The 226,504-nt window shown below is 70.5% G+C and carries 207 protein-coding genes, 1 pseudogene and 1 riboswitch (2 of these 209 cut by a window edge); of the genes and pseudogenes, 86 read left to right on the forward strand and 122 right to left on the reverse strand.

All coding sequences use genetic code 11. The features are described 5' to 3' along the window. The 4 genes from ASG48_RS11685 to ASG48_RS11700 form a co-directional block, all read right to left on the reverse strand. A protein-coding gene (locus ASG48_RS11685; protein ID WP_244486889.1) for a TRAP transporter substrate-binding protein crosses the window boundary here: on the reverse strand, positions 1-606 show its 5' portion. Its footprint begins 411 nt before the window's first position; 606 of the gene's 1,017 nt are visible here — the first part of the coding sequence; the start codon lies at positions 604-606; its stop codon lies off the left edge, out of view. A 112-nt stretch (positions 607-718) separates the two neighbouring features. Then, positions 719-1,741 carry a transketolase family protein gene (locus ASG48_RS11690; RefSeq protein ID WP_055849866.1) on the reverse strand — a complete coding sequence of 341 codons (1,023 nt, stop codon included), beginning with the start codon at positions 1,739-1,741 and terminating at the stop codon, positions 719-721. Continuing rightward, positions 1,738-2,583: a transketolase gene (locus ASG48_RS11695; protein ID WP_055849868.1), complete on the reverse strand. Its 846-nt coding sequence runs from the start codon at positions 2,581-2,583 to the stop codon at positions 1,738-1,740. The genes ASG48_RS11690 and ASG48_RS11695 overlap by 4 nt, the downstream gene beginning before the upstream one ends. 11 nt (positions 2,584-2,594) lie before the next feature. Then, the gene (locus ASG48_RS11700) at positions 2,595-3,347 is read right to left on the reverse strand and encodes an SDR family NAD(P)-dependent oxidoreductase (RefSeq protein WP_055849870.1); all 753 of its coding nucleotides are present in this window, start codon (positions 3,345-3,347) and stop codon (positions 2,595-2,597) included. A 185-nt stretch (positions 3,348-3,532) separates the two neighbouring features. Here ASG48_RS11700 and ASG48_RS11705 point away from each other — a divergent pair, with 185 nt between their 5' ends. The 3 genes from ASG48_RS11705 (at position 3,533) to ASG48_RS11715 (ending at position 6,822) form a co-directional block, all read left to right on the forward strand. Next, complete coding sequence (locus ASG48_RS11705; protein WP_055849872.1) at positions 3,533-4,462, forward strand: LysR substrate-binding domain-containing protein; 930 nt, start codon at positions 3,533-3,535, stop codon at positions 4,460-4,462. 221 nt (positions 4,463-4,683) lie between these two features. Next, positions 4,684-5,529 carry a TIM barrel protein gene (locus ASG48_RS11710; RefSeq protein WP_156381577.1) on the forward strand — a complete coding sequence of 282 codons (846 nt, stop codon included), beginning with the start codon at positions 4,684-4,686 and terminating at the stop codon, positions 5,527-5,529. A 261-nt stretch (positions 5,530-5,790) separates the two neighbouring features. Continuing rightward, positions 5,791-6,822, forward strand: coding sequence for a styrene monooxygenase/indole monooxygenase family protein (locus tag ASG48_RS11715; protein WP_244486890.1), 1,032 nt, complete (start codon positions 5,791-5,793; stop codon positions 6,820-6,822). Here ASG48_RS11715 and ASG48_RS11720 read toward each other — a convergent pair. The 6 genes from ASG48_RS11720 to ASG48_RS11745 form a co-directional block, all read right to left on the reverse strand. Then, positions 6,798-7,502 carry an AraC family transcriptional regulator gene (locus tag ASG48_RS11720; protein ID WP_162243927.1) on the reverse strand — a complete coding sequence of 235 codons (705 nt, stop codon included), beginning with the start codon at positions 7,500-7,502 and terminating at the stop codon, positions 6,798-6,800. The two genes, ASG48_RS11715 and ASG48_RS11720, sit on opposite strands and share 25 nt — an antisense overlap. A gap of 86 nt (positions 7,503-7,588) precedes the next feature. Next, positions 7,589-9,160, reverse strand: a complete 1,572-nt coding sequence (locus ASG48_RS11725; protein ID WP_055849877.1) for an indolepyruvate oxidoreductase subunit beta family protein — start codon at positions 9,158-9,160, stop codon at positions 7,589-7,591. 12 nt (positions 9,161-9,172) lie between these two features. Next, complete coding sequence (locus tag ASG48_RS11730; protein WP_055849879.1) at positions 9,173-11,323, reverse strand: indolepyruvate ferredoxin oxidoreductase subunit alpha; 2,151 nt, start codon at positions 11,321-11,323, stop codon at positions 9,173-9,175. Positions 11,324-11,541: 218 nt separating this feature from the next. Next, the gene (locus ASG48_RS11735) at positions 11,542-12,048 is read right to left on the reverse strand and encodes a MarR family transcriptional regulator (protein WP_055849880.1); all 507 of its coding nucleotides are present in this window, start codon (positions 12,046-12,048) and stop codon (positions 11,542-11,544) included. A gap of 3 nt (positions 12,049-12,051) precedes the next feature. Then, positions 12,052-13,635, reverse strand: coding sequence for an NAD(P)/FAD-dependent oxidoreductase (locus ASG48_RS11740; protein WP_055849883.1), 1,584 nt, complete (start codon positions 13,633-13,635; stop codon positions 12,052-12,054). A gap of 16 nt (positions 13,636-13,651) precedes the next feature. After that, positions 13,652-14,431, reverse strand: coding sequence for a cyclase family protein (locus ASG48_RS11745; protein WP_055849885.1), 780 nt, complete (start codon positions 14,429-14,431; stop codon positions 13,652-13,654). Positions 14,432-14,746: 315 nt separating this feature from the next. Here ASG48_RS11745 and ASG48_RS11750 point away from each other — a divergent pair, with 315 nt between their 5' ends. Genes ASG48_RS11750 through ASG48_RS11765 form a run of 4 tightly spaced genes read left to right on the forward strand, consistent with a single transcriptional unit; the run spans position 14,747 to position 18,670 of the window. Continuing rightward, positions 14,747-17,056 carry a bifunctional salicylyl-CoA 5-hydroxylase/oxidoreductase gene (locus tag ASG48_RS11750; RefSeq protein ID WP_055849887.1) on the forward strand — a complete coding sequence of 770 codons (2,310 nt, stop codon included), beginning with the start codon at positions 14,747-14,749 and terminating at the stop codon, positions 17,054-17,056. Next, the gene (locus ASG48_RS11755; RefSeq protein WP_055849888.1) at positions 17,053-17,841 is read left to right on the forward strand and encodes an SDR family NAD(P)-dependent oxidoreductase; all 789 of its coding nucleotides are present in this window, start codon (positions 17,053-17,055) and stop codon (positions 17,839-17,841) included. The genes ASG48_RS11750 and ASG48_RS11755 overlap by 4 nt, the downstream gene beginning before the upstream one ends. 14 nt (positions 17,842-17,855) lie before the next feature. Beyond that, positions 17,856-18,269 carry a thioesterase family protein gene (locus ASG48_RS11760; protein ID WP_055849890.1) on the forward strand — a complete coding sequence of 138 codons (414 nt, stop codon included), beginning with the start codon at positions 17,856-17,858 and terminating at the stop codon, positions 18,267-18,269. Continuing rightward, positions 18,266-18,670, forward strand: a complete 405-nt coding sequence (locus tag ASG48_RS11765; RefSeq protein WP_055849892.1) for a RidA family protein — start codon at positions 18,266-18,268, stop codon at positions 18,668-18,670. The genes ASG48_RS11760 and ASG48_RS11765 overlap by 4 nt, the downstream gene beginning before the upstream one ends. On the opposite strand, the gene ASG48_RS11770 is transcribed toward ASG48_RS11765, so the two are convergent. Next, positions 18,651-19,175, reverse strand: coding sequence for a MarR family transcriptional regulator (locus ASG48_RS11770; RefSeq protein WP_055849894.1), 525 nt, complete (start codon positions 19,173-19,175; stop codon positions 18,651-18,653). The genes ASG48_RS11765 and ASG48_RS11770 overlap by 20 nt on opposite strands. Positions 19,176-19,327: 152 nt before the next feature. On the opposite strand from ASG48_RS11770, the gene ASG48_RS11775 reads away from it, so the two are divergent. The 4 genes from ASG48_RS11775 to ASG48_RS11790 all read left to right on the forward strand — a co-directional run bounded on the left by ASG48_RS11775 (position 19,328) and on the right by ASG48_RS11790 (position 22,817). Next, positions 19,328-19,759 carry a cupin domain-containing protein gene (locus ASG48_RS11775; RefSeq protein WP_055849896.1) on the forward strand — a complete coding sequence of 144 codons (432 nt, stop codon included), beginning with the start codon at positions 19,328-19,330 and terminating at the stop codon, positions 19,757-19,759. A 17-nt stretch (positions 19,760-19,776) separates the two neighbouring features. Further along, positions 19,777-20,637 carry a fumarylacetoacetate hydrolase family protein gene (locus ASG48_RS11780; RefSeq protein ID WP_055849899.1) on the forward strand — a complete coding sequence of 287 codons (861 nt, stop codon included), beginning with the start codon at positions 19,777-19,779 and terminating at the stop codon, positions 20,635-20,637. Continuing rightward, a complete protein-coding gene (locus ASG48_RS11785) occupies positions 20,634-21,410 on the forward strand; it encodes a glucose 1-dehydrogenase (RefSeq protein WP_055849900.1) in 777 nt (258 codons plus the stop codon). The genes ASG48_RS11780 and ASG48_RS11785 overlap by 4 nt, the downstream gene beginning before the upstream one ends. A gap of 69 nt (positions 21,411-21,479) precedes the next feature. Further along, entirely contained in the window at positions 21,480-22,817 is a 1,338-nt protein-coding gene (locus ASG48_RS11790; RefSeq protein WP_082529431.1) for an MFS transporter, read from the forward strand. Positions 22,818-23,035: 218 nt separating this feature from the next. Here ASG48_RS11790 and ASG48_RS11795 read toward each other — a convergent pair whose 3' ends face one another. Next, positions 23,036-23,761: an SDR family oxidoreductase gene (locus ASG48_RS11795; RefSeq protein ID WP_055849902.1), complete on the reverse strand. Its 726-nt coding sequence runs from the start codon at positions 23,759-23,761 to the stop codon at positions 23,036-23,038. A gap of 153 nt (positions 23,762-23,914) precedes the next feature. Here ASG48_RS11795 and soxR point away from each other — a divergent pair, with 153 nt between their 5' ends. Next, on the forward strand, positions 23,915-24,391 hold the full coding sequence (soxR, locus tag ASG48_RS11800; RefSeq protein WP_055849905.1) for a redox-sensitive transcriptional activator SoxR: 477 nt from the start codon (positions 23,915-23,917) through the stop codon (positions 24,389-24,391). A gap of 75 nt (positions 24,392-24,466) precedes the next feature. Here the strand turns inward: soxR and ASG48_RS11805 are convergent, their stop codons facing one another. Continuing rightward, positions 24,467-25,423: a LysR family transcriptional regulator gene (locus ASG48_RS11805; RefSeq protein ID WP_082529432.1), complete on the reverse strand. Its 957-nt coding sequence runs from the start codon at positions 25,421-25,423 to the stop codon at positions 24,467-24,469. A gap of 162 nt (positions 25,424-25,585) precedes the next feature. On the opposite strand from ASG48_RS11805, the gene kdgD reads away from it, so the two are divergent. From kdgD to ASG48_RS11850, 9 genes are all read left to right on the forward strand, one after another. Next, a complete protein-coding gene (gene kdgD, locus ASG48_RS11810; protein ID WP_055849907.1) occupies positions 25,586-26,530 on the forward strand; it encodes a 5-dehydro-4-deoxyglucarate dehydratase in 945 nt (314 codons plus the stop codon). Positions 26,531-26,597: 67 nt separating this feature from the next. Further along, a complete protein-coding gene (gene gudD / locus ASG48_RS11815) occupies positions 26,598-27,956 on the forward strand; it encodes a glucarate dehydratase (RefSeq protein WP_156381599.1) in 1,359 nt (452 codons plus the stop codon). Between the two features lie 125 nt (positions 27,957-28,081). Beyond that, the gene (locus ASG48_RS11820) at positions 28,082-29,059 is read left to right on the forward strand and encodes a tripartite tricarboxylate transporter substrate binding protein (RefSeq protein ID WP_055849911.1); all 978 of its coding nucleotides are present in this window, start codon (positions 28,082-28,084) and stop codon (positions 29,057-29,059) included. Between the two features lie 258 nt (positions 29,060-29,317). Further along, a complete protein-coding gene (locus ASG48_RS11825) occupies positions 29,318-30,247 on the forward strand; it encodes a dihydrodipicolinate synthase family protein (RefSeq protein ID WP_055849913.1) in 930 nt (309 codons plus the stop codon). A 249-nt stretch (positions 30,248-30,496) separates the two neighbouring features. After that, entirely contained in the window at positions 30,497-31,261 is a 765-nt protein-coding gene (locus ASG48_RS11830) for a FadR/GntR family transcriptional regulator (protein ID WP_055849915.1), read from the forward strand. Next, positions 31,258-32,238: a sialic acid TRAP transporter substrate-binding protein SiaP gene (locus ASG48_RS11835; protein WP_055849917.1), complete on the forward strand. Its 981-nt coding sequence runs from the start codon at positions 31,258-31,260 to the stop codon at positions 32,236-32,238. Before ASG48_RS11830 ends, ASG48_RS11835 begins: the two co-directional genes overlap by 4 nt. 109 nt (positions 32,239-32,347) lie before the next feature. Continuing rightward, entirely contained in the window at positions 32,348-32,920 is a 573-nt protein-coding gene (locus tag ASG48_RS11840) for a TRAP transporter small permease (RefSeq protein WP_055849918.1), read from the forward strand. Between the two features lie 5 nt (positions 32,921-32,925). Then, positions 32,926-34,329, forward strand: coding sequence for a TRAP transporter large permease (locus ASG48_RS11845; RefSeq protein WP_055849920.1), 1,404 nt, complete (start codon positions 32,926-32,928; stop codon positions 34,327-34,329). Positions 34,330-34,414: 85 nt separating this feature from the next. Further along, positions 34,415-35,443, forward strand: a complete 1,029-nt coding sequence (locus tag ASG48_RS11850) for a Zn-dependent oxidoreductase (protein WP_055849922.1) — start codon at positions 34,415-34,417, stop codon at positions 35,441-35,443. On the opposite strand, the gene ASG48_RS11855 is transcribed toward ASG48_RS11850, so the two are convergent. Further along, entirely contained in the window at positions 35,440-36,417 is a 978-nt protein-coding gene (locus ASG48_RS11855; protein ID WP_156381578.1) for a helix-turn-helix domain-containing protein, read from the reverse strand. The genes ASG48_RS11850 and ASG48_RS11855 overlap by 4 nt on opposite strands. Positions 36,418-36,600: 183 nt before the next feature. On the opposite strand from ASG48_RS11855, the gene ASG48_RS11860 reads away from it, so the two are divergent. From ASG48_RS11860 to ASG48_RS11885, 6 genes are all read left to right on the forward strand, one after another. Then, complete coding sequence (locus ASG48_RS11860; RefSeq protein WP_055849925.1) at positions 36,601-37,734, forward strand: diguanylate cyclase; 1,134 nt, start codon at positions 36,601-36,603, stop codon at positions 37,732-37,734. Positions 37,735-37,962: 228 nt separating this feature from the next. Further along, positions 37,963-38,331 (forward strand): metalloregulator ArsR/SmtB family transcription factor, encoded by a 369-nt coding sequence (locus tag ASG48_RS11865; protein ID WP_055849927.1) that lies wholly within the window; start codon positions 37,963-37,965, stop codon positions 38,329-38,331. Continuing rightward, positions 38,324-38,749, forward strand: a complete 426-nt coding sequence (locus ASG48_RS11870) for a YeeE/YedE family protein (RefSeq protein WP_055849930.1) — start codon at positions 38,324-38,326, stop codon at positions 38,747-38,749. Before ASG48_RS11865 ends, ASG48_RS11870 begins: the two co-directional genes overlap by 8 nt. Before the next feature lie 3 nt (positions 38,750-38,752). Further along, positions 38,753-39,211 (forward strand): DUF6691 family protein, encoded by a 459-nt coding sequence (locus tag ASG48_RS11875; RefSeq protein ID WP_055849931.1) that lies wholly within the window; start codon positions 38,753-38,755, stop codon positions 39,209-39,211. Beyond that, complete coding sequence (locus ASG48_RS11880; protein ID WP_055849933.1) at positions 39,208-40,008, forward strand: sulfite exporter TauE/SafE family protein; 801 nt, start codon at positions 39,208-39,210, stop codon at positions 40,006-40,008. The genes ASG48_RS11875 and ASG48_RS11880 overlap by 4 nt, the downstream gene beginning before the upstream one ends. A gap of 37 nt (positions 40,009-40,045) precedes the next feature. Further along, a complete protein-coding gene (locus tag ASG48_RS11885) occupies positions 40,046-40,951 on the forward strand; it encodes an MBL fold metallo-hydrolase (RefSeq protein WP_055849935.1) in 906 nt (301 codons plus the stop codon). A 47-nt stretch (positions 40,952-40,998) separates the two neighbouring features. Here the strand turns inward: ASG48_RS11885 and ASG48_RS11890 are convergent, their stop codons facing one another. The 7 genes from ASG48_RS11890 to ASG48_RS18350 form a co-directional block, all read right to left on the reverse strand. Then, on the reverse strand, positions 40,999-42,249 hold the full coding sequence (locus ASG48_RS11890; protein ID WP_055850598.1) for an acetate/propionate family kinase: 1,251 nt from the start codon (positions 42,247-42,249) through the stop codon (positions 40,999-41,001). After that, positions 42,242-44,656 (reverse strand): phosphoketolase family protein, encoded by a 2,415-nt coding sequence (locus ASG48_RS11895; RefSeq protein WP_055849937.1) that lies wholly within the window; start codon positions 44,654-44,656, stop codon positions 42,242-42,244. The genes ASG48_RS11890 and ASG48_RS11895 overlap by 8 nt, the downstream gene beginning before the upstream one ends. Positions 44,657-44,715: 59 nt before the next feature. After that, positions 44,716-47,454, reverse strand: coding sequence for an HAD-IC family P-type ATPase (locus tag ASG48_RS11900; RefSeq protein ID WP_055849939.1), 2,739 nt, complete (start codon positions 47,452-47,454; stop codon positions 44,716-44,718). 179 nt (positions 47,455-47,633) lie between these two features. After that, a complete protein-coding gene (locus tag ASG48_RS11905) occupies positions 47,634-48,644 on the reverse strand; it encodes a metal ABC transporter substrate-binding protein (RefSeq protein WP_055849941.1) in 1,011 nt (336 codons plus the stop codon). 22 nt (positions 48,645-48,666) lie between these two features. Further along, positions 48,667-49,551: a metal ABC transporter permease gene (locus ASG48_RS11910; protein ID WP_055850599.1), complete on the reverse strand. Its 885-nt coding sequence runs from the start codon at positions 49,549-49,551 to the stop codon at positions 48,667-48,669. Next, the gene (locus tag ASG48_RS11915; RefSeq protein WP_055849942.1) at positions 49,548-50,330 is read right to left on the reverse strand and encodes an ABC transporter ATP-binding protein; all 783 of its coding nucleotides are present in this window, start codon (positions 50,328-50,330) and stop codon (positions 49,548-49,550) included. The genes ASG48_RS11910 and ASG48_RS11915 overlap by 4 nt, the downstream gene beginning before the upstream one ends. Next, the gene (locus ASG48_RS18350) at positions 50,327-50,494 is read right to left on the reverse strand and encodes a hypothetical protein (protein WP_156381579.1); all 168 of its coding nucleotides are present in this window, start codon (positions 50,492-50,494) and stop codon (positions 50,327-50,329) included. The genes ASG48_RS11915 and ASG48_RS18350 overlap by 4 nt, the downstream gene beginning before the upstream one ends. Positions 50,495-50,950: 456 nt before the next feature. Between ASG48_RS18350 and ASG48_RS11920 the strand changes: the two genes are divergently transcribed. Further along, positions 50,951-52,756, forward strand: a complete 1,806-nt coding sequence (locus ASG48_RS11920) for a hypothetical protein (RefSeq protein WP_055849944.1) — start codon at positions 50,951-50,953, stop codon at positions 52,754-52,756. Between the two features lie 43 nt (positions 52,757-52,799). Here the strand turns inward: ASG48_RS11920 and ASG48_RS11925 are convergent, their stop codons facing one another. From ASG48_RS11925 to ASG48_RS11960, 8 genes are all read right to left on the reverse strand, one after another. After that, positions 52,800-54,836: a mechanosensitive ion channel family protein gene (locus ASG48_RS11925; RefSeq protein WP_244486891.1), complete on the reverse strand. Its 2,037-nt coding sequence runs from the start codon at positions 54,834-54,836 to the stop codon at positions 52,800-52,802. A 65-nt stretch (positions 54,837-54,901) separates the two neighbouring features. Further along, positions 54,902-55,963, reverse strand: a complete 1,062-nt coding sequence (locus ASG48_RS11930; RefSeq protein WP_055849949.1) for a DUF2955 domain-containing protein — start codon at positions 55,961-55,963, stop codon at positions 54,902-54,904. Then, positions 55,953-57,071, reverse strand: coding sequence for an HlyD family secretion protein (locus tag ASG48_RS11935; RefSeq protein ID WP_055849951.1), 1,119 nt, complete (start codon positions 57,069-57,071; stop codon positions 55,953-55,955). Before ASG48_RS11935 ends, ASG48_RS11930 begins: the two co-directional genes overlap by 11 nt. 26 nt (positions 57,072-57,097) lie before the next feature. Then, positions 57,098-57,625 (reverse strand): transporter suffix domain-containing protein, encoded by a 528-nt coding sequence (locus tag ASG48_RS11940; protein ID WP_055849953.1) that lies wholly within the window; start codon positions 57,623-57,625, stop codon positions 57,098-57,100. A gap of 146 nt (positions 57,626-57,771) precedes the next feature. Further along, positions 57,772-59,037: an alpha/beta hydrolase gene (locus ASG48_RS11945; protein WP_082529435.1), complete on the reverse strand. Its 1,266-nt coding sequence runs from the start codon at positions 59,035-59,037 to the stop codon at positions 57,772-57,774. Positions 59,038-59,227: 190 nt separating this feature from the next. Beyond that, entirely contained in the window at positions 59,228-59,581 is a 354-nt protein-coding gene (locus ASG48_RS11950) for a cyclophilin-like fold protein (RefSeq protein ID WP_244486892.1), read from the reverse strand. 128 nt (positions 59,582-59,709) lie between these two features. Then, the gene (locus ASG48_RS11955; protein ID WP_156381580.1) at positions 59,710-60,837 is read right to left on the reverse strand and encodes an alpha/beta hydrolase; all 1,128 of its coding nucleotides are present in this window, start codon (positions 60,835-60,837) and stop codon (positions 59,710-59,712) included. 87 nt (positions 60,838-60,924) lie between these two features. Next, complete coding sequence (locus ASG48_RS11960; protein ID WP_055849959.1) at positions 60,925-62,109, reverse strand: MFS transporter; 1,185 nt, start codon at positions 62,107-62,109, stop codon at positions 60,925-60,927. A 122-nt stretch (positions 62,110-62,231) separates the two neighbouring features. Here ASG48_RS11960 and ASG48_RS11965 point away from each other — a divergent pair, with 122 nt between their 5' ends. Continuing rightward, on the forward strand, positions 62,232-63,125 hold the full coding sequence (locus tag ASG48_RS11965; RefSeq protein WP_055849961.1) for a LysR family transcriptional regulator: 894 nt from the start codon (positions 62,232-62,234) through the stop codon (positions 63,123-63,125). 96 nt (positions 63,126-63,221) lie between these two features. On the opposite strand, the gene ASG48_RS11970 is transcribed toward ASG48_RS11965, so the two are convergent. The 5 genes from ASG48_RS11970 to kdpA form a co-directional block, all read right to left on the reverse strand. Further along, the gene (locus ASG48_RS11970; RefSeq protein WP_055849963.1) at positions 63,222-63,899 is read right to left on the reverse strand and encodes a response regulator; all 678 of its coding nucleotides are present in this window, start codon (positions 63,897-63,899) and stop codon (positions 63,222-63,224) included. Then, entirely contained in the window at positions 63,896-66,568 is a 2,673-nt protein-coding gene (locus ASG48_RS11975) for a sensor histidine kinase KdpD (protein ID WP_055849965.1), read from the reverse strand. Before ASG48_RS11975 ends, ASG48_RS11970 begins: the two co-directional genes overlap by 4 nt. Before the next feature lie 125 nt (positions 66,569-66,693). After that, on the reverse strand, positions 66,694-67,317 hold the full coding sequence (gene kdpC, locus ASG48_RS11980) for a potassium-transporting ATPase subunit KdpC (protein ID WP_055849967.1): 624 nt from the start codon (positions 67,315-67,317) through the stop codon (positions 66,694-66,696). Between the two features lie 22 nt (positions 67,318-67,339). After that, positions 67,340-69,394: a potassium-transporting ATPase subunit KdpB gene (gene kdpB, locus ASG48_RS11985; protein ID WP_055849968.1), complete on the reverse strand. Its 2,055-nt coding sequence runs from the start codon at positions 69,392-69,394 to the stop codon at positions 67,340-67,342. Between the two features lie 110 nt (positions 69,395-69,504). Beyond that, on the reverse strand, positions 69,505-71,214 hold the full coding sequence (kdpA, locus tag ASG48_RS11990; protein ID WP_055849970.1) for a potassium-transporting ATPase subunit KdpA: 1,710 nt from the start codon (positions 71,212-71,214) through the stop codon (positions 69,505-69,507). A gap of 387 nt (positions 71,215-71,601) precedes the next feature. On the opposite strand from kdpA, the gene ASG48_RS11995 reads away from it, so the two are divergent. Both ASG48_RS11995 and ASG48_RS12000 read left to right on the forward strand, forming a co-directional pair. Beyond that, the gene (locus tag ASG48_RS11995; RefSeq protein WP_055849971.1) at positions 71,602-72,930 is read left to right on the forward strand and encodes a potassium transporter TrkG; all 1,329 of its coding nucleotides are present in this window, start codon (positions 71,602-71,604) and stop codon (positions 72,928-72,930) included. A 28-nt stretch (positions 72,931-72,958) separates the two neighbouring features. After that, a complete protein-coding gene (locus tag ASG48_RS12000) occupies positions 72,959-73,591 on the forward strand; it encodes a TrkA family potassium uptake protein (protein WP_244486893.1) in 633 nt (210 codons plus the stop codon). Between the two features lie 116 nt (positions 73,592-73,707). On the opposite strand, the gene gyrB is transcribed toward ASG48_RS12000, so the two are convergent. Beyond that, a complete protein-coding gene (gyrB, locus tag ASG48_RS12005) occupies positions 73,708-76,173 on the reverse strand; it encodes a DNA topoisomerase (ATP-hydrolyzing) subunit B (protein ID WP_055849975.1) in 2,466 nt (821 codons plus the stop codon). Positions 76,174-76,462: 289 nt separating this feature from the next. Between gyrB and ASG48_RS12010 the strand changes: the two genes are divergently transcribed. The 4 genes from ASG48_RS12010 to rpsU all read left to right on the forward strand — a co-directional run bounded on the left by ASG48_RS12010 (position 76,463) and on the right by rpsU (position 79,178). Continuing rightward, on the forward strand, positions 76,463-77,830 hold the full coding sequence (locus ASG48_RS12010; protein ID WP_055849977.1) for a cytochrome P450: 1,368 nt from the start codon (positions 76,463-76,465) through the stop codon (positions 77,828-77,830). A gap of 348 nt (positions 77,831-78,178) precedes the next feature. Next, entirely contained in the window at positions 78,179-78,391 is a 213-nt protein-coding gene (locus ASG48_RS12015) for a cold-shock protein (RefSeq protein WP_055849979.1), read from the forward strand. 178 nt (positions 78,392-78,569) lie between these two features. Beyond that, the gene (locus ASG48_RS12020; protein WP_055849981.1) at positions 78,570-78,809 is read left to right on the forward strand and encodes a hypothetical protein; all 240 of its coding nucleotides are present in this window, start codon (positions 78,570-78,572) and stop codon (positions 78,807-78,809) included. Between the two features lie 81 nt (positions 78,810-78,890). Then, the gene (gene rpsU, locus ASG48_RS12025; protein WP_055849983.1) at positions 78,891-79,178 is read left to right on the forward strand and encodes a 30S ribosomal protein S21; all 288 of its coding nucleotides are present in this window, start codon (positions 78,891-78,893) and stop codon (positions 79,176-79,178) included. 245 nt (positions 79,179-79,423) lie between these two features. Here the strand turns inward: rpsU and ASG48_RS12030 are convergent, their stop codons facing one another. Beyond that, positions 79,424-80,305 (reverse strand): mechanosensitive ion channel, encoded by an 882-nt coding sequence (locus ASG48_RS12030; RefSeq protein ID WP_055849985.1) that lies wholly within the window; start codon positions 80,303-80,305, stop codon positions 79,424-79,426. A gap of 174 nt (positions 80,306-80,479) precedes the next feature. Next, entirely contained in the window at positions 80,480-81,508 is a 1,029-nt protein-coding gene (cysK, locus tag ASG48_RS12035; RefSeq protein ID WP_055849987.1) for a cysteine synthase A, read from the reverse strand. Positions 81,509-81,841: 333 nt separating this feature from the next. Between cysK and ASG48_RS12040 the strand changes: the two genes are divergently transcribed. Then, positions 81,842-82,642, forward strand: a complete 801-nt coding sequence (locus tag ASG48_RS12040) for a GGDEF domain-containing protein (RefSeq protein WP_055849989.1) — start codon at positions 81,842-81,844, stop codon at positions 82,640-82,642. A gap of 4 nt (positions 82,643-82,646) precedes the next feature. Here ASG48_RS12040 and dut read toward each other — a convergent pair whose 3' ends face one another. The 6 genes from dut to ubiE form a co-directional block, all read right to left on the reverse strand. Beyond that, on the reverse strand, positions 82,647-83,099 hold the full coding sequence (gene dut, locus ASG48_RS12045; RefSeq protein WP_055849992.1) for a dUTP diphosphatase: 453 nt from the start codon (positions 83,097-83,099) through the stop codon (positions 82,647-82,649). After that, positions 83,096-84,352: a bifunctional phosphopantothenoylcysteine decarboxylase/phosphopantothenate--cysteine ligase CoaBC gene (gene coaBC, locus ASG48_RS12050; RefSeq protein WP_055849994.1), complete on the reverse strand. Its 1,257-nt coding sequence runs from the start codon at positions 84,350-84,352 to the stop codon at positions 83,096-83,098. The genes dut and coaBC overlap by 4 nt, the downstream gene beginning before the upstream one ends. Beyond that, on the reverse strand, positions 84,349-84,750 hold the full coding sequence (locus ASG48_RS12055) for a type II toxin-antitoxin system VapC family toxin (RefSeq protein WP_055849996.1): 402 nt from the start codon (positions 84,748-84,750) through the stop codon (positions 84,349-84,351). Before ASG48_RS12055 ends, coaBC begins: the two co-directional genes overlap by 4 nt. Next, positions 84,747-85,052, reverse strand: coding sequence for a hypothetical protein (locus ASG48_RS12060; protein WP_156381581.1), 306 nt, complete (start codon positions 85,050-85,052; stop codon positions 84,747-84,749). Before ASG48_RS12060 ends, ASG48_RS12055 begins: the two co-directional genes overlap by 4 nt. A gap of 56 nt (positions 85,053-85,108) precedes the next feature. Further along, positions 85,109-86,695 (reverse strand): 2-polyprenylphenol 6-hydroxylase, encoded by a 1,587-nt coding sequence (ubiB, locus tag ASG48_RS12065; protein ID WP_055850005.1) that lies wholly within the window; start codon positions 86,693-86,695, stop codon positions 85,109-85,111. A gap of 63 nt (positions 86,696-86,758) precedes the next feature. Continuing rightward, complete coding sequence (gene ubiE, locus ASG48_RS12070; RefSeq protein ID WP_055850007.1) at positions 86,759-87,538, reverse strand: bifunctional demethylmenaquinone methyltransferase/2-methoxy-6-polyprenyl-1,4-benzoquinol methylase UbiE; 780 nt, start codon at positions 87,536-87,538, stop codon at positions 86,759-86,761. Positions 87,539-87,672: 134 nt separating this feature from the next. Here ubiE and mutM point away from each other — a divergent pair, with 134 nt between their 5' ends. The 7 genes from mutM to moeB all read left to right on the forward strand — a co-directional run bounded on the left by mutM (position 87,673) and on the right by moeB (position 95,263). After that, complete coding sequence (gene mutM, locus ASG48_RS12075; protein ID WP_055850010.1) at positions 87,673-88,566, forward strand: bifunctional DNA-formamidopyrimidine glycosylase/DNA-(apurinic or apyrimidinic site) lyase; 894 nt, start codon at positions 87,673-87,675, stop codon at positions 88,564-88,566. 173 nt (positions 88,567-88,739) lie between these two features. Continuing rightward, positions 88,740-89,012, forward strand: coding sequence for a 30S ribosomal protein S20 (gene rpsT / locus ASG48_RS12080; protein WP_055850011.1), 273 nt, complete (start codon positions 88,740-88,742; stop codon positions 89,010-89,012). Positions 89,013-89,889: 877 nt separating this feature from the next. Further along, the gene (locus tag ASG48_RS12085; RefSeq protein ID WP_055850013.1) at positions 89,890-90,327 is read left to right on the forward strand and encodes a rhodanese-like domain-containing protein; all 438 of its coding nucleotides are present in this window, start codon (positions 89,890-89,892) and stop codon (positions 90,325-90,327) included. Continuing rightward, positions 90,324-91,898: a chromosomal replication initiator protein DnaA gene (dnaA, locus tag ASG48_RS12090; protein WP_082529438.1), complete on the forward strand. Its 1,575-nt coding sequence runs from the start codon at positions 90,324-90,326 to the stop codon at positions 91,896-91,898. The genes ASG48_RS12085 and dnaA overlap by 4 nt, the downstream gene beginning before the upstream one ends. A 236-nt stretch (positions 91,899-92,134) precedes the next feature. Continuing rightward, positions 92,135-93,259 (forward strand): DNA polymerase III subunit beta, encoded by a 1,125-nt coding sequence (gene dnaN / locus ASG48_RS12095; protein WP_055850015.1) that lies wholly within the window; start codon positions 92,135-92,137, stop codon positions 93,257-93,259. Positions 93,260-93,290: 31 nt separating this feature from the next. Beyond that, positions 93,291-94,481, forward strand: a complete 1,191-nt coding sequence (recF, locus tag ASG48_RS12100; protein WP_156381582.1) for a DNA replication/repair protein RecF — start codon at positions 93,291-93,293, stop codon at positions 94,479-94,481. Next, a complete protein-coding gene (moeB, locus tag ASG48_RS12105) occupies positions 94,478-95,263 on the forward strand; it encodes a molybdopterin-synthase adenylyltransferase MoeB (RefSeq protein WP_055850018.1) in 786 nt (261 codons plus the stop codon). Before recF ends, moeB begins: the two co-directional genes overlap by 4 nt. Positions 95,264-95,285: 22 nt before the next feature. On the opposite strand, the gene ASG48_RS12110 is transcribed toward moeB, so the two are convergent. Continuing rightward, entirely contained in the window at positions 95,286-96,692 is a 1,407-nt protein-coding gene (locus ASG48_RS12110; protein ID WP_055850020.1) for a nucleobase:cation symporter-2 family protein, read from the reverse strand. 245 nt (positions 96,693-96,937) lie between these two features. Between ASG48_RS12110 and ASG48_RS12115 the strand changes: the two genes are divergently transcribed. Continuing rightward, on the forward strand, positions 96,938-97,549 hold the full coding sequence (locus ASG48_RS12115) for a LysE family translocator (protein WP_055850615.1): 612 nt from the start codon (positions 96,938-96,940) through the stop codon (positions 97,547-97,549). A gap of 69 nt (positions 97,550-97,618) precedes the next feature. Here the strand turns inward: ASG48_RS12115 and ASG48_RS17980 are convergent, their stop codons facing one another. The 5 genes from ASG48_RS17980 to ASG48_RS12135 all read right to left on the reverse strand — a co-directional run bounded on the left by ASG48_RS17980 (position 97,619) and on the right by ASG48_RS12135 (position 103,834). Beyond that, positions 97,619-97,783 carry a DUF1328 domain-containing protein gene (locus tag ASG48_RS17980; RefSeq protein ID WP_082529439.1) on the reverse strand — a complete coding sequence of 55 codons (165 nt, stop codon included), beginning with the start codon at positions 97,781-97,783 and terminating at the stop codon, positions 97,619-97,621. A 171-nt stretch (positions 97,784-97,954) separates the two neighbouring features. Then, a complete protein-coding gene (locus ASG48_RS12120; RefSeq protein ID WP_055850022.1) occupies positions 97,955-99,772 on the reverse strand; it encodes an NAD(P)/FAD-dependent oxidoreductase in 1,818 nt (605 codons plus the stop codon). A 124-nt stretch (positions 99,773-99,896) separates the two neighbouring features. Further along, positions 99,897-100,676, reverse strand: coding sequence for a glucose 1-dehydrogenase (locus ASG48_RS12125; RefSeq protein WP_055850024.1), 780 nt, complete (start codon positions 100,674-100,676; stop codon positions 99,897-99,899). Positions 100,677-100,823: 147 nt separating this feature from the next. Then, positions 100,824-102,713 (reverse strand): sigma-54-dependent Fis family transcriptional regulator, encoded by a 1,890-nt coding sequence (locus ASG48_RS12130; protein ID WP_055850026.1) that lies wholly within the window; start codon positions 102,711-102,713, stop codon positions 100,824-100,826. Between the two features lie 119 nt (positions 102,714-102,832). Beyond that, the gene (locus ASG48_RS12135) at positions 102,833-103,834 is read right to left on the reverse strand and encodes a D-glycerate dehydrogenase (RefSeq protein WP_055850028.1); all 1,002 of its coding nucleotides are present in this window, start codon (positions 103,832-103,834) and stop codon (positions 102,833-102,835) included. Between the two features lie 181 nt (positions 103,835-104,015). On the opposite strand from ASG48_RS12135, the gene ASG48_RS12140 reads away from it, so the two are divergent. After that, positions 104,016-104,666: an SH3 domain-containing protein gene (locus ASG48_RS12140; RefSeq protein ID WP_348271137.1), complete on the forward strand. Its 651-nt coding sequence runs from the start codon at positions 104,016-104,018 to the stop codon at positions 104,664-104,666. Positions 104,667-104,861: 195 nt separating this feature from the next. On the opposite strand, the gene irrA is transcribed toward ASG48_RS12140, so the two are convergent. Both irrA and ASG48_RS12150 read right to left on the reverse strand, forming a co-directional pair. Further along, positions 104,862-105,296 (reverse strand): iron response transcriptional regulator IrrA, encoded by a 435-nt coding sequence (gene irrA / locus ASG48_RS12145; protein ID WP_055850031.1) that lies wholly within the window; start codon positions 105,294-105,296, stop codon positions 104,862-104,864. A 145-nt stretch (positions 105,297-105,441) separates the two neighbouring features. Beyond that, on the reverse strand, positions 105,442-105,909 hold the full coding sequence (locus tag ASG48_RS12150) for a hypothetical protein (RefSeq protein ID WP_055850033.1): 468 nt from the start codon (positions 105,907-105,909) through the stop codon (positions 105,442-105,444). A 231-nt stretch (positions 105,910-106,140) separates the two neighbouring features. Between ASG48_RS12150 and fabA the strand changes: the two genes are divergently transcribed. The 3 genes from fabA to fabI are packed head-to-tail and all read left to right on the forward strand — an operon-like array spanning position 106,141 to position 108,787. Then, complete coding sequence (gene fabA / locus ASG48_RS12155; protein WP_055850034.1) at positions 106,141-106,665, forward strand: bifunctional 3-hydroxydecanoyl-ACP dehydratase/trans-2-decenoyl-ACP isomerase; 525 nt, start codon at positions 106,141-106,143, stop codon at positions 106,663-106,665. A 50-nt stretch (positions 106,666-106,715) separates the two neighbouring features. Further along, positions 106,716-107,933, forward strand: a complete 1,218-nt coding sequence (gene fabB, locus ASG48_RS12160) for a beta-ketoacyl-ACP synthase I (RefSeq protein WP_055850036.1) — start codon at positions 106,716-106,718, stop codon at positions 107,931-107,933. 5 nt (positions 107,934-107,938) lie between these two features. Next, on the forward strand, positions 107,939-108,787 hold the full coding sequence (gene fabI, locus ASG48_RS12165; RefSeq protein WP_055850038.1) for an enoyl-ACP reductase FabI: 849 nt from the start codon (positions 107,939-107,941) through the stop codon (positions 108,785-108,787). A gap of 79 nt (positions 108,788-108,866) precedes the next feature. Here fabI and ASG48_RS12170 read toward each other — a convergent pair whose 3' ends face one another. From ASG48_RS12170 to trpS, 28 genes are all read right to left on the reverse strand, one after another. Further along, complete coding sequence (locus ASG48_RS12170; protein ID WP_055850621.1) at positions 108,867-109,484, reverse strand: thiamine phosphate synthase; 618 nt, start codon at positions 109,482-109,484, stop codon at positions 108,867-108,869. Between the two features lie 26 nt (positions 109,485-109,510). Further along, a complete protein-coding gene (locus ASG48_RS12175) occupies positions 109,511-110,311 on the reverse strand; it encodes a thiazole synthase (RefSeq protein WP_055850040.1) in 801 nt (266 codons plus the stop codon). Between the two features lie 2 nt (positions 110,312-110,313). Then, positions 110,314-110,511 (reverse strand): sulfur carrier protein ThiS, encoded by a 198-nt coding sequence (gene thiS / locus ASG48_RS12180; RefSeq protein WP_055850041.1) that lies wholly within the window; start codon positions 110,509-110,511, stop codon positions 110,314-110,316. Further along, positions 110,508-111,566 (reverse strand): FAD-dependent oxidoreductase, encoded by a 1,059-nt coding sequence (locus tag ASG48_RS12185; RefSeq protein ID WP_244486894.1) that lies wholly within the window; start codon positions 111,564-111,566, stop codon positions 110,508-110,510. The genes thiS and ASG48_RS12185 overlap by 4 nt, the downstream gene beginning before the upstream one ends. A 90-nt stretch (positions 111,567-111,656) precedes the next feature. Next, positions 111,657-111,783, reverse strand: a riboswitch (TPP riboswitch). Positions 111,784-111,846: 63 nt separating this feature from the next. Further along, positions 111,847-112,536, reverse strand: a complete 690-nt coding sequence (locus ASG48_RS12190) for an alpha/beta fold hydrolase (RefSeq protein WP_055850043.1) — start codon at positions 112,534-112,536, stop codon at positions 111,847-111,849. Between the two features lie 162 nt (positions 112,537-112,698). Beyond that, a complete protein-coding gene (pnp, locus tag ASG48_RS12195) occupies positions 112,699-114,831 on the reverse strand; it encodes a polyribonucleotide nucleotidyltransferase (RefSeq protein WP_055850045.1) in 2,133 nt (710 codons plus the stop codon). A 417-nt stretch (positions 114,832-115,248) separates the two neighbouring features. After that, entirely contained in the window at positions 115,249-115,518 is a 270-nt protein-coding gene (gene rpsO, locus ASG48_RS12200) for a 30S ribosomal protein S15 (RefSeq protein ID WP_055850046.1), read from the reverse strand. 172 nt (positions 115,519-115,690) lie between these two features. Beyond that, on the reverse strand, positions 115,691-116,632 hold the full coding sequence (locus tag ASG48_RS12205; protein WP_055850048.1) for an alpha/beta hydrolase: 942 nt from the start codon (positions 116,630-116,632) through the stop codon (positions 115,691-115,693). 101 nt (positions 116,633-116,733) lie between these two features. Beyond that, the gene (gene truB, locus ASG48_RS12210; protein ID WP_055850050.1) at positions 116,734-117,720 is read right to left on the reverse strand and encodes a tRNA pseudouridine(55) synthase TruB; all 987 of its coding nucleotides are present in this window, start codon (positions 117,718-117,720) and stop codon (positions 116,734-116,736) included. Then, positions 117,720-118,139, reverse strand: coding sequence for a 30S ribosome-binding factor RbfA (gene rbfA, locus ASG48_RS12215; RefSeq protein WP_055850052.1), 420 nt, complete (start codon positions 118,137-118,139; stop codon positions 117,720-117,722). The genes truB and rbfA overlap by 1 nt, the downstream gene beginning before the upstream one ends. Positions 118,140-118,289: 150 nt before the next feature. Continuing rightward, positions 118,290-121,580, reverse strand: coding sequence for a translation initiation factor IF-2 (infB, locus tag ASG48_RS12220; protein WP_055850054.1), 3,291 nt, complete (start codon positions 121,578-121,580; stop codon positions 118,290-118,292). A gap of 107 nt (positions 121,581-121,687) precedes the next feature. Continuing rightward, positions 121,688-122,317, reverse strand: a complete 630-nt coding sequence (locus ASG48_RS12225) for an RNA-binding protein (protein ID WP_055850626.1) — start codon at positions 122,315-122,317, stop codon at positions 121,688-121,690. Positions 122,318-122,381: 64 nt separating this feature from the next. Then, the gene (nusA, locus tag ASG48_RS12230; protein WP_055850056.1) at positions 122,382-123,980 is read right to left on the reverse strand and encodes a transcription termination factor NusA; all 1,599 of its coding nucleotides are present in this window, start codon (positions 123,978-123,980) and stop codon (positions 122,382-122,384) included. Positions 123,981-124,097: 117 nt separating this feature from the next. Then, positions 124,098-124,727 carry a ribosome maturation factor RimP gene (gene rimP, locus ASG48_RS12235; RefSeq protein ID WP_055850058.1) on the reverse strand — a complete coding sequence of 210 codons (630 nt, stop codon included), beginning with the start codon at positions 124,725-124,727 and terminating at the stop codon, positions 124,098-124,100. Positions 124,728-124,989: 262 nt separating this feature from the next. Next, complete coding sequence (locus ASG48_RS12240; RefSeq protein WP_055850059.1) at positions 124,990-125,691, reverse strand: tRNA (guanine(46)-N(7))-methyltransferase TrmB; 702 nt, start codon at positions 125,689-125,691, stop codon at positions 124,990-124,992. A 5-nt stretch (positions 125,692-125,696) separates the two neighbouring features. Next, positions 125,697-126,938 (reverse strand): methionine adenosyltransferase, encoded by a 1,242-nt coding sequence (gene metK / locus ASG48_RS12245; protein WP_055850061.1) that lies wholly within the window; start codon positions 126,936-126,938, stop codon positions 125,697-125,699. A gap of 287 nt (positions 126,939-127,225) precedes the next feature. Next, positions 127,226-127,684 (reverse strand): helix-turn-helix transcriptional regulator, encoded by a 459-nt coding sequence (locus ASG48_RS12250; RefSeq protein WP_055850063.1) that lies wholly within the window; start codon positions 127,682-127,684, stop codon positions 127,226-127,228. 136 nt (positions 127,685-127,820) lie between these two features. Then, the gene (gene lnt / locus ASG48_RS12255) at positions 127,821-129,536 is read right to left on the reverse strand and encodes an apolipoprotein N-acyltransferase (RefSeq protein WP_244486895.1); all 1,716 of its coding nucleotides are present in this window, start codon (positions 129,534-129,536) and stop codon (positions 127,821-127,823) included. A gap of 206 nt (positions 129,537-129,742) precedes the next feature. Beyond that, positions 129,743-130,708 (reverse strand): hemolysin family protein, encoded by a 966-nt coding sequence (locus ASG48_RS12260; RefSeq protein ID WP_055850632.1) that lies wholly within the window; start codon positions 130,706-130,708, stop codon positions 129,743-129,745. A gap of 145 nt (positions 130,709-130,853) precedes the next feature. Further along, positions 130,854-131,408 (reverse strand): rRNA maturation RNase YbeY, encoded by a 555-nt coding sequence (gene ybeY / locus ASG48_RS12265; protein ID WP_055850065.1) that lies wholly within the window; start codon positions 131,406-131,408, stop codon positions 130,854-130,856. Continuing rightward, positions 131,408-132,451 (reverse strand): PhoH family protein, encoded by a 1,044-nt coding sequence (locus tag ASG48_RS12270; protein ID WP_055850067.1) that lies wholly within the window; start codon positions 132,449-132,451, stop codon positions 131,408-131,410. The genes ybeY and ASG48_RS12270 overlap by 1 nt, the downstream gene beginning before the upstream one ends. Then, positions 132,448-133,860: a tRNA (N6-isopentenyl adenosine(37)-C2)-methylthiotransferase MiaB gene (gene miaB / locus ASG48_RS12275; protein ID WP_055850069.1), complete on the reverse strand. Its 1,413-nt coding sequence runs from the start codon at positions 133,858-133,860 to the stop codon at positions 132,448-132,450. The genes ASG48_RS12270 and miaB overlap by 4 nt, the downstream gene beginning before the upstream one ends. 168 nt (positions 133,861-134,028) lie before the next feature. After that, positions 134,029-134,871 carry a 1-acyl-sn-glycerol-3-phosphate acyltransferase gene (locus tag ASG48_RS12280; RefSeq protein ID WP_055850071.1) on the reverse strand — a complete coding sequence of 281 codons (843 nt, stop codon included), beginning with the start codon at positions 134,869-134,871 and terminating at the stop codon, positions 134,029-134,031. A 28-nt stretch (positions 134,872-134,899) separates the two neighbouring features. Further along, on the reverse strand, positions 134,900-135,427 hold the full coding sequence (rimI, locus tag ASG48_RS12285; RefSeq protein WP_055850074.1) for a ribosomal protein S18-alanine N-acetyltransferase: 528 nt from the start codon (positions 135,425-135,427) through the stop codon (positions 134,900-134,902). Positions 135,428-135,571: 144 nt separating this feature from the next. After that, entirely contained in the window at positions 135,572-136,282 is a 711-nt protein-coding gene (tsaB, locus tag ASG48_RS12290) for a tRNA (adenosine(37)-N6)-threonylcarbamoyltransferase complex dimerization subunit type 1 TsaB (RefSeq protein WP_055850076.1), read from the reverse strand. Positions 136,283-136,397: 115 nt separating this feature from the next. After that, positions 136,398-136,976, reverse strand: a complete 579-nt coding sequence (locus ASG48_RS12295; RefSeq protein ID WP_055850077.1) for a NifU family protein — start codon at positions 136,974-136,976, stop codon at positions 136,398-136,400. A gap of 158 nt (positions 136,977-137,134) precedes the next feature. Beyond that, positions 137,135-137,626, reverse strand: coding sequence for a universal stress protein (locus ASG48_RS12300; protein ID WP_055850079.1), 492 nt, complete (start codon positions 137,624-137,626; stop codon positions 137,135-137,137). 50 nt (positions 137,627-137,676) lie between these two features. After that, positions 137,677-138,753, reverse strand: coding sequence for a tryptophan--tRNA ligase (gene trpS / locus ASG48_RS12305; RefSeq protein WP_055850081.1), 1,077 nt, complete (start codon positions 138,751-138,753; stop codon positions 137,677-137,679). A gap of 429 nt (positions 138,754-139,182) precedes the next feature. Between trpS and ASG48_RS12310 the strand changes: the two genes are divergently transcribed. Together ASG48_RS12310 and gstA are read left to right on the forward strand one after the other, a co-directional pair. Further along, on the forward strand, positions 139,183-140,079 hold the full coding sequence (locus tag ASG48_RS12310; RefSeq protein WP_055850083.1) for an alpha/beta fold hydrolase: 897 nt from the start codon (positions 139,183-139,185) through the stop codon (positions 140,077-140,079). Positions 140,080-140,164: 85 nt separating this feature from the next. Further along, positions 140,165-140,770, forward strand: coding sequence for a glutathione transferase GstA (gene gstA, locus ASG48_RS12315; RefSeq protein ID WP_055850085.1), 606 nt, complete (start codon positions 140,165-140,167; stop codon positions 140,768-140,770). Positions 140,771-140,822: 52 nt separating this feature from the next. On the opposite strand, the gene murJ is transcribed toward gstA, so the two are convergent. The 4 genes from murJ to mutS form a co-directional block, all read right to left on the reverse strand. After that, positions 140,823-142,451, reverse strand: coding sequence for a murein biosynthesis integral membrane protein MurJ (gene murJ / locus ASG48_RS12320; RefSeq protein WP_055850087.1), 1,629 nt, complete (start codon positions 142,449-142,451; stop codon positions 140,823-140,825). Positions 142,452-142,565: 114 nt separating this feature from the next. Then, positions 142,566-145,421 carry a [protein-PII] uridylyltransferase gene (locus tag ASG48_RS12325; protein WP_082529441.1) on the reverse strand — a complete coding sequence of 952 codons (2,856 nt, stop codon included), beginning with the start codon at positions 145,419-145,421 and terminating at the stop codon, positions 142,566-142,568. Positions 145,422-145,619: 198 nt separating this feature from the next. After that, on the reverse strand, positions 145,620-145,934 hold the full coding sequence (locus tag ASG48_RS12330; protein WP_055850089.1) for a hypothetical protein: 315 nt from the start codon (positions 145,932-145,934) through the stop codon (positions 145,620-145,622). A 227-nt stretch (positions 145,935-146,161) separates the two neighbouring features. Further along, positions 146,162-148,843 (reverse strand): DNA mismatch repair protein MutS, encoded by a 2,682-nt coding sequence (gene mutS, locus ASG48_RS12335; RefSeq protein WP_055850091.1) that lies wholly within the window; start codon positions 148,841-148,843, stop codon positions 146,162-146,164. Positions 148,844-149,100: 257 nt separating this feature from the next. Between mutS and ASG48_RS12340 the strand changes: the two genes are divergently transcribed. After that, positions 149,101-149,376: a hypothetical protein gene (locus ASG48_RS12340; RefSeq protein WP_055850093.1), complete on the forward strand. Its 276-nt coding sequence runs from the start codon at positions 149,101-149,103 to the stop codon at positions 149,374-149,376. Between the two features lie 155 nt (positions 149,377-149,531). Here the strand turns inward: ASG48_RS12340 and ASG48_RS12345 are convergent, their stop codons facing one another. The 5 genes from ASG48_RS12345 to ASG48_RS12365 all read right to left on the reverse strand — a co-directional run bounded on the left by ASG48_RS12345 (position 149,532) and on the right by ASG48_RS12365 (position 154,246). After that, positions 149,532-150,377 carry a GNAT family N-acyltransferase gene (locus ASG48_RS12345; protein WP_055850642.1) on the reverse strand — a complete coding sequence of 282 codons (846 nt, stop codon included), beginning with the start codon at positions 150,375-150,377 and terminating at the stop codon, positions 149,532-149,534. A 229-nt stretch (positions 150,378-150,606) separates the two neighbouring features. Next, positions 150,607-151,599, reverse strand: a complete 993-nt coding sequence (locus ASG48_RS12350) for an MDR family oxidoreductase (RefSeq protein WP_055850095.1) — start codon at positions 151,597-151,599, stop codon at positions 150,607-150,609. Between the two features lie 102 nt (positions 151,600-151,701). Next, positions 151,702-152,208, reverse strand: coding sequence for a signal peptidase II (lspA, locus tag ASG48_RS12355; protein WP_055850097.1), 507 nt, complete (start codon positions 152,206-152,208; stop codon positions 151,702-151,704). Continuing rightward, entirely contained in the window at positions 152,205-153,071 is an 867-nt protein-coding gene (locus ASG48_RS12360) for an RNA methyltransferase (RefSeq protein WP_055850099.1), read from the reverse strand. Before ASG48_RS12360 ends, lspA begins: the two co-directional genes overlap by 4 nt. Continuing rightward, positions 153,068-154,246: a class I SAM-dependent methyltransferase gene (locus ASG48_RS12365; protein ID WP_156381601.1), complete on the reverse strand. Its 1,179-nt coding sequence runs from the start codon at positions 154,244-154,246 to the stop codon at positions 153,068-153,070. The genes ASG48_RS12360 and ASG48_RS12365 overlap by 4 nt, the downstream gene beginning before the upstream one ends. Positions 154,247-154,332: 86 nt before the next feature. On the opposite strand from ASG48_RS12365, the gene ASG48_RS12370 reads away from it, so the two are divergent. Continuing rightward, on the forward strand, positions 154,333-154,812 hold the full coding sequence (locus ASG48_RS12370) for a carbon monoxide dehydrogenase subunit G (RefSeq protein ID WP_055850103.1): 480 nt from the start codon (positions 154,333-154,335) through the stop codon (positions 154,810-154,812). Positions 154,813-154,940: 128 nt separating this feature from the next. Here ASG48_RS12370 and ASG48_RS12375 read toward each other — a convergent pair whose 3' ends face one another. The 3 genes from ASG48_RS12375 to sppA all read right to left on the reverse strand — a co-directional run bounded on the left by ASG48_RS12375 (position 154,941) and on the right by sppA (position 157,132). After that, complete coding sequence (locus ASG48_RS12375) at positions 154,941-155,336, reverse strand: LapA family protein (protein WP_055850105.1); 396 nt, start codon at positions 155,334-155,336, stop codon at positions 154,941-154,943. A 272-nt stretch (positions 155,337-155,608) separates the two neighbouring features. Continuing rightward, on the reverse strand, positions 155,609-155,935 hold the full coding sequence (locus tag ASG48_RS12380; RefSeq protein ID WP_162243931.1) for an integration host factor subunit beta: 327 nt from the start codon (positions 155,933-155,935) through the stop codon (positions 155,609-155,611). 231 nt (positions 155,936-156,166) lie between these two features. Next, positions 156,167-157,132, reverse strand: coding sequence for a signal peptide peptidase SppA (sppA, locus tag ASG48_RS12385; protein WP_055850109.1), 966 nt, complete (start codon positions 157,130-157,132; stop codon positions 156,167-156,169). Positions 157,133-157,343: 211 nt separating this feature from the next. Here sppA and ASG48_RS12390 point away from each other — a divergent pair, with 211 nt between their 5' ends. The 6 genes from ASG48_RS12390 (at position 157,344) to ptsN (ending at position 162,719) form a co-directional block, all read left to right on the forward strand. Continuing rightward, positions 157,344-158,057 carry a hypothetical protein gene (locus ASG48_RS12390; protein WP_082529442.1) on the forward strand — a complete coding sequence of 238 codons (714 nt, stop codon included), beginning with the start codon at positions 157,344-157,346 and terminating at the stop codon, positions 158,055-158,057. Between the two features lie 3 nt (positions 158,058-158,060). Next, entirely contained in the window at positions 158,061-158,702 is a 642-nt protein-coding gene (locus ASG48_RS12395) for an LptA/OstA family protein (protein ID WP_055850110.1), read from the forward strand. A gap of 137 nt (positions 158,703-158,839) precedes the next feature. After that, on the forward strand, positions 158,840-159,565 hold the full coding sequence (gene lptB, locus ASG48_RS12400) for an LPS export ABC transporter ATP-binding protein (protein WP_156381602.1): 726 nt from the start codon (positions 158,840-158,842) through the stop codon (positions 159,563-159,565). Positions 159,566-159,749: 184 nt separating this feature from the next. Beyond that, the gene (gene rpoN, locus ASG48_RS12405) at positions 159,750-161,261 is read left to right on the forward strand and encodes an RNA polymerase factor sigma-54 (RefSeq protein WP_055850112.1); all 1,512 of its coding nucleotides are present in this window, start codon (positions 159,750-159,752) and stop codon (positions 161,259-161,261) included. 351 nt (positions 161,262-161,612) lie between these two features. Continuing rightward, positions 161,613-162,194, forward strand: a complete 582-nt coding sequence (raiA, locus tag ASG48_RS12410; RefSeq protein WP_055850114.1) for a ribosome-associated translation inhibitor RaiA — start codon at positions 161,613-161,615, stop codon at positions 162,192-162,194. Positions 162,195-162,254: 60 nt separating this feature from the next. Continuing rightward, entirely contained in the window at positions 162,255-162,719 is a 465-nt protein-coding gene (gene ptsN / locus ASG48_RS12415; RefSeq protein WP_055850115.1) for a PTS IIA-like nitrogen regulatory protein PtsN, read from the forward strand. Between the two features lie 142 nt (positions 162,720-162,861). Here ptsN and ASG48_RS12420 read toward each other — a convergent pair whose 3' ends face one another. The 6 genes from ASG48_RS12420 to ASG48_RS12445 form a co-directional block, all read right to left on the reverse strand. Next, on the reverse strand, positions 162,862-163,113 hold the full coding sequence (locus tag ASG48_RS12420; protein WP_055850117.1) for a DUF1150 domain-containing protein: 252 nt from the start codon (positions 163,111-163,113) through the stop codon (positions 162,862-162,864). 38 nt (positions 163,114-163,151) lie between these two features. Next, a complete protein-coding gene (locus ASG48_RS12425; protein WP_055850118.1) occupies positions 163,152-163,586 on the reverse strand; it encodes an Hsp20 family protein in 435 nt (144 codons plus the stop codon). Between the two features lie 216 nt (positions 163,587-163,802). Then, entirely contained in the window at positions 163,803-164,309 is a 507-nt protein-coding gene (msrB, locus tag ASG48_RS12430; RefSeq protein WP_055850120.1) for a peptide-methionine (R)-S-oxide reductase MsrB, read from the reverse strand. A gap of 214 nt (positions 164,310-164,523) precedes the next feature. Then, complete coding sequence (locus tag ASG48_RS12435) at positions 164,524-165,090, reverse strand: fasciclin domain-containing protein (protein WP_055850122.1); 567 nt, start codon at positions 165,088-165,090, stop codon at positions 164,524-164,526. Between the two features lie 173 nt (positions 165,091-165,263). Next, a complete protein-coding gene (gene arfB, locus ASG48_RS12440) occupies positions 165,264-165,698 on the reverse strand; it encodes an alternative ribosome rescue aminoacyl-tRNA hydrolase ArfB (RefSeq protein ID WP_055850124.1) in 435 nt (144 codons plus the stop codon). A 198-nt stretch (positions 165,699-165,896) separates the two neighbouring features. Further along, the gene (locus tag ASG48_RS12445) at positions 165,897-167,507 is read right to left on the reverse strand and encodes a phosphoenolpyruvate carboxykinase (protein ID WP_055850129.1); all 1,611 of its coding nucleotides are present in this window, start codon (positions 167,505-167,507) and stop codon (positions 165,897-165,899) included. Between the two features lie 420 nt (positions 167,508-167,927). Between ASG48_RS12445 and ASG48_RS12450 the strand changes: the two genes are divergently transcribed. The 13 genes from ASG48_RS12450 to trxA all read left to right on the forward strand — a co-directional run bounded on the left by ASG48_RS12450 (position 167,928) and on the right by trxA (position 186,686). Then, the gene (locus ASG48_RS12450; RefSeq protein ID WP_055850130.1) at positions 167,928-168,407 is read left to right on the forward strand and encodes a pyridoxamine 5'-phosphate oxidase family protein; all 480 of its coding nucleotides are present in this window, start codon (positions 167,928-167,930) and stop codon (positions 168,405-168,407) included. 369 nt (positions 168,408-168,776) lie between these two features. Further along, complete coding sequence (locus tag ASG48_RS12455) at positions 168,777-169,481, forward strand: response regulator transcription factor (protein ID WP_055850132.1); 705 nt, start codon at positions 168,777-168,779, stop codon at positions 169,479-169,481. 10 nt (positions 169,482-169,491) lie between these two features. Then, positions 169,492-171,300, forward strand: a complete 1,809-nt coding sequence (locus ASG48_RS12460; protein ID WP_156381586.1) for a sensor histidine kinase — start codon at positions 169,492-169,494, stop codon at positions 171,298-171,300. Next, positions 171,297-171,785, forward strand: a complete 489-nt coding sequence (locus tag ASG48_RS12465) for a hypothetical protein (RefSeq protein WP_055850134.1) — start codon at positions 171,297-171,299, stop codon at positions 171,783-171,785. The genes ASG48_RS12460 and ASG48_RS12465 overlap by 4 nt, the downstream gene beginning before the upstream one ends. Before the next feature lie 219 nt (positions 171,786-172,004). Further along, on the forward strand, positions 172,005-172,406 hold the full coding sequence (locus ASG48_RS12470; protein WP_055850136.1) for a PTS sugar transporter subunit IIA: 402 nt from the start codon (positions 172,005-172,007) through the stop codon (positions 172,404-172,406). Then, positions 172,403-172,705, forward strand: coding sequence for an HPr family phosphocarrier protein (locus ASG48_RS12475; protein ID WP_055850138.1), 303 nt, complete (start codon positions 172,403-172,405; stop codon positions 172,703-172,705). Before ASG48_RS12470 ends, ASG48_RS12475 begins: the two co-directional genes overlap by 4 nt. Before the next feature lie 154 nt (positions 172,706-172,859). Further along, positions 172,860-174,254 (forward strand): adenosylhomocysteinase, encoded by a 1,395-nt coding sequence (gene ahcY, locus ASG48_RS12480; RefSeq protein WP_055850140.1) that lies wholly within the window; start codon positions 172,860-172,862, stop codon positions 174,252-174,254. 221 nt (positions 174,255-174,475) lie between these two features. Next, complete coding sequence (locus ASG48_RS12485) at positions 174,476-177,088, forward strand: PAS domain-containing sensor histidine kinase (RefSeq protein ID WP_055850141.1); 2,613 nt, start codon at positions 174,476-174,478, stop codon at positions 177,086-177,088. A gap of 23 nt (positions 177,089-177,111) precedes the next feature. Then, positions 177,112-178,668, forward strand: a complete 1,557-nt coding sequence (gene tsaE / locus ASG48_RS12490) for a tRNA (adenosine(37)-N6)-threonylcarbamoyltransferase complex ATPase subunit type 1 TsaE (RefSeq protein ID WP_055850143.1) — start codon at positions 177,112-177,114, stop codon at positions 178,666-178,668. A gap of 17 nt (positions 178,669-178,685) precedes the next feature. Further along, positions 178,686-179,414, forward strand: a complete 729-nt coding sequence (locus ASG48_RS12495) for a nucleotidyltransferase family protein (RefSeq protein WP_055850145.1) — start codon at positions 178,686-178,688, stop codon at positions 179,412-179,414. Between the two features lie 118 nt (positions 179,415-179,532). Beyond that, positions 179,533-182,655, forward strand: coding sequence for a double-strand break repair protein AddB (gene addB / locus ASG48_RS12500; RefSeq protein WP_055850147.1), 3,123 nt, complete (start codon positions 179,533-179,535; stop codon positions 182,653-182,655). Then, a complete protein-coding gene (gene addA, locus ASG48_RS12505) occupies positions 182,652-186,311 on the forward strand; it encodes a double-strand break repair helicase AddA (protein WP_055850149.1) in 3,660 nt (1,219 codons plus the stop codon). Before addB ends, addA begins: the two co-directional genes overlap by 4 nt. Before the next feature lie 54 nt (positions 186,312-186,365). Continuing rightward, positions 186,366-186,686, forward strand: a complete 321-nt coding sequence (gene trxA, locus ASG48_RS12510; protein ID WP_055850151.1) for a thioredoxin — start codon at positions 186,366-186,368, stop codon at positions 186,684-186,686. Between the two features lie 88 nt (positions 186,687-186,774). Here trxA and ASG48_RS12515 read toward each other — a convergent pair whose 3' ends face one another. The 11 genes from ASG48_RS12515 to ASG48_RS12565 all read right to left on the reverse strand — a co-directional run bounded on the left by ASG48_RS12515 (position 186,775) and on the right by ASG48_RS12565 (position 198,105). Next, positions 186,775-188,664, reverse strand: coding sequence for an EAL domain-containing protein (locus ASG48_RS12515; RefSeq protein WP_244486896.1), 1,890 nt, complete (start codon positions 188,662-188,664; stop codon positions 186,775-186,777). A gap of 336 nt (positions 188,665-189,000) precedes the next feature. Further along, positions 189,001-190,335, reverse strand: a complete 1,335-nt coding sequence (locus tag ASG48_RS12520) for a folylpolyglutamate synthase/dihydrofolate synthase family protein (RefSeq protein WP_055850154.1) — start codon at positions 190,333-190,335, stop codon at positions 189,001-189,003. Positions 190,336-190,372: 37 nt separating this feature from the next. Continuing rightward, complete coding sequence (gene accD / locus ASG48_RS12525) at positions 190,373-191,296, reverse strand: acetyl-CoA carboxylase, carboxyltransferase subunit beta (RefSeq protein ID WP_055850157.1); 924 nt, start codon at positions 191,294-191,296, stop codon at positions 190,373-190,375. Between the two features lie 185 nt (positions 191,297-191,481). Then, positions 191,482-192,315, reverse strand: a complete 834-nt coding sequence (trpA, locus tag ASG48_RS12530) for a tryptophan synthase subunit alpha (RefSeq protein WP_055850158.1) — start codon at positions 192,313-192,315, stop codon at positions 191,482-191,484. 116 nt (positions 192,316-192,431) lie between these two features. Continuing rightward, positions 192,432-193,973: an acetolactate synthase large subunit gene (locus ASG48_RS12535; RefSeq protein WP_055850160.1), complete on the reverse strand. Its 1,542-nt coding sequence runs from the start codon at positions 193,971-193,973 to the stop codon at positions 192,432-192,434. A gap of 107 nt (positions 193,974-194,080) precedes the next feature. Further along, complete coding sequence (locus tag ASG48_RS12540; RefSeq protein ID WP_055850162.1) at positions 194,081-194,491, reverse strand: hypothetical protein; 411 nt, start codon at positions 194,489-194,491, stop codon at positions 194,081-194,083. A 79-nt stretch (positions 194,492-194,570) separates the two neighbouring features. After that, positions 194,571-194,783 (reverse strand): hypothetical protein, encoded by a 213-nt coding sequence (locus tag ASG48_RS12545; protein WP_055850163.1) that lies wholly within the window; start codon positions 194,781-194,783, stop codon positions 194,571-194,573. Further along, complete coding sequence (gene trpB / locus ASG48_RS12550; RefSeq protein WP_055850165.1) at positions 194,780-196,000, reverse strand: tryptophan synthase subunit beta; 1,221 nt, start codon at positions 195,998-196,000, stop codon at positions 194,780-194,782. The genes ASG48_RS12545 and trpB overlap by 4 nt, the downstream gene beginning before the upstream one ends. Next, the gene (locus ASG48_RS12555) at positions 195,997-196,671 is read right to left on the reverse strand and encodes a phosphoribosylanthranilate isomerase (RefSeq protein ID WP_055850167.1); all 675 of its coding nucleotides are present in this window, start codon (positions 196,669-196,671) and stop codon (positions 195,997-195,999) included. Before ASG48_RS12555 ends, trpB begins: the two co-directional genes overlap by 4 nt. 108 nt (positions 196,672-196,779) lie before the next feature. Further along, entirely contained in the window at positions 196,780-197,538 is a 759-nt protein-coding gene (locus ASG48_RS12560; RefSeq protein ID WP_055850169.1) for a SprT family zinc-dependent metalloprotease, read from the reverse strand. A 132-nt stretch (positions 197,539-197,670) separates the two neighbouring features. Continuing rightward, the gene (locus tag ASG48_RS12565; protein WP_055850171.1) at positions 197,671-198,105 is read right to left on the reverse strand and encodes a DUF2852 domain-containing protein; all 435 of its coding nucleotides are present in this window, start codon (positions 198,103-198,105) and stop codon (positions 197,671-197,673) included. 161 nt (positions 198,106-198,266) lie between these two features. Between ASG48_RS12565 and ASG48_RS12570 the strand changes: the two genes are divergently transcribed. The 3 genes from ASG48_RS12570 to ASG48_RS12580 all read left to right on the forward strand — a co-directional run bounded on the left by ASG48_RS12570 (position 198,267) and on the right by ASG48_RS12580 (position 199,987). Then, positions 198,267-198,704 (forward strand): YqaA family protein, encoded by a 438-nt coding sequence (locus ASG48_RS12570; protein ID WP_055850173.1) that lies wholly within the window; start codon positions 198,267-198,269, stop codon positions 198,702-198,704. A 166-nt stretch (positions 198,705-198,870) separates the two neighbouring features. Beyond that, positions 198,871-199,134 (forward strand): hypothetical protein, encoded by a 264-nt coding sequence (locus ASG48_RS12575; protein ID WP_055850175.1) that lies wholly within the window; start codon positions 198,871-198,873, stop codon positions 199,132-199,134. 193 nt (positions 199,135-199,327) lie between these two features. After that, entirely contained in the window at positions 199,328-199,987 is a 660-nt protein-coding gene (locus ASG48_RS12580) for a ceramidase domain-containing protein (RefSeq protein ID WP_055850178.1), read from the forward strand. A 162-nt stretch (positions 199,988-200,149) separates the two neighbouring features. Here ASG48_RS12580 and ASG48_RS12585 read toward each other — a convergent pair whose 3' ends face one another. Continuing rightward, the gene (locus ASG48_RS12585; RefSeq protein ID WP_156381587.1) at positions 200,150-200,869 is read right to left on the reverse strand and encodes a L,D-transpeptidase; all 720 of its coding nucleotides are present in this window, start codon (positions 200,867-200,869) and stop codon (positions 200,150-200,152) included. Positions 200,870-201,121: 252 nt separating this feature from the next. Between ASG48_RS12585 and cueR the strand changes: the two genes are divergently transcribed. The 3 genes from cueR (at position 201,122) to ASG48_RS12600 (ending at position 202,815) form a co-directional block, all read left to right on the forward strand. Then, positions 201,122-201,526: a Cu(I)-responsive transcriptional regulator gene (gene cueR, locus ASG48_RS12590; protein ID WP_055850183.1), complete on the forward strand. Its 405-nt coding sequence runs from the start codon at positions 201,122-201,124 to the stop codon at positions 201,524-201,526. Between the two features lie 175 nt (positions 201,527-201,701). Beyond that, complete coding sequence (locus tag ASG48_RS12595; protein ID WP_055850654.1) at positions 201,702-202,202, forward strand: MmcB family DNA repair protein; 501 nt, start codon at positions 201,702-201,704, stop codon at positions 202,200-202,202. Positions 202,203-202,314: 112 nt separating this feature from the next. Further along, a complete protein-coding gene (locus ASG48_RS12600; protein WP_055850185.1) occupies positions 202,315-202,815 on the forward strand; it encodes a hypothetical protein in 501 nt (166 codons plus the stop codon). A gap of 76 nt (positions 202,816-202,891) precedes the next feature. Here ASG48_RS12600 and ASG48_RS12605 read toward each other — a convergent pair whose 3' ends face one another. Next, positions 202,892-203,467, reverse strand: a complete 576-nt coding sequence (locus ASG48_RS12605) for an ActR/PrrA/RegA family redox response regulator transcription factor (RefSeq protein ID WP_055850658.1) — start codon at positions 203,465-203,467, stop codon at positions 202,892-202,894. A gap of 233 nt (positions 203,468-203,700) precedes the next feature. After that, positions 203,701-205,044 (reverse strand): ActS/PrrB/RegB family redox-sensitive histidine kinase, encoded by a 1,344-nt coding sequence (locus ASG48_RS12610; protein ID WP_055850187.1) that lies wholly within the window; start codon positions 205,042-205,044, stop codon positions 203,701-203,703. A gap of 151 nt (positions 205,045-205,195) precedes the next feature. Here ASG48_RS12610 and ASG48_RS12615 point away from each other — a divergent pair, with 151 nt between their 5' ends. Then, entirely contained in the window at positions 205,196-205,702 is a 507-nt protein-coding gene (locus ASG48_RS12615) for a DUF892 family protein (RefSeq protein WP_055850189.1), read from the forward strand. A gap of 743 nt (positions 205,703-206,445) precedes the next feature. On the opposite strand, the pseudogene phaZ reads toward ASG48_RS12615, so the two are convergent. The 6 genes and pseudogenes from phaZ to polA form a co-directional block, all read right to left on the reverse strand. Then, positions 206,446-207,654 (reverse strand): annotated as a pseudogene (gene phaZ / locus ASG48_RS12620) (polyhydroxyalkanoate depolymerase); the annotation flags it as partial. A 95-nt stretch (positions 207,655-207,749) separates the two neighbouring features. Next, positions 207,750-208,241: a GNAT family N-acetyltransferase gene (locus tag ASG48_RS12625; RefSeq protein ID WP_055850191.1), complete on the reverse strand. Its 492-nt coding sequence runs from the start codon at positions 208,239-208,241 to the stop codon at positions 207,750-207,752. 74 nt (positions 208,242-208,315) lie between these two features. After that, the gene (locus ASG48_RS12630) at positions 208,316-208,609 is read right to left on the reverse strand and encodes a DUF1330 domain-containing protein (RefSeq protein WP_055850194.1); all 294 of its coding nucleotides are present in this window, start codon (positions 208,607-208,609) and stop codon (positions 208,316-208,318) included. Positions 208,610-208,718: 109 nt separating this feature from the next. Then, the gene (gene pyrF, locus ASG48_RS12635; RefSeq protein WP_055850196.1) at positions 208,719-209,435 is read right to left on the reverse strand and encodes an orotidine-5'-phosphate decarboxylase; all 717 of its coding nucleotides are present in this window, start codon (positions 209,433-209,435) and stop codon (positions 208,719-208,721) included. Continuing rightward, positions 209,432-210,688 (reverse strand): PAS domain-containing protein, encoded by a 1,257-nt coding sequence (locus tag ASG48_RS12640; RefSeq protein ID WP_055850199.1) that lies wholly within the window; start codon positions 210,686-210,688, stop codon positions 209,432-209,434. The genes pyrF and ASG48_RS12640 overlap by 4 nt, the downstream gene beginning before the upstream one ends. A gap of 217 nt (positions 210,689-210,905) precedes the next feature. Next, entirely contained in the window at positions 210,906-213,830 is a 2,925-nt protein-coding gene (gene polA, locus ASG48_RS12645; RefSeq protein ID WP_055850201.1) for a DNA polymerase I, read from the reverse strand. A gap of 824 nt (positions 213,831-214,654) precedes the next feature. Here polA and ASG48_RS12650 point away from each other — a divergent pair. Further along, entirely contained in the window at positions 214,655-215,956 is a 1,302-nt protein-coding gene (locus ASG48_RS12650) for a sorbosone dehydrogenase family protein (protein ID WP_055850203.1), read from the forward strand. A gap of 88 nt (positions 215,957-216,044) precedes the next feature. On the opposite strand, the gene ASG48_RS12655 is transcribed toward ASG48_RS12650, so the two are convergent. Continuing rightward, positions 216,045-216,335, reverse strand: coding sequence for a type II toxin-antitoxin system RelE/ParE family toxin (locus ASG48_RS12655; protein ID WP_055850205.1), 291 nt, complete (start codon positions 216,333-216,335; stop codon positions 216,045-216,047). Beyond that, complete coding sequence (locus ASG48_RS12660) at positions 216,332-216,559, reverse strand: hypothetical protein (protein WP_055850208.1); 228 nt, start codon at positions 216,557-216,559, stop codon at positions 216,332-216,334. Before ASG48_RS12660 ends, ASG48_RS12655 begins: the two co-directional genes overlap by 4 nt. Between ASG48_RS12660 and ASG48_RS18940 the strand changes: the two genes are divergently transcribed. Both ASG48_RS18940 and ASG48_RS12665 read left to right on the forward strand, forming a co-directional pair. Continuing rightward, positions 216,558-216,680 carry a hypothetical protein gene (locus tag ASG48_RS18940; protein ID WP_280138013.1) on the forward strand — a complete coding sequence of 41 codons (123 nt, stop codon included), beginning with the start codon at positions 216,558-216,560 and terminating at the stop codon, positions 216,678-216,680. The two genes, ASG48_RS12660 and ASG48_RS18940, sit on opposite strands and share 2 nt — an antisense overlap. Positions 216,681-216,913: 233 nt before the next feature. Continuing rightward, on the forward strand, positions 216,914-217,543 hold the full coding sequence (locus tag ASG48_RS12665; RefSeq protein ID WP_055850210.1) for an FMN-binding negative transcriptional regulator: 630 nt from the start codon (positions 216,914-216,916) through the stop codon (positions 217,541-217,543). A 26-nt stretch (positions 217,544-217,569) separates the two neighbouring features. Here ASG48_RS12665 and ASG48_RS12670 read toward each other — a convergent pair whose 3' ends face one another. Further along, entirely contained in the window at positions 217,570-218,151 is a 582-nt protein-coding gene (locus ASG48_RS12670; protein WP_055850213.1) for a putative glycolipid-binding domain-containing protein, read from the reverse strand. A gap of 103 nt (positions 218,152-218,254) precedes the next feature. On the opposite strand from ASG48_RS12670, the gene ASG48_RS12675 reads away from it, so the two are divergent. After that, positions 218,255-219,643 (forward strand): M20/M25/M40 family metallo-hydrolase, encoded by a 1,389-nt coding sequence (locus tag ASG48_RS12675; RefSeq protein WP_055850215.1) that lies wholly within the window; start codon positions 218,255-218,257, stop codon positions 219,641-219,643. A 254-nt stretch (positions 219,644-219,897) separates the two neighbouring features. Here ASG48_RS12675 and ASG48_RS12680 read toward each other — a convergent pair whose 3' ends face one another. Then, on the reverse strand, positions 219,898-220,884 hold the full coding sequence (locus ASG48_RS12680; RefSeq protein WP_055850217.1) for a tripartite tricarboxylate transporter substrate binding protein: 987 nt from the start codon (positions 220,882-220,884) through the stop codon (positions 219,898-219,900). A 302-nt stretch (positions 220,885-221,186) separates the two neighbouring features. Here ASG48_RS12680 and ASG48_RS12685 point away from each other — a divergent pair, with 302 nt between their 5' ends. Then, positions 221,187-222,008, forward strand: a complete 822-nt coding sequence (locus ASG48_RS12685) for a MipA/OmpV family protein (protein WP_055850219.1) — start codon at positions 221,187-221,189, stop codon at positions 222,006-222,008. A 122-nt stretch (positions 222,009-222,130) separates the two neighbouring features. Beyond that, positions 222,131-222,952, forward strand: a complete 822-nt coding sequence (locus ASG48_RS12690; protein WP_055850221.1) for an alpha/beta hydrolase — start codon at positions 222,131-222,133, stop codon at positions 222,950-222,952. Positions 222,953-222,996: 44 nt separating this feature from the next. Here the strand turns inward: ASG48_RS12690 and ASG48_RS12695 are convergent, their stop codons facing one another. Further along, complete coding sequence (locus ASG48_RS12695; RefSeq protein ID WP_055850223.1) at positions 222,997-224,154, reverse strand: phosphatidylglycerol lysyltransferase domain-containing protein; 1,158 nt, start codon at positions 224,152-224,154, stop codon at positions 222,997-222,999. Positions 224,155-224,312: 158 nt separating this feature from the next. Between ASG48_RS12695 and ASG48_RS12700 the strand changes: the two genes are divergently transcribed. Both ASG48_RS12700 and ASG48_RS12705 read left to right on the forward strand, forming a co-directional pair. Beyond that, entirely contained in the window at positions 224,313-225,914 is a 1,602-nt protein-coding gene (locus ASG48_RS12700) for a bifunctional metallophosphatase/5'-nucleotidase (RefSeq protein WP_055850225.1), read from the forward strand. A 73-nt stretch (positions 225,915-225,987) separates the two neighbouring features. After that, on the forward strand, positions 225,988-226,504 hold the 5' portion of the coding sequence (locus ASG48_RS12705) for a DUF2585 domain-containing protein (RefSeq protein ID WP_055850227.1). Its footprint extends 77 nt past the window's final position; only the first 517 of its 594 coding nucleotides appear in the window; the start codon lies at positions 225,988-225,990; the stop codon falls past the right edge of the window.

Genomic DNA, 226,504 nt, shown 5'->3' on the forward strand with positions numbered 1-226,504 from the left:
ACTGATCTGCTCGGTCGAGGCGCCCAGCGTGTTGAAGATGTCGATCGTCATCGGATCCGGGGGCGTGCGGATCGTCAGGCCCTTCAGGTCGGCGGGCGTGGCGATGGGGCGCTTGGAATTGGTGATGTGCCGGATGCCGTTGTCCCACCATGCGAGCGGGACCATGTTGACGGTCGCGAAGCGCTCGCCGAGCGCCTTTCCGGTCTCCCCGTCCAGCACCTTGAAGGCGGCGGCGCTGTCGGCGAACAGGAACGGCAGGCCGAGCGCGGCGATCTCGGGCACGAGCGCCGAGCAGGAGCCCTGGCTGTTGACGGTCATGTCGATGGCGCCGGTGCGCAGGCTGGTCAGAAGCGACTGCTCGTTGCCGAGCTGCTCGGCGCCGGCCACGCGGACGGCATACTTTCCGCCGGTCTTCTCCCCGACGAGCCGGCCGAACTCGTCGGCGGCCGTGCCGCGCGGATTGCCGGGGGCCGCATTGTGGCCGAGCGTCAGCGTGGTGGCAGCCCTGGCGCCGCGCGGAAAGCCGAGGATGGCGGGCGCGGCGAGAAGCGCGCCTCCCGCAAGAAGCATGGTTCGGCGGGTGATGGTTCGGGTCGTGTCGGTCATGCGTGCGATCCTCCCAGTTCGCGGTCGTCTTCACCGGCGCGCCCTTTCGAGGGCGCACCGCCTGTCGAGATCCTGAGAACGGTCCGGGCGCCTCCCGCGCCCGGCCTCTCCCTCAGGCCAGCCAGTTCCGGATCTGCCGCACGATGGCGGGCGTCGAAAGGCCGTAGCGTTCGTGCAGCGTCGGCAGGGCGCCGGCGTCGAGAAATTCGTCGGGCAGGCCGATCTGCCGGAAGCGGGGTGCATGCCCGCCCCGCAGAAGGGTTCCGGCCACCGCCTCGCCGAGACCGCCGATCACGGTGTGGTTCTCCGCCACCACCACCAGCCGGTCGCCGCGCGATGCCTCCGCCCGGATCGTCGCCTCGTCCAGCGGCTTGATCGTCGGCGAATGGAGAACGGCGGCGCCGATGCCGAGCGCGTCCAGTTCCTTGGCGGCTTCGAGCACCCGCATCGTCATCAGACCCGCGGAGATGAAGAGCACGTCGGGCCCGTCGCGCAGGAGCTTGGCCTTGCCGAGTTCGAACGTGTAGTCGTACTCGTCGAGAACGAGCGGCACCTGCCCGCGCAGGAGACGCATGTAGACGGGACCGGGATGGGCGGCGATGGCCGGCACCGCCTGCTCGATGTCGAGCGCGTCGCAGGGATCGACGATCGTCAGGTTCGGCATGCCCCGGAAGATCGCCAGGTCCTCGGTCGCCTGATGGCTCGGGCCGTAGCCGGTCGTCAGGCCCGGCAGGGCGCAGACGATCTTCACCGGCAGGTTTTCTTCCGCGATCGCCATGCAGATGAAGTCGTAGGCCCGTCGCGAGGCGAAGACGGCATAGGTCGTGGCGAAAGGCAGGAAGCCTTCGCGCGCCAGTCCCGCCGAAGCGCTCATCAGGAGCTGCTCGGCCATGCCCATCTGGTAGAAGCGGTCGGGATGGGCCTTGGCGAAGATGTGCAGGTCGGTGTACTTGCCGAGATCGGCGGTCAGGCCGACGAGATCGGGGCGCGTCTTGGCCAGTTCGACCAGCGCATGACCGAAGGGCGCCGGTTTCGTGCGCTGCCCCTCGCCGGCGATCGAGGCGATCATGGCCGAGGTCGTGAGGCGCGGCTTGGCGGGATCGCGGGGCGCGGGTGCGGCTTTGCGAGGGCTCATCGGGCATGTCCCTCGTCCAGGGCCTGCAGGGCCAATTGCCATTCGTGCGGCTCGACGCGGATGAAATGCGTGACCTCGCGGGTCTCCAGGAAGGGCACGCCCTTGCCCATGCGCGTATCGAAGACCAGCGCCCGCGGCTTGCCGTCGGCCGGGCGCCGGGCTCGGTCGAAGGCCTCGCGCACGGCGTGGATGTCGTTGCCGTCGACGCGCTCGGCATGCCAGCCGAAGGCCGCGAACTTGTCCGTCACCGGCTCGGCGGACAGCGTCTTGGTGGAGGGGCCGTCCGCCTGCTGGTCGTTGAAGTCGACGAGGCAGACGAGATTGTCGAGGCCGTGATGGGCCGCCGACATCGCCGCCTCCCAGGTCGAGCCCTCGCCGAGCTCCCCGTCGGACATGAGATTGTAGACGAAGGCGGAGGAGGCCTTGCGCTTCAGCCCGAGGCCCATGCCGACGGCGATGCCGAGCCCGTGGCCGAGCGAGCCGCCCGTGATCTCCATGCCCGGCGTGTAGGCCGCCATGCCCGACATCGGCAGGCGGGACTCGTCGGACCCGTAGGTCTCCAGCTCGTCCTCCGGCAGGATGCCGGCCTCGATCAGGACCGCGTAGAGCGCGATGGCATAGTGCCCGATCGAGAGGAGGAAGCGGTCCCGCCCCTCCCAGGCCGGATCGTCCGCGCGGTAGCTCAGCGCGTGGAAGTAGGAGACGGCCAGGACATCGGAGATGCCGAGCGCCTGCCCGACATAGCCCTGGCCCTGCACCTCGCCCATGCGCACCGCGTTGCGGCGGATGCGATAGGCGCGCTCCTCGAGCGAGACGTTGGAAAGCGGCGCGGCCGTGGTCATCGCATCCGTCCTCAGTGGATCAACATGCCGCCATTGACGTCGATCGTGGCGCCCGTGACGTAGGAGGAGAGGTCGGAGGCGAGGAAGAGATAGATCCGCGCGACGTCGACCGCGTCGCCGAGACGGGCGAGCGGAATGCCCTTGAGAATGTCGGTGCGCATTTCCGGGGTCAGCTTGCCGCCGGTGATGTCGGTCTGGATGAGGCCGGGGGTCACCGAGTTGACGCGGATCCCGTCGGGACCGAACTCGCGCGCCATCGCCTTGGCGAGACCGAGGACGCCGGCCTTCGCGGCCGAATAATGCGGTCCGCCGAAGATACCGCCGCCGCGCTGCGCGGAGACCGACGACATGCAGGCGATGGATCCGCCGCCCTTCGCCTTCATCCCCGGAATGAAGACCTGGCTGAGGAAGAGGATGCCCGTCATGTTGACGTCGACGATCCGGTGCCAGTCCGCCTCGGAAATGTCGAGCGTCTTCACCGGCTGTGTGATGCCGGCATTGTTGATGAGGATGTCGGCGCCGCCGAAGGCTTGCGATACGGCCTTCGCCGCGGCCTCGCAGGAGGCCTTCGACGTCACGTCGCAGGCAAGGCCCATATGGCCCTCGCCCCGCAGCGAGGCGGCCGCCTCCTTGGCGCCGGCCTCGTCGAGATCGAGAATGGCGACGCGCGCGCCGTGCTCGGCGAAGAGCTCGGCGGTGGCGCGTCCGATGCCACGCTGGCTCGCCGCGCCCGAGATGACGGCTGTCTTGCCGGTCAGCAACATCTTGATCGTCCTCCCAGACGAACGGCCGCGCGTCGTCGCGCCCTGCGGCCGATCCGTCTTCTCGCTTCGGTGTGTTCGGTGCCGGCGCTCCCGAGCCGGTTCCTCCGCTGTTCATCTTCACCAAGCCGGATGAGACCGCAAACGCGAAGTTTACATGCCAAGTTGAATCTGCTTCATCTGTCATCATGCTCAACGGCATCTCGCTCACCTCCATCCGTGCCTTCGAGGCCGCCGGCCGCCTCGGCTCCTTCCGCGCCGCCGCCGCCGAGCTCGGCCTGTCGGCGAGCGCCGTCAGCCATGCCATCCTCAAGCTCGAACGGGCGCTGGGAACGAGCCTTTTCGACCGCTCCGGGCGCGTGGTGCACCTGACGGGCGACGGCGAGACGCTCATGCGCCGGGCCAGTTCCGCCTTCGACGAGTTGCGCCGGGGCATCGAACTCGTGTCCTCGCACCGCGCGCGACTGCTGCGCCTCCACAGCGCGCCGAGTTTCGCCGCGCAGATCCTGTCGCCGCGCCTGCCGGAATTCCTCGCCGCCAATCCCGGCATCGAGGTCCGGCTCGCGGCGAGCACCGAATATGTCCGGTTCACCGACGGCGAGTTCGACGCCGACATCGTCTACGGCACGCCGCGCGGCGACGACCTCGTGACCGTGCCGCTCGGATACGAGGTCGTCACGCCGCTGTGCACGCCGGCCATGGCCGCGACCATCCGCGAGCCGGCCGACCTCCAGGCGCATGTGCTCATCCGCAGCGACACCAAGCAGGTGCGCTGGCCGGACTGGTACGCCGCCAACGGCCTCTCCGCGACGCCGGTTCACAGCATGAGCTTCGACCGCTCCTTCCTCGCCATCGCGGCGGCGGCCGACGGTCTCGGCGTCGCCCTGGAATCGACGCGCCTGGCCCAGCGCGAGCTCGAAAGCGGCCGCCTCGTCGCTCCGCTGGCGGGGCGGGCGCAGGACATCCGCTACATCGGGCACGTCCTCGCCTATCCGCGCTCGGGCTCGCAGCGGCGGCTGGCGCGACGCTTCGCCGAATGGCTCGCCGGCGAACTCGGCCAGCCCCTGCCACCGGACGACGACGCCCCCACCCGCGTCGCGGCGCCGAAGCCACGCTGACGCCTCTGCACGGCCCGGCCAAGCGAGTTCGCCCGCTTCGCGCCTGCCCCACATGAATCCCTTTCATCCACCGCCGAATTCTTTGCGCTTGCGCGCGCGCGGCGCAGGACGGACCGTGCGGCGGGGTCGAGGAGGACATGGGACATGCGGACGAGGCGCCGGACGAGGTCTGACCCGGCTGAAGGCCGATGCACGGGAACCGTCCGCTCGGGGCCGTCGCGTTGAGCGGGCGCATCGTGTCCGTCTCGGCGGCGCCCTATGACGGGCATCCCCTGCCGGTGGCGCTGGAGAGCCTCGCCCGCATCGGCGCCAGCCATGTCGAGCCCGCCTTCATCGTCGGCTATACGGAGCCGTTCGACGAGACCGCCTTCCTGCCGAGCCGCGTCGCCGCCTATCGGAGGGCGCTTCGGGAGGCCGGGCTCGGCTGCCACGCGGTCTCCAGCCACATCGATCTCGGCCTGCCGGACGCCGTCGAGGTCTTCACGGGCCGGCTCGCCTTCGCCGCCGATATCGGCGCGCGCATCATCTGCACGAATGCCGCCGCGCGAGCGCGCGAGGGCGCGTTCCGGCGCAACATGGACATCCTCCTGCGACGGGCCGAGGGGTTCGACGTCGTCATCGCGCTCGAGAATCCGGGCGATGGCAGCGACAATCTCTTCAACGTGGCCGCCGACGGCCTCGACCTCGTCCGCCGCTTCGCCTCGCCCTATCTGAAGCTCAACTACGACGCCGCCAACACGGCCTCGCACCGGCCGATGCTGGCGGACTTCGCGGGCGACGCCATCGAGGCCCTGCCGGCGTCGGCGCATGCCCATATCAAGGATCTGATCCGCGAGGAGGCCGGCTGGTTCTTCACGGCCATCGGACGAGGCACGATCGGCTGCGACCGCATCCTAGCTGCGCTTCGGGACTATCCCGACCTGCCGGTCAGCATCGAACTGCCCTCCCGCATCCATCGCGGCCCCGACGCGCGCCCCCTGCGACAGGCGATGCCGGTTCCCCTGGCGGCGATCGAGCGCGACCTCGCCGCCTCGCTCGAGGCGGTGACCGCTCGCCTTTCGCCCTGACGCTGCGGGGCCTGGCGTTCCTGGTCGTGGCGCCCTGTTTCGCGATGACTGCGGCGGGCGTCGTCGAGCGACAGGCGGCAGGTCACGACCGCGGCGTGCGACCTGTTTCCGGCCGGGGCCTCGGTCCCTTCCTTGCGAACCCGGATTCCTCGGACCTCAACTCTTCGGCGCTCGGCGGATAAAGGCTGCGGTCCGCGCATAGCGCTGCGTGATGGATTTGCGACGATCCCCTCGTCTTCGGCAGGGAGAAGGAACCGTCGCATGAGGAAGATCGGCATCGTGGGCGCGGGGCAGGCGGGTCTGCAGCTCGGACTCGGCCTGCTGCAGGACGGTTACGAGGTGGTCCTCGTCTCCAACCAGACCGCCGACCAGATCGCCCGGGGTCGCGTGACGTCCAGCCAGTGCATGTTCGATCGGGCGCTCGCCAACGAGCGCGCGCTCGGCATCGACTTCTGGCAGGATGCGCCGCCGGTCGAGGGCATCCAGTTCGCGCTCGTTCAGGACGGCACGACGGCCCTGCGCTGGTCCTCGCGCCTCGACAAGCCGGCCCGCTCGGTGGACCAGCGGGTGAAGATGCCGCGCTGGATGGACGAGTTCGAGCGCGCCGGTGGGGAGTTGCGCATCCTCGACGCGGGCCTCGACGATCTGGAAGCGCTGCATCGCGAATGCGATCTCGTGATCGTCGCCTCGGGCAAGGGAGAGATCGGCAAGCTCTTCCAGCGCGATGGCGAGCGCTCGCCCTTCGACAAGCCGCAGCGCGCGCTGGCGCTGACCTACGTGCACGGCATGAAGCCGCGCGCCCCGCACTCGGCGGTCAACTTCAACCTCGTTCCCGGCATCGGCGAATATTTTGTCTTCCCCGCCCTGACCTTGAGCGGCCCCTGCGAGATCATGGTCTTCGAGGGCCTTCCCGGCGGGCCGATGGATCGCTGGGGGGATGTCCGCACGCCCCAGGAGCACCTGGCCGAGAGCCTGCGCATCCTCCGGCAATACGTTCCGGCCGAATACGAACGGGCGAAGGACGTGGTGCTGACCGACGATCTCGGCGTCCTGTCCGGCCGCTTCCCGCCGACCGTGCGCAAGCCCATCCTGACGCTGCCCTCCGGGGCGCTCGCCCTCGGCATGGGCGACAGCGTCTGCCTCAACGATCCCATCACCGGACAGGGCGCCAACAATGCCAGCCATTGCGCCGCCCTCTATCGCGACGCGATCGTCGAGCATGGCGACCGGCCGGTCGACGGCGCCTTCCTGCAGGCGACGTTCGAGCACTACTCGGCATTCGCCTCGATATAGTCTTCGACCAGACGAACATGGCGCGGCGCGGCGGGACTTGCGGTCCGCGCCAGCCGCGCGCTGTGGGCGTTCGGCTGGTGCTCGATCAGGCAGGTCATCAGCAAGGAGGCGTGCAGGCTCGCGGCGAGCGGGCTCCGGGGCTCGCCAAGACTTTCCAGTCCCTCCATCGCCAGCTTGACCATGCGCCACCAATGCGCGCCGCCCTGCGTCAGAGGCATGGCCAGCTGGAAGTCGATGCGGGTCGACGGGGCCCCGCCCAGCATGAGGGGCACTTGCCGTTCCAGCGCCTCCCGCTCGATGCGCACCGTCAGCTTCGCGCAGTCCGCCGACCAGCGCATCCGCGTGTCCGCATCGGGGGTGAGGATGGTCGCCTGCATGGGGCAGGCCACCGCCTGCTCCCGCCCGTGGCGCACGCTGGCACGCCCCGCATAGGGCAGCATGACGAGGTAGAAGTCGTTCAGCGTGCCGGGATCGATCTCGACATCGGCGCCGTAGCCCATCGCCGCGAGGGTCACGGGCCCCATGCGCACCGCGTTCTGCCAGGCGCGAAGGGGGCCGTCGCCGGCCCTCGATATCAGCCGATGGTCGCAGAAGACGCGCGAGACCTCGTTTCGCGCCTCGTCGATATCCGTCGTGAGGAACCGGCGGAAGCGATCCAGCGGCTGCGACGCATCCGGCATCCATCCGACTCCCGTCGCTTCACTCGACGCTTTCATCCTACACCCGCGCCAGACGGACCCGTCAGGCGACCCGGCATGCCGCGCCGTCAGCTCGGCTCGTAGGCCGAGGCGACGGTCAGAAGCGCGCCGTCGAGCGCCTTGCCCTCCTCGTCGAGAAGGGCGGCCTTGATCAGGCGATGGAGCCACGCGCCGCCATCGGCCTGCCCGCGCAGCAGCGGCACGGCGGACAGGACGCGGTCGAACTTGGAATGGCCGCGCGCATGCGTGTCGGAATAGCCCTTCACGAGGCGGCGGGCCGAGAGGATGGCGACGGCCAGGTCGTAGTTCTCCGGCAGGACCGCGCACGCTCCGTCCAGCCAGCGCTTCCAGTGCTCGGCCTCGCGCTCGTGGCGCAGCGAGCCTCGGCGGAAGCGCTTGAGACCGGCGACGAGATAGAGCGCCAGAAACCAGTGGATGCGGTCGGTGCGCACGCGGCGGCCGCGATTGACCAGCCTGTCGAGCGCGGAAAAGAGCTTCGGCCGGTCCTCGATCGCGTGCCCGATGCGGGCCGGCAGCGTCCCCGCCACCTCCTCCATGCGCGGATGCATGTATTCGGTGAGGCCGAGGATCTGATCGTCCTTCGCCCCCACCTCGCGGCGGATGCGGGGGGTGCGGGCGCTCCGGGTCTTGAGGTCGGCGACCCGCAGCACGTCGTCATAGGCCATGGCGACGGCGAGATACTTGGCGGCGCCCTGCGTGAAGCTCCACTCCTTCCCCGCCCCGCCATGGCGGCGATCCAGCGCGTGGAGCGCCTCGAGAACCGTCAGATACTCGCCCGCATAGGCCGTGTCCTGATAGTCCACGAGGCGCTTCACGCCGGCAAACGCCATGGCGCGCGCCGTTCGGGGAAGCGCGGCGATCCGGGCGAGCAGCGCGTCGAGCGCGGGCACGCCCACGCGGGCCGGGGGCTCGGGCAGATCCTTGCCCGGCGCCTTCGGCACGATCTCGCGCGCGCCGCCGACGACACGGTCGAAGCCGGCCGAAAAGGCCCTCAGGCTCGGCTCGACGCCCTTTCCGCCGGCGCGGATCGCCGCCTCGAAGGCCTCGCGCGGGAAGGGCAGCAGGCCGGAGCCGGCGAGCGCTCCGAACATGGTGGCGGAAATGACGCTGCCGTTCTTCTCGGCCAGCGTCTGCATGTCGAAGGCGACGATGCGCTTGGCCGCGACGCCGGCCGCCGTCACGACGCTCTCGGGATCGCCGACGCCATCGCCCGGCACCTCCTTCTCGCCGACCGCATAGGAGCGGTGCGACGAGGTGATCAGGGTGGTGCGGTCGGGCGTGACCAGCCCGCGCAGCATGGAGCGGCCCGCTTCCATGAACTCGGCGGCCAGCACCACGTCGACATCGCCGGGCGTCGGCATCAGGGACAGGATCGGGGCCTGCCCATCCCGCCCGGGCAGCATTTCGAGATAGTAGATCGTCGCGCCCGTGCGCTGGGCGACGCCGGGAACGGAGGTCGACTGCGCGACCCAGCCCGCGCCTTCCGCGGTCGCCACGATCCAGTCGGCCAGGACGCCGCCGCCCTGCCCGCCCATGGCGAGGATGGCGAGCGAGAGCGGCTTGTCGGTCGAGAGGCGCGCTGGGGTCGTGCCCTGTGCAAAGCTCTGATGGACGGTCATGGCGCTCGTTCCTCAGGCGAAGGCGACGCGGCGCACGTCGCGCCGGCGCTGCAGGAAGCCGATGACGCGGGCGCGCAGGCGCGCCAGGACGCGGTCGGTCTTCGTCGGGTTGAACACGATCTCGGCCTTGTAGAAGGAGGGGCAGAGGATCGCCGCCTCCGACACTTCGCCGCAATTGCCGCAGCCGACGCAGCCGTTGTCGATCGCGGCGACCGGGTCGTCCTTCAGCGGGTCGGCCGTGTGCTTGACCGACAGCGAGGGGCAGCCCGACAGGCGGATGCAGGCGTGGTCTCCGGTGCAGACGTCCTCGTCCACGCCGAACCGTTCCTTCACCACCCGCTCGCCGTTCCGCACGGCCTTGGCGAAGATCGGCTTCACCCGGCGCTGCTTGTTGAGCATGCATTCGGACGAGGCGACGATGACCTTCGGCCCCTTTTCCGGGCTCGTCAGCGCCTCCTTCAGCGTGTCGCGCATCCGGGCCACGTCGTAGGTCCGGTCGACATGGCGCACCCATCTGGCGCCCACGCCCTTCACCGCCGTCACGATGGAATTGTTGGTGGAGCGGTCGGGGTTCTCTGCGCGCGAGGACGGGATGTCCTGCCCGCCGGTCGCGGCGGCATAGTGGTTGTCCACCACCATGATCACGCCGTCCTGCTTGTTGAAGACGGCGTTGCCGACGCTGGTGCTGAGGCCGTTGTGCCAGAACCCGCCGTCGCCCATCACCGAGATGGGGCGCTTCTTCGCGTCCACGTTGAAGGCCGAGGCCGAGGCCGGCCCGAGCCCGTAGCCCATCGTCGTGCCGCCGATGTTGAAGGGCGGCAGGATGGAGAAGAGATGGCAGCCGATATCGGCCGAGACGTGATGGGGCCCGAGCTCCTTCTCCACGAGCTTCATCGCCGCGAAGATCGGCCGCTCGGGACAGCCGATGCAGAAGCCGGCGGGCCGCGCCGGCACCACCCCGTTCAGCGCCGTCACCTTCGGATCGGCCAGCACGGCGTCGGCGCTCGGCACCGGCGGACGGTTGCCGAGAAGCTCGGCCGCATGGGTCTCGAGGAAGGCGGCCAGGCCCTTTGCGAGAACCTGCGCGGTGTATTCGCCGCCGCGCGGCAGGACGTCCTTGCCGGCGAGCCTGGTCTGCAGGTCGTGGCGGCGCAGGACGAGGCTGACCGCCTGCTCGATATATTCGGGCTGGCCTTCCTCGATCATGAGGACGGCGTCCTTCTCTGCGCAGAACGCGACGAGTTCCGCGTCGATCAGCGGATAGGAGACGTTGAGGACATAGAGCGGCACCGCGCTGGCGCCGTAGACGTCCGCAAGGCCCAGATGCTGGAGCGCGCGCATCGTGCTGTTGTAGAGGCCGCCCTGCAGGATCAGGCCGACGCGGCCCGTCCGGGGGCCGAAATGCTCGTTCAGCTTGCGGCGGGCGACGAAGTCGACCGCGGCGGGCCAGCGCTTCTCTAGCTTCTCGGTCTCGTGGAGATAGGCGGCGGGCGGCAGCACGATCCGGCTCAGGTCGCGCTTCGGGTTCTCGACCGCCTCCCGCAGCGTGAAGGCGGGACGCTTGTTGTCCTTGGCGACGAACTCGCCATGGACATGGCAGGAGCGGATGCCGACCTGGAGCAGGACCGGCGTGTTCGAGGCCTCCGAGAGCTCGAAGCCCGTTTCCACCGCTTCCACGATCGACGCAAGGTTGGGGCGCGGTGTCAGAAGCCACATCTGCGACTTCATGGCGAAGGCGTGGGTGCGCTCCTGCATGATGGAGGAGCCCTCGCCGTAATCCTCGCCGACGATGACGAGCGCGCCGCCCGTCACCCCGCCCGAGGAGAGGTTGGAGAGCGCGTCGGAGGCGACATTGGTGCCCGCCGTCGACTTCCAGGTCACCGCGCCGCGCACGGGATACATGACCGAGGCCGAGAGCATGGCGGCCGCCGCCGCTTCCGAGGCCGAGGATTCGAAGTGGACGCCGAGTTCGTCCATCACGCCGCGCGCGTCGGCCAGAACGTCCATCAGATGCGAGATCGGCGATCCCTGATAGCCGCCGACATAGGAGACGCCGGACTGAAGCAGCGCCTTGGTGATGGCGAGGATGCCCTCGCCGCGAAACACGTCGCCCTCGCCGAGCTTCAGCTCTTCGACTTCGCGAACGAAAGACCGTTCCGCCATGGACCGCCCTTATGTTGAGGAGGAGAAGGGAAGCCGACCGAGCAGCTTCAATATCCATGCATAATCATGCTTTTTAGAAAGGTGTCAAACAGATTTCGCCGTTTTCTCGTCCAATATACGGGATCAGAGCGCATCAATAATAGGCATTTGCATGAAATCTGGCGGATGCGCCGGCGCGGTCGCGCCCGCCGCGGCGAGTGCCCGCCTCGCAGGCCGGCCTACAGGTCGTTGCGGCGGATATTGCCGAGGATGCGGTGCAGGAGGGCGACGAAGGTCTGGTATTCCTCTTCGGAAACGCCCTCGAACATCTGCGAGAAGCGCTCGTACATGGTCGGCCAGACGGCGGCGAAGGCGGCCGCGCCCTTTTCGGTGATCGAGGTCTCGCGCACGCGCGCGTCGTCGGCGCGGGGGGTGCGCAGGACGAGCCCCTGCTCCTCCATCGCGTCGAGGGTCCGGCTCATCGTGGACTGCTCGGTGACGGCGTAGACGCTGAGCTCGTTGATCGCCAGGCCGTTGGAGACGCTGAGGATGGCGAGGATCCGCATCTTGGCGGTGGTCATGTCGAAGGCTTTCAGCTCGTCCGACATATCGGCGTTCCAGCGCGCCGCCACGCGGTTGAGCAGGTAGGGAGCGAAGTGGTTGAGCCCCAGTTCGCCCATGGAGGGGATCGCGCCCTTCCGCTCGTTCGCGCTGCCCAGAACACCGCGACGATACCTGCCGACCATGACCTACCTTAGGGTTTGCGCGAGCGCGAAGCCCGATCCCGCGCCGAGCCCCGGCCCGGGATGGGTGGAAGCTCCGATATGGTAGAGCTTCGGGACATGGGTCCGATGATTAACGGAGCCCTTGAAGGGCCGCCAGAGGAAAAATTGGTCGACGCCGCAGGCGCCGCCATAGGGATCGCCGCCGACGAGATTGACGTTGAGGCGCTCCAGATCGGCCGGCGAGTAGGCGACGCGCCTGAGCAACGTCCCGCGGAACCCGTCGATATGGGCGGCGAGCACGGCCTCGATGCGGTCGGCATAGGCCTCGCGCAGCGCGGGCGTCCAGGCACCGCCGGCGGGGGCGGGAATGACGCCCGCGGCATCCCCCTTGATGTGGCGCGGCGCCTCGGGAAGCTGGAGCCAGAGGACGGAGGCGCCCGCCGGCGCGCGGGAAGGGTCGAGCATCGCCGGCTGGCCGACGCAGATCGTGGGCTCGGCCGGCAGAAGCCCGCGCTCGGCCTCGTTCACCGCGCGCGACACGCCGTCGAGCCCCGGCGTCAGATGCAGGAGCGCGACCTTGCCGAGTTCGGGCGCCGACCAGCGCGGCGGACGCGACAGGGCATAGTGGATCTGCATGTTGCCCTTGCCGTGGCGGTAGCGCCGCGCGCTCTCCCTCATCTCCGCCGGCAGGCCTTCGCCGGGCAGAAGCCGGCCGTAGAGCTGGCCCGGCGCGGCCGAAACGATGACGCCGGAGCCGGCGCGAAGGACGGCTCCGCCCACAAGACGCACGCCCTCGGCCTCGCCCCTGGCGTTGCGCAGGACCTCCTCGACGTCGGCCCCTGTGCGGATCTCCCCGCCATGGTCCTCGATCAGGCGGCGGAAGGCGGTGAGGAGTGTCTCCGCCCCGCCCTTCACCACCGGGGCGCCCGCCGCCTCCAGCGCGAAGCCGATGACGCGCACCATCTCGCCGGAAAAGGTCGATTCCGGCCCGAGCCCGCAATGCAGGACCCAGGGGGCGAAGAGGGCGCGGGCCGTCTCGGACCCATAGGTCGTCTCGAGATGGGCGCGCGCGTCCACCATGGCCTCGCCGAAGAAGGCGGCCAGGCCTCGCGGGCCGCGGCGCAGCAGCTCGCGCCCCACGGTCTTCAGCGTGGCGCGCGACCAGAGCGCGCTGCCCAGAAGCGAGAAGATGAAGCCGGCATCGCCCGCGAAACGCTCCATGTCGGCCTGGAAAGCCGCTCCGTCGCCGTCGGAAAGGGCGTCGAGCGCGGCGACATTGGCGGCGCGTTCGCGCGACAGGATCGCGTGGCGCCCGTCCGGCAGGAGGACGCCGGTCGGATGGGAGGCGTCGGCGAATTCCAGCCCGCGGGCCGCCAGATCCTCCTTCAGGACGGCATAGGCCGGGGAGGTCGTGAACAGGACGAAGGTCGTCGCCATCACGTCGTGGACGAAGCCCGCTTCCGTGATCGCCTCCGTGCGCAGACAGCCGCCGATACGCTCGTTGCGCTCCAGAAGCACGACCTTGCGCCCGCGCCGGGCCAGGAGGCTGGCGGCCACCAGCCCGTTGATGCCGCTGCCGACGATGACGTAGTCCACCTGCCGTTCCATCGCGCCCGCCCTTCCGTCAGGTCCTGGGCGCAAGGGCGATGACGCGCAGCGGGCTGCCCGTGCCGTTCACGATCTTCAGGGGCGCGGCGACGACAAGCGCGCCGGTCGGCGGCAGCCTGTCGAGATTGACGAGGCTGGCGAGCCCGTAGCGGCCCTGTTCCAGTAGAAGATGATGGGCCGGGAAGGGCGGGTCGAAGGAATGGGCCATGCCGGCATCGGTGCCGACGCATTCGTTGCCCCAGCCGATCACGTTCTTCTCCACGAGATAGCGGATGCAGTCGACGCTCGGGCCCGGCGTGTGGCCGCCGTTCAGGAAGGTCTCGGCGGACGCGTTGCGCGGGTACCAGTCGGACCGCATGAAGACCCAGGCCCCGGCGGGGATCTCGCCATGCTCCGCCTCCCACGCCCTCACGCCCTGCGCCGTCAGCACGAAGTCGGGGTCGGCCGCGACCTCGGCGGAGCAGTCGATCACGCAGACGGGGGCGACGAAGTCCCTGGCCGGCAGCCTGTCGGTCGTGTTGTCGGGCCGGTCGCGACCGGAGATCCAGTGGGCGGGCGCGTCGAAATGGGTGCCCGTATGCTCGCCGAGCTCCATCCAGCCCCAGGCCCACCAGGGACCGTTGGCGTCGTAGGCGGAGATCTCGTTCATTCTGAAGGCCGGCGTGTTCCGGCCGAACTCGGGCGGGAGATGGAGCACCGGCGTATCGGGACCGAGCGGCGCGGTCAGATCGATCACCTCGATCGCGCCGGACGCAAGGGCGGCGGCGACACTCGACAGGCTTTCGGCGGCGGACATGGGCGACCTCAGGGAAGGGACTGGGGGGATCGCGGCACCGCGGCAGCGTGTCGCGCGATCGGAGGATGACCAGCGATAAGTGAAAATGCAAGCATCGCCTTCGCGAGAAATCGTCGACCTTCCTCTTCGATAGGCGGCTCGTGCGGTAATTGGCCGGGGGACAGGACTCCGCCTGCTCTTCGCCTCGGCAAGCGCCTGCACAATTCCGATGCAGATGCAGATATTTCGAAAGACGCCTTGACCGCGCCCGCTCGGCAAATTATTTTAGGTCTAAATCTTCTTCCCGCATCGATCCCCCGTCCAGGAGGCCCAACCATGCGCATCGTCTGTATCGGCGGCGGTCCCGCCGGTCTGTATTTCGCGCTCCTGATGAAGAAGAACCATCCGGAGCACTCGGTCACCGTGGTCGAGCGCAACCGGCCCTACGATACGTTCGGCTGGGGGGTCGTCTTCTCCGACGCGACCATGGTCGCCATGCGCGAGTGGGATCCGGAAAGCGCCGCCCGGATCGAGGACGCGTTCAACCACTGGGACGATATCGAGCTGATCTTCAAGGGCGAGCGGCTGCGCACCACCGGCCACGGTTTCGTGGGCATCGGGCGCAAGAAGCTCCTCAACATCCTGCAGGAGCGCTGCGAGGCGCTGGGCGTGGACCTGCGTTTCGAGACCGAGGTGAACGGCGACGAGGACTTCCCCGACGCCGATCTCGTCATCGCCTCCGACGGCTTCAACTCGAAGGTGCGCAACAGATACGCCGACATCTTCGAGCCCGACCTCGTGAAGCGGCCGAACCGCTTCGTCTGGCTCGGCACCGACAAGCTCTTCGACGCCTTCACCTTCGACTTCCGCCGCACGGAACACGGCTGGTTCCAGGCCCATGTCTACAGGTTCGACGACAAGACCTCGACCTTCATCGTCGAGACGACGGAGGAGGCCTTCGCCGCGCACGGGCTCGAGGCGATGAGCCAGGACGAGTCGATCGCCTTCTGCGAGAACCTCTTCGCCGACACGCTCCAGGGCGCGCCCCTGATGACCAACGCGCGGCACATGCGCGGCTCGGCCTGGCTCAACTTCTCGCGCCTCATCTGCGGCAAGTGGAGCCATTTCAACGGCCGCAGCCACGTCGTCCTCATGGGCGACGCCGCCCATACCGCGCATTTCGCCATCGGGTCGGGCACCAAGCTGGCGCTCGAGGACGCGATCGAGCTGACGCGCCAGTTCAACGCCCACGGCCATGAGCGCGATGCCATCGCGGCCGTCCTTCGGGATTACGAGGCGATCCGGCGCGTCGATGTCGCGCGCATCCAGAACGCGGCGCGCAACGCCATGGAATGGTTCGAGGTCGTGGGCGAGCGCTATGCCGACCAGCTCGCGCCCGATCAGTTCATGTATTCCATGCTGACGCGCTCGCAGCGCATCAGCCACGAGAATCTGCGCCTGCGCGACCCCGAATGGCTTGAGGGCTTCGAGCGCTGGTTCGCGGCCCGGGCGGGCGTGCCGGCCAAGGACGGCGAGCGGCCGCTGCCGCCCATGCTGACCCCCTTCACGCTCCGGGGCGTGACGTTGAAGAACCGCATCGTGATGTCGCCCATGGCCATGTATTCGGCCAGGGACGGACTGATCGACGACTTCCATCTCGTGCATCTGGGCGCCCGCGCCATGGGCGGCGCGGCGCTCGTCTTCGCCGAGATGACCTGCGTGTCGCCGGACGCCCGCATCACGCCGGGCTGTCTCGGCCTGTGGAACGAGGACCAGGCGAAGGGCTGGAAGCGCCTGGCCGACTTCGTGCACGCCAATAGCGACGCAAGGCTCGGCATCCAGCTCGGCCATGCCGGCCGCAAGGGCGCGACGAAGCGTGCCTGGGAGGGAATCGACGAGCCTCTCGGCGAGGACGCGTGGCCGCTCGTCTCGGCCTCACCCCTTCCCTATCTCGCGCATTCGGCCGTGCCGAGACCCATGGACCGGGCCGACATGGACCGGGTGCTGGCCGACTTCGTCGCCGCAACGCGCCGCGCGGCCGAGGCCGGAGTGGACTGGCTGGAGCTGCACTGCGCTCACGGCTATCTCCTCTCCTCCTTCCTCTCGCCCCTCACCAACCGGCGCGAGGACGCCTATGGCGGCAGCCACGAGAACCGGGCGCGCTATCCGCTGGAGATCCTGCGCGCCGTGCGCGCGGCCTGGCCGCAGGACCGGCCGATCTCCGTGCGCCTCTCCACCCATGACTGGTTCGAGGGCGGCAACACGCCGGAGGACGCGGCGATCTTCGCGCGGATGTTCAAGGACGCCGGCGCCGACATGATCGACTGCTCCTCCGGTCAGGTCTGGAAGGAGGAGAAGCCGGTCTATGGCCGCCTCTTCCAGACGCCCTTCTCCGACAAGATCCGCAACGAGGTGGGCATCCCCACGATCGCCGTCGGCGCGATCTCGGAGGCCGACCACGCCAATTCCATCATCTCGGCAGGCCGCGCCGACCTTTGCGCCATCGCCCGCCCGCATCTCGCCGACCCCGCCTGGACGCTGCGCGAGGCCGCCAGGATCGGCATCCGCTCCGTGCCCTGGCCGAGGCAGTACCACTCGGCCAAGCGGCAGTTCGAGACCAATCTCGAACGGGCGGCGGCGCAGTGAGCGCCGAAGCTCCGCTCGCCGGACGGCACGCGCTCGTCACGGGCGCGGGCTCGGGGATCGGCACGGCGATCGCCGAGCGGCTGCGCCGGGCCGGCGCCCGCGTCACGCTGGCCGGGCGGCGCGAGGCGCCGTTGCGGGCGCTGGCCGAACGGCTGGGCGGCGACGCCTTCGTCGCCTCCGGCTTCGACGTGACGGACACGGCGGCCATCGCCGCCGGGCTTCAGACGGCGCGGGAGGCCTTCGGCCCCGTCTCGATCCTCGTCAACAATGCGGGCGAGGCGCCGAGCGCGCCCTTCGAGAAGACGGGCGCCGATCTCTGGGCCAGGGTCCTGTCGGTGGATCTCACCGGCGTCTTCAACGTGACGCAGGCGGTGCTGCCCGATCTTCGATCGCTGGGGGCCGGCGGGCGAATCGTCAACGTCGCCTCGACGGCGGGGCTGACGGGCTATGCCTATGTCTCCGCCTACTGCGCCGCCAAGCACGGCGTCGTCGGCCTGACGCGGGCGCTGGCGCTGGAACTGGCCAGGACCGGGATCACCGTCAACGCGGTGTGCCCCGGCTTCACCGACACGCCGATCGTCGCCCAATCCGTGCAGCGCATCGTCGAGAAGACCGGGCGCAGCCGCGAGGAGGCCCTGAAGACATTCACCGCGGCCAACCCGCAAGGACGGCTCGTCTCGCCCGCCGAGGTGGCGCACGCCGTGCTCTGGCTCGCCCTCCCCTGCGCCTCCGCCATCACGGGCCAGGCCGTCGCCGTCTCCGGCGGCGAGGTCATGGCCGGCTGAAAGGACCCCGTCCAATGCCCTTCACCCAATCCAAGCCGCTCCGCTTCGGCGACTGCGACCTCACGGGAATCGCCTACCACCCGGCCTATTTCGGCATGCTGGTGGATGTGAACGAGGCGATGTTCGCGAGCTTCGGCGTCCCTTGGAAGACGCTGATGTTCGAGCGCCGCATCGGCCTGCCGACGGTGACGCTGGAGGTGAGCTTCGTCGCGCCCTCGACCTATGGCGACGTTCTCGACTTCGCCGTCCACGTGCGCGCGATCGGACGCGCCTCGCTCGACCTCGAAACGGTGGTGAGCGTGCGCGGGCGGACGATCTGGACCGTCCGGCAGCGCATCGTCGCGACCTCGCTGGAGAACCACAGGTCCACACCCTGGCCGGACGACGTGCGCGCCGGCCTGACCCGCTATCTGGAGCCCGCCGCATGAGTCACGAGATCCTCCAGCCCGAAGGCTGGGCCAAGCCCATCGGCTACGCCAACGGCATCAAGGCCCGCGGCACGTTTCTGCAGGTCGGCGGCCAGATCGGCTGGGACGAGACCTGCAGCTTCCCCTCCGACGATTTCGTCGATCAGGTCGAGCTGGCGCTGAAGAACATCGTGCGCGTCCTCCAGGAGGGCGGCGCGAAGCCCGAACACATCGTCCAGATGACCTGGTACTTCACCGACCGCGAGGCCTACCGATCGGGCATGAAGCGGATCGGAGCGGCCTATCGCGCCATCATCGGCCGCCATTTCCCGCCGATGGCGGCGGTGCAGGTGGTGGCTCTCATGGAGGACCGGGCGAAGATCGAGATCGTGGCGAGCGCCGTCATTCCCGGTCCGAGCTGACCCCGTCGGTCAGCGCCTGCCGGGTCGCGCCCTTCATCTTGCGCAGGAGCCCGAGCATCTGGCGCGTCTCGGCGGGGTCGAGCCCCGCCGTCAGCGAGCGGATCCATCCCTCGTGCGACCGCGCCATCTTGGCGAAGGCGGCACGGCCGAACGGGGTCATGTGGATGAAGCTCTCGCGTCGATCCTCGGGGTTCTGCTCGCGCCGGATCAAACCGTCGTCGACGAGCCGCTTGATGACGGCGGTGATGTTGCCCGGAGAGACCATGAGACGCTGGGAGAGCTCTCCGAGGTTCAGCCCGTCGGGTGCGCGCTCGATCTGGGAGAGGATGTCGAAGCGGGGAAAGGTCGTGTCGAACTCGGAGAGGAGCCGGCGGCGCACCTCGTTCTCGATCAGGCGCGACACGCTGTAGAGCCGAAGCCAGAGGCGGAGCTGGTCGTGCTCGTCGCCCACGGCATCGGCGATCTTGGTCTCCGCATCGATCCAGACCTTTGGCGCGTCACTCATTTCGCCCAGCGCTCTCCCTGCCTTCGCCTTCGCTATGCCAGTCGCCACGGGCCCTGCCAAGCCGGCCCGCCGCCAATTACTTGACATCTAAACTAATATCGCAAAGCCTTTCCACTCGAAGCGGCCCGAGCGCCGCGCCCCGGAGGATCCCCATGACGGCATCGCTCAAGCCCATCGTCACCCGCAAGGACCAGGAACATGCCGGCACCGGCCAGTCCGGCGGCGCGAGGCGCATTTCCGGCGTCAGCCCGCAGCACACGCCCGCCACCAGGATCTGGTTCGGCAAGGTCTCGAACGAGCCGGGCTACCGCTCGCTGCCCCACCACCACGGCGAGGCCGAGACCGGCGGCTACGTGCTGAAGGGAAAGGGCCGCATCTACTGGGGGGAACGGTACGAGGAGTTCATCGACATGGCGGAGGGCGACTTCGTCTTCGTGCCCCCGTTCATGCCGCATGTCGAGGTGAATATGTCGACGACGGAAGAGCTGGTCTGGATGACCTGTCGCACGCCCGACAACGTCGTCGTGAACCTCGACGACGTGCCGGACGAGATCCTCGTCGGCTACGTCGCCCCGGCGCGCTGACGGGGAGGCCCTTTTCCATGAAACTCCTTCGCTTCGGCGAGCCGGGCGCCGAGCGCCCCGGCCTCATCGACCGGGACGGCGCGATCCGCGACCTCTTCCCGATCCTGCCCGAGATCGACGGGGCGGCCCTGTCGCCCGCCTCGCTCGCAGCGCTCGCCGCGCTCGATCCCGGCCGCCTGCCGCTCGCCCCCGCGGGCGCGCGGATCGGCCCCTGCGTGGCCCGTCCCGGCAAGTTCATCTGCATCGGCCTCAACTACGCGGACCACGCGCGCGAGACCGGCAAGGAGCCGCCGCCCGAGCCCATCGTCTTCATGAAGGCGACGAGCGCGCTCTCGGGCCCCTACGACGATGTCGAGATCCCGCGCGGCTCCACCAAGACCGACTGGGAGGTCGAGCTCGGCGTCGTGATCGGCGCGCCGGCCAAATACGTCGCGGAGGAGGGCGCGCTGGATCACGTCGCCGGCTACTGCCTCGTCAACGACGTGTCCGAGCGCGCCTTCCAGTCCGAGCGCGGCGGCCAGTGGACCAAGGGCAAGAGCCACGACACGTTCGGCCCCGTCGGCCCCTGGCTGGTGACGCGGGACGAGGTGCCCGACCCGCAGGACCTCGACCTCTGGCTGGAGGTCGACGGGCTGCGCCGCCAGACCGGCAACACGCGGACCATGATCTTCGGCGTCGCCCGTCTCGTCTCCTACCTGTCGCAGTTCATGACGCTGGAGCCCGGCGACATCATCGCCACCGGCACGCCGCCGGGCGTCGGGCTGGGCCTCAAGCCTCCGGTCTTCCTCTCCGAAGGCCAGGAGATGCGCCTCGCAATCCAGGGCCTCGGCGAGCAGCGCCAGCGCACGGTGGCCGCGCGCGATCGGAGGCCCGCGTGAGCGGGCGCGTTTGCGGGCGTGTCGCCATCGTCACCGGTGGCGGGCGCGGCCAGGGCGCGGCGGAAGCCGCGCTCCTCGCCCGCGAAGGCGCGAGCGTCCTCATCGGCGACGTGCTCGCCCAGGACGGCGAGGCCCATGCGGCGACGCTGCGGGCCGAAGGGCTCGACGTGCGCTTCCAGCCCCTCGACGTGACCGATCCCGAGCACTGGGCGCAAGCCGTGGAGACGTGCCGCGCCTGGAAGGGCCGGCTGGACATCCTCGTCAACAATGCCGGCATCATCAACCGCACCACCGTCTCCTCGACCGGGCTCGCGGCCTTCCGGCGGGTTCTCGACGTGAACCTGACGGGCGCCTTCCTCGGCATCCAGGCGGTCGTGCCGCTGATGGCGCAGGGCGGCGGCTCGATCGTCAACATAGCGTCGAACAGCGGCTTTTCCGGCCATTACGACCCCGCCTACACCGCCTCCAAATGGGGCTTGCGCGGATTGACGCGATCGGCGGCCCTCGAGTTCGCGCGAGCGGGCATCCGCGTCAACGCCGTCTGTCCCGGCCTCGTCGTCACCGAGCTGAACAAGGACAGCCCGCATCTCCAGCCGATGATCGAGATGACGCCGATGCGCCGCTCCGGCGCCCCGCAGGAGATCGCGGACCTCGTGCTCTTCCTCGCCTCCGACGCCTCCGGCTTCATCACCGGCGAGGACATCGTGATCGACGGCGGCTTCACCGCCGGCGCCGCCTACCGCCGCGTCGCGCAGGAGACCGGCATCTTCTGAACAGGAGCGCGGGACCGGGCGACGACGCCCCTCCCCGCTCGTCCTCTTTTTCCTCCCGGAGACACGCGCATGGCCATCCCGCTTCCCGCCGCCGCCGACCCCCTGACGGCCGCCTGGCCCGAGGGCGCGCGGCGCACGACGCGCCTCGTGCTGCTTCTGTGCTGGCTCGCCATCCTGACGGAAGGCTACGATGTCGGCGTCCTCGGCGCCGTCCTGCCCGCGCTGGCGACCGAGGCCGGCTGGAACCTCACCCCCATCGGGCTCGGCGCCCTCGGCAGCTACACCGTCGTCGGCATGCTGATCGGCGGCCTCCTCGTGGGGACGTTGAGCGACCTTTACGGACGCAAGCCGCTCTTCGTCGCCTGCCTCTCCCTCTTCACGCTGTGCATGGCGGCCACGGCCATGGCGCCCAGTCCCTTCGTGTTCGGCCTCTTCCGACTCGTGGCGGGGCTGGGTCTGGGCGGCATCATCCCGATCGCCGCCGCGCTGACGGTGGAATACTCGCCTGCGCATCGGCGCAGCCTCAACTACGGGCTGATGTATTCCGGCTATTCGCTGGGCATCCTCACCGCCGCCGTCGTCGGTCGCTGGCTGCTGCCCGAGCATGGCTGGCGTCCCGTCGTCCTCGTCGGGGCGCTGCCGATCCTGATCGTGCCCCTCATGCTCTGGCTGCTTCCCGAATCCCTCGAGTTCCTCGTCGAGAAGGGTCGGACGGCCAAGGCGTCCCGTCTTGCCGCACGGCTCGGCCTGCCGGTGCCCGCGCCGCGCGCGAAGGTCGGCGAGCCGATCGGCTGGCGCGCGATCCTCGGCGAAATCTTCGCCTCGCAGAACGCCCGGGCCACGATCGCCTTCTGGACGGCGCTCTTCATGGGTCTCCTCCTGGTCTACGGGCTCGGCCAGTGGCTGCCGCAGATCATGCGGCGCAGCGGCTACGACCTGGGGGACAGTCTCCTGTTCCTCGCCGTCTTCTCCTTCACCTCGGCCATCGGCGGCATCCTGCTCGGCCGCCTGGCCGATCGCTTCGGGGTGCGCCGGACGGTGGTCCTCACCTATCTCGTCGGCGCTGCCGGCATCGCCGCCCTCTCGCTCCAGGGCTCGATCTGGATGAACTACGCCTTCGTCGCGGTCGCCGGTTTCGGCAGCGTGTCGAGTTCGTTGATCCTGACGGGCTATCTCGCCCAGTATCTCAGCCCGCGGGTGCGGGCCGGCGGCACGGGCTGGGCCCTGTCCTTCGCCCGTATCGGCGCCTTCTGCGGACCGCTTCTGGGCGGCTACGTCGCCGCCCTCGGCGTCGACCCCGCCTGGAACTTCTACGCCTTCGCGCTGGTCGGCCTCATCGCGGCCCTCGCGACGGCGGCCATTCCCGGCAGGCGCGGCGCGGCGGCCCGCGATGGGCGCCGGACCTGAGCGGACGGCGTCGCACGGCCGGTTCGCTCCGGCGCCGTCTCGTGCCTCGCCCGGCGACGCCGGGGCATGGCGGGCGGCCCGGCCCGGCGCGCCGAACCGGCTTCCACCGGGCGCGTTCGGCACGGTGGCCGAGCAGGCGCATCAGGCGGGCGCCGGCACCGGCCGCGATCGGGACGGAGACGATCGGCGCGATCGCTCCGACCCGGTCGAGCGGCGCCCTACCACGGCAGTTCGCCCGCATCGTTCGCGAAGGAGCCGGTGGGCCCGTCCTCGCCGAGCGTCGCCATCGCGACGGCGATCACCGCGGCCTCGTCCGGCATGCGCGTGCTGGCGAAGTTCGTCGACTCGGTCGCGGTATAGCCGGGACAGACCGCATTGACCTTGATGCCGAACCGGGCGAGCGAGCGGGCATAGCTCACCGTCAGCGCGTTCACCGCCGCCTTGGACGCCGCATAGGTGGGCAGCTCGAATGTCGCGAACTGCCAGTTCGGGTCCGACCGGAGGGCGAAGGACGCCAGTTCCGAGGAGATGTTCACGATGCGGCCCCGGGCGGAGCGTTGAAGAAGAGGCCGCATGGCCTCGGTCAGGCGGACGGTTCCCGCGACGTTCACGTCGAGCGTGCGGACCAGCCGCTCGGTCACGGACAGGGTCTCCACGAAGTCGAGACCGATGCCGGCATTGTTGATCAGGACGTCGAGGCGGCCGTCGTCCTTTCCGATCGTCGCGGCGAGCGAGGCGACGCTCGCCTCGTCGGTCGTGTCGAGCTGGACCGGCCGCAGGTCGAGGCCCTTGTCGCGCAGGGCGCGGGCGGCGGCCTCGCCCTTCGCAAGGTCCCGGCATCCCAGGAGCACCGTCATGCCCCGCCGGGCAAGGCCCTCCGCGATCGCATATCCGATCCCGCGGTTGGCCCCACTGACAAGGGCGATCGTCTTCGTCGTTTCCATCTGCGTCGGGCGCCATGTCCGTTCGAAGACGCGCTCGTCGCGGCGAGACGTCGGCTTCGGGAAACCCCGGCTCGGCCGAGACCGGGGGGCTTGCATCGGCAGGCCGACACCGCTTAGACAACCTCAACCTTGGTTGAGGTCAAGAGGGGTTCGATGACGATCGCCGTGGCACAGGTCGCGCCCGTTCTGTCCGTCGGCGAGGTCGCGCGGCGCAGCGGGATTCCCGTCTCGACGCTGCATTTCTACGAGGCCAAGGGCCTCGTGCGCGCGATGCGGAGCACGGGCAACCAGCGTCGCTTCTCGCGGGACGTTTTGAGGCGCATCGCCATCATCCGCGTCGCCCAAAAGCTCGGGTTCCCGCTCGGCGAGATCGCCGCGCTTCTCAGCTCCGTTCCCCCCGGAACGACCCCGACGGCCGCCGAGGTCCGCGCGATGGCCGCGCAGTGGCGCGGGGCCATCCAGGCGCGCATCGACGGCCTCACCGCCCTGCGCGACCATCTCGATCGATGCATCGGCTGCGGATGCCTGTCGCAGACGGACTGTCCGCTGCGCAATCCGGGGGACGCGTTGGGCGACAGGGCCGCCGGCCCCGTTCTCCTGGCGCCCGCCCTGGAAGGGGTCGATCCGTAGGACGGCGGCCGCGGCCATCGCCCCCCCCCCCGCGCCTTGCAGGCCCCTCGCGGWCGACCTGTCGGGCCTCCCGATCTAGCCTCCTTCGCCGGGCCCGGGCGGAAGGAGCCCGGTCTGACGCGGCGTGCGGGCCGAGGCCTCCCCGCCTTCGGCCTCGGCCCTGTAGGTGTCGATGAAGGCGGCAAGGGCGGGGTTCTCGTTGCCCGGACGCCAGACCATCATCAGTTCGACGGGCTTGGCGGGCTCGGTCGCCAGCGGCCGAAACGCGATTGCCTCCATGCGCAGGCAGGTGGCGCTCTCCGGCACGAGCGCGGCGCCGAAACCGGCGGCCACGAGCGCCAGCATGGTGTGGATCTGGCCGACCTGCTGCACGATGGTCGGCCGCAGCCCCTCCCGATCCAGAAGCCCGCTCGTCACTTCGAAGAAATATTTCGACGCGTCGGGCGAATAGCCGATGAGGTTGCAGCCCTCGAGATCGGCCAGCCGCAGGTCGTCCCGCAAGGAGAGCGGATCGTCGCGGTGGAGCGCCACGACCAGCGCCTCGGGCGCGAGCGGCAGGCTGGCATGCCTGGAGCCGGGCGGCAGGGCCCGCAGGAGCCCGACATCGAGAATGCCGCTGTCGAGCCCTTCGAGCTGGGCATGGGTCACCATCTCCCGCAGCACGACGTCGATCCCGGCCATGCGCCGGCGCAGGAGATCGAGCAGGGCGGGCATGCGGCTGTAGCCGGAGGCCGCGGTGAAGCCGAGGCGCAGCGTCCCGGCCTCGCCGCGCCAGACCCGGCGCGTCCAGCTCGCCGCACTGTCCGCCAGGCGCAGGATGCGCCGCGCCTCCGGCAGGAAGGCGCGCCCGGCCGGCGTCAACCGCACGACGCGGCTGGAGCGCTCCAGGAGCCGCGCGTCCAGGGAATGTTCGAGAAGCTGGATCTGCCGGCTGAGCGGGGGTTGCGTCATGTTCAGGCGCGTGGCGGCGCGCCCGAAATGAAGTTCTTCCGCCACCGCCACGAAGCAGCGCAATTGGCTGAGCTCGAACATCGATCCAATCCGTGCATCAATCGATGCAGTTTTTGAGTTAGACCACATCGAAGGATCGGTCTACCCCTTTGCCACGAGCCGCCGAACGCGGCGCTTCCTGGACCGACGGGCCAATGGACTTGGCCGACCGACGTGACCGGACTGGAACCTGAAGGCCGAGCGATGACGAACCTTTCTCCTGCCTCGATGGCCACCGCCGTGGGATCGGGTCTCCTGACCTTCCCGATCACGCAGTTCGACGGCGCCAACCGTTTCGACGAAGCCGCCTTCCGCGCGCATTGCGCGTGGCTCCTCGGCTACGACGTGGCGGCGCTGTTCGCCGCCGGCGGCACGGGCGAGTTCTTCTCCCTCACGCCGGCCGAGGTCGAGGCCGTGGTGCGGGCCGCCGTCGTCGAGACGAACGGGCGCGTCCCGGTGATCGCCGGCTGCGGCTACGGCACGGCGATCGCGGTCGAGATCGCCAGGGCCGCCGAGCGCGCCGGGGCGGACGGGCTCCTGCTGCTGCCCCCCTATCTCACGGAAGCCGGACAGGAGGGCCTGACCGCCCATGTCGAGGCCGTGTGCCGCGCGGTCGGCATCGGCGTCATCGTCTACAACCGTGCCAACGCCGTTCTCGGCCCCGAGGCGCTGGCCCGGCTCTGCGAGCGCTGCCCCAACCTCGTCGGCTTCAAGGACGGCGTCGGCGATCTCGAGCTGATGGCCCGCGTCGCCAGCCGGATCGGCGACCGCCTGACCTATGTCGGCGGCCTGCCGACCGCCGAGACCTTCGCCCTTCCCTATCTGGAGATGGGCGTGACGACCTATTCTTCGGCGATCTACAACTTCATGCCGGAATGGGCGCTGCACTTCTACAAGGCCGTGCGGGCCCGCGACCGCGAGACGGTGGCGACGGAGCTTCGCGAGTTCGTGCTGCCCTATATCGCGCTGCGCGACCGTGGCCGGGGCTATGCGGTGTCGATCGTCAAGGCGGGCGTGGACGCGATCGGGCGTTCCGGCGGGCCGGTGCGCACGCCGCTGACGGACCTCACCCCGGCGGAACGGGCCGAACTGAAGGCGCTGATCGAGACGGCCGAAGCCCGGGTGCCCCGCACCTCCCTCGCCGCCTGACGGATCGCGACAGGGCGGCGGGCGCCGGCCGCGCCGCCCCACACGGGAGGATGAACCCATGAACGCCATGAACCAGGGCTCGGTCGCCCGACTCGCATCGCGCGCGCCGCGCATCGTCTCGGTGCGCGCCGTGCCCGTCGCCGGTCGCGACAGCATGCTCCTGAACCTGTCGGGGGCACATGCGCCCTTCTTCACCCGCAACCTCGCCATCGTCGAGGACGACAGCGGCCATGTGGGCGTCGGCGAGGTCCCCGGCGGCGAGGCGATCCGGCGGACGCTGGAGGAGGCGGCGCCTCTCCTGCTGGGCGCCTCCATCGGCGACCACAACGCGCTCCTCAACCGGGTGCGCAGCACGTTCGACGACCGCGACAGCGGCGGCCGCGGCCTTCAGACCTTCGACCTGCGCACGACCATCCATGTCGTCACGGCGCTGGAATCGGCGCTGCTCGACCTCCTGGGCCAGCATCTCGGGGTTCCCGTCGCCGCGCTTCTGGGCGAAGGCCAGCAGCGCGACCGCGTGGAGATGCTCGGCTACCTCTTCTATGTCGGCGACCGGCGCAAGACCGACCTGCCCTATCGCGCCGGCGAAGGCGCCGTGGACGACTGGACGCGCCTGCGCGACGAGGAGGCGCTGACGCCCGAGGCCGTCGCGGATCTCGCGCGGGCGGCGCAGGAGCGCTACGGCTTCCGCGACTTCAAGCTGAAGGGCGGCGTCCTCGCCGGCGAGGAGGAGATGGAGGCGGCCGCGGCGATCAAGCGCCGGTTCCCCGAGGCGCGCGTGACGCTCGATCCGAACGGGGCGTGGTCGCTGGAGGAGGCGATCCGCGTCTGCAAGGGTCGCGGCGACGTGCTGGCCTATGCCGAGGATCCCTGCGGCGCCGAGAACGGCTATTCGGGCCGCGAGGTCATGGCGGAATTCCGCCGCGCCACCGGCCTGCCGACGGCCACCAACATGATCGCGACGGACTGGCGCCAGCTCGCCCACGCCGTGCAGCTGCAGTCGGTCGACATCCCGCTGGCCGATCCGCATTTCTGGACCATGCAGGGCTCGGTGCGCGTGGCCCAGCTCTGCCAGGCCTTCGGCCTCACCTGGGGCTCCCATTCCAACAATCATTTCGACGTGTCGCTGGCCATGTTCACCCATGTCGGGGCGGCGGCGCCCGGCCGCGTCACGGCCCTCGACACCCACTGGATCTGGCAGGACGGGACGGAGCGACTGACCCTCGAGCCGCCCCCCATCGTGGACGGACACGTCGCCGTGCCGGAGCGGCCGGGCCTCGGCGTCGAGCTCGACATGGAGCGCGTCGAAGCCGCCCACCGCCTCTATCTCGATCACTGTCTGGGGGCGCGCGACGACGCCGCGGCCATGCAGTTCCTCGTGCCGGACTGGCGCTTCGACAACAAGAAGCCCTGTCTCGTCCGCTAGCCGAGGAGACAGGCCGCCGGCCGCAGCGCAAGGAGGCGCGGGCCGGGGGAAGGACGCCGCAACCCTCGCCACGGCCGGGCAGACCCGGTCCTTCGCGAGCATCCGTTTCTGGGAGGAAACAAGGCATGACATCGCTATTCGCCCGTCTGGCCGTCACCGGCTGCGCCCTTCTGGCCGCGGCCGGCGCCCCGGCTCTCGCCCAGACCTATCCCGACAAGCCCGTGACCATCGTCGTGCCCTTCCCGCCGGGCGGGGCCACCGACACGACCGCGCGCCTCATGGAGGCCGGCATGGCCAAGGCGCTCGGCCAGACCGTGCTCGTGGAGAACAAGCCCGGCGCCACCGGCTCCATCGGGGCCACGGAAGTGGCGCAGTCCGATCCGGACGGCTACCGGCTGATGATCGCCTCGCTCGGCACCTTCGCGACCAACCCCTATCTCCAGCGCAACCTCGCCTACGACCCGATCAAGGACTTCGATCTCCTGACCGTGGCGGTGCGCACGCCCAACGTCCTCGTCGCGGCCAAGCAGGACCCGGCCAAGACGGTGGCCGAACTCGTCGAGCGCATGAAGGCCGACCCCGCCGGCGTGACCTTCGCCTCGTCCGGCACCGGGTCCTCGGACCATCTGACGGCCGCGCTCTTCATGCAGGCCGTCGGGGCCGAAGGCGTCCACGTGCCCTACAAGGGCGGATCGGCGGCCCAGACCGACCTTCTCGGGGGCCATGTCGACGTCTCGTTCCAGAATCTCGGCGCCATCCTCGGCTACGTGAAGGCCGGAGAGCTCAAGGCCCTCGCCGTGACCAGCGAACAGCGCCACCCCCTTCTGCCGGACGTGCCGACGCTGAGCGAACTCGGCTATCCCACCGTGGTGGTGAACTCCTGGCAGGGCGTGGCCGCGCCGAAGGGCCTGCCGACCGAGGTGAAGGCCAAGCTGAACGAGGCGATCCAGGCCTCGCTCAAGGAGCCGGCCGCGGTCTCCAAGTTCGGGGAACTCGGCTTCGAGGTCGTCGGCAACTCCAACGACGCGTTCGCCGCCTATCTCGGCGAGGAAATGGCGCGCTGGAAGGACGTCATCGAGAAGGGCGGCATCCAGGCGGAATAACCGAAGGCTCCGGTCGGGCGCGGCAGAACCGCCCCGACCGTTCCGCAGGCCCTTCGCCCCATCCTGCGCCGCGGTCGGCATCGCCTCGAAGAGGGGCGCCGGCCGCGGCTTTCGCCGTCGCCGGCGGGCGTCCCGGGCCTCGAGACCGGCCGGGCGGAACGGGACGGCTCGCCGGCACGGGGCGCGCCCCTAGCTTAGACGGCGGACCCGCTGCCAGCTGCGGCCTCGACCCCTCCTCTTCCTGCCGGACGGCCTGCCATGACGAATCATCGGATCGACGAGACCACGAGCGGGGTGTTCGTCATCTCGCCGACGCCCTTCACCGACGAAGGCGCCCTCGATCTCGAAGGGACCGACCGGCTCGTCGACTTCTACGTCGACAAGGACGTCACCGGCTTCACCATCCTCGGCATCCTGGGCGAGGCCACGAAGCTGACGCCGCAGGAGGCGGGCGCCTTCATGGCGCGGTTCCTCGCGCGCCTGTCCGGCTCGCACCCGGTCATCGTGGGCGCCAGCAATCCGGGCACCGACAATCTCGTGCGCTTCGCCAACACGGCGATGGAGGCGGGCGCCGCCGGCATCATGGTCGCGCCCATCGCGGGCCTGAAGACGGACGACCAGGTCTTCTCCTATTTCGAGACCGTCCTCTCGCGCCTTGCCGACATTCCCGTCTGCTACCAGGACTATCCGCAGACGACGGGCGTCGCGACCTCGGTCGCCGTCCTCCATCGCCTCGTCGACGCCTTCCCCAACCTCGTCATGCTCAAGCACGAGGAATCGCCGGGCCTGACGAAGATCACCAGGCTGCGCGAGCGCTCCGATGCGGGACAGGGGCGGCGGATCTCGATCCTGTGCGGCAACGGCGGGCTGCACCTGCCGCAGGAACTGGCGCGCGGGGCGGACGGGGCGATGACGGGCTTCGCCTATCCGGAAATGCTGGTCGAGGTCTGCGCGCGCTTCTTCGCCGGGGATGTCGAGGGCGCCGAGGACACGTTCGACCTCTATCTCCCGATCCTGCGCCACGAACAGCAGCTCGGCTTCGGCTTCGCCCTGCGCAAGGAGATCCTGCGCCGGCGCGGCGCCCTGGCCAGCGCCCATGTGCGCCATCCCGGTCCGCGCCTTGCCGCGCGCGACCTTGAGGAACTCGACGCCCTCATGGCGCGCCTCGCCGTCAAGCTCGGCGACTGAGGGACGGCGGGCCGGGCCGGCGGAGCGACCCGCCGCCTCCGGCCAGGCGCCGGGTTCCGGTCGCCCGTCTCGATCCTCCCTCTCCCGATGAAGGGCGCCCGCCGGATCGCGGCCGCGCGGCGGCCCCCGTCCCGCTCGACTTTTGCGCGAGGCTCCGCTTGACGAGGCCCGGCCTTTCCGAGACAGTCCGAGAAATTGGTCAGATCAATTGACCGGTTGCGGACGCCTTGGGAGGGGCTTCCCGACGCCATGCCCCTCGAAGCCATCGAGCCGCGCCGTCTCTACCGTCAGGTCGCCGACCAGCTTCGCCGGCTGATCGAGGAGGGCGGGCTTTCGGTCGGAGACCGGCTGCCGACCGAGCGCGAACTGTCCGAGCGGCTCGGCATCTCCCGGCCCACCGTGCGCGAGGCGCTGATCGCGCTGGAGGTGGAGGGGCGCGTGCGCATCCGCGTCGGGTCCGGCATCTACGTCGCCCGGCCGCAGCGCAAGGCGCTGGAGGCCGGCGCGGGCGAGATCGAGGGCCCCTTCGAGGTGCTGCGCGCCCGCGAGGTCGTGGAAAGCGCCATCGCCCGGCAGGCCGCCGCCGGCGTCACGCCCGAGGCCCTCGCCGCGCTCGACGCCGCGCTCGCGCGCATGGAGGCCGGCCCGCACGTGACCGCGCAGGCCGTCGCGCACGACCGCCGGTTCCATGTCGCGGTCGCCGGCGTCCTCGGCAACGCGGTGCTGGAACGCTTCGTCGGCGACCTCTTCGACCAGCGCCTGACCCCCTATTTCGCGCGCCTGTCGCAATATTTCGAGACCGACGAAAGCTGGCGCCTCGCCCATGTCGAGCACCGCGCGGTGCGGGACGCGATCGCGGCGGGCGACCCGGCGGGCGCGGAAGCCGCGATGCGGCGCCACCTGCAGGAATCGCAGAAACGGTTCCAGACGAGTTTCGGCGAGGGAGACGCCGAAGGAGCGGGCGGGAGGCCCACACGCTCCACCGAACAGAAACAACGGGAGGACATCACATGATCGCACGACGCAGCGTACTTGGCGCCTTCGGCGCGCTGGCGGGCCTGGCGGCCCTGACGGGCGGGGCGAGCGCCCAGACCAAGCTGAACTGGGCCCATGTCTACGAGGTGACGGAGCCCTTCCACACCGAGACGCTCTGGGCGGCCGAGGAGATCAGGAAGCGCACGGACGGGCGCTACGAGATCCAGGTCTATCCCGCCTCGCAGCTCGGCAAGGAAGCCGACATCAACCAGGGCCTGACGCTCGGCACGGTCGACATCATCATTTCCGGCTCCTCCTTCGCCGCCCGCGAGTTCGCGCCCATCGGCGTCACCTACTACCCCTACATCTTCCGCGATCCCGACCATCTCCTGGCCTATACCAAGAGCGACGTCTTCAAGCGGCTCGCCGCCGGCTACGAGGAGGCCTCCGGCCACCATATCGCGGCCGTCACCTATTACGGCACGCGCCACACGACGGCGAAGAAGCCGGTCAGGACCTGCGACGACCTGCAGGGCGTGAAGATGCGCGTGCCGGACGTGCCGGCCTATCTCGCCATGCCCCAGGCCTGCGGCGCCAACACCGCTCCGATCGCCTTCGCGGAGGTCTATCTCGCCCTGCAGAACGGCACCGTCGAGGCGCAGGAGAACCCGCTGACGACGATCGAGGCCAAGAAGTTCTACGAGGTCCAGTCGCATATCGCCCTGACCGGCCACATCACCGACCATCTCAACACCGTCGTCTCGCAGTCGCGCTGGGCCTCGCTGACGGACGCGGACAAGGCGATCTTCTCGGAAGTAATGCTGGAGGCCGCCGCGCGCGCCACCAAGATCGTGCAGGAGCGCGAGGCCGCGCTGGTCGAGACCTTCCGCGGCCGGGGCATCGACGTCGCGGAGGTCGACAAGGCCGGGTTCGAGAAGGCGGTCGCCGAGCGCGCGCCGCTCGAGAAATACGGCTACCGCAAGGACGACTACGACGCGATCCGCGCGATCCGCTAAGCCGGCTCACCCCGTCGCTTCGCCGGCCGCGCCCGCCGCGACCGGCCCCTCCCCCTTTCCTTCCTGCGATCGTTGACGGACGGCCCGCGGCCGCCCGCGGGAGAAGCTCGTGGCCACGCAAAACCATACGCCCATCACCGGCGAGGAACTCGCCCACGCCTTCGAGGAGGATCAGGGCCCGCCCGACCTCTCGCCCTATTCCGTCGAGGACTGGGTGGGTCTCGCCGTGTTCTGGGGCATGGCGCTCTGCGTCTTCCTGCAGTTCTTCACCCGCTACGTCCTCAACGACAGTCTCGCCTGGACCGAGGAGATCGCGATCAACTGCCTCGTGGCGGTGGTGTTCCTGGGCGCCGTCATGTGCACGCGCCTGTCGCGCCACATCCAGGTGGACGTCCTCTACCACTACATGCCGAAGGCCCTGGCGCGCCTTCTCTCCACCTTCGTCGACCTCGTGCGCATCGGCTTCTTCGCCTATGCCTGCGTCCTGCTCTGGCGCTACGTCAACATCGTCTCGCGCGAGCGCATGGTGACGGTGGACCTGCCGCGCTCGATCGTCTTCTACACCGTTTTCGCCGCCTTCGTCCTCATGCTGCTGCGCTCGCTCCAGGTCGCCTGGAAGAACGCGCGGCGGGGCTATTCCGTCCTGGAGCGCCCGGGCGCCTTCGACGGCTCGGGAGCCTGACCGCCATGACACTCCTCATCGGCTCCTTCCTCGCCCTGATGCTGGTCGGCCTGCCGGTCGCGATCTCCATGTTCGTCGCCTCCGGACTCTATCTCCTCGTCTACGGCATCGCGCCCGACATCATCATCGCCCAGCGCATGATCGCCGGCGTGGAGAGCTTCCCGCTCCTCGCCGTTCCCTTCTTCATCCTCGCCGGCAACCTGATGAACATCGCCGGCGTGACCGGCCGCATCTACGCCTTCGCGGTCGCGCTCGTCGGCTGGATGAAGGGCGGCCTCGCCCAGGTGAACATCATCGGCTCGGTGATCTTCTCCGGCATGTCCGGCACCGCGCTCGCGGACGCGGCGGGCATCGGCACGATCGAGATCAAGGCGATGAAGGACCACGGCTATCCCGTGGAGGCCGCCGTCGGCGTCACCGCCGCCTCGGCGACGCTCGGGCCGATCTTCCCGCCGTCGCTGCCCTTCGTCATCTACGGCATGATGGCCAATGTCTCGATCGGCGCGCTCTTCATGGCCGGCATCGTGCCGGGCGTCGTCATGACGCTCCTGATGATGGTGACGGTGGCCGTCTTCGCGCGCCGGCGCGGCTGGGGCTCGGATGCGCCCTTCGAGATGGCCAAGCTCCTCAGCGCCTCGGTGGAGGTGCTCGTCGTCCTCGCCGTGCCGCTCCTCATCTGGGCGCTCACCTTCGTGCTCTCGCTCAACATGGCGGTGCTCGTCGGGCTCGCCATCCTCGTCGCGCTCGACTGGTATTTCGACTTCTCGGCCGTGATGGCGCTGATGACGCCGGTGATCCTCATCGGCGGCATGACGATGGGCTGGTTCACGCCCACGGAGGCCGCGGTCGCGGCGGTGATCTGGTCGCTCTTCCTCGGCCTCGTGCGCTACCGCTCGATGACCTTCCGCAGCCTGGCCAAGGCGAGCTTCGACACGATCGAGACGACGGCCTCGGTTCTGTTCATCGTCACCGCCGCCTCGGTCTTCGCCTGGCTCCTCACGGTCAGCCAGGCCGCGCAGCTGATGAGCGACGCGATCCTCGCGGTCACCGACAACTGGATCGTCTTCCTCATCCTCGTCAACGTCCTCGTCCTGGTCATCGGCTGCTTCCTCGACACGATCGCGGCCATCACCATCATCGTGCCGATCCTCCTGCCGATCGCGCTCCGGCTCGGCATCGATCCCGTGCATTTCGGCCTCATCATCACGCTGAACCTCATGATCGGGCTCCTCCACCCGCCGCTCGGCATGGTCCTCTTCGTGCTCTCGCGCGTCGCCAAGCTCTCGGTGGAGCGAACGACGATGGCGATCCTGCCCTGGCTGGTGCCGCTCTTCTTGGCGCTCATCGTCATCACCTTCGTGCCGGCCGTCACCCTCTGGCTGCCGACCCAGATGGGTCTCATCCGCTAGTCACGACGCATCGCCCGCCGGACCGTCGGCCGGGCGCCGGCGCCCGGCGGAGCCTTGCGCCGCGCCGATCGAAAGGAGCCCGCCGATGGTCGCCATCGCCGTCGAGACCCCGCATCGCCTCGCCCTGCGCGAGACCGACTGTCCCGCGCCCGGGCCCGGCGAGATCCGCCTTTCCGTCGCGCGCGGCGGCATCTGCGGCTCGGACCTCCACATCCTGCACGGGTCGAACCCGTTCGCGGTCTATCCGCGCATCATCGGCCACGAGTTCGCCGGCACGGTGACGGCGCTTGGGGCCGGCGTGACGCGGCTTTCGGTCGGCGAGCGCGTCGTCGCCGATCCCGTTCTCGCCTGCGGACGCTGCCATCCCTGCCGCATCGGCCGGCCCAATGTCTGCGCGCGGCTCGAGGTCTTCGGCGTCCATCGCGACGGCGGCTTCCGCTCCGAGCTCGTGCTGCCGGAGGCGAACGCGGTGAAGGTGCCGCCCGGCCTCTCCTTCGCCGTCGCGGCCATGGCCGAGCCCTTCTCGGTCGCCGCCAACGTCCTGCGCAACACCGGCTGCGGGCCCGACGACAGCGTCCTCGTCTACGGCGCGGGAACGGTCGGCCTCACCGTGCTGCAGGTGGCGCGCCTCCACGGCGCCCGCGTCCTCGTCGCCGATCTCGACGAGAGGCGGCTGGCGCGCGCGGCGGCGCTCGGCGCCGACCGGGTGATCCATTCGGCGCGCGAGAGCGTCGCCGCGGCGGTCGCCGGCGAGACGGACGGTCTCGGGCCCACCGTGGTGATCGACGGGGCGGGCGTGCCCGCGCTCCTCGCCGAGGCGCTGGACGTGGTGGCGCCGGCCGGCCGCATCGGCCTTCTCGGCTTCTCGCCCGAGCCCTCGCCCCTCGTCCAGCAGCGCCTCGTCGGCAAGGAGGCGACGATCGTCGGCTCGCGCCTCAACCGGCGCCTCCTGCCGCAGGTGGTGGAATGGCTGGCCGAGGGCCGGGTCGATGCCGCCGCGATGATCACCCACACCTTCGTCGCCGCGGACGCCGCCGAAGCCTTCGCGCTTCTGGAGCGTGCGCCGGGCGAGGCGGTGAAGGTGCAGCTCGCCTTCGACGGCGGCGCGGCCTAGCGCCCCCGGAAGGTGCGGGACGGGGTGACGCCGAACTTCAGGCGGTAGCGCCGGCTGAAATCGCTCATATGCGCGAAGCCCCAGCGCCGGGCGATCTGCGAGATCGTCGCTCCCGTCCCGGCCGCCGCGCGCAGGTCGGCATGGGCGCGCTCGAGGCGGCGGGCGACGACGAACTGCACCGGCGTCGTGTCGAGTTCGCTGCGGAAGCCGAGCTGCAGCGAGCGCACCGAGACCCCGGCGGCCCGGGCGATGTCGGAGAGGGTGAAGCTCGCGGCGAGGTTGGCGTCGATGAAGTCGACCGCGCGGCTCACATAGGCGGCCGAGGCCGGCGCGCGGCGGCGCGGCGCCGGCGAGATCTGCGGCCAGGCCGTCAGGAGCTGGTAGACGAGGATCTCCTCCAGAAGCGGGTGGAAGAGGTCGTCGTGCCGCGAAATGTCGGCGGTGCGCCGATGCATCAGGGCGAACACGTGCGCGAAGGCGCGCAGCGGCGGCGTGTGCATCTCCACCAGCGGCCGCAGGCGCGGCACGTCCTCCACCTCCTCCCCTTCGAGCGCCCGGCAGCAGTCCAGGAGACGCCGGTGGGTGATGGTGCCGCTGATCGCGCGGAAGTCGCGCGAGGCCTCCTCGTTGCGCATCAGCGGAAACGAGACGAACATGCCGATGCCGGACGTGCCGACATGGTCCTCGTCGAGATCACGGCGCACCATGCGGCCCGATTCCACGATCCGGATCGTGTAGAGATCGTTCGTGATCTTCGGACGCGTGACGAAGCCCGTGCGCGAACGCGTCGTCCAGAGACTGAAATTCTCCGACTGGCTGCCCGAGATGCTGAGATCGACCGCGTCGCGCTCCGCGCTTTCGAAGGAGACGGCGAGCCCGCCCGTCTCGTTCAGGCGGTGAAGCACTCCGTTGTCGTCGATCGTATGGGCGAAATAGGCCTGGGGATACCAGGTTCGCGCAGTGGAAGCCGACACGACGAGACCCCGACCCGAGAGAGGACACCGATACCGAACGCGTCGCCGGCCCGAAGCGCGCAGGAAGGCGAGATTCCGCGAGCCGTACACGAAGTTAAGTCATCATGAATGATTTGCGAGCGAAATCGTCTGGTGATTCGCGGGATCGCCGCGTTGTCGTGCTCAGGTGATCGGGAGGGGCCTGTGGAGGAGCTTCAACTGATCGTGCGCGTCGTCGAAGGGCTCGGCGTCCTCGCGCTCGTCACGATGCTGTACGGCGCCATCGTCCGTGGCCTGCCCGAACGCCTGCGGCGCGTCTGCGTCGGCCTCGTCTTCGGCATCGCCGCATCGCTCGTCATGTTCCATCCCTTCGTCGTCACGCCCGGGGTCGTGGTCGACGCGCGCGGGGTCCTGCTCGTCCTCGCCGCGCCCTTCGGCGGCGGCTGGGCCTGCCTCATCGCGGGCCTTCTCACGGCCGGGGCACGGCTGCAGATCGGCGGGATGGGCGCCCATGCCGGCGTCGTGTCGATCGCTCTCGCCTGCATGGCGGGCTACGCGTTCACGCGCCTGCCGGCGCGGCTCAGCGCGGGCGGGGGCCTCGGCCCGCTTCTGCTTCTCGCGCTCATGGGAACCTGCCAGAGCGCCTCCTTCTTTCTGCTGCCCCCCGAGATCATGCTGTCCGTGATCCGGCGGGCGATGCTTCCGGTCGCCCTCGTCAACGCCTTCGGCGTCGTGCTGTTCGGCCTGTTCCTGCGCTCGGAGAGCAACCGCATCGCCGATGCCGCGCGCAATGTGCGGGAGGCGACGACCGATCCCCTCACCGACCTCTCCAACCGCCGCCATTTCGAGCGGACGGCGCCGGACCGGCTCGCCATGGCCGAGCGCGAGGGCCGCAGCCTGTCCGTCCTCCTCATCGACATCGACCATTTCAAGGACGTCAACGACCGGTTCGGCCACGATGTCGGCGACGTCGTCCTGTGCGCGCTCGCCCGCACCCTGCGGCGCAACGTGCGCGCCTCGGACCTCGTGGCGCGGCTCGGCGGCGAGGAATTCGCGATCCTGCTCGACGCCTCGGTTCCCGCCGCCGGGACGATCGCGGAGAAGCTGCGCGCCGGCATCGAGGCGGGGCTGGACGGCGAGCGCGTGCCCCCCGTCACCATCAGCATCGGCATCGCCGCCGCAGCGCCCGGACAGAGCATCGCCGCGACCCTGAAGAAGGCCGACCTCGCCCTCTACGAAGCCAAGCGCCTCGGCCGCAACCGCGTCCACCGCCACGAGGACGCGGTTGTCGCCGACAGCCCATGGCCGGCGCATTCGAGCCCGGTGGCCGGCCTCTAGGCGTCTGACACGATCCGGGACGCGATCCCGATGCGCATGGCGGCGGGCCGGGTGACGGCGAGTTGCGCGCAAGCGCTTCGAGCCCGAACCGAACCGGGCGAAGAACACTCCGGCATCGGCAGACCCGACGATCGGGAGCGGCACGCTCGTGACGCCGAACCGAACCGGGCGGTTGAATATTAGAGTTTTCTGTATTAGATATCTCTCATATTCAAGGGAGAGATCCGCATGGACGATCTGCAGGAGTTCGAGGCGAAGGCCGCGGAGGTCGCTGCCGTGCTGAAGGCGGTCGCGAACGAGCGCCGTCTGATGCTCCTGTGCAAGCTCCTGGAGCTGGGCGAGGCCAATGTCGGCGCGCTGGCCGAAGCCGTCGGCCTGTCGCAATCGGCCCTGTCGCAGCACCTGACCGTCCTGAAGGACCAGGGCATCGTCGACTACCGTCGCGAGAGCCAGACCCTCTGGTACCGGATCTGCGACCCCCGCATCGTGGCGCTCTTCTCCACCCTGCGCGGCCTGTTCTGCCCGCCCAAGGACGCCGCCCCCTCCGCGGCGCCGCCCCTCTTCCAAACCGAACCCCGGGAGATGTCGGATGAGTGACGTCACGCCTGTCTCCGCGCTCGGCGGCGGCCTTCTGATCGGCCTGTCGGCGGCCTTGCTGCTGCTGGCCAACGGGCGCATCGCGGGCATCAGCGGCATCCTCGACGGTGCCCTTCGCCCGAAGGCGGGTGAGTTCGGGTGGCGGGCCGCCTTCCTCGCCGGGCTTCTGGCCGCCGCGCCGCTGCTGGCGCTCGCGGGGTACGACCTTCCCGCCATCGCCGTCGATGCCGCATGGCCGATAGTCGTGGTCGGCGGACTGCTCGTCGGCTTCGGCACGCGGCTCGGGTCGGGCTGCACCAGCGGCCACGGGGTCTGCGGCATCGGGCGCGGGTCGGCGCGTTCCATCGCGGCCACGCTGACCTTCATGGCCACGGCCGCCGCCACCGTCTTCGTCGTCCGCCACGTGCTGGGAGCCTGACCGATGGCCCGCATCCTCGTCGCCCTCCTCGCCGGCCTCGTCTTCGGCATCGGGCTCGTCGTCTCGCAGATGGTCGTGCCCGCCAAGGTCCTCGGCTTCCTCGACGTCTTCGGGGCGTGGGACCCGAGCCTCGCCTTCGTCATGGGCGGGGCGATCCTCGTCTCGGCCCCGGCCTTCGCGCTGGCCCGGCGGATGGCCCGTCCGGCCCTGGCTCGGTCCTTCGAGATCCCGACGAGGCGCGATCTCGATCCCCGCCTTCTCTCGGGCGCGGCGATCTTCGGCATCGGCTGGGGCCTGGTCGGCCTCTGCCCCGGCCCCGCCCTCGCCGCCCTCGGCTTCGGCCTCGGCCCGGCCTTTCTCTTCGCGGGATCCATGGTGGCGGGCATGGCGATCTTCCACCTGACGCTCGCGCCGCCCGCCGCCCGGGAAGGCGCCGCGACGAGCGCGGGGGCCGACGCATGACGGCGCTCGCCCAGACGCTGGCGACCGCCACCGGATCGGGCGGCGTCGTCGGCCTCGTGCTCGGCCTTTTCGGCGGCGGCGGCTCGATCCTGGCGGTGCCGCTCCTCGTCTATGTCGTCGGCATCGCCTCGCCGCATGTGGCGATCGGCACCAGCGCCGTCGCGGTCGCGGCCAGCGCGCTCGGCAACCTCGTGCCCCATGCGCGCGGCGGCCGGGTGAAATGGCGCTGCGCCGCGGTCTTCGCCGCCGCCGGCGTCCTCGGCTCTCTTCTCGGCGCGGCCGCCGCCAAGGCGATGGACGGCGAGCGGCTCCTGGCGCTCTTCGGTCTCGTCATGATCGGCGTCGGGCTGGCGATGATGCGCCGGCGCGGGACGGAGGGCGATCCGGCCGTGCGGCTCACCTGGGACACGGCGCGCCGCCTTCTTCCCCTGCTGATCGGCATCGGCTTTGCCGTCGGGCTCTTCTCGGGCTTCTTCGGGATCGGCGGCGGCTTCCTCATCGTGCCCGGCCTCGTCCTCGCCACGGGCATGCCGCTCGCCTACGCCATCGGCACCTCGCTCGTGGGCGTGGCCGCCTTCGGCGCGGCGACGGCCGGCAGCTACGCCTTGTCCGGCCTCGTCGACTGGCCGGTCGCCGCGCTCTTCGTGGCGGGCGGTCTTGCCGGGGGATGGGCGGGGTCCGCGCTGGGCACGCGTCTGGCCGCCCGCAAGCAGGCCCTCGGCCTTGCCTTCGCCGGCCTCGTCGTCGGCGTCGGCCTCTTCATCGTCGCCCGGGGGCTCGGCGCCCTCATCGCCTGATCCGGACCCGGTCCGACCCGCCGCAAGGAGACATCGCATGGCATCGCCGACACCGTCCCGCCTCGCCGGCACGCCCGTCGTCACCGGCTTCTTCGACAAGCGCACCTCGAGCGTCCAGTATGTCGTGGCCGATCCGCAGACCAAGGCCTGCGCCATCGTCGACCCCGTGCTCGACTTCGACCCGAAATCCGGCGCGACCGCCACGACCTCGGCCGACGAGATCCTCGCCTTCATCGAGCGCGAGGGGCTGCAGATCGAGTGGATCCTCGACACCCATCCCCATGCCGACCATTTCTCGGCGGCCGGATACCTGCACGACCGCACGGGCGCGCCGACGGCGATCGGCGAGAAGGTGCGAGAGGTGCAGGCGCTCTGGCAGAGCCTCTACCATATCGAGGGATGCTGCCCGTCCGACGGCTCGCAATGGAGCCGCCTCTTTTCCGACGGCGAGCGCTTCACGATCGGCAAGCTCGAGGCCGAGGTCCTGTTCACCCCCGGCCACACGCTCGCCTCCATCGCCTACCGGGTCGGAGACGCCGTCTTCGTCCACGACACGCTCTTCATGCCGGACGGGGGAACGGCGCGGGCGGACTTTCCCGGCGGCAGCGCCGGGGCGCTCTGGGACAGCATCCAGCGCATCCTCGCCCTTCCCGGCGAGACGCGCGTCTTCACGGGCCACGACTACCAGCCGGGCGGGCGCGAGCCGGCCTGGGAATCGAGCGTGGAGGAGCAGCGGCGCACGAACATCCACCTCGTGAAGGCGCCGACGCGCGAGGCCTTCGTCCGACTGCGCGAGGCGCGCGACCGCGATCTCGCCATGCCCAACCTCATCCTTCACGCGCTCCAGGTGAACATCCGCGGCGGCCGCCTGCCGGAACCCGAGGACGACGGCCGCCGCTATCTCAAGATCCCGCTCGACGCGCTCGAGGGCGCGGCCTGGTGACGACGAGGGGATGACCGCGACGCGGACCGTCCCGCCGGTTCGAAGCGTCAGGCCTGCGCGAGGGCCTTCCGGCCGCCGCCGAGTTCCATCGCGTATCGGGCGATCACCGACTCCTCGTCCGTCGGGACCACCAGGACCGCGACGCGGCTGCCGGCCGCGTCGATGCGGGTGTCGCCGCGCGCGTTCCGCGCCGGATCGCAGGCGAGGCCCAGCCATTCCAGCCGCCGGCAGATCTCGGCGCGGACCGACGCATCGTGTTCGCCGATGCCGCCGGTGAAGACGAGCGCGTCGAGGCCCGCCAGCGTGCTTGCCAGCGCCGCCGTCTCGCGGGCGACGCGGAAGGCGAACAGGTCGACGGCCTCCCGCGCCCGGGCATCCTCGCTCCCGGCGAGGACACGCATGTCGCCCGAGAGGCCCGACACGCCGAGCAGCCCCGACCGGCGGTAGAGGAGGTCCTCGACCTCGGAGACGGACAGACCGTGCGCCGTCTGCAGATGCAGGACGACGCCCGGGTCGAGCGCGCCGCAGCGCGTGCCCATCACGAGCCCGTCGAGGGCGGAGAAGCCCATCGTCGTGTCGACGCTCCGCCCGTTCCGCATCGCGCAGAGGCTGGCCCCGTTGCCCAGATGCGCCACGACGGTGCGTCCCGCGGACAGGTCGGGCGCGATCTCCGCCAGTCGGCCCGCGACGAACTCGTAGGACAGGCCGTGGAACCCGTATTTGCGGATGCCCGCGTCCTCGTAGGCCCGCGGGATCGCGTAGCGGCTGACCGGCGGGGCGAGGTGGTGGTGGAAGGCGGTGTCGAAGCACGCGACCTGGCGAAGGCCCGGGCGCAGGGCCGCCACGATCCGCATCGGCTCGACCGACCGCGGCTGGTGCAGCGGCGCCAGCGGCGTCAGGCGGTCGATCGCCGAGAGGATGTCGGCATCGACGACCGCCGGCCCGTCGAAGTCCCGCCCGCCATGCACGACCCGGTGCCCGACCGCCGTCAAGGGCGTCCCGCCGAGCCGGTCGTCGACGGTGGCGAGCAGGGCCTCGAGGACGGCGTCCGTCCCCGCTCCGGCCGGCAGGCGCCGCTCTTGCGCGGTCGCGCCCAACCCGCTTTGGATGGCGAGGCGAGGCTCCGGTCCGGCCTCCTCCACGATGCCCCGGGCGAGGCGGACGAGCGCCCCGCCCCCGCCTTGCGTGAAGAGGCCGAACTTGATGCTCGAGGATCCGGCGTTGAGGGCGAGGACCGCCCTCGCGCGGGAATGCGGGGACCGGCTGTCCGGCCGGTCCGGGTCGCGGCGGTCAGTCACCCGCATCCTCCCCTTCCCCGGGCGGCCAGTGCCAGCCGGCGATCTCCGGCATGTCCTCGCCGTGCTCGACGATATAGGCGCGGTGCTCCTCCAGCTTCGCCCGGAACCGGCGCGCGGCGAGCGCGCCCGGCGCGCCGAGGCCGGGAAGGCGCCGGATCGCCTCCAGCGCGAGATGGAAACGGTCGAGTTCGTTGAGGACCAGCATGTCGAAGGGCGTGGTCGTCGTCCCCTCCTCCGCATAGCCGCGCACGTGGAAGCCGCCGTGGTTGGCGCGCCGGTAGGTCAGGCGATGGATGAGCGCGGGATAGCCGTGATAGGCGAAGATCACGGGCCTGTCCGTCGTGAACAGGGCGTCGAACGCGGCGTCGGTCAACCCGTGGGGATGCTGGTCCGGCGACTGCAGGCCCATCAGGTCGACGACGTTGACGAGGCGGATCTTGAGGGCCGGAAGCGCCTCGCGCAGAAGCTCGCTCGCCGCCACCGCCTCGATGGTCGGCACGTCGCCGGCGCAGGCCAGGACGACGTCCGGCGTCTCCCCTTCCCCGGCGCTTCCCGCCCAGAGCCAGGTGCCGGCCCCGCGGGCGCAATGGGCCTTCGCCTCGTCCATGGTCAGCCATTGCGGCGCCGGCGCCTTGCCCGCCACGATCACGTTCACCCGGTCGTAGGTGCCGAGGCAATGGTCGGCCACGCAGAGGAGCGTGTTGGCGTCCGGCGGATAGTAGACGCGCACGATGTCGGCCTTCTTGTTCACGACATGATCGACGAAGCCGGGATCCTGGTGGCTGAAGCCGTTGTGGTCCTGCTGCCAGACATGGGACGTCAGAAGATAGTTCAGCGAGGCGATCGGCGCCCGCCAGGGCAGATCGCGCGAGACCTTCAGCCACTTGGCGTGCTGGTTGAACATCGAGTCGACGATGTGGATGAAGGCCTCGTAGCAGGAGAAGAGGCCGTGCCGCCCGGTCAGGAGATAGCCTTCCAGCCAGCCCTGGCAGAGATGCTCGCTGAGCACCTCCATGACGCGGCCCTCGCGCCCGAGCGAGACGTCGTAGGGCTCGATGCCGTCCATCCAGACCCGGTCGGTGGCCTCGAAGACGGCGTCGAGCCGGTTGGACGCCGTCTCGTCCGGCCCGAAGATCCGGAAGTTGCGCGCCTGCGCGTTCATCTCCAGGACGGCGCGCAGATATCGGCCGAGCGCCCGCGTCGCCTCGGCCGTGGCGGCCCCGGGATGGGGCACTTCGACGGCGAACCCGTCGACGGCGGGCCGTCCGAGCTCGCGCCGCAGCCTGCCGCCATTGGCATGGGGGTTGGCGCCCATGCGGCGCTCGCCCGTCGGCGCCAGGGCCTGGAGGTCCGGCCGCAGCCGTCCGTCCTCGTCGAAGAGGTCCTCGGGCCCGTAGCTGCGCAGCCAGTCTTCGAGCAGGCGCCGGTGGTCGTCGTCCTGGCGGGCGTTGGAGATCGGCACCTGGTGCGAGCGCCAGAAGCCCTCGACGCGCTTGCCGTCCACTTCGGCGGGGCCCGTCCAGCCCTTCGGGCTGCGCAGCACGATCATCGGCCAGCGCGGCCGGGCCGAGCCCGTTTCGCCGATCGGAGCCGCCTTGATCGCGGCGATGCGATCGAAGGCCTCGTCCATCGCCGCCGCCATCAGCCGATGCATCGCGACCGGCTCTCTGCCCTCCACGAAGATCGGCTCGTAGCCGTATCCGACGAAGAGGCTCCGCAGCTCGTCGCCGCTCATCCGGGCCAGGAGCGTGGGATTGGCGATCTTGTAGCCGTTGAGATGCAGGATCGGCAGGACGGCGCCGTCCGTCCGCGGGTTGAGGAACTTGGTGGAATGCCACGAGGCCGCGAGCGGCCCGGTCTCGGCCTCGCCGTCGCCCACGACGCAGGCCACCACGAGGTCCGGATTGTCGAGCGCCGCCCCGAAGGCGTGGACGAGCGCGTAGCCGAGTTCGCCGCCCTCGTGGATGGAGCCGGGCGTCTCGGGCGCGGCGTGGCTGGGAATCCCGCCCGGAAACGAGAACTGGCGGAACAGCCTGCCCATGCCCTCGGCGTCCTGCGGGATTTCCGGATAGATCTCGCTGTAGGAGCCTTCGAGATAGGTGTTGGCGACCATGCCGGGCCCACCATGGCCGGGTCCGCAGACATAGAGAACCGAGACGTCGCGCGCCCGGATCACGCGGTTCAGATGCGCGTAGACGAAGTTGAGGCCCGGCGTCGTCCCCCAATGGCCGAGAAGCCGCGGCTTGACGTGCTCGGCCCGCAGCGGCTCGCGCAGGAGCGGGTTGGCGAGGAGATAGATCTGGCCGACGGACAGGTAGTTCGCCGCCCGCCAGTATCGGTCGATGAGGCCGAGGTCCTCGCCCGGCGCAAAGGGCGTGCCGCGCGGCGTTCTCGTGGGGTCTGTCATGGCGGAGCCTTCCTTCTCGTGTCTTCGCCGGGGGGCCGGCCACCGGCTGGCGGATGGTCTCAGACCGTCATCCAGCCCGTCCTGCGCATCGCGATCTTCTCGATCTCCAGGACGAGCATAACGCCGAGGCCCACGGCCAGGATCAGCAGCCCGTCCCGAAGACCGATCGGGCGGGTGTCGAACAGGCTCTGCATGACCGGCAGATAGGTGAAGGCGAGCTGGGCGGCGACGACGGCGAGGACGGCGGCGATGACGGCGTCGGTGCCGACCGCTCCGCGCCATGTGAGCGAGGTCATGTGGAGGTAGCGGACGTTGAAGAGGTAGGAGATCTCCATCACCACGAGCGTGTTCACCACCATGGTCCGGGCAAGTTCCAGGTCGGCGCCGTCGTGGAGCGCGTTGAAGAAGACGCCGAGCGTCGCCCCGAGAAACAGGACCGAGACGAAGGCGATGCGCCAGATCATGTAGGGCGTGAGTAGCCCCTGGCCGAACGGCCGGGGCCTGCGCTCCATGAGGCCGGCTTCCGCGGGCTCGAAGGCGAGGGCGAGGCCGAGCGTGGCGGCGGTGACGAGGTTGATCCACAGGATCTGCACCGGCGACGCGGGCAGGGTGAAACCGAACAGGAGCGCCGCGACGATCGTCAGCGCCTCGCCGCCGTTCGTCGGCAGCGTCCAGGCGATGACCTTGCGGATATTGTCGTAGACGACCCGTCCCTCGCGGACCGCGGCGACGATCGAGGCGAAATTGTCGTCGAGGAGAACCATCTCCGACGCTTCCCTGGCGGCGTCGGTTCCCTTCACCCCCATGCCGATCCCGACATCGGCCTGCCGCAGCGCCGGAGCGTCGTTCACGCCGTCGCCGGTCATGGCCACGACCGCGTGCGTCGACTGCAGGGCGCGCACGATGCGCAGCTTGTGCGCGGGGTCGGTGCGGGCGAAGACGCTCGCATCGGCGACGACGCGCCGCAGCTCCTCGTCCGAGAGCGCGTCGAGGTCGCGGCCGGTCACGACGCTCCGCCCGTCGCCGAGGCCCAGCTGCGCGGCGATGGCGGCGGCGGTCGCGCCGTGATCGCCGGTGATCATCTTGACCTCGATCCCGGCCGACCTGCACTCGGCGATCGCCGCCTTCGCGTCCTCGCGCGGCGGGTCCATGAAGCCGACGAGGCCGAGAAACACCAGCCCGTTCCTCAGATCCTCGCGGTCGAGCGCGTCGTCACCGGGGGCCGCGCGCCTGGACGCGAAGCCGAGGACGCGCTCGCCGCTTCGCGCCGCGACGGCGATCCGCTCCGTCCAGTCGGCCGCATCGAGCGGTGCCGTGCCGTGCGGCGCGGACTGGAGGGCGCACATCCCCAGAAGCTCGTCCGGGGCGCCCTTGACGAAGATCGTCCGGCCGGCGTCCGGCGCGCGGTTGAGGGTCGCCATGAAGCGATGCCCCGCATCGAACGGGATCGTGTCGAGCCGGTCCCAGTCCCGCCGGATCACGTCCGGCCGCAGGCCCGCCTTGACGGCGAGCGCCACGAGCGCGCCCTCCATCGGGTCGCCGGCGACCGTCCAGCGTCCGTCCTCGGTGCGAAGATCGGCATCGTTGCAGAGCAGCCCCGCCAGGACGAGCGCCCGGCTCGCGTCCCGCGCGCCCTGCCCTTCGGAGCCGTCGGGCACGCCTTCCAGATGGCCGTCGGGCACGTAGCCGATGCCGGTCACCGTCAGGCTCGCGCCGGGCAGCTCGACGCGGCGCGCGGTCATCTCGTTGCGGGTCAGCGTGCCCGTCTTGTCGGTGCAGATGACGGACGTGGCGCCCAGCGTCTCGACCGCCGGCAAACGGCGGATCGCGGCGTTGCGGGCCGCCATGCGCTGCACGCCGATGGCCAGCGTGATCGTGATGACCGCCGGAAGGCCTTCCGGCACGGCGCCGACGGCCAGCGCCACGACGGCGAGAAGCGCATCGGTCCAGGCATATCCGCGCAGCGTCACCGCCAGGACGAACAGCGCCGCCGAGGCGAGGATGGCGATGGCGGTGAATCCCCGGCCGAACGTGTCGATCTCGCGCACCAGCGGCGTCGTCAGGGTCTCGACGCTTCGCAGGAGCGCGCTGATGCGCCCGATCTGCGCGTCGAGCCCGGTCGCCACGACGACGCCCGCCGCCTGTCCCCCGGCGACGATCGTGCCGGAATGGGCCATGGAATGCCGGTCGCCGAGATCGGCATCGGCGGGCACGGGCGCGGCCTGCTTCTGCGCGGCCGCGGACTCGCCGGTGAGGATCGCCTCGTCGATCAGGAGCGAATGGGCCCGGATCAGGCGCAGGTCCGCCGGGACGCGATCGCCGGCTTCCAGGAGGACGATGTCGCCGGGAACGAGAGCCTTCACCGAGACGCTTCCGCGCGCGTCGTCGCGCATGACCTCGGCCTTCGCCGAGACGAGGTCGCGGATCGCGTCGAGCGACTTCTCCGCCTTGCCCTCCTGGACGAAGCCGACGATCGCGTTGACGAGGACGACCGCCACGATGACGGTCGTGTCCACGACATGGCCGAGCAGCGTCGTCGCCAGGGCCGCCGCGAGGAGGAAATAGATCAGCGCGTTGTTGAAATGCGCCAGGAAGCGCAGCACCGGATGGACGCGGACGGCATCCGGCAGTTCGTTCGGTCCGTGAACCTCGAGCCTTGCGGCCGCCTCGCCCGAGGTCAGGCCCCCGAGGCGCCCCCCGACCGTTCGAAGGACCTCGTCGAAGCCTTGGGCATGGAAGCGCGGCTCCGGGCTTGCCCGAGGCGCTCGTCTGCCGCCGTCCTCGCCGAAATGGTCCATCCGGTCTCGCGGGTCCGATCTGCGCGGGCTGGAGCGCTCGGGCGATCGGCCATCCTACGCCCTGTCCGGGCGCCCGGCGGCTGCGAAACGGTGGTACCGGAGATGCGCCGGGCAAGGATCGCGCGAGACCGCCGCGGCCCCGGAGCCGCGTCGGAGCGGCTCCGGGGATCGCGCCTCGATCAGCTCGTCTTCAGCGCCTTCACGATCTGCTCGATGTTGTTGCGGAACATGTCGAGATAGGTCGCGGCCGGCCCGTCCGGACCGGACAGGGCGTCGGAATAGAGCGTCCCGCCGATCCGGGCATGCGTTTCCGCCGCGATCCGGTCGATGAGGCGGGGATCGCTGACATTCTCGACGAAGACGGCGGAGATGCCCTCGGCCCTGATCTGGTCGATGATCCTGGCGACGTCCGCCGCCGACGCCTCGCTCTCGGTCGAGACGCCCTCGGGCGCGATGAACGCGATGCCGTAGGCCCTCGCGAAGTAGCCGAAGGCGTCGTGCGAGGTGACGAGCTTGCGGCGTTCGGCGGGAATGGCGGCAAGCTCCGTCCTCACGCGCTCGTCCATCGCCTCGAGATCGGCGATGAAGGCGTCGCCCTTGGCCTTGTAGTCGGCCGCGTTCGCCGGATCGGCCTCGGAAAGACCCTTCACGATGTTCCGGGCGTAGACGATCCCGTTCGACAGATCCTGCCAGGCATGCGGATCGTTGGCGCCGTGGTCGTGACCCTCGTGCCCCGCTTCCGCCGCCTCGTGCGCATGGTCTTGCCCGGATGCCTCGTGCGCCGTCCCGTCACGGGTCTCCGCGGCGCCGTGGTCGTGCCCCTCTTCCTCCTCGGCATCGATCGCGATCGGCTCCAGCCCGGCGGTCGCCACGACCTGCCGGCCCTTGAAGCCGGCGGCGTCGACGAGGCGCGGAAGCCAGCCCTCGAACTGGAAGCCGTTCACGACGAGGACCTTCGCCTCGCCGACGGCGCGCGCGTCCGAGGGGGTGGGCTCGTAGACATGCGCGTCGCCGTCGGGCCCGACGAGCGTCGTCAGCGCCACGTGGTCGCCGCCGATCTCCTTCACCATGTCCGCGAGGATGGAGAAGGAGGCGACGACCTTGACGGGCTCCTGCGCCCGCGCCGGAAACGCGAGGGCGAACATCGTGCCTGACAACGCAAGCGCCAGCGATATCTTGGACAGACGCATGGAGGGACCTTTCTGCGATGGATCAATGATGGAGGTGCGGACGACGCACGGTACGGGCCGCGACGCTGTCGAAGCGGCCGAAGAGGACCGAGAGGGCGTAGGCGGCGCTGGCCGACAGGATGATGGCCGGAGACGCCGGCAGGTCCCGGTGGTAGGAGACCAGGAGCCCGACGATCGAGGCGCAGAGGCCGATGACGGCGGAGACCAGCATCTGGCCCGGCACGGTCTCGGCCCAGAAGCGCGAGGACGCGGCCGGCAGCATCATGATGCCGACGACCATCAAGGTCCCCAGCGCCTGGAACCCGCCGACGAGATTGAGGACGACCAGCGTCACGAAGAGCATGTGGACGGTTCCTCCGCCCCCGCCGACCGAGCGCAGGAAGCCGGGATCGAGGCATTCGGCGATCAGCGGCCGGTAGAGGAGCGCGAGGGCGATCATGGTGACCGTCGAGATCGACGCCATGAGCAGGACGGCCGGATCGTTCATCGCCAGCGCCGTGCCGAAGAGGACGTGGAGGAGGTCGATGTTGGAGCCGTTCACCGAGACGAGGAGGACGCCGAGCCCGAGCGAGGACAGGTAGAAGGCCGCGAAGCTCGCATCCTCGCGCAGCGGGGTGTAGCGCGAGACGAGGCCCGCCAGGACGGCGACCGCCAGGCCCGTCACCATGCCGCCGACGGTCATGGCGAAGAGCGAAAAGCCTGCCAGAAGAAAACCGACGGCGGCGCCCGGCAGGATCGCGTGGCTCATCGCGTCGCCGACGAGGCTCATCCGTCGCAGCACAAGCAGGACGCCGAGCGGGCAGGCGCCGAAGGCGAGCGCGAGGCAGCCGGCCAGCGCCCGGCGCATGAAGCCGTAATCCACGAAGGGCGACACGGCGATCTGGATCGCGGACTGGAGAACGGTCATGCCGCGCTCCGCCGGCCGTGCCCGGCGCCCGCGCTCGGCATCGAAAAGCGCGGATCCTCCGCCCATGTCTCGCTCAGGGCCCGCGCCTCACGCAGCCGCTCGGGCGACAGGACGTCGGCCGTCGCGCCCCATCCCACGAGTTCGCGCGCGATGAGGAGCGTGTCCGGGAAATGCTCCCGCACGAGCGCCAGGTCGTGCAGCACCGCGATCACCGTGCGCCCTTCGCCGTGCCAGCGGCGCACGACCGCCAGGAGATCCATCATCGTGCGCGTGTCGATGGCCGTGAAGGGCTCGTCGAGAAGGAGAAGGCGCGCGTCCTGCACGAGAACGCGCGCGAACAGGGCGCGCTGGAGCTGGCCTCCGGACAGCGTGCCGATGGTCCGGTTCTCGAAGCCCTCCAGCCCGACGCTCTCGATCGCCCCGAGGACGCGGTCGAGCGCGCGGCCGCGGATGGATCCGAACGCCCCCGCCTGCCGCCAGGCGCCCAACGCGACGAGGTCGGCGACCGTGATCGGGAAGGACCGGTCGAGCTCGCTCGCCTGGGGCAGATAGGCGACATCCTGCCGGCGCACGCCATCCAGATGGATCACGCCTTCGGCGGCCGGGAGGAAGCCCATGATCGCCTTGAGAAGGGTCGACTTGCCCGCTCCGTTCGGCCCGACGATCGCGGTCAGCGAGTTCGGACGGAAGGCCCCGGAGACATGATGGACCGCGGGATGGCGCCGGTAGGCGACCGTGAGGTCCTCAAGCCGTACGGCCGGCGTGGGGAGCCGGGTCATGGGAGGACATCCAAGGCCAGGGCGACGGCGATCCACAGCGCGGCGACCGGCACCGCGACGACGGCCAGACGCCGAAGCGCCGAGGCCCGCAGCGCGGAAGGCCGGACGACGCGGGAAGGGTCGCGCGCCGGACAAGTCGCGATGTGGCCGGTTCGGTCGAGCATGCATGGTCCCGTTGGCTGCAGGCGGGTCGACGGCGTCGCGCCTCGTTGCCGGCTTCCGGCTTCCGGCTTGTTGAAATGTTATAAAGTTACTTTTTCTGAAATGCAACCGGCCTCGCACGGGCGGCGAAGGGTCACAATCGTTATGAGACACCCTCTCTCGGACCCGCCCGATCCGTCGTGGAGGACAGGATGCGCAGACGACCCGTGACCGTCCCGTTCGGCTTTCTCGGCGCCCGGAACGGGGCGAACGGTCATGCGGGTCAGCACTGTCTGTCGAGGACCTGAAAGGGGAGATCGAGCGCGCCCCGGCGAGGGTCGACGTCGTGCGCCCGACGTCCGATGCCTCGCGGCGACGGCAGGGGGCGAAGGCCGACGAGCGGGCCTGCTTGACCTTGGGTCATTGCCGGGCGCTAAATGCGGCGCCGGAGCGCAGATGACCCGGCGAAAGGCGGTCCCATGCAGACGCCGATGCAAGCTGCCAAGGAGCGTGCCCCTCCGAGTGCAGAAGACGTTCGCGCGCAGGTCCAGCGTATCGTCGCCGATCCGACATTCCCCGGAGCCGGGCGCTGCGGGGCTTTCCTCCGGTACGTGACGGAAGAGACCCTTGCCGGACGCGGGAAGCGGATCAAGGGCTACACGATCGCCACCGAAGTGTTCGGGCGCGGCGAGGACTTCTCGCAGGACGACCCCGTCGTCCGGATCGAGGCGGGCCGGCTGAGGCGGGCGCTCGAACTCTACTACCTGGCCGCCGGGAACGCCGACCCGATCCGGATCGACATCGCCAAGGGCGGCTATGTTCCAACCTTCTCCTGGCTGTCGGCCGCCGTTCCGCCCGAGGCTCCCGCGTCCGGCCCGCAGGCGCCCGAAATCGCGGTCGAACGGACGCGGCGGAGGGGCCGCATCGCCGTGTCGGCCTCCTCGGCGGCACTCGGTGCCGCCGGCATCGCAGTCGCCCTGGCGTGGTGGATCGCGCCGCCGCCGATGACGAACGACCCTGTCGGCAGCTTCGCCCCGGGGGGCCCCACCCTCGTCGTGGCCCCGTTCTCGGATCTCGGGGGAGGACCGGAGGCCGCGCTCTACGCGGCCGGCCTGACGGACGAACTCCTGACCGCCCTTCCGCGCTTCAAGGAACTGAAGGTGTTCGGCCGGGACTCCTTCGCCCCCCCGCCGGACGCTTCGGGCGACCGTGTTCCCGTCGTCGAAACGGGCGCACGGTTCATCCTGGCGGGCGGCGTCCGGGTAGCAGGCCGGCAGGTCCGCGTCACGGCAAGACTCATGGAGACGGCATCGAGGGCGATCCTCTGGTCCACGACCTATGACGGGGACCTCGATGCCCGAAGCCTCTTCTCCATCCAGAAGGAGGTGGCGGACAAGGTTGCGACCGCCATCGCCCAGCCCTACGGGATCATCGCCCGGACCGACACGGCGCAACCGCCTCCCGACGGCCTCGGTGCCTATGCCTGCACGCTGCGCTTCTACGCCTACCGCTCCGATCTCGGCGCCGCGCAGCATGCCGACGTCAGATCCTGTCTCGAGGACGCGGTGGCGCGTTCCCCAGGCTACGCGACCGCATGGGCCATGCTGTCCATGGTCTATCTCGACGAGGACCGCTTCCGATACAACCGGCGTTCCGACGCTCTGACGGCCGTCGATCGAGCGCTTCAGGCGGCGAAACGAGCCGTCGAACTCGACCCGGAAAACGCCAGGGGATTGCAGGCGCTGATGACGGCCCTGTTCTTCTATCGACAGCCGCAGGAATCGCTGCGGGTGGGAGAGCGGGCGCTGGCGGTCAATCCCAACGACACCGAGTTGCTCAGCGAGTTCGGAAGCCGCCTTGCCCTCAGCGGACAATGGGAACGCGGCGCGGCCATCATGGAAGAGGCGCTGTCGCGAAATCCCAATGCCTCCGGCTACTCCTGGGGTGCCCTGGCCTTGGCGAACTACATGCTGGGCAATTACGAGAAGGCGGCGTCCGAGATCCAACGGGCCGACATCCAGAAGTTCCCGCTGTTCCACGTGGTGGCGGCGATCATCCATGCCGAGCGCGGGATGACGGAGGAGGCCCGCCGGGAAAGCCGGGCGTTCGCCCTCATGGGGTCGGACTATCTCGTCAACCTCACCACGGAACTGGAGACGCGGTTGGGACGCCCGCAGGACAGGGCCCGCATCCTCGCCGGCCTGCGCAAGGCCGGTCTCGAGCCGCGAGACGGTCCCGACGAGCAGCCATCGTCCACGGTCGCCGACAGTCTGCCGCCCGGCTGATCCTCTCCGCGCAAGGCGAAGTTCGGACGGGCCGGTTTCCCGGTCAAACCCCGTCGGCCGCCACGGCCTGCGCCTCGTGGGTCTTGCGCAGGCGCATCGCCTCGCTGGCCGCCGGCCCTGCCCCCTTGTCATCCCCTGACACCTGGACCGTCGGCGTCGCGATCTTGATGCCGTTCTCGTCGAACGCCTTCTTGATCATCACGAAGGCCTTGCGCCTGATCCGGAACTGCTCGCCGGGTTTCGTCATCAGCTTCATCCTGAGGACGATCGCGAAGTCGCCGAAACTATCGACGCCCTGCATCTTCAAGGGCTCGATCGTGTTCGCGGCGAACTCCGGATCGGCGGCCAGCGCCTGGCCGACCTTCTTGATGAGACGACGCGCGAGATCGACATCCGTGTCGTAGGTGACGTTGATCGTCATCTTGTCGATCACCCAGTCCCGGCTCATGTTCTCGACGGCGCCGAGATCGCCGAACGGCACGGTGAAGATCGGCCCCCGGTGGTGGCGCAGGCGCACGGAGCGCAGGCTGAACGATTCGACCGTGCCCTTGTAGCTGCCGCTCTGGATGTACTCGCCGACACGGAACGCGTCGTCGAGCATGAAGAAGACGCCGCTGAGAATGTCCTTCACGAGCGTCTGCGAGCCAAACCCGATGGCGACGCCGAAGATGCCCGCGCCCGCGATCAGGGGGCCGATCGCGATGCCGAGTCCCGACAGCACCGTCAGCACCGTCACGACGGCGATGAACACGGCGAGCGTGTTGCGGAAGAGCGGCAGCAAGGTCCGCAATCGGCTCTTGCGGGCCGCCCCCGCGGCGGAGGCCGTCGCGTCGGATGTCTGGACCTGCCGCTCGATGATCGCCTTGCAGACCTGCCAGAGCATGTCGGCGACCAGGAGGATGACGAGGCCCTGCAGGATGCCCCCGATGAGGGTCTCGAAACGGTCCCCGCCGGCCCGCGCCGCCACGCTGAACCGCCAGGCATAGGCCAGCCAGCCGATGGCGAGCGCGATGACCAGGGCCCGGACGCCGCGGACGATCAGGACGTTGATCACGGCACCCGACAGTCCGACCGACCCGCGCCTTTCCGCCAGCGATGCCGCCGCGCGACCCGTGGCCGACAGGATCGGCGGAAGGACGAGGAGATAGATGCCGAGCCAGAGCAGCCCGTGGAAGCCCGCGACCCAAACCAGCCAGAGAAGCCCGAGATAGAGGGTCAGAAGGACGTTCGTGGCAGGGACATGGCGGCCCGTTGCCACGGGCCGACGCCAGACGGCTTCGGTCGCGATCGCGAGCAGGGCGAGGCCGAATGCGTAGGCGACGAGTTGGATCACCTCGCTCGAGAAGCCGAGGTCCGGCAACAGGTTCACGGTCGCCCAGGCGAACAGGAAGGACCCGAGAAAGACACGGATCCTGCGGGACCAGTAGAGGCTCCGACCCTCGTCGTCGGAGATCGGCACGGCGCCGCTGGGTGGAACGGCGACAGCCGGCCGGCCCAATGTCGCCACCAGCCTCACGGCGGCCAGGACGATGCGCAAGGCGATGAAGGCGAAGAGGTAGGTGAGGACCACGCGGCGCAGCAAAGGCGGCCAGCCGAAGCTCAGGAAAGTGCCGACGGTCACGACCACGAAGACCAGGAGAGGCAGGATCTCACCGAGAAGGGCACTGCTCGACGCGGGAGCGCCGACCTCGTCGGCCGCGCGCGTCGATCTCAAGGCACGTCGAACCAGTGTCTCTCCGCACAGGCCTATCGCGCCGAGGATCGCGAGGATGAAGATCACCTTGCCGGGCCGGCCCGCGTTGATGTCCCGGGACACGATCCGCGCGGCGCCAGCGATCTCGGCGGGAATGCGGGGGATGGCTCGTTTCAGCGTGGCGAAACGCCCGCGCACCATCGCCTCGAAGGCCGTGACGCTCGACAGGACCGATGCCGTCGGAGGCGGGGCGTCAAGTCTTTCGGCGGCGGGCACGACATCCGCCGCCTGGGGTGCCTTCGTCGCCAGGATCGACCGGATCTCGGGATCGTTCAGGAGTTCGATGAGCGCCTCGATCTTCGCCTGCTGCGGTGCAGGTTGAGCCATGCCTCTCGGGGTTGACGCGCCGAGGCATACGACCGCGAGGATCAGCCACACGGACCTCCAGCGCATCATGCGACCTCCAAGGTCTGGAGCGACCGGGAGGCCGGACGTGACCTCGGCCACAGGAGCGCGCCCATGAGCATCGCATAGGCGATGGCGACGACGATGTAGCCGATCCGCATGGAGAAGGACTCGGCCGCCGTCCCAGGAAGGGGCGAGACACCCGCCCCGAAGATCAGGAGAAACGTCGTGAGCGCTCCCGCATGGACCTTCGCGCTCGCTGAGGGCAGCGCCGCCCTCCCGCCGAAGACGAGGCCCGCAAGCAAGACGAGCACGACCATCGACAGGAGCGACGGACGGATCTCGAGGAGGACGAAGGCCAGCGAAGCCGCGATCCCTCCCAGCAGATTGACGAGGACGAGGCCGACGGAGGCGCGCGCGCCGGCGGAGATGTCGACCTGGGTCTGGATCGAGGCGACGGTGATGGGAATGACCATCGCCGTCGCCCACTCGTCCTTGATCAGGCAGATGGTGACGATCAGGAGGAGGATGACCGTATCGGCGGCAGCGCGGGCCGTCGGGCGCGGATGAACGAGCCGCGCCGCCGGAGCCGCGTCGACCCCGCCTCGGTCGGGAAGCACGGCATGGGCCAGCCAGGCGAGGACGATCCCGGTCCCGATGCCATGGGCGAGGATCGCAAGGGCGGACGATCCGAGATCCCGATGCAGGATCGTCAGCAGCGGGATCATGATCCCGACCACCAGCATGAGGAAGACGGCCGCGCCGCCCTTGCCGCTCGCCTGGGCGTGGAAACAGGCGAAGAAGAACAGGCCGAGCAGGGGAAGGAGGACCAGGGGGCGCTCCGCCGTGGCCACGGTGACGAACTCGAGGATCGATCCCGCGACCAGCACGACGAGGAGCATCCCGGCCGCCTTGCCGATCGGGAGCGGTCGTGACCTTGCGATCAGGAACTGTGCCGCGAACAACGGTCCGAGAAACGGGATGACGTCGCCCGACGCCACCGCCCAGGTGAAGCCGACGGATACCGCAAGCGCGATCCGCAGCCCCTTGCGCGTCGCCGGCGCGACGGTTGGAGAAGGGGCGCCGGATGAACGAGCGCTAGCTGGCATAGGTGAGATACGACACGAGCCGCATCCAGTAGCGCCCGACGGCGTTCGTGACGGGATGGTCGCCCGTGTAGACGACGACATTGGCCTGCGACCCGTAGCGGACGCCCTTCGGAAGGCCGTCGTCGAGTGTCAGGCGCACGGGAAAGCTCTGGGGTGTCCGGATCCAGCCGCTTTCCGTCGAGACCTTGGGAAGACCGGTGCGCGGATCGACGCTGCCCTGAGCCACTCCGAGCCCGACGCTTTCGACCGTCGCGTCGAACAGCTTGCCGGGAAGGACATCGAACAGCACCTCGGCCCGGCTGCCGGAGGCGATCCTTTCGAGACTGTTTTCCTTGAAGGCGGCCGTCACCCAGATCGTGTTCACGTCGATGAAGGTCATCGCGCTCTGCCCGGCGCCGACGACGCTGCCCACGGAGAGCTGGAGGTTCGTGACGACCCCGTCCGCCGGCGCGATGACGGTCGTGCGCAGGAGATCGAGTTGGGCGCGCTCGAGCGTGGCGAGCGCTTCCTGAAGCTGCGGGTTGTTGTCGCCCGCGGGGCCCAGAGCCTCGCGGGCCTGTGCCAGGGACGCCTCCGCCGCGACCACGGCTGCATTCCGCTGCTCCAGTTCCGCCACGGCCGTATCGCGTTTGGCCTTCGGAGAGACCTTGCGCTTGACGAGCTCTTCGGCGCGGTTCGCCTCCTCCTCGGCGTTGTTCCGCGCCGCCCGCGCTTCCACCACCTTGGCCTGTGCGACATCGACCGAGGCCGTCGACGCACCGATCGTCTGGCCGACCTGAGCAAGACGCGCCTCGGCCTGAGCCACCGCCAGCTCGTAGGGTCGCGGGTCGATCCGGAAGAGCATCTGGCCGGGCGCGACCCTCGAGTTGTCGGCCGCTCCGACCTCGACAACCCGGCCGGCGACCTCCGGGGCGATGCCGACGACATAGGCCTGCACAGTCGCCTGGGAGGAGGACGGCGTCCGCCGCTCCACGAAGATCGCCACCACCATCAGGACAGTGGCCAGAAGGACGACCGCAATCGCGACGGGCCTCAACGGATTGCTCCCGCGAATGTCCGGCTCCTTGTCCCGGACGGGTCCGGTTTGGGTCACGTCGCCCGCCGACATGCGGCTTCCCCGGTCGGTCATCGCGATCAGCCGAGATCCGACACGGGATCGGCCACTCTGGCCGTGCGGATGAACAGCGCCCGGATCTTTTCCCAGAAGTTGCCCCCGAGCACGAAGATGCTGGCGACCAGCATCACGTCGCCCAGCAACTGGAGCTGCCAGAGGTTCGGCCGCAGCCCCGGCGCGACCGCGTCGAGATAGGGCTCCAGCCATGCGGTGAAGATCGGCAGGCAGAACATGACGAGACCGACCACGTGCCGGGTCGGGCTGACGATGCCGTCGGACTTGAGACGGGGCATGTAGCCGCCGATGATGCCCTTCAGCTCCTGGAACCCGGCCTTGCCCATCACGGCGATGGTGAGAAGAAGGATGATCTTGTTGCCGACGAAGATCACGCCGGTGACGGTGGCGACCTTGCTCGGCGACAGTCCGGACGCCGCGGCGACCGGGATGAGCAGGACCATCACGATCATCAGGCAGAACAGGGCGACGCCGCATTTGAAGCGCCATCCGCGGCCCGTGGTTTCCGGGCCTGCCGTCGCGTGCGAACTCATGGTCCTTGCCTCCTCATGACACTGGCGCATCCGATGAACCGACGCTTCGCGGGCCCTCCATTCGGATTGCATGGCGTCGCGAAGCCTTGAGGGGCGAGCGGCGAGACGAACCGCCTGAACGGAGCGGGCCGGTCGCGACCGGGGTCCTATGTCGTCGGCTTCGCGCGGCCCGGCACGAGCGACTGCGAGGGTTCGCTTTCGAGAATGCGCTCGAGCTCGCGTCCGTCCGCCGCGCGGGACGTCCCTGTCGCGGCCGCATTGGCGGCATCGATCGGCGCGGTGGCGACAGTCGCCGCCGCGGCTCCGACGGCGGCCGTCGTTCCCGCGACCAGCACCGTCGCCCCCTCCAGGAGACCGATATCCTTGCCCGAGAGGGTCTGCCCCCTCGCGAGGCGGCCGCCGATGAGTTGGACGATCTGCGGACTCTCCGCGAATTTGCCGTGGTTCAGGCTGTCGGGGGTCTTCAGCTTGGTGAGGTCGACGACGGTGATGCCCGCGCGCTCCAGCTTCGCCTTGTAGGGTTCGGCCGACGGGTCGATCCTGCCAAGGCGATCGACATTGCCGGAGATCAGCCGCGATGCGGCCAACGCCCGGTCGTCCTGGGACACGAAGATCGTGAATCTCGGACGCGGCTCGCTCAGTTCCACGAATTGGCGGGCGAACACGTCGACGTCGATGTCGGGCGAGGCGAGGATGACGTTGACGATCTTCGGGTCGACCCGGCCGTCCCGGATCGCCATCTGCCGGAGCGACTCCATCGCGAGCCACGTTCCCATGGAATGGGCGAGGACGGTGATGTCCTTCACCGACGGATCCCGTGCCAGATAGCGCAGCGTGTTCTCGAAGGCGGTCCTCGAGAAGTTCGTGCTCTCCTTGTCGTAGTTGTAGTCCCGAAGCTTGGCCCGCGACGGCCAGGTGAACATGATCGGCGTCACGTCGGCGCCGGAGTCGTGGACGATCTGCGCGTACCGGAAGACGGCGTCCTCGTAGGTGTTGTTGAAGCCGTGAACGAAGACGAGGGCGTGGCCCCCCTTGCCGTGCCGCCTGAACCAGTCGAGACCCTGTTCGGCGCTCGTCATCGCGTTGACGGAGGTGACGGCGAAATCCGTCTCCGGATTGGGCGGCAGTCGCTCGGGCCATTGCACGTCGCCGATCTTGCGGCCGGAGCCGGCCGGGATCGAGACGGTGATGTCGGTCAGCGACGGCTGCGGGCTGCGCTCCCCGTTGAAGAGGGTCGACGGGTTGTTCGACGCCAGGCGCGTGGTCGCCACCAGCATCTCGACCTGGACCGCCGTCGGCGATCGGGACGCGAGGGCGACGGGCGTCATGACACCCTTGGGGTGGCCTGCGCAGGATGCCGCCACCAGTGCGGCAGTCACGACCGCTAGAGGGCGGGTCCAGGTGGATGACATTCGCCATGGCCTTGCGGGCAGGCGGGAAATCCGCCGGTCCGTTCGGGCTGGAGTGTCACGGAAGAGCGCCTTGTCCTGAAGTAGGTTACTGTATGTTACGTCACGCTGGCGGCCCGAAGGACAGGGCGAGGACCGCGTCCCGCAGGGGCCCCGGGGGCAGGCTGCGAACCGGCACCGACCGGGGCGGCGGTCAGTCCGCGCGGCTGATCTCGACCGTCACCTCGCCGGGGCGATCGAAGATAGACACGTCGCCCTCGACCTGTCCGAGGATGACGATGCCGGGCCGAGGCACGCGTCCGTCCCGGTAGTAGATGACGAAGTCGCCCGAGCTCCAGAGGCCGAGCGTTCCAGCCGCGAACGCGCGCTGACGCGCCGCTTGCGGGAGGGCCGACGGCAGGTATCCGGTCTTCTCCTGGCGGAGATGGTCCCGCATCTCGATGCGCAGCGGCAGCATCTCCAGGAGGGCCGCGGCGGCGGCGTTGTCCTCCATGGTGGCGGTAACGCTGCTGAAGGGCGATGCGATCTCGATGCGGTCCTGGCTCATGGCGGCTCCCGTCGCGGCAAGGAGTGCCGCCGTTGCGATGATGGTCCTCAGCATGCGTTCGGTCTCCGGCGTGTTCGGCGGCGGAAGGAGCGCGCCGGCGGGCGCCCTCCTCCGCTCGTCGTTTCGGGTTACGGCTGCAGGCTGGCTTCCTGATCGGCGAGATTCGTCCGGAAGAAGCGCGTCAGCCGGTCGAACGGGATGAGATCGACACGATCGTAGAGGTCGACGTGACCCGCCCCTTCGACCCAGAGGAGTTCCTTCGGCTCGGAGGCCAGATCGTAGGCCTTCTGCGAGAACTCCCTGGAATGCGCCTGGTCGCCGGAGATGAAGAGCATCGGCCGGGCGATCGTCTCGATGTCCTCGAACGGGTAGAAGTTCATGAACTTCACGTTCGACGAGACCGTCGGCTTCGTGGTCCGCCGGTCGGAGGCGCCCTCGGGGGTGAACGCGCCGCGCGCCGTGCGGTAGAAGTCGTAGAACTCACGCTGGATCGGGTGGGTCTCGGCGGTCAGCTCGAGGTCCGTTCCGCCGGCCACCGCGACTTCGCCGCCGTCGACCTCGGCCCAGCGCTGCGCGATCGCCGCCTCGATGGTCTCACGGCGCTGCTCGGCCGAAACCGAGTTGCCGAGCCCCGTCCGGTTGACCTCGCCCATGTCGTACATGGCGACGGTGGCGATGGAGCGGATGCGCGGATCGATCTTGGCGGCCGAGATCACGAAGGAGCCGCTGCCGCAGATGCCGATCGCGCCGATGCGGCCGCGGTCGACGAAATCCCGGGTGCCGAGATAGTCGACGGCCGCGCTGAAGGCTTCCGCGTAGAGCTCCGGCGCGACGGCGTTGCGCGGCTCGCCCTCGCTGCCGCCCCAGTAGGGCAGGTCGAGCGAGACGGTGACGAAGCCCTGCTCCGCCATCTTCGTGGCGTAGAGATTGGCGCTCTGCTCCTTCGTCGCGCCCATCGGGTGGCCGACGACGATGGCGGGATGATCCGCCGAGCGGTCCAGGTCGTTCGGGACGAAGAGATTGCCGGCGACGGTGGTCCCGTACTGGGTCCGGAAGGTGATCGGCTGAACGCTCACGCGGTCGCTGCGGTAGAAGTTGTCGGCGCCGCGCGAGAGATCCTGAGCGAAGGCCGCCGTGGGCGCGATAGTGGCCGCGGGCACGAGGGCGCCGAGGCAAAGGACGAGGACGCCGGCGCTGGCGTTGCGCAGGCCGAGCCGGTGGCCACGGGTGGCGGGCGCGTTGGAACGGGTCGTCATGGGTCGTCTCCTTGGGGTCGTGGATGGGGATGGGTATGGGACGCCGTCTCCCGGATCGGCCTTCGACCGATGCGGCCGGGAGAGAGGTCAGGCAGGCTTCAGAAGGCTGCGACCGTCGCGGATGAGGAGGAGCGCGACGGCGGCCAGAGCGACGCTGCCGAGGAAGGTCGCCTGCACCGCGAAGCCGTCGAGCAGCAGGCCGCCGATCACGGCGCCGAGAAGGATCGAGGCCTGGATCGCCGCCACCATCAGGCTGCCGCCCGCCTCCGGCGCGTCGTCGACAGTCTGCGACATCCAGGTCATCCAGATCACCGACATCGCCGTGTTCATCGCGCCCCAGAGGGCGAGGAGCATGCCGGTGCCGATCACCGAGCCGCCGACGCCGAGAAGGGCGAGCGTCACGCCGCCCATGACGAGGGCCGGGAGCTTCAGGAGCGGCGCGACGCGTCCTGTCACGAAGCGCCCCGCCGCCCAGGTGCCGGCGAAGCCGCCGCAGCCGAGGACGAGAAGAAGGATCGAGAGGGTCGCGACATCCGCGCCGGTCACCTCTTCCAGGAACGGGCGCAGGTAGGTGAACATCGTGAAGGCCGAGCCCCAGGAGAGCATGGAGGCGAGGAGGCCGCGCCGGAAGTGGGGGCGCTTCAGGAGGGCGAAGAGCGAGCGGAGATCCTGCCGGCCGCGGGCTTCGAGCGAGGGCAGCGCGACGACGTGCCAGGCGAGGTTGACGGCAACGAGGGGAACCAGCGCCCAGAACACCTCGCGCCAGCCGAATAGGCCGCCGAGATAGCTGCCGATCGGCGCCGCGAAGGCGCCCGCGATGGCCTGGCCGCCATACAGGACGGCGAGCGCGCGCGGCACCTCGGCTGCGGGCACGAGCCGCATGATCACGGCCGTCGCCAGGGCCCAGAAGCTTCCGATGCAGATGCCGAGGAGGGCACGACCCGCCATGAGGGTCGCGAAGTTCGGCGCGGCGGCGACGATAACGAGCGATCCCAGCATGAGGCCGGTCATCGCGACCAGCACCCACTTGCGGTTCAGCCTCCCGGCGGCCGTCGTGACGAGAAGGCTGGCCGCGACGGCGAACAGGCCGCTGATCGAGATCGCCTGGCCCGTCTGCCCCTCGCTGGCGTTCAAGCCCGCGGCCATCGGCGTCAGCAGGCTGACGGGCATGAATTCGGACGCGATCAGGAGGGCGACGCAGAGCGCCATGGAGAACACCGCGCTCCAGGCCGTGCGGGCATGGACCTGCCGCCTGTCGAGGGTCATATCCATCTTCACCGTCCCGTCCCGAGTTCGTCCGCGGCTTGCGGTCGGCTTCGAGGGGGAAGCTAGGCCCTTACGTCCCTGCCGATTAGTCGCTAGGTTCCGCTTGTGGTTATAGGTGGAGCCTATCAATGAAGCGGGAGGACGTCGGCGACCTCCTCGCTTTCCTGGCGGTGGCCCGGGCGGGCAGCTTCACGCGCGCCGCCAAGGAGATCGGCATCTCGCAGCCCGCTCTCAGCCAGACCGTGCGCGAACTCGAGGAACGGCTGGGACTGCGTCTCCTCAACCGCACGACCCGCAGCGTCTCCACGACCGAGGCCGGCGAGCGGCTCCTGCGCTCGGTGACCTCCCATTTCGACGGGATCGAAGCCGGGCTGGCGGCGCTGACCGACCTGCGCGACAAGCCCGCCGGCACCGTCCGGATCACCGTCGGCGACACGCCGGCGGAGGCCATCGTCCTGCCGGCCGTCGCCAGGCTCCTGCCGGACTACCCCGACCTGAAGGTCGAGGTCAGCGTCAACGCCGGGTTCGTCGACATCGTCGCCGAGCGCTTCGACGCGGGCGTCCGTCTCGGCGAGACGGTGGCGCAGGACATGGTGGCCGTCCGCATCTCGCCGGATATGCGCATGGCGATCGTCGGCTCGCCCCTCTACTTCGCCAAACGCCCGCCGCCCAAGACGCCGCACGACCTCGCCGGGCACAATTGCATCAACCTGCGCTACACGGCGACGAGCGGCTGGGCGGTGTGGGAGTTCGAGAAGGCGGGGCGCGGCCTGAACGTGCGCGTCGAAGGGCAGCTCCTCGTCAACTCGAATGCCTTGGCACGGCTCGGCGCGCGGGAGGGGTTGGGACTGGCCTACCTTCCCGCCGACTATGTCGAGCCCTTCGTCGCCTCGGGCGCGCTCGTTAGCGTGCTTGCGGACTGGTGCGACCCGTTCCCCGGCTACTACCTCTATTACCCGAGCCGCCGTCAGCCCTCCGCCGCCTTCTCGCTCGTCGTGGACGCCCTGCGCCATCGACCCTGACGGGCGCGAGACCGGGAGCGTCCCGATGCGCCCCGGCACAGGTTCCGCGCATCGTGCCCGGCAGGCACCGGCGCGTCGGCGCCCTGCCGTCCTCCCTCAGACCAGCCGGTAGCCGATGCCGGGTTCGGTCAGGATCAGGCGCGGCGCGGCCGGGTCGTGCTCGAGCTTCTGCCGGATCTGCCCCACATAGACGCGCAGGTACTGGGTGTCGCCCGCATTCGCCGATCCCCAGACCTCGCGCAGGAGCTCGGCGTGGGTGACGACCTTCCCGGCGTTGCGCAGGAGCACGGCGAGGACGTCGAACTCGCGACGCGTGAGGCGGACCTGCGAGCCGGCCCGCCTGACGACATGGGCGCCAAGGTCGACCTCGACATCCTGCGCGGCGAGGATGCCCTGGTCCGCCCTCGGCTTCGCGTGCCGCAGGGCCGCCCTCAGCCTCGCCATCAGTTCCCCGACCCCGAACGGCTTCTCGACATAGTCGTCGGCGCCGAGGTCCAGCGCCTGCACCTTCTCCGTCTCCCGGTCGCGCGCCGACAGGACCACGATCGGCACGGCCGAGTCCCGCCGGAGGCGGCGGATGACCTCCTTGCCGTCGAGGTCGGGAAGGCCGAGGTCGAGCACCACCGCATCGGGCCGCGCGTCCGCCGCGAGCTTCAGAGCGTCCGTCGCCGTCCGGGCCTGGACGACGTGATAGCCCTCGGCGGTCAGGACGGGCTTGAGGAAGCGGTGGATGGCGGGCTCGTCGTCGACGACGAGGATGGTGGGCTGGGTCATGGCGTCGCCGGATGTTCGGAAGGCAGGCGGATGAGGAAGGCGGCCCCGCGCGGGCCGGACGCGTCGGGAGGCAGCAGTTCGACCGTGCCGCCATGCGCCTCGACGATGCCCCTGGTGATGGCAAGGCCGAGGCCCGCGCTGTCGCCGCCATCCGCAGCCGAGGCGCGCAGCCGCGTGAACTTCTCGAAGACATGCGCGCGCAGGTCCGGCGGGACGCCGGGTCCGTCGTCGCGGATCTCGATCGCGACGGTGCCGGGTTCCGCCCGCGCCCGCAGGGTCACGGTGGCGTTCGCCCCCCCATGCTTGACGGCGTTGCCGACGACGTTGCCGACGGCCTGGTCGAGGAGCGTTCCGTCCCCGTAAGCGAGGATCGGCTGCGACGGCAGGTCGACGAGGAAGCGCTGGGTCGCGCCGCGTCGGCGGGCCTGGTCGACCTGCCTGTCCAGCATCTCGCGGATGTCGACCCAGTCCCTGGTGATCTCGAGCGCCCCCGCCTCCAGGCGGGTCATCGACAGGAGGTTGCGGACCATCTGGTCGAGATGCAGCGCCTCGTCGCGCACCTGGGCGAGGAGGTCGTCGCGCGCGGCGACGTCGAGGCGGTCGCGATACTCGATCAGCGCCGTGGCGGAGCCGAGGATGGAGGCGAGCGGGGTGCGGAAGTCGTGGCTGATCGAGGCGAGGAGGATGTTCCGCACGCGCTCGGTCTCGGCCGCCGTCCGCACGCTGCGCATCTCGGTCGACAGGAGCGCGCGGTGGAGGGCTGCGGCGGTCTGTTCCGCCAAGGCCGAGAGGAGCGTCCCGACCTCCGCGTCGAGGGGGCCGGCATTGGCGGGCCGCTCGATCCCGAGGACCCCGACCTTGCTGTCCTGAACCGTCAATGGAAGGAACGTCCAGCCGCTGGAGGGAAGCGTCTGCGTCCCGGCCCCTGCCGTCTCGCCATGCTCGTGAGCCCAGCGCGCGGCGGTCCGCGCGGGAACGTCGAGGCGGTCGTCCGGCGGCCAGGCGGCGGCGATGGCAAGGTCCTCCCCGTCCGGCCGCAGGATCGTCACCGGCCTGCCGGTCGCCGCGTTGATTTCGGTCGCGGCCGCATCGGCGACGGCCCCGACGTCGGGAAGCGCCGACAGGGTGCGGGTGAACTCGTAGAGACGCCGGGCGGCCCGGGTGCGACGGGCCGAGGCCCGCATCTGCTCGCGGGCCTGCCCGGCGACCGCGGAGATCGCGACGGCGATGATCAGGAAGATGATCAAGGCCAGGACCTCGTGCGGCCGTGCGACGGTGAACGTGCCCCGCGGGTCGATGAAGAAGAAGTTGTAGGCTCCGAACGAGAGGAACGAGGCGAACACCGCCGACCAGACGCCGTAGAGCAGGGCGGGTGCCAGCACGGCCAGCAGGTAGAGCATGGAGACGTTGGGAAGCGACACGTGGCGGACCAGCTCCGTGCCGAGGAGGGTGGCGAGGGCGACGGAGACGACGGCCGCTCCGTAGCCGATCCGGCTCCCTGCCTCCGGCCAGGGCCAGTCCCGGCGCGGTGCCGCCCCGCTCTCGGTCAGGACGAGCACCGAGACGCCCCTTGCCCGGCGCACGAGGGCATCGGCGAGGTTCCCCTCGGACCAGGGCAGCTTGAGGCGGCGCGACCGCGCCTTGCCGACGACGATCCGGGTGACGTTCTCGAACCGCGAGAAGCGCAGGATCTCGGCCGGCAGGTCGCTCGCGACCAGGCTGTGCGTCTCGGCGCCGAGGCTCTTGGCGAGTCGAAGGGAAGCGTGGAGACGGGACGCGTCGGACGGTTCCGGCGTCGTGCCCGGACGCTCGATCGTCACGGCGAACCAGGGCGCGTCGAGAAGGTCGGAAAGGCGCTTGCCCTCGCGCACGAGGCGCTCGGCCTGCGCGTCCGGCCCGATGCAGACGAGAAGCCGCTCGCCGGCCGCCCAGGGGCCCTCGATCGCCCCGCCCTGCATGCGCTCGACGAGGTCGCTGTCGACCTGCGCCGCCACCTGGCGCAGCGCCAGCTCGCGCAGGGCGGTGAGGTTGGATGGCCTGAAGAAGTTCTGCGTCGCGCGGGTGGCCGTGTCCTCGACATAGACCTTGCCCTCGGCCAGCCGCCGGATCAGCTCGTCGGACGGAAGATCGACGAGCACGATCTCGTCGGCCATCTCCAGCGTCGGGTCGGGCACGGTCTCGCGCACGCGCACGCCCGTGATCCGCTGGACCACGTCGTTCAGGCTCTCGATATGCTGGACGTTCATCGTGGTCCAGACGTCGATGCCCGCCTTCAGGCATTCGGCGACGTCCTGCCAGCGCTTGGCGTGACGCGAGCCCTCGACGTTGGAATGGGCGTATTCGTCGACGAGGAGAAGCTGCGGGCGGCGGGCGAGCGCCGCGTCGATGTCGAACTCGGGGACCAGCCGCCCTTTGTAGGGAATAGACTTGCGCGGCAGCACCTCGAGGTCGGCGACCATGGCCTCGGTGTCGGCGCGGCCATGCGTCTCGACGATGCCGACGAGGACGTCGCGTCCCCCGGCCCTGGCGGCGCGCGCGGCGCCCAGCATGGCGTAGGTCTTGCCGACGCCGGGAGCCGCCCCGAGGAACAGCCGCAGCCTGCCCCGTCCCTCGCGCTCGGCGTCGGCGAGAAGGGCGTCCGGTGAGGCTCGCGGCGCGTCGTCCTGCATCGTCTTGGGTCCGGATCTGGCCGGGGGCCGGGCGGCCGACCCGGAAACGGGGTTCGGCGCGGAGGGCCCTCCTCCGCGCCGCCATGGCAAGCGGTGCGGTCGGGCTGCCCGGACCGCGGGAAACGTCAGTTCGCCGGCGTCGCGACCGAGGCCGTCGGCGTGCCGGCGGCAGGGGCCGACGGCATCGGGGCGGCAGCGTCGAGCGCGAGGTTCACGGCCAGCACGTTGACGCGCGGCTCGCCGAGGACGACCAGCGTGCGGCTCGCCGAGTTGGCGGCGATCACGCGGCGAACGATGTCGGCCTCGACGCCCCGCGCCCCCGCGATGCGGGCGACCTGGAGGTCGGCATAGGCCGGCGAGACGTCCGGGTCGAGGCCCGAGCCGGATGTGGTGATCGCGTCGGCCGGAAGCCGGCTCGCGCCCGTCGCGGATGTCATCGCCGCGCCGTCGGTCTTCAGGCGCTCGGCCAGCCTGGCGCTGGTGGGGCCGAGGTTGGTGCCCGAGGAGGCGGAGGCGTCGTAGCCGCTGCCGGCGGCCGACGGGCGCCCCTGAAGGTATTCCGGTTGCGTGAAGGCCTGTCCGATCAGCGAGGAGCCGACCGGCCGCCCGTCACGCGTCACGAGGCTGCCATGGGCCTGCTCGGGCATCGCGACGCCCGCGATCGCGGTCATGGCGGCGGGGTAGAGGATCCCGAGGAGGATCGTGAGGATGCCGAGGAGCGTGGCTGCGGCGCGCAGTTGGGAGAGCATGGGAAGAGATCCGTGAAAAGGTTCAGGCGAGGCCGAGGGCGGAGACGGCGAGATCGATCAGCTTGATGCCGACGAAGGGCACGAGGATGCCGCCGAGGCCGTAGATCAGGAGGTTGCGGCGCAGGACGGTGGCGGCGTCCATCGCCCGGTAGGGCACGCCGCGCAGCGCCAGCGGGATCAGCGCCACGATGACCAGCGCGTTGAAGATCACCGCCGAGAGGATCGCGCTTTCCGGCGTCGCGAGGCGCATCACGTTGAGGACGCCGAGTTCGGGGATCGCCGCGATGAACAGCGCCGGGATGATGGCGAAGTACTTCGCCACGTCGTTGGCGATGGAGAAGGTGGTCAGGCTCCCGCGCGTCATCAGGAGCTGCTTGCCGATGCCCACGATCTCGATCAGCTTGGTCGGATCGGAATCGAGGTCCACCATGTTGCCGGCCTCGCGGGCGGCCTGGGTGCCCGTCTGCATGGCGACGCCGACATCGGCCTGGGCGAGCGCGGGCGCGTCGTTGGTGCCGTCGCCGCACATGGCGACGAGCCGTCCCTGGCGCTGCTCGTTGCGGATGTAGTTCAGCTTGTCCTGCGGGGTGGCTTCCGCGATGAAGTCGTCGACGCCGGCTTCGGAGGCGATGGCGGCGGCGGTCACCGGATTGTCGCCGGTCACCATCACGGTGCGGATCCCCATGCGGCGCAGCTCGGCGAACCGCTCCTTGATGTCGGGCTTCACGACGTCCTTCAGGTGGATGACGCCGATGTAGCGGCCGTTCTCGGCAAGGCCGAGGGGCGTGCCGCCGGACTTGGCGATCCGTTCGACGGCGGCCGTGAAGGCGGCGGGCTCGGCAACGTCGCTTCCGGCGCTTTCGCGCACGAACCCGCGGATCGCGTCGACCGCGCCCTTGCGGATGCGCCCGCCGCCCCGGTCGACGCCGGACAGGCGCGTCGCGGCCGAGAAGGGGACGAATGTGGCGTCGGCCTGCGGCGCGTCGGGAACGGCGATGCCATATGTCTCCCGGGCCAGCAGGAGGATCGAGCGCCCCTCCGCCGTCTCGTCCGTCAGCGAGGCCTGGACCGCGATCCGGGCGGCCTCGATCTCCGTCACGCCCTGCACCGCGACGAACTCCGACGCCATGCGGTTGCCGAAGGTGATCGTGCCCGTCTTGTCGAGGAGGAGCGTGTCCACGTCGCCCGCCGCTTCCACCGCCCTGCCGGACATGGCGAGGACGTTGTGCCGGATCAGGCGGTCCATGCCGGCGATGCCGATGGCCGAGAGGAGGCCGCCGATCGTCGTCGGGATCAGCGTCACGAGCAGGGCGACGAGGATCGGCACCGAGAGGACGGCCCGGCTGTAGGCCGAGAGACCGGTCAGCGTGACGACGGCGACGAGGAAGATCAGCGTCATGCCGACGAGGAGGATGGTGAGGGCCAGCTCGTTCGGCGTCTTCTGCCGCTGGGCGCCCTCGACGAGCGCGATCATGCGGTCGAGGAAGGAGGACCCCGCGGCCGCCGTGATGCGAACGACGAGCCAGTCGGAGACGACGGTGGTGCCGCCGGTCACCGCCGAGCGGTCGCCGCCGGCCTCGCGGATCACCGGCGCGGACTCGCCCGTCACCGCCGCCTCGTTCACCGAGGCGATGCCCTCCACGATCTCGCCGTCGCCCGGCACGAGGTCGCCGGCCTCGACGAGGACGTGGTCGCCGACCTTGAGGTCGAGCGCCGAGACGGGCCGGATGAAGGTGCGGTCCTTGGCCGAGGCCATGCGCTTGGCCACCGTGTCGGTGCGCGCCTTGCGCAACGAGTCGGCCTGCGCCCGGCCGCGCCCTTCCGCGATGGCTTCGGCGAAGTTGGCGAACAGCACCGTGAACCAGAGCCAGGCCATGATCTGGCCGGTGAAGAGGAGCGGATGGCCGGCGAGGAGGTCGCGCGCGAAGAGGACGGTGACGACCGCCGCCACCGCTTCGGTGACGAAGATCACCGGGTTGCGCATGAGGGCGACGGGATTGAGCTTCTTGAAGGCGTCGACCGTGGCCCGGCCGACGAGGTCGGGCCGGAGGGTGGACGTTGCGGCCTTGGCAGCCATGGGGAATGTCCTTGTGGTCGGGTCCGGACGGGACCGACGGGAATGGGGGACGGATCGGCCGGGCGGCCCGGCGCGTCGTGTCGGGCCGCCCGGAAGGCGTCGGGAGGGCGTCAGAAGGTCTTGCCGGCCCGCATCTGCACCTGTTCGGCGATGGGGCCGAGGGCGAGGGCCGGGAAGAACTGGAGGCCGCCGAGGATCAGGATGATGCCGGCGAGGAGCCCCACGAAGAGCGGTCCGTGCGTCGGGAAGGTGCCGCTCGAGGGCGCCAGCTTGGGCTTTTCGACGAGCGAGCCGGCGATCGCCATCATCGGCACGATATAGGCGAAGCGACCGAGCAGCATGGCGAGACCCAGCGTCGTGTTCCACCAGGGCGAGTTCGCCGACAGGCCGCCGAAGGCCGAGCCGTTGTTGCCCGCCGCCGAGGCGTAGGCGTAGTAGATCTCCGACAGGCCGTGCGGCCCGGCATTGCCGAGGCCCGACAGGGCGATGGGCAGGACGGCGGAGACCGCCGAGAAGCCGAGGATCGCGGTCGGCAGGACGAGGATCGCGAGGATCGCCATCTTCATCTCCTTGGCCTCGATCTTCTTGCCGAGATATTCCGGCGTGCGCCCGACCATGAGGCCCGCCACGAAGACCGAGACGATGGCGATCACGAGGATGCCGTAGAGGCCAGAGCCGACCCCGCCCGGCAGGATCTCGCCCAGCATGATCAGCACCATCGGAACCATGCCGCCGATCGGGGTGAACGAGCCGTGCATGGCGTTGACCGCGCCGTCCGACAGGCCCGTCGTGACGGCGGCGAACATCGAGGAGGCGGCGAGGCCGAAACGGACCTCCTTGCCCTCCATGTTGCCGCCCGACGGGTCGAGCCCGGCGGCGGCGAGGACCGGCGTTCCCGCGGCCTCCGCCCAGTAGGCCACGCCGATGCCCGTGACGAGGAGCAGCGCCATCACCGAAAGGATCGCGGTCGCCTGACGCCGGTCCCCGATCAGCCGGCCGAAGGCGAAGACCAGCGCGGTCGAGACGACGAGCATCTGCCAGATCGTCAGCGCGTTCGAGAGCGGCGACGGGTTCTCGTAAGGGTGTGCGGCGTTGGCGTTGTAGAAGCCGCCGCCATTGGTGCCGAGCTGCTTGATGGCGATCTGCGAGGCGACGGGGCCGAGCGCCAGCGTCTGCGCGCCGCCCTCGAGCGTTTTCACCGTGGCCGAGGCTTGGAAGGTCTGCGGCGTCCCCATGGCCACCTGCGCAAGGCCCGTGACGAGCGCGAGCGGCAGGAGGACGTGGAGCGTGGCGCGCGTCATGTCGGTGAAGAAATTGCCGACGGTCCGGGCGCCCGAGCGCGCGAAGGCGCGGACCAGCGCGACGGCCAGCGCGATGCCGGTCGCGGCCGAGAGGAAGTTCTGAACCGTCAGACCGGCCATCTGCGAGAGATGGCTCATGGTCGTCTCGCCGCCGTAGCTCTGCCAGTTCGTGTTGGTCACGAAGGACACGGCCGTGTTGAAGGCCAGATGCGGCGACAGGCCCGGAAGACCCTGCGGGTTCAGCGGCAGGAAGGACTGGAAGCGGAGCAACAGATAGAGGAGCAGGAAGCCCGCCGCGTTGAAGGCGAGCATGGCCAGCGTATAGGCGAGCCAACCCTGCTCTCTGGCGGGATCGATGCCCGAGACGCGGTAGAAGCCGCGCTCGACGGGGCCGAGCACGGGGGCGAGGAAGGTGCGCTCGCCCGCGAAGACGCGGCCCATATGGGTGCCGAGCGGGACGGCGAAGGCGACCACGGCCGCCAGGATGAGGATGATCTGCAGCCAGCCGACGACGGTCATGGCACGTGCCTTTCAGAGACGGGACGGGATCAGAACCGCTCGGGACGCGCGAGGGCGTAGACGAGGTATCCGGCGAGGGCGAGCGCGACGGCGCCGCCGAGGACGAGGTCGAACATCGTCAGGCCTGCCCGGCCCAGCGCGCGTAGGCGCCCATCAGGGCGAAGAAGCCCAGCCCCACGGCCAGGTAGATCAGGTCGAACATGCGAGCCCTCCTTTCGGGATCGCTCCCCAAGTGGACCGGATCGGCATAAAGGATCCATACGAGTTTTCGCGTCGGCCCCACGATTCGCCCGGGCCTGGCGGACGGACACCGACGGGGTATCCTCGACCCATGCACACACGCATCCGCCATCCCGGTCACAGGCTCGCCGCGGACCCGTCCCCGCGTTGAGGGATCATCTCCGCCATCCCGCACGCCTCGTCCCGCTGTCCTTCGCGATCGCGGTCGCCGTCGGAACCGCGCTCCTGATGCTGCCGGTCGCCCGCACCGGTCCCGGGGGCGCGGACGTCATGACGGCTCTGTTCACCGCGACCTCCGCGGCATGCGTCACGGGCCTCGTCGTCGTCGACACCCCCACCTACTGGACGCCCTTCGGGCAGGCCGTGATCCTCGCCCTGATCCAGGTGGGCGGTTTCGGCATCATGACGGGGGCGACGCTTCTCGGCGTCCTCGTCAGCCGTCGCCTCGGCCTGCGTACCCGCCTCGTCGCCCTCGCCGAGACCCGCGTCCTCTCCATCGGGGACATCGCCCCGGCGCTCCGACTGATCCTCGTGGTCACCCTTGCCGTCGAGATCCTCGTCTGGATCGCGTTGACGCTGCGGCTTCGCCTCGCCTACGGGGAACCCTGGCCGGACGCCGTCTGGAACGGCCTGTTCCATTCGGTCTCGGCCTTCAACAATGCCGGCTTCTCGACCTATGGCGACAATGTCGTCGGCTTCGCCTCCGACTGGCTCTTCCTCGGCCCCGTCATGCTTGCGGTCGTGCTCGGCGGCATCGGCTTCCCGGTGATCGCCGACCTCTGGCGCAACCGACAGCCGGCCCGATGGACGGTCCACACGAAGGCGACGCTCGTGGGTTCGGCGGTCCTGCTCGTCCTCGGCACGCTTGCCGTCCTCGGCTACGAGTGGTCGAACCCCTCGACGCTCGGCGGCGCCCCGGTCCACGAGCGCGTGCTCGGCGCGCTGTTCCATTCCGTGGTCTCGCGCACCGCCGGCTTCAACGCGCTCGACGTCGCGGGATTCACGTCCGCGACGCTCCTCGTGACGATCGCCCTGATGTTCGTCGGCGGCGGCAGCGCGGGCACGGCGGGCGGCATCAAGGTCTCCACCGCCTTCGTGCTGCTCCTGACGGTCTGGTCCGAGATCCGGGGCGAGCCGGACGCGGTCGCGTTCCGGCGCCGCGTGTCCCCGCATGTGCAGCGGCAGGCGCTTGCGGTCGTCGTCACCGCCATCGTGATCGTGGCGGCGGCGACGCTCCATCTCGAGAGCGTGACGGACTTTCCGCTCGAGGCCATCCTGTTCGAGGTCGTGTCCGCCTTCGCGACCGTCGGCCTCTCGACGGGCATCACGGCGCAGCTTCCGCCCTCCGGGGAGATCGTGCTCGTCGTCCTGATGTTTCTCGGCCGGGTGGGATCCATAACCTTCGCGACGGGGTTGGCCTTGAAGGCCGGACGGCGCCCCTACCACTATCCCGAGGAGAGACCCATCATTGGCTAGGCGTGGCGATCGGGAGGGAAGCGTTGCGGTGATCGGCCTCGGACGCTTCGGCGGCGCGGTGGCGGAGTCGCTCGTGCGCCTGGGGCACGAGGTGCTGGCCGTCGACGAGGACGGCACGTTGGTCCAGGAATGGGCCGACCGGCTGACCCATGTGGTCCAGGCCGACACAACCAATGTCGAGACGCTGCGCAAGCTGGGCGTCGCCGACTTCGAATGCGCCGTGGTCGGCATCGGGACCGATATCGAGGCGAGCCTGATGACGGTCCTCGCGCTCAGCGAGCTCGGCGTGCCGGACATCTGGGCGAAGGCGGTGACGACGCGGCACGGGCGGCTTCTCGAGCGCACCGGTGCCCACCACGTCGTCTATCCGGAGGCCGCGATGGGAGAGCGCGTCGCCCATCTGGCCACCGGCAAGATGATCGACTTCATCGAGTTCGACGACGGCTTCGCGATCGTCAAGACCCGCGCGCCCCGCGAGAGCCACAACCGGACGCTGGCCGAGAGCGCGCTGCGCTCGCGGCACGGCGTCACGGTGGTCGGCGTGAAGCGGCCGAACGCGGACTTCGACTATGCGAGGCCCGAAACGGTCGTCCACCCGGGGGACCTGCTCATCGTGTCGGGCCCGACCGACGCGGTGGAACGCTTCGCCGCGCTCGACTGACGGAGCCGCCCGGTCGCCGCGACGGCCCGTGCGTTCTCGGACCGCCGGGCTCGGATCCGGGTCGGACACCGACCCGGCGGGAGGCGGCGTCCCGGGCCTCGCTACAATCGCCTGCGTCAGATGTCGAGGTTGGACACCTGCAGGGCGTTGTCCTGGATGAACTCGCGGCGGGGTTCGACCTCGTCGCCCATGAGGCGGGTGAAGAGCTGGTCGGCGTCGGTGGCGTCGGCGATGCGGACCATGACGAGGGTGCGCACTTCGGGGTCGAGCGTCGTCTCCCAGAGCTGCTCGGCGTTCATCTCGCCGAGGCCCTTGTAGCGCTGCAGCGAGATGCCCTTGCGGCCGACCTCGAAGACGGCGGTCAGGAGGTCGAGCGGGCCGGTCAGGCGGCGCTCGACATCCTTGCGGGTGAGGACCGTCGGCGTCTCGTAGACCTCGTTCAGGCGCTCCGACAGGCGGTGGAGGGCGATGGCGTCGGACGAGTGGATGAGGGCCGAATCGACGTTCTGCACCTCCAGGACGCCGCGCAGCGTGCGCTGGAAGCGATAGCCGCCCTCGCCGGTCGCCTCGCCGATCCAGCCGCGCTCGGTCTCCTCGGCGACCGCGTCGAGCGCCCTGGCGATCCGGTCGGCCATGACCTCGGCCTCGCCGCGGTCGTCGGCGACGGCCGGGCTCAGCGCGCCGGCGATGGCGGCCTGCTCGACGACGAGCCGGCTGTAGCGCGAATGGAGGCCGGCGAGGATCTGGCGCACCGACAGCGCGTCCTCCACGACGGCGCGAAGGTCGCGGCCCGAGCGCTTCTCGCCCGAGCCCAGCGTCAGCACCGCGTCCTCGAGGCCGCCCTCGATCAGGTAGTTCTCGAGCGCCCGCTCGTCCTTCAGGTACTGGCTCTGCTTGCCGCGCGTCACCTTATAGAGCGGCGGCTGGGCGATGTAGACATGGCCGCGCTCGATGAGCTCGGGCATCTGCCGGAAGAAGAAGGTGAGGAGCAGGGTGCGGATATGGGCGCCGTCGACATCGGCGTCCGTCATGATGATGATCTTGTGGTAGCGCAGCTTGTCGGCGTCGAACCCGTAGCCGGCGCCCTCGAAATGGCCGATGCCGGTGCCGAGCGCGGTGATCAGCGTGCCGATCTGGTCCGAGGAGATCATCCGGTCGAAGCGCACGCGCTCGACGTTCAGGATCTTGCCGCGCAAGGGCAGGATCGCCTGGTTCTGGCGCGAGCGCGCCCCCTTGGCCGAGCCGCCGGCGGAATCACCCTCGACGATGAAGATCTCGGATTTCGCCGGATCCTTCTCCTGGCAGTCGGCGAGCTTGCCGGGCAGGGTCGAGACGTTGAGCACGTCCTTGCGGATCGTGTCGCGCGCCTTGCGGGCCGCCTCGCGGGCGGCGGCGGCCTGGATGACCTTGCCGACGACGATCTTGGCCTCGCTCGGGTTCTCCTCCAGCCAGCTCGACAGCGCCTCGTTCATGGCGCTCTCGACCACGGGCCGCACCTCGGCGGTGACGAGCTTGTTCTTGGTCTGGGAGGAGAAGCTCGGATTGGGCACCTTCACCGAGAGGACGCAGGTCAGCCCCTCGCGGCAGTCGTCGCCCGTCAGCGAGACCTTCTCCTTCTTGGAGATGCCCGAACTGTCGGCATAGCCGATGACCTGGCGCGTCAGCGCCGAGCGGAAGCCCACGAGATGGGTGCCGCCGTCGCGCTGGGGGATGTTGTTGGTGAAGCAGAGCACGTTCTCGTGGTAGCTGTCGTTCCACCACAGCGCAGCCTCGACCGTGATCCCGTCGCGCTCGGCCATCACCTGGATGGGCTTGGCGAGCGAGGGCTTCCGGTTGGCGTCGAGATAGCGCACGAAGGCCTCGATGCCGCCCTCGTAGAAGAGCTCGGTGCGCTTCTCGTCGACGCCGCGCCGGTCGGTGAGGATGATGCGCACGCCCGAATTGAGGAAGGCGAGTTCGCGCAGCCGGTGCTCCAGCGTGCCGAAGTCGAAATTCGTCACGCCGCTGAAGGTCTCGAGCGAGGGCAGGAAGGTCACGGCCGTGCCGGTCTCCTCGCCCGCCTCGCCCACGATCTTCAGCGGCCCGTCGGCGACGCCGTGGGTGAAGCTCATCTCGTGGATCTTGCCCTTGCGGCGGATCGTGAGCTTCAGCCAGACCGAGAGCGCGTTGACGACCGAGACGCCGACGCCGTGCAGGCCGCCGGAGACCTTGTAGGAGTTCTGGTCGAACTTACCGCCGGCATGGAGCTGGGTCATGATGACCTCGGCCGCCGAGACGCCCTCGCCGGTGTGGATGTCGGTCGGGATGCCGCGGCCGTTGTCGGTGACCGAGCAGGAGCCGTCCGGGTTCAGCGTCACGGTGACATGGGTGGCGTGGCCCGCCAGCGCCTCGTCGATGGCGTTGTCGACCACCTCGTAGACCATGTGGTGCAGGCCCGAGCCGTCGTCGGTGTCGCCGATATACATGCCCGGCCGCTTGCGCACGGCGTCGAGGCCCTTCAGGACCTTGATCGAGTCGGCGCCGTATTCGGCGGGAACGCCGAGGCTCGGTTCGTCGATCGGCGGCAGCGGGGCTTGGCTCATGAGGTTCCTTCAGTCGCTTGCGGCGCGGCAGAGCCGCGCACCCGCCCGCCCGATGACGGGCCGGCGCAGGTGACCCCTTTATAAGGATCGCGCGCGCGCAATGATAGCGCCGCGACGCCTTTCCAGGCGCCGGGCCGCGGCGTGGCGCGGCGCCGCGCCGGCTCGACGCAGCGGCGCGCGCCTCCCATATGCGCCGGACGGCGGCCGGCACGCTGCGCCCTGCCGCCGCGGCCCCTCGCCACGCGCCGCGCCGCCGCGCGACGCCCCGCCCTCACCGGATCCCTGCCCGATGGACACGACCCCCGCTCCCTTCCGCGCCCCCGCCCCGGTGCCCCATACCGAGCCGCTCGGCTTCGTCGGCTTCCTGCGCACGGCCTCGCGCAACCCGATCGAGATCTGGGGCTCGCGGGCCTTCAAGGAGCCGGTGATCGTCGGCTCCTGGCTCGGCGTGCCGAACATCGTCATCAACGATCCGAAGGCGATCCGGCACTGCCTCGTGGAGAACGCGGCCAACTACGTGATGCAGCCGCTGCGCCAGCGCCTCCTGCGCCCGCTCCTGCGCGACGGCCTCCTGACGGCGGAGGGCGCGCTCTGGCGGCGCACGCGCAAGGCGATCGCCCCGGTCTTCACGCCGCGCAACATCACGGGCTTCACCCGCACGATGGAGGCGCGCTCGGCCGCCTTCGGCGCCCGCCTCGAGGCGCGCGACGGCCAGAAGGTCGACGCCGGCCACGAGATGACGCTGCTGACCTTCGACATCCTGCAGGCGACGCTCTTCACCGACGACATCGCCGGCGACCCGGAAAGCTTCGCGCGCTCCACGCAAGGGTTCCTCAGCTCGATGGGGCGCGTCGACCCGCTCGACCTTCTGGGCGCGCCCGCCTTCCTGCCGCGTCTGCGGCGCCTGCGCGGGCGCAAATCCATGGCCTATTTCCGCCGCCTCATCACCGACACGATGCAGCGGCGGCGCGATCTCCTGGCGCGCGAGGGCGACAAGGCGCCGAACGACCTCCTCACGCTCCTCCTGAAGGCGGACGGCCTCTCCTCGGCCGAGATCGAGGACAACATCATCACCTTCATCGGCGCCGGCCACGAGACGACGGCCCGCTCGCTCGCCTGGACGCTCTATCTCCTCAGCCAGGCCCCGCACGAGCGCGCCAAGGTGGAGGCCGAGCTCGACGCGCTGCTGCCCACGCTCACCAGCGCCGACGACTACCTGACCAGGCTCGTCCACACCCGGGCCGCCTTCGAGGAGGCGCTGCGGCTCTATCCGCCCGCCCCCTCGCTGAACCGCACGGCGCTCCAGCGCGACGCGGCGCCGGGCGTCGACATTCCCGCCGGCGCCACCGTCCTCGTCATGCCCTGGCTCATCCATCGCCACGAGATGCTGTGGGACCGGCCGGACCACTTCATCCCCGCGCGCTTCCTGCCGGAGAATCGCGACAGGATCGACCGCTTCCAGTACCTGCCCTTCGGCGTCGGCCCGCGCGTGTGCATCGGGGCGAGCTTCGCGCTGCACGAGGGGGTGATCGCGCTCGCCTGCCTCCTGCGAGACCTGCGCTTCGACTACGAGGAAGCCACGCCCCCCGGCGTCGTGCAGCGCATCACCGTGCAGCCCGAAGGCGGCCTGCCGATGCGCGTGTCGCGGCGCCGGTGAGGTGGTAACACGGGAGAACAGGGTCTCATCCGGGCGCCCGGGCGGCCCCTCCCTTGCAGTGGCGGCGGAAAAGCTGCATATAGCGGGCTCGGGCATTTGCTGACCGGGTCTGGTCGACGCTCCACTGCCGCCGCAATGACGGCGCCCGCTCCGGCACACGGCCGAAGCGCTCCCGTGGAACGCCACCTTTCACCGACACGACGTGAACTTCCGAAACCACCCGCGTGTTCGACAGGCCGCAAGGTCTGCCGTCGCGCATCCAAAAACCGGAAGTCCGTCGCGGATCCCGCGCCGTCTTCCCGCCACCCAGCAAGTCATTCGGGTGGCAGTCGACGAAAGGTCGAAATCATGAGCCAGACCGGCACCATCAAGTTCTTCAATTCCGCCAAGGGCTTCGGCTTCGTGACGCCCGAGGGCGGCGCGAAGGACGTGTTCCTTCACGTGTCGGCTCTCGAGCGCGCCGGCCTCTCGGGCATCAACGAGGGCGACAAGATCCGCTTCGACGTCGAGCCCGACGCCCGCGGCAAGGGCCCCAAGGCCGTCAACATCCAGCTCGCCTAAGGCTTGAGCTTCGGCCCGACGGCTCCTCGAGCCCCGGGCCCTCGACCTGAAACGAAGGCGCCGGGGCGACAACGCCGCGGCGCCTTTCCCACAAGGGCCCGGCATGATGCCGCACCCCGGCAGGATCCCGGCTTCGCGTTTGTCCGGCGTCTCGCCCTTTACGAAAGCGAGAGCCAGGATGGACAAGTCGGCCACCGCACGCAGCCGTGCCGACGCCGCCTTCGCGACACCGCCCGAGCGCGGTGCCAAGGGTTCGGCGACGATGATCATCGCGGACGAGGTCAAGGCGACGCACGAGAAGACGGCCCGCCTGAAGGCCCTGCGCCTCGCGCAGGAAGCCGTCGCGGCGGAAGAGGCCAAGAGCGCCGCTCCCGCCAAGAAGAAGGCCGCGCCCCGCAAGAAGCGGGCCACGGCGTAAGATTTCTATTGATCGCCGGCGATCAAGGGCCTAGCAAGCGTCCTTTGACGCCCCTCAACCCTCTCTCGTGAAGGAGACGAATTGAAAGTCGAAGTCCGGGACAACAATGTCGATCAGGCCCTGCGGGTCCTGAAGAAGAAGCTTCAGCGCGAAGGCGTGTTTCGCGAGATGAAAGCGCGCCGGGCGTACGAGAAGCCGTCCGAGCGCCGCGTCCGCGAGAAGCAGGACGCCATCCGTCGGGCCCGCAAGGCCGCCCGCAAGCAGGCGCAGCGCGAGGGCCTTCTGCCCGCCGCCAAGCGCAAGATCCGTCCCGGCGCGCCGGGTGCGGGTGCTCCGCGCGCAGGCGCCGGCGCCGGCGGTCGCGACTGACCCTTCCCCTGCCGTGCCGATCTTCGGCCGGCAGACCGGGTGCTCATCCACCCCCTTCGCCGCCGAGGCCGGTTCGCCGGCCTCCAGCGGCTTCGCCCTGTCTTACGGCCCGCCGATGCGCTCGAACGCATCCGCGGGCCGAAGTCGTTTCGGGGAGCCGGCGGTCGCGGGCGCCCGGCCGTTCGGACGAGACCGGCCCGTCCGCAGGACCGGGTCGGACGGGCGTCCGGTCCTCGCGCCCGAGGTCAGGCAGCGCGGGCGGCTCCGACATAGCGCACCGGGTCGGCGTCGCCCGGCACCGTGCGCTGGATCGACACGGGCCCGCCCGCCTCGCCGAAGGCCGTCAGGAGCCCGGCGCGCATGCGTTCCGGCAGGGCATGCAGGACGGCGCCCGCCTCGGCCGCGGCGACGATGCAGCGCAGGGTGACGATCTGGCTGTCGGCGCCCAGCTGGTCGAGAAAGGCCAGCGGCTCGGCCGTCGGCGCCCGGCCGGCGGTCAGGGTCTCGCGCGCCGCCCCCTCCAGCGCCCGGCGCGCCTCCTCGAAGGGAAGAGCGCGCGCCAGCGTCACCTGATAGGCGAAGAGCCGGTGGCCGGCGCGCGAATGGTTGCGCAGCCAGACGTTCCAAAGCGTGGAATTGGGCGCGAAGACGAAGAGCCCGTCATAGGTCTCCAGATGGCAGACGAAGAGCCCGATCTCGCGCACCGTGCCGGCGATGAGCTGCGTCTCCACGTAGTCGCCCACCCGGAAGGGCCGCAGCCAGAGCAGCATGATGCCGGCCGCGATATTGGCGAGCGTGCCCTGCAGGGCGAGGCCGATGGCAAGGCCCGCGGCGCCGAGAACCGCCAGGAGCGAGGTCATCTGGACCCCGACCTGCCCGAGCGCCGCCACGAGCGCCAGCACGATCACGCCGTAGCGCACGATCGAGACGAGCGGCGCGCGCACCGTCGGGTCGAGCCGGCCGGCGCGCGCGAAGGCGGTCGTGACGAGGCTCCCCAGCCAGCGCGCGAGGAGGAAGCCCGCGACGAGGATGAGCGCGGCGACGAAGAGATTCGGCAGGAACTGCGCGGCCCGGTCGGCGAGCGTCCTCAGGAACTGCTCGGAGGCCTGGAAGGAAGGGTCTTGCATGAGCGGCCTCGCAGCGCGGAACGGATGCGGATGGCATCCCGCACCGCGAGACAAGATGCGTCAGGTGCGCCGGCCGGCAAGCGCGAGGGCCGCGTCACCGGCGACCGCGCGGATCCGGCGCCCGTCCGATCCCGGCGCGAAGGCGGGATCGGACGGGGCTGACGATCCGGGGCGTCAGATCGACGGCGCGCCGCGCGGCGGGGCCTTCGGCTCCTCCTCGTCGACGAGGCCCTCGAAGAGCGCTGTCGAGAGATAGCGCTCGGCGAAGGAGGGGATGATGACGACGATGGTCTTGCCGGCATTCTCCTCGCGCGCGCCGACCTTGAGGGCGGCGGCGAGCGCGGCGCCCGAAGAGATGCCGACGGGCACGCCCTCGAGCCGGGCGACGAGGCGCGCGGTCTCGAAGCTTTCCTCGTTGGAGATCTGGACCACCTCGTCATAGACCTCGCGGTCGAGGATCGCGGGCGCGAAGCCCGCGCCGATGCCCTGGATCTTGTGCGGGCCGGGTGCGCCGCCGGACAGGACATGGCTGGCCTCGGGCTCCACCGCCACCACCCGCAGCTCGGGCCTGCGGCTCTTCAGCACCTGCCCGACGCCGGTGATCGTGCCCCCCGTGCCGATGCCGGCGACGAAGATGTCGACCTTGCCGTCCGTGTCGTTCCAGATCTCCTCGGCCGTGGTGACGCGGTGGATCTGCGGGTTGGCCGGGTTCTCGAACTGCTGGGGCATCACCGCGTCGGGGATCTCGGAGACGAGTTCCTCGGCCTTGGCGATGGCGCCCTTCATGCCCCTGGCACCCTCGGTCAGGACGAGGTCGGCGCCGAGCAGCCGCAGCATCTTGCGCCGCTCGATCGACATGGTCTCGGGCATGGTCAGGATCAGGCGATAGCCCTTGGCGGCGGCCGCGAAGGCGAGCGCGATGCCGGTATTGCCGGAGGTCGGCTCGACGAGCGTCGTGCGGCCGGGCTGGATGCGGCCGGCGGCCTCGAGCGCCTCGATCATGGCGACGCCGATGCGGTCCTTGACGCTGGCGATCGGGTTGAAGAACTCGAGCTTGGCGAGGATCGTCGCCCTGGAGCCCTTCTCGCGCGCCAGCTTGTCGAGCCTCACCAGCGGCGTGTCGCCGATCGTGTCGATGATGGAATCGTAGATGCGCCCGCGGCCCTTCGTGCGGGGCGGGGTCTCGTTGGAGATCGTGTCCATGGGGTCTCGTCCTTCCCTTCGCGGTCCCTCGCTCCGCCGTGCGGAGTCGGCTTTGCGGTGAAGATAGCGCGCCTCGCCCGCGCTTTTGAGGCCCGGCGATCCAATCCGCCCGTCCGGCAGGGAATAGGTTTGCCGAAGGCCGCCACGGGGCCGTGCGGATGATGCGCCTTCGCGGCCGGCAAAGCGAGCGCGCCCGCCCGCCCCGCCCCGTCTCGAAAAGCGGCGGTGCGGCGGCATCTTAGGAATCGCATGAAGGGAACCTTAACGCGCGCGGCCGATGAATGACGGCTTACCGGCCGCTTCCGGCCTCTCCAGCCCAAGGGAGTGGATGTCATGTCCGTCGCCTTCCGGCAGATGCAGACCCTGATCGCCGAACTTCTCGTCCTCGCCGGCTGCCTGTGCGTGGGCGCGGTCGCGGCGGCCTTCTACGGCTTCTCCGATCTCGGCGAGACGGTGGTGCTGCGGGCCATGCTCTTCGCGCTTCTCGCCACGCTGGCGACCGGCCTGCCCTTCATGCTCTATGCCAGCCTGCGCCTGCAGAAGCTGCTGAAGGCCAATTCCGGGCTGCACCGGGTGGCCGTCACCGATCCGCTCACGGGCGTCCTCAACCGCAAGGGGTTCGAGGCCGAGTTCCGGCGGCGCATGGAGGCGATGAACCTCCGCGCGACGCAGGGCGGCCTCGCCTTCTTCGTCGTCGACGCCGACCACTTCAAGCGCATCAACGACCGTCTCGGCCATCCGGTCGGCGACCAGGCGCTGGTGGGCATCGCGGCGGCCCTCAAGCGCTCGCTGCGGGGCGGAGACATCGTGGGGCGCATCGGCGGCGAGGAATTCGCCATCGCGCTGAACTGCACCAACCAGGACAGCGCGGCCCTCGTCGCCGAGCGCATCCGGGCCACGATCGCCCGTCTCTCCGTTGGAAGCGGCGCGGCGCGGGCGCCCCTGTCGGTCAGCATCGGCGGCTCGTTCTCGGCCTCCGCACAGACCTATGCGGCGCTCTACGGGCAGGCGGACGCCAATCTCTACGCCGCCAAGAAGGGCGGCCGGAACCGCGTCGTCCTCACGGCCTTCAAGGCGGAGGGCGGGCGCTACCGCCTCTCGGCCGCCGGCGGGCACGGCCTGCTCGCGCGATAGGGGGTCAGCCTCGACCCGTGGAGCCGAAGCCGCCCGCGCCGCGCACCGTCTCGCCGAGATCCTCGACCTCGGCGAAGGTCGCCACGCAGACGGGCGCGACCACGGCCTGCGCGATGCGCTCGCCGCGCCGGATCTCGAAGGGTTCGGTGCCGAGATTGACGAGCGCGACCATCACCTCGCCGCGATAGTCCCAGTCGACCGTGCCCGGCGCGTTGAGGACGGTGACCCCGTGGCGCACGGCCAGTCCCGAGCGCGGGCGCACCTGCATCTCGTATCCTTCCGGCAGCGCGAAGCACAGGCCCGTCGGCACGAGGGCGCGGGCGCCGGGCGCAAGCACGAGCGGCGCCTCGAGGGCCGCGCGCAGGTCCGCCCCGGCCGCCCCGGCGCTCGCATAGGCGGGAAGCTCCAGCCCTTTCGCATGGGGAAGGCGGCGGACGGCGATGGCGGGACGGGTCATGCGGGCTCCCCCGGTCTCTGGCCGAGCGCCTCGGCGATCCAGCGCGCCAGCGCGTCGGCGACCGCTTCCTTCTTCAGGCGCGGCAGCGTGGAGACGCCCTCGCGCGTGACGAAATGCACCGTGTTCTCCTCGCCGCCCATCACGCCCGTGCCGGGCGAGACGTCGTTGGCGACGATGAGGTCGGCACCCTTGCGCAGGAGCTTGGCCCGCGCATTGGCGATGAGATCGTGCGTCTCGGCGGCAAAGCCGACGACGAGCGTCGGCCGGCTGGAACCGTGGCCGACGCCGGCGAGAATGTCGGGATTCTCCACGAGGGCGAGGGGCGGCGGGCCGCCCTCCCCTTTCTTCATCTTGCGAAGGCCCTCCTCGGCGACGCGCCAGTCGGCGACGGCGGCGACGAAGACGGCGGCGTCCGCCGGCAGGTCCGCCTCCACCGCCGCCTGCATCTGGCGCGCGGTCTCGACGCGGGTCACGCGCACGCCCTCGGGATCTGCGATCGTCACCGGCCCGCTGACGAGATGGACGCTCGCGCCGAGCCGGGCGAGGCTGGCGGCGATCGCATGGCCCTGGCGGCCGGAGGAGCGGTTGGCGATGTAGCGCACGGGATCGATCGGCTCGTGCGTCGGCCCGGAGGTGACGAGGATGCGGCGGCCGGTAAGCGGTCCGTCCGGCGTCGGCCGCGCCCCGGCCGTGCGGGAAGCGCGCGCGTCGAGCATCGCCTCCAGCGCAGCGACGATCCCGAGCGGCTCGGCGAGACGCCCGGCACCCGCCTCGCCGGCCTCGGCCATCTCGCCCGTTGCCGGCCCCACGAAGGCGATGCCGTCGGCGGCGAGCGTCGCGGCGTTGCGGCGCGTGGCGGGATGGCTCCACATGGCCGGGTTCATCGCCGGCGCCATGAGGACGGGCGCGCGCGTCGCCAGGAGCACCGCGCCGGCCAGATCGTCGGCTGCGCCGGCCGCGGCCCGCGCCATCAGATTGGCCGTGGCGGGGGCGACGAGCACCGCGTCGCAGTCGCGCGCGAGACGGATATGGCCGACATCCTGCTCGTCCTGCCGGTCGAAGAGATCGGTGAAGACGTGCCCGCCCGACAGCGCGCCGACCGCGAGCGGGGTGACGAATTCGCGCGCGCCCGCCGTCATCACGGGCACGACGCTCGCCCCGCGCTCACGGAGGCGACGGATCAGGTCGAGCGCCTTGTAGGCGGCGATGCCGCCGCCGACGACGAGAAGGATGCGCTTGCCGGCGAGTGTCATGAGGAACCTAGCGCGGACGTCACGTCCGTGTGGGGAAAGTCGTCGCCCTTGAAGAGGAGCGGCCTGTCGAGGGCGCGCGCGAGCGCGTAGGAGAAGCAGTCGCCGAAGTTGAGGCGCGCCGGGCTCCCCGAGCCGCGGCCGTAGCGCCGGTAGGCGTCCGTGGCCAGATCGACCTGAAGCGCGTCGACCGGGACGATCTCGAGGGCGAGTTCGGACGAGATGGCGCGGATGCGCAGCAACCCGTCCTCGCCCCAACGAGAGAGGACGACGATCGAGAGCTCGACGGCCGTGCCGGCGGACATGACGGCCGGCTGCCGGTCCGCGCATTCGGCGATCGCACGGGCTTCGGGCTCGCCCTGCAGGATCGCGACGATCGCCGACGTGTCGACGACGATCATTCCGTCCCGTCCGACAAGGCGTCCGAATAGGCCTTCAGATCGAAAGGCGCGTCCAGCGGTCGTCCCAGCGCGAGGATACGACGAAGGCGCGCCTCGCGCTCGTCGTCGGACGCCTCGCCTTTCACGCGTCCTGCGGACCGGTCCTCGTCCCGGCTGAGGCGGTCGAGGGAGAGGCGCAACTCGTCGTCGAGCGAACGTCCCCTCGCAGCGGCGCGCAGTTCCAGGCGCCGGATCACGTCATCGTCGATTCCGTGGATCGTCAGATCACCCATCGCAGTCTCTTCGTCGAAAGCCGTCGGCACGCTTCAGGTTCCCAGAGCATAGGCAGGGTCCCCTCTCCCCGCAACGAACCCCGGCCTCACCCCCCGACCGTCAGCTTCCAGGCGATCACCACGAGCGCGGCGGCGGCGACGATCTGGGCGACATGGCCGATGGCGATGGCGACGCGCCCTTCCTTGGCGAGTTCCATGAGGTCGTCGTCGTTGATGTGGATGCCGTTCTCGATGAGGTCCGGCATCTGCTTGGCGAGGATCTCCAGCCCGTCGGCGAAGTCGGGCAGGCGGCGGGCGACGCGCAGGAGCGCGTCCAGGCCCTCCTTGGCGTCGCGCAGCTTGGCGGCGGGGCCGAGCTCGCGCAGGATGTAGTCCGTCACCACCGGCTCGGCGGCGACCCACATGTTGAAGCGCGGATCGAGCGAGCGCGCCACGCCCTCCACGACGACCATGGTCTTCTGCAGGAGCACGAGTTCGGGGCGCGTGCGCATCTCGAAGAGCTCGGTCACCTCGAAGAGCAGCGTCAGAAGATGGCCCATCGAGATCGTCTCGGCCGGCTGGCCGTGGATCGGCTCGCCGATGGCGCGCAGCGCCTGCGCGAAGCTCATCACGTCCTGTCCGCGCGGCACGTAGCCGGCCTCGAAATGCACTTCGGCCACCCGTTGGTAGTCGCGCTTGATGAAGCCGTAGAGGATCTCGGCGAGGAACCGGCGGGAATCGCGCGACAGGCGCCCGACGATGCCGAGATCGACCGCCACGACCTTGCCGTCCGCATCGACGAAGAGGTTTCCCGGATGCATGTCGGCGTGGAAGAAGCCGTCGCGCATGGAATGGCGCAGGAAGGATTGCACGACCGTGGCGCCGAGGAGGGGCAGGTCGTGGCCGGCGGCCGCGATCGCGGCCACGTCGTTCATCTTGATCCCGTCGATCCATTCCATCGTCAGGACGTCGCGGCCGGTGCGCTCCCAGTCGACCTTGGGCACGCGGAAGCCCGGGTCCTCGGCGATGTTGTCGGCCATTTCCGAGGAGGCGGCGGCCTCGAGGCGCAGATCCATCTCGATGCGGGTCGCCTGCGCCAGCGTCTCGACGACGGCCACGGGCCGCAGGCGCCGCGCCGAGCGCACGAAGATCTCCAGGAGCCGCGCGATGAAGGCGAAGGCGTCGAGCTCGCGCTGGAAGCGCTGGCGCACGCCCGGCCGGATGACCTTCACCGCCAGGAACTTCTCGCCTTCGGGCGTGCGCACCGTCGCCTTGAAGACCTGGGCGATCGAGGCAGCCCCCACCACCTCGCCGAGATCGACGAAGAGGTCGTCGATGCGCCGGCCGAGCGTCAGCTCGATCTCGGCGATGGCCTCGGCCCGGGGGAAGGGCGGCACCTTGTCCTGGAGGGAGCCGAGTTCGGTGGCGATCTCCAGCCCGACGATGTCGGGCCGCGTCGCCAGGAACTGCCCGAGCTTCACATAGGAGGGCCCGAGCCGGTTGAGCGCGCGCGACAGGCTCTCGCTTCTCGCCCGTTCGCCCGCCGAGCGGCGCGCGATGAGCGAGGCGAGCGTCAGCGCCAGCGTGGGTCCGGCCGGCAGGCCCTCGCGCGGGAACGAGGCGAAGACGCCCTCGCGTGCCAGGACGAAGACGGCGCGCAGGAGCGCGAAGGTGCCGGAGATGGGATTGGCCACGGAAGGGTCTGTCGTCTCTCGTGTCTTGGTGGATCTCTGGCGGAGCGGGACGTCTCGTCCGCTCTAGAGCTTCCAGCCGGAATGGATCGCGGCGATGCCGCCGGACAGGTTGCGATGGGTCACGCGCTCGAAGCCGGCCCGTTCGATGGCGGCCGCGAAATTGGCCTGATTGGGGAAGCGCCGGATCGATTCCACCAGATATTCGTAGGACTCGCGGTCGCGCGTCACGAGTTCGCCGATGCGCGGGATCGCCTTGAAGGACCACTCGTCGTAGAGCCGGTCGAGGCCGGGCATGTCGACCTCGGAAAATTCCAGGCACAGGAAGCGCCCGCCCGGGCGCAGCACCCGGAAGGCCTCTTCCAGCGCCCTGTCGATGCGCGGCACGTTGCGGATGCCGAAGGCGATCGTATAGGCGTCGAAGACGTTCGAGGGCAGGTCGAGCGCCTCGGCATTGCCTTCCACGAAGGTGAGGTTGTCGGAAAGGCCGCGCTTTGCCGCCCGCTCGGCGCCGACGCCGAGCATCGAGGCGTTGATGTCGAGCACCGTGCCGGTGGCGCGCCGGCTGGAGGCCTCCACGAGGCGGAAGGCGACGTCGCCGGTGCCGCCCGCCACGTCCACGAAGCGCCAGTCGGCGCGCCGCGGCGGCGAGGCCATGGCGACCATGGCGTTCTTCCACACCCGGTGCATGCCGGCGGACATGAGGTCGTTCATCAGGTCGTAGCGCTCGGCCACGCGATGGAAGACCTCGTTGACGCGCGCCTGCTTCTCCTCGCGTCCCGTCACCGTGGAGAAGCCGTAGCTCGTCTCCATCGCCTCGGCACCGGTCACTCGCGCTCGCGACATCTCGTCGGCCCTTCGCTTCTTGCCGCGCGCGAAGGCCGGCCCAAGATGATAGGACGCGGGGGGTCCCCGCGCCGCCGCCACCGCGGACAGGGCCGCGCTGCGCCCTCTTATCGTCGTGCAGGACTTAAGCCAACATGCCCGAATTGCCAGAGGTCGAGACGGTCCGTCGCGGGCTCGCCCCCGTCATGGAGGGCGCGCGCATCGAGGCGGTGGCGCTCGCGCGGGCGGACCTGCGCTTTCCCTTCCCCGAGCGGTTCGGCGAGCGGCTGGCGGGCCGGCGCATCCTCTCGCTCTCGCGGCGGGCGAAATATCTCCTCGCCGACCTCTCGGGCGAGGAGCGGCTCGCCATGCATCTCGGCATGTCCGGCTCCTTCCGCATCGAGGTGCCGGAGGGAACGCTCGTGCCAGGCGCCTTCCACATCCCTCGTTCGGAAGCGCGCCTCCACGACCATGTCCGCTTCTCCCTGACGCGCGCGGACGGCACGCCCGCCACGATCGTCTTCAACGACCCGCGCCGCTTCGGCTCCATGACGCTGCTGGGCAGCGGCGAGTTCGAGACGCATCGCCATTTCGCCCGGCTCGGCATCGAGCCGACCGGCAACGCGCTGAGCGGGGCGGCGCTCGCGCCCTTCCTCATGGGACGTGCGGCGCCGCTGAAGGCGGTGCTGCTCGACCAGACCATCGTCGCCGGGCTCGGCAACATCTATGTCTGCGAGGCGCTGTGGCGGGCGAAGCTCTCCCCGCGCCGGGCGGCGGGAACGCTGGTGCGCGCCGACGGCCGGCCGACGGAGCGCCTGGAGCGGCTCGCCACCGAGATCCGCGCCACCATCGCCGACGCGATCGAGGCGGGGGGCTCGACCCTTCGCGACTACCGCCAGGCGGACGGCTCGCTCGGCTATTTCCAGCATCGCTTCGCCGTCTACGACCGCGAGGACGAGCCCTGCCCGCGCCCCGCCTGCCGGGGCGTCGTCGCGCGCCTCGTGCAGTCCGGCCGCTCGACCTTCTTCTGCCCGCAATGCCAGAGATGACGCGCCGGGCCTGCCGCAGGCGGGTCCGGGACGGCGACGAGGATTGACGTCCGGCGGGGCCACCCCTATAAGGCCCCATCTTCGGCGGCGTCCTTCGGGCGCCGGCCCTGTTTTATGCGCGGCCCGATCACGTCGCCCGCGCTCATCAGACACGCTGAACGAGAGAGACTGAGATGGCCAACACCTCATCGGCCAAGAAGGCCACGCGCAAGATCGCCCGCCGTACCGCGGTCAACATCGCCCGTCGCTCGCGCGTGCGCACCTTCCTGCGCAAGGTGGAGGAGGCGATCCTCTCCGGCGACAAGGATGCCGCGGTCGCCGCCTTCAAGGTCGCCGAGCCCGAGCTGATGCGCGCCGCCTCCAAGGGCGTCGTCCACAAGAACACCGCCTCGCGCAAGATCGCGCGTCTGGCCCACCGCGTGAAGGGCGTCGGCGCGGCCGCCTGAGGCCTGCGACCGTCCGAACCGCGACCGACCTGCATCGAAGGGCCCGGCATCTTGCCGGGCCCTTCTGCGTTTTCGGCCGTGCCGACCGCCGCGAACGGGACGGCGCCGCCGCGGCGGAGGCAGGGCCGCCCTGCCGTCCCCGCACCCTGCGCGCGCGGGGGACGGCACGGGAGCGACGGGTCTCGCGCGCGGGCCGCCGGGGCGCTCACGGCCGCGATCCCCGCTCAACGGCCCTCCTTCCGGCAAATCCGGACGCTCGCGCGATCGTTGCCCGACTGCGATTCGCACGCAGTTTGCGCTTGACGCCCCCTCCGTCATGCCAGCGTCACGACTTTGACGCGAAACCTCCGGGCACCTCCCGCGGCGCCACGGAAATCGTTTTTAGATCAGACCGTTACAGGAAGTCACTGAGCTCATAAAAAAAGCCTGTGAAAACTCCGAACGCGAGTCCTTGAGTCAAGCGGACCGGCCGGTTTGGCTAAAATTATCTTGTCGCACCACCTGCCGCAGCCCTTGAAAGAGGAGGGATCGTCAGGGGTGCCAGTGCCTTAACCGGCGCGGCCGCGTGCCGGTGGTGGCCGGCGCGTCACGGATTTGCCGCGCTTTCGCCGATTCCCTGAAGACTCGCCTTGCCGTCCCCGGCCCGGTTTCATAATTTCCGATGCGGACTGCGGGGACGGTAGATGAATGACGGCGAGCGGAATGTTTTCCAAAGGTTTTTCGCGTCATTTACCAAAGCGGATCGTCGGAACGCCTCGCCAGACGCCTGACAACGAAAGTTTTCGTTAAGGGTCCCGACAAGCGCGATCGAATTTAAGGTTTTCCAAACCTTTTCAGGCCGGCACCCCTGGTGCGCGGTACGAGGGGAATTTTTGCCATGACTTCACACTACAAGGGGGACGTGACCGCGGGGGCCTGCTGGCAATCCCTCGGCCAGACCCCCGACGCCCTCCTGATCGACGTGCGCACGGTGGCCGAGTGGACCTATGTCGGTCTGCCGGTCCTGGCCTCGATCGGCAAGGCGCCGATCCTCGTGGAATGGCAGCGCTACCCTTCGATGAATGTCGACCCGTCCGCCTTCGCCGACCAGGTGGAGGCGGAGATCCGGGCTGCGGGCGCGGGCAAGAACTCGGAACTCTACTTCCTCTGCCGGTCGGGCGTGCGCTCGATGGGCGGGGCGGCGGCCATGGCGGCGCGCGGCTACATCAACTGCTTCAACGTGCTCGACGGGTTCGAGGGACCGGTCGACGGCGAGGGCCATCGCGGTCTCTCGGCGGGCTGGAAGGCGGAGGGTCTCCCATGGGCCCAGAAATGACCCCCACGCGCCGGCCCGCCGGCGGCTTCGCCGCGCCGGCGATCCGGCCGGCGAGCGCACCCGTCGCCAACGAGTATCGGACGACCAGCCAGGGAACGGGCGATATGGGCACTGAACCTGCGGCACGCACCGGCTCGGAAGTGATGGACCGCGTCGCCGCGCGCCTGAAGGCGCAGCTCGGCCAGGACATCTACACGAGCTGGTTCCAGCGCATGAAACTCGACTCGGTCGGGCGCGGCGTCTGCCAGCTCTCCGTGCCGACCGCCTTCCTGCGCAACTGGATCCAGTCGCATTACCGCGACCTCCTGACCGAGATCTTCAAGGAAGAGGTGCCGGGCACGCTGCGGGTGGACCTGTGCGTGCGCAGCGCCGTGCGCGGCGGCGGCGTGACCCTTCGCCAGCCCATGGCCGGCGCCCTGCCCGACCTGCCGGCGAATGCGGTGGGAACCCCCGGCGAGCGCCTCGCGCTGGCGGCGGCCCCCGCCGCTGCGGCGCCCGCGCGCGCCGAGACGCCGCGCAGCGCCACCGATTTCGGCTCGCCGCTCGATCCGCGCTTCACCTTCGAGAGCTTCGTGGAAGGCGCGCCCAACCGCGTGGCGCTCGCCGCCGCCCGGGCGATCGCCGAGAACGGCCCGCAATCGGTGCGCTTCAACCCGCTCTTCGTCCATGCCAGCGTCGGGCTCGGCAAGACGCATCTCCTGCAGGCGTTGGCCAATGCCGCCACGCGGCGCGAGGACGCGCCGCGCGTCGTCTATCTGACCGCCGAATATTTCATGTGGCGCTTCGCCACCGCCATCCGCGACAATCAGGCGCTCGAGCTGAAGGAGACGCTGCGCGGCATCGACATCCTCATCATCGACGACGTGCAGTTCCTGCAGGGGCGCTCGCTGCAGCAGGAGTTCTGCCACCTTCTCAACGCGCTGATCGATTCGGCCCGGCAGGTCATCTGCGCCGCCGACCGGCCGGCCGTGGAGCTGGAATCGCTCGACCCGCGCGTGCGCTCGCGCCTGGCCGGCGGCGTCACGCTGGAAATGGCCCCGCCGGACCTCGTGATGCGCCGCGCCATGCTCGCCTCGCGCGCCGAGATGCTGTCCCGGGACGATCCGAGCTTCGCCATTCCCGAGAAGGTCGTGGAGACGATCGCCACGCGCGTGGCGGGCTCGGGCCGCGATCTCGAGGGCGCCTTCAACCAGATCGCCTTCCGCCACTCGCTCGGCCAGCCGCTCTCAGCCGAGCATCTCGACGATCTCCTCAACCAGCTGACGCGCACCAGCGGCGAGCGGCGCGTGCGCGTCGAGGACATCCTGAAATTCGTCTCGCGCCACTACAACGTGTCGCGCACCGACCTCCTCTCGGCCCGGCGCACCCGCACCATCGTGCGCCCGCGCCAGATCGCCATGTATCTGGCCAAGACCATGACGCCCCGCTCGCTGCCCGAGATCGGCCGCAGGTTCGGCGGGCGCGACCACACGACCGTGCTGCACGCCGTGCGCAAGATCGAGGGCGAGCGGGCGGCCGATCCCAAGCTCTCCGAGGAGCTCGACATCATCCGCCGCATGATCGAGGAGTGAGGGCGAGGGCGGCCCGCTCCGGCCGCCGCCCTGCCCTGCCGGCCCGGCCGCCGGGGTCGGGACGATCGGCCGGACCGCCGCCCGTTTACCCTGCGCGGGCGAAAGGCGCGGCGCGCCGAGAGCGCCGCTTTGTTCCGGCTGCGGTCTGTTCTACAAGGTTCCACTCCTTGCGCGGTGGCGCGGCCTGAAAAGCCGGGCCGCCGCCGCGCCCGTCCCGAATGAAACGGCGTCCTTCCATGCGTATCATCATCGAACGGTCCAATCTTCTGAAGTCGCTGGCCCATGTCCATCGCGTGGTCGAGCGGCGCAACACGATCCCGATCCTGTCCAACGTGCTCCTGCGCACCGAGGGCGAGGCGCTGCGGCTGAAGGCGACCGATCTCGACATCGAGATCACCGAGGGCGTGCCCGCGCTCGGCGAGCAGGAGGGGGCGACGACCGTTCCGGCCCACCTCCTCTACGACATCGTGCGCAAGCTGCCGGACGGTTCGGAGGTGAAGCTCGCCACCAATCCCGACGGCAACCAGATGACCGTCTCCTCCGGGCGCTCCAACTTCCGCCTCCAGTGCCTGCCCGAATCCGACTTCCCCGACATCACCGCCGGCACCTTCTCGCACGCCTTCAGGATGAAGGCGGGCGAACTCGCGCGCCTCATCGAGCGCACCCAGTTCGCGATCTCGACGGAGGAGACGCGCTACTATCTGAACGGCATCTTCTTCCACACGATCGAGACGGAGGGCACGCTGCAGCTGCGCGCGGTCGCCACCGACGGCCATCGCCTGGCGCGCGCGGAGATGGACGCGCCCAGCGGCTCGGAGGGCATGCCCGGCATCATCGTGCCCCGCAAGACGGTGGGCGAGCTGCAGAAGCTCCTCGGCGACTGCGGCGCGGAGGACGAGATCGGCGTCGAGCTCTCCGATTCCAAGATCCGCTTCTCCATCGGCGCGGTGGTGATGACCTCCAAGCTCATCGACGGCACCTTCCCGGACTATCAGCGCGTCATCCCGACCGGCAACGACAAGGAGCTGACGCTCGACCGGCAGAGCTTCTCGGCCGCCGTCGACCGCGTCTCCACCATCTCCTCCGAGCGCGGGCGCGCGGTGAAGCTCGCCGTCGGCGACGGACAGCTGGTGCTGACCGTGAACTCGCCCGATTCGGGCACGGCGACGGAGGAACTGGCCGTCGGCTACGACAGCGACGGGATCGAGATCGGCTTCAACGCCAAGTATCTCCTCGACATCACCGGCCAGCTCTCGGGCGAGGAGGCCGTGTTCATGCTGGCCGATCCCGGCTCGCCGACGCTGATCCGCGACGGCGGCGACGCGCGCACGCTCTACGTTCTCATGCCGATGCGGGTCTGAGACGACGACCGTCTCCTCCAGCGCGCGGCTCGTGCCTGCGACCGGTTCCGGGCCGGAGGCGCCGGCGCCGCTCGTGCGCGTGAGCGTGCTGCGCCTCGTCGACTTCCGCAACCACGCCGCCCTGCGCCTGGCCTTCACCCGGCCCTTCGTCGTCTTCGCCGGCGAGAACGGGTCGGGCAAGACGAATCTCCTGGAGGCGCTCTCGCTCCTCTCGCCCGGCCGCGGCCTTCGCCGCGCGGTGACGCAGGATCTCGCCCGCAAGGACGGCTCCGGCGGCTTCTCGGTCGGCGCCGAGATCGTCTCGAACGGCGTCGAGAGCCGCATCGCCACGCAGCTCCGCCCGGACGCGGCTTCCCCGACGCGCCTCATCCGCATCGACGAGACCGTGCCCGACCGCGCCGAGGCGCTGCTCGACCTCCTGCGCGTCCTCTGGCTGACGCCGGCCATGGACGGGCTCTTCACGGGCCCGGCGGGCGACCGGCGAAAGTTCCTCGACCGGCTGGTGCTCGCCGTCGATCCCGGCCACGGCCGGCGCGCGGCCGACTACGAGCGCGCCATGCGCCAGCGCAACCGCCTCCTGTCGGAGCACCGGCGCGAGGATGCCTGGATCGCCGGCGTCGAGGCGCAGATGGCCGAGCTCGGGATCGCCATCGCGCTCGCGCGCGCCGAACTCGTGGCGCTGCTCGCCGGGATGATCCTGGAGGCCGGCCCCTCCGGTCCCTTCCCGCAGGCGGGGCTGGCGCTGACCAGCGGCTACGGGGCGATGGCGCTCGACCGGCCGGCGGCCGATCTGGAGGACGCGGCGCGGCTGTCGCTGGCCGAGGGCCGCTTCGAGGACCGCGCGGCCGGGCGCACGCTCGCCGGCCCCCATCGCGGCGACCTCCTCGTCTCCCATGCCGGCAAGGCGATGCCCGCCGCCCTCTCCTCGACGGGCGAGCAGAAGGCGCTCCTTGTCGGCCTGGTGCTCGCCCATGCCCGCCTCGTCGCGCGCATTTCCGGCCTCTCTCCGATCCTCCTCCTCGACGAGATCGCCGCCCATCTCGATCCCGGCCGGCGCGCGGCGCTGTTCGACATCGTCGAGACGCTGGGCGTCCAGGCCTTCATGACGGGCACGGACATGGACCTCTTCTCCGCGCTCGGCAGCCGGGCGCAGTTTCACCCGACGACCGCCGAAGGCGTCGGCGAGCCCTTCCCTCCGCCCCGAGCACCGGAGTTGCCATGAGCGAGACACCGCTCTCCTCGGACGAGATCGCCCGCTACGCCCGCCACATCGTGCTGCCCGAGATCGGCGGCGCGGGCCAGCAGGCGTTGAAGCGCGCGAAGGTCCTCGTGGTCGGCGCCGGCGGCATCGGCTCGCCCGTCGTCCTCTATCTCGCGGCCGCCGGCATCGGCACCCTGGGCGTGGCGGACGACGACACGGTCTCGCTCTCCAACCTGCAGCGCCAGGTGCTGCACGGCACGCAGGATATCGGCCGCCCGAAGCTCGCCTCGGCCGCCGAGCGGGTCGCGGCGCTGAACCCGCATGTCGCGTTCGTCGCCCATGACCTGCGCCTCGATCCGCAGAACGGCCCGGCGATCGTCTCCGCCTATGATATCGTCGTCGACGGCTCGGACAATTTCGACACGCGCTATGCCATGGCCGATCTCTGCGAGAGCCTTAGGCGCCCGCTGGTGACGGCCGCCGTCAACCGCTTCTCGGGTTCGCTGACGGTGCTCAAGCCGCACGAGGTCGGGCCGGACGGGCGCGCGCTGCCGCGCTACCGCGACCTCTTCCCGCAGCGCCCGCCGGAGGGGATGGTGCCCTCCTGCGCGGAGGCCGGCATTCTCGGCACGACGACCGGCGTCCTCGGCACGCTGGCGGCGGCCGAGGTCGTCAAGCTCGTCACCGGCGCCGGCGAGCCGCTGGTCGGGCGGCTCCTCCTTGTCGATCTCCTGGCGATGCGCTTCGAGACGATCCGCTACCGGCGCGGCAGGGACGGGGGGAGCGCAGAGGCATCCGCCTGAGCGCTCCCGCGCATCCGCCCGCTCAGGCGTGGTCGGCGGCCCGCGAGGCGAGGCTCGTCGCGCGGCGCGCCTCGGCCTCGCCGGAGACGCCGTTGAAGAAGGCGTTCAACGCCACGGCCATCAGCGTGGCCAGAAGAATGCCCGATTCCAGGAGCGGCTGCAGACCGGACGGCAGGGCGTGGAAGAAGCCGGGGCCGACGAGCGGGATCATGCCGACGCCGATCGAGATGGCGACGACGAAGAGATTGTTGCGGTTGCCGGCATAGTCGACGCCCGCGAGAATCCGCACGCCCGTCGCCGCCACCATGCCGAACATGACCAGGCCGGCGCCGCCGAGGACGGTGACCGGCACCGCCTCCACCAGCGCGGCCATCTTCGGCATCAGGCCGAGCGCCAGCATGATGGCGCCGCCCGCCGCCGTGACCCAGCGCGACTTGACGCCCGTGACGCCCACGAGGCCGACATTCTGCGAGAAGGACGTGTAGGGGAAGGTGTTGAAGACGCCGCCGACCAGCGTGCCGACGCCGTCGGCGCGAAGGCCCCGCGTCAGCGCCGCCTTGTCCACCGCCTTGCCGGTGATGTCGCCGAGCGCCAGGAACATGCCGAGCGACTCGATCATGACGACGATCATGACGAGGCACATGGTGAGGATGGGCACGAGGTGGAACTGCGGCGCCCCGAAATGGAAGGGCAGGACCAGCCCGAACCAGGGCGCGGCCGCCACCTTGTCGAACTGCATGAGGCCGAGCGCCGTGGCGACGAGCGCGCCCGCGACGATGCCGAGGAGCACCGCGACATTGGCGAGAAAGCCGCGCCCCCAGCGCACCAGCGCCAGGATGACGAGGAGCACGAAGAGCGCGATGGCAAGGCCCGTCGGCGCGCCATAGGCGGGGTTGGCCACCTGCACCGCCTCGCCCGTCTCCAGCACCTTGCGCAAGGTCGGCACGCCCCCGCCGGCCCAGTTGATGCCGACGCGCATCAGCGAGATGCCGATGACGAGGATGACCGTGCCCGTCACCACCGGCGGGAAGAGCGGCAGGATGCGCCCGACGAGCGGGGCGACGAGAATGCCGAAGACGCCCGCCGCGATCACCGCGCCGTAGATGCCGAGGAGCCCGACGCCCGGCGTCGCGCCCATGGCGAGCATCGGCCCGACGGAGGCGAAGGTCACGCCCATCATCACCGGCAGGCGGATGCCGACGCCGGGAAAGCCGACGCACTGGATGAGCGTCGCGATCCCGCAGGCGAAGAGATCGGCCGAGATCAGGAAGGCGACGTCCTGCGGCGACAGGTTCAGCGCCCGCCCGACGATGAGCGGCACGGCGACCGCGCCCGCATACATGACGAGGACGTGCTGCAAGGCGAGCGGCCAGAGCTGCGGCGCACCCGGCCGCGCGTCGACGGGGTGGAGGGCGGACACACGGCTCATCGGCAGCCTCGCTCGGAAAACGCCGCATCCAGCTTGCGGCGACCCGAAGCGTAGAACGTGCCCTCGCAAATTGCACTGTGTGTTTTATGGGCAGGCCTGCGCCCGGGCCGGACCTGACCCCATCCGGAAAGAGGACCAGCTGCGCCCTCCCTCCCCGCATCGAGAAATCGATGGGATTGTCGCGGCAGTTGCAGGACAATCCTCCGGTGAGGCAACCGACGACGGCCGTTCAGCGGAGCCCCCTGATGAGCCCTGACTTTCTTCCGACATCCCTCATCGTCATCGCGTCGCCCGGCACGGGCGTCGTCGTCACGCTCGCGGCCGACCTGACTCGCGGCACCAGAGCGGCGATGGTCGCCGCCTTCGGTTGCACGCTCGGCATCGTCCCACACATGCTGGCCGCGATCACAGGGCTCGCCGCGCTGCTTCATGCCAGCGCGCTCGCTTTCGAGATCATCAAATATGCGGGGGTGGCCTATCTTCTCTACATGGCGTGGCACACGCTGAACGAGCACGGACCCTTGCGGATCGAGCGGGACGCGTCCCTACGGTCGGATCGCGACGTCATCGTCTCCGCCGTCCTCGTCACCCTGCTCAATCCCAAACTGTCGATCTTCTTCTTTGCCTTTCTGCCGCAATTCGTGTCGACCGAAGCGCCGGGGGCACTGCTGCAGATGGTCGAACTCAGCCTCGTCTTCATGGGGCTGACCTTCGCGGTCTTCGCGCTGTACGGGGCATTCGCGGCAGCGGCGCGAGAACGTATCCTCTCTCGTCCGGCGGTCATGACGGGGTTGCGCAGGGCATTCGCCGCCGCATTCCTGGGCCTTGGTGCCCGCCTCGCTCTGACGGAGCGCTGAAGGCAGGACGTGAAAAGGCCCGGGCCGCCATCGCGCCCCGGGCCTTTTGTCATGGCTCCGCTGAAAGCCTCAGATCGCGCGACGGCGGCCGAAGATCAGCGAGACGACGAAGAGGATGATGGCGACGAAGAAGATGATCTTCGCGATGCCGACGGCCGTGCCGGCGATGCCGCCGAAGCCGAGAACGGCCGCGATCAGCGCGATGATGAGGAAGGTGATGGCCCAACCGAGCATTGTCGACTCCCGAAAAACCCGTTGCGATATGTCCCGCCGGAAGAACGGGCCACAGGACGTTTTGTTCACCGCGTCCTGACGGGATCGTGAAAAGAATCGGCGCGGGCCTTGAGCGCGCGGCCTCCGGCCCGGAAGACGCGACGTCTCCGGGCCGGGGCGGGAGGAGCGTTCTCAGCCCTTGTGATGGACCTCCTGCAGCCCGTAGACCGGCGTCGGCAGGCCTTCCTTGCGGGCTTTGAGCTGCAGCGAGAGATATTGCGAATAGTGGCGCGACTGGTGGAGGTTGCCGCCGTGGAACCAGAGGTTCTCCACCTGCGTCGGCTTCCACATGTTGCGCTGCTCGCCTTCCCAGGGGCCCGGGTCCTTGGGCGTGTCGGAGCCGAGGCCCCAGACCTTGCCCACCGTGTCGGCGACCTCCTGGCTGATGAGGTCGGCCGCCCAGCCGTTCATCGAGCCGTAGCCGGTGGCGTAGACGATGAGGTCGGCGGGAAGCTCGGTGCCGTCGTCGAGCTTGACGCCGGTCTCGGTGATCTCCTCGACCTGGCCCGCCTTCAGCTTGATCTTGCCGTCGATGATGAGCTGGCTGGCGCCGACGTCGATATAGTAGCCCGAACCGCGGCGCAGGTATTTCATGAAGAGGCCCGAGCCGTCGGTGCCGTAGTCGAGCCGGAAGCCGGCCTTCTCGAGATCGGCGTAGAAGTCCTTATCGACCTCGCGGATCTTGTCGTAGACCGGGATCTGGAACTCGTGGAGGATGCGGTAGGGCAGCGAGGCGAAGATCATGTCCGCCTTCTTGGTCGTCACGCCCGCCTTCAGCGCCCGTTCCGAATAGAGGTCGCCGAGCCCATATTCCATGAGGCTGTCGGACTTCACGATATGGGTCGTGGAGCGCTGCACCATGGTCACGTCCGCCCCGCCCTCGTAGAGCGCGGCGCAGATGTCGTGGGCCGAATTGTTCGAGCCGATGACGACGACTTGTTTCCCCTTGTAGGCGTCCGGCCCCGGATGCTGCGAGGAATGCTGCTGCTCGCCCTTGAAGCGCTCCATGCCCTTGAATTTTGGGATGTTGGCCTTGCCGGACATGCCGGTCGCCATCACCAGCTGCTTGGGCCGCAGGACGACGTCCTCGCCGTCGCGGTCGACGACGACCTCCCACTCGCCCTTCTCGTCGTCGAAGCGGGCGCTCTTGGCCGTGGAGCGCGTCCAGTAGTTGAGCTCCATGACCTTGGTGTACATTTCCAGCCAGTCGCCGACCTTGTCCTTCGGCGCGAAGACGGGCCAGTTCTTGGGGAAGTCGATATAGGGCAGGTGGTCGTACCAGACGGGATCGTGCAGGCAGAGCGACTTGTAGCGCTTGCGCCATGAATCGCCCGGCCGGTCGTTCTTCTCGATGACGATGGTGGGCACGTCGAGCTGGCGCAGCCGCGCGGCGAGCGCGATGCCGCCCTGGCCGCCGCCGACGATGAGGACATAGGGCTGCGTCTCGTAGCCGAGCGTCCTCTCCTCCTCCTCGCGCTTCTCCTTCCAGCTCTTGCGGCCCGCCTGCGAGCCGTGCTCGGCGCCCATCGGGCGGCGCTCGCTCATCGGCTCCTCGAAGCCCTTCAGCTCGGTCATCGCGGTCAGGAGCGTCCAGGCCTTGCCGTCCTTCAGGCGCAGGAGCCCGTCGCCGCGCGCGACCTTGGTCTCGAACTCGATCCAGGCGGTGACGACGCCCCCTTCCTCCGTCGGCTCCTCGGCGAGGCGGAAGTTCTGCGGCTGCACGCCGTCGAGGACATGGGACAGCATGTCGGCGACCCCGGCCCGGCCCTCGACCGTCCGGATGTTCCACGTGAAGGCGACGAGGTCGCGCCAGAAGCTGACCTCGGCGAAGAGGTCGGCGGCGGCCACGACGTCGCCGGACGTCAGCGCGCCTTCGAACTCGGCCAGCCAGGCTTCCGCCTTGCGGCGCGCGTCGCTCGTCTGCACCGGCTTTTCAAGGGTCTCGCTCATGCAGTCTCCTCCTTTGACGATGACGGGGCGGGATGGCCCGGCCCCGTTGCGAACGGCCCTCCCGGCCCTTCGCGAATGGATATGGCGCCGCACCCGCGGGCGCGGCGGAACGGATGTCGGGACCTCAGTCGAAGACCATGCCGCCGTCGACGAGCAGCGTCTGGCCGGTCATGAAGGCCGAGCCCTTGCCGGCGAGGAAGCAGGCGACGCCCGCCATGTCGTCGGGGCGCGAGGCGCGGCCAAGCACGGCGCCGGCGGCGAAACCGTCGAAGGCCTCGTTCTCGGACGAGGAAAGACCGTTGTCGCGGAAGCCCTGGTCGATCAGCTTCCACATATCGGTCGCCACGACGCCCGGGCAGATGGCATTGACCCGGATGGCGTCCTTGCCGAAGGCGCGGGCGGCGGCCTGCGTGAGCGCCACGACCGCGAACTTGGAGGCCGAATAGTGCGCCAGCGGCTCGTAGCCCTGCTTGCCGGCGATCGAGGCGGTGTTGACGATGGAGCCCCCGGTGCCCTGGCGCTTCATCTGGCGGATGGCCTCCTGCATGCCGATGAGCACGCCGAGCCCGTTGACGTCCATCACGGTGCGCCAGTCCTCCTCGGTGATGTCGAGGAAGGGGCGCACCTGCGCGATGCCGGCATTGTTGAAGACGGCGTCGACCCCGCCGAAGCGCGCCGCCGCCGTCTCGATCATCGCCCGCACGCTCGAGCGCTCGCGCACGTCGACCCGGCAGGCGATGGTCTCCCCGCCGATCGCGGCCGCCATGGCGCGGGCCGCCTCCTCGTTCAGATCGGCGACGAGCACGCGGGCGCCGGCCGCGGCCAGGCCCTTGGCCATCTCCGCCCCGATGCCGCGGGCCCCGCCCGTCACCACGGCGCGCACGCCGTCGAGATCGTTGATCATGATGTTCGTCCTCCCTCGGGAAAGGATTGCAAGGACGGTGCCAATCGGGACGGGACTTGCGAAAGGCGGCGCGCGAAGGGTTTTTGACGGAGGAAGCGCGCCGGCCGGCACCGCTGCGCGCCACAGGTGTGGCGCCGCTGTCGCGCCTCAGTGGCGCGCCGCGAGCCCGAGCCGCGCCATGCGGCGATGGACCGTCGTGCGGTCGACGCCGAGATGGCGCGCGGTGCGCGAGACGTTCCAGCCGCAGGCCTCCAGCGTCCGGCGCAGCGCCGCCGCCTCCCCCTCGCCGCCGGCCTCCGGGCAGGCGCGAAGGCGGGCCGGGCCGGACGAAAGATGGTCGGGCAGGTCGGCGCGGGCGATGCGCCCGCCGCTGCACAGGGCCCGGCCGAGCGCCACGGCGTTGCACAATTCGCGGATATTGCCCGGCCAGTCGTGGGCGTGGAGCGCGGCGCGCGCCTCCGGCTCCAGCGAGACAGGGCCGCCCTCGGCGTCGCCTGCGAGGAGACGGTCGATCAGCCAGTCGAGATCGGCGCGCTCGCGCAAGGGCGGCAGGCGCAGCGTCGCCGCGTTCAGACGGTAGTAGAGGTCCTCGCGGAAGCGCCCCTCGCGCACCAGGCGGCCGAGATCCTGATGCGTGGCCGAGACGACGCGCAGGTCGACGCGCACCGGCGTCAGCCCGCCGACCGGCACGACCTCGCGCTCGGAGAGGACGCGCAGGAGGCGCGACTGCAGGGAGAACGGCATGTCGCCGATCTCGTCGAGGAAGAGCGTGCCCCCGTCGGCCGCCTCGATCAGCCCCTTGCGGCCGCGCAGGCCCGCGCCCGTGAAGGCGCCCGGCGCATGGCCGAAGAGCTCGGCCTCGATCAGGCCCTCGGGCAGCGCCGCGCAGTTCACGGCGACGAAGGCCTTGGCGCCGCGCCGGCTGTCGTGGAGGGCGCGGGCAAGCCGCTCCTTGCCGGTGCCGGTCTCGCCCTCGATGAAGACGGCGATCGGCTTGTCGCAGAGCTTCCTGGCCTTCTCCACGACGGCGTCCATCGCCGGATCGCCGCCGCTGAGGAGGTCGAGCGGCGTCGGCCTCGCGCTCTCGTGCCGGCGGGCCCGCAGGCGCGTCTGCGGGGCGATGGCATGGGCGAAGACGCAGGCGCCGTCATGGGCGGTGAGGAGGCGGTTCTCGGTCGGCTGGCCGCGGGTCAGCGCCGGCAGGTCGTCGAGATCGAACTGGAAGAAGTCGCTGAACGGGCGTCCGAGCACGGGCTCGCCCGCGTCCCCGGAGGCGGACAGGAGGCGGCGCGCGGCGTGGGTGAGGCCGGTGATGCGGCCGGAGCCGTCGATGGCCACCGCCCCTTCCGGGTCGACGTCGAGGAACTCGGGCGACTGCGAGAAGCGCAGCACCCATTCGCCGCGCGCCCGCGCCATGAGATTGGCGAGCTCGATGCGCCGGGCCGTCGCGCTCACCATGTGCAGGACGAGGGTCTGGCTGATCTTGGCCTCGGGCGAGCGCAGGGCGGAGATGTCGAGGATCGCGGTCAGCTGCCCGGCCTCGTCGTAGATCGGCGCCGCCGAACAGGTGAGCGGCGTGTGCGTGACGTCGAAATGGTCGCTCTGGTGGATGGTCAGCGCCTCGCCGGTGGCGATGCAGGCGCCGACCGCGCAGGTGCCGGCGCGCGGCTCGGACCATTCGGCGCCGAGATAGAGCCCGGCCTTGCGCAGCTGGTTGTCGAAGGTCGGATCGCCCAGGAAGTCCACCGCCACGCCCTTGGCGTCGGCCAGGATCAGCACGTAGCCCTGCCCCGCCATCTGCCGGTGCAGCGTCTCCAGCCCCGAGCGGGCGGTGCGGATGAGATCCTCGGAGGCGTCGCGATGCTCGCGCAGCCGGAACTCGGGCAGGATATAGGCCTCGCAGGCGCGCGAGGGGTCGAGCCGGTGGCTCTCCACGCAGCGCTGCCAGGAATCCGTCACCGCCGCGTCCCGCCGCGACCCCTTGCCGAGGATCGCCGCCTCGACCTCGCGGATATGGTCGATCGCCTTCAGGCCCATGCGCGTCTTCGGGCCCGACCGCCGGGGTATGCCCCGATCCGCGCGCCCGCCTCCCCTTGGATGATGCCCGGAGGGAGTGTGCCCGCCCCGGCGGGCCGGCGCAACGGCCGTCGCGCGGTTCACAGACGCGAGGGCAGAACGCGGTCCGGCGGGCGGTGGTCATCCATCAGGGTGCGGATGTTGATGATGACCTTCTCGCCCATGTCGAGGCGCCCCTCCAGCGTCGCCGAGGCCATGTGCGGGAGGAGGACGACGCGGTGCGCCTCGGCCAGGCGCAGGAGCTTGCGGTCGATGGCCGGCTCCTCCTCGAAGACGTCGAGCCCGGCGCCGCCGAGCTTCTCCTGCTCCAGAAGCCGCACCAGCGCCTTCTCGTCGATGACGGGGCCGCGCGCGGTGTTCACCACGAAGGCGTGCGGCTGCATGAGGGCGAGGCGCCGGGCGGAGAGGAGGTGGAAGGTCGCCGGCGTCGAGGGGCAGTTCACCGAGAGGATGTCCATGTTGGCGAGCATCCGGTCGAGGCTCTCCCAGTAGGTCGCGCCGAGCTCGGCCTCGGTGCGCGGATCGACGCGGCGGCGGTTGTGGTAGTGGATCTGCAGCCCGAAGGCCTTGGCGCGCCGGGCGACCGCCGTGCCGATGCGGCCCATGCCGAGAATGCCGAGCTTCTTGCCGCCGAGCCGGCGCCCGAGCATCCAGGTGGGCGACCAGCCCGGCCAGTCCTGCCCGCCGGTGAGGCGCGTGCCGCCCTCCACGAGGCGCCGGGGCACGGCGAGGATGAGCGCCATCGTCATGTCGGCCGTGTCCTCGCTGAGGACGTTCGGCGTGTTGGTGACGAAGATCGAGCGGGCGGCGGCGGCCTCCACGTCGATATTGTCGACGCCGTTGCCGTAATTGGCGATCAGCTTCAGGCGCGGCCCGGCCTGCTCGATCATGGCGCGGTCGATGCGGTCGGTGACGGTCGGCACGACGACGTCGGCCTCGCGCAGGGCGGCCACGAGCTGGGGCTGGCTGAAGGGCGTGTCGTCGACGTTGAAGCGCGCGTCGAAGAGCTCGGCCATGCGCGCCTGCGTCGCCTCCGGCAGGCGGCGGGTCAGGATCACGAGGGGCCGGGGTCGCGTCGTCATGCGGGGCACCGCCTCCTAAGAGCTTGTTAAGCAAGAATCGCGATAGTTCGAGCCGGCGGCCGAAGGAGCGCTCCCGCCGCTCCTAGCAAGCCGGACGGGCGCGGACAAAAGGTTTCGCCCGGCGGCCGCCTCGCGCGCGCTCGGCGGGAGCGAGGACGACCCGAGAAGGACCTTGACCCCGATGCCGCACGCCGCCCCGCTCAGCGCCCTCCTCCTCGCCGCGACGATCGCGCTCACGGGCGCGGCCATGCCGCCGCCGCAGAGCCCGGCCGACGTGATCGAGGGCCTGGCGGCCAAGCCCGCCGAGGCCGCCGCGCCGGCGCCGCAGGCCCCCGAAGCGCAGGACGAAGGCGAGGGCGAAGGCGCCTCGCAGGAGGTCGCGGCCCTGCCCGTCGGCTCCTCCTCGAAGCTGCCGCTGCCGCGCTATGTCAGCCTCAAGTCGAGCCGGGTGAACCTGCGCATCGGCCCGGGGCGCGACTATCCCGTCTCCTGGCTCTACCTGAAGGGCGGCCTGCCGGTGGAGATCGTCCAGGAATTCGACCTGTGGCGCCGCATCCGCGATTCGGAGGGCACGGAAGGCTGGGTCTACCACTCGCTCCTGTCGGGCGAGCGGACCTCCATCGCCGCGCCCTGGCTCGCCGGCAAGGCGACGGTCATCGACGTGCATGCCAAGCCGGCCATCGACGCGCCGCTGGTCGCGCAGATGGAGCCGGGCGTCGTCGCCAAGGTCAAGGAATGCAATGCCGGCTGGTGCGAGCTGGAGGTCTCCAGCCGCGAGGGCTACGTGCGCCAGGAGGAGATCTGGGGCGTCTATCCCGGCGAGGCCTTCTGACGGCCGCAGGCCGAGGCCCCCGTCCCTCCGACGAGCGGCTCGGCGCTCTTCTCACCTCGCACAGGCAGGATCGCCGGGCTCGCCCCGGCGATCGTCGTTCGGGGCCGTGACTTTCCGGGAAACGCCGAAACGCGAAACGCCGCCGCGGCACCGGGCCGGGCGGCGCGTTCCACGATGGCGCGGCGTCGCGGCGCGTCAGGCCTGCGGGCGCTTGCGGCGCAGGCGGACCACGACGTCGACATTGACGATCTCCATGCCCTCGGGCGGCTCGGGCAGCATGCCGAGCGAGAGCTGGCCGTCCGGGATGTCGATCATGGCGTTGTCGTCCTCCACCAGGAAATGGTGGTGGTCGGACGTGTTCGTGTCGAAATAGGTCCGCTGCCCCTCGGCCGAGATCGGCCGCACGAGGCCGGCATCGGTGAACTGGTGGAGCGTGTTGTAGACGGTGGCGAGCGACACGGGCTCGCCGGCCTTGTGCGCTTCCTCGTGCAGGGTCTCCGCCGACAGATGGCGGTCGCCGGCGCCGAACATCAGGTTGCAGAGCGCGACGCGCTGACGGGTCGGGCGAAGGCCGACCGAGCGCAGCCGCTCGAAAACGCAGAAGGACTGGGTGCGGGTGCGCGTGTCCATTTCTTCAATGCCACCGATCGATCATGGGCGCCCGCACTCGCGGGCCATCGTTCCGACACGGCCCGCGAGCGCGGCCGTCGTCCCCATGATATAGACGAGAGCTTGCCATCAAACAAATGCCGCGTCGCGGCATGGGCGCCGGAGACTAGCGGCAGGCGGCCTCCAGCGCCGCCAGCGCCTTGCCCGAGCCGCGCAGCGGCAGGGCGAAGCGGCCGGCGGGCGAGGAGACTTCCGCCGCCCGCCCCGCCCTCAGCGCCGCGACGAGGGGGGCGAACTCGGCCATGCTGCCCGCGCGCACGAACCGCGTGCCGCCGGCCGCGTCCTCCATCGCCCGCGTCTCCATGCGGAAGGCGGTGCCGTCGACATCGACGATGACGGCATGGCGGTGGGACATGTCGAACCGCCCGGCGAAGGGACCGAAGACGAGGCGCGGCGCGCCCGCCTCGCGGCAGGAGACGTGCAGGCCCGAAAAGTCGCCGTCGACGGCAAAGCCGGCCGCGCCCGCGGCCGCAAGCCAGCCGGAGGCGGCGGCGGCCGGCGCCGGCGCGATCGCCAGGAGAACGGCGGCGAGGACGGCCGGGATGGGGCACGCGAGCGGGCTGCGAAGCGTCATGGCGCGGCTTCCTGCGGGATCTGGACGGGACGGGTCCTTCGGCCGACGCCTCATGCACCGGGCGCGGGGGCGGCGGGAAGCGGAAAAATGTCCCGCCGGCCGCCATTGGGGTTAACGCGGCGTGCGCCCATGGTTTCCAGCGGCGCGCGAGGCGTGCTAGAGCCGCTCGCGAACCGGCCGGCTTCGGCCGAGAAGACCGGATGGGCACGCAAGAGGCGGAAACGGACCGAAATGGCGACACGCAAGTCATCCTACGACAAAGACGATCTCCTCGCCTGCGGTCACGGGACGCTGTTCGGGAAGGGCAATGCCCAGCTGCCCCTGCCGCCGATGCTGATGTTCGACCGCATCACCGAGCTGACGGAAGAGGGCGGCGAGTTCTCCAAGGGCTCGGTGCGCGCCGAGTTCGACGTCGATCCGGACCTCTGGTTCTTCAAGTGCCATTTCGAGGGCGACCCGGTCATGCCCGGCTGCCTCGGCCTCGACGCGCTCTGGCAGCTCACCGGCTTCTATCTCGGCTGGCTGGGCGAGGAGGGGCGCGGCCGCGCGCTCGGCGTCGGCGAGGTGAAGTTCACCGGCCAGGTGACGCCGAAGGTCAAGCTCGTCGAATACGGCGTGGATTTCCGCCGCGTCATGCGCTCGCGGCTGAAACTCGGCATCGCGCAGGGCTGGATGAAGGCCGACGGAGAGATCATCTACAGGGCAAGCGACCTTCGGGTCGGCCTCTTCAAGGACGAGGACGGCGCTGAGGCCTGACGGCCTTCACGCTTCGCCTTGATGCACGGAACGGACAAGGGAGCTGGACGATGAGACGTGTCGTCGTGACGGGACTGGGCATCGTGTCGGCGATCGGCAACGATGCCGAGGAGGTCGCGCAGTCCCTCAAGGACTCGCGATCGGGCATCGTCTTCGCGCCCGACTATGCCGAACTCGGCTTCCGCAGCCACGTGCACGGCAAGCCGACGCTCGACCCGACCACGGTGCTCGACCGGCGGGCGCTGCGCTTCCACGGCGGGGGCACCGCCTGGAACCACGTGGCGATGGAGCAGGCGATCGCCGATTCCGGCCTGACGCCGGCCGAGGTCTCCCACGAGCGCACCGGCATCATCATGGGCTCGGGCGGCGCCTCGACCCAGGCGATCGTCCAGGCCGCCGACACGACGCGCGAGAAGGGCCCCCGCAAGGTCGGCCCGCTCGTCGTGCCCAAGGCCATGTCCTCCACGGCCTCGGCGACGCTCGCCACCTGGTTCAAGATCAAGGGCGTGAACTACTCGATCTCCTCGGCCTGCTCGACCTCCAGCCATTGCATCGGCAACGGCGCGGAGATGATCCAGTGGGGCAAGCAGGACATCGTCTTCGCCGGCGGCTGCGAGGACCTGCACTGGACCCTGTCGGTCCTGTTCGACGCTATGGGCGCCCTCTCCTCGGGCTACAACGACCGGCCCTCGGAAGCCTCGCGCCCCTATTCGGCCGACCGCGACGGCTTCGTCATCGCCGGCGGCGCGGGTGTCCTCGTGCTGGAGGAATACGAGCACGCCAAGGCGCGCGGCGCGAAGATCTACGCCGAGATCGTCGGCTATGGCGCGACCTCGGACGGGGCGGACATGGTGGCGCCCTCCGGCGAGGGCGCGGTGCGCTGCATGCGCCAGGCGCTGGCGGGCGTGAACGGGCCGATCGACTACATCAACCCGCATGCCACCGCCACGCCCGTCGGCGACCGGATGGAGGTGATGGCGATCCGCGAGGTGTTCGGCGACCGGATCCCGCACATCTCCGGCACCAAGGCGCTGACCGGCCACAGCCAGGGCGCCACGGGCGTGCAGGAGGCGATCTACTCGCTCCTCATGATGCGCGACAACTTCATCGCCAAGAGCGCCCATATCGGCACGCTGGACCCCGAGTTCGAGGGCGTTCCCGTGGTGCGCGAGCGGATCGACAACGCGAAGGTCGACCGCATCCTCTCCAATTCCTTCGGCTTCGGCGGCACGAATGCATGCCTGGTCTTCCAACGCGTGACGGAGTGAGCCGCATGGGCGACCTGATGAAGGGGAAGCGCGGGCTCATCATGGGCGTCGCGAACCACAACTCGATCGCGTGGGGCGCGGCCAAGGCTCTGGCCGGCCAGGGCGCGGAGCTCGCCTTCACCTATCAGGGCGAGGCCTTCGGGCGCCGCGTGAAGCCGCTCGCCGCCGAGATCGGCGCCGGCATCGTGCTGCCCTGCGAGGTCGAGGATTCGGCCTCCGTCGAGGCGGTGTTCTCCGCGCTCAAGGCCGAATGGGGCACGCTCGACTTCGTGCTCCACGCCATCGCCTTCTCCGACAAGAACGAGTTGAAGGGGCGCTATGCCGACACGACGCGGGAGAACTTCACCCGCACGATGATGATCTCCTGCTACTCCTTCACCGAGGTCGCGCGCCACGCGGCGGCGATGATGACGCAGGGCGGCTCGATGGTCACCATGACCTATGGCGGCGCCACCCGTGTCATGCCCAACTACAACGTCATGGGCGTCGCCAAGGCCGCGCTCGAGGCTTCCGTGCGCTATCTCGCGGCCGATTTCGGGCCGCGCAACATCCGCGTCAACGCCGTCTCGGCCGGCCCCGTGCGCACGCTCGCGGGCGCCGGCGTCTCCGACGCGCGGCTGATGTTCAACTATCAGCGCCGCAACTCGCCCATGCGCCGCAACACGACCATCCAGGAAGTGGGCGGCTCGGTCCTCTACCTCCTGTCGGAACTCTCCAATGGTGTGACCGGCGAGATCCACTACGTGGATTCGGGCTACAACGTCATGTCCATGCCCGCGCTCGACGAGCTGAAGGCGCAGGAACAGCGCAAGGCGATCCTGGAAGGCGACAAGGGCGAGGACGCCGAGGCCTGAGGGCCCCGCCGACCGACGCCGTTCGACCAGGACAGAGCCTTGCGGCACCGGAGGAACCGGGCCGCGGGGCTCTTCGCCTTCAGGCCGGGGGTCGCGCCCAGCGCCGCGTCGCCGCGAGCCATTGCCGGCAGCGCGCCCTCGGGTCCGGCGCCAGCGTCACGTCGGTGACGACGGCGGCGCTGTCGGCGCCCATGGCGAAGACCTCCGGCAGGCGCTCCACGGTGATGCCGCCGATGGCCACCAGCGGCAGGCCGGCCAGCGCCTCGCGCCACTCGGCGAGACGCTGCGGCGTCTGCGGCGCCCAGGCCATCGCCTTCAGCCGCGTCTCCCAGATCGGCCCCAGCGCGACATAGTCCGGCCGCGCGGCGAGCGCCGTCTCGAGCTCCGCCCGGTCGTGCGTCGACAGGCCGAGCGCGAGGCCGGCGGCGCGGATGGCGGGAAGGTCCGCCTCGGCGAGATCCTCCTGGCCGAGATGAACGACATCGCAGCCCTCCTCGATGGCAAGGCGCCAGACATCGTTGACGACGAGCGTGCAGCCATGGGCGGCGCAGAGATCGCGCGTGGCGCGGATCTCGGCGCGCAGCCGCGCCTCGTCCATGCCCTTGGCGCGAAGCTGCAGGAGCTTCACGCCCTCGGGCACCAGGGCGGCGGCCGTCTCGGCATCCGGCACGATGAGATAGAACGGGTCGAGCACGATCCTATTAGCCGGCAAAGTCATTTCCGTCATGCGAGGTCTCCGAGACTGGCGAGGCCGAGGACGGGCGTCGAGGGCGCGGCCATGTCGCGCGCCTCCATCGGGTCCGCCTCGTGGGCGAGCCGGCCGGCCTCGACGGCGCGCGCGAAGGCCCGCGCCATGGCGACGGGGTCGCCGGCCCTGGCGACGGCCGTGTTGAGGAGAACGCCGTCATAGCCGAGTTCCATGGCGGCGCTCGCATGGCTCGGCAGGCCGAGCCCGGCATCGACGATCAGCGTCATCTCCGGGAAATGGGCGCGCAGCTGGCGCAGGCCGTAGCGGTTGTTGAGCCCGAGGCCGGAGCCGATGGGCGCCCCCCAGGGCATCAGCACGCGACAGCCGGCCTCCGCCAGCCGGTCGGCGAGCGACAGGTCCTCGGTCATGTAGGGCAGGACCTCGAACCCCTCGCCCAGAAGAAGGCGCGCGGCCTCCACGAGGCCGAACGGCTCGGGCTGCAGCGTCTCGGCGTCGCGCACGACTTCGAGCTTGATCCAGTTCGTCCCGAAGACCTCGCGGGCCATCTTCGCCGTCGTCACCGCCTCGCGCGCCGTGTGACAGCCGGCGGTGTTGGGCAGGACCGCGACGCCGAGCCCGCGCACGAGGTCCCAGAAATTCTGGCCCGCGCGCAGCGTGCCGGATTCGCGGCGCAGCGACACGGTGACGATGCCGGCGCCCGAGGCGGCGACGGCGTCCGCCATGACCTGCGGCGACGGGTAGAGCGCGGTGCCGAGCATCAGCCGCGAGGCGAGGCGCGTGCCGTAGATGGAAAGACCGTCCGTCGGGGGCGCCATCGTCAGCCGCCCTTCATCGGGGCGAGGATCTCGATCCGGTCGCCCTCCCGGAGCCGCGTCTCGCCGCGCTCGGAGATCGCGACGAACTCCCCGTTGCGGGCGGTGGCGACGATCGAGGCGGCATGGCCGAGTTCCGCGAGGAGAGCTTGAAGCGTGGTGGCCTCCACCAGGCGCGCCTCGCCGTTGATCGTGACATTCATGCGGGTCGTCCCTTCGTCGTCGAGCCCGACAAGGCCTTTTCCAACGCCTCGCCGGCGAGCCAGGGGGAGAGGAGGAAGCCGTGCCGGTAGAGGCCGTTGAGGCGCGTGACGCGGCCCTCGTGCAAGGCGGCCGGCAGGTTGTCGGGCAGAGCCGGGCGGCGCCCGGCGGAGAGTTCGAGCACTTCGGCCTCGGCGAAGGCCGGGTGCAGCGCATAGGCGGCGTTCATGAGTTCCACGGCCGAGCGCAGCGTCACGGCGCGCCCGTCCTCGGCCTCGATCATCGTGGCGCCGACCATGAAGCGCCCGTCGCCGCGCGGCACGACATAGACAGGATGGCGCGGATGGAGGAGGCGCACGGGTCGCGACAGGGAGACGTCCGGCGCGCGCAGCATCGCCATCTCGCCGCGCACGCAGCGAAGGCCGGGAAACGCCGGTCCGCCGGCGAGGCCGCGGCAGTCGAGGACCCGGTCGGCCGCGACCTCGCGCGGGTCGGGCGCCGAGCCCAGCACGAGCCGCCCGCCGAGCGCCTCCAGCCGCTCGACAAGGGCGGGAATGGCGCGGCGCGGGTCGAGATGGGCCTCGTCGGCGAAGAAGAGCGCCTCCTCGAAGCGCCCGGCGAGATCGGGCTCGAGGGCGGCGAGGCCTGCGGCGTCGAGGCGCTCGTGCCCGCGCGTGCGGCGGGCGAAGCGGGCGAGTTCGGCGCGGTCGCGCGCGGGCGCCAGGACGAGCGTGCCGCGGCGCTCGAGGCCCACGGCCTGTTGGGCCCACCACGCGATGCCGGCAAGGCCCGGCGCCACGATCGCGGCCGGCGCGCTCTCGGCCTCGCAGAAGGGCGCGAGCATGCCGCCGGCGAGCCAGGAGGCGGCCGCGGCGCCCAGCCTGTCCGAGGCCTCGTGCAGCGTCACGGCGGCGCCCGCCTGCGCCGCGCGCACCGCCGCGACGAGGCCGCAGACGCCCGCGCCGATCACGGCGACGGACCCGAGGGACTCCACGCCGGCGGGCGTGCCCATCGGCAGGTTCAGGGACTGGCCGCGCTCGGCCGCGCCGCTCGGCATGGCAACTCCTTCGCGGGGCGCCCTTCGGCGGCCCGGCGGAATCGGTCATGATGGCGGATCGTGCCGGATGCCCGGCCTGCGGCCGCGGGAGGAGCCGCGACCACCCGTCCCTCCGCCAGCATGACCTGGATCAGGTTCGTCGGGTCGCCGCGCGCCTTGCCGTTTCCGGCGGCCGTCGGCCTCTCAGTTCCCTGCCGGAACTCCCCTCGGGTGCGGCGAACTTGGGCGGCGGCGGCGGCGATGTCAACGGGTCGGCGAGGATGCCCGGCCGATCGCGGCGTCAGGCCCCGGCGACGAAGCGCCGGCGGATGGCGGCCGCGCATTGCATGGGCGATTCGAGGCTCGGCAGGTGACCGCAGTCCTCGATCACGACGCATCGCGCATCGGGCATGGCCGCGCGCATCGCCTCGGCGGCGGCGGGCGGCGAGAACCCGTCCTCGGCGCCCCAGAGGAGGAGCGTCGGCACGGGCAGGCCTGCGAGGTCGGCCATCCGGTCGGGCCGGCCCGCCAGGGCCTCGTTCTGCGCCGAGAGGCGTTCGAGCGGCGCGCGGGCCGCCATGGCGCGGAAGAGGTCCGCCGCCGCCTCGCCCCTTCCCTCGGGCTCGAAGACGACGCCCCGCGCCATCTCCTCCAAGAGAAGCGAGGGATCGCCCGAGGCGATGGCCGCGCGCCGCGCCTCGAAGGGCGCGGTGTCCGTGGGCGCGGCGGCGCCCGCGCCCGAGACGATCAGCCCGGCGACGCGCCCGGGCGCGGCGAGAGCCACTTCGCGCGCGACATGGCCGCCGAAGGACGTGCCCCAGACCAGGAAGCGCCCGGAACCGGCTTCGGCCAGGAGCGCGTCGGCGCATTCCCGCAGCGTCGGCGCCTCCGCGACGAAGACCGCGCAGTCGAAATCGGCGCGCAGGAGTTCGACGACGCTCTCGTAGAGCGCTTCGTCGCAGGCGAAGGCGGGAATGAGAAAGAGGCGCATGGCTCGAGTCTCCGTCAACTGTCGCGCGAGGGAAATAGGGCGATGCGGGCGCGAGGGGACCGGCCCCGGCCGCTGCCTGGGGAGGCCGGCGCCCGGTACGAAAAAGGGCGCGCGACCTTCGCCGCGCGCCCTTCTCGGGATGGGATGACGGGGACGTTCGGCTTACGCCGCGTCGTCCTGCGCGTCCTTCTTCAGCTCCTGGCCGGTCTTCTGGTCGACGACCTTCATCGACAGGCGGACCTTGCCGCGCTCGTCGAAGCCCATGAGCTTCACCCAGACCTTGTCGCCTTCCTTGACGATGTCCTTGGTGTTGGCGACGCGGTCGGCGGCGAGCTGGCTGATATGCACGAGGCCGTCGCGCGAGCCGAAGAAGTTCACGAAGGCGCCGAACTCGACGCACTTCACGACCGTGCCCTCGTAGATCTCGCCGACTTCAGGCTCGGCCACGATCGAGTGGATCCACTTCTTGGCGGCCTCGATCTCCTTGCCGGAGGAGGAGGCGATCTTCACCGTGCCGTCGTCCTCGATGTTGATCTTGGCGCCGGTCTTCTCGACGATCTCGCGGATGACCTTGCCGCCCGAGCCGATCACTTCGCGGATCTTGTCGGTCGGAATCTGCATGACCTCGATGCGCGGCGCGAACTCGCCGAGCTCGGCGCGCGCCGTGCCGAGAGCCTTGTTCATCTCGCCCAGGATGTGGACGCGACCGCCCTTGGCCTGCTCGAGAGCGACCTTCATGATCTCCTCGGTGATGCCCTGGATCTTGATGTCCATCTGCAGCGAGGTGATTCCGGCTTCCGTGCCCGCGACCTTGAAGTCCATGTCGCCGAGATGGTCCTCGTCGCCCAGGATGTCGGAGAGGACCGCGAAGCGCTCGCCTTCCTTGATGAGGCCCATGGCAATGCCGGCGACCGGCTTTGCGAGCGGCACGCCCGCATCCATCAGCGCCAGCGAGGTGCCGCAGACGGTGGCCATGGAGGACGAGCCGTTCGACTCGGTGACCTCGGAGACGGCCCGGATCGTGTAGGGGAAGGCTTCCTTGGCCGGCAGCATCGGGCGGATGGCGCGCCAGGCGAGCTTGCCGTGGCCGATCTCGCGGCGGCCGGGCGAACCCATGCGGCCGGTCTCGCCGACCGAATAGGGCGGGAAGTTGTAGTGGAGGAGGAAGCTCTCCTTGTAGGTCCCGGTCAGCGCGTCGACGAACTGCTCGTCCTCGCCGGTGCCGAGCGTGGCGACGACGAGCGCCTGCGTCTCGCCACGCGTGAACAGCGCCGAGCCGTGGGTGCGCGGCAGGACGCCGGCCTCGGCCTCGATGCGGCGCACCGTGGAGAGGTCGCGGCCGTCGATGCGGCTGCCGGTGTCGAGGATGTTCCAGCGCACGATCTTGGCCTGGAGCTCCTTGAACACGGCGCCGACGACTTCCTTGGCGGCCTTGGGCTCGCCGTCCTCGGGCAGGAAGTGCGCCATGACCTTGGCCTTCACCGCGTCGACGGCGGCATAGCGGGCCATCTTGTCGGTGTTCTTGTAGGCGGCGCGCAGCTCGCCCTCGGCCATCAGCAGCATCTCGTTCTCGACCGCCGAATTGTCGGCGACGACGTGCTCGCGCGGCTCCTTGGCGGCATGCTCGGCGAGCTTGATGATCGCGTCGATGACCGGCTGGAAGCCCTTGTGGCCGAACATGACGGCGCCGAGCATGATCTCCTCGGACAGCTCGTGCGCCTCCGACTCGACCATGAGGACGGCGTCCTCGGTGCCGGCGACGACGAGGTCGAGCTTGGACTCGGCCATCTCGTCGACATGCGGGTTCAGCTTGTACTCGCCGCCGATATAGCCGACGCGCGCGCCGCCGATCGGGCCCATGAAGGGCACGCCCGACAGCGTGAGGGCGGCCGAGGCCGCGACCATGGCCAGGACGTCCGGATCGTTCTCGAGATCATGCTGGAGAACGGTGACGACGACCTGCGTGTCGTTCTTGTAGCCTGCGGCGAAGAGCGGGCGGATCGGGCGGTCGATGAGGCGGGAGACGAGCGTCTCCTTCTCGGAGGGACGGCCCTCGCGCTTGAAGAAGCCGCCGGGGATCTTGCCCGCGGCGTAGGTCTTCTCCTGGTAGTTCACGGTCAGCGGGAAGAAGTCGAAGCCGACCTTGGGCTTCTTCTCGGAGACGACGGTGGCGAGCACGGTGGTCTCGCCGTAGGTGGCGAGCACGGCGCCGTCGGCCTGGCGCGCGATCTTGCCGGTCTCGAGGGTGAGCCGGCGGCCGGCCCAGTCGATGTCGACCTTGTGGGTATTGAACATTTGGAACTTGCCTTCCTTCGTGGCGCAAAGCCCCACCCTTCGGGCGAGGCGCAGGAGCGCCTTTGGCGTCGTCAAACGCGTCACGGGCAAGACGGCGGGAGGCTCGGGTCGGCGAGGGTCCGCACGCAAATGCGGAAATTCGGCCGGCGAGCCTCCGGCAATCCTGCCCCATGACCGTTCGGGCGGTCGCACCGCCGGCCTTCGCCGGGCGGTGCCCGAGATTTCGAGCGGCCGGCGCGTTGTCGCCGGGCGCCGCTCTGGGTCTCGTTCGTGGCAGTCGGGCCGCTCGTCAGAAGCGGCGGGCGGGCCGTTCGGCCCGTCGGCGGCGGCTCCCCGCGGGGAGCCTGGTCGTGCGGGCCGCCCTGTCGGGCGGCCGGGCGGCAGGCGGCGGAGCGATCCGCCGGCTGCCGGTTCGGATCAGCGGCGCAGGCTCAGGCGCTCAATGAGCGACTGGTAGCGGGGCTCGTCCTTGGCCTTCACGTAGTCGAGAAGGCGGCGGCGCTGCGAGACCATCTTCAGGAGACCACGACGGGAGTGGTTGTCCTTCTTGTGGTCCTTGAAATGGCCGGTGAGGTTGTTGATGCGCTCGGTGAGGAGCGCGACCTGCACTTCGGGCGAACCGGTGTCGCCTTCCTTGGTCGCGTATTCCTTGACGAGTTCGGCCTTACGCTCGAGCGTGATCGACATCGTATCCCTTTCTGGTGATCGTGAGGGTTGGGTCGCCCAGGCCGGGATGTCGTCCAGCGAGGGCCATGAAACGCGAAAAGGCGCACCCTTGCGAGGCGCGTAAACTTCGCTGACGTCCCTATAGGCGATTTTGCCGGCGAATGCAAAAGCGGCGCGCCCGCGGCCCCGCGCCTCAGCCGGCGAGGGCGCGCAGGAAGGCCGACACCTCGGCGCGAAGCCTCGCGGTCGCATCGATGCGCCCGCCCATCTGCAGGAAGCCGTGGATCATGCCGGGAAAGGCCACATGGGTCACCGTCACACCGGCGCGCGAAAGACGCTCGGCATAGGCCTCGCCCTCGTCGCGCAAGGGATCGCGCTCGCAGGTGACCACGAGGGCCGGCGGCAGGCCCGACAGGTCGGGCTCCAGCAGCGGCGAGACGGCGGGCGTCGCGCGCGCTGCGCGGTCCGGCACGAAGAGGTCGTTCTCGTAGGCAAGCGAGTCCCGCGTCATGACATTGCCCTCCTCCGTCTCCAGCGAGGCGAAGGCGCGATCGGGCGTGAGGTCGGTGTTGGGATAGAGATGCAGCGTGCCCGCGATCGCCGGGCCGCCCCCGCCGCGCGCCAGGATCGCGACGCGCGCGGCGAAGAGCCCGCCGATGGAATCGCCGCCGACGGCAAGGCGCCCGGCATCGAGGCCGAGCGCGGCGGCGCGGTCGACGAGCGCGGCCACCGCGTCGCGGCAATCGTCGAGGGCGGCGGGAAAGGGATGCTCGGGGGCGAGGCGATAGCCGACCGAGGCGAGCGCCCAGCCGCTCTCCGCCGCCAGCGCCCGGCAGGGCTCGTCATGAACCTCGATCGAGCCGGCGATCGCCCCGCCGGCATGGAACCAGACGAGAAGCGGCAGCGGCCTGCGATCGGAGGGGCGATAGAGGCGGACGGGCACCGGGCCGCCGCGCCCTGGACAGTCGAGATCCTCGACCGAGGCGAGATCGACCTTCGGCGCGCCGAAATCGGCAAGGCCGTCCGTCATCTCCCGCGCCTTTGCCAGCGCCTCGCGACCGTCCGCCGGCGCGGGCTGGGCGGCCTTGCGGCGGGCGAGGTCGTCGAGAACGGCCTTGGCCTGCGGATCGATCATGCCGGACGCTCCCCTTTCGCCGACGGGGCCGGCTGGTCGGGCCCTTAACTGCGGCCCGGCCCTGCGCGTTCCCCCCCGGCCGCGCGGCCGGGTCCGGGCGGTCAGCCCCGTCCGCCGAAGACGCGCTTGGGATGGAAGGCGCCTTCCTCGATCGCGCCGAGCGCCAGAAGCCGGCCGTGGCCGACGGCATAGGCCTCCTCGCAGAAGACCGGCGCGTCGCGCCCGCGCAGCAACACGGGATTGCCGGACAGGACGCGGCCGGCCTGCTCGTCGGTGAGGTTCACCTCGTAGAGATCCGACAGCGCCGCCTCGGGCGTGACGATATATTCGTCGAGGGGACGGAAATCGACGACCCGGGCCTTGGCGCCCGATTCCAAGGCGGCCTCGTCGAGGACCTCGAGCCCTTCCTCGGCGGCGAGCTCGAGGTCGGAGAGCTTGACCATGTCGGCCTCGCCGAAGGCGCCGACCGCGATGCGGCGCAGGTCGATCACGTGGCCGTAGCAGCCGAGATCGCGGCCGATGTCGCGGGCGATGGCGCGCACATAGGTGCCCTTGCCGCACTCGGCCTCGAAGACGCTCGTCGCCTCGTCCGGCATGGAGACGAGGTCCAGCCGGTGGACCGAGACGGTGCGCGCGGCGATCTCGACCAGTTCGCCCTCGCGGGCGAGATCATAGGCGCGGTTGCCGTCGATCTTGATGGCCGAGAAGCTCGGCGGCACCTGCGTGATCTCGCCCGTATAGTCGGGCAGGATGGCGCGGATCGTCTCGGCGGAGGGACGGATGTCGGAGGTCTTCACCACCGGACCCTCGGTGTCGTCGGTCGTCGTCTCCGCGCCCCAGCGCACGGCGAAGCGATAGACCTTGCGCCCGTCCATGACGAAGGGAACGGTCTTGGTCGCATCGCCGAAGGCGATCGGCAGCATGCCGGAGGCGAGCGGGTCCAGCGTGCCGGCATGGCCGGCCTTCTGGGCGAAATAGAGCCATTTCAGCTTGCCGACGGCGTCCGTCGATCCCATGCCCTTCGGCTTGTCCAGGATCACCCAGCCGTTGATCGGGCGTCCCTTCGGCTTCTTGCCGCGCCGTGCCATCAGTTCGTTTCCTCGTTGTCGTCGCCGTCGTCCGGGCCGAGGTCGCGCTGCACTTCCGGCGAGCGCAGGAGCGCGTCGATCCGGGCATAGTTGTCGAAGCTCTCGTCCTCGCGGAAGCGGACTTCCGGCATGTACTTCATCTGGCGCAAAGCCGGCGAGAGCCGGCCGCGCAGATATTTCGCGTGGTTGTTCAGCGCCTTGACGAAGGGATCCATGTCGCTCTGTCCGAGCACCGTCACATAGGCGGTGGCGAGCTTGAGATCGGGCGTCATGCGCACTTCGGTGACGGTGACGACGGCCTTCTCCAGGAGCGGGTCCTGGATGTCGCCGCGCTGCAGCGTCTCGGTCAGGGCATGGCGCACCTTCTCGCCCACGGAGAGCTGGCGCTGGGAGGGACCCTTTGCCTTGGGGGAGGCCATGGCGATGTCTCTTTCGTGGTCGGTTGGCGGGGGCGGCGCGGCGGCCGCCGGGGCGCCCGCCCGGCTCGCGAGGAGCCTGGACGGGGTCTGCCCATACGACGAACGCGCCCGGCGGGGCCGGACGCGCTCCTCCGGTCTGGTCCGGTGTCGCTAGAGCTTGCGCGCCACGTGCTCGACGCGGAAGCACTCGATGACGTCGCCCTGGCGGATGTCCTCGTAGTTCTGGAAGGCCATGCCGCATTCCTGGCCGCCGTAGACCTCCGACACTTCGTCCTTGAAGCGCTTGAGCGTCTTGAGCGTGCCCTCGTGGATGACGACGTTGTCGCGGATGAGGCGCACGCCGGCACCGCGCTCGACCTTGCCTTCGGTGACGCGGCAACCCGCGACCTTGCCGACCTTGGTGATCTGGAAGACCTCCAGGATCTCCGCATTGCCGAGGAAGGTCTCGCGACGCTCCGGCGACAGGAGGCCCGACATGGCATCCTTCACGTCATCCACGAGATTGTAGATGATGTTGTAGTAGCGGATGTCGATGCCGTCGCGGTCGGCCGCCTGGCGGGCCTGGGTGTTGGCGCGCACGTTGAAGCCGATGATCGCGGCGTTGGAGGCCGCGGCCAGCGAGATGTCCGACTCCGTGATGGCGCCGGCGCCCGAATGGATGATGCGGGCGCGCACCTCGTCGGTGCCCAGCTTGTCGAGGGCGTTGACGATGGCCTCGATCGAGCCCTGCACGTCGCCCTTGATGAGCAGCGGGAACTCCTTGCGGCCGGTGTCCTGCAGCTGGCTCATCATCTGCTCGAGCGAGCCGCGCTGGCCGGCATTCTTGGCCACCTGCTTCTCGCGCGACAGGCGCTGGCGATATTCGGAGATCTCGCGCGCCTTGGCCTCGTTCTCGACCACGGCGAAGCGGTCGCCGGCCTGCGGCGTGCCCTGCATGCCCAGCACCTCGATCGGCATCGAGGGACCGGCCTCCTTCAGCGTCTTGCCCTTGTCGGTGACGAGGGCGCGCACGCGGCCCCACTCGTCGCCCGCCACGATGATGTCGCCCTGGCGCAGCGTGCCGGCCTGGACGAGCACGGTCGCGACCGGACCGCGGCCCTTGTCGAGCTGGGCCTCGATGACCGAGCCCTCGGCCGGGCGCTCGGGATCCGACTTCAGGTCGAGAACCTCGGCCTGGAGCAGGACGGCCTCGAGCAGGCCGTCGAGATTGATGCCCTTGGTGGCCGAGACCTCGACGTCGAGCACCTCGCCGCCCATCGATTCCACGAAGACCTCGTGCTGCAGAAGCTGCGTGCGCACCTTCTGGGCATCGGCGCTCGGCTTGTCGATCTTGTTGATCGCCACGATGATGGGCACGCCCGCCGCCTTGGCGTGATTGATGGACTCGATCGTCTGCGGCATGACGCTGTCGTCGGCCGCCACCACGAGGATGGCGATGTCGGTCACCTTGGCGCCGCGGGCGCGCATGGCCGTGAAGGCCTCGTGGCCCGGCGTGTCGATGAACGAGATCTTGTGACCGTCGTGCTCGACCTGGTAGGCGCCGATATGCTGCGTGATGCCGCCGGCTTCGCCGGAGACGACCTTGGTCTGGCGGATCGCGTCGAGCAGCGAGGTCTTGCCGTGGTCGACATGGCCCATGATCGTCACGACAGGCGGACGCGAGGCCAGGCGATCGGGGTTGTTGACGGCGTTGAAGATGCCCTCCTCGACGTCCGACTCCGCCACGCGGCGGACCGTGTGGCCGAATTCGGAGGCGATCAGCTCGGCGAGATCGGCATCGATGATGTCGCCCGGCTTCATCATCTGGCCCTGCGCCATCAGGAACTTGATGACGTCCACCGACCGCTCGGACATGCGGTTGGCGAGTTCCTGGATGCTGATGGTCTCGGGAATGATCACTTCGCGGGAAATCTTCTCACGGGGCTGGTTCTGCTGCGAACGCTTGAACTTCTCCTGACGGCGACGGATCGCCGACAGCGAACGGCCACGGGCGCCCTCGTCGGCCGAAAGGGCCTTGTCGAGCGTCAGCTTGCCGCTGCGGCGGCCGTCGTCGCGGCCCGGACGGGCGGGCTTGGCCGCCTCGGGGGTCGTGGCGGGCTTGGCGGGCGCACGGCGCGGGCCGGTGGCGATCCGGGCCCTCGCGCTGTCGTCCTCCTCCGTCGTCGTCACGCGGCGGCGGCGCTCGCCGACCGGCGTGCGCGCGGCGGCGGCCTCCGCGTCGGCGGGGCTAGCCGGCGTGGCGGAGGCGTTGGCGCCGCGGGCGGGAACACGGCGCTGCGACTCGGCCTCGGCCTTGCGGCGCGCGGCGGCCTCGGCCTCCAGACGGGCGGCCTCCTCGGCCTGACGGGCCTCGGACTCGGCCATCTCGCGCTGGCGGCGCTCGTCGTCGGCGATGCGGCGCGCCTCGTCGAGCTGGAACAGGCGACGGTCCTCGACCTCGCGCTGGCGGGCCAGTTCGAGCGCGCGGCGACGGGCATCCATCTCGCGCGAGGAGAGATCGGACAGGACGGCACCGCGCGGCTGGCGGGCGCCGGCCTGGGCGGCGGGCGCCGGACGGCGGTCGTCGCGACCGCCCGGGCGGCCCTGGCCGGAGCCCTGGCCGGGACGGTTGTTGCCGCCGGCCGCGCCGCGATCGGGCGCACCGCCGCTGCGCGGCGCCTGAGAGGAGCCGGGACGGTTGCCGTAGGGCGCGCCGGTGCGACCGGCGGGCGCCGAGGACGGCGCGCGCGGAGCCGAAGGCGCCGCGGCGCGGGGCGCCTGCGGTGCCGCCGGTGCCTGGGATGTCTGTGCCTGGGGCGCCGGAGCCTCGGACGCGGCCGGCGCCGGCGTCACGACCGGGGCGACGGCTTCGGCCGGCGTCGCGGCGACGGGTGCGGCGGGCTCGGGAGCCGCCGCCTCGGGCGCTGCAGCCTGTGCGGGCTCGGCGGCCTTCGGCGTCTCGGCCGTGGCGGCCTGGGGCGCGACCGGCTGCTCGTCGGCGACGGGCTGAGGCGCGGCGGGCGCGGCCTCGGCCACCGTCTCCTCGGCCTTCGGCTGGGAGCCCGGCTTGGGGCCGAGCTGGATCTGCGGCGGGCGGCCGGAATTGTGCGGCACGCTCGTGCCCGAGGGGCGCGAAACGGCGGCGGCCGGCGTCTCGGCCGCGGCGCGCGGCTCGGCCGGAGCCGGGGTCGGCACGCTCGGCACGGCCGCGGCGGCGGCGGGCGCGGCCTCGGCGGGGCGCGGCTTCAGGCCGGCCGCGACCGACGGCGTCGCCGCGGGCGCCACCTCGTCGGGCTTGGTCAGCCGCCGCTTCTTGGTTTCGACCACGACGTTCTTCGTGCGGCCATGGGAGAAGTTCTGACGCACGGTGGACTGCTGCTGCACGCCGCCCGGCTTCAGGGACAAGGTCTTCTTCGGTGTCACGCTCAGCGTCTTGTCGTCGCCGGACTTGGTATCGCTCATCTACGCTTCCGCTTCCTGCGCAGGATCGCTCCCGCGCGCTTCATCCGTACCAGGAGCGTCTCGATCGGGGCGCTCTTCGTCAGTCTCAGACGCCGTTCCCTGCGGCCCTAGAGGGGCTCTTGCGGGGAATCGCTATCAGGGTTTTCACCCCTGTATCGTGCGAGAGCGCTGAGACGCTTCGCGGCAGCCAAACCCGCATCGCCGGCAAGGATGGCTGCATGTATCACATTCCCCCCACCCAACGCCAAACCCAATTCGTCCGTCGAAAACGGACGATAGGCGGGAATCTCGATCCCCAGCGCCGATGCGGCCGTGCGACGCACGGATTCCATCTTTCTCACCCCGTCCGCCGACCCGTCGCGCGAGGCGATGAGGGCCAGGGCCTCGCCGGAGCGCAGCGCGCTCTCGACGCGGGTCGCCCCGGTGACGAGCTGGCGCGCCTTGCGGGCGAGCCCCATCGAGCCGAGCGTCGAGGCGACGAGAAGGGCGTCGACCAGGTCCGCGAGCCCCGCCGTGCCGCCCGCCTCGCGGCGAAAGGCCCGCGAGAAGAGCTTGCGGCGCACCGCCTCCTCGAGACTGGCCCGGCGCGCCTCGACATGGGCGCCGCGCCCCGGAAGACGCCGCTTCAGGTCGGGGACGACCGTGCCGTCCGGGCCGAGCACGAAGCGGATCATCTCGTCCGCCGGGAGCCGCGCGCGCGACAGGATGCACATGCGCCCGTTCACCAGCTCGTCCATCTCCTCGTCCGGCCCCTCGAAGGACGGGCCGGCGGCGCGATCCGCGCCGGTCACGCGGCAGGCCTCAGGCCTCGCCTTCCTCGTCATCGGTCTCGGGCTCGGGACCCTTCAGGTCCTCCTCGGTGATCCAGCCGGCCATGAGGCGCGCCTGCATGATCATGCGGTCGGCATCGACGCGCGAGATCTCGAACTTGGAGAGCGCGCCCTCGAACTTCTTGGTCTCGCCGTCCTTGCGCTCGGTCCAGCCGATCAGGTCGTCGGCGACGGCGCCGGCGAAGTCCTCGACCGAGCGGATCTCCGCCTCGCCGAGAGCGACCAGCATGGCCGTCGTCAGGCCGTCGATCTCTTTCAGATCCTCGTCGACGCCGAGTTCGACGCGCCGGGCGTCGAGTTCGGCCTCGCGCTGATCGAGATAGTCGCGGGCGCGGGCCTGGATCTCGCCGGCCGTGTCCTCGTCGAAACCCTCGATGGCGGCGACTTCGCCGACATCGACATAGGCCACTTCCTCGACCGTTGCAAAACCCTCGGAGGCGAGGAGCTGGCCGACCATCTCGTCGACATTCAGCGCCTCCATGAAGATCTCGGACCGCTCGGCGAATTCCTTCTGGCGCCGCTCGGACTCCTCCTGCTCGGTCAGGATGTCGATATCCCAGCCGGTGAGCTGCGAGGCGAGGCGCACGTTCTGGCCGCGACGGCCGATCGCCAGGCTTAACTGGTCATCGGGGACCACGACTTCAATGCGCTCGGCGTCCTCGTCGAGCACGACCTTGGCCACTTCCGCCGGCTGCAGCGCGTTGACGAGGAAGGAGGCGGCGTCCGGCGACCAGGGAATGATGTCGATCTTCTCGCCCTGCAGCTCGCCGACGACGGCCTGGACGCGACTGCCGCGCATGCCGACGCAGGCGCCGACCGGATCGACCGAGGAATCGCTGGAGACGACGGCGATCTTGGCGCGCGAGCCGGGATCGCGGGCCACCGCCTTGATGGTGATGATGCCGTCGTAGATCTCCGGCACTTCCATCGTGAAGAGCTTGGCCATGAACTGGGGATGGGTGCGCGACAGGAAGATCTGGGGCCCGCGCGGCTCGCGGCGCACGTCGTAGACATAGGCGCGCACGCGGTCGCCATAGCGGAAGAGCTCGCGCGGGATCTGCTCGTCGCGGCGCACGATGCCCTCGGCCTTGCCGAGATCGACGATCACGTTGCCGTATTCGACGCGCTTCACCGTGCCGTTGACGATCTCGCCGACGCGCCCGACGAATTCCTCGTACTGGCGGTCGCGCTCGGCGTCGCGCACCTTCTGGACGATGACCTGCTTGGCGGACTGGGCGGCGATGCGGCCGAAATCCATCGGCGGCAGCTGCTCGGCGATGAAGTCGCCCGGCTCGGCGTCCGGGTTCTTGTCGCGGGCGAGCTCCAGATAGATCTGGGTGTTCGGGTTCTCGACCTCCTCGACCACTTCCAGAAGCCGCTGCAGCTTCATCTCGCCGGTCTTGGTGTTGATGTCGACGCGGATATTGGTCTCCTGGCCGTAGCGCGAGCGCGCGGCCTTCTGGATCGCGTCCGCCATGGCGCCGATGACGATCTCGCGATCGATCGACTTCTCGCGCGCGACGGCGTCCGCGATCTGCAGAAGCTCGAGCCGGTTCGCACTGACTGCCATTGTCGTTCACTCCTCGTCGAGGGTCCGCACCGCAGGCGCCTTCAGCGCCGGTGCCGCCCGTCCCGTTCGTTCAGGCCCTGCCGCGCGCGCCGGGGTCCGGTGCGCGGCGCCGGCCCGTCAATGCTTCGTGGCCACGTCCGGCGTCTCGTCCGCCGCCGTCTCGTCGTCGTCCTCGCCCTCGAGCGGCGCCGCACCCCGCGCCTTGCGGGCGGCCTTGTCGGCCTTCAGCGAGGCCTGGATCAGGTCGTCCGTCAGGACGAGCCGCGCCTCGCCGACGGCATCGAGCGGGATCTCCACGCTCGTCGCCTCGCCATAGGCCGGCTGGTCGCGCTCCAGCGTGATGGAGTCGGCGCCGACCGCCACGACGCGCCCGCGGAACCGCTTGCGGTCGTGGACGATGCGATTGGTGTCGAGCTTCATCACGAAGCCGGCCCAGACCTCGAAGTCGCTCCGGCGCACCAGCGGCCGGTCGATGCCGGGCGAGGAGACTTCCAGATGATAGGGCTTGTCCGTCGGGTCCTCCACGTCGAGGATCGGCGAGATGGCCTTGGAGACCGCCTCGCAATCCTCGATCGCCATCGTGCCGTCCGGCCGCTCGGCCATGATCTGCACCGTCATGCCGTTGAGGCCGGAAATCTTCACGCGCACGAGACGATAGCCGATCTGCTCGATCGCCGGCTCGACGATGGCGGCGAAGCGGGCTTCGAGACCCTGCTCCTTCACGATGCGCTCTTGGCTGTCCGTCACGTTCGTCTGGCCGTCCCTTCGCGGACGCGGGCGCCTCGGCGGCGTCGCATCCTGTTGGCTGCCTGCGGGGCAGGATCCACGAGACGGGCGGCCCGGCCGTGCCGCACCGTTCCCGCCGCGAGAAGGCAATAAAAAAGAGCGGGACCGGGGGGACCCACTCTCACGCTTCCACCGCAGAGAATTTCGATGCTCTATAGACCCGTTCCGCCGATCCCGCAAGTCCGTCCCCGCCGGCCGCCTGCGCAGCGCGGCGGGCCGCCCCTCACAGGCGGCGGAAGGTGAGGTAGGCGGGCGCGCGGCCCTCGCGAAAGGCCTTGGCCTCGTAGCGGGTCCCAGGCCAGGCCTCGTAGGGGGTGGCGCGCGTCTCGCCCTCCAGTTCCTCGAAGCCGGCATGCCGCCCGACATGGGCGAGCGTCCACTTCACGTAGGTGTCGATGTCGGAGGCGAAGCGGAACAGGGCGCCCGGCCGCATGACGCGCGCGAAGCGCTCGAGATTGCGCGCACTCACGAAGCGGCGCTTGAAGTGGCGCTGCTTGGTCCAGGGATCGGGGTAGAAGAGATCGACGCCCGAGAGGCTCGCTTCGGGGAGCCAGTCGAGGAGGAAGGTCGCGTCGTCGTCGTAGAGGACAAGGTTCGAGAGCGGCGTCTCGTCCAGAGCGACCAGCATCTTGGCCATGCCGTTGACGAAGGGTTCGACGCCGATGAAGCCCGTCCCGGCATGGCGCGCCGCCTCGTGGCGCAGGTGCTCGCCGCCGCCGAAGCCGATCTCCAGGCGCACGGCCGAGACCGGCGCCGCGAAGAGCGTGCGCAGATCGGACGGGGCGGGCCTCGAGAGGTCGAGCCGCAGGCGCGGCAGCGCCTCGTCGATCAGCCCGGCCTGGCGGGGCCGCAGGCGCGGCCCCTTCACCCGGCCGTAGAAGGCCTCGCGCCGCCGGAAACTCGCCGGCGCGTCGTTCTCCACCATCGCCCTCAGCCCGCGATCGCGGCCTTGAGCTTGGGCACGAGATCGGTCTTCTCCCAGGAGAAGGAGCCGTCGCGGCCGGGCTTGCGGCCGAAATGGCCGTAGGCGGAGGTCTTGGCGTAGATCGGGCGGTTGAGGTCGAGATGGCGGCGGATGCCGGACGGCGACAGGTCGATCACCTGCCGGATCGCCCGCTCCACGTCGTCCTCGGTCACCTTGTGGCCGGTGCCGTGCAGGTCGACATAGACCGCGACGGGCTGCGCGACGCCGATCGCGTAGGCGATCTGGATCGTGCATTTCTCGGCGAGCTTGGCGGCGACGACGTTCTTGGCGAGGTAGCGCGCGGCATAGGCGGCCGAGCGGTCGACCTTGGTCGTGTCCTTGCCCGAGAAGGCGCCGCCGCCATGCGGGGCGGCCCCGCCATAGGTGTCGACGATGATCTTGCGGCCGGTGAGGCCGGCGTCGCCGTCCGGGCCGCCGATGACGAACTTGCCGGTCGGGTTGATGTACCAGACGCAGCTCTCGTCGATCGGAAGGTCGGCCAGCGCCTCGCGGATATAGGGCTCGACGACGGTGCGCACCTTGGCCGAATCCCAGGTCTCGTCCGTGTGCTGGGTGGACAGGACGATCGAGGTCACCGCCACGGGCTCGCCGTTCTCGTAGCGCACGGTGATCTGGCTCTTGGCGTCGGGGCCGAGGCCGGCGGCCTCGCCGGTGCCGGACTTGCGGGCGCTGGCGAGCAGCGACAGGATCTTGTGGGCGTAGAAGATCGGCGCCGGCATCAGCTCGGGCGTCTCGCGGCAGGCATAGCCGAACATGATGCCCTGGTCGCCCGCGCCCTCGGAATTGTCGGCGTCGGACGCCTTGTCGACGCCCTGCGCGATGTCGGCGGACTGGGAATGCAGGAGCACGTCGATCTTGGCGGTCTTCCAGTGGAAGCCGTCCTGCTCGTAGCCGATGTCGCGGATCGCCTTGCGCGCGGCGGACTTGAACTTGGAGGGATTGATGACCTCCTTGCCGTCCTTGCCCTTCTTCATCAGCGAGGGCGGCAGGCGCACCTCGCCGGCGATGACGACGCGGTTCGTCGTGGCGAGGGTCTCGCAGGCCACGCGCACGGCCCAGGGGTCCACCCCGCCCTTCTTGGCCTCCTTGTAGACGAGGTCGACGATCTCGTCGGAGATCCGGTCGCAGACCTTGTCGGGATGGCCTTCCGAGACGCTCTCGCTCGTGAACAGGTAGTCGCTGCGCATGGTGCTTCTCAGACCCTCTTGTCGTGACGCTCCGGCGCGCGTGGAGCGGCGGCCGTCCGGACGTGCCGGCGACCCGGCCGGACACAAGCGTCGGGCCGCCCATGCCCTGCGGCGCGGTCGGCCCTGTCGGCGCGAGGCTTTGGGATAATCCGGCGGGAAGGTCAAGGCGAAAGGGCGGCGGGGCGGTCGTGCCGCCCGCATGAGGGCGCCGTGGTTCCCGCGGCCCGGTCGTGGCAAGCCGCCGCGGCGTCCGCCCGCCGGTGGCGCGGCGGGCCTTCGGGCAGGCGTCAGGCCTTCGTCTCGACCTTGGCCTCGGCCTTGGCATCCGCCTTGGAGTCCGCCTCGGCGGCGTCCGCGAAGCTCTTCACGAGGTCGATGATGCGGCGCCGGACCTTGGGATCGGAGATGCGGATGAAGGCGCGGGTGAGCTGCAGGCCTTCGGAGGAGGAGAGGAAGTCGGCCACGTAGTCGGGCGCGGCGGGTTCGTGCAGGCCGCCCGCTCCGCCCGAGCCCGGCGCGTCCTCGAAGAAGTAGGACACCGGGACGTTGAGCACTTCGGAAATCCGCTGCAGGCGGCTGGCGCCGATGCGATTGGAGCCTTTTTCGTATTTCTGGATCTGCTGGAAGGTGATCCCTAGACTTTCCCCCAGCTTCTCCTGGCTCATTCCCAGCATGGTCCGGCGCAGACGCACCCGGGACCCGACATGCTGATCGATCGGATTGGGTTTCTTCTTGTTCTCGACCACTTGCTTGCCCCTCGTATACGCCCGCGTTGCACGAGGCCGAGGCCCCGACTCGTCACGGATGCAGTGCGTTGCCGCCCCGCTGGACGATTTCCCCCAACGTCCAAGGAAACCGGGTTAAGCGCCTACCGCAAGGCGGTCAATCAATCCTCGCGCGCATCGTCCACAAAGACGCCACCGCAACCGCACATGTCATTGCGAATAAAACCCAAAATGGAATATAGCGAAATCTTGCATAGATCGTCGCATCCGCCGCTTCGGGTAAGAGAACCTCTATAGTTCCCGTCGAATTCAGAGATAATCCTGCCACGAGACGACCATACGCGTCCGTCACGACGGATACACCCGTATTCGCGCTACGCACCAGAGGTAGACCGAACGCGACCGCCGTCGCCTCGGCCAGGCGCAAGTGCTGATAGGGCCCGGGCGTTGCGCCGTACCACGCGTCGTTGGTGACGTTGACGAGGAAGCCGGGCCTCTCCGCCCCCTCGCCCGCCGCGATCTCGCCGGGAAAGATGATCTCGTAGCAGACGAGCGGCAGGAAGGACGGCGCGCCCGCGAGCGGCACCGGGCTGCGCGTTCCGCCGGCCGAGAATCCGCCGGGCAGGTCCGTCAGCTGCCGAAGGCCCAGACCTTCGAGAAAGGACTGCAGCGGCAAGTATTCGCCGAACGGCACGAGATGAACCTTGTCGCGCGCGTCGAGGATCGCGCCCTGGTCGTCGATCACGTAGACCGAATTGTAGACGGGGTCGCGGTCGAGATCCTCGCCCTCGATGCGGGCGGCGCCCGCGATCAGCGTCTCGCCGGGCTGGAGCGCGTCGGCGATGCGGGCGATGGCCTCCGGCGTCTGGGTGAGGATGAAGGGGAAGGACGATTCCGGCCAGACGACGAGCGTGCGGCGCTCGGTCGTGGCGGCCGCGACGTCGATCACCTTGGCGCCCGCGCCGGACACGTTGGCCGATGCCGGCGCCGGCCTGCCCGCCTCCTGCGGCGGGCGGCGCGTCGTGGTCAGCGTCAGATGCCGGTCGAAGATCCGCTCGGCCTCCGCCGCGTCCCATTTCAGCGCCTGCAGGATGTTCGGCTGCACCACGCGCAGGTCGACGGTCTCCACGAAGCGCGTGGGATGGGCGGCGAGGCGCCAGGCGCCGAAGCCGAGATGGAAGAGGGCCAGAAGGACCGCGATCGCGATCACCGGCCGGGCGCCGCGCCGGTCGACGAGGGCGGCGGGCGCGGCGAAGACGAGGACCGCCATCAGCGTCAGCCCGTGCAGGCCGACCAGGGAGAGCGTCTGCATGGCGACGGGCACGGGGGCGGCCATGAGGCCGATCTCGTTCCAGGGAAAGCCGGTGAGGACGATGCCGCGCAGGTATTCGGCGAGCGCCAGCGACCCGGCCAGCGAGAAGAGGCGGAAGGCGCTGTCGCTCCAGACGCTTCGCGCGAGCGCGGCCGCCGCCCCGTAGAAGAGCGCCAGGACCGCCGGCAGGCCGAGGACGGCGAAGGGGATGAAGACGGCGAAGCTGCCGGCATCCACCATCATGGCCGCGCCGAGCCACCACAGGCCCGCCACGAAATAGCCGAAGCCGAAGAACCAGCCGCAGGCGAAGGCCGAGCGCACCGAGCGCCAGCGCGAGCCCGGCTCCACGCCGACCCCGTCGAGAAGCCAGACGAGCAGCGGGAAGCTGACGAAGGCGACAGCGGGAAAATTGAAGGGCGGCAGCGCCAGGACGGCGAAGGCGCCGGCCACGAGCGCCAGCGCGGCGCGGCGCCAGCCGTCGAGAAGGACGACGGCGCCGGCGAGACGCTCCAGGCGGCGCGCGACGAAGCCCCTGCGGTCTCGATAGGCGATTGCGGTCAAGGGCGACGACCTCTCTCAACGGTCCCGGACGACCATCGCGCCGTCGAGACGGGCGCCAAGGCCCGTCCTCTCTAGCCAAGCCGGACCGCACCCTCAAGAAAAGAGGATGCGGGGCTTGCGCGGGGCCGGCGCGAAAGGCCGCTGCGGCGCCCCTTGCGAAGACCCGCAGGCGCGACCGGCGGGACGATCGCCCGCCCCGTCCCGCGCTAGGCGTCGGGCGACTGGCCGAGCGCCTCCACGATGCGCCGCCGCTTCTCGCCCGAGCGCAGGCGCACGATGCGCAGGCGCCGCACGCGGCGCGGATCGGCGTCCAGCACCTGGAACTCGAAGCCCGGCACCGCCTGCACCACCTCACCGCGCGCCGGAATGCGCCCGAGTTCGGAGAAGAGCAGGCCCCCCACCGTGTCGGCCTCGTCGCGATAGGCGTCGATGTCGAAGTCCTCGCCGATGACGGCCCGCACGTCCAGGAGATCGGCGCGCGCGTCGGCGTAGAAGATGCCGTCGCCCCGCTCCACGATCATCGCGGCCTCGTCGTCGTGCTCGTCCTCGATATTGCCGACGACCATCTCGATCACGTCCTCGAAGGAGACGAGACCGTCCGTGCCGCCATATTCGTCGATGACGAGGGCCATCTGCGTGCGCGTCGCCTGCATCCGCGCCATGAGGACGGCGGCCCGCATGGAGGGCGGCACGAAGAGCACCTTGCGCAGGATGCCGAGCTCGCTGACGCGGCGCGAGAGGTTGATCTGGCGAAGGTCGAGCGGCGGGCCGGCGGGAGCCGCCGCGCCCGGCGGGGCGGCGGGCGCGGGCAGGCCGTTCGGCAGGCGGTAGCCGGCGGGGCGCGGCGACTTGGCGATCTTGCCGATGACGTCTCGGATGTGGATCATGCCGCGCGGGTCGTCGAGGCTCTCGCCGTAGACCGGCATGCGCGAATGGCCGCTCGCCTCGAAGAGGCGCAGGAGCTCGCCGAGCGTGGCGCTCGCCTCCACCGCCTTGATGTCGGCGCGCGGGATCATGATGTCCTCGACGCGCACTTCGCGCAGCCGCAGGATGTTGTTGAGCATCGCCCGTTCCTCGGGCGAGAAGGCGCCCTCGCCGGCCTCGGGCTCGGACAGGGCCTGCGTCAGGTCCTCGCGGGCAAGGCTCGGGAGGCGCGGCCTCAGCCGCCGCATCAGACCGCCGAGGAAGCGGCGGTCGCCCCGCCCTTCCCCGCCGGTCCGACTTCGGTCCTCGGGAACGCCGCGTTCGGCCGCGCCTTCGGCGGCGGCGTCCCGGCTGCGGCCGGGCACGGGGACATCCATCGTCATGGTCACGCTTTCAAGCTCTCTTCGCGTTTCTCGCGGGCGCCTCTTCGGCCGCCTCGCCATAGGGATCGGGAATGCCGAGACCGCGGAGGATCTCGATCTCGAGCGCTTCCATCGCCTCCGCCTGCGCCTCGACGAGATGGTCGTGGCCGATAAGATGCAGGAGGCCGTGCACGAGAAGATGGGTGAAATGATGGGCGAAGGGCTTGCCCTCGCTCCGCGCCTCGCGCGCCACCGTCTCGTGGGCGAGGATCAGGTCGCCGAGAAGCGGGCCGGGCACGTCGCCGACGGCAAGCTGGACGAGCGGGAAGGAGAGGACGTTGGTCGCCTTGTCCTTGCCGCGCCATTCGGCGTTCAGCGCGCGCACCGTCCCGTCGTCGGCCAGCGTGACGGAGAGTTCGCTCGCGAGACCCGCCGGCATGCGGGCGCTTTGCAGCGCCGCCTCGATGGCGCGCCGCGCGAAGGCCTCGAGGTCGCCGAGCCCCTCGCCCTCCCAGGCCTCGTCCTCGACGCCGAGCGCCAGGGCGAGATTCGGGAAGGCGGCGGATCGTTGGTCTCCGTCGGGCATCAGGCGTCCGCGGGACGCGTCGCGGCCACGCGGGCGCGCACGTCCTCCTCGTAGGCCTCGACGATCGCCTGGACGAGCGGATGGCGCACCACGTCCTTGGCCTCGAAGCGCACGGTGACGACGCTCGTGACCGGCTCCAGGATGCGCAGCGCCTCCACGAGGCCCGACTTCTGGCCGGGCGGCAGGTCGACCTGGCTCGGATCGCCGGTGACGATCATGCGCGCCTTCTCGCCGAGGCGCGTCAGGAACATCTTCATCTGCATCGAGGTCGTGTTCTGCGCCTCGTCGAGGATGACGGCGGCATTGGCCAGCGTGCGCCCGCGCATGAAGGCGAGCGGCGCGATCTCGATGGCGCCGGCGACGAGCAGGCGCTCGACCTTCTCGGCGGGGATCATGTCGTAGAGCGCGTCGTAGAGCGGGCGCAGATAGGGGTCGACCTTGTCCTTCATGTCGCCCGGCAGGAAGCCGAGGCGCTCGCCGGCCTCGACGGCGGGACGCGACAGGATGATGCGGTCCACCTGCCCGCGCTCCAGGAGCTGGGCGGCGTGGGCGACGGCGAGATAGGTCTTGCCGGTGCCGGCCGGGCCGATGCCGAAGACGAGCTCGGAGCGCTCCATCGCCCGCATATAGGCGTCCTGCGTCGGAGTGCGGGCATGGATGGTCCGCCGGCGCGTCGAGATCTGGGCGAGCGACAGGCGGCCCTTGGCCTCCAGCGTCGGCAGCACGAGCTGGTCGTTCTCGGCGATCGCCATTCGGATGGCGCCCTCGACGTCGGACTGGCCGATGTCGACGCCCGTCTGCAGGCGGGAATAGAGATGGTCGAGCGCCCGGCGCGCCTGGCTGCAGGCAGTGGCGTCGCCGCGGATCTCGACCTTGTTGCCGCGCGCGCGCGCATCGACGCCGAGCTTCTGCTCGATCAGCGCGAGATGCTCGTCGAACTGGCCGAACAGGGCCGAGGCCAGGCGGTTGTCCTCGAAGGACAGGGCGATATGGGCCATGTCCGACGCGCCGGAGGCCGGCGCCACGCCTCGCACTGCCTTCATGCCGTCAACCTCGCGGGGGCTTCGTCGGGATGGGCGCCTTCGGCGACCAGGGAATTGGTCAGCGTTCCGGCGATGGTCACCGTCACGACGTCGCCGATCGCGCCGGCACCGGCCGGCAGGACGACGGGCTGCAGATAGGGCGAGCGGCCGACGAGCTGATGCGCGTAGCGGCCGGGCTTCTCGACGAGGACGGGCAGCGCCGCGCCGACGAGGCTCCGCGCGAAACCGTCCTGCTGCTCGCGGATCAGCGCGTTGAGGCGCGCGAGCCGCTCGGCCATGACGCTCTCGGGCACATGATCGGGAAGGTTGGCGCCCGGCGTCCCGGGCCGGGGCGAATATTTGAAGGTGAAGGCGCAGGCGTAGTTCACCGCCCGCACCAGGTCCATCGTCGCCTCGAAATCGGCCTCCGTCTCGCCGGGGAAGCCGACGATGAAGTCGCCCGACAGGGCGATGTCCGGCCGTGCGGCGCGGATGCGATCGAGGAGCGTCCGATAGTCCGCCGCCGTGTGCCGCCGGTTCATCGCCTTCAGGATGCGGTCGGAGCCGGACTGCACGGGCAGGTGCAGATAGGGCATGAGCGCCGGCAGGTCGCCATGGGCGGCGATGAGATCGTCGTCCATGTCGCGCGGATGGGAGGTCGTGTAGCGCAGGCGCGCGATGCCCGGAATCCCGGCCAGCGCGCGCAGGAGATGGGCGAGCCCGACCGTGCCGCCCGCCGCGTCGCTCGAGGACCAGGCGTTGACGTTCTGGCCGAGCAGCGTCAGCTCGCGCACGCCGGACGCGGCCAGCCGGCGGGCCTCGTCGAGGACCTGCGCGAAGGGACGCGAGACCTCCGCGCCGCGCGTGTAGGGCACGACGCAGAAGGTGCAGAACTTGTCGCAGCCCTCCTGCACGGTAAGGAAGGCGGTGACGCCGCGCGCGCGAATGGCGGCCGGCTCCGTGGCCGGCAAGTGCTCGAACTTGTCCTCCAGCGCGTAGTCGGTGTCGACCACCTTCTCGCCGCGCGAGACGCGCTCCAGCGCCTGCGGCAGGCGGTGATAGGTCTGCGGGCCGATGACGAGATCGACGATCGAGGCCCGCTCAATGATCTCGGCGCCCTCGGCCTGCGCCACGCAGCCGGCGACGCCGACGGTGAGCGGGCGACCCTCGCGGGCGCGCTCGGCCTTCAGGACGCGGATGCGGCCGAGCTCGGAATAGATCTTCTCGGCGGCGCGCTCGCGGATGTGGCAGGTGTTGATGAGGACGAGGTCGGCATCCTCGATCGTCTCGGTCGTCCGGTAGCCCTCACCCGCCAGCGCATCGCCCATGCGCTGCGAGTCATAGACGTTCATCTGGCAACCGTAGGTCCGGATATGGACCTTGCGGGCATTGGACCGTGTGCCGATCGTGTCTTCGCGTGTGTCGGTCATGCGCCCTTCAAAGACCTGCCCGTCGGACGGGTGCTCCCACCCCGGACAGAAGCGGCCGCCCGCCGCGGATGGAAGTTCCGCGCGGAGCGAACTTGCAGACAGGCCGCCCGTTACGCGCTCATACCGTGCGACCCTTCCTCTCCTTCTATATCACGCCGGGATGGCGGCTTAGCAAGTCGGGTCTTTTGCGGATGGCGAGACGGTCGGGGTCGCCTGCCCCGGCGCGCGGCCCGACAGCGCCTCGGCGAGCGCCCGGGCCACCGCCCGCTCGGCGGTCGCCGCCACGAGCTTGCGGTTGGAGGCGGCGGTGAAGGGCATCGGCTCGCAGAAGCGGATCTCGGCGTCGATGGCGCCCTCCTTCAGGAAGGCGAGGAGATGGGGGCCGAGCGCCACGTCGCCGGGCCAGGCGGCGATCGGGCGGGCGTAGCGCCCGAGCGGCAGGCCGTTCGCCCGCGTGTAGGCGATGGCCGCGGGCTGGACCATCACCGTGTCCGCGCCCGAATGGGCGAGCGCGGCCTGCGCGGCGCCGAAGAGCGAGGTCTTGAAGGGCAGGACGAGATTGCCGTTCGAGGTCGTGCCCTCGGCGAAGAGCACCATCGCGTCGCCCGCGCTCATGCGCCGGGCGATGGCATCAGCCTGGTGCCCGGTGCGCCGGCGCGCCTCGCGCTCCACGAAGACGGTGCGCTGGAGGCGGGCGAGCAGGCCGAAGCCCGGCCAGCTGCGCACCTCGGCCTTGGCGATGAAGGAGATCTCGGCCGCCGCGCCCATGACCATGATGTCGGCCCAGGACTGGTGGTTGGCGGCGATGAGCAGCGGGCGCCCGCGCGCCGGCGCGCCGACGACGGTGACGCGCAGGCCCGCGACGCGGCAGGCGACGCGATGCCACAGGCGCGGCAGGCGGGCGGCCAGCGGCCAGCCCCGGCGGGTGGCGAGGAGTTGCAGCGGCATGAGCAGAAGCGTCATCGCCACGAGGACGGCCGCCACCAGCGCGACGCGCAGCTTTCCGATCACGGGCGGCCCCCCGAAGGGACCGGCGCTCTCAGCGCTCGAAGGTCCGCTTCAGCACGAAGGCGCTGGTGCGCCGGCCGTCCTTGCCCTTGTAGTAGGCCGGCCGCCGGCCGACCTCCTCGAAGCGCAGCCGGGCGTAGAGCTTGCGGGCGGGGATGTTCTCCTCGTCCACTTCCAGGAACAGCGAGGTCGCGCGCTCGGCATGGAGATGGCGCAGCACGGCGTCCATCAGCATGCGGCCGATGCCCTGGCCGCGCGCGCCCTTTGAGACGGCGATGGTGAGGATCTCGGCCTCGTCTTGCGTCAGACGCGCGAGGACGAAGCCCAGAAGCGCCCGCCGCGTGCCGCCCGTCGGCTTGACCACGAAGCCGAAGCTGCCGGACTGGCGCAGGAGCGCGGCCAGTTCCTCGCCCGTCCAGGCGCGGTCGAAGGCCTGCGAATGGATCTCGGCGGCCTCGTCGAGATCGGCATCCTCGAGCGGGGCGACCTGCGGCGGGCCGCCGCCCGTCAGTCCTTCCCAGAAGGACAGGGTCCAGACAAAGGGCAGATACCAGTACATCGCTCCCTCTCCTCCCCGTCGCGCCTCGATATCCGCGACCCCTCGCCGGCAGAAGCTCCTCCGCCTCGCCCGGCCGCCTTGCGGCGCTCCACACCAATATAGCGAGAAATCCTTTCCGGCCTACGAAGGGCCGGGCCCGGCGGGTCACGATGCCGCCCCCGGACCGGCGGCCCCGAACAGGCCGGAGGGCGCCGGCGGCTTGGCGTCGGCCGAGCGCAGGTAGAGCGGTCGCGGCGGGCCGTCCGGGGCGCGCGCGGCGCACAGGCGCGCGAGCGCGGCGATCTCGACGCGCGCGGCCTCGAGGCCGATCTCGCAGCGCCCGGGGCCCAGATGCTCGCATGCCACGGACGCGCCGGAGCCGACGAGAAGCAAGGGCTCGCCCTTGCCGAGGGCGCCGCCGACGAACGCCTCCAGCGCCGTCGGCGCGATCGCCGCGGGAGGCGCGAGACAGGCGCCTTCGCTCGCATAGAGCGCCACATGCAACTCGCCGCGCTTGGCGTCGAGCACCGAGAGCACGGCGCGCCCGCGCGCGCGATAGGGCGCGGCCATCGCCTCCAGCGTGGTGACGCCGACCGCGGGAATAGCGAGCGCCAGCGCCAGCGCCCGCACGGCCGAGACGCCGACGCGAACGCCGGTGAAAGAGCCGGGACCGACCGTCACGCCCAGCCGGCCGAGATCGCCGTAAGCGACGCCGGCCTCCGCCAGCGCCTCGGCGAGAAGGCCCATCAGCGCCTCGGCATGGCCCTTGGCCATCGGCGGCTCGCGCAGCGCCAGAATCGCGTCCGAACGCGCGTCGAGAAGGGCGAGCGAGCAGCGGTCGAAGGCCGTGTCGACGGCAAGGACGAGAGAGGACATGCGAGGCTCTATCGGCGCTCGGCGCGCGCGCCGCAAGCGTCTTGCGCGGGCGCGGCCGCAAGGGATCGCGCCCTTGCCTCGGGCGTCGCGGGGCGATGTGGCGGCGAGCTGCGGCTCAGGCCGCCTCCACCGCCTCGACGGTCTCCACCTCGGGCACGAAATGGCGCAGGAGGTTCTGGATGCCCTGCTTCAGCGTCGCCGTGGAGGACGGGCAGCCGGCGCAGGAGCCGCGCATGTTGAGATAGACCGTGCCGTCGCGGAAGCCGCGGAAGGTGATGTCGCCGCCGTCCTGCGCGACGGCCGGGCGCACGCGCGTCTCCAGGAGTTCCTTGATGGTCGCGACCGTGCCGGCCTGTGACTCCTCGAAGAACTCATCGCCGTCGTCGGGCACGTGCACGCCGCCGTGGCGATGCGCCATGACCGGCCGGTCCGACATGAAATGTTCCATGATGACGGCGAGGATCGCCGGCTTCAGGTGCTGCCACTCGGCGCCCTCGCGGGTGACGGTGATGAAGTCGTAGCCGAAGAACACGCCCGTGACGTTCGGCACCGCCATGAGGGCGCTGGCGAGCGGCGAGCGCTCGGCGGCGTCCGCCGTGTCGCGGAACTCGGCCGTGCCCTCTTCCAGCACGACCTTGCCGGGCAGGAATTTCAGCGTCGCGGGGTTCGGCGTCGCTTCGGTCTGGATGAACATCGGGCCAATCCTATCGCGTCTGTGGGGCGGGCCGCGCCTGACATGTCGGCGCCCCGGCGGGCGGGCCCGCCGGGCCCCAGCGCCGGCCGGCCTCCCGCAGCCATGCCTTGAGATAGGCGCAGCGGGCGGAGCGCGCAAGAACGCCCGCCGTCCGATCGTCAGCAGAGGCTGGCGATCTCCTCGTCGGTGAGCGAGGCGGGCACGATGGTGACGGGGATCGGGAAGGCCGCGCCCTTGCCCGCGACGGAGGAGACGAGCGGTCCCGGGCCTTCGGAGGATTCGCTGGCGGCCAGAACCAGGATGGCGATCTCGCGGTCGTTCTCGATCAGCGCGTCGATCGCCTCGATCGCCTTGCCCTCGCGCACCACGAGCTCGGATTCGATGCCGACGCTCTCGCGCAGGTCCTCGGCCACCCTGGAGATGCGCGCCTGCGCCTCCTCGGCCGCCTCCGCGCGCATGATCTTCTCGACGCCCAGCCAGTGCTGGAAGTCGCCGGGGGCGATCACGTAGAGGAGGACGCAGCCGCCGCCGCTCGCCTTGGCGCGCCGCGCCGCATAGGCGGCGGCACGGCCGCATTCGGGCGTGTCGTCGATGATCGCGAGGAACTTGCGCTTGCCGCCGGCATCCCGGCCAATTCGTTTCGATACCATGGCGGCAAGATGGCGAAAGGCGGACGCTCCGGCAAGACGGAGCGTCGCCCTCAGCCGTGCAGGAAGCCGACGATGGACTTCACGTCCCGCATCGTCGCCTCGGCGATGGCGCCGGCGCGCTCGCCGCCATCCTTCAGCACCGCGTCGATATGGCCGGGATCGGCCTCCAGGCGCCGCATCTCTTCCGTGATGGGCGAGAGGACGTGGACGGCGAGATCGGCCAGCGCCGGCTTGAAGGCGGAGAACTGCTGGCCGCCGAACTCGGCGAGGATCTCGGCCACGGGGCGCCCGGCGAGCGCGGCGTAGATCGAGACGAGGTTGTCGGCCTCCGGCCGGCCCTTCAGCCCCTCGGCTTCCGAGGGCAAGGCGTCCGGATCGGTCTTGGCCTTGCGCACCTTGCGCGAGATGGCCTCCGCATCGTCGGTGAGGTTGATGCGCGACAGGTCCGACGGGTCGGACTTCGACATCTTCTTCGAGCCGTCCTTGAGGCTCATCACGCGCGTCGCCGCGCCCTCGATGAGCGGCTGCGTCACGGGGAAGTAGCCGCGCGCGGGAGCGGCGTCCGGCGCCTCGGCCGGCAGGTCCGTCGTGAGACCGAGCGCCTCGATGCGGGCCGCGAAGTCGTTGTTGAACTTCACCGCGATGTCGCGCGTCAGCTCCAGGTGCTGCTTCTGGTCGTCGCCCACCGGCACGTGCGTGGCCCGGTAGAGGAGAATGTCGGCGGCCATCAGCGAGGGATAGGCGAGAAGGCCGAGCGAGGCGTTCTCGCGGTCCTTGCCGGCCTTCTCCTTGAACTGCGTCATCCGGTTCATCCAGCCGATGCGCGCCACGCAGTTGAACACCCAGGCGAGCTCGGCATGGCCGGAGACGCGGCTCTGGTTGAAGACGATGTGGCGCTTCGGGTCGATGCCGGCGGCGAGGAAGGCGGCGGTGATGGAGCGCGTCTGGCCGGCGAGATCCTCGTGCACCAGCTGGGCGGTGATCGAATGCAGGTCCACCACGCAATAGAGGCAGTCGTGGCTCTCCTGCAGCGTCACGAAGCGGCGGATGGCGCCGAGATAGTTGCCCAGATGCAGGTTTCCGGTGGGCTGGACGCCGGAAAAGACGCGGGGGGTGATGGCGGACATGGACAGGCTCCGGGGCGAGGCGGCAGGGCCCCGTCGGCGAGGATCATGGGCGCCGGTTCATGGCAGAGCAGGGCATCGCGATCAAGCGGGCGGGCGGGGCTCCGCGAGATCCCGGCGATGGTCCCAGGGATCTTCGAGGACCGCCGGGCTGCCGCAGGGCTCGCGGCGGGGCGCCTCCCCGGAAGCGGACGCAATCGTCCGCCGGGCGCGCCCCTCGTCGCCCAGCGCTCGAATTGGCCGAGCGGCGTGTCGGCCAGGAGCGCCAAGCCGAGCGCACGCCCGGACCGTTCGATGGCGCGGTCGCAATCGTCGACGAGGAGGGCGCAACGGGCGAGGCGGCATGTCACGGCGATTGTCGGGGCCTCGGCCGTTTCATCCGGCACACCGTGCCTTATCTGCGGCGGGAGGAACTGGGAAAGGGCCTTGGCCATGCAACGATCGATCGAGGTGACGGTGGCGGGATCGCGGCAGACGGTGGACTGCGACGAGAGCGGTTCGGGCGAGACGCTCGTTCTCCTGCCGGCCCTCTCCACCATCTCGACGCGCCGCGAGATGGCCCCGCTCGCCGAACGCCTGTCGCAGCGCTTCCGCACCCTCGCCTATGACTGGCCGGGCTTCGGCGACGCGCCCAAGCGCCGCGCCGACTGGGCGCCGGCCGATCTCTGCGCCTTCCTCGAACAGGCGCTCGCCGCGCTGCCGGCCCCGCCCAAGGCCATCGTCGCGGCGGGACATGCGGCGACCTACGCGCTTCGCCAGGCGGCCGAGCATCCCGGCAGCGTGGAGCGGCTCGTCCTCGTCGCGCCCACCTGGCGCGGGCCCTTCCCGACCATGCTGAAGGACCGGCGCCCCCCCTGGCTCGCGCGCCTTCGCGCCGCGGTCGACGCTCCGCTCGCCGGCCAGGCGCTCTACCGCCTCAATGTCAGCGGCCCGATGATCGCCAAGATGACGCGCGAGCACGTCTTCGAGGACGAAGCCTTCCTGTCGGGCGCCCGCATGGCCGAGAAGAGGGCCGTGACCGCGGCGAAGGGCGCCCGCCACGCCTCGGTGCGCTTCGTGACCGGCGCGCTCGATCCGGTGACGAGCCGCGAGGCCTTCCTCGATCTCGCCCGGCGCGCCGGCGTGCCGATCCTCGTCGTCCTCGGCGAGGGCTCGCCGGCGAAGTCGCGCGCCGAGATGGAGGCGCTGGCCGCCCTGCCGGGCGTCGCCACGCTGCGGCTCGCCAAGGGGCGCCTGTCGCTGCACGAGGAGTTTCCCGACGCGGTGGCGGCGGCGATCGCGCCGTTCCTCGCGGGCGAGCCGACGTCCGGCGGGCACGCGCGACGCTGAACGCTGCGTCTTCGGCCGGGCGCGTTGCCAGCGCGCGAGGCGCCATGCGAGGGGTCGGGCCCCGAAATCGGCAGGATCCCTTTCCATGAAGCTCTACTACAAGCCCGGCGCCTGTTCGCTCGCGCCCCATATCGTGGCGCGCGAGGCGGGCGTTGCGATCGACCTCGTCCCGGTGGATCTCGCCCGCAAGGAAATGCAGGACGGCGGCGACTACACGGCGGTGAACCCCAACGGCTACGTGCCGGCGCTCGACATCGGCGAGGGGCCGGTTCTGACGGAGGCCTCGGTCGTCGTGCAGTATATCGCCGATGCCGGGCCGCAGAGCGGCCTGATGCCGCCGGCGGGCGAGACGGCGCGCTACCGCGCCCAGCAATGGCTCGCCTTCGTGGCGACGGAGCTGCACAAGGGCTTCAGCCCCTTCTTCAAGCCGAACACGCCGGAGGCCACGAAGACCGCGCAGCGCGAGCACCTGACGCGGCGTCTCGGCTTCCTCGACGCGGCGCTGGCGGATCGCACCTACCTGATGGGCGAGACCTTCACCGCGCCCGACGCCTACGCCTTCACCGTGCTGCGCTGGGCGCCGGCGGCCGGCCTCGACGTCTCGACCTTCCCGAATGTCGCGCGCTTCATGGCGGCGGTCTCCGCCCGCCCGGCCGTCAAGGCCGCGCTCGCCGAGGAAGGAATCGCCTGAACGGCCCGCGAGCCCCGGCGCCATAGGGCGCCGGGGCCGCGCCGGCGGGTCGTCAGGGCTTGCCGGCGGGCCTGGCCTTGCCGCGCCGGCGCTTCAGGAGGCCCGTCACCATCGTGCGGTCGACGGCGCCCGTCGCCAAGACGAGCCCGAAATAGGTCGCCATCGCCGCCGCGATCAGGATGGCGAGCGCGGCGACCTGCAGATGCAGCGGCGCGCCCGAGCTCATCCACAGGCCGAACTCATCCTTCAGGTAGAGGAGGAGGAGGCCCATGAGGAGCGAGGAGAGGAGGACGAGCGAGGCCCGCTTCATCAGCTGGCGGTCGATCGCCCAGAGCCCCTTGCGCCACAGGCCGTGGAAGAGAAGCAGCGCGTTCAGCCAGCCGGCGAGCGTCGTGGCCAGCGCGATGCCGTCCTCCTCCATCCACCAGAACAGGAGGACGGAGAGGACCGTGTTGGCGCCGGCCGACAGGAGCGTGACGACCATGGGCGTGCGCGTGTCCTCGCGGGCGAAATAGCCGGGCGAGAAGACCTTGATGAGCACGAAGGCCGGCAGGCCCAGCGCGTAGAGCCCGAGGACCGAGGCGACGAGGCCCGTGGCGGCCGGCTCGAAGGCGCCGCGCTCGTAGATGACGCGGATGATCGGTTCGGGGATGACGAAGAGCGCGACGGCCGCCGGCAGCGTCAGGAAGAGCGCGAATTCCAGGCTCCGGTTCTGCGTATGCTGCGCCTCGGCGAGGCGCCCGCCCTTCAGCGCGCGGGCAAGCTCGGGCAGGAGCACGACGGCGATGGCCACGCCCACCATGCCGAGCGGCAGCTGGTAGGGCCGGTCGGCATATTGCAGCGTGGAGACGGCGCCCGGCTTGAAGGAGGCGATCGCCTGGCCGACGAAGAGATTGATCTGGGTGATGCCGCCGATGAGGGCGGCCGGTCCCGCGAGCACCAGGAGGCGCCGCAGCCCCTTCGTCCAGCACGGGCGCCGCAGCTGCACGGAGAAGCCGGCCATGCGCATGGCGACCGTCACGGTCGCGAGCTGCGCGAGGCCGGCCACCAGAACGCCCCAGCTCATCAGGAAGCCCAGCCGCGTCGTGTCGGCGCCCTGCCACAGGCCGTAGGCGAGGACGGCGATGAGCACGATGTTGAGGATGGTCGGCGCCACGGCCGCCGCGAAGAAGCGGTGGAAGGCGTTGAGGATGCCCGAGACCATCGCCATCAGCGACATGCAGGCGAGATAGGGGAACATGATGCGCGAGAAGAGCACCGTGATCTCGAAGCGCTCCGCGCAGGAGAGGACGTTGCCGCCGAGCGAGGGATCGTCGACGCAGGCCCCGAGTCCCGGCGCGATGATCGTGCGCACCAGGCTCGGCATGAAGATCATCGCCGCGATGGTCAGGACGGTCAGGACGACGAAGAGCGTGGAGAAGATCTCGCTCGCGAAGTCCCGCGCGCCGCCCTCCCCGTCCTCCTCCAGCGAGCGGGCGAAGAGCGGGATGAAGGCGGCGTTGAAGGCGCCCTCGGCGAAGAGCCGGCGGAAGAGGTTCGGGAAGCGGAAGGCGAGGTTGAACGCGTCCGCCACCGGCCCGACGCCGAGCGCGGAGGCCATCATCATCTCGCGCCCGAAGCCGAAGACGCGGCTGAAGAGCGTCGCGCCGCCGACGGTGGCGAACTTGGCGAGTAGTCCCATGAATGCTCTCGTGCCGTTTCCGGTGGGTCGGCCGTCGGCCCTTGAAGGGCGCGACGGCGAGGGAGCGGCGCGGGGTCCGGCCGCCCCGGATGGCGCGGCTTACAGCACCGGGCCTCAGCCCGCCATGCCGAAGGCGCGCGTGGCCGGCATCGGCAGGGGCGAGGAGGCCTCGCCGTCCGGGTTCTCGAACACCGCCTCCAGCCGCCGCTCGATGCGCTCGGCCCGCGCCTCGCTGGAGATCTTCGCGCCCACGAGGTCGGTCACGTAGAAGACGTCGACCACCTTCTCGCCATAGGTCGAGATGTGCGCGGACTGGATGTCGAGATTGAGGTCGGAGATCGCGCCCGTGAGGTCGGAGAGGAGGCCCGGCCGGTCCAGCCCCTCGACCTCGATGACCGAGAACTTGTTGGAGAGCTCGTTGTCGATGGAGACGCGCGGGGGGCGGGTGAAGAGCTCGTGCGCGCGCGTCGGCTTGCGGCGGGCGATGAGGTCGGGCATCGCCTCCTCGCCGCGCAGGATCTTGGCGATGCTGGCGCCGATGCGCTGGGCGCGGCGCAGCTCGTCGCTGTCGTCGACGAATTCGCGGTTCAGGGTGAGGAGGTCGAGCGCGCGCCCGTCGGTCATGGTGAAGACCTGCGCGTCGGCGATGTTGGCGCCGGCCGCCGCGCAGGCGCCGGTGATGATCGACAGGAGGCGGGGATGGTCGGGCGCCAGAACCATCATCTGCGTGCGCCCCTGGAACGCGTCGGTCGAGACCTCCACGGCGAGCGGCTGGCCGCCGGTGCCGGCGCCGCGGATGAACTCGGCATGGCGCACCTGCTCGTCCAGCGAGGCGGTCAGGTAGTAGTTGGGATAGTGCAGGTCGAGATAGGCCTGCCGCTCGCCCTCGGCCCAGCCCGACAGGCGCTCGCCGAGCCGCATCTTGGCCGCGTCCAGCCGCTCCTGGCGCGTGGTGCGCGTGAAGCCGCCGGTCAGCGTCGGCTCGGTCTCGAAATAGAGCGTGCGCAGGAGCTGGCCCTTCCAGCCGTTCCACACGCCCGGGCCCACGGCCCGGATGTCGCAGACGGTCAGGACGGTCAAAAGCCGCAGGCGTTCGAGCGTGCGCACATGCTCGGCGAAGTCGAGGATGGTCTTGCGGTCGGAGAGGTCGCGCTGCTGGGCCGTCATCGACATGACGAGATGGTCCTGCACCAGCCAGGCGACGAGTTCGGTCTCGCGCGCGTCGAGCCCGAGGCGCGGGCAGAGTTCGCGCGCGATGGCCGCGCCCGCGGTCGAGTGGTCCTGCGGGCGGCCCTTGGCGATGTCGTGCAGGAGGAGCGCCACGTAGAGGACCGTGCGGTCCTTCAGCGAGGCCATGAAGTCGGTGGAGACCGGCAGCTCGGTGCCGAGCCGCCCCTGCTCGATCTCCGAGAGAACGGCGATCGAGCGCAGGAGATGCTCGTCCACCGTGAAATGGTGGTACATATTGAACTGCATCATCGCCACGATGCGCCCGAATTCGGGGATGAAGCGGCCGAGGACGCCGGCTTCGTTCATGCGGCGCAGATGCAGCTCGGGATTGCGCCGGTCGGTGAGGACGTCGAGAAAGAGGCTGTTGGCCTCGCGGTTCTCGCGCAGGGCGCCGTCCACGAGGCGCAGCGAGCGGCGGATGAGCTTCAGCGCGTCCGGGTGGTATTCGAGGTCGTGCATCGCCGCGAGGCGGAAGATGCGGATGAAGTTCACCGGGTCCTTCTGGAAGACGGTGCGCGAGGCGACGTTGATCCGGTTGTTGTCGATGTGGAAGTCGATCGTGCCGGGGATCTTCTTGGCGCGGCTGCGCAGCGAGCGCACGAAATTGCGAAGGCCGGGCGCCTCCTTGGCGTGCTCCTCCTCCAGGACCGCGCAGAAGATGCGCGTGAGGTCGCCGACATCCTTGGCGATCAGGAAGTAGTGGCGCATGAAGCGCTCCACGTCCTTCTGGCCGGGATGGGTGTTGTAGCCGAGGCGCTTGGCGATCTCGGGCTGCACGTCGAAGGAGAGGCGCTCCTCCGCCTTGCCGGTGACGAAGTGCAGGTGGCAGCGCACGGCCCAGAGGAAATCCTCCGCCTTGCCGAAGATGCGCGCCTCGCGCCGCGAGAAGACGCCGGCCTCCACGAGGTCGTCGCGCGCGTTGACGCGGTAGTGGTACTTGGCGATCCAGAACATCGTGTGCAGGTCGCGAAGGCCGCCCTTGCCCTCCTTCACGTTCGGCTCGACGAGATAGCGCGTGTTGCCGAGCTTGGCGTGGCGGGCGCCGCGCTCGGCGAGCTTGGCGGCGATGAAGTCCTGGCTCGTGCCGGCCACGACCTCGGCGTCGAAGCGCGTGCCGAGCTCGAAGAACAGCGCCTCGTCGCCCGCCACCAGCCAGCGCTCCAGGATGGAGGTGCGGATGGTGAAGTCGGCGCGGGCCAGCCGGATGCATTCCTCGACCGTGCGCGAGGCGTGGCCCACCTTGAAGCCGAGATCCCACAGGACATAGAGGAGATATTCGGCGATCTGCTCGCTCAGCGCCGTCTGCTTGTAGGGCAGGAGGAAGAGGAGATCGATGTCGGACCCCGGCGCCAGCGTGCCGCGGCCGTAGCCGCCGACGGCGACGATGGCGATGCGCTCGCCGCTGGAGAGGTTCGAGGACTGGCAGACGTGGCGCAGCGCATAGTCGTGGACGGCGCGGATCAGCGCGTCCTGCAGGGCGGCGAGGCGCTGGGCGCACAGGAGGCCGCCGCCGTCGCGAAAGAGGAGTTCCTCGGCGATGCGCCGCCCGTCGCGGATGGCGAGCTTGAGGCGCGCGAGAAGGGCGGCCCGCGCCTCCTGGCCGGCGCCGCCGGCCGGATCGGCGGCGGCGATCGCCTCGAGGTCGCGGCTGAGCGCCTCGGCATCGAGAAGGGGCGCGAGAAGCCGCTCGTTCGGCCCGCTCTGATAGGACAGGGAAGACGGCGCCGCCAGCTTGTTCATCGATCGGTCCCGGCCCCTCACGTGACGGAAAGCGGCCCTATAGACCATTTGCGGCCAGGGCGCGAGAAAACGCCGGCCCCCGCGCGCGCCTGGCCCGAGGATCGGCCGGCGCGCCTTGCCGCGGCCTGACCTGCCACGCGAAAAGGCCGCCCCGAAGGACGGCCTCTTGCGCGACCATGTCGAATGCCGGCGCCGGTCTTACTGCGCGTCGACCGGGTTGGGCTGCTGATCGTTGGTGATCGCCTCCTCCTGCGCGTCGTTCTCCGGCTGGGAGGGCGACTTGTAGAAGTCGGCGCCCGAGCCCGGCACGAGGATGCCGCCGTCGTCGTCGCTCTCTGGCGGGACGATCTTGGGCATGTCGGAGGAGATGCTGTTGGTGGACATGGTGTCGACGCCCGACATGGCGGGGGCGACGGGCTCGCCTTCGGCCTGGGCCTGCGAGTTCTGCGCATAGGCGCTGGTGGCGAGGGGCGCGAGCGCGATCAAGGCGAGGGCTGCGAGGGTCTTGCGCATCTGTCTGCTCCTGAATCTCTGGTCTTCGATGACAGGGGGAGAGTTCGCTGTTCGTCCTTCTGCGGGTCGCCTGCGCCGGTCGGCCCACGGCAACCATCCGGGGAGGAAATGGGGGGCGCGACAATTCGTTCGCGATCAGAAATTCACAAGCCTGTGAGCACCTGCGCAAACGCCTTCGCGCCCGCGTGTGCCCTCGGCCACGGTCCCGCTCGCGGCTGCGTCAAGGCTCAGCGCCCGGCGACGGCCTTCAGCCGGTAGAGCGCCTCCAGCGCCTCGCGCGGCGTCAGAGCGTCGGGATCGACGGTGCCGAGCGCTTCCCACAGGGCTGCCGCCGCCGGCGGGGCCTTGGGCTCCTCGGCCCGGGCGAGGGCTGCGGAGAAGAGCGGCAGATCGTCGACGACGGCGATGCGCCGCCCGCCCGAGCCGCCCTTCTCCAGCTCGGCCAGGACATGGCGCGCGCGCGCGACGACGGCGGCCGGAAGCCCCGCGAGCCGCGCCACCTGGATGCCGTAGGAGCGGTCGGCGACTCCGGGCTTCACCTCGTGCAGGAAGACCACCTCCCCCTGCCATTCCTTCACGCGCATCGTGGCGTTGGAGAGCCGGCCGAGCTTGGCGGACAGCGCGGTCATCTCGTGGAAATGCGTGGCGAAGAGCGCCCGGCAGCGGTTGACCTCGTGCAGGTGCTCGACGGCGGCGAAGGCGATGGACAGACCGTCATAGGTGGAGGTGCCGCGCCCGATCTCGTCGAGGATGACGAGCGAGCGCGGGCCGGCCTGGTTGAGGATCGCCGCGGTCTCGACCATCTCGACCATGAAGGTGGAGCGCCCCTCGGCCAGATCGTCCGAGGCGCCGACGCGGCTGAACAGGCGGTCGACGACGCCGATCCGGGCGCGGGCCGCCGGCACGAAGGCGCCGATCTGCGCCAGCACGGCGATCAGCGCGTTCTGGCGCAGGAAGGTGGACTTGCCGCCCATGTTGGGGCCGGTCAGGAGCCAGATCGCGCCGTCCCGCGCGCCCGGCGGCGGGGAGAGGTCGCAGTCGTTGGCGACGAAGGGATCGCCCGACCCCGCCTTCAAGGCCGCCTCCACCACGGGATGGCGCCCGGCCTCAATGCGGAAGGCGGCGCTTTCGTCGAGCTCGGGCGCGCACCATTGCGCGGCGACGGCCAGATCGGCGAGAGCCGCCGAGACGTCGAGGACGGCGAGCGCGGCGGCGCCCTCCTGAAGCGCGCCGGTAGCCGCGGCCACGGCCTTTTCCATCGCGTCGAAGGCCTCGAGTTCGAGGCGCAGCGCCTCGGCGCTGGCGCCGGCGATGCGGCTTTCGAGATCGGCGAGTTCCACGCTGGAGAAGCGCATGGCCGAGGCCATGGTCTGGCGGTGCGAGAAGGTGGCCCTCGCCTCGCCCGTCGTCAGCGGACCGGCCTGCGCCTCCGGCACCTCGATGAAATAGCCGAGCACGTTGTTGTGCTTGATCTTGAGGGAGCGCACGCCCGTCGCGGCGGCGTAGCGCGCCTGGAGTTCGGCGACGACGCGGCGCGAATCCTCGCGCAGGGTCCTCGCCTCGTCGAGCGCGGGCAGGGCCCCGGCGCGCACGAAGCCGCCGTCGCGCCGGGCGGGCGGCACCTCGGGCGAGAGGAGCCCGTCGAGAAGGGCGAAGAGATCGCGCGGCAGGCCGGCAAGGCCGGCGCGCGCGGCGGCAAGCTCCGCCGGCAGGTCGAGGCCGGCCAGATGCGCCTCGATCTCGAAAGCCGCCGCCAGCCCGTCGCGCAGGCAGGCGAGGTCGCGCGGGCCGCCGCGCTGCAGCGACAGGCGCGAGAGGGCGCGCTCGGTGTCGGGCAGGCCTTTCAGGAAGGCGCGCAGGCGCGTGCGCGCCGCCGTCTCCGCCACGAGGAAGGCGACGCTTTCGAGCCGCGCCTCGATGGCGGCGACGCCGGTGAGGGGTGCGGCGAGGCGGGCGGCGAGAAGCCGGGCGCCGGCGCCCGTCAGCGTGCGGTCGATGGCGCCGAGCAGGCTGCCCTGGCGCTTGCCGGAGAGCGTGCGCGTCAGTTCCAGCGAGGCGCGCGTTGCCGGGTCGATGGCCATGACCGAGCCGGCCTCGACCTTGCGCGGGCGCTTCAGCGCGGGGCGCGCGGCGAGCTGCGTCTTGCCGAGATAGGCGAGGAGACCGGCGGCGGCGGAAAGCTCGGCGCGCGAGAAGGCGCCGAAACCGGCGAGCGTCGAGACGCCGTAGAAGTCGCAGAGCCGCTCGCCGGCCGTCGCCCCCTCGAAGAGCGCGGCGGGCTCGGGCCGGGCGCGGCGCCCGAGGCGCGCGAAGAGCGGGCGGAAGGCCTCGTCGTGGAAGAGCGCGTCGGGCAGCACGAGTTCGGCCGGGTCGATGCCGGCGATGTCGGCGGCCAGCGCCTCGGCGCTCGTCTCCTGCAGGCGGAAGTCGCCGGTGGACAGGTCGGCGACGGCGATGCCGAAGGCGGCGCCCTGCCCCTGGCCGCCGAGCCGGGCCAGCGTCATCAGCTCGTTCGGCCGTCCGGGCTCGAGCAGCGTCTCCTCGGTGATCGTGCCGGGGGTGACGACGCGCACGACGTCGCGCCGCACGACGGACTTGGAGCCGCGCTTCCTCGCCTCGGCCGGGTCCTCGACCTGCTCGCAGACGGCGACGCGATGGCCGAGCGCGATGAGGCGGTTGAGATAGTCGTCGGCCGAGACGACGGGCACGCCGGCCATCGGGATGTCTTCGCCAAGGTGCTTGCCGCGCTTGGTGAGCGAGATGCCGAGCGCGCGCGAGGCCTCGGCCGCGTCCTCGAAGAACAGCTCGTAGAAATCGCCCATGCGATAGAACAGGAGGCAATCGGGATTGGCCGCCTTGATCTCGATATATTGCGCCATCATCGGCGTCGGAGCGGCGGCCTGGTCCATGGCGGCGGTCGGAAATCCTCGATCTGGCGCCGGGCGGGCCGGCGCCCCGATGCTCTAACCGCCGGCCGGCGCTTGCGAAAGCCCCGCGCCGCGCGCGCAGGACCCGTCGGCGGTGCGGAACGGCGCTGCAGCGCGCGCCGTTGCAGCGCGGCGACGGCTGCGCCATCTTAAGGCCCGTCAGGCTGCGTTCATCCGCTTGGGGCTATGAGGGCTCCTTCGGGTCGTGCGGCCCGCGCATCAAGGGACGACGACCGACCATGCCCAGGACCCTCAAAGCCACGCTCTTCGCGCTCGCCGCCGCCGGGGCCCTGTGGATGAGCCCCGCGGCCGCGCAGAACGTCTTCGACTACGCCGTCTCGCACCCGACCGACAATGCCCACCTGCCGCAGCCGCCCGCCCCCGGCGATTCGGTGCCGCAGTCGGTCTCGCTCGTGAAGATCGAGGGCAACGATTCGCTGGCTTACTTCTATTATGACGGGCGCCCGGTCATCGTGGACCTGAAGACCCGCTCCGTCGTGCGCGTCGGCCAATAGGCGGAGCGCCGGCGTCGGGTCGCGGTCCCTGTCGGGAAGACGGTGGGGCGGCCGGCGGTCCGGCGGTTGAACCCTTTCGACCGGCGAGCACGGCCGGCGACGGGTCGGGCGCGCCCCGCCGTCGCATATGGATCTCGGCCCCTGCCCCGCTCGGTTCAGGCGGCGAAGCGGCCGGCGTCGGCGCCGTAATGGCCGATATAGCGCGGGTTGATGCGCTCGCGCGGCAGGACGACGAGGACGTCGGTCGTGCCGAACTGGTGGTCCACCACCGCCCCTTCCCCGACATAGCCGCCGAGGCGCAGATAGCCTTTCAGGAGCGGCGGCAGGGCGGCGAGCGCGCGGCGCGCATCGCCGCTGGCCACGCCCTCGTCCAGGAACGTGCCGCGATTCTCCTGCGCGCGCACGTGCCATTCCGCGGGCGCGGCGGCGTTCTCGCGCAGGAAGGCGAGCGGCTGGGCGAGCGCGTCGGGATCGGTGCCGGCCAGCGAGGCGCAGCCGAAGAGCGCATCGATGCGGTGCTCCAGGACATAGGCCCAGATGCCCTGCCACAGGAGCTCGACCGTGCGCTTGCCGCGATAGTCCTTCAGCACGCAGGAGCGGCCGAGTTCCAGGAAGCGCATGCCGGCATGGCGGGCGAGAAGCGGCGCGATGTCGAATTCCTGCGCGGTGTAGAAGCCGCCGGCCAGCGCCGCGCGCTCGCCCCGCAGGAGCCGGTAGGTGCCGACGATCCTGTCCGAGGCCTGCCCCGGCCGCGCCGTGTCGATGACGAGGAGATGGTCGCACCAGCGGTCGAAGGCGTCGCTGTCGCGATGCGTCATGCGCTGGAGCGCCGAGGGGCGGGCGGCCATCTCCTCGTAGAAGACGTGGTAGCGCAGCCGCTGCGAGGCCTTCACCTCGGCCACGGAACGGGCGAGGCGCACCTCCAGCGAGCCGATGCGCCCGAGAAGCGGCGCGGCGCCGAAGCGCGTCGGCCGGTTAAGGTCCGGCAGCGCGTCCCTCATGGCGTCACCGAGGCGGGCCAGGAACGGACCGAAGAGATCGGGGCGACCCTTCGCGACGACATCAAGCATCTCGAACCTCCGGCGTCGGGCCTCCAGCCTTGCCCCAGCGCTCTAAGGCCCCATGACGAAGATTTGATGACGCCGGCGCGCCGGCGCAAGTCCGCCATCGCGTCTGCCTCCGAAGAGATCGGGCGCCGGATGTCGGGCCGCCCTTCGCCGTCCGGTCCGGTCACGCCATGTCCACCGCGACGCGGCCGCGCACGCGCCCGTCCACGATCGCATGCGCGGTCTCGACGATCTCGTCGAAGCCGATCCGCGTCGTCATCGCGTCCAGCCGGGCGGGGTCGAGGTCGCGCGCCAGCCTGTCCCAGGCCTCGAGCCGCAGCGCACGCGGCGCCATCACGCTGTCGACGCCCAGGAGCGAGACGCCGCGCAGGATGAAGGGCGCCACGCTCGTCGGCAGGTCCATCCCCTGCGCGAGGCCGCAGGCGGCCACCGCGCCCCCGCGCGAGGTCTGGGCGAGGACATTCGCCAGCGTGTGGCTGCCGACCGCGTCGACGCCGGCGATCCAGCGCTCCTTGCCGAGCGGCTTGCCGGGCTCGGAGAGTTCGGCGCGGTCGAGGATCTCGGCGGCGCCGAGGCCCTTGAGATAGTCCGCCTCCTGCGGCCGGCCGGTCGAGGCGACGACGTGCCAGCCGAGCCGGGCGAGGAGCGCGACGGCGACCGAGCCGACGCCGCCGGCGGCCCCCGTCACGATCACCGGCCCGTGCGACGGGACGAGGCCCGCCCGCTCGAGCGCCAGCACGCAGAGCATGGCCGTGTAGCCGGCGGTGCCGATCGCCATGGCCTGCAGCGGCGTGAAGGCCTGCGGCAGCGGCACCAGCCACTCGCCCTTCAGGCGCGCGCGGCCGGCATAGGCGCCGTAATGCACCTCGCCGACGCCCCAGCCGTTGAGGACGACGCGGTCGCCCGGCGTCCAGGCCTCGTTGCGCGAACGGATCACGGTGCCGGCGAGGTCGATGCCGGGGATCATCGGCCAGCGGCGCACCACGGGCGAGCGGCCGGTGATGGCGAGCCCGTCCTTGTAGTTGACGGTCGTCGCCTCCACGGCGATGTCGACGTCGCCGTCCATCAGGTCGTCAGGCGTCAGCGTCACCACGTCCACGGACTGGACCTTGGCCTCGTCGCGCGAGATCAGGATCGCCTTGAATTCGTCCGCCATGGCCTGCGCCTCCTCCCGGCCGGCCGCATCGAGCCGGCGCGGCCTTGTCGCCCTACCAGGGCTCGTTCGTCTCTCCGGCACAGAGCGCGAAGAGGCGCCAAGTCAAGCCTTGCGGCCGTCCTCGCCCGCCACGGCGCGCGCGCGCCGGGGCGCCAGCACGAACTCGTCGAAGAGGATGAAGGCCGCGCCGACCGAGATGAAGGCGTCGGCGAGATTGAAGACGGCGAAGGACCAGACGGGCGTGTGGAAATAGACGTAGTCCACGACATAGCCGAGGAAGACGCGGTCGATGAGGTTGCCGATGGCCCCGCCGACGATCATCGCGAGGCCGAGATGGGAGACGAGGCGCTCGCGCGGGGTCTTCCACCAGACCCAGAGGACGGCGACGAGGACGAGGCCGGCCAGGAGCGCCAGCCACAGGTCGTCGAGGCCGGAGAACATGGAGAAGGCGATGCCGGTGTTGCGCGCGTGGTAGAGCGACAGGAAGGGCAGGAGCTCGATCAGGTCGCCGAGCGGCATGGTGGCGACGACGAGCCACTTGATCGCCTGGTCGGCGAGGACCGCGACGAGGACGAGGAGCAGATTGCGGGCGAAGAGGGTCTTCGTCAAAGCGTCAGCGCCTTCCGTCGGGCCTCGAAGATCATGATGCCGGTGGCGACCGCGAGGTTCAGGCTGTCGGCGCGTCCGGCCTGGGGAATGCGCACGAGCGTGTCGCAGGCCGCGGCGAGCGTCGGCGAGAGGCCGGCCTGCTCGTTGCCCATGAGAAGGACGGCGGGCCTGGCGCCGTAGTCGGGCGTGCGGTAGTCCACCGCCCCTTCCATGTGGGTGCCGGCGACGAGGCCCTTGAAGGTGGAGCGGAAGTTCAGGAACTCGGCCTCCGTGACGCGGGCGATGGGCACGGCGAAGATCGAGCCCATCGTGGCGCGCACCGTCTCCAGCGCGAACGGGTCGGTGCATTCGCCCACGAGCGCGACGCCGCAGACGCCGGCCGCGTCCGCCGTGCGCAGGATCGTGCCGAGATTGCCGGGATCGCGCACCCGGTCGAGCGCGACGAGGAGGCCGCCCGCGGCGGGCGCCATCCTGTCGAGCCGCGACAGGCGGCGCCGGAAGACGCCGACGGCGCTCTGCGGGTTGTCGCGCCGCGTGATGGCCTCCAGCACCTTGGCGCTCGCCTCCACGAGGTCGGCGCCTGCGGCGACCGTGCGCGCGGCGGTGCGCGACAGGAGCTCGCCCGACAGCGCCGCCTTGCCGACGACGAGCGTCTCGATCTCCCAGCCGGCGTCGAGCGCGTCGATGACGAGCTTCAGCCCCTCGGCGAGGAAGAGCCCGGTCTCGTCGCGATGCTTCTTCTGGCCGAGCGCGCGGATGTCCTTGACGATCGGGTTTGAGACGCTGGCGATCTCCTTCACCCGGCCGGGGGCCTTCGTGGGCTGGTGCGGGGGTCTTGCGCCGGTCGGCGCCCTGTCGGTCATGGGGTCGGGGTCCAGCGTGAGAAGAGCGAGGTGGAGAGGAGGCGCGGCTCGGCGCCGGCCTCGCGGATGAGGAGTTCGCCCGCCTCCACCGTGCCGCCGGCGCCCCGGAAACATTCCTGCATCAGGGCCGAGAGGCCGTAGAAGGACGAGCGGATGGAATAGGCGGTGAGGATGACGAAGAGCGGCCGGGCTGAGAGGAGCGCGCGCATCAGCGCCATGAGATAGGGCAGGTCGTCGAAGATCTGCCAGACCTCGCCCTTGGGCCCGCGGCCGAATTTCGGCGGATCGAGGAGGATGGCGTCGTAGCGGCTGCCGCGCTTCACCTCGCGCTCGGCATAGCGCACCGCGTCCTCGCAGATCCAGCGGATCGGCCGGTCGGCAAGGCCCGCGAGATCCTGGTTCTCGCGAGCCCAAAGGATCGCCTTCTTCGAGGCGTCGACATGGGTGACCTCGGCGCCGGCGCGCGCGGCGAGAAGCGAGGCGAGGCCCGTATAGCCGAAGAGGTTGAGAAGCCGCACCGGGCGCCCGGCGCGCTCGATGGCGCCCGCCGCATAGGACCAGTGCGCCGCCTGCTCGGGAAAGACGCCGACATGGCGGAAGGAAGTGAAGCGCCCGTGATAGGAGAGCCCGTCCTGCAGGAGCGGCCAGGTCTCGCCGAGCGGCTCCTTCGGGAAGCGCCAGCGCCCGGCGCCCTCCTCGTCGATGTCGCCGGTGAAGATCGCGTCGGCGCCGTCCCAGTCCCGCGCGGCGAGCCGGCGCAGCCAGATCGCCTGGTTCTCCGGGCGGCGCACGGTAAGCGGCCCGTAGCGCTCGAGCTTCTCGCCGGCGCCCGAATCCAGGAGCGCGTAGTCGGGCGAGGGTTCGAGCGTCAGGATGACGGGGGCGACGCTTGCGGGAAGCGCTCCGGCGGGCGCGGGCAGGACGAGGCGTTCGGGCGCGGTCCCGGCCGGCGCCGGGTTTCGGGCCTCCGGCCGCGCATCCGCGCGCGGGCCGGGCTTTGCCGCGCGCGAGGGCGCCTCGCCGCCGGGACGATGCTCCCGCGGCCCGCCCGTCCTGTCGCCGCGGCCCGCCTTCGAGGCCGGTCCCCGTTCCGGCCGCCGCACTCGCGCCACGCCCCGACCTCCATCCTTCTTTGGTTCAAGGGGCTCCTTAGCGCTTCCCCTTCGCCTTGGCAAAACCGGTAAAAGGGTCAAGACATGACGCAGCACGGCCGCACCCGCCGCTCGCGGCACCGGCCGGCCAACAAGAGGGAGGACGCATCATGGATCTCAAGGGCGAATACCGCCTGCCGGCACCGCGCCAGACCGTGTGGGAGGCGCTGAACGACCCGGACGTGCTCAAGAGCTGCATTCCCGGCTGCGAGAGCCTGGAGATGACCGGCGACAACCAGATGGCGGCGACGGTCGTCACCAAGATCGGCCCGGTCAAGGCCAAGTTCTCCGGCGAGGTGCGGCTGGAGGACATCGTGGCGCCGGAAGGCTACTCGATCGTCGGCGAGGGCAAGGGCGGCATCGCGGGCTTCGCCAAGGGCGGCGCCAAGGTGCATCTGGCCGAGGACGGGCCGGAGGCGACGATTCTGACCTACACGGTCGAGGCGCAGGTCGGCGGCAAGATCGCCCAGCTCGGCGGCCGCCTGATCGATTCCACGGCCAAGAAGCTCTCGGCGCAGTTCTTCGACTGTTTCGCGGCCAAGGTCTCGGGCGGCACCGCCGGCGCCGAGCCGCTCGGCGAGACGGCCTGAAACCCACTCTCCCGGCCTGTCGACGCCAGAAGGGCCGCCCATGCGCGGCCCTTTTTCAGTCCGGTCCGCGCGCCCGGTTCAGTCCGGCCCCCGCGCCCGAGCGCGAGGGCATCCGCCAAGGCCGGGCGTCAGGCGCTGTGGCCGATGGCCATGGCGGGGCGCGGGGCGGGCAGGCCAGCGGAGGCGGCGGAAATCTGCGCGCTCGCGCGCTCCTCCTGCGCCTGCTTGAGGCGCGCCTTGGCCTCGTCGGCCTCGCGGCGCAGCTTCTCGACCTCGTATTTGCGCTTCCAGGACTTGCGGCGGTAATGGGCCTGCGTGAACCAGGTGCCGATGCCGCCGAGCACGGTGCCGAGGATGACGGCGCCCATGAGGAGGATGAACATCGGCGCCTGCAGCGCGAGCTGCGGCATGGTGCCGATCGGGTCGAGCGAGATCGCCACGCTCTGGCGGTTGGCGACGCAGAACACCACCAGGACGATGGCGAGCGGCACCAGGATGACGATGGAGAGAAGTCTGGAGATCATGGATCCTCTGGCCTTCGATCCCGCGAGGCGGGCCCCGACGGGGGAGAAGCGGCGCGCGGTCTGAGGCGGAACTATGGGGTCGCGCGGGCCGGCGTCAATCCATCGCGAGGCCGCGCCGCGCGATAAGCGCGTCCGGGGCACCGGCGGAGCCGGTCTGCCATCGCGCCCCGGTCGCGGCCGGCCCGGTCGGCGGCGGGCCGGCGGCCCCGCCGGGCGCTGCGGCGCGCGCGGCGCTTCGGCCCCGCAGCGCTCGTCGTCGCCCGGTCGCCGGTTCAGTCGCCGTCGTTCAGGCGCTCGCGCAGTTCCTTGCCGGCCTTGAAGAAGGGCACCCACTTCTCCTCCACCTCCACCGCCTCGCCGGTGCGCGGGTTGCGGCCCGAGCGCGGGGGACGGTTCTTGACGGAAAAGGCGCCGAAGCCGCGCAGCTCCACGCGATTGGACTCGCTGAGCGCGTCGATGATCTCGTCGAAGATGGCGTTGACGATCGTCTCCACGTCCCGCTGGTAGAGATGCGGATTGCGGCTGGCGATCGCCTGGACGAGTTCGGACTTGATCACGGCATTACCCCCTTGGGTCCGGGCCGCTTGGGGCCCGGCGATGATGTCGTCGGCCGGACCGCCGCCCACCGACGATCCGTCGACACGGCCGGTGGTCCCGGCGCGAAGCGCGGCCTTCCCGGCCCGGCGCCCCGCGCACCGGGCCGTCCGCCCGGCGCCGTCCGCCCGGAACCCCTCCCGGAAAAGGACGGCCGAAGCGGCCCGACCTGACGGTGCGCCAACGCGGCCCCGCCCGCCGGTGGCGGGCGAAACCTCATTGCGATCCGTCGCTTGCTAACGAGGCTGCCAGAGCGACACCAGCCCGTCAAGGTGACCGGCTTCCCGTGCGAGAGCCGTGGAGAGGTCCGGGGCCTTGGGATCGAGACCGACGAGACCGTAGAGGGCGCTGCGCGCCGAGCCCAGGAGCGGGAAGCCGGGACCCGAATCCTTCGGCTCGCGGTCGACGATCTCCAGCCCTTTGGCGACGCCGCGCTCCTCCTCGAGCCAGCGCCGCACCTCCCCCTCGCCGCCGAGCGCGTCGACGAGCTTGGCGTCGAGGCCCTGCTGGCCGGAGAAGATCGAACCGTCGGCGAGGATGCGCGTCGCCTCCAGGCCGAGGCCGCGACGCTCGGCGACGAGGGCGACGAACCAGTCGTAGGTGTCCATGACGAGCCGCGAGATCATCGCCTTGGCGGCCTCCGGCGCCGGGGCGAAGGGCGAGGGCTCGGCCTTCAGCGGCGCGGACTTGATGGCGTTCACCGCGACGCCGACCTTGTCGAGGAGAACGGAGGCGTCGACATATTGGAAGATCACGCCGATCGAGCCGACGATGGAGGTGCGCCGGGCCACAATATGGTCGGTGCCGGCGGCGATCATGTAGCCGGCGGAGGCGGCGAGCGTGCCGACCTCGGCGACGACGGGCTTGGTTGCGGCAATCGCGCGCACCGCCTCGTAGATCGTCTCGCCGCCCACCGTGGTGCCGCCGGGCGAGTCGATGCGCAGGACCAGCGCCTTGACGCTCGCGTCGTCCTTCAGCTCCTCCAGGAGCTCCAGAAGATCGTCGTCCTCGGTGATGAGCCCCTCGATCTCGACGCGGGCGATCTGGTCTCCGAGGGCGGGCGAGGCCCTCTGCGCGAGGCCCGTGGCGAAGGGCAGCGCCACGACGGCGGCACCGGCGGCCAGGATCGCGGCGACGCGCCAGAAGCCGAGCTTGCGCCGCAGGCGGCGCCGGTCGATCAGCTCGTCGGCAGACTGGACCATGGTGTTCGGCTCCGTGACGCAAGTTTGGCGTCAGGAGCGATACCCATATCGTTCGGGGGCCACAAGCGGCGGGGCCTGTTCCGAAGGCAAGCTTGCGTTTGGGAAGAATCGGAAGAAAGATGGCGCCCGACGCAAAATCCCCATATTGCACTGCGAGCAGGCATGAGCCGCCGCATGGGCGGCAGGTCCAGGCACCGGAGGTCCGTCCCTTTTGAACCCGTCGTTCGATCCCAACCACGCGTTTCCGGGCGACGAGGTCGACGACGCGCGTCCGACGGACCGCGAGATGCGCCAGCGCCGCGAGTTCCAGCGGGCCCGCCGCCACTCGCGCCTCGTCGGCGCGATGAAGATCGGCCTGCCGCTGGTGGCGGTCGTCATCGTCGTGGGCGGCATCGCCGCCACCTGGCTCGCGCGCGCCCTGCCGGGCGACGTGTCGCTCTCGGGCGCGACGATCCGCGACGGGCAGGTGGTGATGCAGGATCCGCGCATGTCGGGCATCGACAGCCGCAACCGCCCCTACGAGCTCGTCGCGCGCCAGGCCACGCAGGCGCTCAACGGCAGCGGCATCACGCTCGACGGCGTCAGCGCCCGCGTCAACATCGACGACGACACCAAGGCCGACATCGTGGCGGCCTCCGGCTTCTACGATCCCAAGACCGAATCGCTCAACCTGACCCGGGACATCACCGTCGACACCACGAGCGGCGTCTCCATCGCCCTCCAGGGCGCGCGGATCGACATCCGGAACGGGGCGATGGCCGGCACCGGCCCCGTCCTCATCGAGACGGCCCGCCAGACGATCAGCTCCGGCTCGGTCGACATCGAGGCGGGCGGCAAGGTGATTTCCTTCGGCGGCGGCGTTAAGATGATTCTCCATCCCGAAGACACCGACCGGCCGCAGAAGCAGGCTTTGAAGAGCGAGTAACCCATGGGCCTGAACCTGTTCCGCGCGCGCCCCCTGTCCGGCCGCCTCGCCCTTGCCCTGTGCGGCCTCGCCGCGCTGGGCGCCGCGCCTGCCTCGGCCCAGGGCTCGCCCGGCCTCGGCCAGAGCTTCACCGGCCTGCAGGTGAAGGGCGACCAGCCGATCTCCATCGAGTCCAACCAGCTCGACGTCGACGACGGCAAGGCCATGGCGACCTTCACCGGCGACGTGACCGTGCAGCAGGGCCCGACCGAGCTGAAGACGGGCAAGCTCGTCGTCACCTACAAGCGCGGCGCCAACCGCGCCGAGGGTCAGGCCGCGCCGGAGGCCGGCACGCCCGGCGCCCTGCCCGGCGGCTCCGACCAGATCGACCGGCTCGAGGCGACCGAGAAGGTCTACGTGCGCTCGGCCGACCAGATCGCCACCGCCCAGCAGGCGACCTTCGACATGAAGACCCAGCTCGTCACCATGACCGGCGACGTCGTCCTGACGCAGGGCAAGAACGTCGCGCAGGGCTGCCGCCTGACGATCAAGATGGATTCGGGCGTCGCCCGCCTCGAGAACCGCAACTGCCCGGGCGGCACCAAGCCGGCGGCCGGCGGGCGCGTGCGCCTGATGCTGACGCCGGGCGCGGACCAGGCGAACTGAGCCCCATGGCGATCGACGCCCGCCCGATGCCGACCGCCCTCGGCGGCACGCCTCGCCCGCGCGCCGGCGAGCCCGCGGACCGGCAGGCCCTGTCCGGCTCGGCCGACTTCACCCATGGCGGCCTGACGCTGGAGGAGATGTCCGGCACGATGATCGCCGCCGGCCTCACCAAGACCTATCGCGGCCGCCGCGTGGTGGACGATGTCGGCCTCGCGGTCCGGCGCGGCGAGGCCGTCGGCCTTCTCGGGCCGAACGGCGCGGGCAAGACGACCTGCTTCTACATGATCACCGGCCTCGTGCCGGTGGATGCAGGCCGCATCACGCTCGACGGGCACGACATCACCGCCGTGCCGATGTATCGCCGGGCGCGCCTCGGCATCGGCTACCTGCCGCAGGAGGCCTCGATCTTCCGGGGCCTGTCGGTGGAGGACAATATCCGCGCCGTGCTCGAGATCGTCGAGCCGGACCGCGACACGCGCGAGCGCGAGCTGACCGAGCTGCTCGAGGAGTTCCACATCGCGCATCTGCGCAAGCAGGCCTCGACCTCGCTCTCGGGCGGCGAGCGGCGGCGCTGCGAGATCGCGCGCGCACTCGCCTCCAAGCCGACCTTCATGCTGCTCGACGAGCCCTTTGCGGGCGTCGACCCGATCGCGGTCTCCGACATCCAGAGTCTCGTTCGCCACTTGACGAAGCGGGGCATCGGGGTGCTCATTACCGATCACAACGTGCGCGAGACGCTCGGCCTCATCGACCGGGCCTATATCATGCACGCCGGCGCCGTGCTGACGCACGGCACGCCGCAGGAGATCGTCGACAATGTCGACGTGCGCCGCTTCTATCTCGGCGACCAGTTCACCTTTTAAGCAGACCGGCGAAAAAAGCGCCGTTTCGCCGGCCCCGGACCCCGGGGCGCGATTGACATGCAAGAAGCAGACCAGTTTGATTGGAGCCGCCCGGATCGTCCCCGCGGCGCCCGTTCGGCACGGTCCGCGACCGTCCCGGCGGCGCGGCGCGAGGCCCGGAGCCCAGTCGAAGGGTCGCGTCACGATGGCTCTGTCCGCCAAGCTCCAACTGCGCCAGTCCCAGTCGCTGGTGATGACGCCGCAGCTCCTGCAGTCGATCCGGCTCCTGCAATACAGCCAGCTCGAACTGCAGGCCTTCATCGACGCCGAGATCGAGCGCAACCCGCTCATCGCCGTCGACGCGGCGGGCGAGAGCGGGCCGGACACCGACTGGACCGGCGAGGCGGCCGAGGCGGCGCCTGGCCCGGCGGAGGCCGGCGAGACGCCCCTGACGGGCGCCTGCGACGATGCCGCCGCCTTCGACGACGCTTTCGAGGCCGTGCCCGATCCCGCCCGCGACGCCGGCCTTGCGGCCCGGGGCGAGGCGACCGGGCCCCTGCCGTCCCTGCCCTCCGGCGGACCTGCCTTCGACGGCGGCATCGAGGATTTCGGCGCCGGCGCGCCCTCCCTCCAGGAACACGCGCTCGGAGAGGCGCGCGATGCCATCACCGACCCGCGCGACCTGTTCATCGCCGCCGCCATCGTCGACGAGCTCGACGAGGCGGGCTATGCGCGGATCGACATCGCCGAGCTCGCCGCCGCGCTCGGCGCGGAGGAGGCGCGGGTCGCCCTGGTGCTCGCGCGGCTGCAGGGCGAGGCCGAGCCCGCCGGGCTCTTCGCCCGCGACCTCTCGGAATGCCTGGCGCTGCAGCTGCGCCGCCTCGGCCGCTACGATCCGGTCATCGCCACCGTCCTCGACAATCTCGACCTCCTCGCCCGGCGCGACTTCGCCACGCTGCGCCGGCTGACCGGCGAGGACGAGGCGGGCCTCCTGGAGATCCTCGCCGAGATCCGCGGCCTCGACCCGCGGCCGGGCCAGGCCTTCGCCAGCGAGGGGGCCGAGCCCGTCACGCCCGACGTCATCGTGACCGAGGGACCGGACGGCGCCTGGCAGGTGGAGCTGAATCCCGAGGCCCTCCCCCGCGTCATTGTCGACAATCACTATGCCGAGACGATCGCGGCGGGCGCCGTCGCCGATCACGAGCGGGCCTTCATCGGCGAGTGCCAGCAATCGGCCAACTGGCTGGTGCGCTCGCTCGACCAGCGGGCGCGCACCATCCTGAAGGTCGCCGGCGAGATCGTGCGGCGCCAGGACGGGTTCCTGACGCGCGGCATCGGCGCGCTGCGCCCGATGACGCTGATGTCGGTGGCCGAGGCCGTCGGCATGCACGAGTCGACGATCAGCCGCGTCACCGCCAACAAGTTCATGGCCACACCCCGCGGCACGTTCGAGATGCGCTTCTTCTTCACCGTCGCCATCGCCTCGGTCAGCGGGGGAGACGCGCATTCGGCCGAGAGCGTGAAGCATCGCATCCGCGGCCTCGTCGACGCCGAGGGCCCCGGCAAGGTCCTGTCGGACGACGACATCGCGGCGGCGCTGAAGCGCGAGGGCGTCGATCTCGCCCGCCGCACGGTCGCCAAATACCGCGAGGCGCTCGGCATCGCCTCCTCCATCCAGCGCCGGCGCGAGATGAACGCCCGGCGTCTCGCCTCGTGAACGGGCGCCCCGCCCGGTCGTTGCGCCGTCCCCTTGGCGGCGAAACGTGTCCAGGCGCAGCTTCCGCCGGACCGCGCGCCCGTCCTGCGGGCGACCTGCCGCAGGCGGGGACGCCAGGGGCGAAATCGGCGATTTCCGGCACGAGCAGGGAAATCGCCCATGGCCTTGCGCGTTGACAGCTATGCGGTTCGTTCCTAGAAGGCGCCACCCTTCCAATGCCGTCGCTGGCATTCGGCGCCCTGCCGGGAACGGACCGTCCCAGCGGCGGATCGACGCCGCAACCGAGATCAATGTCGTGCGCCCTTGCGAGGCGTCACGGCGGCGACGGTTTTCTCTAAGGAGCTTCCCGCGATGAGTCTTCGAGTTTCGGGCAAACACATGGATGTCGGCGAGTCCTTCCGCGCGCGGATCGAGGAGCGCATCGGCGACTCGATCGGCAAGTATTTCGACGGAAACTTCTCCGGCACGGTCGTCGTCACGCGCGAAGGCTCGCGCTACGCGACGGACTGCGTGCTCCACCTGGACAGCGGCGTGGTCTTCCAGGCCACGGGTCAGGCCCACGAGCCCGAGTCGAGCTTCGCGGACGCGGCCGAGCGCATCGAAAAGCGCCTGCGCCGCTACAAGGGCCGCCTGAAGGACCATCACGGCAATTCCAACGGCATGGCCCGCGAGGACATCGCCTATGCCGTCATGGCGCCGATCCCCGACGAGGAGGAGGAGGTCCCCGAGGACTACGCGCCCGCCATCATCGCCGAGACCTCGATGAAGGTCGGCACGCTCTCCGTCGCCGGCGCCGTCATGCAGCTCGACCGCCAGGACAGTCCGGTCGTCGTCTTCCGAAATGCCGGCACGGGCGATGTGAACATCGTCTACAAGCGGGCGGACGGGAATTACGGCTGGGTCGACCCTTCCTCCATGAAGGCCCTTGCCTGATCTCGCGGCAAGGTTGAGATGGGCAGTCCGATGGGCGTAACAGGCAGAGGCGGCGAACGGATGGAGCTGGACAGCTTGCTGGCGCCGGCCGCCATCCTTCCCGAGGTCAAGGCCGCTTCCAAGAAGCAGCTGTTGCACGAACTCGCCCACAAGGCCGGCGAGATCACCGGCCTGCCCGAAAAGGCGATCCTGGAGACCGTGCTGCAGCGCGAGCGGCTCGGCTCGACGGGCGTGGGGAACGGCATCGCCATTCCCCATGGCAAGCTCGACGGGCTCGACCGCATCGTCGGGCTCTTCGCCCGCCTCGTGCGGCCGGTGGAGTTCGACTCCCTCGACGACCAGCCCGTCGACCTCGTCTTCATGCTCCTGGCACCCGAGAGTTCGGGCGCCGAGCACCTGAAGGCCCTGTCCAAGGTGGCCCGGCTCCTGCGCGAGAGCGAGACGGTGGAGCGCATCCGCCACACGCACGATGCCGGCGCGATCTACGCGCTGATGACGAACCACACATCGCGCAACGCGGCCTGATCGCCAGGGCCGAGGCCCGCACGAACGGAAAAGCCCGCCGGCGAGATCCGCCGACGGGCTTTCCTGCATTCTAGGGCTCCGTCTCGGGCGACCGACGGCCGGGATCGGCGCGGTCGTCCCGGCGGCGGGCTGCGGCCGACGCTCAATGGAGGCTGAGCGTCTCCAGCTCGTTCTGCGAGGCGCTTTCGAGGATGGAGCCGCGATCGTCCGAGACGGCGAGCGGCGTGCCGTCGGCGGAGAACAGCGCCCAGAGATTCTGGCCCGGGCGGATGGACTGCGCGGCGGGGAACTTGGCGCGGATGTCGTCGGACGACATGCGGCGCAGATAGGCGAGATGACCTTCGCCGATGGCGGCGAGATCGGTCGGCGTCACGGTGAGGGTGCGATGGCCCATGATGATCGTCTCCTTTCGAGGCAAACGAAGCGGTCCCGTCAGTCGGCGACCGCGATCTTGATCTTGCGGACGACGCGTTCCGGCTCTGGCTTGGCGAGGTCGATCGAGAGGAGCCCGTTGCGCAGCTCCGCCCCCGTGATGCGCATGCCCTCCGCAAGGAGGAAGCATTTCTGGAACTGCCGCGCGGCGATGCCGCGATGCAGGTATTCGCGAGAGGCGTCGTCGGCCTGCTTGCCCCGCACGAGAAGCTGGTTCTCCTCCACCGTCACCTCCAGCTCGGATTCGCCGAATCCGGCGACCGCGAGGGTGATGCGGATGAGGTCGTAGGAACGGTCCTCGCCCTCCGCAGGGCGGACCCGCTCGATATTGTAGGGCGGATATCCGTCTCCGCCCTTGGCAATGCGTTCCAGCGTCTTCTCGACGCCGTCGAAGCCGAGAAGAAGGGGGCTGGAGAACGGCGTCATCCGGCTCATGAAACGTCAGGTCCTTAACAAGCGACTCCTTCGGAAGAGCCCGCTGGCGGCACCCTCCCGACCACGAATATGGGGCCGGAAAGGACGGGCTTCAATGTTCCTGACGGTCCGGACCTCTCCTCGTCCTGCAACTTCCGCGCCGATGATGGGCCGCGAAGCTTAACGCATCGCAAAACGCCCCGCCTGCGCGCCCCGCGCGAGCCAGGGCCGAGGGCTTCAGGAGGCGATGGTGGTGGCGCCCGGCCTGAAGGTCAGCGCGACGCCGTTGATGCAATGGCGCTTGCCGGTCGGCTGCGGGCCGTCGTCGAAGACATGGCCGAGATGGCCACCGCACCGCGCGCAATGCACCTCGGTGCGCGGGTAGATCAGCTTGTAGTCGGTGGTCGAGCCGATGGCCCGCTCGGAGACCGGGGCGTAGAAGCTCGGCCAGCCGGTCCCGGAATCGAACTTCGTCGCCGAGGAATAGACCGGATTGTCGCAGCCGGCGCAGGCGTAGAGGCCGGCCTGCTTGTTCTCGTTCAAGGCGCTGGAGAAGGGCCGCTCGGTCGCCTCCTCGCGCAGGACGGCATACTGGTCGGGCGACAGCTTGGCCTTCCAGGCCTCCGGCGCAAGCTTCACCGGAAAGTCGCCTTCTGCCGCCTCGCCGCGGCGCTGCAGGAAGGATGCGGCGCCGAGGGCGCCGACGGCGGCCAGCGCCGTCTTCAGGAAACCGCGTCTCATCATGGGGTCACTCCCGCCTCGTTGAGCGACGGGCCGGATCGTCTCGCGCCAGGGCGGGGGCATGGGCGCCCGACACCGGCGAGGCCCGTCCGATCCCGGCCGACGCGTCGCGCCCGCTCGTCTGGTACGCCTTACATGGGGCTCCCGCGCCGTCTTTCGACGGCGCGGGAGGATTTCATGGCGTCGCACCCGGCACGAACGGGCCGGGCGAGAGGCCTTAGGGCATCAGGACGGCGTCGATGACGTGGACGACGCCGTTCGACTGCATCACGTCGGCCTGCGTCACCGTCGCCTTGCCGCCCTTGGCGTCGGTGACGACGAGCTTGTCGCCCTCCATCGACAGCGTCAGCTCCTCGCCGGCCACCGTCTTCACCTTGTGCATGCCGCCGTCGTCCTTGACCATCTTCATGGCCGCTTCCGACGTCGCCTTGGCGGGGACCACGTGATAGGTCAGGATCTTGGTGAGCGTCGCCTTGTTCTCGGGCTTCAGCAGCGTGTCGACCGTGCCGGCGGGCAGCTTCTCGAAAGCTTCGTTGGTCGGCGCGAAGACGGTGAAGGGGCCTGTGCCGCCGAGCGTCTCGGCAAGACCGGCGGCCTTGACGGCCGCGACCAGCGTCGTGAGGTTGGAAGCCTTCGAGGCGTTGTCGGGAATGGGCTTGGCCGGGTCCATCGGCGCGCCGCCGACCATCGGCATCTCGCTCTGCGCGAAGGCCGCGCCGGAAAGGCCGAGGCTGCCGCCGGCCAGAAGGGTCGCGGCGAGCGCGGTGCGGATAAGGGTCTTCATGATACGTCTCCCGTTGTATCGTTGAACCTCGTCGAGGTCGTGAGGAGATACGCAGCCGGGCAAGAATGTATGCGTCACGCGCCATCACGGATGCGTCAGGCGGGCTTTATCGCGCGCGGTCCGGCGCCGCCGAATCCGTCCGGGCGGAGCGAACGCAGCCCGTGACGGGGCGATCAGTCGTCGACCCGCCCCCGCATGCGCTTGACGTCGGAGCGGCCCTTCTTGGCCTGAAGACGCCGCTCCATGGCGCCGCGCGAGGGGCGCGTCTTCTTGCGCGGCGGGGCGGGCGGCACGAGGGCGGCGCGCACGAGGTCGGCGAGGCGCTCGCGCGCGTCCTCGCGGTTGCGCAGCTGCGTGCGGAAGCGCGAGGCCTCGATGAGCACGTCGCCGTCCTTGGTCGCCCTCTGCCCGGCGAGCGCCAGGAGCCGCTCCAGGACGTCGGGACGCAGGACCGCGCATTGGGCGGCGCGAAAGCGCAGCTGCACGGCGGTCGAGACCTTGTTGACGTTCTGCCCGCCGGGGCCGCCGGCCCGCACGAAGGCCTCCTCGAGATCCGCCTCGGGGATCGTCACGCGCGACGAGACGCGCAGGCCCTCGGAGAATATCATGATCGCCGCGCCTTTCCGCCCCGCCCGTCGTCCGAGCCCTCGCGGCATCGAGCCTCCGGGCTCCCCGAGAGGGCCGGACGGCACCCCGCGCGGGCCGCCTGCCTTACAGCACCGGGAGGCAAAAGGCGAAAGGCCCGCGCGGGTTTCCCCGGGCGGGCCTTTCGGCGTGTCGCAGCTCCTCCCGAGACCCGCGAGACGCTATTCGGCGGCGAGCGCGAGGCCGGGGGCGGCGCCCATCACGTCGGCATCCACATGCGCCTCGAACTTCTCGAAGTTGCGCGAGAACATCTCGGTGAGGCGGCGGGCCTGCGCGTCGTAGGCGGCCGTGTCGGCCCAGGTCGAGCGGGGGTCGAGGATCGAGGCGGGAACGCCGTCCACGGCCACCGGCACCTTGAAGCCGAAATTCGGATCGGTGCGGAACTCGGCGTCCTTCAGCGAGCCGTCGAGGGCGGCGGCGAGAAGCGCGCGCGTCACCTTGATCGGCATGCGCTGGCCGGTGCCGTAGGCGCCGCCCGTCCAGCCGGTGTTGACCAGCCAGCAGTCGACCCCGTGCTCGGCGATCAGCGCCTTGAGGAGATTGCCGTATTCGGACGGATGGCGGGGCATGAAGGGGGCGCCGAAACAGGTCGAGAAGGTCGCCTCGGGCTCGGTCACGCCCTTCTCCGTGCCCGCCACCTTCGCCGTGTAGCCGGAGAGGAAATGGTACATGGCCTCGGCCGGCGTCAGCCGGGCGATGGGGGGCAGCACGCCGAAGGCGTCGGCCGTCAGCATGATGATGTTCTTCGGATGCCCGGCGCGCCCGGTCTCGCTGGCATTGGGGATGAAATGCAGCGGATAGGCGGCGCGGGTGTTCTCGGTCAGCGACTTGTCGTCGAAGTCCGGGACGCGGTCCTCGTCGAGGATGACGTTCTCGAGCACCGTGCCGAAGCGCCGGGTCGTGGCGAAGATCTCCGGCTCGGCTTCGGCCGAGAGCTTGATCGTCTTGGCGTAGCAGCCGCCCTCGAAGTTGAAGACGCCGTCCGGCCCCCAGCCATGCTCGTCGTCGCCGATGAGCGTGCGCTTGGGGTCGGCCGAAAGCGTCGTCTTGCCGGTGCCCGACAGGCCGAAGAACACCGCGACGTCGCCGTCCGGCCCGACATTGGCCGAGCAGTGCATGGGCATGACGCCCTTCTGCGGCAGGACGTAGTTGAGGACGGTGAAGACCGACTTCTTCATCTCGCCGCCATAGGAGGTGCCGGCGATGAGGATGACGTTGTTGGTGAAGTCGCAGCCGATCACGGTCTCGGACCTGCAGCCGTGGCGCTCGGGATCGGCCGTGAAGGAGGGCAGGTCGATGATCGTCAGCTCCGGCACGAAATCGGCGAGTTCGGCGCTCGTCGGCCGGATGAGCAGGTTGCGGATGAACAGCGCGTGCCAGGCATATTCCGTGACGACGCGCACCTTGATCGCGTTGGCCGGATCGGCGCCGCCGACAAGGTCCTGCACGAAGAGGTCGCGGCCCTTGGCGAAGGCCTTGATGTCGGAATAGAGCGTGTCGAACGCCTCGGGCTCGATGGCGCGGTTGTTGTCCCACCAGATGGCCGGATCGGTCGTGGCGTCGCGCACCACGCACTTGTCCTTGGCGGAACGGCCCGTGTGCTTGCCGGTCGTCACGACGAGCGCGCCATGCGCCGTCAGCCGGCCCTCGCCGCGCCGCAGCGCGGTCTCCACGAGCTCCGTCGCGCCCATGTTCCAGCGGATGGACGCGAGATCGGACAGGCCCGTGGTCTCGATGCCCTGCTTGATGTTCCTCACGCCGATTTCATCCACCGCGCCGTCTCCCGTCCTGGCTTCAGGGCCGGACGGCTGGGCCGCCCGGTCGAAGTCGCGACAGATCATGGCCGGTTCGGTCCAGCGTCGCGACGAGCCACAAATACTGCGACTGACGGGCTCAAACAAGCGACGCGAAAGGCGATATGCCAGTCATATCAATGATCTAATCGGTTTAGACGGCTTGGTGGCGCCGGTTCAATCGTTTCGTGTGCCGGTCTAAATCGGTTCGGTCGTGTGAAGTTTTTTTGACGTCGCGTCGCCAGGCGCTCCCGAACGCCTCCGCAAAGCGTGAGAATGCCGCCCGATCCGGCAGCCGATGCCGCCTGCGAAGGCACTTTTCGCCCGGTGCCGCATTACGGCTTCGACCGGGCGCGACCGCCGCGAAAGGGCGCGCCACAACCTGCGAGAGGATCGATCATGACGCATTCCGACACCGACGCCTTCTGGACGCTCGTCAGGGAGTTCGACACCGCGATGGTGGTGACGCGGGACGGAGGCGCCCTGCGGGCCCGCCCGATGGCGCCGCGCATCCCGAAGGCCGGCGGCGAGATCCGCTTCCTCACCGAGCGCCCCTCGCACAAGGTCGAGGAGATCGAGGCGGATTCGTCCGTCGCCGCGACCTTCTCCAAACACGGCAGATATCTTTCCGTCTCGGGCACGGCGCGCATCCTCACGGACCGGGCGAGCGTCGCGGAGATCTGGGACGCGGAGGCGGAGGCCTGGCTCCCGCAGGGCAAGGACGACCCGAGCGTCGTCGTCCTGTCGATCGATCCACACATGGCCGAGATCTGGGACGTGAAGGCCAACAAGGTCACGCAGGCCTACGAGTTCGCCAAGGCCTATCTCGGCGGGCAGGACCGGCCGGATGTCGGCGAGAACCGCAAGATCGACCTCTAGGCGCCGGCGGGCCGGCGGGCGGTGCGCGCTTCCCCGGCCCGTTGGCACGCCCTTGCGGGCGCGGGCTTGCGGCCCTCCCGCACGGGCATTCGAGCATGGCGGCAAGCCCCCGCGCGCGCCGGTCGCCTTTCCCGGCGGCAGGGTGTATAGGGATTGATCGGTCAAGGGCAAATCGGCACCCATGACCGGCAAAACGGCAGGCTCCGTCATATTTTGCGCGGATTGTTGCCGATCGACATGAGGGCGAACGCGCGCCCGACGTGAAGGCGCGACGCGCGGCCCGCACGGGGTGCGCATCGTCCGGCCGGAAGGCCTGCCCGCAACGCGCCGACCCGGCGCCGCGCGGGACAGAAGGAGAAAGAACGCAAGATGCCCACCATCGCCCTCGTCGACGACGACCGGAACATCCTCACGTCGGTCTCGATCGCGCTCGAGAACGAGGGCTACAGGGTCGAGACCTACACGGACGGCGCCTCGGCGCTGGAAGGCCTTCAGTCCCGCCCGCCCAATCTCGCCATCTTCGACATCAAGATGCCGCGCATGGACGGCATGGAGCTCCTGCGCCGGCTGCGCCAGAAATCCGACCTGCCGGTGATCTTCCTCACCTCCAAGGACGAGGAAATCGACGAGCTGTTCGGCCTCAAGATGGGCGCCGACGACTATATCCGGAAGCCCTTCTCGCAGCGCCTCCTCGTCGAGCGCGTGCGGGCCATCCTGCGCCGCGGCCAGCCGCGCGAGGGTCTGCCCAAGAACGGCGTGCCGGTGCCCGACACCTCGCTGGAGCGCGGGCAGCTGGTGATGGACCAGGAGCGGCACACCTGCACCTGGGGCGGCCAGCCGGTGACGCTGACGGTGACCGAGTTCCTCATCCTCCACGCGCTCGCCCAGCGGCCGGGCGTGGTGAAGAGCCGCGACGCGCTGATGGACGCGGCCTATGACGAGCAGGTCTATGTCGACGACCGCACGATCGACAGCCACATCAAGCGGCTACGCAAGAAGTTCAAGGCGATCGACGACGACTTCGACATGATCGAGACGCTCTACGGCGTCGGCTACCGCTTCCGCGAAGTCTGACGGGTCCGCGATGGTCTCCGTCTCGCAGGACGGCGGGATCGGCGACGATCCGCCGGAGCCGCGCGCGCGCCGGCGCGAACGGCTCTCGCCGCGCCGCATCCGCCGCCTGCCGGTCATCCGCCGCGTGGTGCTGCGCGCCCGGCGCCTCCTCGGGCATTCCATCTTCTCCTCGCTGACGCGGCGCATCGTCTTCCTCAACCTGATCGCGCTGATCGTCCTCGTCTCGGGCATTCTCTATCTCAACCAGTTCCGCGCCGGCCTCATCGACGCGCGGGTGGAGAGCCTCCTGACGCAAGGCGAGATCATCGCCAGCGCCATCGCCTCCTCGGCGACGGTGGAGACCAATTCGATCACGCTCGATCCCGAGCGCCTCCTCGAGCTGCAGGCGGGCGACACGCTGGCGCCGGGCGCCGAATCGGCCGACAGCCTGGACTTCCCGATCAATCCCGAGCGCGTCGCCCCGCTCCTGCGCCGCCTCATCTCGCCGACGCGCACCCGCGCGCGCCTCTACGACCGCGACGCCAATCTCATCCTCGACTCGCGCCATCTCTATTCGCGCGGCCAGATCCTGCGCTACGACCTGCCGCCGGTCGCCGAGGAGGAGCAGAGCCTCCTGGAGCGCGCCGACGAATTCGTCCGCCGCCTCTTCCAGCGCGGCGACCTGCCGATCTACCGCGAGACGCCCGGCGGCTCGGGCACGACCTATCCGGAGGTGATGACGGCGCTGACCGGGGGTCCCGCGACCGTCGTGCGCGCCACCGAGACGGGCGAGCTCATCGTCTCCGTCGCCGTGCCGATCCAGCGCTTCCGCGCCGTCCTCGGCGTCCTCATGCTGTCGACGCAGGGCGGCGACATCGACAAGATCGTGCAGGCCGAGCGCATGGCGATCGTGCGCGTCTTCGCCGTCGCCTCGCTCGTCACCATCGTCCTGTCGATCCTTCTCGCCTCCACGATCGCGACGCCGCTGCGCCGCCTCTCGGCGGCCGCGATCCGCGTGCGGCGCGGGGTGGACGAGCGCGCCGCCATTCCCGATTTCGGCGACCGCGCCGACGAGGTCGGCAATCTGGCCACCGCCCTTCGCGACATGACCAACGCCCTCTATGCCCGCATGGACGCGATCGAGAGCTTCGCGGCCGATGTCAGCCACGAGCTGAAGAACCCGCTCACCTCGCTGCGCTCGGCCGTGGAGACGCTGCCGCTGGCGCGCAACGAGGTCTCGCGCGAGAAGCTGCTCGGCATCATCCAGCACGACGTGAAGCGGCTCGACCGGCTCATCACCGACATTTCCGACGCCTCGCGCCTCGACGCCGAGCTCGCCCGCCAGATCGCCCGCACGGTGGACCTCTCCGCGCTCCTCCAGTCGGTGGTGGACGGGGCGCGGGCGCATACGAAGTCGGGGCGCAGCGCCGCCATCGAGCTCGATCTCGGTCTTGCCCGCCCGCCCGCCCATGTCGAGGGCCACGACCTGCGCCTGTCGCAGGTCTTCACCAATCTCATCGACAATGCCCGCTCCTTCCTGCCGCAGACGGACGGGCGCATCCGCGTCATCCTGCGCCGGCGCGGCTCGCGCCTGCAGGTCGTGGTGGAGGACAACGGGCCGGGCATCCAGGCCGAGGCGATCGAGCGCATCTTCGAGCGCTTCTACACAGACCGCCCGGGCGCGGAGGCCTTCGGCCAGAATTCTGGCCTCGGCCTCTCCATCTCGCGCCAGATCGTCGAGGCGCACGGGGGCACGCTGCGGGCCGAGAACATCGAGGACCAGGCCGCGCCGGGCGGGGTCGCCGGCGCGCGCTTCATCGTCTCGCTGCCGGCGGCATGAGCCCGCAGGCCACGCGTTTCCCCTTCGGGCCGGATGGGCTGAACGTCCATGGCAGCGCCATCCTCCTCGGGCCCGGCGCCGTCCTGGTGCGGGGCCCGGCGCGCGCGGGCAAGTCCTCGCTCTGCCTCCTGGCGCTGCAGCGCGGGCGGGAGGCGGGGCTGGAGGCGGGCCTCGTCTCGGACGACCGCGTGCTGATCGCCCCCGGAGACGGTGAGGCGCTGCGCCTTGGCGCGCCCGAGGCGATCGAGGGGCTGATCGAGGTCTCGGGCGCCGGGCTTCTGCGCCTGCCGGTCGTGCGCGACGCGCCGCTCCGCCTCCTTGTCGACCTGTTGCCCGCCGGGGAGATCGAGCGCCTGCCGCAGGAGCCCTTCGAGACGCTGCTCGGCCGCCGCGTGCGCCGCATCGCGCTGGCGCGCCGCGAGGCGGCCTTCGGCGCGGGGCTTCTCGTCGCCCTGGCGGCCAACGGCTACGCGCTCTCGCCGTGAGGCGCCGACCCCGGCCTCGCGCGGCGGCAGATTCGAACCGTTCCAGTGTGGCGCGCGCGGGACGGTGCCCGCTCCATTCTTCGCGCCTGCATCATTTGGCTTGCGAAAGGAGGGCTAAATGACAAGATACGCCCCCACGCCCCTCAGGCTGAGCCCGGTCCGGGAGGGGAAATCGACAAACGCCGCAGCGTCGGCCGGGGCATCGGAAGCGTTCACCGCATGATCGGACTGGTGCTCGTCACCCACGGCCGCCTCGCCGAAGAGTTCAAGAACGCCGCCGAGCATGTCGTGGGCCCGCAGGACGCGTTCGAGACGATCTCGATCGGCCCCGAGGACGACATGGAACAGCGGCGCAACGACATCGTCGACGCCGTGGCGCGCGCCGACCGCGGGGCCGGCGTCATCATCCTCACCGACATGTTCGGGGGAACGCCCTCCAACCTCGCCATCTCCGTCATGGACGGGGAGCGGGTGGACGTTCTGGCGGGCGTCAACCTGCCCATGCTCATCAAGCTCGCCAGCGTGCGCCAGGACAAGCCGATCGCCCAGGCGCTCGTCGACGCGCAGGAGGCCGGCCGCAAATACATCAACGTCGCCAGCCGGGTGCTCAGCGGAAAATGACCGAGTCCCCGCAGGCCAAGGCCGCAGCCCCTGCCCCGCGCACGCTGCTCATCGTCAACAAGCGCGGCCTGCATGCCCGGGCCTCGGCGAAGTTCGTGCAGACGGCCGAGAGCTTCGACGCGGACGTTCGCATCAGCCGCGACGGCATGACCGTCGGCGGCCTGTCGATCATGGGCCTGATGATGCTGGCGGCGAGCCAGGGCACGACGATCGACGTGTCCGCGACCGGCCGCGAGGCGCAGGCCGCGCTCGACGCGATCGAGGCCCTGGTGGCCAATCGCTTCGGCGAGGAGATGTAGCGGCCTTCAGATCCGCTTCAGGATATTCGGATCAAGATATAAGGACATCTTTATGTCCTCTTGCTCCGACCGGCGCCGGCTGGTAGACGACGGGCGAGCGATCGCGGGGTCCCGCCCGCCGATCTCACCCGTTTCGCGCCAAGGATGGACCGCCATGTCTGCCGACTACATCGTCAAGGACCTCTCCCTCGCCGACTGGGGCCGCAAGGAACTCGACATCGCCGAGACCGAGATGCCGGGCCTGATGGCCTGCCGCGAGGAGTTCGGGGCGCAGAAGCCGCTGACCGGCGCGCGCATCACCGGCTCGCTGCACATGACGATCCAGACCGCCGTGCTCATCGAGACGCTGCAGGCGCTGGGCGCCAAGGTCCGCTGGGCCTCCTGCAACATCTTCTCCACCCAGGACCACGCCGCCGCCGCCATCGCCGCCACCGGCACGCCGGTCTTCGCGGTGAAGGGCGAGAGCCTCACCGAGTACTGGGACTATACCGACCGCATCTTCCAGTGGCCGGACGGCCAGCCCTCCAACATGATCCTCGACGACGGCGGCGACGCCACGATGTACATCCTCACCGGCGCGCGCGCCGAGGCCGGCGAGGACGTCCTGTCCAATCCCGGCAACGAGGAGGAGGAGATCTTCGTCGCCCAGATCAGGAAGCGCATGGCCGAGACGCCCGGCTTCTTCACCAGGCAGCGCGACGCCATCAAGGGCGTGACCGAGGAGACGACGACGGGCGTCAACCGCCTCTACCAGCTGCAGAAGAAGGGGCTCCTGCCCTTCCCCGCGATCAACGTCAACGACAGCGTCACCAAGTCGAAATTCGACAACAAGTACGGCTGCAAGGAGTCGCTCGTCGACGGCATCCGCCGCGCGACCGACGTGATGATGGCCGGCAAGGTGGCCGTGGTCTGCGGCTACGGCGATGTCGGCAAGGGCTCGGCCGCCTCGCTGCAGGGCGCCGGCGCCCGGGTGAAGGTGACGGAGGTCGACCCGATCTGCGCGCTGCAGGCGGCGATGGACGGGTTCGAGGTCGTGACGCTCGAGGACGCCGCCCCGACGGCCGACATCGTCATCACCACCACCGGCAACAAGGACGTCGTCACGCTCGACGACATGCGCGCCATGAAGGACATGGTGATCGTCGGCAATATCGGCCATTTCGACAACGAGATCCAGGTCGGCGCCCTCAAGAACCTCACCTGGACGAACATCAAGCCGCAAGTGGACATGATCACCTTCCCGGACGGCAAGCGCATGCTGCTCCTGTCGGAAGGCCGTCTCCTCAATCTCGGCAACGCGACCGGCCATCCGTCCTTCGTCATGTCGGCCTCGTTCACCAACCAGACGCTCGCTCAGATCGAACTCTTCACCAAGGGTGAACAGTACAAGAACGAAGTCTATGTCCTGCCCAAGCATCTCGACGAGAAGGTTGCTCGCCTGCATCTCGGCAAGCTTGGCGCAAGGCTTTCCGAACTCACCAAGGAGCAGGCCGACTATATCGGCGTGACCCCGCAAGGCCCCTATAAGGCTGAACATTACCGTTACTGACGGGCTCCGGCCCGGCAGGACTTCGGGCAGCGGCCCGGCGCAGAAAAGCGCCGGGCCGCTGCTTTTTTTTAACCGTTGCTCATCTGCGCATTGCGAGCGGGGGCGGGTCGGGTAAATTCTCCCGCGTGGGGCTCTCCGAAGGTGGATCGGGGCGCCCCGCCGATCCTGCGCGGCGCGATCCGCGTCGCGGGGACCCGATGCGGACGACGAGGGACGACCCAATGAACGAGGCTGATCGATCCGGAGGCGCGAGCGCGCGCCGGACGCGGCGAAGCCATGGCGCGGCGGCGGCACGGGCTTCGAGGCGCCCGGCGCCCTGGCGCGGCGCGCCCGGCGGGGCATGCGCCGCGGGCACCGCCACCGTCGCGCTGGCGCTCGCTGTCTCCGCCGGCCCGGCGGCGGCCCAGTCCGCCTCCCCCTTCGCGCTGATGACGCCGACCGACATCGTCTATCTGGCGCTTCTGGCCATGCTCGTCGGCACCGCGATGCTGACGACCGTCTTCCTCATGCGCCAGCGCGCTCTGACCGTGGCCGAGGCCGACCGGCTGCGCCTGGAACTCTCCGAGGCGCGCGCAGAGGCGGACAAACGCGCCGCGCTGATGGCGGCCGAGGACGAGCGGCTGGTGATCTATTCGGGCAGCGCGCGCCCCGAGATCGTCGGCCAGCTCGACTGCGCCGGCCGCGTGCCGGCCGACGAGCGCGGCTTCCTCGCCTTCAGCGACTGGATGGACGGGGCGAGCGCGCAGGGCCTGGCCGAGGCCGTGGTGGCGCTGCGCGAGCGGGCCGAGCCCTTCTCGCAGGTCGTCGATCTCGGCGAGGCCGGCCTCATCGAGGTGCGCGGACGCACCGTCGGGGGTCTGGCGGTGCTGCGCTTCACGCAGCTCGCGGGCCTGCGCGAGCGGCTCAGCGAACTCGAGATCGAGAACGAGCGCGCGCTCGCCACGATCGAGACCATGCAGAATCTCTTCGACGCCGCGCCGATCCCCGTCTGGCTGCGCGACGGCGAGCGCCGGCTCGTCTGGATCAACGAGGCCTATGCCCGCGCGGTCGACGCGCGGAGCGCGTCCGAGGCGCTGACGCGCCAGGTGGAGTTCCTCACCGAGCAGGACCGGCAGGCGAGCGCCGCGCGCCTTCGCGCCGGCGGCCGCTTCGACGAGAAGATCTCGACCGTCGTCGCCGCCGACCGGCGCAACTTCCGCGTCGTGGAGAGCGCCGGGCCGCTCGGCTCGGCGGGGCTGGCCATCGACGTGTCGGAGACCGAGCAGGTGCGCATGGAGCTGCGCCAGACGATCGACAGCCAGTCCGAGACGCTCGACCAGCTGACCACGGCCGTCGCCCGCTTCGACCAGAAGACGCGCCTCGTCTATCACAACGCCGCCTTCCAGCGCCTCTTCAACCTCACCAACGCCTATCTGGAGGCCGATCCCGACCATCTCTCGCTGCTCGACCACCTGCGCACGCAGGGCACGCTGCCGACCGAGAACTACTTCCAGAGCGAGCTGCACCAGAAGGATCTCGCCGCCTACCGCGCCACAGAGCCGACCGAGACGATGTGGCACCTGACGGACGGGCGCACACTGCGCGTCATCGCCACGCCCCAGCCGCAGGGCGGGGCGACCTGGGTCTTCGAGGACATCACCGAGAAGCTCGAGCTGGAAAGCCAGGTGCGCGCCACGATCCGCCTGCAGCGCGAGACGATCGACTATCTCTCCGAGGCCGTGGCCGTGTTCGGCGGCGACGGGCGGCTGCGCCTGTCCAACCCGAGCTTCGCCGAACTCTGGGGCTTCGACGGGGAGTATCTGCAGACGCGCCCGCGCATCCACACGCTGCCGGGCTTCGCACGCGTCGAGATGCTGCCCTCCCCCGACGGGCAGGGCGCCGGCTGGCAGGGCTTCTGCGAAGCCGTCACCGCCTTCGACGAGGACGGGCGCGAGACGCAGACCGGCGAGGTCGCCCTGTCGGACGGTCGCATCCTCGCCTATGGCGCGGTGCCGCTGCCGAACGGGCAGACCATGCTGACCTTCTCCGACGTCTCGGACGCCCGCGTCGCCCAGCGCATGCTCCTGGAGCGCAACGAGGCGCTGGAACAGGCCAACCAGATCAAGAACGACTTCGTCCAGCACGTGAACTACGAGCTGCGCTCGCCGCTCACCAACATCATCGGCTTCTCCGCCCTCCTGCGCTCGCCCGAGACCGGGCCGCTGACGCCGCGCCAGTCGCAATATCTCGACTATATCGCGACCTCCACCTCGGCCCTCCTCACCATCGTCAACGACATCCTGGATCTGGCGACCGTGGACGCCGGGATCATGGAACTCGACCTCGCCGACGTGGACATCGCGCGCACCGTCGAGCACGCCGCCGACGGCATCCGCGACCGGCTGGCCGAGCACGAGATCGCGCTGCGCATCGACATCTCGGGCGCCGGCGAGACGATGCGCGCCGACGGGCACCGGCTCATCCAGGTGCTCTTCAACCTCCTCTCCAACGCCGCCAACTTCGCGCCCTCGGGCTCGACGGTCGATCTCGTCGCCCGGCGCGAGGGCGAGGACGTGGTCTTCTCCGTCACCGACCGCGGCCCCGGCATCCCGGAGGACCAGATCGGGCGCATCTTCGAGCGCTTCGAGGCCAATCCCGTGGGCGGGCGCCAGTCGGGCGCGGGCCTCGGCCTGTCGATCGTCAAGAGCTTCGTGGAGCTGCACCAGGGCGAGGTCGCCATCCGCACCGCCAAGGGCGGCGGCACCACGGTCGTCTGCCGCCTGCCGGCGGGCGGGGCGAAGCCCACCGGCGGCACGCCGCACCATCACCCCTATCTGGAGCACGCGGCCGAATGAGCGGCTCGGGAAACGCCCTTCGCATGGCCGACGCCGTTGACGCCCCCCGCGCCTTGCGCGCCCGCCTCGCGCTTCCCGACGAGGCCGCGACGCGCCGGCTCGGCGCCGATCTGGCGCGCGCGCTGACGCGCGGCGACGTCGTGGCGCTCGGCGGGGATCTGGGCGCCGGCAAGTCGACGCTGGCGCGCGCCGCGATCCGCGCGCTCGCCGGCTCCGACACGCTCGACGTGCCCTCCCCCACCTTCACCCTCGTCCACACCTATGACGGCACGCCGCCCGTCGCCCATTTCGACCTCTACCGCCTCGGCGGGGCGGGCGAGCTCGACGAGCTCGGCTTCGAGGAAGCGGCCGAGGATGGGATCGTCCTCGTCGAATGGCCGCAGCGCGCGCCCGAGGTCGAGGCCCGCGCCACGATCTCCATCGCCCTCGAGGCCGGCCCCGAGGGCGGGCGCATCGCCACGATCGCGGCCGATCCGCAGGCGGGCCCGCGCCTCGCGCGAAGCCTCGCCATCCGGGACTTTCTGGGCGAAGCGGGCTTCGGCGAGGCCCCGCGCCGCGCCTTCACCGGAGACGCCTCGGCTCGGCGCTACGAGACGGTCGCGGTCACCGAGGGCGGCGTCCCGGCGACGCTCGTCCTGATGGACAGCCCGCGCCAGCCGGACGGGCCGCCGATCCGCGACGGCCTGCCCTACAGCCGCATCGCCCATCTCGCCGAGGACGTCGTGCCCTTCGTGGCGGTGGCGCAGGCGCTGACCGGAGCGGGCTTCGCCGCCCCCGCGATCCGCCATGCCGACCTTGCCGCCGGCCTCCTCCTCCTCGACCATCTGGGCAGCGAGACGCTGCTGGACGAAGAGGGCCGGCCGGTGCCCGACCGCTACGAGGCGGCCGTCCTGTGCCTTGCCGACCTTCACGCCGCCGCCCTCCCCGCGACGCTCGCCGTGCCGGGGGGCACGCCCTACGAGGTGCCCGCCTACGACCGGCGGGCCATGGGCATCGAGGTCGAGCTGGTGCTCGACTGGTACATGCCGCGCGTCATGGGACGGCCGGCGAGCGCTTCGGAGCGCGCGCTCTTCACCGAGATCTGGTCCGGACTGTTCGACGAGCTGCGCGCCGCCGAGACCGGCCTCGTCCTACGCGACTTCCATTCGCCCAACGTGATCTGGCGTCCCGGGGAGACGGGGCGCGCGCGCATCGGCCTCATCGACTTCCAGGACGCGGTGATCGGCCCCGTCGCCTACGACGTCGCCTCGCTGGCGCAGGACGCGCGCGTCACCATCGCGCCCGAGCTCGAGGCGCGGCTCGTCTCGGCCTATGTCGCGCGGCGGCGCGCCGAGCCCGGCTTCGAGCCCTTCGAGTTCGAGCGCGCCTATGCGATCATGGGCGCGCAACGCGCCTCCAAGATCCTCGGCATCTTCGTCCGCCTCCTGGAACGCGACGGCAAGCCGCAATATCTGCGTCACATCCCGCGCATAAGGGCCTATCTCAGCCGTACGCTCGGCCATCCCTCGCTCGCCGCCCTCGCCGCCCTCTACGCCGACTGGGGGCTGACGGCGGGCGAGGACGAGGCGGCCTCCATCTGAACGAAACGCGACCGTCCATGCCCCTCGTCCAAACGCCCCGCACCGCCATGATGCTCGCCGCAGGCCTCGGCAAGCGCATGCGGCCGATCACCTCCACCATCCCCAAGCCGCTCGTCGAAGTGCGCGGCAAGGCGCTCATCGACTACGGGCTCGACGCTCTGGCGCGCACCGGCGTCACGCGCACGGTCGTCAACGTGCACTACCTGCCGGATCTCATGCGCGCCCATCTGCGCAAGCGGCGCGACATGGAGATCGTCATCTCCGACGAGCGCGAGACGCTGCTGGATTCGGGCGGCGGCATCGTCAAGGCGCTGCCCGAGCTCGGGCCCGACCCGTTCTACGTGATGAACGCCGACACGTTCTGGATCGACGGCTACCGCAACAATCTGGAGCTGATGGCCGAACTCTTCGACCCCGCGCGCATGGACGTGTGCCTCCTCATCGCCGACATGGCGCAGGCGACCGGCTACGACGGGCGCGGCGACTTCGCGATGGACGCGGAAGGCCGGCTCGCGCGCGTGGCCGAGCGCGACATGTCGCCCTTCATCTATGCGGGGGCGGCCATCGTGAAGCCGGAGGTCTTCGCCGGCCGCGAGGCCGAGCCCTTCTCGCTGAACCGCATCTTCGACGAGGCGATCGAGCGCGACCGGCTCTTCGGCGTGCGCCTCGGCGGGCTCTGGCTCACCGTCGGCACCCCGCCCGCCATCCGCATCGCCGAGACCGTGGTCCTGTCGAGCGCGGCCTGACGCCGGCACGCCTTCGCTGCGGGCACGCGACCTGTCCGCGTCCCGCGCAAGTCCCGCGAGCATCGGACGACGGACGGGACCCGGTTCTGTTTGCCGTCCGATGCTCTAGACTGGCGCCATGTCCGCCACCGTCTTCTCGATTCCCCCCGCCCGGCCCTTTCTCCCGACGCTCGCCGCCGCGCTCCTCTCGGGCGAGCTCGTGCCGGGCTTCGCGCCCGGCGGCGACCCTCTGGCGCTGGCGGGCGCCACGATCCACGTGCCCTCGCGCCGCGCCGCGCGCGCGCTCGCGGCGGCCCTCGGCGAGGCGATGGGCGGTCGCTCGGCGATCCTGCCGGCGATCCGGGTCCTGGGCGCCGACGAGGACCCGTCCCTGCGCTTCGACGCGGCGGCCGGCCTCGGTCTCCTGCCGGTCATGGACCCGACCGAGCGCCACCTGCGCCTCGCGCGGCTCGTCCGGCAATGGCGCCGGCTGACCGCGCTCGAGGATCTGAAGGCGCTCGGCGGCGCCGAGCCCGTGCTGCCCTCCTCGCCCGCCGACGCGCTGTGGCTGGCGCGCGATCTCGCCGCCCTGATGGACGAGGTGGAGCAGGAGGGCGCCTCGCTGTCGGGCATCGAGACGCTCGCCCCCGACGACCTCGCCGACTGGTGGCGCCTGACGCTCGCCTTCCTTTCCATCGTCACCAGACACTGGCCGCGGACGCTGGCCGAGGCGGGGCTGACGACCGCGGCGCGGGCGCACGAGGCGCTCCTGGCGGCCGAAACGCGCCGCCTGACCGAACAGGGCTCGACGGGCCCGGTCGTCGTCGCCGGCGTCACCTCCAGCGCGCCGCCGCTCGTGCGCTTCATGGCCGCCGTCGCCGCCCTGCCGAACGGCGCCCTCGTCCTGCCCGGCCTCGACCGCGACCTCGAGCCGGAGGGCTTTGCCGCGATCGGCGAGGAGGGGGACGCGGCGGCCTCCGGGCATCCGCAGGACGGGCTGAAGCGGCTTCTCCAGGCGCTCGGCGTCGCGCGCGAGGACGTGCGCCCGCTCGGCGGCGAGCCGCCGGCGCCCCTGCGCGCCCGCGAGGCGCTCGTCTCCGACGCGATGCGCCCGGCAAGGACCACCGAGCGCTGGGCCGAGGCGCCCGGCCGGCACGGACCGCAGGCGCTGGCCGCCGTTTCGCTGGTGGAGGCCGAGGACGAGCGGCAGGAGGCGCTGGCCGTCGCCGTCGCCATGCGCGAGGCGCTGTCCGACCCGAACGCGCGCGCCGGCTTCGTGACGCCCGACCGCTCGCTCGCCCGCCGCGTCGTGGCGGAACTGGCCCGCTTCGGCATCGAGGCCAACGATTCCGCCGGCCGTCCGCTCGCGGCCACCGCGCCCGGCACCTTGATGAAGGCGGCCGTCGAGGCCGCTTTGTGCCCGGGCGATCCGATCGTGCTCGTGGAACTCCTGAAGCATCCGCTCGCCCGGCTGGGGCTCGGCGCCGGCGAGGCGCGGCGCGGCGCGCGGACCCTGGAAATGCTGGCGTTGCGCGGCACGGTGGGCTTGCCCGACGCGATGACGCTCGCCACCGTCTTCGGCGAACGACGCCGCGCGCTGGAGGCGAGCGTGGAGGAGGAGCGCCTGCGCATCGCCCGTCCCGTGGCGCTCCTGTCGCAAACCGAGCGCGATCTCGGCGGAACGCTCGCCGAACGGCTCGCCGAGGCCCTTCGCCCGCTTGCGGCGCTGCGCGGTGCGGAACGGCTCGAACTGCCCGACCTCGTGCCCGTCCTCGTCGGCGCGCTGGAGGCGCTGGCGCGCGACCCGGAGGGCGATGCCGGCGCGCTCTACGCCGAGGAGGCGGGGCAGGCCATGGCGGGGTTCCTCTCCGCCCTCGCCGGCGCGCCGCGCACCGGCTTCACCTTCGCCGCGCGCGACGTGCCGGACGTCCTCGCCGCGCTCGTCGCCGGCGAGACGGTGCGCCCGCGCGGCGGCCTCTCCTCGCGCGCCTTCGTCTGGGGCGCGCTCGAGGCGCGCCTGCAGAGCGTCGACCGCATCGTGCTGGGCGGCCTCAACGAGGGCACCTGGCCCTCCGGCGCGCGCGGCGACGCCTTCCTGTCGCGGCCGATGCGCCTGTCCGTCGCCCTGCCCGCGCCCGAGCGGCGCATCGGGCTTGCCGCCCACGACGTCTGGATGGCGATGGGGGCGCCGCAGGTGGTGCTGACGCGCGCGCGCCGGGCGGGCGGGGCGCCGAGCGTGCCCTCGCGCTGGCTGCAGCGGCTCCTGGCCGTGGCCGGCCCGGCCGAGGCCGAGCGGCTGCGCGCGGCCGGCGCCGTGTTCCTCGCCCATGCGCGCGGCCTCGACGCGGCGGGGCCGGTGCCGCGCGTCGCCCCGCCCGCCCCCGTGCCGCCGCGCGAGAAGCGCCCGCGCAGCTTCTCCGTCACCGAGGTGGAGACGCTCATCCGCGACCCCTACGCCGTCCACGCGCGGCGCATCCTGAAGCTCGAGCCGCTGCCCGAACTCATGCGCTCGCACGGCGCGCGCGACCGCGGCAGCCTGCTGCACGAGGTTCTGGCGCAGGCCGTGATCGGCGGGCTCGACCTCGCCGCGCCGGACGCGGCGGCGACGTTGCTCGCACTGGCGCGCGACCTCTTCGACAAGGCCGCCCTGCCCCCCGAGGTCGACGCCCTCTGGTGGCCGCGCATGGAGGCGCTCGCGCGCGACTTCGTCGCCGTGGAAGGGCCGCGCCGCGACCGCAGGCGCGTCGCCGAATGCGGCGGCACGCTGGATCTGGCCGATCTCGGCGTCAGCCTGCGCGGCTTCGCCGACCGCATCGATCGTCTCGCGGACGGCCGGCTGGAGATCCGGGACTACAAGACCGGCTCGCAGCCGAGCGTGAAGCAGGCGCGCTCGCTGCTCGCCCCGCAGCTGCCGCTGGAGGCGGCCATGGCCGAGGCCGGCGCCTTCGAGGGGATCGATCCCGCTCCGGTCGCCGACCTCCTCTATGTGCGCCTTCGCGAGCGCGGCATGGCCGAGGAACGGCTCGCCACCGAGGGCGGGCGCGGCGAGCCGGCGCGCTCGGCGCCCGAGCTCGGCGCGGAGGCCCTCTTCCGCTTCCGCGGCCTTGCCGCGCATTATCTCTCGCCCGACACGCCCTTCCGCTCGCGCGCCCGCCCCTTCAAGGGCGGCGACTTCACCGGCGACTACGACCATCTCGCCCGCGCCCGCGAATGGAGCGTCGGCACCGAGGACGGCGGCGAGGGCGAGGGAGCGGGCGCATGAGCTTCGAGGTCTCGGCCTTCACGCGCGAGCGCCAGGCGCTCGCCTCCGATCCCGCCCGCTCGGTCTTCGTCTCGGCCAATGCCGGCTCGGGCAAGACGCATGTCCTCACCGAACGCGTGGTGCGGCTGCTCCTGTCGGGTGCGGAGGCCTCGCGCATCCTGTGCCTCACCTATACCAAGGCGGCGGCCGCGGAGATGTCGAACCGCGTCTTCTCGCGCCTCGCCCGCTGGTCCACGCTCCCGGCGGCCGAGCTTGCCGCCGAGATCGCGGCGCTGGAAGGGACGGCGCCCTCGCCCAAGCGGCTCGCCGAGGCGCGGCGGCTCTTCGCCAAGGCGCTGGAGACGCCGGGCGGGCTGAAGATCCAGACGATCCACGCCTTCTGCGAGGCGATCCTGCACCGGTTCGCGCTGGAGGCGGGCGTGCCCGGCCATTTCCAGGTGCTGGACGAGACGCAGGGCGCGCTCCTCCTCGCCGAGGCGCGGCGCCGCCTCATCACGGGCGCGGCGCCCGGGGCGGGCGAGCGGACGGCGGCCCCGGAGGCGGGAGAGGAGCCCGTGCCGAGCCTCGACGCGGCCTTCGCGCTCGCGCTGGAGATCGGCGGCGAGGCCGGGCTGGACGAGCTCATCGGCGAGATCGTCGCGCGCCGCGACGGGCTGCGCCGCCATATCGAGGGCGCCGGCGGCATCGGCGGGGCGATCGAACGGCTCCGGCGCGCGCTGGACCTTTCGCCGGGCGCCGAGGAGGGGCTCGTCCATGCCGCCTTCGAGACCCCGCCGGGCTTCGAGCCCGAAGCCGTCGAACGGCTCGCCCTGCTCGCGCGCGCCAGCGACAAGCCGACCGACGCAAGGCTCGCCGAGCGCCTCGCCGAGCTGGCCGGCGCGGCGGACGGGCGGGCGCGGTACCGGGCCCTGCGCACGCTCTGCCTCACCCAAAAGGGCAGCCCCTACAAGCTCTCCAGCCTCGCCACCAAGGCCGTCGCCGCCGGCATGCCCGATCTCGCCGACCGGCTGGAAGTGGCCGTCGCGGCCTTGGCGGCGGCCGAGGCGGCGCTCTCGGCCATCGGCCTCTTCCGGGCGACGCGTGCCGCGCTCGTCGTGGCGGACGAGCTGGAGCGCGACTATGCGGACCTGAAGCGCCAGCGCGGCATGCTCGACTTCGAGGATCTGATCGTGCGCACCGCCGACCTTCTGTCGCGCGCCTCGGCCAGCGCCTGGGTCCACTACAAGCTCGACCAGGGCATCGACCACGTCCTCATCGACGAGGCGCAGGACACGAGCCCGCGGCAATGGGAGGTGATGCGCGGGCTGGTGGAGGAGTTCTTCACCGGCGAGACGGCGCGCGGCGGCATCCGCACCGTCTTCGCGGTCGGCGACGAGAAGCAGTCGATCTATTCCTTCCAGGGCGCCTCGCCGACCATGTTCGCCGACGAGCGCCGCGCCATCGGCCAGCGCGCCGACGCCGCCGAGGCCCGTTTCGAGAGCGTGCAGCTGACGCAGTCCTTCCGCACCGCCTCGGACGTGCTGGCGGCCGTCGACGCCGTGTTCGAGACGCCGGAGGCGCGGCGCGGCCTGACCGAGAGCGGCGCGGTGCCGACGCACCAGACGGCGCGCGCCGGCGCGCCCGGCCTCGTCGAGATCTGGCCGGCGCTCTCCGCCGCCACGCGCCCGCCGCCGGACGACTGGCTCCTGCCCGTCGACCACCAGCCCGAAAGTGCGCCGGCTCACCGTCTCGCCCGGCGCATCGCGGACCAGATCGCGCAATGGCTCGGCCAGCCCATCGAGCACAAGGGCCGCACCCGCCCGCTCGGGCCCGGCGACGTCCTCGTCCTCGTGCGCAAGCGCTCGGCCTTCGTGGAGGCCATGGCCAAGGCGCTGCGCGACCGCGCCATCCCCATCGCCGGCGCCGACCGCCTGATCCTCACCGACCATATCGCCGTGCAGGACCTGATGGCGCTCGGGCGCGCCGTCTCCAATTTCGAGGACGACCTGTCGCTCGCGGCCGTTCTGAAGAGCCCGTTCTTCGGCCTGTCCGACGACGAGCTGATGGCGCTGGCCCTGTCGCGCGAGCCGGGCGAGCATCTCTCGCTCGGCCTGCGGCGCCTTGCCGGCGAGGAAGGGCCGGCGCGCGTACCCGACTTCGTGGCGGACGCGGCCGCCGGTTCGCTTCTCGAAAAGGCCCGCCTCGCGCTGGAGCGCCTGGAGGCGCTGCGCCGGCGCGCCGGCTTCGAGACGGTCTTCGCCTTCTATGCCCGGCTCCTCGGCCCGGAGGGCGGGCGGCGGGCGCTGACGGCCCGGCTGGGCCAGGACGCGGGCGAGGTCGTCGACGCCTTTCTCGACCTCGCGCTCGCGGCCGAGGAGGACGGGCGCACCGGGCTCGACGGGTTCCTCGCCGATCTCGAGGCCGCCCCGCCCCAGATCAAGCGCGAGATGGATCACGGGCGCGGCGAGGTGCGCATCATGACCGTCCATGCCTCCAAGGGCCTGGAGGCGCCGGTCGTGTTCCTGGTGGATCCCGGCTCGGCGGCCTTCAGCGCCAGCCACAGCGCCCGCCTCATGCCCTTCGTCGGCATGCCCGGCCTGCCGCCGGATCTCGCCCCGGGCTATCTCTGGCGCGCCGACAAGAGCCTGGAGACGGCGACCGTCGCCGCGCTCAAGGCGCGCGAGAGCGCGCTCGCCGAGGAGGAATATCGCCGCCTCCTCTATGTCGGCATGACGCGCGCGGCCGACCGGCTCGTCGTCTGCGGCCTGTCCGGCGCGAACGGCACGAAGGAGGGCACCTGGCTCGACCTCGTCACGCGCGCGCTGCAGGACAGCGGCCGATCGCTCGGCGAGGCGGAGGGCGAGCCGCTCGGCTGGCGCTTCGGCAAGGATCCCGAGCCCGCCGCATCCGCCCCGCCCGCGGCCGGGCCGCAGGCCGGCGCGCCCGGCCGCGTCATCGACCTGTCGCCCCTTCCCCCGGAGGAGCCCGCGCCCCGTCCGCTCTCGCCCTCCTCGGCCGCCGGCGCGATGGAGGTGGAGACGGGACCCGAGCCCGCGCCGCCGGGGCCGGAGGGCTTCGTCTCGCCGGTGCTCGGCGGGGACGCGCAGCCCTCGCTCGCCATCCGCCGCGGCCTGGTCGTGCACCGGCTTCTGCAGGTCCTGCCCGACCTTGCGCCCGAGAGCCGGGAGGAGGCCACGCGGCACTATGCCGAGGGCGCGGCCGCGCAGATGACGCCGCGCGACCGGGCGCGGCTGGTGGAGCAGGCGCTGGAGGTGCTGGCCGAGCCCGCCTTCGCGCCGGTCTTCGCGCCGGGCAGCCGGGCGGAGGTCTCCGTCACCGGCGAGGTGACGCTTGCCGGGCGCCGCTATCTCGTGAGCGGCACGATCGACCGGCTCGCCGTCTCGCCGACGCGCGTCCTCATCGTCGACTACAAGACCAACCGCCCGCCGCCCGCGCGGCTCGAGACCGTGCCCGCCAGCTACATCGTGCAGCTGGCGCTCTATCGCGAGATCCTCAAGCCCCTCTATCCGGGCCGCGCGATCGAGGCCGCGCTCCTCTTCACCGAGGCGCCGCGCCTCATCCCCGTCGCGGCCCACCTTCTGGACGAGGCGCTCGCCCGCCGGCCGGCCCTCGCGCCTGCCGTAGAGGACGGGGGAGACGAAAGCGCCTCCGCTTGATTTGCGGGGGGCGCACTTCTACCTAAGGGCTTCAACAATCCGGAGAGCCGTTCCATGGCCACCAAGAAGATCGACAGCTCGAATTTCAAGTCCGACGTCCTGGAGAGCGACAAGCCGGTCGTCGTCGACTTCTGGGCGGAGTGGTGCGGCCCCTGCAAGATGATCGCGCCGAGCCTGGAGGAGATCTCCAACGAGATGGACGCCGTCCATATCGCCAAGGTCAATATCGACGAGAACCCGGATATCGCGGCCCAGTTCGGCGTGCGCTCGATCCCGACGCTCGTCATGTTCAAGAACGGCGCGCCGGCTTCCGTCCAGGTGGGCGCGCAGTCGAAGTCCAAGCTCGTCGACTGGATCAAGAACTCGGCCGCCTGAACGGCCTTTCCCGAGAGAACGACACAAGGCCCGGGTCGCATGATCCGGGCCTTTTTCGTGGCCCCGAAGCACGGGCCCGCCGCCGGTCCTACCGCGCGGCGTCCTGCGTCTCGATCGCCGGCGCGAACTCGGCCAGGAAGGCGTCCAAGGGCATCGGCCGCGCGAAGACGTAGCCCTGATAGGCGTCGCAGCCGATCTGCGACAGGACGGCGAGCTGCGCCTCCTCCTCCACGCCCTCGGCGATGCAGCGCATGTTCAGCGACTTGCAGAGGGCGACGATGGCCGTGAGGAGCTGGCGGCCCGAGGGCGTGCCGGACCCCATGAGGAAGCTGCGGTCGATCTTCACGTTGTCGATCGGCAGCCGGTGCAGGTAGCTCAGGCTCGACTGGCCGGTGCCGAAGTCGTCGAGCGCGATCTGCACGCCGAGGGCGCGCAGGAGAAGGATGGCGTCCTCGGCCGCCGAGAAGTCGCGCAGCACGGCCGTCTCGGTCAGTTCCAGGATGAGGCGCGAGGGATCGGGGCAGGAGGCGCGGATCAGCGAGACCATGCCGAGGACGGTCTCGCCGCTGGTCAGATCGTGGGCCGAGAGGTTGAAGGACAGTTTCGTCGATCCCGGCAGGCGGTCGAGACAGGCGAGCGCCTTGGCGAGAAGCGTCAGCGTCAGGCGGTGGATGCGGCCGGTGCGCTCGGCGAGGGGGATGAAGATGTCGGGCCGCACCGGGCCGACGCGCGGGCTCGTCCAGCGGGCGAGCGCCTCCACGGCGAGGACCGTCCCGCGGCGCACGCAGACGATGGGCTGGAGATGGATCTCGGTCTCGGCCTCGAAATCGGCCGCCTGCAGCGCCGCCTCGATGGCCCGTTCGGACCGGATGCGGTTCTCGTGCTCGGCCGAGTAGAGGGTGGCGAGGCCGCGCCGGAAGTTCTTGGAATTGTAGAGCGCGTAGTCGGCGCCCTCGTAGAGCGAACGCGCCGTTCCATGGACGTCGCGCGTCGTCGCCACGCCGCAGGAGGCGCCGATGGAAATGGTGACGTCGCCGAAGCGGAAGGGCTCGGAGAGGGCGATGCAGGCCTCGTCCGCGAGGCGGCAGGCGGCATCGCCCCTTGCCGGGAGGAAGAAGGCGAACTCGTCGCCGCCGAGCCGGGCGACCATGCGCTCCGGTCCGAACACGGCCCGCAGCCGCCGGCCGACCGTCTCCAGCACCTCGTCGCCGAGGAGATGGCCGAACGTGTCGTTGGCGGCCTTGAACCGATCGAGGTCGATGACGCCGAGGGCGAATTCCGTCCCCGCGTCCCGGCAGCGCTCCAGCTCGCTCTCCAGCTCGGCGAAGAACAGGCGCCGGTTGGGCAGGCCGGTCAGCATGTCGGTATGGGCGAGGAGCGTCACCTCCCGGTTCAGGCGCGTCGTCTCGGCCTGCGTGCGGATCAGCGTCTCGAACCCCCTGAAACTGTTGAGGAGCACGCGGATCATCACCATCGTCACGAGAACGATGTTGATGGCGATGGCGAGATAGACCGAGTCCCCGCCGGCGACGTAATAGGCCAGATAGGGGCCGGTGACGACGATCGTCACGACGAGGGCCGCCTGCGGCAGATGCATCAGGCAGAAGATGCAGCCGATCACGGTGATGGCGATGAAGAGCGCGACATGGGCGTGCTCGCGCTCGCCGCCGTAGTCGCCGAGCTTCAGCGACCAGACGATGAAGGCGAGCGCCAGGACCGTTCCGAGAATGGTGGTGCGGCGCAGCAGCGTCACGGCCTCGCCCGGCGCCACGGCCTTGGCCGGCCGCAGCAGCCACATCGCGAGGCGCGCGAGGCAGGCCAAGACGAGAAAGGCCGGGATCCACGTGCTCATCACGGGCGGCGCGACCGCCTGATGGGTATAGGCGACGGCCACCGCATTGACGCTGAGGAGAGCATAGAGCAACGGAATCTGGCGCCGCAATTCGCCGTATTGCGCCATCGCCAACTCGGAATCCACCGAGCCGATCCTGAACCAACGCAGAATTCTTGCCGGCGAACGCATGTCGAGACTCCAGACTTTGCCGGACCTTCCCACGATCTCGTAAATTCGCCGTTAGACCGAAGCGATAATCTTCAGCATCCTGAGGTTGATGCGAGAGGATGTCGTACCATCGCCAAGCAGAAGCATGGTCGTATAGAATTTATAATATAACCATGACTTCTAATTTCGCTGCGTCATCCTCGGCCCGTGCCGGGGCGCGAGGGGTTGCCGCTGGAAGACGTGGCACGGCGATCCGGCGCGGGGGCTTGCCTCGCCCGTCCGCGGGCGGACCGCCGTGGCAAGGCGGCGCGTCTATCGCGGCGCGAGGCCCGACTGGGCGAGGACCGCGCCGGCGAGATAGAGCGAGCCGCAGATGAGGAAGCGGGGGGCCGGCGTCGCCTGCCAGTTGGTCGAGACGAGGCGCAGCGCCTCCTCCACGCTGGCGCAGGGCTCGGCGTCCAGGCCCGCGTCGAGCGCGGCGTCGGCGAGGTCGTCGGGCTCGAAGCCGGCGTCGGACGCGTCGACCGGCACGGTGAAGACGTGGCGCGCCATGCCCGAGAAGGCCTCGAAGAAGCCGATCGGATCCTTGGTGCGCAGCATGCCGACGATGAGGAAGAGCGGGCGCTGGACCTTGTCCTCCATGTCGGCGATCGTCTCGGCGATGGCCGCGCCCGCGCCCGGATTGTGGCCGCCGTCGAGCCAGAGCTCGGCGCCGGGCGTGACGATGCGCGCGAGCGGGCCGGAGGTGATGCGCTGCAGGCGGGCGGGCCACTCGGCCTGGGCGATGCCCGCCTCGATGGCGCGGTCGCTCGGGGCGAAGCCCGCATGGCGGAGCGCGGCGATCGCCGTCGCGGCGTTCACCATCTGGTGGCGGCCCGGCAGGCGCGGCAGCGGCAGGTCGAGAAGGCCCGCCTCGTCCTGGTAGACCAGCCGCCCGCGCTCCTCGTAGGCGAAGAACCCCTCGCCATAGGCCATGACGGGCGCGCCCACCCGGTCGGCCATGGCGGTGAGCACCTCGAGCACGACGGGCTCGCTCTGCTGGCCGATGACGAGCGGCGTGCCCTTCTTGATGATGCCGCCCTTCTCGGCGGCGATCAGCTCCACCCGGTCGCCGAGATAGGACTGGTGGTCGAGCGAGACCGAGGTGATGACGGAGACGGCCGGGCGCTGGATCACGTTGGTCGCGTCGAAGCGCCCGCCGAGCCCGACCTCCAGCACCGCCGCCTCGGCGGGATGGCGCGAGAAGAGGAGGAAGGTCACCGCCGTCAGGATCTCGAAGACGGTGATCGGCTGCCCGTCATTGGCGCGCGACACGGTCTCGACCGCCTCGGCGAGCTCGGCATCGTCCACGAGCTGGCCGGGGCCGCCCTTGCGGCCGAGCCGGTAGCGTTCGTGCCAGTTGACGAGATGGGGCGAGGTGTGGACGTGCACGGACGTGCCCCCCGCCTCGAGAATGGCGCGGCAGAAGGCGGTGACCGAGCCCTTGCCGTTGGTGCCGGCGACGTGGATCACCGGCGGCAGGCGGTTCTGCGGATCGCCGAGGACGGCCAGAAGCCGGCGCACCCGGTCGAGCGAGAGGTCGATGCCCTTGTCGTGGCGCTCCATCAGCGCCTCGATGCTCGCGGCGGCGAGCGATGTCTTCGTCATGGACGCCCGTCTCCCGCGCCCGGAATCGACCGGCGGCTCACTCCGCCGCTTCCGGCCGGAGCGCCTCCGGCTCGCCGAGCGGGCCCACCTCGCCGACGGCCCCCGCCGCGCCCTCGCGGTGCAGGAGCACCTTGAGGAGGCGCGCGATCGTGCCTTTCAGCTCGTGGCGGTGCACGACGAGGTCCACCATGCCGTGCTCCATCAGATATTCCGAGCGCTGGAATCCCTCGGGCAGCTTCTCGCGGATGGTCTGCTCGATGACGCGCGGACCGGCGAAGCCGATCAGCGCGCCGGGCTCGGCGATATGCACGTCTCCGAGCATGGCGTAGGAGGCGGTCACGCCGCCGGTGGTCGGATTGGTGAGGACGACGATGTAGGGAAGCCCCGCCTCCTTCACCATCTCCACCGCCACGGTGGTGCGCGGCAGCTGCATGAGCGAGAGGATGCCCTCCTGCATGCGCGCGCCGCCCGAGCCCGCGAAGAGGACGAGCGGGCGGTGATGCTCGACGGCCTTCTCGGCCGCCGTCACGATCGCCTCGCCGGCCGCCATGCCGAGCGAGCCGCCCATGAAGGAGAAGTCCTGCACGGCCGCCACGATCGGCAGTGCCTCGATGGCGCCGAGCGCGACGAGGACGGCGTCCTCGAGGCCGGTCTTGGCGCGGCTGTCCTTCAGGCGGTCCGTGTAGCGGCGCTCGTCGCGGAACTTCAGCGGGTCGAGCGGCACCTTGGGCAGCTCGACGCTCTCGTAGGCGCCCTCGTCCATGAAGAAGCGCAGGCGCTCCTTGGCGGTGATGCGCATGTGGTGCCCGGAGGAGGGAATGACCTGCTGGTTGGCCTCGAGGTCCTTGTGGAAGACCATCTCCCCGGTCTCGGGACACTTGATCCAGAGATTCTCCGGCGTCTCGCGCGGCGCGAGCAGGCTGGAGATCTTCGGGCGGACGTAGTTGGTGATCCAGTTCAAGGAGGTCGTGTCCCGCAGCTGGGCGCCGCCCCTGTCTCTTCGAGGGATCGCGGCCGCCGGAAAGGAGCGCCGGGCGCCCCGAAAGGGCGCGGCCGGGCCGTCAGCGCTTCACATGGCGCGAAACGCGGGCATCCGCAAGGCGGCAGGCACGAGAGCCCTGCCCGGCCGGGCCCGCGTCCCGCTCGTCAGGCGCCGGGCGTGCGGGACGCGGCGACGCCGCCGGCGATCTCGCGCACCAGCGAGAGGACGGCCTCGGGCGTCGCCGCGCCGGCCTTGCCCTCGGCGAGCGAGGTCTCCAGCGCCTGGACGAGGGCCGAGCCGACGACGACGCCGTCCGCCCCGCGCCCGATCTCGCGCGCCTGATCGGCGCCGCGCACGCCGAAGCCGACGCAGACCGGCAGGTCCGTGTGGCGCTTGATGCGCTCGACCGCCGCCGCGACCTTGCCCGCATCCGGCGCGGCCGAGCCGGTGATGCCGGTGATCGAGACGTAGTAGACGAAGCCGGACGTGTTCTTCAGCACCGCCGGCAGGCGCTTGTCGTCGGTGGTGGGCGTGGCGAGCCGGATGAAGTTGAGGCCGGCGGCGAGCGCCGGCAGGCAGAGTTCGTCGTCCATTTCCGGCGGCAGGTCGACGACGATCAGCCCGTCGACGCCGGCCGCCCTCGCATCGGCCACGAAGGCCTCGACGCCGTAGATGTAGATCGGGTTGAAATAGCCCATGAGGATGACCGGCGTGTCGCCCTCCTCGGCCCGGAAGCGCCGGACGACCTCGAGCGTCTTCCTCAGCGTCATGCCGCCCTTCAGCGCCCGCAGCCCGGCGCGCTGGATGGCCGGCCCGTCGGCCATGGGATCGGAGAAGGGCATGCCGAGCTCGATGAGGTCGGCCCCGGCCGCCGGCAGGCCCTGCATGATCTGAAAGGCCGTCTCGAGGTCCGGGTCGCCGGCCATCAGGAAGGTGACGAGCGCCGGGCGGCCTTGGCTGGCGAGCTCGGCGAAGCGTCGTTCGATACGGTCGGTCATGGAAAGCTTTCGCAAGGGACCTTCGGACCGGCCGGCGGGGCCGCCGGACCGCGTGTTGTCGTTCGCGTCGAATACTGACACGGGGGCCCGAACTCAAGCGCCCGGCCCCGCGCGCCTCAGATCGCGAGTTCGATGAGGAAGGGGCCGGGCCGGGCGAAGCTGTGGCGCATGAGGTCCGCGCAGGCCTCCATCGTCTCGGCCCGCGCGCCCTCCACGCCCATGCCGCCGGCCAGCTTCACCCAGTCGAGATCGGGGCGGCCGAGATCGAGCATGTCCATGGCGGTGGGGCCGGGCGTCGCGCCGACGGCGCGATACTCGCCGATCAGGATCTCGTAGCGGCGGTTCGAGAAGACGATCGTCGTGCAGGGCAGGTTCTCGCGCGCCTGCGTCCACAGGGACTGCAGCGAATACATGGCCGAGCCGTCCGCCTGGAGGCTCACCACGCGCCGCGCGGCGCCCGCGCCGATGGCCGCCCCCGTCGCCACGGGCAGCCCGTCGCCGATGGCCCCGCCGGTGAGCTGCAGCCAGTCGTGCGGCGCGGCGACGTGGGTGGCGCCCAGAAGCGCGCGGCCGAAGGTGATGCTCTCGTCCGAGACGATCGCCTCCTCCGGCATCAGCGCGGCGAGCGTCTGCGCGAAGGCCTCCGGCGTCACCGCGCCGCGGGCCGGCTCCGGCGCGGGTCCCGAGGCCTCGAAGGGCGCCTCGGGCGCCCCGATGACGTCCACCAGCGCCTGGAGCGCGGCGACGCCGTCCTGCTCGGGGCGCGACAGGACGTGGAGGCGCGCCGTCGGGGCGTATTGCACGGAGGGAAGGCCGGGATAGGCGAAGAAGCCGACCGGCGGCTTGGCGCCGACGAGGAGGATCGTGTCGAAGGGCGCCAGCGCCGCGATCGCCTCGCTCATGGCGTAGGGCACGCGCGCCGCCGCCAGCCGGCCGCGGCCGCGCGCCATGCGGGCGTTGACGAAATCGAACATGACGCCGGCCCCGCTCGCCCGCGCCAGCCGGTGGGCGAGCCCCTGGCCGGGCGCCAGAGCCGCGCTGCCGGCCAGAAGCAGGAGCGTGCGGCCGCCGTTTCGCAGGAGACGCGCGGCGGTCTCCACGGCGCCGGGATCGAGCGGCGCGGGTGCGGGGGCGCCGAGCGCCTCGCCGACGCGCCCGCCGGCGCTCCAGGAAGCGTCGGAGGGCAGGATCAGCGTGGCGATCTGGCCGGGATGGGCGCGCGCGGCCTGTACGGCGATCGCCGCGTCCCGCCCGACATCGCCGGCCTCAGCCGTCGTGCGCGTCCAGGCCGAGACGGTGCGGGCGAGCGCATCCGTGTCGGCCGTCAGCGGCGCGTCGTGCGGGCGGTGATAGGTCGCCTGGTCGCCGACGATGTTGACGATGGCGCTCCGCGCGCGCCGGGCGTTGTGGAGATTGGCGAGACCGTTGGCGAGGCCCGGCCCGCAATGCAGGAGCGTGGCGGCGGGCTTCTCCGCCATGCGGCAGTAGCCGTCCGCCATGCCGGTGACGACATTCTCCTGCAAGCCGAGCACGCAGCGCAGGCCCGGAATCTGGTCGAGCGCGGCGACGAAATGCATCTCGCTCGTGCCGGGATTGGCGAAACAGGTGTCGATGCCCGACGCCAGCAGCGTGCGGACGAGACTTTCGGCGCCGTTCATGGTCGGCCTTCCTCCCTTGCGCGCCGGTCGAGACGCCGGCGCGTCGTTGGCGACCCTCTCTCCCGCGCGGACGGCGGACGCGCCCGAGCGGGGAAGGCCTCGGTCATTCAGGGTGTGGTCTGGACGGGCGGGAGCGGTGCGGGGCGCCCCGTCACATAGGCCTCGATCCGCGACTGGAACACGATGAGCCCGGTCACGACGGCCAGCGTGGCGAGAAGGGCGGACGTGATGAACCCCTTGCCGGGAAGATGCGAGACCTTTTCCTCCAGTCTGACGAGCCGTTCGCGGACGTCGCGCATGTCGTTGCGCAACTCGCGCGAATCCTGGCGCAGATCGGAGACGTCGCGCTGGATATGCTCGACATTGGCTTCCAGCCTTGCAACCCGCGCTTCCATGCCGCTCCCGCCTCCCGTGCCGTCGCCTGCCTTGAGGCGGGCATCGACCCGCGCCATGAGGTCCGTGAGTTCCGTCTTGCCGCCGGCGATTTCCTGAAACGGGCTGCGACCGGCCTCACGCATCGCGGGCCTTCGCCTCCCGGGCCAGTTCGACCGCGATGTCGTCGATCAGGCTCATCGAACTCGAAATCTCCTCGGAGGATCACCGGAGATCCTCGCCGCTCAATTCCTGCGTGACGGCCTTGCCGACGAGCAGCAAGGAATTGCTCTGGGAATTGACCACTTTGCGCAGGAGCAGAAGGATCTTGGCGAGGGTGGCACCTTCGATCTCGATCGACCGGGCGTTCAGCAGCGTCTCGTACGCCGCTTCGGTCCGGTCGGCCGGATCTGTCCGGGCGCCGCCCTCCTCGCTCACAGCTCCACGCCCAGGTGCTTGGCCGCCGTGAACACGTCCTTGTCGCCGCGGCCGCAGAGATTCATCACGATGATCTGGTCGCGGCCCATGGTCGGCGCGCGCTTGATCACCTCGGCCAGCGCGTGGGCGGGCTCGAGCGCGGGGATGATGCCTTCGAGGCGGGTGAGGAGCTGGAAGGCGTCGAGCGCCTCGCGGTCCATGATGGGCACGTATTCGACGCGGCCCGAATCCTTCAGCCAGGAATGTTCCGGGCCGATGCCCGGATAGTCGAGGCCGGCCGAGATGGAATGGCCTTCCTTGATCTGCCCGTCGCCGTCCTGCAGGAGATAGGTGCGGTTGCCGTGGAGCACGCCCGGCGAGCCGGCGGTGAGCGAGGCGCAGTGCTCCTCGCCGTCGAGCCCCTTGCCGCCCGCCTCCACGCCGACGATCCTCACGTCGCGGTCGTCGAGGAAGGGGTGGAAGAGGCCGATGGCGTTGGAGCCGCCGCCGACGGCGGCGACGAGCATGTCCGGCAGGCGCCCTTCGGCGGCCATCATCTGCTCACGCGTCTCCTTGCCGATCACCGACTGGAACTCGCGCACCAGCTCGGGATAGGGGTGCGGGCCGGCGGCGGTGCCGATGAGGTAGTAGGTGTTCTCGACATTGGTCACCCAGTCGCGGAGCGCCTCGTTCATGGCGTCCTTGAGCGTGCCGTGGCCGGCGGTGACGGGCACGACCTCGGCGCCGAGGAGCTTCATGCGGAAGACGTTGGGCGCCTGCCGCTCGACGTCGGTCGCGCCCATATAGACCACGCAGGGCAGGCCGAAGCGGGCGGCGACGGTGGCCGAGGCGACGCCGTGCTGGCCGGCGCCCGTCTCGGCGATGATGCGCGTCTTGCCCATGCGCCGCGCCAGCAGGATCTGGCCGAGGCAGTTGTTGATCTTGTGGCTGCCCGTGTGGTTCAGCTCGTCGCGCTTGAAATAGATCTTGGCGCCGCCGAGATGCTCGGTCAGCCGCTCGGCGAAATAGAGCGGCGAGGGGCGGCCTGTATAATGCGTGTTGAGATTGTCGAGCTCGGCCTTGAAGGCCGGGTCGGTGCGCGCGTGCTTCCAGTGCGCCTCGAGATCGAGGATCAGCGGCATCAGCGTCTCGGCCACGAAGCGACCGCCGAACAGGCCGAAGCGGCCCTCTTCGTCGGGTCCGGCGCGGAAGGAATTCGGCTGCGGTTCGATGGTCACGAGGCTCTGGCCCTGTCTTGGCCTCCGAGCGCCAGTTCCAGCGCGTCGAAGAAGGAATGGATGCGCGAGACGTCCTTGACGCCGGGCGCGCTCTCGACGCCGGAGGAGACGTCGAGCCCGGCGGGCCGGGCGATCGCGAGCGCGGCGCCGACATTGCCGGCGTCGAGCCCCCCGGAAAGCATGGGCGCCAGCGCCGGGTCAAGCGCGGCGAGAAGGCGCCAGTCGAAGGAGACGCCGTTGCCGCCCGGCAGGACGGAATCCTTCGGCCGCTTGGCGTCGAGAAGGAGGCGGTCGGCCGCCTCGCGGTAGCGCGCCACGCCCGCAACGTCCTCGGGCGTGCCGATGGAGATCGCCTTCATGACGCCGAGCCCGGTGCGGGCGCGCACCGCCGCCACGCGCTCCGGCGTCTCCCTGCCATGGAGCTGGATCATGTCCGGCCGCACGAGGCGGGCGATCTCGTCGAGAAGCCCGTCGTCGGGATCGACGGTGACGACGACCGTGCGCGCGCGCGCGCCGACATGGCCGGCAAGCTCCGCCATGGCCCGCAGGTCGAGATGCCGGGGGCTCTTCAGAAAATGCACGAAGCCGACATGCGAGGCGCCGCGCGACAGGGCCGCGTCGATCGTCTCGCGCGTCGAGAGGCCGCAGATCTTCACGTCGGGTCGCTGCACGCGTTCCGTCCCTCGTCCGTATCCCGGCCGGCGCAGAGGCGGCCGGCGCCATATCGCGCCCCGGCGAAGGGCTTGTAAAGGCATGGCGCGGCCGGCGTGCCGTCGCAGCTACGGGGCGGGCCGGAAGTCCACCGTGTGGAGCGCTGCGCCCTCGCGCTTCAGCCAGGCGCGGGCCTCCTGCGTGCGCGGGCACAGGCGCGTGCACAGCGCCCAGAAGGCCGGGCCATGGTTCATCTCGACGAAATGGGCCACCTCGTGGGCGGCGAGATAGTCGAGCACGAAGGGCGGGGCCATCACGATGCGCCAGGAGAAGGCGAGCCGGCGGTCGCTGGTGCAGGAGCCCCAGCGGCTCTTCGTGTCCTTCAGGCTGAGCGAGGCCGGGCGCAGCGAGACGCTCGCCGCATGCCGGTCGACGGCGGCCTGCAGATCGCGCCGCGCCTCGCGCTTGAGGAAGTCGCCGACGCGCCGGGCGAAGCGCTGCGGCTCGCCGCCGACGCGAAGGAGAAGACCGTCCTCGCCCTCCTCCAGCCGCAGGAGGCGGGGCGCGGGATCGCCCACGAGCTGCAGCGCGCGGCCACGAAAGGGCAGGACCGCGCCGGGCTCGACGCGGATGGCGCCGCCGAGCCGCGACCGCCGGTCCTCGATCCAGCCGCGATGGCGCTCGAGAAAGCTTGCCACCGCCGCCGGCGCCGTGCCGCGCGGGAGCGTGACGACCACGCCCTCCCCGCCGGGCGCCAGCCGCAGGATCAGCCGCCGCGCCCGCGCGTTGAGGCGCACCGTCACCGGCAGGGAGCCGCCGTCGATCTCCACCCGGTCCGGCATGGCGGGGCGGCGGGCGCGCAGGAACTGGGGCAGGCGAATCGGCATGGGATCCAGTCTAGCGCCCCGCCCCTTGCGCGGCGATGGCCGGACGCCGGCACGGCGCCCGGCCCGCAGGAGAGGCGCGAAGAAGGCGGCCCCTCGCGGGACCGCCTCCGGTCGTCCCGACATCGCGGCCGATCAGGCCGGGCGGCCGTCCAGCGTCACGTCCGAGGACCGCTCGGTGCGGCGACGGTCGGTCATGAAGCGGTCGAACTCCTCCTGGTCCTTGGCGCGGCGCAGCTCGCGGGCATAGGACTCGAACTCGGCGGCCGCCTCGTTCAGGCGGCGGCGCTCCTCGTCGAGCCGGGCGAGCTCGGCGTCGCGCCAGTCGTCGAAGGCGACGTTGCCGGTGCGGGCCGCGGCGAAGGGCACGCGGGCGCCCGAGCGCCGGAACGCGCCGAGAAAGCGGTCCGTCGAACGGTTCACGTCGGTGCGGAAGGCTTCCAGCCGGTCGCCCCAGAGAATATAGGCGAGGACGGCGAGGCCAAGCGGCCAATAGACCATGAAGCCCAGCACCATCAGAGCGATGGTCGCCGGCGTCCAGGCCGGACGGATCAGTGCGTGCGAAGTCATCGCAGTCTTCTTCCTCTCGAATGGCCACGATGGCGAAGCATGGGCGGCTTCCCCGTGGGTTGTCGTTGGCATGACCGTTTCGAGATGGTGACGGTGTTTTCGCGCTTCAATCGGTCCGCGCAAAAAGCGCCCTGTCGCCACGCGGCCGAAGGCGGCCGGTCTTGAGCGAGACGGCGGGCCTTGCCGGCCTCTTCGCGGCCGCCTTCCTCTCGGCGACCGTGCTGCCGGGCGCCTCGGAGGCGGTGCTGGCGGCGCTTCTCCTGCGCGGGGGCGATCCCGCGACCGCGATCCTCGTCGCCTCGCTCGCCAACACGCTCGGCTCGGTGGTGAACTGGGCGATGGGGCGTTCCATCGAGCATTTCCGCGACCGCCGCTGGTTCCCGGTCTCGCAGAAGGCGCTCGACCGCGGCACGGCGCTGTTCCGCCGCTTCGGCCTCTATGCCCTGCCCTTCTCCTTCCTGCCCGTGGTGGGGGACGCGCTCACCGTGGCGGCGGGCCTCGCACGCGTTCCGCTATGGATCTTCGTCCTCCTCGTCGGTCTCGGCAAGCTCGCCCGCTACGGTCTCGTCGCCTCCGCCACGCTCTGGGCCGGCGCCTGACCGGCCGGGCGAAAGCCGCGAAAAGCGCCCGCGACAGGGGTGCGACGATGACGTTTTAATGAAATCGCAAGATTCCAGGAACGGGCACCCTCCGCCCCCGTTTCGCTCCCGTCCAAAGGCTGTATCCTGCCCTTCGGACGGCCCCTCACCTCACCGGAGCGCCCTCATGATCGAATGGCTGACCACCACCCTTCGTTTCGAGCGGACGACGCCGGAGGATCTCGGCGAACGCGCCATGCGCGGCGAGACGGCCATACCGACCGTCGTCGAGACCGGCCCCGGCGGCCGGCGCCGCCGCACCCTGGAAGGGCGTCCCTTCCTGCGCGCGCAGGACATCGACCAGCTCTATGCCGCCGCGCAGGCGGCCGGCGCCGTCTCGGCCCACGACCCGCTCGACATCGACACGGCCCGGCGTCCCGTCGAGGCCTGAGGCGAGACTCGCGCGCGGCCAAGCGGCCGCGCCCTCTGACAGATCGCGCCGACCGGGGGTCGCGATGGCCGCCCGAAGGTCTGGCCGCGATCCACAGGGTTCGGCCGTCTCTGTCGGAGCCGATGATACGGCCGAGCCGGGCCCTGGCCTCGACAAGCCTCGATAAGGCGCGTGGAATGGCGAAGTTTCGGTGATGGAGTGGACGCAGGCGATCGACGCCTATTGCGAGCGCACGAGCGCCGCCTTGTGGGCCGAGCCCGTCAACGCCGCGTCGAACCTCGCCTTCCTGCTCGCCGCCGGCTTCGGATGGGTCCTGCATCGCCGCTTCCCGCAGAGCCGGGCGCTGATCGTCTTCGCCGCGCTGGCCGGCGTGATCGGCGTCGGATCGTTTCTCTTCCACACCTTCGCCAACCGCTGGTCGGTGCTTGCCGACACGGTTCCGATCGCCGTGTTCATCCACGCCTATTTCGGCTTCGCGCTGCATCGCCTCGTCGGGCTCGGCAAGGCGGCCGCCTTGGGCGGCACAGCGGCGTTTTTCGGCCTGTCGATCCTTCTCGAGCCGGCCCTCTCGCCGATCCTCGGCTCGTCCGCCGCCTATGCCGGGGCGCTTCTGGCGCTCTTCGGCATCGGCTCATGGCTGGCCTGCGCGGGCAGGCCTGCTAAGACGCTGGTGCTCGGCGCGGGCGCCGTCTTCACGGTGTCGCTCGCCTTCCGCATGGCGGACGGCCCGATCTGCGAGGCGCTGCCGCTCGGCACGCATTTCCTCTGGCACATCCTGAACGCGGCGGTTCTGGCGCTCCTCATCCGCGCCGCCGCGCCGCTTCCGCCGCGCGGGCCGGGCGACCGGAGCTGAGCGGAACATCGCGCGACGGCGCGCCGCATCCCCGGCGGCGACGGGCCGTCGCGGCCCCACCAGAAACGAAACGGCCGGACGCTTCCCCCGAAGCGTCCGGCCAGACGGTCCCCCGCCTTGAAACTTGCGATGACGCCGGACGGGCCGGCGCCCCGTGAGCGCCTAGCGCTGCGCGAGCCGCTCGCGGCCCTGCTTGACGACGACGCGGGCGTCCATGGGAACGCGCTCGTAGAGGTCGATGATGTCCTGGTTCATCAGGCGGATGCAGCCCGAGGAGGCGGCGGTGCCGATGGTCCACCATTCCGGCGTGCCGTGCAGGCGGAACAGCGTGTCCTTGCCGCCCTGGTAGAGATAAAGCGCGCGGGCGCCGAGCGGGTTGGTCAGGCCGGGTTCCATGCCCGTGCGATAGGGCTCGAGCTCGGGCTTGCGGTCGATCATTTCGGCCGGCGGAAACCACTTGGGCCAATGCTGCTTGTTGCGGATATTGGCCTCGCCCGCCCAGGAGAAGCCCGTCTTGCCGACGCCGATGCCGTAGCGCATGGCCATGCCGTCGTTCTCGACGACATAGAGGAAGCGGTTCGGCGTATCGACGACGACGGTGCCGGCCGGGTAGTTGCGGCCTTCCTCGAAGGTGACGCGCTGGCGCAGATATTGCGGGTCGATGCGGTCGGTCGGGATGGCCGGCAGCGCGAAGCCGTCGTCCACCGTCGCGCCGTAGCCGATGGCGTTCACGGTCGCCAGGCTGCTGCCCGTCATCGGCGCCGGCGCCGTATAGGCCATGCTCACCGGAGCACGGGAAATCTGAGCCTGCTGGTTCGAGCTCGCGCAGCCCGACATGGCGGCGGTCGAGAGCACGGCGAGGCCGGCCAGGGCAATCTTCATCGAAGTCATCACGTAAGCCAAGTTGGAGTGATGGGTTGGAGCCGTCTGCCGGGCAAAGCACGCGGTACGCGAAGGGCCCATCGGAAACCACCTCTTCGATATGCCGCGCGCCCACCGTGGAGGCAATGAGCGCATTGGAACACGACGTGGTTAAACAAATACTTGTTGCCGCACGGTCACAGTTGACGCACGGTGCCTCGAACAACATCTATGGCCCCGTTGGGACGACAGCATGACGCATGAGGGCTTTCCATGAATATCGGAGAGGCGTCCAGATTGTCTGGGCTCCCGCCCAAGACCATCCGCTATTACGAGGAAGTCGGGCTGGTCAGGCCTGCCAGATCGGGAAACGGCTACCGCAATTATCAGGAGCGCGATGTTCATCTTCTGCGTTTCCTGCAGCGCTCGCGTTCTCTCGGTTTCTCGATCGAAGAGGCCCGGCGACTGCTGGCTCTCTACGAGGATGGCGCGCGGCGCAGCGAGGACGTGAAGCGAATCGCCAGCCGGCGGATGGCCGAGATCGACCGCAAGATCGAGGAGCTCAACTCCCTGAAACGGTCGCTTTCGACGCTCGCCGAGCAATGTCACGGGGGCAGCGGACCCGACTGCCCCATCCTCGAGGAGATCTCGAGGACACGGGTCCACGCTCCGGCGTGAACCCCATCCCTCGGCCGGCGGGCGACCGCCGGCCGCCGGGCCTGACCCCGCCCCTCCACGGAGCGGCCATGCCGCGGCACGCATCGCGGCCCGGCGCCGAGTCAGCCTGTCGCACGTTCCCTGTCCGTTCGGGTTTCGCTTGATCGACGGCGCGCTGGCCGGCTATCTCTCTTCCATGCCCCTCGTCTCGCCCTTCTCCCGCGATCCGCTCGTCGACGGCCGTCAGTCCGAACGGGCGCTGATGGTCCGGCGCGGCGTGCAGAGGCTGATGATCGCCAACCGCATCGCCGTCCTGCCGGAGATGCCGCTGGATTCGGGCCGCCGGGCCGATCTCGTCTGCCTTTCCGACAAGGGCGAGGTGTCGATCGTCGAGATCAAGACCTCGATCGAGGACTTCCGGGTCGACCGAAAATGGCCGAGCTACCGCCAGCATTGCGACCGGCTCTATTTCGCCACCCATCCCGGTGTCCCGCTCGCGATCTTCCCGCAGGATTGCGGGCTGATCCTGTCCGACGGCTACGGCGCGGAGATCCTGCGCGAGGCGCCGGAGGAAAAGCTCGCCCCGGCGACGCGCCGCGCGCTGACGCTGCGCTTCGGGCGCCTGTCCGCCGACCGCCTCCTCCAGGCCGAATGGGCGGCCAATCCCTTCATGACCGGCGAGCCGCTCGGGACCTGACCGTCCCGGCTGAGAACGGGGCGCCGGATGGCTCGACAAGGCCCCCGCCGCGTGGGATGCCCGGCGCCTGCCGCGGCCAGCCCGCGCCCGTCCCCTTCCGGAGGTCGATCCGATGTCCCCTCGCCCGCTCGCAGCCGCGTTCGCCCTCGTCGCCGTCCTTCTCGCAGGCACCGCCGATCCCGTCCTCGCCGACCGCTGGATCGCGGTCAGCAACACGGCCATGGCCATCACCGGCGATCTCGAGATCGACGACCGGCAGGTGACCTTCCAGACCGGCGCGACGCTCGCCTTCTCCGACCTCGTCGCCGACACGATCGAGGTCGACGGCGAGACGATGGGCGCCTCGGTCTACCGGGTGGCGACGCCCGGCAATCCCGTTCTTCTCAACGGCAACCGCCTGTGCGGCGCGGAGGCGACCTATCTCGCCATCTGGAGCGCCAGCCAGGATGTCGACGATGCCGGCGTCATCCTCGCCGCCTTCGAGGGCACGGCGGTGCCGACCTCCAACGAGGAGGCCTGCGCGATCTTCGCCTACGAGGACACGGGCGGGAACCCGCTGGAGGGCATCGACCCGATGGCCGAGCCCGGCGCGGCAGAGGACGGCGCGCACTAGGCGTTCGAGGCCGCACCCATGAAAAAGGCCCGCGACGGGCGGGCCTTTCCGAGCGTTCCGACGACAGGCGCTTCGATCAGCGCGGCGCGCGCTTGGCCAGGATGCGCTGGAGCGTGCGCCTGTGCATGGAGAGGCGGCGCGCCGTCTCCGAGACGTTGCGGTCGCACAGTTCGTAGATGCGCTGGATGTGTTCCCAGCGCACCCGGTCGGCCGACATCGGGTTTTCCGGCGGCTCGGCGCGGTCGCCGGAGTCGCGCATCAGGGCCCCGATCACCTCGTCCGCGTCGGCGGGCTTGGCGAGATAGTCGATGGCGCCGAGCTTCACGGCGGTCACCGCCGTCGCGATATTGCCGTAGCCGGTGAGGACCACGACCCGCGCGTCGTCGCGCGCGCGCTGCAGCGCCTCGATGACGTCGAGCCCGTTTCCGTCGAGAAGGCGCATGTCGACCACGGCATAGGCCGGCGCTCGGGCGCGCAGGACCGCAAGCCCGGCCGCCACGCTCTCGGCGGTCACGACCTCGAAGCCGCGCTGTTCCAGCGCCCGGCTCATGCGCTGCAGGAACGGACGGTCGTCGTCGACCAGCAGGAGCGACCTGTCGCCGGCGGGCAGTTTCATCTTGAGCGGCGGGGCGGAGAGGTCTTCGCTGACCATGACCATGGCTGTCTCCTCGGGCGGATTTCGTTCGTCTTCTCTGGATCCTCTCCAATCTGGAGACCTCCCGCCGATCCTTCAACGCGGCGACCGGCCCCTCACGCATATCGTGAAGGGCGGCGGTGCCTTCGGGACGGCGATCGGGACTAAAGGACGAGACGCATCCCGCCGATCGAGGCTTTCGGGCTCGTCCGCGCGGCAGATGCCGAGAAAGGTCCCGCCAGACGCGCGGCTCAGTCGTGCAATGCCGGCCGCGTGGCGGCGAAGACGGCGCGCGGCCAGACGATCTCGACGAGCGCGCCCTGGCGGTCGGTGCGGTTGCCGAAGCGGATCGCGGCGCCCGTGCGCTCCAGGAGCGTCTTGGCGATGAAGAGGCCGAGCCCGAGGCCGCCGCCGGTGCGGTGGGGCTGGCTGTCGCGGTCGGACATATAGGGATCGCCGATGCGCGCCAGCACTTCCGGCGCGAAGCCCGGCCCGTCGTCGAGGACGCGGATGCGCACCTCCTCGCCCGTCCAGCCCGTCTCGATCACCACCGTCTCGGCGGCGAAGTCGACGGCGTTCTCCACGATATTGCCGAGCCCGTAGACGACCCCGGCATTGCGGCGCGAGGCCGGCTCGGCGCCCTCGCGCTCGGCCACCGCGACATCCAGCGAGACCCCGAAATGGCGGTGCGGCTCGGCGACCTCGTCCACCAGCGACAGGAGCGACAGGCGGGCCAGATGTTCCTCGGAGGAGGAGGAGAGCGAGGTGAGGCGCCGCAGGATCTCGCGGCAGCGCTCCGACTGCTCGACGAGGAGATCGACATCCTCGCGATGGGCCCCGCCGGGGCCGGCGCTGGCGGCCATGTCCTTGGCGACGAGGGCGATGGTGGCGAGCGGCGTGCCGAGCTCGTGGGCGGCCGCGGCCGCGAGCCCGTCGAGGGCGGAGAGATGCTGCTCGCGCTGGAGCACGAGTTCGGTCGCGCCCAGCGCGTCGGCGAGCGCACGGGATTCGGCCGCCACGCGGTAGATGTAGATGGCGGAGAAGACGAGCGTCGTGACGATGGCGAACCACAGGCCGCCGACATAGGGCTGCGGCAGCATCAGATGCGCGTCCGTCGGCCAGGGCAGCGGCAGATGGAAGAAGACGAGGAGGGTGGAGGCGGCGACCGCGAGGACGCCGAGAAAGACCGTGGTGAGGGGCGGCTGCGTCGCCGAGGCGATGACGGCCGGCACGATCAGGAAGACCGCGAACGGGTTCTGGATGCCGCCGGTGAGGAAGAGCAGGCCCGAAGGCTGCAGGATGTCGAAGGTGAGGACGGCGCTCGCCGCCATCGACGACAGGCGACGGCTGGCGGGATAGCGCAGCGTCAGGAAGAGATTGAGCGCGACCGAGGCGGCGATGAGGAGGAAGCACCAGCCGACGGGATAGGGCCACCAGAAGCCCCAGGCCACGAAGACGCAGGCCGCCGTCTGCCCCGCCACCGACAGCCAGCGCAGGCGCACGAGCGTCGCCAGCCGCAGCCGCTGGCTTTCGCGGATGGGCGTGACGAAGGCCGGCAGGCCGAGGTTGAAGCGCGATCGCGGGGATTGGTCCATGTCACTCCACCTAGTCCTGAACGCGCGCGGGCACAGGCCCGGCGATGCCGGCGCGGGCTCTTCTTCGCCGGCCCGACCTTCCGCCATGGAACGGGCGCGCTTCCCCGGGATTGTCCCTCACCGGACACACCGGACGGCAAAGGGGAAGCTCATGGCGCTCGCCAATCTCAAAGACATCTATCTCGACCAGTTGCAGGACCTCTACAGCGCCAATAGTCAGTCGGCGAAAGTGACGCAGGAGCTCGCCGAGGCCGCGCATGACGAGGACCTGAAGAACGCGCTGAAGGCAGGCGTGGAGGGCATCGGCGACGGCATGAAGGTGCTGGCCGAGATCCTCGAGGGCCACGGCAAGGACCCCAAGGGCGAGTTCTGCCGCGGCATGGAGGGCCTCGTGAAGGAGGCCCGCGCGCATGCGCTGGAGGAGGAGATCACCGATCCGGACGCGCGCGACGCGATGATCATCACCCAGTACCAGCGCATGGCCCATTACGCGATCGCCGGCTATGGCTGCGTTCTCGCCTTCGCCCAGCGCCTCGATCTCGAGGACGACGCGGAGAAGCTCGAGGAATGCCTCGAGGCGACCTATGACGGCGACGACACGATGAGCGATCTCGCGCTCGGCGGCATCAACGAAGCGGCGATGGACGAAGAGGACTGACCGCACTGCGGACGGACGGACGGCCCTGACATGCAGAAGGCCCGCACCGGCGACGGTGCGGGCCTTCTTCGTCTGCGGGTGCGGCTTCAGCTCCGACCGCCGCCCGCGCAAGGCGCGGGCGGGCGCGCGCCTCAGCGGCGGCGCGGGCGGCTCGTGCGGGCGGGCTTGGGGGCGGTCGGCGCGGTCCTGGCCTTCGGCGCGGCCTTCGTCTCGGCGACGATGCTCTCGGCCACGAGCTTGGCCGCCGTCTCGTCCGGCGCGATCGCGAGCGTCGGCTCGCCGGCATGGACGGGATCGGCGAAGACGAAGGGCGCGGCATCGGCATGCGCGGGCTCGGCGACGATCTGTCCGGCCGCCGCGACCGCGACCGCGGCCTCCGCGGTCAGGACGTCCGCCGCGGGCTCGGCCTGCTCGTGCGCATGGGCCGGCTCGGCTTCGGCCGACGCCTCGGGGGCCGGAACGACCTCGCCGAGTGCCGGCGCCTCGGCCTCTGCGGCCGTGGCGTCTGGCTCGCTCTCGGCCGCCGGCTCGGGCGCCTTAACGAAGGACGCTTCGGGCCCGGTATCGGCCTGCGCCTCGGCCGCGACCGGCAGCGGACGGGCCTCTTCGGGCTCCGGCGCCGAAACCGCCTCGACCGCGACGGGCTCCGGCGCGGGCGCCGCTTCCGCGTGTTGCGCGTGTTCGATCACGGCCGCCTTGCGCGGCAGGGCCGCCTCGCTGTGCGTCGTGCCGTGCGTCAGCGCGAAGTCGACGATGCGCGGGGCGATCTCGGCGCGGAAGCGCGAGCCGTTGAAGACGCCGTAATGGCCGACCTTGGGCTGCAGGTAGTGGACGCGCTTGTCGTCGGAGAGCGAGGCGCAGAGCGTGTGGGCGGCGCGTGTCTGGCCGACGCCGGAAATGTCGTCGTTCTCGCCCTCGACGGTCAGGAGCGCGGTGCGCACGATCTTCGTCGTGTCCACGCGCTTGCCGCGATGGGTGATCTCGCCCTTGGGCAGCGAGTGCTTGATGAAGACCTCTTCCACCGTCTGCAGGTAGAACTCGGCCGTCAGGTCCATGACGGCGTTGTACTCGTCGTAGAACTCGCGGTGCTTGTCGGAGAGGTCGCCGTCGTTCTTCACGAGGTGCCAGAAGAAGTCCTTCTGCGCGATCATGTGCCGGTCGAGATTCATCGACATGAAGCCCGAGAGCTGCAGGAAGCCGGGATAGACCATGCGCATGAAGCCGGGCTGCGGGAAGGGCACGGGCATCACGACATTCTGGCGGAACCAGTCGATCCCCTTCTCCTCGGCGAGCTTGTTCACCGCGGTCGGGTTGATGCGGGTGTCGATCGGGCCGCCCATCAGCGTCATCGTGGCGGGGGCGGCGGGATCCTGCGCCTCCTCCATCACCGCGACGGCCATGAGCACGGGCACGGCCGGCTGGCACACGGCGATCACATGCGTGTCCGGCCCCAGGAACTGCAGCATCTCGATGACGTAGTCGACATAGTCGTCGAGATCGAAGCGCCCGGCGGCCAGCGGCACCTTGCGCGCGTCCGTCCAGTCGGTGATGTGCACGTCCGCATAGGGCAGGAGCGCCTCCACCGTGCCGCGCAGGAGCGTGGCATAGTGGCCCGACATGGGGGCGACGATCAGGAAGCGCGGGTCGCGCTTGGTGCGCCTCGGCAATTCGCGCTCGAAGCGCAGGAGCCTGGCGAAGGGCTTCTCCCAGACGACCTTGTCGGCCACCGGCACGCGCTGCCCGTCGACCACCGTCTCGTTCAGGCCGAATTCCGGCTTGCCGTAGACGCGGGTCGTGCGCTCGAACACCTCGGCCATGGCCGCGATGGTCCGCCCGGCCGCCGTCTGCGACAGCGGGTTCAGCGGGTTCTTGTAGAACAGCCTCGTGGCGTCGGCGACGGCTCGCAGGGGCGTGAGGGCCGCATGGTTCCATTCGTAGAAGTGGTACAACATCGACTCCCGCTTAATGCCCTTCTTCCTGATACAGAATTATGCTGCAATGCACAATTCCCCGATGCGATCCGATTCGTCCCTCGCGTCGGCCTCCGTCACAGCCAGCGGATCATGACGACCCGGTCGGCCGGGTCGGCGCCCGGCGGCGTCTCGCGGAGGAGGCGTTCCTCCAACAATGCGCTCAAGTCCTTACGCAAAACTTTGACGAAGCCGCGTGCCGCGTAGAAGGGCGCGTTGAACGGCACCGTCTCGTAGGTGGAGAGGCCGAGCGCGCGATGGAAGGACCAGCGCGCCCGCTCCGTCACCGCCCTCAGGAGCGCGGTGCCGACGCCGCGCCGGCCGTGGGCGGGATGGACCGCGAGTTCGGCCAGCCAGTAGAGATCGCCGAGATCGAGGCCGAGCGCGAAGCCGGCCGGGGTGCCGCTCGCCTTGTCCTCGGCCACATAGGCGTCGTGGCCAAGAAGCTTCGGCACGAAGGCGGACAGAGGCGGCGGCGGCCCGTCGAGCTCCGACCGCCCGGCGGCGACGAGCAGTCCGGTCGCCTCCCGCGCCACGCCATGCAGATGCGGCGCCTCGCCCGGCTCCATCACGCGGATGCGGTAGCCCTTGGGGCCGAAGCCCTTGAAGGCCCTGCGTCCCGTGCCGGGGGTCGGCGCGTCGCTCAGCTCGGCACGCCTTCGACGACGATCATGTCGGCCCGCGCGCAGCGCTGCCGGATCGCCTTGGCCGCCTGGTATTCCGGACTGTCGTAGCAGGCCTTGGCGGCCGCCGCGCTCTCGAACTCGATGACGACGTTGCGCCCCAGCGCCTCGCCCTCCAGTTCCGTCACCGCGCCGCCGCGCGCCAGGAACTTCGCCCCGAACCGCGCGAAGGCGGGCGCGGCCGTCGAGACGTAGTCCTTGTAGGTCTCGGCATCCTCGACTTCGACGCGGGCGATCCAATAGGCCTTGGCCATCGACGCTGATCCTTCTGTCCCGGGCTTCAGGTGCCCCGGATATAGGACGGGCGCGCGGCGCGGCCAACGCGAGGCGACGCGCGGCGTCGATGCCTTCCGGGCGCCCGCGTCAGGCGAGGACGCCGGCCATTTCCCGCAGGATGGCGCGCGCCGCCTCGGCGGGGCGCTCGGCCGCCACGATCGGCCGGGCGACGACGAGATGCGAGGCGCCGTCGCGAAGGGCGGCGGCCGGGGTCGCCACGCGCTTCTGGTCGCCGGGCGCCGCGCCCGCGGGCCGGATGCCGGGCGTCACGATGGCCATCTCGTCGCCGACGAGCGGGCGCAGGCGCGCCGCCTCCTCGGCCGAGGCGACGACGCCGCCGATGCCGATCTCGCGCGCGGCGAGCGCCCGCCGCTCGACGAGGGCGGGGATGGAGAGGCCGTAGCCGGCTTCGGCGAGATCGGCCTCGTCGAGCGAGGTGAGGACGGTGACGCCCAGCACCGTCAGCGCGCTGCCCTCAGAGGCGCGGCGCGCGGCGCGCATGGCATGCGGATAGGCGTGGACCGTCAGCATCGAGGCACCGAGCGCCATGGCGCTCTCCACGCCCTTCTCCACCGTGTTGGAGATGTCGAGGAGCTTGAGGTCGAGGAAGACGCGCTTGCCGGCGCGCGCGAGTTCGCCGACCAGCGGCAGGCCGCCGGCGAACGCGAGCTGGTAGCCGATCTTGTACCAGGTGATCTCGTCGCCCAGCGCGTCGACGATCGCCTCGGCCTCGGCCCAGGTCGAGACGTCGAGACCGACGATCAGCCGCTCCCGCGCCGCGTCGAGAGACGTGTCCGCGCTCATCGGGCGTCCTCCGGCTGGATGTCGACCGTCACCGTGGTGCCGACGGTCGCCGAATTGACGTTGAGCCTGGCATCGAGCGCGCGCACCAGCGACACGACGATGCGCCCGCCCAGATGCGACTTCGCCTCCCGGTCCTCGTCCCGCGTCCGCGGGTCCCCGGCCGACGCTTCCACGACGTCCGTGCCGGTGCCGGCCCCCGCTTCGTCGCCGCCCTCGAGGGAGCGGGCGATCTCGCGGGCGATGTTGGGCTCGCCCTGCGGGCCTTCCTCCGTCTCGATCGACGCCTCGATCTCGCGCACGGCCGCCTCGTCCAGCGGCTCGGGCTTCGGGCCGGCATAGGGCCAGCTGCTGCCCTTCGGCAGGCCGACACCGTCGTCGGTGATGGAGAGGCGGATGACGCCGGAGGAGAGCATCTTCAGCCGCGCCTCGACCAGCCCTTCGCTGCGCCCCTCGAACGCGTGCTTCAGCGCGTTGGTCAGGAGCTCGGAGAAGAGCAGCCCGATGCGCGCGGCCTGCTCGACAGAGACGTCGATCGCGTCGCAGTCGACATTGACGCGCACCGAGCGGCGGCCGTCGAGATGGCCGATCGTGGAGGCGATGCGGCTGACATAGGCGCCGAGCGGCACGCTGCGGTCGCTGGAGGAGGCCACGCCCGCCTCGGTCATCTCCTGGTAGAGGAGCTGCAGGCTCTCGATGCGCCGGGCGAGCGCGTTGAAGCTGTCGGCGCTCGTGCGCGCGCGCGCCTGCATGCGGATCATGCCGATGATCATCGCCAGATGGTTCTTGACGCGGTGCTGCACCTCGCCGAGAGCGGCGTCGAGGGCCTTCGAATCCTTCGTCCGAACGGTCTGCTCGGCGCTGATGTCGCGCTGCACGCCGAGGAAGCACTGCAGATGGCCGTCGCGGTCGTGCAGCGGCGTCATCATCAGGCGGTTGGTGAAGGCGACGCCGTCCGAGCGGTAGTTGACGATGTCGATCGACAGGTCGCGCTCGGCGCGCAGGGCCTCGCCGATGCGCCGCACATGTGAGGGGTCCGTCGCCTCGCCCTGCAGGAAGCGGCAGTTGCGCCCGATGGCGGCGGCCGCGCTGTAGCCCGTGAGGTTCTCGAAGGCGCGGTTCACGTAGATGATCGGATTGTCGGGCAGGTGCGGGTTCGTCAGGACGAGCGCCAGCGGCACCTTGGCGAGCGCCATGGCGGACAGGCCCTGCGGCATGCCGTATTCGGAGACCGGCTCGCTGTCGGGTCGATCCATCGAGACTCCATTGCCGCGCAAGCGTTGACACCCGGGGACCGGACCATTTCGAACCCCGTGGATCTGCAACACGCGCGGGGCGAAATGGGTCCCGGACGGCGCCGAAAAACGGTTATCCTCAATCTCTACAGGCGAGGGCCACCGGCTGGCAACCGCGCCGTGTCTGAATGCTTCGTGATGTCCTTCGGATCGCACGGTTTTCCGCCGGGAGCCCGCGTCAATGCGCCGCTTCCCAGTCGCCCGCGGCCTTGGCCTCGACCTCGATGGGCACCGACAGGGCGACGCGCGGGGCGGCCGCCCCTTCCATCACGTCCTTGACCAGCGCCATCGTCGCCTCCACCTCCTCCTCGGGCACCTCGAAGACGAGTTCGTCGTGCACCTGCAGGAGCATGCGGGCCGACAGGCGCGCCTCCTTCAGCGCCGGCTCCATGCGGATCATGGCACGGCGGATGATGTCGGCGGCCGTGCCCTGGATCGGGGCATTGATCGCGGCGCGCTCGTTGAAGGCGCGCACGGACGGGTTGGGCGAGCGGATGTCGGGATAGTGCGCGCGCCGGCCGAACAGCGTCTCGACATAGCCGTGCTGCTTGGCGAAGGCCTTGGTGGCGTCCATGTAGTCGCGGATGCCGGGGAAGCGCTCGAAATAGCGGCGGATGTAGAGACCCGCCTCCTCGCGGCCGATGGCGAGCTGGTTGGCGAGGCCGAAGGCCGAGATGCCGTAGATGATGCCGAAGTTGATCGCCTTGGCGCGCCGGCGCACGTCCGGCGCCATGCCCTCGACGGGCACGCCGAACATCTCGGAGGCGGTCATGGCGTGGATGTCCTGGCCGAGTCGGAAGGCCTCCTTCAGCTGCGGGATGTCGGCGACATGGGCGAGGATGCGCAGCTCGATCTGGCTGTAGTCGGCCGAGACGAGGCGCGTGCCCTCGGGCGCGACGAAGGCGGTGCGGATCGCCCGCCCCTCCTCGGTGCGCACGGGAATGTTCTGGAGGTTCGGCTCGGAGGAGGACAGGCGCCCCGTCGTCGTCGAGGCCATGGAGAAGGAGGTGTGGATGCGCCCCGCCTCGTCCATGTGCAGCGGCAGGGCGTCGGTATAGGTGCCCTTCAGCTTGCTGAGCTGGCGCCAGTCGACGATGCGGCGCGGCAGCTCGTGGCCCTCGGCGGCCAGATCCTCCAGCACCTTCACGTCGGTCGACCACTGGCCGGTCTTGGTCTTGCGGCCGCCGGGCAGGCCGAGCTTGCCGAAGAGCACCTCGCCGAGCTGCTTGGGGCTGCCGGGATTGAAGCTTTCCCCGGCCATTTCCGAGATCTCCGCCTCCAGCCCGGCCTGCTTCTGCGCGAAGCGGCCCGACAGGCGCGACAGAATCTGCCGGTCGACGGCGATGCCGCGCTGCTCCATGCGGGCGAGCACGGGGACGAGCGGGCGCTCCAGGCGCTCGTAGACCGAGACGAGACCCTCGGCGACGAGGCGCGGCTTCAACACGCGCCAGAGGCGCAGGGTCACGTCCGCGTCCTCGGCGGCATATTCGGTGACGGCCTCGATCGGACAGGCCGCGATCGGCCGCGCCGTGCGGCCCGAGCCGCACAGGTCCTTGTAGGAGATCGGCTTGTGGCCGAGGAAGCGCTCGGACAGCTCGTCCATGCCGTGCCCTTCGAGCGAGGCGGAGGCGTCGAGCGCGTAGGAGATCAGCATCGTGTCGTCGAAGGGCGCGATCTCGATCCCGTGCCTGAGCATGACGAGATAGTCGTACTTGAAGTTCTGCCCGATCTTCAGGATCGAGGCGTCCTCCAGCCACGGCTTGAGGATGGCGAGCGCCTCCTCCAGCGGGATCTGCGCGCCGACGGCGTCCTTCTGGGCGTCCTCGGTCAGGAGATCGGCGGGCGCGCCGGGGGGCACGTGGGCGAGCGGCACATAGGCGGCGCGGCCGGGAGCGACCGCGAGGGACAGGCCGACGAGCCCGCCGCGCATGGCCGAGAGCTGGTCGGTCTCTGTGTCGAAGGCCAGGAGCCCGGTCTCGCGCGCCTCCTCCAGGAAGGCGCTCAGCGCATCGCCGTCGCGAAGCGTCAGATAGGCGTTGCGGTCGAACGCCTCGCCGGCCGCGGCCGCGCGGCGCCCCTCGGCGAGCGCCTGCGGCGTGAAGGGCAGGACCGTGCCCTCGCCCGAGACCGGCTTTGCCGCGGCGGGATCGAGGTCGGGGCCGCGCGCCGGCCCGTCGACGGCGATCTCCTGCGCCGGCACGCTCGACGCGTCGGTGCCGAGCGTCGCCGAGACGCGCCGCGTCAGCGTCGTGAATTCCATCGCCTTCAGGAAGGCGACGAGCTTCTCGCCGTCCGGCTCGTGGATGAAGAGATCGTCGAGGCCCACGTCGAGCGGCGTGTCCTGGTCGAGCGTGACGAGGCGCTTGGAGAGGCGCGCCTGGTCGGCGAAGGCGATGAGGTTCTCGCGCCGCTTGGCCTGGCGGATCTCGCCGGCCCGCGCCAGCAGCGTCTCCAGGTCGCCGAACTCCTCCAGGAGCTGGGCGGCCGTCTTGGGGCCGATGCCCGGCACGCCCGGCACGTTGTCGGACGTGTCGCCGACCAGCGCCTGGAGATCGATCATCTTCTCGGGGAAGACGCCGAACTTCTCGAAGACTTCCGGCGGCCCGAGGCGCTTGTCCTTCATCTGGTCGTAGAGGACGACCTTGGGGCCGACGAGCTGCATCAGGTCCTTGTCGGAGGAGACGATGGTGACGTCGCCGCCCGCCTCGACCGCGAGGCGCGCATAGGTCGCGATGAGATCGTCCGCCTCGAAACCTTCCTTCTCGACGCAGGGCAGGTCGAAGGCGCGCACCGCCTCGCGGATGAGCGCGAATTGCGGCACGAGGTCCTCGGGCGGCGCCACGCGGTTGGCCTTGTAGCCGTCGTAGAGCGCGTTGCGGAAGGTGGTCGAGGAGTGGTCGAAGATGACGGCGAAATGGGTGGGCGCCACGCCGACCGAGGTGTCGCGCGATTCCTCCACGAGCTTCCACAGCATGTTGCAGAAGCCGGAGACGGCGCCGACGGGCGTGCCGTCGGACTTGCGCGTCAGCGGCGGCAGCGCATGATAGGCACGGAAGATGTAGGCCGAGCCATCGACGAGGAAGAGATGGTCGCCTGGCTTCATGTCGTGCCTCTCTCGTGCGAACGGGGTCCCTGGCGGCGCGACCCCTGCCGCGCGGCCTGCCGGCCCGCCGCGTCCGCGCCTTCGCCGGTCCCCGCGAGGGCTTAAGGGGAGACGGGCGGGGAGTCCACCGGCGGCAAGGCCCCGCCCGCCGGACGGGGCCTTGCCGCGGGCGGGACGACGCGCCCTCGCCCAGGGTCCCGCCACCGGCACGGGCGACGATCCGGCCGGCCCGCGACGCCCCCTGCCGACGCGGCGGCCCGCCGCTTTCGCAGGCACGAGCGCGACCCCGAAGCGGCCGATCCCGGCCCGGCCTCTTGCCTTCGGGCCGGGGTTCATGTCACCTGTCGAACTTGTAAGGCGTGCTCACATCCATGTGACACGCCCTTTTGCCGTTGAAGCCTTGATTTCACCCCACCCCCGGCTCATCTTGAGTGGGACGGCGCGCGATGCGCCGGACCCGGCGGGAGCATGTCCCCCGCTTCTCCGTCGGGGTAAGAGCGGTCCGGTCCCTTTCCCCCTCTCCGGGACCTTCCGTTCACGACAAGCAGAAGGGCCGTCGCGGTGTATCCCCCTCCAGGCCGCGGCGGTCCCTTCGCTCCTTCCCCCTTCGATGTAGTTCGGCTTCCATCGGCCTTGATGGCGTTCGCTCCAGGTAGCGGGCGTCGCACGCGCGGATGGCGGACGCCGGTTCCAAGCGGACATCGACTGCTCTAGATTGGCAGCGAACGGAATCGAGGCCTCGCCGCGACAGCGAGCGGGCCTGTCCTGGTGGAAGATGCGGCGCGCCGAGGCCTTTCGATCGGGCGCGCCGCCGGGGAGCGTACATGACCATATCCGGCCTCTTTGCCCGCGGCGTCGCCGCCGTCGGCGCGGCGTCCATCCTCGTGCGGCGCATGCGCGACGAGGCGCACGATCCGGCCGTCGGCCCGGCGCCGGCCATCCCGCCGGCCAAGTCGCAGGGCGCGCTGCCGACGCTGAAGATGCCGACCGCGCGCGGCTGGAGCCCCGGCCAGGTGCCGGACGCCGCGCCCGGCCTGAAGGTCAACGCCTTCGCCATGGGCCTGAAGCACCCGCGCTGGATCGAGGTCCTGCCGAACGGCGACGTCCTCGTGGCCGAGGCGCTCAGCGTTCCCGGCGGCATCAAGTCGGTCTTCGACTATGCGATGGACGCCACGATGCGCCGCGCCGCCGCGCTCGGCGACAGCCCCAACCGCATCACGCTCCTGCGCGACCGCAATGGCGACGGCGTCGCGGAGACGCAGGGCGCCTTCATGGAAGGACTCAACCAGCCCTTCGGCATGGCGCTGCACGAGGGCACCTTCTATGTCGGCAACACGGATGGCGTCTTCGCCTATCCTTACGAAGAGGGCGCCGATCGCATCGCCGCGCCCGGCCGGCGCCTGACGACGTTCAAGCCCGGCGGCCACTGGACGCGCAGCCTCCTGAAGAGCGCGGACGGCACGAGGATCTTCGTCGGCGTCGGCTCGCTCAGCAACATCGCCGAGAGCGGCATGGCGGTGGAGGAAGGGCGCGCGGCGATCTACGAGCTGGACCTTGCGAGCGGCACCGCCCGCATCTTCGCCTCGGGCCTGCGCAACCCGGTCGGCCTCGCCCTCGAACCGACGACCGGCACCCTGTGGACCGTCGTCAACGAGCGCGACGGCATCGGCGACGAGACCCCGCCCGACTACCTGACCTCGGTCCAGGACGGCGGCTTCTACGGCTGGCCCTATTGCTACTGGGGCCAGACCGTCGACGACCGCGTGCCCCAGGATGCGAGCCTCGTCGCGCGCGCCATCCGCCCGGACTACGCGCTCGGCGGCCACACGGCCTCGCTCGGCCTGTGCTGGCTCCCCGCCGGCACCTTGCCGGGCTTTCCCGACGGCATGGTCGTCGGCCAGCACGGCTCGTGGAACCGCTCGACGCTCTCGGGCTACAAGGTCATCTTCGTGCCCTTCGAGAACGGCAGGCCCTCCGGCCCGCCGCGCACCATCCTCTCCGGCTTCCTCTCGCCCGACGAGAAGGCCTCCTACGGCCGCCCCGTCGGCGTCGCCATCGGCCCGGACGGCTCGCTGCTCGTCGCCGACGACGTGGGCGACGCGATCTGGCGCGTCACGGGGGCGTGAGGAAAGGCGCGTGAGGGGATAAGCCGACCGGACGCACGAAGCCCAACCTTCGGGCTTCCTGCGCCGTCGCCGGCCACTGGCTTGAACTTCAGCGTGCCTCGAAGGACAGCGGCTTTCGCGCGGCATGGCGAAACCGCTGGACCACGATTTCCTCTTCGCCTGCGAAATAGTTGAAGAAATAAGGGTAGGGCGTCAGGTAAAAGCGCCGGACGCCCGGTATCGGCGTCTTCCGTCCGCAATGAGGATGCCGCGATATCAGCCCGATCGCCGCCGAGAGGCTCGCCTCGATATGGGCGGCGCCCTGGGGCGAACGATGCGCGACGAAGGTCAGAGCGGTTTCGATCGGCTTGAGCGCACGCTTCTGGTAGCGCAGCCTCAATCGCGAAATCTCGACAGGACCGCCTCGACCTCTTCCTCCGACGCGAACTCTCCGCGCTCCATCTCGGCCTGCGCCTCGATCAGGTCGGCTTCCTCTTCGGCACTCAACTCGATCACGGGCTCGGCATGGCCGGCATAGGCCAGGACGATGCGGGCGAGATCGTCCTGCCGTTCGGGGGAGAGCGCGCGGGCGGTCTTCACCGCATGTTCCAGAAGCTCCGTCATGTCGTCAGTCTACCCGGTTCTCCATGGCGGGAGAACTGTCCTGCCCGCCGATGCGGCAAATCCGCTCGCGCTGCCCGGAGACGACAGCGACGAGGCGATCTGGCGCGTCTCGGGGGCGTGAGCAAGAGGAGCGTGACGAGGCAGGCCGACTGAGATCGCTCGATCGGCCTTGTCCGGCATCGGCATCGGCCTCGGCAAAGACACCCGCAAAGGATGCTGCCGAATGGGGAGACGAACCTCGATCCAATGAGACATGGCCCGTGATCGGCAGGATTCGCATCACGTCTTCATTGGGACCGGCGACAGGATCATCGTATGAGTTGACGAGATGGAATCCAGAAGCGGGCCCAGGGCATGTACATTCCTCCGCATTTCTTCGAGATCGACGCTCGCGAGATTGCCTCCGTGATCGAGACCGCCCCGCTCGCCTGCATCGTCGCGCAGACGACGAAAGGCCTGATCGCCAATCACATCCCCCTTCTCTGCGGACCGGAGAACGCGCTCGTCGGCCATGTCGCCCTCGCCAACGACATGCACCGTCTCGTCGCGGACGGGTCGGAAGTCCTCGCGATCTTCCGGGGCGAGGACGGCTACGTCTCGCCGAACTTCTATCCGTCCAAGCCCGAGCATCACCGCCATGTGCCGACCTGGAACTATCGGGTCGTCCACATCTACGGGGCCATCGCGTTCCAGCATGACGAGCGCTCCAAGCGCGCCGCCGTCGGCCTCCTCACCCGCGCACACGAGCGGCGCGTGAACGGGGCCGACGCATGGCGCATGGCGGATGCACCGGCGGACTACATGGAGCAGATGCTCCGCAATGTCGTCGCCTTCCGGATCGCGATCACCAGGACGCTGGCGAAGTCCAAGCTCAGCCAGAACCGTGAGCCGCGCGACTATCTGGGCGCCATCGAAGGCCTGCGCGCCACGGGCGGCGAGGCGGTCGCCGAGCGGATGACGAAGCGTCTCGCAAAGGCGACGTGAGCGTCGCGACAAGGACAGAGCGACGCTCAGCCAACCCGTTCGAACAATCCGGGATAGTCCACCACCAGCCCCTCTCCATCCACCAGGAGATCGCGCGTGAAGTCGGCGTCGAGGCTCTCGAAGCGCCAAAGGCGGGGCGCGAGGCGGGTGTAGCGCTGGGGGGCGGGCGCAACCGTCAGGCCATGGGCGTCGAGATCGACGAAGGCCATGACGAGATCGCGGCTCTCGCCGATCTCGAGGCCGAGCCGGCGGATCGGCAGCGTGTTGGTGAAGGGCGTGGCGAAGAGGTCGAGATCGATCGCCCCGTCAAGTCCTCGAAGCCGCCGGCCCTCGCCGTCGTGCCAGGAGCCGTCGTCCCCGCGCAGGAGGGTGAGCGTCTCGCCGCCGAGACGGGCGATCGTGGCGCGGCGCAGCGTCCAGCCGGGGTCGCAGACGAGCGCGTAGCGCAGGGCCCTGCCCTCGACGCCAAGGGGAGAGCCGGCGCCGCCGGCGGGGCCGAGGACGAGACCTTCCGCGGCGATGCCCTCCGCCCCGATCGTCAGCGCGAGCTGTTCGAGGCCCGTTCCCGTCGCCTCGCGCCACCGCGCCTCGATGCGCCGTCGCTCCATGGGCTTCCTCCCCTGCGCTCCGGCCGATGCCGCGCGCCGCTTGGCCCCTCGCCCGCCGATGGTCTAGACCGGGCCTTCAACGCGTCTGCCCGAAGGATTTCCGATGGCCGAACTCGACAGTATCCTCACCTGCATCGACATGAATCTCGACCGGTCGGTGGAGCGGCTCTGCGATCTCCTGCGCATTCCCTCGATCTCGACCGACCCGGCCTATGCGACGGAGTGCCGGCGCGCGGCGCAGTTCCTGGCCGACGACCTCTCGGCCATCGGCTTTTCCGCCTCGCTGCGCGAGACGCCCGGCCATCCGATGGTCGTCGCCCATCACGACGGGCCGCAGGGCGCGCCGCACGTCCTCTTCTACGGCCATTACGACGTGCAGCCGGTGGACCCGCTGCATCTGTGGACGTCCAAGCCCTTCGACCCCGTGGTCAGCGAGCGGCCGGACGGGACGAAGCGCATCGTGGCGCGCGGCTCCTCGGACGACAAGGGCCAGCTGATGACCTTCATCGAGGCCTGCCGCGCCTACAAGGCCGAGACCGGCGCCCTGCCCTGCCGCGTGACGATCTTCCTCGAAGGCGAGGAGGAGTCCGGCTCGCCCTCGCTCGTGCCCTTCCTCGACGCCCATCGCGAGGAGCTGACCGCCGACGTCGCGCTGATCTGCGACACCGGCATGTGGGACCGCGACACGCCCGCCATCGCCACCAGCCTGCGCGGGCTCGTCGGCGAGGAAGTGACGATCCATGCTGCCAGCCGCGACCTGCATTCGGGCCAGTATGGCGGGCCGGCGCAGAACCCGATCCGCGTCCTGTCGAAGATCCTCGCCGCGATCCACGACGAGAGCGGCCGGGTGACGATCCCCGGCTTCTACGAGGGCGTGGAGGAACTCGACCCGGAGGTGGATGCGATGTGGAAGGGCCTACCCTTCTCGCAGGACGAGTTCCTCGGCGAGATCGGCCTCTCGGTGCCGGCGGGCGAGCGGGACCGCTCGGTGCTGGAACAGGTCTGGTCGCGCCCGACGGCCGAGTTCAACGGCATCGAGGGCGGCTATACCGGCGCCGGCTTCAAGACGGTGATCGCGGCGGAAGCCTTCGCCAAGATCTCGTTCCGCCTCGTCTCGAACCAGGACCCGCAGAAGATCCGCGCCGCCTTCCGCCGGTTCGTCACCGAGCGCCTGCCGGCCGACTGCCGCGCCACCTTCGCCGAGCACGGCGCCTCGCCGGCGATCCAGCTGTCGATCGACTCGCCCTTCCTGCGCAAGGCGCGCACCGCGCTCTCGGACGAGTGGCCCAAGCCCGCCGCCATGATCGGCATGGGCGGCTCCATTCCCGTCGCCGGCCTCTTCGGCAAGCGGCTCGGCATGGAGGCGCTCCTCATCGGCTTCGCGCTCGCCGACGACGCCATCCATTCGCCGAACGAGAAATACGAGATGAGCTCGTTCCATCGCGGCCAGCGGTCCTGGGCGCGCATCCTCGCCGCCTTCGCGGCTGCTTGAGGAACGCCAAGTAGAACCATATCGGAGCGCAGCATTAAGCTTCGGTTAAGCTTGGAGCGGCAGTCTCTTCTTGCGAAGGTCGTAGCATCCTTCGAGGCACTGCGCCGGCGGGGGCTTGGCGAAAGAAGGCGGTCGGGGTCTTCCCCGCCGCCTTCTTTGTTTCTGGACCCCTGCCGAAGGGCGGGGCGAGAAGGGCCGCTCCCGAGGGAACGGCCCTGTGCAGGTCGGGACCGGCCTTCGCGGGGTCGGCGCCCCTATTCGATGCGGGCGCCGGAGGCCTCGATGACCGGCTTCCAGCGCGCGATCTCGCTCTTGACGTGGGCGGCGAGTTCGTCCGGCGTGCCGCCGACGACGGTCGCGCCGACCTCGGCGAGGCGGGCCTTCACCGCCGGCTCCTGGATCGCCTTGTTGGCCGCCTCGTTGAGGCGCGCGATCACCTCCGGCGGCGTGCCGGCGGGCGCGAAGAAGGCGTTCCAGGTGTTGGTCTCGTAGCCCGGCACGCCCGCTTCCTCCATCGTGGGGATGTCGGGGAAGTTTTCGGCGCGCGTCTTCGTCGTCACCGCCAGTGCCCGCAGCTGGCCGGAGCGGATATGCTCGGTCGAGGAGGGCAGGTTGTCGAAGTTGATCGGCACCGCGCCGGAAATCGCGTCGACGAGCGCCGGCCCCGAGCCCTGATAGGGCACGTGCACCATGTCGACCCCGGCCATCGACTTGAACAGCTCGCCCGACAGGTGCAGCGGCGTGCCGTTGCCCGACGACGAATAGGTCTCCTCGCCCGGCTTCTCCTTGAGGCGGGCGATCAGCTCCTTCACGTCCTTCGCCGGATAGTCCTTGTTGACGGTGAGGACGTTCGGCACCGTCACCAGCCAGGCGATCGGGGCGAAGTCCTTCTCGGGATCGAACGGGGGCTTGGCGTAGAGCGAGGCGGAGAGGGCGTGCGTGGCGATCGTGCCCATCAGGATCGTGTAGCCGTCGGGCTGGGCCTGCGCCACGAAGCTCGCGCCCAGATTGCCGCCCGCCCCGCCCTTGTTGTCGACCAGGACCTGCTGGCCGAGTTCGGTGCTCATGGCCTGGGCGATGGTGCGCGCGACGAGATCCGTCGATCCGCCCGCGGCGAAGGGCACGACGAGCGTGACCGGCTTCTCGGGAAACCCTTGCGCGGCGGCGGGCAGGGCAAGGCCGAGCGTGCCTGCAAGGAGCGTGGCGGCGGCGAGTGCGGTGCCGAAGCGGCGTCTGTTCATGTGTCGTCCTCCCGAAAGCCGCGCGAGTTCGCGGCGGTCCCTGGGGCGGAGTTTTGGCAAGGATGGCGCGCGCCCGCAAGGCGAGGCCCGCCGCGGTCGATCGCGTCCGGCTCCACACCGTCCGGCGCGGGTCTGCGTGTCGAGGGGCCCGCGCCTTGCGCTTCGGTGCCTGTTGCCCCCGCGCCACGCGTGGCCAAAGCGCAACGCGCATCGTGCGAAGCGCGAGGGAGCGGACGGAACACCTTGCCAGGACAGGAGAGTTCCCGACATCTGCGGACAACGACGCTCTCAGGTTCGATGCCATGATCTCCCGCTTCTCCCTGCCGCTCCTCGCCCTTCTCGCCCTGCCGGGCGCGGCGCTCGCCGCCGACGCGACGGTCGGCCCCTACGAGGCGGCCCCCGCGCCCCTCGTCACGGCCGCCAACGACTACGGCGACAGCGACATCGTCATCGAGCTCGGCATTTCCGGCATCATGGTCCCCTCCTACGAGGGCTCCGACGACGTGGACTTCGGCGTCTCGCCGATCATCGACCTCGAATACCTGAACATTCCGGGCATCGGCGCCTTCGGCGGCAAGGACGGGCGCGGCTTCTCCATCGGCCCCTCCTTCGGCTATACCGGCGAGCGCGACGAGGACGACCTCGTCGGCCTGAACGACGTCGACGCGACCTACGAGATCGGCCTCAAGGCCAGCTACGAGTGGGACTATGCCGAGATCTACGGCGCCGGCCGCTACGCGTTCGGCGGTGCCGAGGGCGTCATCGGCGAAGTCGGCGGCAACCTCATCGCGCGTCCGACAGAGGCCTGGGAGCTGAAGGCCGGCCCGCTCGCCACCTTCGCCTCCTCCGGCTACATGGACGAGTACTTCTCCGTCAGCGCCGCGGAAGCGGCGCGCAGCGGCGGCAAGTTCGACGCCTACGAGGCGGATGGCGGCTTCAAGTCGGTCGGCGTCGCGGCCTCGGCCAAGTACGAGGTCTTCACCGACTGGTTCCTGCGGGCCGACGCCTCCTACGAGCGCCTCGTGAGCGACGCCAAGGATTCGCCGGTGGTGGACGCCGGCAGCGCCGACCAGTTCCGCGTCGGCCTCGGCGTCTCGCACCGCTTCTCGCTCGACCTCTTCTGAGAAACGGGCCGCGCGCATCGCGTCGCGGCCAAGCAATCTGCGATCACGGCGGCGCGAGACGGGAAACCGTCCGCGCCGTCTTCCGTTCTGCCGGGAGCGAAACGTAGTTCCCGGAGACCGGCATGCCCACGATCACCGCCCGCGACGGCACCCCGATCCACGTCAACGACTGGGGCACCGGTCGCACGATCGTTCTCGTCCACGGCTGGCCGCTCTCGTCGGAAATGTGGGAGTACAACGCCATCCCGCTCGCCGAGCAGGGCTTTCGCGTCGTCTCCTACGACCGGCGCGGCTTCGGCCGGTCCGGCAAGCCCTATACGGGTTACGACTACGACACGATGACGGACGATCTCGCGGCGGTCTTCGACGAGCTCGACCTGTCGGACGCCGTCCTCGTCGGCTTCTCAATGGGCGGGGGCGAGGTCGCCCGCTACATGACGCGCCACCAGGGCCGGGGCGTCGGCAAGGCGGTGCTCGTCTCCTCCGTCGTGCCCTATCTCCTGAAGGGCCCGGACAATCCGGACGGGGTCGACCAGTCGGTCTTCGACGAGTTCGTGGAGGGCCTGCGCGCCGACCGGCCGAACTTCCTGCACGATTTCGGCAAGGCCTTCTACGGCGCCGGCCTTCTGAACTTCTCGCTCTCGGCGCCCTTCCTCGACTGGACGCAGGGGCTCGCACTGCAGGCCAGCCCGAAGGCGACGCTCGACTGCGTCAGGGCCTTCTCCGCCACCGACTTCAGGCCCGACACGAAGAACTTCCGCGTGCCGACGCTCGTCATCCACGGCTCGGGCGACAAGACCGTGCCGCTCGAGGTCTCCGGACAGCGGGCGCACGAGATGATCGCGGGCTCGGAGCTCGTGGTCTACGAGGGCGCCGCCCACGGTCTGCACTATACCGAACGCGACCGGCTCAACGCCGACCTCGCCCGCTTCGCGCGCGGCTGACGTCCGGTGCCCGTCGCGCGTCGCCGGAGCCCTCCGGCGGCGCGCTACTTGCCGAGGACGCCGCGCAGGCCCCCGCCGATGAGGATGGCGACGTCCATGGCGGCGAGATAGGGATTGGAGGCGGCGGGCACCGCCAGGAAGCGCGGCTCCCAGCGCGGCTCGAACTTCGCCTTGAAGGCGAGCAGCCCCTTGAAGTTGTAGAACTGTTCGCCGCGCTCGAACACCGCCTGCCCGACGCGGTTCCAGACCGGCGTGCCCGGCGCCTCGGCGATCCCCTTCAGCGGCGCCATGCCGAGATTGAGCGTGGCGAAGCCGTCCGCCCGCAGCGTCTCGATGATCCGGACGAAGAGGAGGTCCATCAACCCGCGATGGACGCCCGGCGCGAAGCGCATGAGGTCGATGAAGGCGCCGCCCTTCACCGGCGTCGACAGGACGGAGGCGAAGGCGACGAGCCGCCCCTCGAAGCGCATCGTGGCGACGGGCTGGCCGGCGAGATAGGCCGGATCGAACGTGCCGAGCGAGAAGCCCTTCTCGCGCGCCCGGTGATGGGCGAGCCACTGGCGCGAGACCTCCTCCAGCTCGGTCATCAGCGCGGCGACGCCGCCGGCCTCCACCATGGCGAAGGCGAGCCCGTCGCGCTCGGCACGGTTGGTGGCGCGGCGCAGGTTCGCCCAGCGCCCGCCCTTCATGTCGAAGCCCGGCAGATCGACGAGGGCCTGTTCGCCGAGCTTGTAGCCGCGCAGACCGGCGGGGGCGGCGGCCTGAAGAAATTCCTGCGAGGCCTGGTAGAAGACCGGCCGGGCGCCCTCGGCCCGCGCCAGCGCCGCGAAGCGCTCCACGAGCCCCGGCAGGCGCTCGCGATTGCCGACGGGATCGCCGAGGGCGACGAGCGAGCGCCCGCGCCGCGCATACATCACGAACGCGTCGCCCTCCTCGGCGAGGAGGATGTCCTTGTCGCCCATGCGCGCGAGATTGGCCTCGCCGCACCCCTGCCGCTCGACGATGGCGAGCGCTGCCGAAAGGGCCTCTCCCCGCGCCGGACCGGATGCGGCGCCGCGTCGCCGTCGCGTCGGCGGCGCCAGGAAGCCGCGGCGGCGCAAAGCCTCCACGAGCGGCGGGCCGGCGGGCGCGTCCGGCGCCGGCGGGGCGGGCTCGAAGGGCGAAGGCCCGGCATCGTTTCCCGCGGCGCGCGCAAGGCTCATGGCGATCCCATCGGTGGTCCGGCACGCATCGCGTGTCCGCGCGGCTGCTTCCGCGGAGGAAGTTCGGGCTCCTCCATGGGACGGATGGCTTGCGCTGGTCTGAAGTCCGGCGATAGACCTCGCAAGGAACGGTCCGCAGCCCTGGAGACAGATCCTCGATGACGAAGCTCGCCCGCATCGCCGCCGCCCTCGCTTTGTCCAGCGCCGGCGCCGCGCCGGCGCTCGCCGACTTCAAGCTGACGATCCTCCACACCAACGACATCCACAGCCGCGCCGAGCCGATCAACAAATACGACAGCACCTGCTCGGCCAAGGAGATCGAGGAGAAGGCCTGCTTCGGCGGCTATGCGCGCGTCGTCGCCGCGATCGCGGCCAAGCGCGCGACGGTGGAGAACCCGCTGGTGCTCGACGCCGGCGACCAGTTCCAGGGCTCGCTCTTCTACAACCAGTACAAGGGCGCGGCCGCCGCCGAGTTCATGAAGGCCGCCGGCTACGAGGCGATGGCCGTCGGCAATCACGAGTTCGACGACGGGCCGAAGGTGCTGGAGCCCTTCGTCGCGATGCTGCCCTTCCCCGTCCTGATGGCCAATGCCGACACCACGCGCGAGCCCGAGCTGCACAAGTCGGTCCTGCCCTCCACCGTCGTCGAGAAGGGCGGCGAGCGCATCGGCATCATCGGCCTGACGCCGCAGGACAACCCGGAGATCGCGAGCCCCGGCCCGACGATCGACTTCCTCGACCCGATCCCCGCGGTGAAGGCGGAGGTCGAGAGACTGACGAAGGACGAGGTGACCAAGATCGTCCTTCTCAGCCATTCGGGCTACGAGATCGACAAGCGCATCGCCGCCGCCGTCGACGGGATCGACGTGATCGTCGGCGGCCATACGCACACGCTCCTCTCCAACACCGACAAGGCCGCGAGCGGCGCCTATCCCACCCTCGTGCGCTCGCCGGACGGCACCGAGGTGCCGATCGTGCAGGCCTATGCCTATTCCAAGTATCTCGGCCAGCTCGATCTCGTCTTCGACAACAAGGGCCGCGTCACCTCGGCCAAGGGCGAGCCGATCCTCCTCGATTCCAACGTGCCCGAGGACGCGGCGATGAAGGCGCGGGTGGCCGAGCTCGGCAAGCCGCTGGAGGAGATCCGCGCCAAGGTCGTGGCCTCCACGACCGCGCCCATCGACGGCTCGCGCGAGACCTGCCGCGTCAGGGAATGCGAGATGGGCGACCTCGTCGCCGACGCCATGCTGGACCGGGTGAAGGACCAGGGCGTGACCATCGCCTATGCCAATGGCGGGGGCCTTCGCGCCTCGATCGACGCGGGCGAGGTGACGATGGGCGAGGTGCTGACCGTCCTGCCCTTCCAGAACACGCTCGCGACCTTCGAACTGAAGGGGGCCGACCTGAAGGCCGCGCTCGAGAACGGCGTCGGCAGCGTGGAAGAGCTCGCCGGGCGCTTTCCCCAGGTGGCGGGCCTGAAATTCACCTGGGATCCGCGCAAGCCCAAGGGCGAGCGCATCGTCTCGGTGGAGGTGAAGGAAGGATCGGCCTTCGTGCCGCTCGACCCCGAGAAGGTCTATCTCGTCGTCTCCAACAACTACATGCGCGGCGGCGGCGACGGCTACAAGGTCTTCGCCGAGAAGGGCATGAAGGCCTACGACTACGGTCCCTCGCTCGAGGAGACGGTGGCCGACTATCTCGGCAAGGCGAACGGCGCCTACAAGCCCTTCACCGAAGACCGGATCACGCAGGCGCAGTAGCGCCGGCCGTTCCCGGCGCGCGGCCCCGTCCCACCGATGGGGCGGCGCGCGCCCCAGTCCAGCGGAGAGATCGATGGCGAAGGTCGGGGCGATCCCCCCATCCCGGCGGGGCCTTTCGGCGGGCCACGCGCTCGCGGCCCTGTGCATCGCCGCGGCCACGGCGGCGATCCTTCTGGCCATGGGCCGCACGCCGATCTGCCCCTGCGGGACGGTGAAGCTCTGGCACGGCGTGGTGCAGAGTTCCGAAAACTCCCAGCACATCGCCGACTGGTACGCGCCCTCCCATCTCATCCACGGGCTGATCTTCTACGGGCTCGCCCATCTCCTCCTGCCGAACCGCCCGCTCGGCCTGCGCTTCCTCGCCGCCCTCCTCGTGGAAGCGGCCTGGGAGATCGCCGAGAACACGCCGGCCGTGATCGAGCGCTACCGCGCGGCCACGATCGCGCTCGACTATTTCGGCGACAGCGTCCTCAACTCCATGGCCGATCTCTCCTTCATGGCGCTCGGCTTCTGGCTCGCCTCGCGCCTGCCAGTGGCCTGGAGCGTCGCGATCACGCTGGTGCTGGAGATCGTGGTCGGCGCGCTCATCC

Origin of the sequence: Aurantimonas sp. Leaf443 (assembly GCF_001425575.1) — a bacterium.
Classification (GTDB): domain Bacteria; phylum Pseudomonadota; class Alphaproteobacteria; order Rhizobiales; family Rhizobiaceae; genus Leaf443.

Coding starts and splice junctions, on each gene's coding strand:
- ASG48_RS12240 (WP_055850059.1), bottom strand. CDS start 125,691: ATGGTGGAGAACGACGCGCCGGCGAGTTTCCGGCGGCGCGAGGCCTTC.
- truB (WP_055850050.1), bottom strand. CDS start 117,720: ATGGCACGGCGCGGCAAGAAGCCGAAGGGACGCCCGATCAACGGCTGG.
- ASG48_RS12680 (WP_055850217.1), bottom strand. CDS start 220,884: ATGAACAGACGCCGCTTCGGCACCGCACTCGCCGCCGCCACGCTCCTT.
- tsaB (WP_055850076.1), bottom strand. CDS start 136,282: ATGTCCTCTCTCGTCCTTGCCGTCGACACGGCCTTCGACCGCTGCTCG.
- dnaN (WP_055850015.1), top strand. CDS start 92,135: ATGCGTATCATCATCGAACGGTCCAATCTTCTGAAGTCGCTGGCCCAT.
- polA (WP_055850201.1), bottom strand. CDS start 213,830: ATGAAGCCAGGCGACCATCTCTTCCTCGTCGATGGCTCGGCCTACATC.
- ASG48_RS12450 (WP_055850130.1), top strand. CDS start 167,928: ATGACGCATTCCGACACCGACGCCTTCTGGACGCTCGTCAGGGAGTTC.
- rbfA (WP_055850052.1), bottom strand. CDS start 118,139: ATGGCCTCCCCCAAGGCAAAGGGTCCCTCCCAGCGCCAGCTCTCCGTG.
- ASG48_RS11765 (WP_055849892.1), top strand. CDS start 18,266: ATGAGTCACGAGATCCTCCAGCCCGAAGGCTGGGCCAAGCCCATCGGC.
- ASG48_RS12475 (WP_055850138.1), top strand. CDS start 172,403: ATGACCGAGTCCCCGCAGGCCAAGGCCGCAGCCCCTGCCCCGCGCACG.
- ASG48_RS12575 (WP_055850175.1), top strand. CDS start 198,871: ATGATCGAATGGCTGACCACCACCCTTCGTTTCGAGCGGACGACGCCG.
- ASG48_RS12460 (WP_156381586.1), top strand. CDS start 169,492: ATGGTCTCCGTCTCGCAGGACGGCGGGATCGGCGACGATCCGCCGGAG.
- ASG48_RS12330 (WP_055850089.1), bottom strand. CDS start 145,934: ATGCGCAAGACCCTCGCAGCCCTCGCCTTGATCGCGCTCGCGCCCCTC.
- ASG48_RS11885 (WP_055849935.1), top strand. CDS start 40,046: ATGGCATCGCCGACACCGTCCCGCCTCGCCGGCACGCCCGTCGTCACC.
- ASG48_RS11870 (WP_055849930.1), top strand. CDS start 38,324: ATGAGTGACGTCACGCCTGTCTCCGCGCTCGGCGGCGGCCTTCTGATC.
- ybeY (WP_055850065.1), bottom strand. CDS start 131,408: ATGCCCGACGGAGACCAACGATCCGCCGCCTTCCCGAATCTCGCCCTG.
- ASG48_RS12615 (WP_055850189.1), top strand. CDS start 205,196: ATGGCGCTCGCCAATCTCAAAGACATCTATCTCGACCAGTTGCAGGAC.
- ASG48_RS11715 (WP_244486890.1), top strand. CDS start 5,791: ATGAGGAAGATCGGCATCGTGGGCGCGGGGCAGGCGGGTCTGCAGCTC.
- ASG48_RS11705 (WP_055849872.1), top strand. CDS start 3,533: ATGCTCAACGGCATCTCGCTCACCTCCATCCGTGCCTTCGAGGCCGCC.
- ASG48_RS11920 (WP_055849944.1), top strand. CDS start 50,951: ATGCAGACGCCGATGCAAGCTGCCAAGGAGCGTGCCCCTCCGAGTGCA.
- ASG48_RS12135 (WP_055850028.1), bottom strand. CDS start 103,834: ATGACGACGCGACCCCGGCCCCTCGTGATCCTGACCCGCCGCCTGCCG.
- ASG48_RS11745 (WP_055849885.1), bottom strand. CDS start 14,431: ATGTCCGCCGCCGAAAGCCTGTCGAGTGTCGCCGCCGCCCTTGCGTCC.
- ASG48_RS11900 (WP_055849939.1), bottom strand. CDS start 47,454: ATGGACCATTTCGGCGAGGACGGCGGCAGACGAGCGCCTCGGGCAAGC.
- irrA (WP_055850031.1), bottom strand. CDS start 105,296: ATGGACACGCGCACCCGCACCCAGTCCTTCTGCGTTTTCGAGCGGCTG.
- ASG48_RS12665 (WP_055850210.1), top strand. CDS start 216,914: ATGTACATTCCTCCGCATTTCTTCGAGATCGACGCTCGCGAGATTGCC.
- ASG48_RS12300 (WP_055850079.1), bottom strand. CDS start 137,626: ATGGTATCGAAACGAATTGGCCGGGATGCCGGCGGCAAGCGCAAGTTC.
- trpA (WP_055850158.1), bottom strand. CDS start 192,315: ATGACCGACCGTATCGAACGACGCTTCGCCGAGCTCGCCAGCCAAGGC.
- ASG48_RS11930 (WP_055849949.1), bottom strand. CDS start 55,963: ATGCCAGCTAGCGCTCGTTCATCCGGCGCCCCTTCTCCAACCGTCGCG.
- ASG48_RS12540 (WP_055850162.1), bottom strand. CDS start 194,491: ATGCGTGAGGCCGGTCGCAGCCCGTTTCAGGAAATCGCCGGCGGCAAG.
- ASG48_RS12115 (WP_055850615.1), top strand. CDS start 96,938: ATGAGCCCTGACTTTCTTCCGACATCCCTCATCGTCATCGCGTCGCCC.
- rpsO (WP_055850046.1), bottom strand. CDS start 115,518: ATGTCGATCACGCTCGAGCGTAAGGCCGAACTCGTCAAGGAATACGCG.
- ASG48_RS12225 (WP_055850626.1), bottom strand. CDS start 122,317: ATGGACGAGCTGGTGAACGGGCGCATGTGCATCCTGTCGCGCGCGCGG.
- ASG48_RS12625 (WP_055850191.1), bottom strand. CDS start 208,241: ATGGAGCCGGGCGAGGCGCCGCATCTGCATGGCGTGGCGCGGGAGGCG.
- ASG48_RS12600 (WP_055850185.1), top strand. CDS start 202,315: ATGTCCCCTCGCCCGCTCGCAGCCGCGTTCGCCCTCGTCGCCGTCCTT.
- ASG48_RS12520 (WP_055850154.1), bottom strand. CDS start 190,335: ATGACGAAGACATCGCTCGCCGCCGCGAGCATCGAGGCGCTGATGGAG.
- ASG48_RS12470 (WP_055850136.1), top strand. CDS start 172,005: ATGATCGGACTGGTGCTCGTCACCCACGGCCGCCTCGCCGAAGAGTTC.
- ASG48_RS11955 (WP_156381580.1), bottom strand. CDS start 60,837: ATGACGACCCGTTCCAACGCGCCCGCCACCCGTGGCCACCGGCTCGGC.
- ASG48_RS11725 (WP_055849877.1), bottom strand. CDS start 9,160: ATGACCGTCCATCAGAGCTTTGCACAGGGCACGACCCCAGCGCGCCTC.
- ASG48_RS12685 (WP_055850219.1), top strand. CDS start 221,187: ATGATCTCCCGCTTCTCCCTGCCGCTCCTCGCCCTTCTCGCCCTGCCG.
- raiA (WP_055850114.1), top strand. CDS start 161,613: ATGAGTCTTCGAGTTTCGGGCAAACACATGGATGTCGGCGAGTCCTTC.
- ASG48_RS12130 (WP_055850026.1), bottom strand. CDS start 102,713: ATGGGCCTGAAGGCGATCGACCATATCCGCGAGGTCGAGGCGGCGATC.
- ASG48_RS12260 (WP_055850632.1), bottom strand. CDS start 130,708: ATGCGGCGGCTGAGGCCGCGCCTCCCGAGCCTTGCCCGCGAGGACCTG.
- ASG48_RS11940 (WP_055849953.1), bottom strand. CDS start 57,625: ATGAGTTCGCACGCGACGGCAGGCCCGGAAACCACGGGCCGCGGATGG.
- ASG48_RS12640 (WP_055850199.1), bottom strand. CDS start 210,688: ATGGATCGACCCGACAGCGAGCCGGTCTCCGAATACGGCATGCCGCAG.
- addA (WP_055850149.1), top strand. CDS start 182,652: ATGAGCTTCGAGGTCTCGGCCTTCACGCGCGAGCGCCAGGCGCTCGCC.
- ASG48_RS11835 (WP_055849917.1), top strand. CDS start 31,258: ATGATCGCACGACGCAGCGTACTTGGCGCCTTCGGCGCGCTGGCGGGC.
- metK (WP_055850061.1), bottom strand. CDS start 126,938: ATGCGCAGCGACTACCTGTTCACGAGCGAGAGCGTCTCGGAAGGCCAT.
- ASG48_RS12375 (WP_055850105.1), bottom strand. CDS start 155,336: ATGATCTCCAGACTTCTCTCCATCGTCATCCTGGTGCCGCTCGCCATC.
- ASG48_RS12175 (WP_055850040.1), bottom strand. CDS start 110,311: ATGGCGCCCCCGACGGACGGTCTTTCCATCTACGGCACGCGCCTCGCC.
- ASG48_RS11875 (WP_055849931.1), top strand. CDS start 38,753: ATGGCCCGCATCCTCGTCGCCCTCCTCGCCGGCCTCGTCTTCGGCATC.
- ASG48_RS11935 (WP_055849951.1), bottom strand. CDS start 57,071: ATGTCGGCGGGCGACGTGACCCAAACCGGACCCGTCCGGGACAAGGAG.
- trpS (WP_055850081.1), bottom strand. CDS start 138,753: ATGTCCGCCATCACCCCCCGCGTCTTTTCCGGCGTCCAGCCCACCGGA.
- kdpC (WP_055849967.1), bottom strand. CDS start 67,317: ATGCTCTCCCAACTGCGCGCCGCAGCCACGCTCCTCGGCATCCTCACG.
- ASG48_RS11790 (WP_082529431.1), top strand. CDS start 21,480: ATGGCCATCCCGCTTCCCGCCGCCGCCGACCCCCTGACGGCCGCCTGG.
- ASG48_RS11780 (WP_055849899.1), top strand. CDS start 19,777: ATGAAACTCCTTCGCTTCGGCGAGCCGGGCGCCGAGCGCCCCGGCCTC.
- ASG48_RS12605 (WP_055850658.1), bottom strand. CDS start 203,467: ATGGTCAGCGAAGACCTCTCCGCCCCGCCGCTCAAGATGAAACTGCCC.
- rimI (WP_055850074.1), bottom strand. CDS start 135,427: ATGTACTGGTATCTGCCCTTTGTCTGGACCCTGTCCTTCTGGGAAGGA.
- ASG48_RS12630 (WP_055850194.1), bottom strand. CDS start 208,609: ATGGCCAAGGCCTATTGGATCGCCCGCGTCGAAGTCGAGGATGCCGAG.
- fabI (WP_055850038.1), top strand. CDS start 107,939: ATGGGCGACCTGATGAAGGGGAAGCGCGGGCTCATCATGGGCGTCGCG.
- kdgD (WP_055849907.1), top strand. CDS start 25,586: ATGACGAACCTTTCTCCTGCCTCGATGGCCACCGCCGTGGGATCGGGT.
- ASG48_RS12205 (WP_055850048.1), bottom strand. CDS start 116,632: ATGATCGATCCGCAGGCCAAGGCCGTTCTCGACGACCTCGCCCGCCGC.
- gudD (WP_156381599.1), top strand. CDS start 26,598: ATGAACCAGGGCTCGGTCGCCCGACTCGCATCGCGCGCGCCGCGCATC.
- ptsN (WP_055850115.1), top strand. CDS start 162,255: ATGGAGCTGGACAGCTTGCTGGCGCCGGCCGCCATCCTTCCCGAGGTC.
- ASG48_RS11700 (WP_055849870.1), bottom strand. CDS start 3,347: ATGTTGCTGACCGGCAAGACAGCCGTCATCTCGGGCGCGGCGAGCCAG.
- moeB (WP_055850018.1), top strand. CDS start 94,478: ATGAGCGAGACACCGCTCTCCTCGGACGAGATCGCCCGCTACGCCCGC.
- ASG48_RS12325 (WP_082529441.1), bottom strand. CDS start 145,421: ATGAACAAGCTGGCGGCGCCGTCTTCCCTGTCCTATCAGAGCGGGCCG.
- ASG48_RS11905 (WP_055849941.1), bottom strand. CDS start 48,644: ATGCGTCTGTCCAAGATATCGCTGGCGCTTGCGTTGTCAGGCACGATG.
- lptB (WP_156381602.1), top strand. CDS start 158,840: ATGTCCGGCACGATGATCGCCGCCGGCCTCACCAAGACCTATCGCGGC.
- mutS (WP_055850091.1), bottom strand. CDS start 148,843: ATGGACCAGGCCGCCGCTCCGACGCCGATGATGGCGCAATATATCGAG.
- ahcY (WP_055850140.1), top strand. CDS start 172,860: ATGTCTGCCGACTACATCGTCAAGGACCTCTCCCTCGCCGACTGGGGC.
- ASG48_RS12125 (WP_055850024.1), bottom strand. CDS start 100,676: ATGATCAACGATCTCGACGGCGTGCGCGCCGTGGTGACGGGCGGGGCC.
- ASG48_RS12030 (WP_055849985.1), bottom strand. CDS start 80,305: ATGCAAGACCCTTCCTTCCAGGCCTCCGAGCAGTTCCTGAGGACGCTC.
- tsaE (WP_055850143.1), top strand. CDS start 177,112: ATGGCCGACGCCGTTGACGCCCCCCGCGCCTTGCGCGCCCGCCTCGCG.
- ASG48_RS11830 (WP_055849915.1), top strand. CDS start 30,497: ATGCCCCTCGAAGCCATCGAGCCGCGCCGTCTCTACCGTCAGGTCGCC.
- ASG48_RS12580 (WP_055850178.1), top strand. CDS start 199,328: ATGGAGTGGACGCAGGCGATCGACGCCTATTGCGAGCGCACGAGCGCC.
- soxR (WP_055849905.1), top strand. CDS start 23,915: ATGACGATCGCCGTGGCACAGGTCGCGCCCGTTCTGTCCGTCGGCGAG.
- ASG48_RS12150 (WP_055850033.1), bottom strand. CDS start 105,909: ATGACGCTTCGCAGCCCGCTCGCGTGCCCCATCCCGGCCGTCCTCGCC.
- ASG48_RS11795 (WP_055849902.1), bottom strand. CDS start 23,761: ATGGAAACGACGAAGACGATCGCCCTTGTCAGTGGGGCCAACCGCGGG.
- ASG48_RS11880 (WP_055849933.1), top strand. CDS start 39,208: ATGACGGCGCTCGCCCAGACGCTGGCGACCGCCACCGGATCGGGCGGC.
- ASG48_RS11690 (WP_055849866.1), bottom strand. CDS start 1,741: ATGAGCCCTCGCAAAGCCGCACCCGCGCCCCGCGATCCCGCCAAGCCG.
- cysK (WP_055849987.1), bottom strand. CDS start 81,508: ATGGACACGATCTCCAACGAGACCCCGCCCCGCACGAAGGGCCGCGGG.
- ASG48_RS11720 (WP_162243927.1), bottom strand. CDS start 7,502: ATGCCGGATGCGTCGCAGCCGCTGGATCGCTTCCGCCGGTTCCTCACG.
- trxA (WP_055850151.1), top strand. CDS start 186,366: ATGGCCACCAAGAAGATCGACAGCTCGAATTTCAAGTCCGACGTCCTG.
- ASG48_RS12670 (WP_055850213.1), bottom strand. CDS start 218,151: ATGGAGCGACGGCGCATCGAGGCGCGGTGGCGCGAGGCGACGGGAACG.
- ASG48_RS11965 (WP_055849961.1), top strand. CDS start 62,232: ATGAAGCGGGAGGACGTCGGCGACCTCCTCGCTTTCCTGGCGGTGGCC.
- ASG48_RS12595 (WP_055850654.1), top strand. CDS start 201,702: ATGCCCCTCGTCTCGCCCTTCTCCCGCGATCCGCTCGTCGACGGCCGT.
- ASG48_RS12270 (WP_055850067.1), bottom strand. CDS start 132,451: ATGAAGGCAGTGCGAGGCGTGGCGCCGGCCTCCGGCGCGTCGGACATG.
- fabB (WP_055850036.1), top strand. CDS start 106,716: ATGAGACGTGTCGTCGTGACGGGACTGGGCATCGTGTCGGCGATCGGC.
- ASG48_RS12190 (WP_055850043.1), bottom strand. CDS start 112,536: ATGCGCCTCTTTCTCATTCCCGCCTTCGCCTGCGACGAAGCGCTCTAC.
- ASG48_RS12360 (WP_055850099.1), bottom strand. CDS start 153,071: ATGACCGACAGGGCGCCGACCGGCGCAAGACCCCCGCACCAGCCCACG.
- ASG48_RS11910 (WP_055850599.1), bottom strand. CDS start 49,551: ATGACCGTTCTCCAGTCCGCGATCCAGATCGCCGTGTCGCCCTTCGTG.
- ASG48_RS12565 (WP_055850171.1), bottom strand. CDS start 198,105: ATGACTTCGCACGCACTGATCCGTCCGGCCTGGACGCCGGCGACCATC.
- gstA (WP_055850085.1), top strand. CDS start 140,165: ATGAAGCTCTACTACAAGCCCGGCGCCTGTTCGCTCGCGCCCCATATC.
- ASG48_RS12560 (WP_055850169.1), bottom strand. CDS start 197,538: ATGCCGATTCGCCTGCCCCAGTTCCTGCGCGCCCGCCGCCCCGCCATG.
- ASG48_RS12055 (WP_055849996.1), bottom strand. CDS start 84,750: ATGATCGTCGTCGACACGTCGGCGATCGTCGCGATCCTGCAGGGCGAG.
- ASG48_RS12610 (WP_055850187.1), bottom strand. CDS start 205,044: ATGGACCAATCCCCGCGATCGCGCTTCAACCTCGGCCTGCCGGCCTTC.
- ASG48_RS17980 (WP_082529439.1), bottom strand. CDS start 97,783: ATGCTCGGTTGGGCCATCACCTTCCTCATCATCGCGCTGATCGCGGCC.
- ASG48_RS12535 (WP_055850160.1), bottom strand. CDS start 193,973: ATGAACGGCGCCGAAAGTCTCGTCCGCACGCTGCTGGCGTCGGGCATC.
- ASG48_RS12185 (WP_244486894.1), bottom strand. CDS start 111,566: ATGCCGAGCGGCGCGGCCGAGCGCGGCCAGTCCCTGAACCTGCCGATG.
- ASG48_RS12495 (WP_055850145.1), top strand. CDS start 178,686: ATGCCCCTCGTCCAAACGCCCCGCACCGCCATGATGCTCGCCGCAGGC.
- gyrB (WP_055849975.1), bottom strand. CDS start 76,173: ATGAGCCAAGCCCCGCTGCCGCCGATCGACGAACCGAGCCTCGGCGTT.
- ASG48_RS12700 (WP_055850225.1), top strand. CDS start 224,313: ATGACGAAGCTCGCCCGCATCGCCGCCGCCCTCGCTTTGTCCAGCGCC.
- ASG48_RS12110 (WP_055850020.1), bottom strand. CDS start 96,692: ATGAGCCGTGTGTCCGCCCTCCACCCCGTCGACGCGCGGCCGGGTGCG.
- ASG48_RS12015 (WP_055849979.1), top strand. CDS start 78,179: ATGAGCCAGACCGGCACCATCAAGTTCTTCAATTCCGCCAAGGGCTTC.
- dnaA (WP_082529438.1), top strand. CDS start 90,324: ATGACCCCCACGCGCCGGCCCGCCGGCGGCTTCGCCGCGCCGGCGATC.
- ASG48_RS12690 (WP_055850221.1), top strand. CDS start 222,131: ATGCCCACGATCACCGCCCGCGACGGCACCCCGATCCACGTCAACGAC.
- rpoN (WP_055850112.1), top strand. CDS start 159,750: ATGGCTCTGTCCGCCAAGCTCCAACTGCGCCAGTCCCAGTCGCTGGTG.
- ASG48_RS12345 (WP_055850642.1), bottom strand. CDS start 150,377: ATGAGGGACGCGCTGCCGGACCTTAACCGGCCGACGCGCTTCGGCGCC.
- dut (WP_055849992.1), bottom strand. CDS start 83,099: ATGACCCGTCCCGCCATCGCCGTCCGCCGCCTTCCCCATGCGAAAGGG.
- ASG48_RS11950 (WP_244486892.1), bottom strand. CDS start 59,581: ATGAGCCAGGACCGCATCGAGATCGCATCGCCCTTCAGCAGCGTTACC.
- ASG48_RS11915 (WP_055849942.1), bottom strand. CDS start 50,330: ATGACCCGGCTCCCCACGCCGGCCGTACGGCTTGAGGACCTCACGGTC.
- mutM (WP_055850010.1), top strand. CDS start 87,673: ATGCCCGAATTGCCAGAGGTCGAGACGGTCCGTCGCGGGCTCGCCCCC.
- ASG48_RS11770 (WP_055849894.1), bottom strand. CDS start 19,175: ATGAGTGACGCGCCAAAGGTCTGGATCGATGCGGAGACCAAGATCGCC.
- nusA (WP_055850056.1), bottom strand. CDS start 123,980: ATGGCAGTCAGTGCGAACCGGCTCGAGCTTCTGCAGATCGCGGACGCC.
- kdpB (WP_055849968.1), bottom strand. CDS start 69,394: ATGGCTGCCAAGGCCGCAACGTCCACCCTCCGGCCCGACCTCGTCGGC.
- ASG48_RS12295 (WP_055850077.1), bottom strand. CDS start 136,976: ATGTTCATCCAGACCGAAGCGACGCCGAACCCCGCGACGCTGAAATTC.
- infB (WP_055850054.1), bottom strand. CDS start 121,580: ATGAGCGATACCAAGTCCGGCGACGACAAGACGCTGAGCGTGACACCG.
- ASG48_RS12120 (WP_055850022.1), bottom strand. CDS start 99,772: ATGAGCGAGACCCTTGAAAAGCCGGTGCAGACGAGCGACGCGCGCCGC.
- ASG48_RS11975 (WP_055849965.1), bottom strand. CDS start 66,568: ATGCAGGACGACGCGCCGCGAGCCTCACCGGACGCCCTTCTCGCCGAC.
- ASG48_RS11850 (WP_055849922.1), top strand. CDS start 34,415: ATGGTCGCCATCGCCGTCGAGACCCCGCATCGCCTCGCCCTGCGCGAG.
- ASG48_RS11945 (WP_082529435.1), bottom strand. CDS start 59,037: ATGTCATCCACCTGGACCCGCCCTCTAGCGGTCGTGACTGCCGCACTG.
- ASG48_RS11960 (WP_055849959.1), bottom strand. CDS start 62,109: ATGGATATGACCCTCGACAGGCGGCAGGTCCATGCCCGCACGGCCTGG.
- ASG48_RS12140 (WP_348271137.1), top strand. CDS start 104,016: ATGCCGCACGCCGCCCCGCTCAGCGCCCTCCTCCTCGCCGCGACGATC.
- rpsT (WP_055850011.1), top strand. CDS start 88,740: ATGGCCAACACCTCATCGGCCAAGAAGGCCACGCGCAAGATCGCCCGC.
- ASG48_RS12485 (WP_055850141.1), top strand. CDS start 174,476: ATGAACGAGGCTGATCGATCCGGAGGCGCGAGCGCGCGCCGGACGCGG.
- ASG48_RS12395 (WP_055850110.1), top strand. CDS start 158,061: ATGGGCCTGAACCTGTTCCGCGCGCGCCCCCTGTCCGGCCGCCTCGCC.
- ASG48_RS11865 (WP_055849927.1), top strand. CDS start 37,963: ATGGACGATCTGCAGGAGTTCGAGGCGAAGGCCGCGGAGGTCGCTGCC.
- ASG48_RS11925 (WP_244486891.1), bottom strand. CDS start 54,836: ATGGCTCAACCTGCACCGCAGCAGGCGAAGATCGAGGCGCTCATCGAA.
- arfB (WP_055850124.1), bottom strand. CDS start 165,698: ATGATATTCTCCGAGGGCCTGCGCGTCTCGTCGCGCGTGACGATCCCC.
- ASG48_RS12425 (WP_055850118.1), bottom strand. CDS start 163,586: ATGAGCCGGATGACGCCGTTCTCCAGCCCCCTTCTTCTCGGCTTCGAC.
- ASG48_RS12085 (WP_055850013.1), top strand. CDS start 89,890: ATGACTTCACACTACAAGGGGGACGTGACCGCGGGGGCCTGCTGGCAA.
- ASG48_RS11735 (WP_055849880.1), bottom strand. CDS start 12,048: ATGGTCGGCAGGTATCGTCGCGGTGTTCTGGGCAGCGCGAACGAGCGG.
- ASG48_RS11740 (WP_055849883.1), bottom strand. CDS start 13,635: ATGGAACGGCAGGTGGACTACGTCATCGTCGGCAGCGGCATCAACGGG.
- ASG48_RS18940 (WP_280138013.1), top strand. CDS start 216,558: ATGTCGTCAGTCTACCCGGTTCTCCATGGCGGGAGAACTGTCCTGCCC.
- ASG48_RS12350 (WP_055850095.1), bottom strand. CDS start 151,599: ATGGCGGACGAATTCAAGGCGATCCTGATCTCGCGCGACGAGGCCAAG.
- ASG48_RS12020 (WP_055849981.1), top strand. CDS start 78,570: ATGGACAAGTCGGCCACCGCACGCAGCCGTGCCGACGCCGCCTTCGCG.
- ASG48_RS11750 (WP_055849887.1), top strand. CDS start 14,747: ATGCGCATCGTCTGTATCGGCGGCGGTCCCGCCGGTCTGTATTTCGCG.
- ASG48_RS11970 (WP_055849963.1), bottom strand. CDS start 63,899: ATGACCCAGCCCACCATCCTCGTCGTCGACGACGAGCCCGCCATCCAC.
- ASG48_RS11695 (WP_055849868.1), bottom strand. CDS start 2,583: ATGACCACGGCCGCGCCGCTTTCCAACGTCTCGCTCGAGGAGCGCGCC.
- ASG48_RS12585 (WP_156381587.1), bottom strand. CDS start 200,869: ATGAAGATTGCCCTGGCCGGCCTCGCCGTGCTCTCGACCGCCGCCATG.
- ASG48_RS12455 (WP_055850132.1), top strand. CDS start 168,777: ATGCCCACCATCGCCCTCGTCGACGACGACCGGAACATCCTCACGTCG.
- ASG48_RS11825 (WP_055849913.1), top strand. CDS start 29,318: ATGACGAATCATCGGATCGACGAGACCACGAGCGGGGTGTTCGTCATC.
- coaBC (WP_055849994.1), bottom strand. CDS start 84,352: ATGACACTCGCCGGCAAGCGCATCCTTCTCGTCGTCGGCGGCGGCATC.
- ASG48_RS12695 (WP_055850223.1), bottom strand. CDS start 224,154: ATGAGCCTTGCGCGCGCCGCGGGAAACGATGCCGGGCCTTCGCCCTTC.
- ASG48_RS12010 (WP_055849977.1), top strand. CDS start 76,463: ATGGACACGACCCCCGCTCCCTTCCGCGCCCCCGCCCCGGTGCCCCAT.
- ASG48_RS12660 (WP_055850208.1), bottom strand. CDS start 216,559: ATGACGGAGCTTCTGGAACATGCGGTGAAGACCGCCCGCGCGCTCTCC.
- pnp (WP_055850045.1), bottom strand. CDS start 114,831: ATGTTCAATACCCACAAGGTCGACATCGACTGGGCCGGCCGCCGGCTC.
- sppA (WP_055850109.1), bottom strand. CDS start 157,132: ATGGTCCAGTCTGCCGACGAGCTGATCGACCGGCGCCGCCTGCGGCGC.
- cueR (WP_055850183.1), top strand. CDS start 201,122: ATGAATATCGGAGAGGCGTCCAGATTGTCTGGGCTCCCGCCCAAGACC.
- addB (WP_055850147.1), top strand. CDS start 179,533: ATGTCCGCCACCGTCTTCTCGATTCCCCCCGCCCGGCCCTTTCTCCCG.
- ASG48_RS12465 (WP_055850134.1), top strand. CDS start 171,297: ATGAGCCCGCAGGCCACGCGTTTCCCCTTCGGGCCGGATGGGCTGAAC.
- ASG48_RS12370 (WP_055850103.1), top strand. CDS start 154,333: ATGGATCTCAAGGGCGAATACCGCCTGCCGGCACCGCGCCAGACCGTG.
- ASG48_RS12040 (WP_055849989.1), top strand. CDS start 81,842: ATGTCCGTCGCCTTCCGGCAGATGCAGACCCTGATCGCCGAACTTCTC.
- ASG48_RS12340 (WP_055850093.1), top strand. CDS start 149,101: ATGCCCAGGACCCTCAAAGCCACGCTCTTCGCGCTCGCCGCCGCCGGG.
- murJ (WP_055850087.1), bottom strand. CDS start 142,451: ATGGGACTACTCGCCAAGTTCGCCACCGTCGGCGGCGCGACGCTCTTC.
- ubiE (WP_055850007.1), bottom strand. CDS start 87,538: ATGTCGCGAGCGCGAGTGACCGGTGCCGAGGCGATGGAGACGAGCTAC.
- msrB (WP_055850120.1), bottom strand. CDS start 164,309: ATGATGAGACGCGGTTTCCTGAAGACGGCGCTGGCCGCCGTCGGCGCC.
- fabA (WP_055850034.1), top strand. CDS start 106,141: ATGGCGACACGCAAGTCATCCTACGACAAAGACGATCTCCTCGCCTGC.
- ASG48_RS11805 (WP_082529432.1), bottom strand. CDS start 25,423: ATGTTCGAGCTCAGCCAATTGCGCTGCTTCGTGGCGGTGGCGGAAGAA.
- ASG48_RS18350 (WP_156381579.1), bottom strand. CDS start 50,494: ATGCTCGACCGAACCGGCCACATCGCGACTTGTCCGGCGCGCGACCCT.
- kdpA (WP_055849970.1), bottom strand. CDS start 71,214: ATGACCGTCGTCGGCTGGCTGCAGATCATCCTCATCCTGGCGGCCGTG.
- ASG48_RS11845 (WP_055849920.1), top strand. CDS start 32,926: ATGACACTCCTCATCGGCTCCTTCCTCGCCCTGATGCTGGTCGGCCTG.
- thiS (WP_055850041.1), bottom strand. CDS start 110,511: ATGAATGTCACGATCAACGGCGAGGCGCGCCTGGTGGAGGCCACCACG.
- ASG48_RS11760 (WP_055849890.1), top strand. CDS start 17,856: ATGCCCTTCACCCAATCCAAGCCGCTCCGCTTCGGCGACTGCGACCTC.
- ASG48_RS11730 (WP_055849879.1), bottom strand. CDS start 11,323: ATGGCGGAACGGTCTTTCGTTCGCGAAGTCGAAGAGCTGAAGCTCGGC.
- ASG48_RS12675 (WP_055850215.1), top strand. CDS start 218,255: ATGGCCGAACTCGACAGTATCCTCACCTGCATCGACATGAATCTCGAC.
- pyrF (WP_055850196.1), bottom strand. CDS start 209,435: ATGAGCGCGGACACGTCTCTCGACGCGGCGCGGGAGCGGCTGATCGTC.
- ASG48_RS12650 (WP_055850203.1), top strand. CDS start 214,655: ATGACCATATCCGGCCTCTTTGCCCGCGGCGTCGCCGCCGTCGGCGCG.
- ASG48_RS11775 (WP_055849896.1), top strand. CDS start 19,328: ATGACGGCATCGCTCAAGCCCATCGTCACCCGCAAGGACCAGGAACAT.
- ASG48_RS12435 (WP_055850122.1), bottom strand. CDS start 165,090: ATGAAGACCCTTATCCGCACCGCGCTCGCCGCGACCCTTCTGGCCGGC.
- miaB (WP_055850069.1), bottom strand. CDS start 133,860: ATGACCGACACACGCGAAGACACGATCGGCACACGGTCCAATGCCCGC.
- ASG48_RS11895 (WP_055849937.1), bottom strand. CDS start 44,656: ATGACAGACCCCACGAGAACGCCGCGCGGCACGCCCTTTGCGCCGGGC.
- ASG48_RS12310 (WP_055850083.1), top strand. CDS start 139,183: ATGCAACGATCGATCGAGGTGACGGTGGCGGGATCGCGGCAGACGGTG.
- ASG48_RS12420 (WP_055850117.1), bottom strand. CDS start 163,113: ATGGGCCATCGCACCCTCACCGTGACGCCGACCGATCTCGCCGCCATC.
- ASG48_RS11820 (WP_055849911.1), top strand. CDS start 28,082: ATGACATCGCTATTCGCCCGTCTGGCCGTCACCGGCTGCGCCCTTCTG.